The sequence below is a fragment of the Chthoniobacter flavus Ellin428 genome (assembly GCF_000173075.1).
Lineage (GTDB): Bacteria > Verrucomicrobiota > Verrucomicrobiia > Chthoniobacterales > Chthoniobacteraceae > Chthoniobacter > Chthoniobacter flavus.
On sequence record NZ_ABVL01000007.1, the window covers coordinates 1 to 230,686 of the forward strand.

The following is a 230,686-nucleotide window of genomic DNA, read 5'->3' on the forward strand; positions in this document are numbered from 1 at the left end:
TCACGCGCCAATGTGGAAGCTCCGCACCGTCTTCGCCCGGGATGTTGGAGATCCTTCGACTTCGTTCGGTCGTCAAACTCCCTCTCTTCGCTCAGGATGACATGTTTTTTTGGGGCGCTTCGCGCATCTCGGGCGCGCGTTTTTCGTAAATTTCGTCCACGCTATTTCGACAATCCTTTCAGTCTGCCTAACGCTGCGCGCTGACGCGATACTGCCGCGGCGTGAGGCCGATATGCGCGCGGAAATGCCGGGAGAAGGCGCTTTGATCGGGGAAGCCACAGACATGGGAAATCTCCGCTAGGCTCTGGTCGGTTTCGCGGAGGTGTTGGCAGGCTGAGAGGAGGCGTGTCTTGAGGATGAACTCGTGCGGGCTCACGCCGAAGAAGCTGCGGAATTTTCGCTGGAGCTGGCGTTGTGAAAAGCCGGCCAGCCGGGCGAGCGCGCTCATATCGATGTCCTCGGAGAAATGTTCCCGCACGAAGGTGATTGCCCTGGATAGCCCATGCAGCGGGGGCAGCGAACGGGCGCGGTCTTCGTAGCTTTGCAGCACGCCCATGATACCGATCGTCTCTCCGCTGCGCGACTGGATCGGCATCTTCGTTACCAGACACCAGGCGGGGATGCCCTGGGCATCGAACCACAGCTCCACCCGCTGAAAGAGCTCCTGCCCGCCCGCGTAAAGCTCTTCGTCGTCTTTCACGTAAGACGCGGCCATGTCGGGCGGATTGAGGTCGAAATCCGTCAGACCGATGAAAGCGGCCTCGTCATGCAACCGGTAAAGCTCGCACATGCTGCGGCTGACAAACATCACTTCGCCGTCGCGATTTTTGGCAAAGAAATAGACGCCCGGGATGGCGTTGAAGAGACGGTGAAAGAGGAACTCGGGGGCGATCTGGTTGAGCCAGACATCCCGCTTTTCGACGAGGCGTTTCCTCTGGGGAGCCGAGAGGGAAGGCGGGGTGGCGCGCCAAATGGCCGGGGTCGAGGGGGCGGAGGAACGCATGGTGCTTTCCCATCAGAACCCCTTACTCCCGGGAACCTAATGTCGTTTTTCATCAAAAGTTTGTCCATGGACGGCAAGATTCCGCCGGTTGGCGGGTTATGATGGGTGCGCAATCACTTCCCCCTCCCGTTCGCTCCCGACCGATGAAACAGAAATCCCATCTCCTTTTCGCTGCCTTGACCGGAAGCGTGGCCCTGACTGCCGGTGCTTCGGCGGCCGATCCGGCGGTCGGCTTCAACCGGGATATCCGCCCGATTCTGGCGGAGAATTGCTTTTATTGCCACGGCCCTGATCCGGCGGCGCGCAAGGCTTCCCTGCGTCTCGACCGCGAGGAAGGCTTCTTCGGCGAGCGCGACGGCGGGCCGATCGTCACCAAGGGCAAGCCGGAGGACAGCCCGCTCTACGAGCGGCTGACCTCCACCGACAAGGACGAGGTGATGCCTCCGCCCAAGTCGCATCATGTGCTCAAGCCGCAGCAGATTGCGCTGCTGAAAAACTGGATTGCCGAAGGCGCACCCTGGCAGGCGCACTGGTCGTTGATCAAGCCTCGCGCGGCCGGTGCTGCCCGAGGTGAAGACCGCGAACTGGGTGCGCAATCCCATCGACAGCTTCACGCTCGCCAAGTTGGAAGCGAATGGCCTCACCCCGGCGGCGGAAGCGGATCGCCGGACACTGGCGCGGCGGCTGTCGTTGGATTTGATCGGGCTGCCGCCGGCGCCCGAGGTGGTCGATCACTTTGTCGCCGACACCTCGCTGGACGCTTATGAGAAGCTGGTCGATGCCCTGATGGCCTCGCCCCGTTATGGCGAACATCGCGCGCGCTACTGGCTGGATGTCGCCCGTTACGCCGACACGCACGGCCTGCACATCGATAACTATTACGAGATCTGGCCCTACCGCGATTGGGTGATCAATGCGTTCAACCAGAATATGCATTTCGATGAGTTCACCATCGAGCAACTCGCCGGTGACCTCCTGCCAAACCCGACCCAGTCGCAGCTCATCGCAACCGGCTTCCACCGCTGCAATATCACCACCGCGGAAGGCGGGACCATTCCCGAGGAGAACCTCGCGAATTACGCCCGCGACCGTGTGGAGACGACGTCGTGGGTGTGGTTGGGGCTGACCGCGAATTGCGCGGTCTGCCACGACCACAAGTTCGACCCGATCACGACGAAGGACTTCTACTCGATGAGCGCCTTCTTCCGGAACACGACGCAGGAGCACACCGACAAAAACATCCGCGACACCGCGCCGGTCATGGTGCTGCCGGAGGGCAAGGATTTGGAACGTTGGAAATCGATCCCGGGCGAGATCACCGCGGCGAATGCGGCCATCGCCGAGCGCCGCAAACAGATCGTGCCGGATTTTGAAAAATGGTTCCAGGCCACCACGCCGGCGGAAGTGAGCACGCGCATCGGCGCTACGCTCGTGTCGTTGCCCTTGAACGAAGGCAGCGGCAAGGAAGTGCACGGTTCGATTGCCGGCGCGGAGCAGACGCTTTCACGTGAGCAGGATTACCAATGGAAGCCCGGCAAAGCGGGGCAGGGGCTGGTCGTTGACAAGGGCAGCACGCTCGACCTGGGCGACGTCGCCGATTTCGAACGCACGCAGGCCTTCTCGGTGAGCGCCTGGGTCCACGTGACCGGCAACGGGAGTCTCATCTCGCGGATGGATGTCGCGAAGGGCTATCGCGGCTGGGACATCAATATCAAGGACAAGGAAATCCTCGTCTATCTGGTGAACAAATGGCCGGAGAATTCCATCCTCGTCACGACCCAAGGCGCGCCGTTGCGGCCGAATGATTGGCGGCATATTACCGTGACCTACGATGGCGCGGGCAAAGCGGGCGGGGTGCGCATTTCCGTCAATGGCGTGGAGAGCAAGATGCGCGTGGCGAATAACACGCTCACCGATACGATCCGCGCCGTTACACCGCTGCGCGTCGGGCAACGCAGCACCGGAGAGTTCTTCTCCGGGGAAGTGCAAGATTTGCAGATCTTCACTCGCAAGCTGGCGCCGATCGAAATCCAGGGACTCATGCGCATGCCGGAAGCGCTGCTCGGCGCGGCCAAGGCAGTCGCGCAACGCTCGCCGCGAGACAAGACGCAGCTTTCCGAAGTTTACTTTGCCGGCGATGCCAGCGCGGTGGCCAATTCCCACAAGCTCGTGCAGCTCGACAACGAGCAGAAGGGCATCCAGGCCCGCAGCGTCGTCACCGGCATCCAGCAGGAGCGCATGGACACGCAGCCCATGGCGCACATTCTCTATCGTGGCCAGTACGACCAGCCGCGCGATGAAGTCGGAGCCGCCGTCTTCTCCGCGTTGCATCCGCTGCCGAAGGGCGCGCCACACAACCGTCTCGGCCTCGCCGAATGGCTCATGGATGCCAATAATCCGCTGACCGCGCGCGTGACCATCAACCGCATGTGGCAGGAAGTCTTCGGCGCCGGCCTGGTGAAGAGCGCCGAGGATTTCGGCATCATGAGCGAGCCGCCTTCGCACCCCGCGTTGCTGGATTGGCTGGCCGTGGAATTCCGCGAGAGCGGTTGGGACATGAAGCACATGATGCGACTCATTGTGACCAGCGCGACCTATCGCCAATCTGCCGCACTGACCAGGGACAAACTCGAGCGCGATCCGCAGAACCGTCTGCTTTCCCGCGGTCCGCGCTTCCGCATGGATGCGGAGATGGTGCGCGATTACGCCCTCGCGGCGACCGGCGAACTTTCGCCAAAAATCGGCGGCGCCAGCGTGAAGCCGTATCAGCCCGAGGGCGTGTGGGAAGCCGTGGCCATGCCGGGCAGCAACACCCGCGAATACAAGCCCGACACCGGCGAATCGCTCTACCGCCGGAGTATCTACACCTTCTGGAAACGCAGCGCTCCGCCGCCCGCGATGGAAGCCTTCAATGCCCCGACGCGTGAGACCTCGTGCCTCCGCCGCGAGCGTACCGATACGCCGATCCAGGCCCTCGTCACGCTGAATGGCGAGCAGTTCGTGGAAGCGGCGCGCGTGCTCGCCACGCATGCCCTCAAGGCGGCGATCAATGAGGGTGACAGTCCGTTCGATTACATCGCCCGGCACCTGCTGGGCCGCTCGTTGCGTCCTCAGGAAATAGCCATCGTGAAGAAGAGCCAGCACGATTTGCTCGAGCGCTACACCGCGCATCCGGACGAAGCGAAGGCCCTCCTCGCCGTCGGCGATACCAAGCTCGATGCCTCGTTGCCCGAGCCGCAACTCGCCGCCTGGACCATGACTTGCAACCAACTGATGAACCTCGACGAGGTCCTCAATAAATAACCCGCCCCGCTATGCATCCCCTCGACGCTCGTTCGCTCTATCAGACCCGCCGCCAGTTCCTCGGCCGCGGGGCCAACGTCCTCGGCTTTGCCGCGCTGGCCTCGTTGCTCGGCCGTGACCCGCACGCTCTGGCGCTCGACGCCGCCGCGCATCCGCTGGTCCCGCACTTCGCGCCGAAGGCCAAGCAGGTGATCTATCTGCACATGGTCGGTGGACCGTCGCAGATGGATCTCTTCGATCACAAGCCGGAGATGGCCCAATGGTACGACAAGGACCTGCCGGATTCGATTCGCCGCGGCCAGCGTCTCACCACCATGACCAGCGGCCAGACGCGATTTCCGATCGCGCCGTCGAAATACAAGTTCGCCAAGTACGGGCAGTGCGGCATGGAGATGAATGCGGAGTTGCTGCCCTACTTGAGCCAATGCGCCGATGAGCTGTGTCTCGTCCGCTCGATGAACACCGAGGCGATCAATCACGAGCCGGCCATCACTTTCATGCAGACGGGGAATCAGGTGACCGGGCGGCCCTGTCTTGGCTCGTGGGTGAGCTACGGTCTTGGGTCGCTGAATCAGAATCTGCCGACCTTTGTGGTGCTCGTCGCGGAGCCCACCAACCGCGAGCAGTTGCAGGCGATTTCCGGCAAGCTCTGGACCGCCGGTTATCTCCCCGGCGAACACGCTGGTGTGGCCTTCCGCAGCAAGGGTGACCCGATTCTCTACATCAACAATCCTCCCGGCGTGGCGATGGAGACACGGCGCAAGACGCTCGATGGTTTGGATGCGCTCAATCAGCTCAACTACAACGCGCTGGGCGACCCGGAAACGCACACCCGCATTTCGCAATACGAAATGGCCTACCGCATGCAGGCCAGCGTGCCGGAGTTGACCGATTTCAGCAAAGAGCCCGCGGGGACCTTCGAGCTCTATGGCGCGGAGGCGAAAAAGGCCGGCAGCTTTGCCAATTCCGCGCTGCTCGCCCGGCGCCTCGTCGAGCGCGGCGTGCGTTTCGTGCAGATCTATCACAACAACTGGGATCACCACTCGAATGTCTCGGGCCGCCTGCCCGATCAGTGTCGTGACGTCGATCAACCCTGCTACGCGCTCATCCAGGACCTGAAACAGCGTGGTCTGCTCGATGAGACGCTCATCATCTGGGGCGGCGAATTTGGCCGCACCATCTATTCGCAAGGTGGCCTCACTACGACCAATTACGGCCGCGACCATCATCCACGCTGCTTTAGCATGTGGATGGCCGGCGGCGGCACCAAACCCGGGACGGTCTACGGCGAGACCGACGACTTTTCCTACAATATCGTGCGCGACCCGGTGCCGGTGCACGATTTCCACGCGACCATCCTGCAGTTGCTCGGCTTCGATCACCGCCGCCTCAGTTACCGCTACCAGGGCCTCGATGGCCGCCTCACGGGCGTCGAAGAGGCGCATGTGGTCAAGGCGTTGCTGGCCTAGAAACCGGGTCGAATTTCGGACGTCACGGTTTCCTGGCTGCCGGGAGCAAATCACTGTTTTTGAGGTAGATCTGTAGGGCAGCGTCCTACGTGCGAAATATATTATATCTAGCGTGACATCCGCTAATCAGGCCACTAGCCTCCGCGCTAATTCTGTCCTGCCGCATGATCCGTCCCCCTCTCGCTTCCACTATTTCCTCGTTGTTGGTCTGCTCGATGATCATCACGCCGACCCTTGGTTTTGCTGCGGACCAAAGCCGTGGAGGCGTGCAGAGTACCGCGGAGCGCGAAAAGGCGCGCCGCGTTGGTTACGAACGGCAGGGACGTGAGGCCATCGCCGCCGGCGATGCGGCGATGAATGACAAGGACTACGAGAAGGCCTCGGTCTTCTACAAGCAGGCTTGCGACACCATCCCGAACGCGCCCTACTCCCAGTCCCTTTACGACACCGCGCTGAAAGGTTTCTGCCACGCGAGCGTCAAACTCGCCGAACAGCGCATCACCGAAGGCCGTTACGCCGACGCGGAAAGCACCCTGCGGGTTGTGCTCGACGAGCGTTACGATCCTCGCTGCAAGGACGCCGTCATCATCCTCGCCCGCCTCGAGCAGCCCGACTACTACAACAAGACCATCGGGCCGAAGTTCCGCGCGAACGTCGAGCAGGTGAAGCAGTGGTTCATCGAAGCGCAGGGCCTGTATGACACCGGCCGCTTCTACCTGGCCAAGAAGCGTTGCGAGCAGATCCTCAATCTCGACCCGACGAACATCGCGGCCCGCAAGTTTGAAGAGAAGATCGACCGCGCGTTGAGCGACTACGGTGTCTCCGCCTACAACGAGGCCCGAGCGGACGCCATCGCCAAGACGGACATGGCGTGGGCGCGCCCGGTGCGCCGTTTCAATGCGCCGATCACCGTCGAGGTGGAGAATGTCTCCCTGCAGGCTACCACCGAGCGTATTCGCCGCAAGCTGGAACGGATCGTCATTCCCAAGCTGGAATTCCGCGAGGCGACGATTCGTGAAGCGATCGATTTCTTGAAGAAGAAGAGCGTAGAGCTCGACGACTTTTCGCCTCCCGGTGAGAAGGGCGTGAACATCGTGCTCAAGCTGGAGAGTGCTGGTGGGGCGGCTCCCGCGCCCGCCGGGGCCCCGGCAGCGCCGATCCCCGGTATTCCCGGCCTGGACAATGGTGCGGCAGCTCCGGGTGCAGCGCCAGGGGCTCCGGCGGCAGCGCTGGGCAACCCGGCGGATGCGCGTATCACAGTTTCGCTCACCAATATCCCGCTGCTGGAAGCGCTGAAGTACGTCACCGGTCTGGCCAACCTGAAATACAAGGTTGAGCCGTATGCCGTTTCGGTCGTCCCGATGACGGAAAGCACCGACGTGCTGGTGACCAAGGAATGGAAAATTCCGCCGGATCTGATTCCGCGGAATCCCGGTGCGGGCGGTGCGGCGGCCAGTGCTCTGGCCGCTCCGGTTGCCGGAGGGGCGGGTGCGGGTGCGGGGACCGATGTCACCAAGGGTGGTAGCGGCATTGCCGATCGTGAATCGGCGAAGAACTGGCTGATCGCCAATGGTGTGTCCTTCAACGGCAACGCTTCGGCTATTTACATCATCAAGAGCAGCCGGCTGATCGTCCGCAATACTCAGGATCAACTCGACCTCGTCGAGCAGATCGTCACTTCCACTGGCGGCCAGGGGCCGGTTCAGGTGGAGATCGAATCCAAGTTTGTCGAAATCCAGCAGACCAACCTCAAGGAATTGGGCTTCGACTGGCTGCTTGGCCAGTTCAACCTGCCCTCGACCTACAATGCATTCGCCGGTGGTGGCACCACGGGCACTGCTCCCGCGCTGAATCCGTCGGATTTCCCGTTCGTGAACGGCGGCGTACCGGTCGGCCAGAATTCGATCACGGCGGGTAACCGCAGTGGCAACAACGGCATCAGTGCCAACGCGATCGACGCGCTGCTCTTCCCGATCAATGGCTCGTCTCAAGTGGCTCCGGCCATTGCCGCCGTCGCGGGCGTATTTACCGACCCGCAGTTCCAATTGGTCATTCGTGCGCTCAACCAGAAGAAGGGCGTCGACCTCCTCTCCTCGCCGAAGGTCACCACCAAGAGCGGCCAGCGCGCGGTCATCGAAATCATTCGCGAGTTCCGTTACCCGACCGAATTCACTCCGCCGCAGATTCCGCAGACCTTCGGTAACACCGGCGGCGGCATTCTCGGTGGCGGCGGCGGCTCTTCCTCCACCGGCAGCTTCCCCGTCACTCCGACCACCCCGACGGCGTTCGAAACCCGGAATACCGGTGTGACGCTCGAAGTCGAACCGGTCATCGGTCCGGATGGCTACACCATCGACCTCAATCTCGTTCCGCAGGTCGTGGAATTCGAAGGTTTCATCAACTACGGCAGCCCGATTACCTCGTCGGTGACCAACCCGATCACGGGTACGTCCACCCAGGCGGTCATTACGCCGAACGTGATCAACCAGCCGATCTTCAGCACCCGCAAGGTGACGACCAGCGTGAGCGTCTATGACGGCTCGACGGTGGTGCTCGGCGGCCTCATTCGTGAGGACGTGCAGAAAGTCGAAGACAAGGTCCCGATCATCGGCGACGTGCCCATCATTGGCCGTCTCTTCCGCTCGAGCATCGACCAGCACATCAAGCGCAACCTGATCATTTTCGTGACCGCCCGCCTCATCAACGCGGCTGGCGAACCGGTTCGTGCCGAGGATGAGAAGGAAGAAGTGATCGATAAGGTCCCTGCGCCGGAACTCGCTCCGCAGGAATTGCCGCTGATGCCGAAGTAAGTCGGGCAAGACACCCGCCCGCGTGAGAGGCGGACTAGTTAACGCCAGGATGCCCAGCTCCTAAGGCGCGAGGTCTTCCGGCCAGCTGTCGGGATATTTCCCTTCGGCCGCCGCGATGCGCATCCGGCGCAGGCACTTATCGAGCGCGTGTACGTCGACCTCGGTTCCCCGCGAATACCGCTCGGCGATGAGGCGAACGAAAAAGGCTTCATCTTCCATGCGTTGGTCCATCGCCAGGGCTCGCGCGAGAAAGCGCGACTCCTTCAAGGCAGATTCAATGATATCCTCGTTCGACACGGCACTCTTTTGCAAACGACCAGCGACGGAGGAAAGACTTATAAACTGAATTTTTGTTCAGCCCGCATTGGCGTCAGAAAAGCGTGTTGGGCCATGCCGGCTTTCCATGATAAACAAGGCGGGTGAGAGAGATTTTCTCTCGGCTCCCCTCGAATCCCCACCCCCGAAATAGCCCATGAAACTTCTCCCTGTCTTCGTCGCTCTGTCTGGCTTGTTGTCGACCGGTTTGGCGACTGAATGGCCATTTGGCGAACACCATCTGGCAAAAGGTCTGATCAATTCCACCTATACGTGGAGCATGCAGCCGAATGATCCCGCACCGAAAGAGACGGTGACCATTCACGCGGACGGTACGGTGACCTGGAGCGACCGCCCCGCACTGCATTCGCCCTATACGGTGATGGACGAATACACCCTCCATCAGAACCAGAGCATCTGGCACTTTTCGCGCGACCTCAAAACGCTGACCGTGACCCGCGATCACGCGGACATTCGCTGGGGGCGCAGGAAGTAACGGGCGCGCCGAGACGGAGCAGGGCGGTAGTCTCCGCCTACCGCGTATATCCCATCGAGTGCAGTGTGACCTTGAGCCACACGAGCAGGAGGCCAAACCCGAGTATGGGGGTGAGGAAAATAGGGCGGAACATGCCGGAGAAACCACTACTCCGAACACCGGTTGCGCTGCAGATGCGATTTTTCGCTTTCGGTTGCTTCCGTGGTTCGGGATGTTATGGGCCATGCCCGACGAACCGGCTCCGCCTCAGCGACCTGTGGCTCAAACGGTCGATCCGAAGTCGATCCTCTTCAGCCTGCCGACGCTCTCGGACGATCTCCCCGAGTTGGAGCAGGTACAAGGGCGGCCCGAGCCGGGCGCCTTGATTCTACATGAAGACGATTGGAGCCAGTTGGAGTTTTTCTCCCCGGATCGCCTCGCGGAGGTCGAGCAAATGCTGCGAGCGTACAAACCATTTGAAGCGGCGAATCGCGTCGGAGCCGGTTGGAAAAAGCCCTTCGTTCGCAAGATCGCCCGGCAGCCCGTGGTCCGGGGATCCAGGATCCCCGACCGTCTGGCGAGCTTGGTCGGTGCCCAAGTCGCCCTCGCGCCCATCTTGATGTCGGCGCCTTCCGTCGGCGGGCGAGTGAAGAACGGCTTTTCCATTCCGCTCGGCGGCAATGTGACTTTGTATGGCTATGAGGACGATGCCGGGATCGCGGTGCTGGGCGCGTCGCTCGGCCGGGATCCGGTCGATCACAAGCTGACCGAGGCCTTTGCCAGACTCAATGCCGCGGAAGGCCTGATCCTGGTGGATTGGCGTCAGCAGTTGGTCCTCACCGCGATCGAAGCCGACGGGAATATCCGTGTCTGGCAGCCGTAGCTCCGTTACTTCTTTCTCACTGACTTGTAAGTTTCCCGCCCATGTCCAGCCCGGCTGTTACCAATTATGTGGATGCCGCGATCGCCAATTTGCGGCGGCACAATTTCATGCGCACCCCCGAGGAGTTGCCGGAGGCCATGCGGGATCCCTCCATCGAGGCCTGGGACGATTGGGTGGGATGGAAGCCGATCGAGAGCACGGTGACCGGCGGCGATCTGGACGCGCTCGAGCAGGAGACCGGACTGGCTTACCCTCCGCTCTACCGCGAATTTCTGCAGTATCGTCATTTCGTGAATCTCACCGAGGTCGGAGTCCGGTTTGAGCCGCACCTCTGTGGCGAGTGGCGGGATACGTTGCGCCAGGCGTATTTCGAGTCGTGGCCGCGCGAACGCATTCTCGATGCCGGTTTGATCCCCTTTGGAGCGGATACCTTCATGGACCCGGGTTCGGTGTGTTTCGACACGCGCCGGCGCGTCGCGGATGGAGACTGTCCGGTGGTCTTTTGGGATCACGAATGGATGGGCACGGACAAGGAAATCCGTCCCCTGTTTTCGAACAGTCGCAAGATGTTCGAGTGCCTCGAACGGATGGCGTCGGCTGACCTGAATTTTATCTATCACGATGAAAGTGAGGACGCCGCCTTGTTGCCGCGGAAACAGGAGCTCCTGGCGCAGTTTCTCGCCATCGACCCAGCGGGCGCCGGCGGTGAAGCCAGGGAATATTGGACGGGCTGGGGTGTGGCGCCCATGACTTGAGTCCGGCGCGGAGCACAAGCTGGAGCTCAACCAAGGGGAAGATATAGTCCGGCGCATTCCGCGATGAAAACGACGATGCCGCTTTGGACTTGGTTGGTGCCCGTGCTGGCGCTGGGAGCTTTGATTGCGGCGGGCGTGACCGGTGTCGGGACGGCGCTCGCCGTGCTGTGCGGCGCCGCCTTGGTCGGCGCGGTGTTTGCCGCGGTCCATCATGCGGAAGTGGTAGCCCATCGACTGGGCGAACCCTTGGGCACGCTCGTCCTCGCCCTGGCGGTCACGGCCATTGAGACCGCGCTCATCCTGTCCATGATGGCCGCCGGCGGGCAGGGGATGGAAGTCCTCGCGCGCGACTCGATCTACTCCGCGGTCATGATCATCTGCAGCGGGGTCGTCGGCCTCTGCCTTTTGGTCGGTGGTCTGTTCCACCGTGAACAAACCTTTCGCGTGGAAGGCGCGGGCGCCGGGCTCGCGGCCTTGATCGTCATGGCCGCAATGACTCTCGTCCTGCCGACGTTCACCACGAGTACACCCGCCGGCACTTACACCGAATCACAGCTCGCCTTCGTCGCCGTCAGCTCCGCTGTCTTGTGGGCCGTCTACGTCTTCATCCAGACCAAGCGGCATCGAGACTATTTTATTTCCGAGAATGATGAGACCGAAGCCCACGCCGCACTGCCTACGGTCGGGCAGGCTTGGGCCAGCTTCGGGCTACTCCTGCTCTCCCTGGGCATCGTCGTCGGCCTGGCCAAGAAACTCTCGCCCATCATCGAAAAAACCGTCGAAGCTGCGCATGCCCCGAGGGCGGTGGTCGGGATCGTCATCGCCGCGCTGGTGCTGCTGCCCGAGACTTGGGCTGCCGTTCGCGCCGCCCGGGCTAATCGCTTGCAAAACAGCATGAACCTCGCCGTCGGTTCCGCGCTGGCCACCATCGGGTTGACTGTGCCAGTGGTCGTCGTGGCCTCGATCATTTTCCACCTGCCGCTGGTCCTCGGCCTGCCGTCGAAGGAAATGGCGCTGCTCGCTGTGACCTTTCTGGTCAGTGCGGTCACGCTCGGAACCGGTCGCACTTATGTGATGCAAGGCGCGGTGCATCTGGTGTTATTTGCGGCGTATCTCTTCCTCGCGTTCGTGCCGTAAGTTAAAGTAGATAAGTTTGCCAGTGAGGCGGTTCGCGCCGGAGAGCGACGGCTCAGAAGGGAGAAGAAATGCACTTCGCCCTGACGGACTATGGGTGCCGATGGCGAGGGCGGGTTGGTTACGGTGTTCGGACAGGCGGAGCGCAGCCTCTTTTCCGCAGGGTGTAGCGATTTCTTAACATGAAATTCGGTGAGGAGTGGTGTAAACGATGTGCTCCCAATGCGTTCGCCCTGCCCCCTTGAGATTTTCCGTCGGGTTGGCCTCTCTGTGCTGTTATTCGGCGCAGTTCTAACCCCATCCCGTGCGGCGACGACCGGTACCGTCGTCCTCAACAATAGCGTTGCCAAGGTGCCCACGCCGGCGCCGGGGGGACGGCAGAATCCGCACCGGCCTTTCGTCGCGCGTGCCGCCTTGCAGCAGGCCGAGGTGGCGGCGGAGTTGGAATTTGAGGTGGCGCTGAAAATGCGGAACTTCGCCGATCTCCAAAGCCAGGTGGCCGCCGGAGAACGGATTGCGCCTGCGGAAATGGCGGCGAAATACTTCCCGCTGGCAGCGGATTACCAGGCGGTCGTCGATTGGCTGACCAGCCAGGGATTCAAGATCACCCGCAAGGACGACACGCACCTGGCGGTGTTCGCCCGCGCGAGTGTCGCGAAGATCCAGCAGGTCATGAAGGTGAATTTCGCCAAGGTCAGTATGGAAGGCGTGGAGTATACTTCAGCGATTTCCGCGCCGAGCGTTCCGGCGTCGTTGTCGCCCCTGCTTGTTGGCGTGAACGGACTGCAGCCGCATCTGCGCGCGCGCAAACATTTGGTCCCGGCGGCGATGAAGCCGAATTCGCTGACCAATACCAATCCGCCCTATCTGCCGAGCCAGGTGGCGCAGGCGTATCAGGCCAATGGGCTGTATACCGCGGGCATCAACGGCACCGGGCAGACGGTGGCGATCGTCATCGATACCTTCCCCGCGACGGCCGATCTGCAGCAGTTCTGGACCACTTATCACGTCAATCAGTCGATCAATAACGTGCAGTTCATTCAGGTGATCGCCGGCACGCTGCCGGCACCGTCCGGTGAGGAATCGCTGGACGTGGAATGGAGCAGTTCCATCGCGCCGGGCGCCAAGGTGCGCGTTTATGCCACGACCGATCTTTCGAACAGCAATCTCGACCAGGCTTACGCGCAGGTTTACAACGACGCCGTCACGCATCCGGAATACGGCCTGCATCAGGTGTCGCTGAGCTTTGGCCTGGGCGAGACCTATTCCACGGCGAGCCAGGTGTCGACCGACTCCCAGTATTTCGCGAATCTGGTCAGTGCGGGCGTGACGGTCTTTGCCTCCTCCGGCGATGGCGGGTCCACGCCGGGCCAGGGCGCCGCAGGCGACACGAGCGGGCCGGTGCAAGTGGAGACCCCGGCGAGCGATCCAAACGTCATCGGCGTGGGTGGCACGTCGCTGACCCTGAACACGAGTGGCAACGAGAGCAGCGAGTCGGCCTGGAATCTGGGTGGCGGCGGCACGAGCATCTATTTCGCGCGGCCGACCTGGCAGACGGGCACCGGCCTGCCTGCGGGGAATACGCGCGCGGTGCCGGATGTGTCCTCAGTGGCGGACCCGGACACCGGCGCCTACGTCACGCTGAATGGCTCGCAGGTCGTCTTTGGCGGGACGAGCTGGAGCAGCCCCACGTGGGCGGGCTTTTGCGCCTTGCTCAATCAATCGCGGGCGAATGTGCACCTGCCCGCCCTCGGTCTGCTCGGGCCGAAGCTTTATCCGCTGCTCGGGACGTCGAATTTTCGGGACATCACCACGGGCAGCAACTCGAACCAGCCCGGGGTGGGTTACAACGCCGGGGTGGGCTTCGATTTGACCACCGGCATCGGTGTGCCGAATGTGCAGGGCATCGCGCAAGCCTTGGTGGGCGTGCAAACGGCGCCACCGGCGCTGACCACCGCGCCGGCGCCGAATGCGACGTTTAGCGTCGCCACGAATGCGACGATCACCAGCTATCAATGGCAGCGGATGCCGATCGGGACGACGACGTGGAGCAATCTATCCAACGGCAATCCCTACTCCGGTGTCACGACGGCGACGCTGACGATCACGAACGTAACGATGGCGATGAGTGGGGACCAATTTCGCTGTGTGATGAATGCCGGCGCGCTGACCAGTGCGCCGTCCTCGGTCCTGATCGTGGACTCGCCGCTGGTGATCAGCACGCTGGCCGGGCAGGTGTTGACTCAGGGGACGGCGGATGGCACGGGCACGGCCGCGCAATTTGGCTATCCCAGCGGCGTGGCCGTGGATAGTTCGGGTAATATCTATGTTGCGGATTTTAACAACGACACGATCCGCAAGATCACGCCGGGTGGGACGGTAACGACGCCTTATGGGCAGCCCGGTGTCATCGGCGCGACGAATGGCACCGGGACGAACGCTACCTTCAACACGCCGAACGGCGTTGCGATCGATAGCGCGAACAACATTTACGTTGCCGATTCGGGAAACAGCGCCATTCGCAAGATCACGCCGGGAAGAGTGGTGAGCACGCTGGCCGGCCAGCCCGGCCTCTCGGGTAGCGCCGATGGGACAACCAAAGCGCTCTTCAACAATCCGCAAGGCGTGGCCGTAGATTCCGCCGGCAATGTGTATGTGGCCGATACGACCAACGAAACCATTCGCAAGATTACGCCTGCGGGAGTGGTGAGCACGTTGGCCGGTACGGCGGGCACTGTGGGCTACGCGGATGGCGCGGGTGCCGCGGCGATCTTCAACGGGCCATCGAGCGTGGCGGTGGACAGTGCGGGCAACGTCTACGTCGCGGATCTCTACAATTTCGTCGTGCGCAAAATCACGCCGGGCGGTGTAGTGACCACCCCCTATGGACAGGCGGGCATGCCCGGGCGGCTCGACGGCATCGGGACGGCGGCGCTGTTCAATGCGCCGATCGGAGTCGCGGTCGACGCGAACAACAATCTCTATATTACCGATAGCCAGATTCCGCCGGACCTCACCTCGACTTCGACGGGAAACAATCTGGTGCGCCGGGTGAATGCGGCGGGAGTGGTCAGCACCATTGCCGGGGCTGGCTCGACGGGAAGCGCGGATGGGACGGGAAACGTCGCGCAATTCTACAGCCTGCAAGCAGCGGCGATTAATAGCGCGAAGGTGGTTTACCTCGCCGATACCTTCAACCAGACCATCCGGGTCGGCGGAATCATGCCCGTGGTGACGACGCAGCTCGGCTCGCAAACGGTGGCCGTGGGGCAGCCGGTGACTTTTTCCGTGAACGCGACGGGATCGGGGGCGCTGACTTATCGGTGGTTCAAGGGAAGTAACCCCATCTCTAACGCGACGAGCGCTTCCTACACCATCCCGGCTACGGCGAGCACCGATGCGGGGGTCTATTCCGTCACGGTGACCGATCCGTTTGGAAGCACGACTTCCAGCCAGATTACACTGACGATTTCGCAAGCGGTGCCGGTCATGCCCGGCTGGGGATTCATCGTGCTGGGCGCCTTGCTGGTGATGACGGCGGCGAAGTTCCTGCCCGGGACGTCGTCGACCTCGCGCCCGCGTTGAACCGTATGCGCTCTTTCCGATTTCGCCGGATACTTTCGCCAGCGGCCTTGATACTCGGGTTGGGGATTTTGCCGGGCACTTCGCTGAAGGCGCAGGACGCGCGCCCGCAGGTGACGCACGAAGACGTCGAGCGCTGGATGACGGAGCTCTCGAATTGGGGGCGCTGGGGCAAGGAGGATCAACTCGGCGCGCTCAATTTGCTCACCGCAGAAAAGCGCAAGGCCGCGGCGGCGCAGGTGCATGAGGGCGTGTCGGTATCTTGCGCCCGCGATGCGGAGACGAAGCCGGCGCCGGATAATGGTTCGCCGTTTGTCCACGAGATGTTGCTCTCCGAAGCCAATGCGAAGTCGCCCTTCGTTACGGATCGTTTTTCGGTGGTGTTTCATGGGCTGGTGCACACCCATCTGGATGCCCTCTGCCATATGTCGCGGCATGGGCAGATGTACAACGGATTTGCGCGGACGGAGATCACGAAGGAAGGGGCGGCGAAGCTTTCGGTGAATGGGATCAAAAAGGGAATCATCACCCGCGGGGTATTGCTCGACTTGCCGCGCAGTATGGGAGTCGATGCGCTCCGTCCGGGGATGCCGATTTATCCGGCCGACCTGGACGCGTGCCTGGAGAAGGAAGGGGTGAAAGTGTTGCCCGGCGATGCGGTGTTGATTCGCACCGGACGCTGGAAGCGCCGGGATGAGCAGGGCGCGTGGGTGGGAGAATTTGCCGGGCTGCACGCCGCGTGTGGGCCCTGGCTGCGTGCCCATGATGTCGCCGTGCTGGGCACCGATGCGGCGGCGGATGTCATTCCCGCCCGCATCGAGGGTGAGTCGATGCCGATTCACCAGCTCACGCTCGTCGCCATGGGAATCTGGATTCTTGACGCCTGCGATTTCGAGGCACTCGCGGCACAAGCCGAGAAGAGTCACCGTTGGGAATTCATGCTCACTGCCTCGCCGCTGGCCGTCCCCGGGGCGACGGGTTCGCCGATCAATCCGGTGGCCACGTTTTAAGACGGCGCGAGCCATGATCGGCTGCCTCGATCGAGGAGACGAATTCGCGTTCGTCAAATGACAAACGCTGTGTAGATTGGCTCCCATCAACCGCATCATGTTCACGCGCATCCCTCTCATCCTGGCGTTGATCGTGAGCCTGCTTTTTGTCACGCAGGCTCAGCCGATCGGCATGCCGGTGGAGATGAAGCAGGGCGGCATGTGTGCCGGGATGCAATGTGCGCGCGGCTGTTGCGCCAACAAAACATGCTGCGCGACCGTTGAGCAAAAGCAGGCGCCCGAAACGCCCGCTCCGTCGCAATCGCAGCAACAGGACGTGCAATTCGTAGCCCTCGAATTGCGCGCTTACACTTTCCTCCTTCCTCCGCCAGCGCCGCGATGCCCGGTCGTCATTCACGACGAGATCTGGACCGCGCACGCCCTTCCACCGCTGGCCGCGAGCTGCATCCGGTTGATCTGAGCCACCGGCTTCCCCAGGCGAAGTGTGCCCCGCGCACACCCTCACCCGCGAAGTCCACCGCTCAGATCCATGAAACCTTTACCTCTTTTTCTTTGCAGTCTTTCCATTCTCAATTTTCTCCGCGCCGAACCGCCAAAATCCTCTGGTGAGGATGACGCGGTATCGGCGCCCTCGCTCGCGGCGATAACGCAAGCCGCTGTCGCGGACAATCCTTCGATCAAGGAGGCCCGTGCCAAATGGGAGGCGATGAAACAACGTGTTCCCCAGGCTGCTGCCTGGGACGATCCGAAAGTCAGTGCCAATACGCGAGTCGGACGATTTGTGGACATTTCCAGAAACGGGTTCACGGACCAGATGCTCAGCGTGGAGCAGATGATTCCCATTTCGGGAAAAAATCGCAGTCGAGAGCGGATCGCCGCTGCCGAGGCGCTGGGCGCGTTGGAAGATGTGCGGCGGAAAGAACTCGACGTCATCGTCCGGGTGCGCGCCGCCTGGTTTCACCTGGTGCGCGATTACGCGCTGCTGGAGCTGAACCGGAGCGACGAATCATTGCTTTCGCAGACCGTCGAGGTCGCCCGCGCGCGACTTGCCGTCGGTCAACAAGGGCAGGCTGATGTCCTGACTGCGCAAAATGAAATGAACCGCCTGGAAGAGGCGCGGCACGATCTGTTGCGCACGCTTTCGGAGGACACGACGCAGCTGCAGGTCCTGATGAATCGGGATCCTTTCGCTCCACTCAGCCGACCGGCCACGGAGGCGGCGCCGGCTTATGCGCATTTTTCCGATGGAGAGTTGCGCGCCGCGCTATTGAGAAATCGTCCCGAACTGCGCAGTGCGGAGGCCGGAATCACGGCGGCGAAGGCCAGGCTCGAGCTCGCCCGGCGCGATTGGATTCCCGATCCCACCTTGAGCCTGGAAGCGCAGCGCTACAACGGCGCTTCCCAAGTCGTCAGTGAACTCGATGCGGCCGTGTCGTTCAGTGTGCCGTGGCTGAACGGCCGAAAGTACCGCGCCGAAGAAAGCGAGGCGCGGAAAGGTGTCGAGGCAGCACAGCAAAAGCTCGAGTCCTCTCGCGCCGAAGCCCTCGGCATGTTGCGTGACCAGCTGCAGAAGATCGAGACGCTTCATCATCACATCGAACTCTTCCGGGATCGGCTGATTCCGACGGCGCATGAGACCGTGCAAACCAACCGTACCAATTACGAGAACGGACGAATCGGATTTCTCGAACTGGTGCTTTCCGAGCGCAACCTGCGCGAACTGGAGGGGATGCTCCAGCAGCACGTCTCCGATTACCACGTGGCGGTCGCCGAGCTGGAAGCCGTCGTCGGAGTCGACCCCGGGCCTCTTTCATCACACCATGAAGCCGGGAAGGGAGGGGCCAAATGACGAAAAGAAAATTCGTTTCGTTGTCGACCATGGCCGTTCTGGCTGGAGTCACGGGCTGTCAGCGCAAAGGCGCGATCAAGGATCCGAACGTGGACTACTACACGTGCACGATGCACCCCTCGGTTCATTCGCAAGATCCCCACGGGAAATGCCCGATTTGCTCGATGGATCTCGTCCCCGTCATGAAGAAAGGTGCCGCCGCCACCGCGACGCCACAGGTAGCGGCCCTGAGTGAATTCAACGTGCCTGTCGAGAGGCAGCAGCAGATCGGGGTCACCTACGCGACCGCGGAGAAAAAGCCGCTGCACCATGTCATCCGATCGGTTGGCGTGGTGGTGCCGGACAAAGCGAAACGCTGGGAGTTTGTCGCGCGGGTGGAAGGTTATGTGCAAAAGCTCTCGGTTACTTCGCCCGGTGAATCCGTGCAGGAAGGCCAGCCGCTGCTCACGATTTACAGTCCGGAATTGCTTAGCGCCGAGCGAGAGTTGGTCAACCTGCTCGACGTCCGGGACCGTGCCGCCACCGGCGAAGGCAAGGTGGCGACGGAGCGTTCTCTCGACGCGGCGCGCCGCCGGCTCGAGCAATGGAACATTACCCCGAAGCAGATTGCGGAGCTCGAGAAGACGCGCAAACCATCGGAATTCCTCACGCTCAATTCCCCCTTCAAAGGAGTTGTGGAAGATGTGCCCGTGGACCAGGGGCGCAAGGTCATGATCGGGGATCATCTGGTCGATGTGGCCGATCTTTCCGTGGTGTGGGTGTGGGCGGAATTTTACGAGGACGAACTGCCCATGCTGGAGAAAGGCCTGAAGGTGCGGATCACGACGAAGTCTTACCCCGGAGAAGCGTTTGAGGGAGAGCTCAGTCTCATCAATCCATTCCTCGTGGAGATGAAGCGGACCGCGAAAGTGCGCATCGATATTGCCAATTCCGATTTAAAGTTGCGCCCCGGAATGTACGTCGACCTCGAACTCGCCATGAACATGGGCATCGCGCTAACCGTTCCCGTCAGCGCAGTTCTGCCGACAGGTGCGCGCTCGCTGGTATTTGTAGATAAAGGCGAAGGCCGGTTGGAGCCACGCGCCGTCCAGATCGGCCGCCAGTTTGGCGACATCTACGAAATCAAAAGCGGGCTCCAGGAAGGCGAACGCGTCGTGGCCAGCGCGAACTTCCTGATCGACGCCGAGTCGAAGGTGCAAGGCGCGGTGAAGGATTTTGGGAACGAAGACGAAAAGAAGGGGATCAAGGAGGTGACACCGCCGGTTATGCTGTCGCCTCACGTTCACGGAGAGCAGGGGAAATGAGCACACCTCCTTCCGCACCAACCATCATCGAGCGCCTCATCGAGACCAGCGCGCGTAACAAGTTCCTCATTTTCATCTTTACCGTCTTCGCGGTGGCCGCGGGTATCCTTGCGCTGTTGCGCACGCCGCTCGATGCGATTCCCGATCTCAGCGATGTCCAGGTGATCATCTCCACCGATTGGGAGGGGCGCTCACCCGATCTGGTCGAAGACCAGATCACTTATCCGATTTCCACGAAGTTCATCGCGGCGCCGAAGGTGAAGTTCGTCCGTGGGGAGTCGATGTTCGGGAAGTCATTCATCTACGTCATCTTCGAGGATGGGACGGATATTTATTGGGCGCGTTCGCGTGTGCTCGAATACCTCAACTCGGTGCGCGGCTCGCTGCCGGAGGGCGTCAATCCCGTCATCGGTCCCGATGCCACCGGCGTCGGCTGGGTCTACGAATACGCGCTGGTCGACGATAGCGGGAAACACAACCTCGCCGAGTTGCGCTCGCTGCAGGACTGGCATTTGCGCTATGCGTTGGAGTCGGTGAAAGGCGTTGCGGAAGTCGCACCGGTGGGTGGCTTCGTGAAGGAGTATCAGGTCGACCTCGATCCGAATGCGCTCGTGGCTTACAACATCCCGCTGGCCGACGTGGTGAGCGCGATCAAAGCGAGTAACGGCGATGTCGGTGGAAAGACCTTCGAGGTTGCGACGACCGAGTATTACGTGCGCGGCCGCGGCTACATCAAGAGCGTCGCGGATATCGAGAACGTGGTGTTGAAGGTCCAGAACGGCACGCCCGTTTACGTGAAGAACGTCGGTACGGTACATCTCGGCGCGGACACCCGCCGCGGTGTCGCGGAGCTCGATGGCAAGGGCGAGACCGTCGGCGGTATCGTCGTCATGCGCTACGGCGAGAATGCGCTCACGGTCATCGAGGGCGTGAAGAAGAAGCTGCAGGAGCTTCAGGGCTCGCTGCCCGAGGGCGTGCGCGTCGTCCCGACTTACGACCGCAGCGAATTGATCCTCAACGCCATCCACACCCTGCGTGAAAAGCTCATCGAGGAAAGCATCGTCGTGGCCTTCGTCTGCATCATCTTCCTCTGGCACGTGCGCTCGGCGCTGGTGGCGATCATCACCCTGCCGGTGGCGATCATTCTCTCCTTCCTGCCGATGTTCGGTCTCGGCCTCACCTCGAACATCATGTCCCTCGGCGGCATCGCCATCGCCATCGGTGCGATGGTCGATGCGGCCATCATCATGGTGGAGAACGCTCACAAGGCGCTGGAACATTTTCGCGACGAACAGGGACGCGAACCAGATGCCCGCGAACGAGTTAGCGTGATCGTCGGCGCGGCGAAAGCCGTCGGACGCCCGCTCTTCTTTTCGCTGCTGGTCATCACCGTGAGCTTCGTCCCTGTCTTCTCGCTCACCGCGCAGGAGGGTCGGCTCTTCAAGCCGCTGGCCTACACGAAGACCTTCGCCATGTTCTTCGCCGCGGTGCTCGGCGTCACGCTGGTGCCCGTCCTCATGCTCCTGCTCATCCGCGGGAAAATCACGCCGGAGGTTCGCAACCCGGTGAACCGATTCCTTATCTGGGCATACCAGCCGTGTGTCGATTTCGCTCTCCGCTTCCGCTGGCCGCTCATCGGTCGTGACGGCGCTGGTCATGCTGGCCCTTCGGGCTTGGTCCCCGGCGATCAATGCGATCTTGAATAACCCAATACCATTCTATCGCTGGCCGAAAGGAGTTCATGCCGCCGCTCAATGAGGGCACGATCCTCTACATGCCCACCGCGGTGCCGGGCATGTCCATCACCGAGGCGACGAAGATCCTGCAGATCCAGGATCGCATGCTGGCGAAAGTGCCCGAAGTGGAGCACGTCTTCGGCAAAGCCGGTCAGGCAGATACGCCCACCGATCCCGCGCCGCTCTCGATGTTCGAAACCGTGGTGACGCTCAAGCCACACGATCAATGGCGGCCGGGCATGACATGGGAAAAGCTGCTCGCAGAGATGAACGAGAAGATCAAGACGCCCGGCATGGCGAACATCTTCTGGATGCCCATTCAAACACGCACTGAGATGCTCACCACCGGCTTCCGCACCATCCTCGGCGTGAAAGTCTTCGGGCCGGATCTCAAGGGCATCGAGCAAGTCGCCACCGATATCGAAAAAGCGCTCAGCGATCTCCCGAACACCCGCAGCGTCTTCGCCGAGCGCACGACCGGCGGCTACTTCCTCGACTTCGACATCAACCGCGAAGCCGCCGCGCGCTACGGCCTGCGGGTGGGCGATGTGAACGACATCATCGAGACGGCGATCGGCGGCCAGACCGTGGCCACGACGGTCGAAGGGCGTGAGCGTTATCCCATCAGCGTCCGTTACGCGCGGGATTTCCGCGATAATCTCGATGCGCTCAAGCGGGTGCTGGTGCCGACGCCGTCGGTGGGAATGGGGGCAGGGGAGATCGCCGCGGATGCGAGTTCCTCAACTCCGGCCACCGCTCGCCAGCTCACCCACGTCCCCCTGTCCCTGCTTACGGACATCCACTACCGCACCGGCCCGCCGTCAATCCGCAACGAAAACGGCCAGCTCGTCGGCTTCGTCTTCGTCGACATCACGAACAGCGACATCGACGGTTATGTGCGTGCCGCCAGCCAGCGCATTAATGAGCGGGTGAAATTTCCGCCGGGCTACTACCTCCAGTGGGCCGGGCAATTTGAATACATGAAGGCAGCGGAAGCGCGGCTCAAGGTGGTCGTGCCCTTCACGCTGCTCATTATCTTCGTGCTCATCTATATGAATACGAAGTCCGTGGCGAAGACGGTCATCGTGTTGCTGGCCGTGCCGTTCTCGCTCGTGGGCGCGTTCTGGTTTCTCTACCTCCTCGGTTATAACATGAGCGTCGCCGTGTGGGTGGGGCTCATTGCGCTCGCCGGGCTCGATGCGGAAACGGGCGTCGTCATGCTCCTCTACCTTGACCATGCCTGGGAGAAATTCCGCGCCGCCGGCCGCATGAACTCGCTTTCCGACCTCCATGCGGCGGTCAAAGAAGGCGCCGTCCAGCGCATCCGCCCCAAGATCATGACCGTCTGCGCCATCCTCTTCGGCCTCTTGCCGATCATGTGGTCGCCCACCACCCAGGCCGGCGCGGACGTCATGAAACGCATCGCCGCCCCGATGATCGGTGGCGTCGTCACCAGCGCCATCCTCGAACTGCTGATCTACCCGGTGATCTTCGTCCTGTGGAAGAAGCGATCGCTTCCGGCGATTGCCCGCGGCAGTGAATAACCAAAGAATTTTTTAAACGCAGAGGCCGCAGAGACGCAGAGAAGAAGTGGAGAGGGGCTGGATTAAAAAGCCGCGCTGGATGCGAATAGGAAAACGTATTTCATCGTTCTCCGCGTGACCGCCCGCATGGAAGCATGGATTGCCCCGCGAGCAACAACACCGTCTTTGTCCCGCACGAAGAGGAGGCAGAACCCAAAGAAACGTGAGTTCCGCCCCGATCTCTGGTCTACTGACATCACCTTCCCATAATACCATGAGCACACCCGCCGCCGAAACGAACACCACCGGATCCTCCACGAACGCGAAGCCGCACAATCACCATTTCCGCTTTCATCTTCCGCACGTCCATCTCCACTCCGCCTTCGGTGACGATTGGTTTGCGCTGAAAGCAGAGTCCTTCGCCCGCTTCTTCGGCACGCCACTCTTCCTCGTCGTGCAAACCATCCTCGTCGCCGCGTGGATGTTGGTGAACATCCTCGGTTGGACGAAATTCGACGTCTATCCCTTCATCCTCCTGAACCTCGCCTTCAGTCTCCAGGCCGCCTACGCCGCACCGCTCATCCTGCTCGCCCAGACGCGCCAGGCCGACCGCGACAAAGTCCACGCCGAAGCCGACGCCAGGCACCGCGAAGACCTCGCCACCGCCGCGGCGGAGCGCCAGGAACTCGCCCACCAGCAGATGAAAACCCTTACCGATCTGATGGAGCAGAACACCAAGCTCACCGAGCTCACCACCCAACTCAGCCAGCGCATCGAATCCCTCACGCTGGAACTGCACAACAAGATCCTCGCTGGGCAGGCGAAGGCGTAACGGCAGCATTTTCCTGGTTCGGGCCGTTGGTGCGCCGGATGTATGCGTTCAGAAGTGCTTCCGCTGCGCTTTCTTCATTTTGCACCATTCAGTCGCGTTCTTCCGTCGCGCGGACGATGGCCAGGCGCCGCCGCAACTCGGGATCATCCTTGCCAACGCGCAGGGCGGAGAGTTCCAGAACGTCGCCCATCCGCTCACCGCGCGTGCGCCGCCTGGCCCGCAGCACTTTTTCGCGATAAAGCCCGTCGATCAGCGGTTGCTGCGGATTCATGAAGAGAAGCTACTGGATGCGGCGCCGGGTGGCACTCGGAAAATGGCTGAGCACGTTCGCGTCGATCCTTGCGATTATCCGAGATCCATTCCTTCGGCGAGTTTTCGCACCAACTCGGACGTGACGACTCGACCGTCTGCAGAAATGACTTCGAAGCCATTGATCATGCGAGAAATGCGGGCCTTGGACTTGCCGCGTTTAAGCAGCGCCGCGCGGGCAAGATCGGAAATCACGTGGCCAACGCTACGTTTGGTTCGAGCCGAGATTTCCTTGGCCGCGGCCAGCACGTCAGAGTCGATGTCGAGCGTGGTTCGCATCCAAAGCAATATAAGGACATCTGATGCGAGGGTGATGCAATGAAATCCTCAAATCCCTGTTTTTGAATATCCAACATCGGAAACCCGACATCCCATGATCGGAACCCGCCCCCGCTCTTCGCTTGCGTCATTGGATGTTGGATGTTTTCTCCCTCTCCCACCCCCCGCCAGCCATCCCAATCTCCATCCCCCGGGGCATCTTTTTTCACCCCCTACGAATTCCCCTTTGCATTTCCCAGCCAGCCGCTATCTTTCCCGCCCCTTTTCCGAACCCCTGTCTCTTATATGAACGTCGCCGTCGAAACCCTGCCAAATTGTATCACCACCCTCAAAGTGGAAGTGGAACCTGCCAAAGTCGCCAAGGTGTGGGACGAAGTCGCCGGCTCTTATACGAAGTTCGCCCGCATCCCGGGCTATCGTGCCGGCAAGGCCCCGAAGGCGATCATCGAAAAGAAATTCCAAAAGGAAATCCGTGAAGAGCTCGAGAAGAAGCTCCTCTCGGAGGCTTGCAAGGAAGCCATCCAGGAGAAGGGCATCAAGGTGCTTTCGCTGACCCAGGTCGACGACATCGAAATCGGTGAAGACAAGACGATGAAGTTCACGGCCACGCTCATCACCCGGCCGGATTTCCAGTTGCCCGTCTACAAGGGCATCATCGTCCCGCTCAAGTCGACCGACGTGACGGATGAGGAAGTGGAGAATTCGCTGAACGAGCTGCGTGAGCAGGCTGCGGACTTCGTGGACGTGACCGAAGATCGCGGGGCGCAAATGGAAGACTTCGTGGTCATCGACTACACCGGCACCATCGACGGCGCGCCGGTGAGCGACAAATTCCCGAAGGCCGGCCAGCCGTTGTCCGGCAATAGTGATTTCTGGATCCACATGGTCCACGAGGCCTTTTTCCCGGGCTTCTCCGAGGCGCTGGTTGGCGCCAAAGTGGGCGAGACCCGCAAGTTTGACATCGAAGTGCCGGCGGAATTCCCGGTCGAAGGGCTCCCGGGCCAGAAGATCCAGTACGAAGTCACCATCAAGGGCATCAAGCAGAAGACCCTGCCGGCGCTGGACGACGCCTTTGCTGATACCATCGTGAAGGGCAAGACCCTCGACGAGCTGAAGAAGGTGGCGAAGGAAGAGATCGGCCGCCAGAAGGGCGCCGAAGCCGAAGCCACGAAGCGCAACGAGATCATGCGTCATCTGCTCGCGCAGGTGGAGTGCGAACTCCCGGTCGACATGGTGCGCACGGAGACCCGCCGCATCCTCGCCGACATCGTGCGTGAAAATCAGGCGCGCGGCGTGACCGAAGACGTGCTGAAGCAGAACGAACAGGAAATCCTTGGCAGCGCGGCGCAGAATGCGCGCGACCGCCTGAAGGGCACCTTCGTGCTGCTCAAGATCGCCGAGGCGGAGAACATCAAGCCGACGCAACAGGAATTCGACCAGCGGATCGCCTACCTCGCGGCGCGTTATGACATGAAGCCGGACAAGCTCATCAAGAAGCTCGACGAGCGCAATGCCATCGACCAGATCCTGGAAGAGGTGCTGACCAGCAAGGTTCTTGATTTCCTTGCGGCCAACGCTAGCGTTTCCACCATCCCTGCGGTGGTAGAAACTCCGGCGCAGAGCTAAAGTCCTCTATGATCATCCAACCCGACCGTCGTATCGTTGCTCCTCAGAGTAATTACTATGTCCCTTATGTCGTCGAACAGACGGGACGCGGCGAACGCAGCTACGACATCTATTCGCGGCTCCTGAAGGACCGCATCATCTTCCTCGGCACCGCCATCGACGATGGCGTGGCCAATTCAATCATCGCCCAGCTTCTCTTCCTCCAGATGGAGGACGGCAAGAAGGACATCAACATCTACATCAACTCGCCCGGTGGCAGCGTGACCGCTGGCCTGGCGATTTATGACACGATGCAGTTCCTGACCTGCGACGTGAATACCTACTGCATCGGCATGGCGGCCTCCATGGGCGCGGTGTTGCTCGCGGCGGGGACCAAGGGCAAGCGTTATGCGCTGCCGAACTCGGACATCATGATCCACCAGGTAAGCGGCGGCGCCCAAGGCACGGCCAGCGACGTGGAGCGGACGGTCGAGTTCATGTTCAAGCTCAAGAAACGGCTCATTCACATCCTCGCCAAGCACACGGGCAAGACCGATGAGCAGGTGAAGACCGACTCTGACCGCGATTACTACATGAGTGCGGACGAAGCCAAGGCCTACGGTCTGGTGGACGAAGTCGTGAAGTCACGTAAGGACATCGCGCTCCCGGCAGGCACGGAAGCTGCACCCGTTCTGCCCGAAGCCCCTGTAGCCTAATCCCCGACCTTCTCTCTGTAATCCATGGCCCGTGCGAACAACCTCACCATGTGCAGCTTCTGCGGCAAGAGCCACGCCGAAGTGCGCAAGCTCATTGCCGGTCCAGGCGTCTACATTTGTGACTCCTGTATCAATGTCTGCAAAGGCATTCTGGACAAGGAGCTGAACGAGGACGCGCGCAAGAATTCGACCACCCTGCGGGTGCCGAAGCCGATGGAAATCCGCCGGCAGCTCGATCAATTTGTGATCGGCCAGGAGCGGGCGAAGAAAGTGCTGAGCGTGGCGGTGCACAACCACTACAAGCGCATCCTGCACAATCAATCCCTCGGCAGCGGTAACGCCGTGCAGCAGATGGACCCGCTGGGCGACGTGGAGATCGAGAAGAGCAACGTGCTCCTCATCGGCCCGACCGGCAGTGGCAAGACGCTGCTCGCTCGCACGCTGGCCCGCATCATCGACGTGCCGTTCTGCATTGCGGATGCGACGACGCTCACTGAAGCCGGTTATGTCGGCGAGGACGTGGAGAACATCATCCTGCGTCTGCTCCAGGCTTCCGATTACGACGTGAAGCGCGCCGAAATCGGCATCGTTTACATTGACGAAATCGACAAGATCGGCCGCAAGACGGACAACGTTTCCATCACGCGTGACGTGAGCGGTGAAGGCGTGCAGCAGGCGCTTCTCAAGATTCTCGAAGGGACGACTTGCAACGTGCCGCCGCAAGGGGGCCGCAAGCATCCGCACCAGGAATACATTCAGGTCTCGACGGAGAAGATTCTCTTCATCTGCGGTGGCGCCTTTGTCGGTCTCGAGAAGATGATCCAGAAGCGCATGGGCAAGAAAGTTCTCGGCTTCGGCGTTTCGGCGCACGAAGCGGTGGAGGCCGAGGTGCCCGCCAGCGAAGCGATCCGTTTCACCGAGCCGGAAGATCTGCTCAGCTTCGGCATGATTCCCGAATTCGTCGGCCGTCTGCCGGTGATCACCGCGCTCGATCAGCTCACGGAAGATGAGTTGGTGATGATCCTCACCGACACCAAGAACGCGATGATCAAGCAGTTCACCAAGCTGCTGTCGCTGGAGGGCGTGAGCCTGAATGTGACCAAGGACGCCCTGCGCGCCCTGGCCACCGAGGCCGCCAAGAAAGGCACCGGCGCCCGCGCCCTGCGCAGCATGCTCGAGCGCATCATGCTCGACATCATGTATGATGTGCCGAGCCGCGACGACATCGCCGAGGTGACCATCAATCGCGCGGTCGTCGAAGGCAAAAAGCAGCCGCTCATCCGCCGCAAGCAGGACAAGGACGCAGCGTAAGCTGGATTCCCGGAGAGCTTGGAATTCGAGCCCTGGCTGCGGTCAGCAACCAAGCTAAGAAGGCGTGAACATCAATCGGGTTCAGATAGCAGTTTTGGTGTTTTTCGCCTGCTATGTAAGTAGCGTAGTAACAAAACGGGACCACGTTGTTAATATTCAGGACATCGCAGGTTGCGCGATTTTCGGATTTTTCTTTTACGCGACGAGGAGCAAGAAAACCTAAACCGGATTTGGAGAACACTACCATTCTGGGACGGTTGTACGGCGCCTTATCTTGGAGACTATGAAATAAATCCGTCTCCTTTCGCGTGTCATTCTGAGCGGAGCGCCCCGGTGGTAAGGTGGCGGGGCGCGGAGTCGAAGAACCCCGTCGCTTCCACCAGTGATTGTTTCTGGTAAAGCGACGGGGTTTGCCCCGCAGTCCCATAGGCGTCTCGCAGACTCGGCTTTCGACTACGTTCCAGTCGTTCCACTCCTTCCACTCCGCTCAGAATGACACGCAAGGAGGGGCGCGAATATTTCACAGTCTCTTAGAGGCGGCGAATCAATCAAAGGCCGGTGCCTTCGTAAATTTCGGCGACACTCAGCGAGCAGCCCGCGCTTGCGAACTCGAGCAAGGCGTCCGGAGCGGTCAGCACCTCTGGAGCCCACTGACCCTTGCGCTGACGCCACACGGTGACCTCACGGCATTCGGGATCGACGAGCACATAGGCTTCCAACACGGGAATGGTCAGGTACGCCATGCGCTTTTCGCCCGTGTCGATGCGTGCCGTCGAGTCGGACAGGACTTCGAAGATGACTGTGGGCTCCTCGATCATCAGCGCTTCAGCGTTCACAGGACCGCAATAGATCATGGCATCAGGATAGTAGAAGCGGAGATCCTGGCCTCGCTTAACCTGGACCAACAGATCGGAGCCATAAACGTGGCAGGGATGACCGCGAAGTCGGCCGTGCAGGGTTCCTAGAATGTTCGTGGCAAGCCCATTGTGCCGCATGGTTCCGCCAGCCATGGCATACACGATGCCATTGAGATACTCATGTTTTCCATTGGAGATTGCTTCCCCGGCGAGATATTCGTCGGCCGAAACCAGAGGGGCATGGTGCACGGCAGTGCTCATGGGCGCAGGCTACGGTATTGCCGTAGCCTGTCAAACAACGGCGGCCCTCTCTCACATGGACAAGGCCGCAGCCCGTGCTAGCTTTCCGGCCATGAAAAAGCGGCTTTTGCAAAGTCTCGTTGTCGTCCTCGTGGTCTTCAATGTCGTGGTCGGCGTCCGCGTTTACCAGGCGATCGGGGCGCAGGAGAAGGACGATGCGGGCTATGCGAATATCGCGGTCTTTGCCCGGGCGATGCAGCTCATCCGGCAGGATTACGTGGACGAGAAGAAGGTGACTTACGAGGAGCTGACCCACGCGGCGATGCGCGGCATGCTCAATAATCTCGACCCGCATTCGCAGTTCATGGAGCCGAAGGATTTCAAGGGGATGCAGGACGATACGAACAGCCGGTTCGGTGGGCTGGGTATCGTGGTGGCGCAACGCGACGGGGCGATCGTGATCGTGACGCCGATGGAGGATTCGCCGGGCTTCAAGGCGGGGCTGTTGCCAAATGACCAGATCGTGAAGATTGATGGGCAATCGACGGACAAGATGGACCAGAACGAAGCGATCAACCTGCTGCGCGGCGATCCGGGGCAGAAGGTGACGCTGACCATCCTGCGGCCCGGGACCAAGGAGATCAAAGATTTCACCATCGTCCGTGAGAACATCAAGGTGGCCAGCGTGAAGGACGCGAAGATCCTGCCGGCCGAAGTCGGCGGCGATTTCAAGATCGGCTATGCGCGCATTACGCAGTTCAACGTGCCGACGGCGGAAGAGCTCAGCAAGAAGCTCGATGAGTTGCAGGCCAAAGGCATGCAGGCCTTCATCCTCGATCTGCGCTACAATCCCGGTGGCCTGCTGAATTCGGCGGTCGATGTGTGCGGGCAATTCCTGCCGCCGAAGACGCTGGTCGTCTCGACGGAAGGCCGCGTGCCTTCGCAGAGCCGCCAGTATCACACGGCGGATACGGTGAAGTCGCGTCCGCGTTTCCCGCTGGCGATCCTCATCAATGGTGGCAGCGCGAGCGGCTCGGAGATCGTGGCCGGTGCGTTGAAGGATTTGAATCGTGCCATTCTCGTGGGCGAGACGACTTTCGGCAAAGGCTCGGTGCAGAGTGTGATCCAGCTGCAGGACGGTTCGGCCATGCGCCTGACCACCGCGAAGTATTACACGCCGAGCCACACGGTCATCCACGAGCACGGGGTGGCGCCGACGATCCGGGCGACACTCACCGGGGAGCAGGAGCGCATGCTCATGATGCAGCGCCGCGAGGAGACCGGCGTCGAGACTGATCACAAGGAGCTTTCCAACTTCCGCGACACACAGCTCGAGCGCGCGGTCGATGCGCTCAAGGGCGTGATGATCTACGCGGACAAGGCGGGCGTGCCCGGCGCGAAGAAGACTTCGACGAACTAAGTGGTGGCGGATTCTTCGGCGCGATTGGTTCTGGCGGTCGAAACGTCCTGCGATGAGACCGCGGTGGCGATCTTGCGTGGGCAGGAGTTGCTCGCCAGCGAAGTGGCTTCGCAGATTGCTCTGCATGCCCAGTACGGTGGCGTGGTGCCGGAAGTGGCGTCGCGCAATCATCTTCGAATGTTGCAGCCGGTCATCGATGCTGCGTTGAACAAAGCCGGTATTTCGCTGAGCAACGTGCAGGCCTTCGCGGCGACCTGCGGGCCGGGCCTGGCGACCTCGCTGATGATCGGCACGTCGGCTGCGAAGGCGCTGGCCATCGGGTTTCGCAAACCGTATCTCGCGATCAATCACATCGAAGGGCATCTGCTCTCGCCGTTTTTCGGGAACCCGGAAGGGATTCGCCCGGCGATTGCCCTGGTCGTCAGCGGCGGGCATACGCTGCTCATCCAGATCGAAAGCTTTGGCCGCTACCATCTCCTCGGGCAGACGCAGGACGACGCGGCGGGGGAGGCTTTCGACAAAGTCGGCAAGCTGTTGGGGTTGCCATACCCCGGTGGCCCGAATGTCGACCGCCTCGCTCGCGAAGGCGACGTGGCGAAGTACGATTTCCCGCGCAGCATGCTCGACTCGGATGACTTCAATTTCAGTTTCAGCGGACTGAAGACCTCCGTGCGGTACCTGCTGCCGAAACTGGAAACCGTCAGCCTGCCCGACGTGTGCGCCTCGTTTCAGGAAGCCGTGGTCGATGTGCTGGTCGGCAAGACGATGCGCGCGGTGAAGGCCACGCGGCTCCCTGTGGTTGCGATCAGCGGTGGCGTGAGTTGCAATTCCCGGTTGCGGGAAAACATGCGTGCCGCCTGCGAGGCGCGCGGCGTGGAGTTGCTCGTCGCCCCGCCTGCGCTCTGCACCGACAATGCCGCGATGATCGGCTACGTCGCCGCGCAGAAACTGGCGCACGGTGAGTTGTCGCCGCTGACGTCGGATATCGATCCTAACTTGCGGTTGGTAGCTTAGCCCTTGTTCGCAAATTCGAAAAGATCGGCCATGGACGCTTGCGTTTTGGAGTGCGGCGCTGCTGCGCCGCTTTTTTAGGGCGCCTGCGAAATCACGCAGATGGCACGAATGAAATCCTTCCGATTCATGTCATTTGCGTGATTTGCGGGCCTTTCTGCTATTCGAGAACCGACTCCCAAAGCGGCGCAGCAGCGCCGCACTCCAAAACGCAAGCGCCCTGCGTTGATCGAGCTGATTCACCAACGCCGCCTGACCGATCCTCAGGCCCGATGCTCCTGACACCACTCCCGCCACATCGAACGAAAGGCATCCTCGATGCTATCGGCAAACCGCGAAGCATCCATCAGCACCGAGGCTTCCATGCGCGACCGCAAGCTGGCGCGAAGAGTAGCGAGGCGCGGCAAGTCGGTCGCAAGGTCGACCGCGACACGGACATAATCGTCCGCCGAGCGAGCAACCAATTCGGCCAGCGCGAGATTGCTCAGGATACTGAGTCCACCGCGCGATACTGAGGTGTTCCCCGCCAGGCTGACCACGGGCACGCCCATCCAAAGCGCATCGAGACTCGTGGTGTGGCCATTGTAGGGAAAGGAATCGAGGATGAGGTCGATCCGTTGATGGTAGCGCAGGTATTCTTCGCGACGACAGGGGAGCAGGAATTCCACCCGGTGCGATTCGACGCCGAGGCGCTGCAGAAAATCGGTGATGCGCTGCCGATGGCTGCCCCTGCTGCCAAGCAGGAGAAGCCGCGAGCCTTTCACGGCGCCGAGAATGCGAGCCCAGCTCTCGAGCAGTGGTTCGTTGACCTTGGTGAGGTTGTTCAGCGCTCCGAAGGTAATGTGGCCGTTCGTGGATGCGGGCAGCGGATTTACCGGGATATCCATTCCCTGCGTGGCGTAGCACCAGAAGCTGTCGAGCAGGAAGACGCGCTCTCCGCTCGACGGACCGTTTTCGAGGAAGCGATCGCTGAGGCGATAGTGGATCGTCTCGACACCGGTGCCTGCCGGATATCCGGCGAAGCTTGCCTGGACGGGCGCAGGCTGGCGCGCGAACATCGTGAGACGATTGCCGGCCATGTGCTGGGTGAGATCGACGAGAACGTCCACGGCGTCCTGCCGAATCAGGTTCGCCAGCGCTTCATCGGAGAGACCAGTGATCGGCCGCCAGTGATCGGCGTGCTGGCGAAATAGATCAGTCCATCGATCTGGACGTGCCACTTCGGAGTAGCAATAGATCTCGAAATTCGCGGGATCGTGTTGCTCGAAGTACGGCAGCACATTTCGTCCGATCACGTGCTGGCAGAAATCCGGAGAGACCAGGCCGATGCGCAATCGCCGGTCGGGTTCCCGAGTATTCGTATGCGAGGCAATGGACGAGCGGAGCGGCTCGAGAAAATGGGCGTTCCATCGGCGTTGTTCCTCTGCGATGAGCGCCGCGTCCTGTGCCGGATGAAAATGCAACGTGTAGATGAGGTTGCTGTGGGCGCCGGCAAAGCTCGAGCCACCCTGGACGATCTGGCGTAGTGCGGCAATGGCCTCATCTACCTGCCCACGGCGATTAAAGGCCTGGGCGAGGCCGTTGTAGGCATCCGGGAAATGCGGATGGAGATCGAGGGCGCGCCGGTAGGCGGCGATCGCCTCGTCCAGTTGATCGAGATCGCCGAGCAGACGACCGAGGTTGTTGTGGATCTCCGGAGCATTTGGATTGAGCTGCGCCGCGCGTTGTAAAGCTTCGAGCGCCGGGCCAGCCTGTCCGCTTTCGTGATAAGTAACGCCGAGATTGTTCCAGGCCTCCGCGAAGTGTGGCTGGATGGCGAGCGCCTGCTGGAAGGAGGCGATGGCCTGGGCGAAGTCTCCACTGCTCCCGAGAATCTTGCCGAGGATGTTGTGTGCCGGTGCGAAATCGGGTCTGGATTGCAAGGCTGACCGACAGGCGGCGGCGGCCTCACTCAGCCGGCCCTGGTCGGCGAGGACCAGGCCGAGATTGGAGGCCGCTTCGGGGTAGCCAGGGCGGAGTTGCAGCGCGCGCTGATACGACTCCATGGCCTCCTGTGGTCGCCCTTGGGTGCGGTACACTTCGCCGAGGCTGCAATGGATAATGGCGTTCCCGGCATCCAGGCCGAGCGCTTTTCGGATCAGCTCTTCCGCCATCGCGAGCCGGCCCGTTTGCACGGCGATGAGCCCGAGATTGTGCAGGACGCCAACATGGTTCGGCTGGACACCGAGGATTTGCCGATAGATCGCCTCGGCCTCCGCCAGCCGCCCGGCGTAGAGATGCTGATCCGCGAGATGAAGAGCTTCCTGGACCGTGGCCATCTGTTGTCCGGGTGAAAAATCAGGACGACGGTCGCCCGGGTTCTCAGTAGTCCCGCACGAGCAGGTAATCGGCGAAAGCGCGCAGGGTGGCGCCGCTCTTGCCGAAAGGCTTGAGCGCGGCATGTGCGGCGAGAGTGAGTCGATGCGCTTCCTCGCGAGAACGCTCCAGGCCGAAGATCGCGGGATACGTCGCCTTGGTCGCGGCGACGTCTTTGCCGGCGGTCTTGCCGAGCTTCTCGGTGGTCTGCGTGACGTCGAGAATGTCGTCGATCACCTGGAAGGCGAGGCCGAGCGATTGCCCGAACTCCGTGAGATTCTTCAAGCGCGCCGGGCTGGCATTGGCGCTCATCCCGCCGAGGCGAATGCTCGCGGTCAGCAGCGCCGCGGTCTTGCAGCGATGAATGTATTTCAGCTCCGCGCCGCTGATCTTTTTGCCTTCCCCTTCGAGGTCGGCCACCTGTCCGCCAATGAGCCACTGGCTGCCGGAAGCGCCGGCGAGTTCGCCGATGAGCGCGGGCATTTTGTAGCGCGACGTTTCTTTGGCCTGCGCGAGGATCTCAAAAGCGATGGTCAACAAAGCGTCCCCGGCGAGCACGGCAACGCCTTCGCCGAAGACCTTGTGCGAGGTCGGCCGGCCGCGCCGCAGATCGTCATCGTCCATGCACGGGAGATCATCATGGATGAGCGAATAGGTGTGGATGCACTCGACGGCGCAGGCCGCCGGCAGGGCACGCGCAACTTCACCGTCGCAGGCTTCGGCCGCCGCGAGGGTCAGTGCGGGACGCAACCGCTTGCCGCCGGCGAAAAGGCTGTAGCGCATGGCCTTGTGAATGGTGCGCGGCTTCACGGAGGCACGTGGCAGGAAACGATCGAGCGCCTGGTCGATCAATTTGCCGCGGGCGGTGAGATAGCTTTTCAGTTCCATGAGGGGGAGGAGAGTGGGAGGGAAGCCTTGCCGGGAAAAGCCGAAAAGTGAAGCGGAAGGTAATGACAAATTGCGAATGACGAACGCGGGAAAGCGTTTCCGCGATGCCACGCCGTTCTCTAGCTGAATACCGATTCAGCTTAGTGCCTTCCGAGCAGCCCAGCCTTCTTCTTCGCCGCGCTATTCCCGCCGGTGGCGTGCTCCAGAAAATGGGCGACCGCAAGTTTCAGATCGTGCGCCGTGGCGAGGCGTTCTTCGCGATTGAAGCTGAGCGCGCTGGCGCAGACGGCGGCGAGGCGGTCGGGTAAAACTCCGCCAGGCAGATGCGCGGGGGCCGGCGCGGCGACGAGTGCATCCTCGGGCGTCAGTTTCGGGCGGACGGCCTCGGCGACGATCTCTTCGTCGGATTCGCCGTTGTTGAAATAGCGCAGCGTGAGGATGCGGAACAGGATTGCCCCCAAAGCGTAGACGTCGGCGCGCGCATCGATATTCTCGGCGTCCGCGGCTTGTTCGGGTGCGACGCACCGCGAGATCGGCGGCGGTGCCGAAACTTCCGGCGCTTGCAGGCGCGGACGGTCATGGTCCCGCGGTTCGCCAATCGTCGCCGTGCCCCAGTGATCGATAAAGACCTCGCCGAAGCGGCCGAAGATGATCGCCTCCGGATGCAGGCAGCCGTGGATGACACCCGCGGCGTGGGCGTAGGCCACGGTATCGCAGGCCCGCAGGAAGATCGCGAGTAGCGTGTAGAGCGTGGCCAGGGGAGCCTCGCTATGGCCGGTGGCCATGCCGGAGAGCAGTTCGCCGAGCGATTCGCCCTCGATGAACCGCGTCGCCGAAAACAAGCCGATCTCTTCGTCCAAACCGAAATCGTAGACCGGCAGAATGCCGCTGTGTGTCAATTGTGCAGCGATTTGATTCTCACGAATGAAAGCGAGGACCAGCGGAATGTTGGAAAGACTGGCGCGATTCAGCACCTTCACCGCCACGCGCCGCTGCAGGATCGTATCGCGCGCTTCGTAAATGGTACTCGTCCGCCCTTCGATGATGACCTTGCCAAATTCGTAGCGCGACTGGCGGAGAAAATTCTCCGGGAGATGCCGGAAGATCGAGGCGGGCAAGCCGCCGCGCTGGAAAGTCAGCCGGGCGTGCCCGAGGGTGATTTCGCTATCGATCGTAATCGATACTTCCTGCTCGATGGGATGGCCATCGACACACGTGCCATTCGCGCTGCCGAGATCCTTGAGATAGAAGTGCTCTTCCGTGGCCACCGCCAATTGCGCGTGTCGGCCGGAAATGGAATCGCCATCCACCACGATCTCATTTCGGCGTTCGTGCCCGATGATGTATTTGCCGCGGTGCAAAAGACAGCGTGCGAGGACTCGATCGTCTTGTTCAACGACAGCTTCAAGAGCGAGAAAGGAACCGGCCATGTGGAGAGAGGATATGAGCTACTCGATCTGCACGCAAAAAGTGTGCGACCCAATGCGGATTGTTTGGTTGGGGGCCAACGGCAGGATTTCGCCGTGACCCAGGAGTGTGTCTTGGCCCACGAGCACCGGCTCGGGGAGAGAATCGTTTCGCAGCCAGAAACAGCCGCGATAGTAGTGAAAAGCCGCCGGACTGCGCCTGCGTCCGCGGGTGTCCCACACGATGCGATGGGCCGCATCCAGGCCGAAACCCGCTTCGGAAAAAAGCCATATGCCGTGCCGGGTCACGCCGTGGCCCTCGACCGGCTCGCAAGCCAGGGCGCGATAGGGCACGGGCGCCGTCGTTTCGGCGGGGCCGGTCCATGCGTCCAGGTTGTCGATTTTCCACGCCGGCGATTCCGCACTATCGAGGGGGATCAAGTCCATCGCATATTCATCGCCGAGCACGAGGCGGCCGCGATGCGGGAGCACGGCGGGATGATTGGGAGTGAGCGGCTGGCCATCGAGCGAAGAGCCGTTGAGGCTCGGGCCGCTGCCGCTGCCGTCACGCAGGGTGATCTGGCCGTCGTCCGTTTCGAGAAGGGTGTGCACGCGGCTCAGTCGATTCGTCCGCGCGTCGTTCGTCGCGTTCTCCGGCAAAATGCGCGCGATGAAATCCGCGGTGGCCGAGCGACCAATGGTGAACCGCTGACCGGTGGTGAAGTGGATGGGCAGGGTTTCGGCTGCATCGCTGTTGAGATTCAGCACCGAACCCGGATGCGAGGAATCGAGGAAGGCCTCGGGAATATGGTACGTCGGAACGGCCACCGTCGTCCTGGTCGGTGGCACGGGCGGAATGCGATTGGTATCCGCTTCCGACTGGAGCAGGTCCCGCCAGAGCGATTCGCAATCGGCATGAGGCATGGCGAGCAATTCCCGTCGGAGGACGGCATTGCCTCCTTCGTGCAGAGAACTCAGCGGACTGTAGCGGCGGCTGTCGATTTCGCGGATGCGGCCGCCCAGCAATTCATAGAGCAGGAGCGTCAGTTCGCGTGGGCCGTAGCCTTCCTGGATCTCCGTGGGCCGGCGCGGATCGAGGACGATGGTGTGCTTGGTCTCGTCGCCGGCGGGATCGGCCAGCAGGCCGCGCAGGCTGAGCGGATTCAGCTTGAGGGAAAAGGCCGGCCAATGGTCGAGCGATGCGCCGATCATCACCTCGGGCACGATATCCTCCGCAAATTCCACGAAGAGCTTGCCCAGCAGCGGCCGGGGAATGGGCACCGCCTCGCGGGCCAGGAAATCGAGCGTGGCCGGCAGCGAGGAAAGCAAATACAGCGCTTCACACACGCTCAATTCCCGGCGGCGGCGCAACAGGTCGAGGAGCGAGATGCCCTGCACCCATTCCTGCACGATGAGACCGTGACTGACGTCGAGCGTATCGATCCGGACAAGATGGGGATGCGGGAGACATTGCAAATGGCGGATGGTGTTCTCGAGATGCTGGCGTGGTTCCAGTTCGAGGCCGCAATTCGGGCCGAGCTGTTTGACGCCGACGATTTCGCCAAAGGCCAGGTCGCGCGCGCGGAAGAGCCGGCCGCCGGTGACGTGCGGCATTTCGTCGAGCAACTCGTAGCGGTCGTCGAGGCGGCGGTTCATGTTTTTCATTCCACGAAACGCTGGGCGACGGGCATCTTGCGGCCGAGGCCGAAGGCGCGTCCGGTGACTTTGAGTCCCGGCACAGCTTGAGCGCGCTTGTATTCGTTGAGATCGACGCGCCGCACGACCCAGCGCACCGTCTTCTCATCGAAACCGCGGGCGATGATTTCCGCGCCGCTCAGTTGTTCCTCGACGTAAAGCTGCAGGATGGGATCGAGCACCTCGTAGGGTGGCAGCGTGTCCTGGTCGCGCTGGTCCGGCTTCAGTTCGGCGCTCGGCGGTTTCTCGATGGTGGCGCGAGGGATGATTTCGCGGTCGCGATTGATCCACTCGGCGAGTTCGTAAACCATCGTCTTCGGCACATCGCTGATGACCGCCAGGCCGCCGCACATGTCGCCGTAGAGCGTGCAATAGCCGACGGCCAGTTCGCTCTTGTTGCCCGTGGTGAGGAGCAGCGAGCCGAATTTGTTTGAGAGCGCCATGAGCGTCATGCCGCGCAGGCGAGGCTGCATGTTTTCCTCCGTCGTGTCCTCGGGCAGGCCGGTGAAGACTTCGCGGAACTGCTCACGAAAGGTCTCGAAGCTGCGCTGGATCGGAATCGTGAGACAGCGGATGCCGAGATTTTTGGCGATGGCCAGAGAATCGTCGACGCTGCCTTGCGAGCTGTATTGCGTGGGCATGGTTACGCCGAGCACGTGTTCCGTGCCGAGGGCGTGCGCCGCGATGCAGGCCGTGACCGCGCTGTCGATGCCGCCGCTCAAACCCAACACGGTGGAGTGAAAGCCGCACTTGTGGAGGTAATCACGTGTACCGAGCGAGAGGGCGTAGAAGAGTTCCTCCGGCGCGGATGGGAACGCCGTCACAGGCGTACTCGATGACGGATTCAATTCCACGACGGCGCATTCCTCCGCGAATGGCGCCAGTCTGGTATGCAGCGCCCCAGTGGCATCGAACGCCAGCGAGTTGCCGTCGAAGACCAATTGATCGTTTCCGCCGATCGCGTTGCAGTAATGAATCGGCAGTCGATGCTCGCGCGCCAGGGCGCCGAGCATTTCCGCACGTCGCGCCGCCTTGCCGATGCTGAACGGCGATGCGCTGAGATTGAGGATCGCCTCGATGCCTTGCTCGACGAGCGAACCGACGGGCGAGTTGCCGTACAGCCGTCGTGGCAAATATTTCTCCGTCCAGATATCCTCGCAAATCGTCACGCCGAATTTCTTTCCCGCGATCTCGATGGGCTCGACGCATTTCGCCGGCTCGAAATAGCGGTCCTCGTCGAAGACATCGTAGGTGGGCAGCAGCGACTTGTGTACTTTGCGAAGCGGTTGCCCGCGCTGCAGCACCGCAGCGGCATTGTGAAAGGGTTGCCCGGATCCGTGGTTGATGTCGATGAACCCGACGAGCAGCGGCACCTCACCCACGGAGCGATGCAACTCGTCGAGCTTCTCGAGGTTCAGCGGAACAAAACGCGATTTGAAAACCAGGTCCTGCGGCGGATATCCCGTGAGCGCAAGTTCCGGCGTCAACACGAGTTCCGCGCCCTGCTTTACGAGGTCGCGATAGGCCGCAAGGATCTTCTCCGCGTTTCCGCGAAGATCACCGACAGTGGTATTGAGCTGGGCAAAACCGATTTTCACTTAAACCCCCACTTAAACGCACAGGGGGCTGGAAGTGAAGTTAATGGTGGCGGTATTGATCTTCCGCCGTTCCGCCGTGGAGGCTTTTATTCCAACCCGCGCCGGATTCGTAGAAGGCCTCCTGCACGATGTGCCGGAATACCCAAAAGAGGCACGCGGCCGCGAAACCGGCGATGACCATCATGATGAATTTGTGAGTGAACGTACTGGACACGCCCCTCCTATAAGCAGGTCCCCTGCCGAATGGGCGAAACTTCTGCGCGGGCTACCAAAATCCCCATTGCCCCGTGCGCAAGACGTAAACACCGAGCAACAAGTTCGTTACGGCGTGAACGAGCACGCAGGAACTGAGGCTCCGCGTCCGGTAGGCGACGAGATTGAAGAGCACGCCGGTGAGGACCGCCGCCGGGTAATCGGGCAGGGAATGCTCGATGCAGAATCCCGCGGTCACCACCCCGAAGGAGAGCCAGGAAAATGCCCCGAAGGGCACCTTGGTAAAGTCTTCGTCGATGAGGTAGCGGAGCAAAAAGCCCCGCCAGAAAATTTCTTCCACCAAGGGGACAATGACGACCAGGCGCAAAAAACGCCCCCCGACGTTCGCGAGATATGGCCAGCCGGTGCTCCCAAAGAAATAGGGATCGAAGGCCAGTTCATCGGCCGTCCGAGGAGTTCCCAGCCACTCCTTGGGCACCTTGATGGTGAGCAGAAAGTTGCGGATGGACGAGGGGAGGGCATCGCCCCATCCCAATAGCCATTGCTGGGGAGCGATCCAAATGAGCAGCGCCAGCACGCCGATGGCGACCGTGAAGAGCACCTTCCGCGGGATCTGCATTTCGTAGTGTGGCCAGAAGCGGATGAGGACGATCCCGCAGACGAGGGTTTGCAACGGCAAAGTCCAGTATTGGGGCTGGGCCAGGAACCACTCTGGACGCCCGTCACTGAAGTGCGCGACGGCCTGTCCGAGTCCTAGAATAAGTAAAAATACCAGAAACGGCGCGAGATAAGCTGTGTCTTTCGATTTAGCCCCAAACATGCAGTCATGAAAGAGACCGAACCCAAGGATGCAACACCAGAACAACTGATCCAAATGCTCGACGCCGAGATGGCGGCGCACCGTTCTCAACGGCAAAAGGTGGGTCGCAATCGTGCGACAGTGCTGGTCGCGGGGGTTCTCTTCATCGTCTGCGCAGCGGGGGCGGCCCTTCTGGTACTCGAACAAATGCTAACGGATATGCGACCGAATGGCCGTATGCCCGCATCGGGGATGACCCCGGCTGCCGGAAAATAATTGAGAATCCGGCACCCCGGGTACATCGACTGCTAATACGCATTTGTAGAATGGCTAAAGCTCCCAATTCCGTTATCGGTGTCGACCTTGGGCGATACTCGTTAAAGTCCGTCTTGCTCCAGAAGAAAGGCAGCAATCGCTATGTGCTGACGAATTTTGCGTCGCAGGTCGTGACCGCGCCGGCTGAAACCGCGGATGCTCTCGCTCAACAACTCAAGGCACTTTTCAAGGAAATGGGCGGCTCCGCCAAGGCTTGCGCGGTGGCTGTTTCCACCCCGGACGCGCTCATTCGCATCATCGAACAGCCGGAGACCCCGCCGGAACTTCTGCGGGAAGCGCTGCGTTTGAATGGCATGGCCTTGCTGAACCAGGACTGCCGCGAGTTCGTGCTCGATTGCGATCGCATTGCTCCCCTTGGCTCACCCACGGAGCTCACCGCCAACGGTCGCAAGCGCTATCTGGTCGGCGGTTTGCCTCGCTCGCAAGTGAACCTCATTGGGTCGGCCGTGGAGCATGCCGGCACGGATGTCTCTGCGATGCAATTGGCGCCGATCTGCGCATTCAATGCTTTCGAATTTGCCTACGAGGAAATCTTTAACCACCAGGCTTTCTTCCTCGTCGACATCGGCCACACCAATTCCACCATGATGGTCGGCTTGAAGCGGGAACTCGTCCTCGTGCGTAACATCGATTTCGGCGGCAAGGCCCTCGTCGATGCGCTCACCAGCTTGAGCGGAGAAGGGCGCGAGGCCGTCTTGCAGGCGCTGGAGCAGGAAGATGAAGTGATGGTCGAGTTTGCGCGTGTTGCCATCAACGCGCTGGTGCGCGAGATTCAAAACTCCATCGGGTTCCTCGAGCATCGCCATGAGCAAACGATCCCGAAGATCTACATCACGGGCGGCCCCGCCAAATCGCAAACTCTGTTGAAAGTCTTTACCGAAGAATTACGTCTGCCCTGCGAGGCATGGAGCGCCGTCTCCAAATGTGAATCGGCGCTGCCTGCTCACCGCACGGCACAATTGAATGACCACATGATCGACCTGAATGTGGCCTGTGGCGCCGCGGCGGAACTCCTGAAAGCGAACTGAGCCATGGCCCTCCGTCTCAATCTTTACCACGAAGTTCACAAGGCCAAGGCGCTCAAGCGCCGCGACCCGCTTAAAATCACCATCTACGGCCTGGCCGCTCTCGCGGCCTGCTTTGCCCTCTACTACTTTGCCCAGTTGGTGCGGATGCACTCGATCAACGATCGATACGTCAAGGTCAAAGCGGAATTCGATCATCTCGAGCCGCAGGCCAAAGCCGCCAAGAAACGCGAGGACGAGTTGACCAAGGAAACGTCGACGAGCGCGGCCATGGTCAAGCGGATTGAAGGCCGCTTTTACTGGGCGCCGCTGCTCGCGGAGTTGACCCAGGTCGTTCCCCGCGATGTGCAGATCACCCGACTCGGCGGCGAAGTCACCGGAGACAGTTTGCGCCATTGTGCGCTGAATATCGATGGTCTGGCGGCCGGCGCCGATCCCCGGCGTGTGGCGGAAGATCTCCGCACGGCGATCGCGGAAAAGTTGTCCTCTCACTACAAGAACGTGACCTCCACTTTCAAGACGCTCGAAGATGGGACCGAGACGGTGGCCTACAATGGCAAGCAGGTCAGCACCGCCACCTTCGCGATTCTGGTGCAACTTACCTTCGGTGAAGACAAGGCGGGCGCCGCCGGACGCAAAAAGAAATGAAACTAGATAAAGAAGAAATTCAGAAGATCGTCCTCGGCGCGCTGCTGCTGATCGGGGTGGTTTACAGTTACTTTGACCTGCTGCTCGGGCCGCTGACGAAACGCGCCGAGACGACGGAGATCGCGGTGAATGCCTTGGGGCCGGAAATCGCCAACGCCAAGGGCCAGATCGCCAAGACCCAGCAGTTGGAAAAGGACACGCCGAGCCTGCTCCTGCCCATGCGCCAGGCCGAGGCCATGATTCCCGAGGGCGCGCCGGTGGCCTGGTTTCCCACGCGCATCACGGAATTTTTCAAGAAGGAAGGGATCGATCGCGCCTCCACTCGCATGACGGGTGAGAGCGTCGAGAAGGAGCTTCCGGGATTCCGCAAGATCTCGTGGGGAGTCGACCTTCCCAAGGTGGAATTCGTGAATTTCGGGCAGGCCGTCGCGGCACTGGAAAATGAAGAACCTTTGTTGGAGATTACCGCGTTGCAGATCGACGCCAGCCGTGACGACGTCGAAGCGCAGCACGCTTTCCTCACCGTCAACAACCTCGTCAAGCAATGAGTCCCCGCTCTTATCTTTTCTTCGCGGCTTTTCTCTCGTGCGCCTCGGCAGTGCACGCGGTGCGTCCTCCTCCGTCGGCGCCCACGCCTAAAGCCGACCCTTCGGCCAAGACGAGCACGCTGCCCAAGTCGACCGAGCCCGTGCCGCCGTACGTCCTGAAAAACCGCTCGACCTTTTCCAATGTCACCGACGCTACCCGCGCGCCTTTCTGGCCGATTGGCTGGGTGAAACGCGTGAAGGGCGGACAGGTCGCGCAGGCCCCCGTCGAGGAGGCGCCCAAGTTCACGCTCGATTCCAAGAGCTTCAGGCTGTCCAGCATTCTGGTGGGTTCGGGCACGACCGCCTCGCTCGCCGTGATCAACGGACGGGCCTACGGTGAGGGTGAATTCGTCCGCATGCCGCACGCTCCTGGCGCTGCTCCGATGCGGGTTCGCGTGCAGCGCATCAGCGACGCCGGTGTGGTTCTGGCCTACGCCAACCAGACGGTAGTCGTGCCTCTCCAGCACACGGATCTCGGCCCTCGCAAGCCCGAAGAGTTGCTGGAGGACAAGGATCGCTGATTTCTGCTTACGTCCCGGCGTTCAATTGTGCCAGCACCTCGGGATCGCGCACATCGGCCCAGTCGCCGGTCAATTCCACGACCTGCACCTTGCGTCCACTCTGCGCCAGCGCGCGGATCGCGTCGGTGAGTTCGTATTCGCCGCGCGGGGATTTTTCGAGCTTCGCCGTGAATTCGAAAATGCTCGGACGAAACGCGTAAACGCCCGCGTTGTACCACGGGCTGGTCGGCTCGCCCGGCTGGGGTTTTTCTCGCAGGTCGGTCATTTCGAAGCGCTCGTTGACGAACACCGCGCCGCCCTTGGCGATCTCGCCGGGGTTGTGCTTCACGCTTACCAAGCCCTCCGCGTCATCGAGCTTCACCAGGCGGTGATAATTGGCCGGGTCGATGAGGATATCGCCGTAGCTGAGCACAAACGGATCCGCGCCGACGAATTCCTTCGCCAGTTCCACCACGCGCCCCGTGCCGTCCTGCACCACCTGCGTCGCATACTCGACCGAGATGCCAAACTGCGAACCGTCGCCGAAGTAGTCCGTCACCACATCCGCGCGCCAGCCCACGACGATCTGAAAATGTGTGACGCCGGCCGCGCGCAAGCCATCCACGATGTGTCGCAGGATCGGTTGCCCGCGCACGGGGATCATCGGCTTGGGCAATTCATTCGTCAGCTCGCGCATGCGCGTGCCTTTGCCAGCGGCGAGGAGAACAGCTTTATGGATCATGGGAAGTCGGATTTGGGAATGCGGAATGTGGAATGCGGAATTCAAAGCAAAGTGCCACTCCGTTGTAGCGGCATCGGAAGAAAAGTGCCAAGAGCAAGTGATCCCCTGACTCTCGGCACTGAGCACTGATTACTGAGCACTGAGCGCTAAGCACTTCCCCTTCTCAACTCCCCCGAATCCGATTGATCTGTGTCACGAACTGCCGGATCGACACGAAGTAAGAATGATCCGGCTGATTTCCCGGCACGGCCAGGTCCTTGTCGTAAAGCGCCTTGTTATCCACGTCCACATCGGCGCCGATTCCCACCAGCTTCCACACCCCGCCGAGATTCTCAAACAGTCCGCAGCCCGAATCGCCGCCGGTGATCTGCCCAGTCTGCGGCCCGGCTGCGCTGTCGAACGCCGTCTGGATATAGGTGATGTGGCTTTGCGGATCCGTCTTGTAAGTGGGCAGCGTCCGGTTTGTCGCCCAGCGCTTTTGTCGCGATGGGTCTTCGCCCCAGTTCCAGCCTTGGTTGGGCACCTCGGTGCCCTTGCCCACGCCGTAGCCGATCATCGTGCACGCCTTGTTGAACTCCGATTCCGCCACGCCAATCAGCGGCAGCGGCGCCAGCCCTGGGTCCTGCATGATGCGCAGGACGCGCAGGTCCGTGCCCTTGATCTCCACGGGCTTGAAGCTTTCATCCACCGTGCAATTCGTCCCGTTCAGGTGCACGACGGTGATGTCGTGATCGATATGGTTCGCGGTCAGCACGTAGCGATTGCCGATGTAAACGCCGGTCGCGCGCGCGCCAAATTTGTTGTCCATCCGCGCGACATAATTCCACGGAGAACCATCCGCCGGCGGCGCGAGACACACGCTTTCGTCGGGATTGATGACGATGATGCCGAGCGTGGGACGAGTGAGGGCCACCGCGGCAAGCAGAGCAGGGAGAAGGATGCGTGCTTTCATACGGCACCGATGATGCGCGACTTTCGTCCGCACTCAAGCTTCCGCCGTGCGTCGCGCCCCGCTCGTCAGGTCGTGGTTTTTGCGTCGACGCCGAGGCCGTGCCTTATCTCGCGCAACCGTAGCCGAACGTGCTGCTCAGAGCCTGTGAAAAGAGCGCCCGCGAATCACGCGAATGACCCGAATAAATATTTCCCATTCGGGTCATTCGCGTGATTCGCGGGCCAAACAATCTCTCCGCCGGTTTATTTCAAACGCACTCAGCGCTTCAGCGTTGCTTGCCCACCCTTCGGCATGGCGACCTCCAGCGTCTGGCCGTCATCGGAGAGTGTGCCTTTGGTGTCGGCGCCGTTGGCCCACTTGAGCTGCAGTTCGCGCTTCGCCCGGTCGCCCCACTGCCACGTGCCCTTGCCTCCCACCGCCGTGGTGAACGTGCCGTCGTCGCTCAGTGTCCAATTTCCTTTCGGTACCTTCCACGCGCCCGCGGGTGAATACGCTTCCGCCGCGCTGGTCGACTTGGGCGTGGGTGGCATCGGCGCCGGCGCCGGCGTCGTCTTGCGCGCGGCGACCATCTGTTTCTCCGTCACCAGTTCCGTGGTGTAGAGCTGCTCCACCGCCGTGCCGATCTGCGCGGTGCGCGTTTTCCATTGATCCGCCACGCCCTTGTTCATGAACTCTTCCTTCTGCAACAACGCCTTGCGATCGTCCGCATTCATCTTGTTCTGCTTGGCATTGTTCGCCCGGGCCGTGCCGCCCAACTGGCCGCCATTGCTGATGTCCACATCCTTGTTGTCCTGCGCACCGTGCACACTCTTGGAATAACGAAAATCCTCCACTGCCTTGGCGTGCTCATCCACCGCCGCGAGCAGCGCCTGCACCACATTGGCCGCCGCCGCATAAGTCGGCTGTTGCGCGGCCGGCGCGGTTTGCGCGAGGGCCGTCCACTCCGCGTGCACTGTCGCGAGGGCCTCGCGATTTGCGCGCTGCTTCGGCGTGAGCGAAGCGATGCGCGGGAGCGTGTTGTCGATCATCTGGCGCAGCCGCGCCGAGGGGAGCGCCTTGCCGGCGCCGGGTTTGGGTGTCGCCGCGGCGCGCAGCGAGAGGGATGTCATGGCGAGCGCCGTCAGACCGAGCAGAACGAAACGAAGAATTCTCATATTCGGAAGCGGATAATTGCTTGGGCGGAAGCCACCCCCGCCCGGCCAGACGTACTGGTTATCCCTTCGCCGCTGCGGAAACAATCTCTTTCGCCGCGTTGCCGGAATGAGGGACGGCAACCCCTGGGAGGCGCGACTTCCTAGAAAAAACCCTGCGTCGCGTAGCGACGCCCAAAAAAGGAGAGGCGCTTCGCGCATCGGTTTTCGGTCGGCGACTGGGAAGTCGCCGCTCCCAGCACCATTCTGCGTTGGCGCACGAACATCGACCAAAGATGTGAGTAATACCGCGGCCTAATGCCTAAACACCGTCAATGATGACTCGACCCGACGATCGCCAGGACGATCAGCACGTGATAGGCGAGCGAGACGGCGCCGAGGATGATCCCAATCCACGCATGTACCGCGCCTTTGATGATCGGATTCAGCTTCCGCTTCTTCAGACCGAGAATGCCGAGGATGATGGCTGGGATGGCGAGCAGGGGACCGATGAACGGACAGAGGCCGAAAATCCCGAGGTAATAAGCCACGAGCGCCTGCGGGTTTTTGTAGGGGATCAGCCCGCCCGTTGAGTCCCCCGTCTGCGGAATCGGCGGCGGTGGTGGTGGCACCGACCCACCTCCTTGCGGAGGACACGCTGCGGAAAGCGGTTGCCACGTCTTCGAGCCCTCCGCACAGACCTGCGTATTCCACGAAACGCCCTGCGAGAAAAGCGCCGTCAATTCCTCGAGGGACTTGGGTCCCTCCACATTCTTTCCGTCGAGCGAGTAGTAGTAATTCATAGGAAACACTTTGGAGGAATATCGCCCGCGGAGAGTGCCGGAATCGCGGTGCCGATTCAATGCCGAAGGCAGACTGGCCGGCGGCATCGCGACCCGCCTCGCGTACCTCCTGAAATCCCACAGAAACCCTCTCGCTCCCGTGGCGTTTCACTCTCATGCTTCCCCGGACTTTCCTCCTCTTCGTCGTCGCGTGCCTCGCGCTGGCCCTGCCCTTTCCATGCCCCGCTGAAGACGCGCCCATCGATCCTGCTCGGGGCCGCGAACTCATGCAGAAATCCTCGCGCGGTGAAACGCTCACGCCCGACGAGCAGACTTATCTCGATCGCGTCAAACAGGCCATTCGCGAACGCACCGCCGCCCGCACCGCCCCCGGCGCCGCGCCGAAACCCATCGAGCCCAACACCGCTGACTGGAGCGCGCTCATCCCTCTCACCGATCTCACCGCGCCGTACAAAGGCGAGGACGGCGGCCTCTATGGCGGCGGTCACAATGATCCGCCCGAAAGCCTCCGCACCGCACACCTGCAGGAGTCCGCCAAAATCCATCCGCTCGATGCCACCGGCGCGCCCACCGCCGATGGAAAAATCGGCCTCATCACCATCGGCTTTTCCAATACCTCCATCGAGTCGGAAGACTTCAAGCGCACCGCCGACGCGGACCCGCAGAAATCGCCGCAGGTCGTCATCGTCAATGGCGCCATCGGCGGGCGTTCCGCTGTAATGTGGGCGTGGGATGGCGCGGAGGTCCTGCCCGCCGCCGAGCAGCAGCGGCTCGACCAGGAGATGGACGTCGTCCAGATGCCCAAAGGCGTGCGCAAAAGCACCGGCCTCGCCCGGGATACGTGGCCCACGCTGGCGAAACGCATCGAAGCCGCCGGCCTCACCCCGGCGCAAGTGCAGGCCGTGTGGCTCAAGCAAGTCGAAGCCAACCCGCGGCCTTTCGGCGAATTTCCCGCGCACGCCCGCGCCCTGCAGGCCGACATCACCGCCATCCTGCAGATCGCGCGCCGCCATTACCCGAATCTCCGCGTCGCCTATCTCTCCAGCCGCACCTTCGGCGGTTGGTCCGGGCGCATCAGCGGCAGTCCCGAGCCCTATGCCTATGAATCCGGGTTCGGCACCCGCTGGGTCGTCCAGAGCCAGCTTCAGGGCGATCCCGCGCTGAACTTCGATCCCGCCCGCGGCGAGGTCAAAGCCCCGCTCATCCTCTGGGGCCCGTATCTCTGGGCCTGCGGCAACACCCCGCGCAAACTCGACGGCCTCACCTGGACCCTGTCCGACGTCCGCGCCGACCAGTTGCACCCCAACGACGCCGGCACGAAGAAAACCACCGCCCTGCTCCTCCACTTTTTCAAGAGCAACGAAGGCACCCGCCGCTGGTTCCTCAAGCCCGGCGAAACAGTCGAGGCGGCGGCGCACGGGACTAGTGGGGGCCGGTAAATGGGCGAGATAGACTCACGCCGCTCTCGAAGTAAGCGCGTCGCGGTGTGAACCTTTGGAGGCGGCGCTCCGTCGCCGCCCACTTCTCTCGGAGGAAATTGGGGCGCTGACGAAGCCTGAGCATTACCCACATCTTTGCTCGGTGTTGGACGTCGATACGGATAGCGCCTTGGGAGCGGCGACTTTCCAGTCGCCGACCGAAACAAACGCGCGGAGCGCCATCTTTGGGGCGTCGCTCCGCGACGCAGGGCGACTGGAAAGTCGCCCCTCCCAGTGGGCCGCAGCCGAATTCCCCGCTGTCCCTAAATCCGAGAAAAGATGTGGGTAATGCTGAGGCTCCGTCGCCGCCCACTCTCTCGGAGAAAATTGGGGCGCTGACGAAGCAGCGCCCTCCAACAGAATGTCACCCCGCCGCGCGCGACCCTACTTCGCGCGCTGATACGTGATCAGCAGCCACGGCGCGCCGTCCTTGGTCGCCAGTTCCGTCGGCCGTTCGCCGCCGTCGAGCGCATAGCAAACCCGCAGCGTATCGCCGGTGATCTCATACACGGCCTTGATCACCTTGCCCGCCTCGAACCCTTCCGTGCGGGTCGCGTCCATCGTCCGGGGCTTCTGCGTTTCATCCAGCTTTAGTGTTCCGGCCTCTGTCCCGTCCTTGGTCTGCGCCGTGTAATGATCACCCGCGATCGTCACCACGAGTTTCTGCAGATCCTCGGATTCCACCGGCTTTCCGCCCGCTTTTGCGGCGGCCGCCCGCCATGTTCCCTCTATCTCCTTGATGTCATCCGCGCGCGTGGTGGTGGTGGTGAAAGCCAGCGAAACCAGCGCCAGCATGGCTGTGGAGAGGAACCGCCAGTGCATGTTGCTCCATACCTCCATCCCCCCCGCCTGTCGAGGCGCGAATCCCTCCAATTCCGGCATTGCGACAACATTCCGTTTTGCGTCAAAATGCACCCCGGTCGTGTCCTGATTTGAACTATGAAACCGCGTCGTAGCGTCGTCATTTTTTGGGCGGCAATTCTGCTGTATGCGCTTTCCATTGGGCCTGCAGCCCGAATTGGCAAAGGAGACAAGGACTATTGGATACCCCCACTCTCGTTTGATCTTTTTTACGCTCCGCTGTTTGGTGCCGCCAAAGTGATCCCGCACGGAAATGACCTGCTCGAGAAATATTGGGACTTCTGGACGCGCGGCGAAAATTCAAATGGGTGAAGAAGTGAGGGGGAGGGGAAAGGCAGAACAGTTCCATTTCCGTGCCGCGACCCGTGGCAACCAGCCATTTCGCTGCGCGCGAAACATCGGTTATGAAAATCACGATCCGCCACTTTTTCCTGGTGGCCGTGGCCACCGCCCTCACCGGTTGCGAGACGCCGACCACGGCCCCTCCGCCTAACACCCACAACGACGGTTCCATGAAGGTCCGCTCCGGCCCTTATAACTCGATGGGTTCCGCCGACCCCCAAGGTCCGCGCGAACCGCGTTAGCCGTTGGCGCAGATCGCTGGAGGGCACCGGAGGTCGCCTGTGCCCGTCCACCACTCGCCACGAATAACTCCTCCCCGCCATAGTAGGCCGCCGGCCCATTGAAATAGCTGAGATGAGGCAGCTTCCCCACCACGCGCCGCCGGCGGATATCGAGCAGGAAATCGTCGAACGGCCGGCCGGCCCCGAACCCCAGCGCCCAAACCCCATCCGGCGAAACCGTCTCCGGCTCCAGGTAGTACCGCTGCTGTGCGTCCGCCATCAGCGCCGGTGGCGCCGCTCCGGCCATCGCCTGCTCCAGCGCCAATCGCAACGGATCGGCATCCGCTCCGCGCGCCCCGGTAAGCGCAACGAAGAACACCGCGATGGCAATCCACAATCGACGGAACATCCAGCGAGCCTACCGGAACCCGCCCGTTCCGGCAAGCCACCGCGACTTCAGGTGGGCGCACAACATGACTTATAGTCCATGGACTTCTCCTGCGGCTCGCGATGACGCTGGTGGGATGACAGAGCGTCAACGCATACCAAAACTTCTTTCCTTCCACAAACTCGGCGAAAATCGGGGAAGCCCACGCGTATGGCTCGAATCGCAGCGGTTGTCCGCCTTGGGCTTCGATGTCGGGTCCTCGTTTTCCGTCGACGCGCGAAATCAGAAAGTACGCTTGCGAGTCTCCCCATTAGGCACGCATCAGGTCGCGAAACGACGTGCCGCCGGCGGTGTGCGTCCGATCATTGATCTGGCGAATCGTCAGTTGCTCGGTTCGCTCGCGGGATGGGACGAAATCAAGATTGCTGGTTCCGCTGGTCTTCTGGAAATCGCCCCATCAGTACGAGCGTTTACGATTCGGCGACAACGCGCCAGTCGGCCACCATGGCGAACACTGGAGGTCTTTTCCGGCGGCGGCACGTTGTCCGCAGCGATCAGCCAACATCCCGATTTCAAGCTCATCGCCGGGGTCGAAATCGATCCGCGTTTTGCGGACGTTTGGCAAGCGATGCACCGAGAGGCTGTGCTGATTCAAGCGGATGTGCGGCGCATTCATCCTTCGGAATATCCTCCGCACGAAGCGCTCGTGGCAGCGATTCCTTGCACAAGCCATTCCATGCTCGGGCGAGCGAAAAAATCATTGCGAGATAAACCGGAACTGGGAGATAGCGGCGACCTATTCCTATGCATCGCAACGCTCGTCGCCACGCACCTCCCCTTGGCGTGTGTTTTCGAAAACGTTCCTTCGTTTGGAACCGCACTTGCCGGACAGACGCTAGGTCATCATCTCCGCCAACTCGGCTACCACGTGACGCAGACGATTCTCGACCCGCATGGTGAATGGAATGAACCACAGGATCGAAAGCGTTGGTTGATGATAGCGACGCTGAAAGAAGGATTCGAACTTCACTCACTAGATAAGCCATTTGCCGGAGATCTCTCCTCCATTCTTGATCCGCCCTCCGAATGCGACCGTTCCGACGCGACCCGGATTGCCGGCAGCATTGAAGCCCTCCGCCGCCACCGTGAACGCCATCGGGCTTTAGGCCATGGCTTCGGATTCTCAACCATCAATCAACACTCGAAACGAGTGCCGACCATTGTGCGTTCGTATCACAAAATTAACGTAGGGCCCTTCGTTGAAACCGAATTCGGACCACGCCTGTTACGAAGGCACGAGGTCGAAAAACTGATGGGTTGCACCATCGATTGCGCGCTACGCGACTGCGATCGAAATCCTTGGGCAAGGCGTGCAGACGCGCGTGTTCAAAGGTGTTCTTTCGCAAATCTCCGATTTTCTCCGGGAGCGATTTACGACTTCTTAAAAATCTTTGCTCGGTGCTCCGCGAGAAAAGACGGATCGGGCAGCGCGGCATCGTCCGGAAGTTTGAGCGGTTGTCCGACGTGGTCTCCAAAGTTGATCGCAACGGCATGTTGCGTGAGTTCTTTCTTCAGACGCGGCGAGAGTTGCAATTTGAGTTCGTCATCGAAGGTTATTAACCCGCGATCGAACGCGGCATCGTGAAGTCGCGATAACGAAAGGCCATTGCGAACGTTCCATCGCTCATTCGGATGCGTGCCCCACGGCAAGATATGGGACGCGATCAAAAGCTCACGCACAGCTAATCCAGTGATACCACAGCACCCGCCGAAATTGTTGAGTACGGCGTCGCGGAAGTATTCCTGTCCGCGTCGTTGCTTCGCATTAACGACAATTTCAGAAACGCCATTTGGTGGGCGCTTGCGAACGCGTATCCCCTCTTTCGGTAGTACTTCGAGTTCGCTATTCTCATTGACTCCGAAAAGGTGGCGCAGCGCTTCTTCACTACTCGGGACACTTTCCTCGAGATGGGTGTGAAATTCTGTCCACACGGAGCGATCGAGTGCACTCGCTCCTTCCAGTCCTCTAATGCCACGCAACTTCAGTGCGGGATCGAGCGATGCAAAATTGCAGAGTTTCATTGCCAAGCTGTTGGCGCCGCGGCCGAGCTTTCCGGCGAGAGCAATGATTGCTGGTTGGCGCGCGTGAAGCTGGCCGAACGTCAGCTTGTGATAGAGATTCAGCGCAACCAGCAATTCGTCACGCGTCCATTTCTTTCCGGCGGGCATAGCCGGAACCTATCTTTCGCAAGGGGCAAGAGACCAGGCTTTTTGAAGATGATCGGCGCGAAGATTTTGGCGCCGTCACGTTTAAATTCGATTAACCTCTGCAGCGTCTAAGGTGTGATTTGCTTCGGTTTTTGGCTGGCGTAGTGGGCGCGTTGTTCGGGGGTGAGCTGGGAGAAGTCGAAGGGGGTTGGAGGGAGTTTGTTGATCTTGGTGTGGAGGACGTTGGCGATGTCAGCGGCGCTGGCTTTGAGGAGGTTGGCTTTTTCACCGGCGAAGAGTTCGTCGACGGTGGCGGTGAAGAGCGCGAGCCAGCGCTCGAATTGCGGCGGGCCCATGGTGGTGAGGGGGACGAGCCGGGCGTGGGTGGCCAGGGGATTGCCGGAGAAGTTGCCGGTGCGGAAGAGGACGGTTTCCCAAAAGGCATACATCTTCGGCAGGTGCGCCGCCCAGTCGGTCCGGGCGACGTCGTTGAAGATGAAGCCGATGAGTTCGTCCTGACGCACTTTGCCGTAAAAGGTATCGACCAGACGCTCGATATCCGCCCGGCCGGTGAGGTCGGGGAGGGAGGAAGGGGGCGGCTGGTTTTCGAGGCTCATGACGATGGGGAATGTAGCACTGAAATTCGGAGTTCGGAGTTCGGAGTTCGGAGTTCGGAATGCGGAATGCGGAATGCGGAATGCGGAATGCGGAATGCGGAATGCGGAATGCGGAATGCGAGGGCCGAAAAAAAGAGCGGACATTTACACAACAAATGGCGTGGGTGGCGTTTTAGCGGATGAAACCCAAAACGGTCGCTGGTGCGGCCTTCCCCAACATTCCACGCTTTATGAAACTGAAGACGTTTCTCTCCACGGCGATCTCGCTTGCGCTGCCAGCTTCGTTGCTTTACGCGCAGGAAAGCGCGACCCCATCGACGCCTGCCGCCACCCCGGCCCCCCAAAGTGCTCAGACTCCGCCGGCGCCACCGAATGCGCCGCCGGGCTTGCCGCAGGGACGTGATCGCGATCGTGATCAGCGTCGGCCGGATGGTCAACGTGGGGGCGGACCGGGCGATATGCGCCGCGGGTCTTCGCTCTTCGATCTGCTCGATACGAATCACGATGGCGTGATCGATGAGCAGGAGATGAAGAATGCGCCGGAGGTCTTGAAGAAGCTCGATCGCCGCGGCGATGGGCGGGTGACGCGCGAGGAGTTTTCTTCGCAGTTCGGCGGGCGCTCCATGCAGAGGGGGCGCGATGGCGACGGGCAACCGGGACAGCAGGGAAATCGGCCGCCGCAGATGAATCAGGGTGGACCGGGGGCGCCGAATGCCAATGGCCGGGGCCAAAACCCAGGCGCGCAAAATGGCGGGCCGCAGGCGTGGCAACAGCGCCAGCAGCAATTTGATCAGCAGCGGCGGCAATGGTTTGCCGAGGAGACGCAGCGTCGCGAGCAGATGCGCCAGCGCTTCGAACAGGAGATGCAACAACGCCGCCAGCAGCAGGCGCAAAATGGTCCGCAGGCGGGTCCGCAAAATCAAGGACCGCAAGCGGGACCGCAGGGCCCAGGCATGCGGCATCATCACCATGAAGGATTTGATGGAAAAGGCGGCGAACGTGGGTTCGCGCAGAACGGTCAATGTGGTCCGTGGAGGCACCATCACCACCACGAAGGATTTGACGGAAAAGGCGGCGAACGTGGTTTCGCGCAGAACGGTCAACGTGGCCCGTGGAGGCACTATCATCACCATGAAGGATTTGACGGAAAAGGCGGCGAACGTGGTTTCGCCCAGAACCGGCCGCAATTTGGGCCGCAGATGCGCGGTGGTCCGCAGCCGTGGATGAATCGTGGACCGGGGCCGCAGGATTTCCGCCGCTTCTCCCGTGAGCCGCAGTGGCAGGATGGCCGCCGCGATTTCCGTCAGCCGCAACGCGGCCCGGAGCAAGGTGGACAGTTCCCGCGTCCCGATGGACGCCGGCCCGACCAGGGCGGAATGAATCCGCCGTCCTTCCAGCCGCAGATGCAGAATCCCGCCGGCCGCAATCCCGGTTGGAACTCGCCTCGGGACATGCAGGAGCAGATGCGGCGTCCTATGGGACATGTGCCCTTCACCGAAAACTCGGGTCCCGCCGAAGGTGGGGCCGCGGGGCCGCAAGGTGAACCCGGCCCGGATGCCCAACCGGTGGCGCCGCAAGCGAATGAGCTCGAGATCGGTGCGCCCGAACCGGCTCGCCCGGGTGACGTGATCTAAAGCATTTTAAATAGAACTGTAGCCGCTTGCGGGATGAACGGTGGATGTATTCGCCCCACTCCGTCGGGGGCGGCGGCAGAGCCTAAGCATTACCCACATCTTTGGTCGGTTTAGGACAGCGGGAAATTCGGCTGCGGCTCACTGGGAGGGGCGACTTTCCAGTCGCCCTGCGCCGCGGAGCGACGCCCCTAAGGTGGCGCTCCGCGCGTTTGTTTCGGTCGGCGACTGGAAAGTCGCCGCTCCCAAGGCGCTATCCGTATCGACGTCCAAACACCGAGCAAAGATGTGGGTAATGCTTAGGGCAGAGCGCCGCATCTACAACGACTCTGGCTGCGGCTACACCTCCAATTAAATGCTCTAACATCGGACGCTTTCGGAAGGTCGGGACGCCAGGATGACGCGCGACTGCGCGGCCACGAGGTGCAGGTTGACCGCCGCCGGTTCGATCATGGCGGTGTCGGAGGTAATCTGCAAAGCAACGTGCGTAATGCTTCGTTCGCGAGTGACCTCATGACACTCTGCGGGACTCGTGCTACGTTGGATGCTTATGTCTTTCCAACTCGCTTCACGCTACCAGCCCAAGGGAGATCAGGCACAGGCGATTGCGAAATTGACCAAATCCATCGAGGCGGGGAACCGGCATCAGACGCTGCTCGGCGTGACCGGTTCGGGCAAGACCTTCACCGCGGCGAATGTCATCCAGAACGTGGAAAAGCCCACGCTGGTCATCTCGCACAACAAGACTCTCGCCGCGCAGCTTTACTCGGAGTTCAAACAATTTTTCCCGGAAAACGCGGTCGAATACTTCGTCAGCTACTTCGATTACTACCAGCCCGAGGCCTACATCCCGCGCACGGACACTTACATTGAGAAGGATTCGTCGATCAACGAGGAAATCGAGCGTCTGCGCCTCTCGACCACCTCGTCGCTCCTCTCGCGGCGCGATGTGATCGTCATCGCCAGCGTCTCGTGCATCTACGGCTTGGGTTCGCCGGAGGACTACATGAATATGCTGCTGACCATCAAGGTGGGGCAGCAGATCTCGCGGGAGGCGGCGCTGAGCAAGCTGGTGGACATGCTCTACGAGCGCAACGACATCGGCTTCAACCGTGGCAAATTCCGGGTGCGCGGTGACACCGTGGAAGTGCATCCGGCGAACCTCGATGAGGAAGCCATCCGCATCGAATTTTTCGGCGACGAAGTGGATCGCATCACGCGCTTCGACCCACTGACCGGCCACGGCCACGAGCAATTGACGATGATCACGCTCTACCCGGCGAAGCAATTCGTGACGCCGGCGGACAAGATGCGCCGCGCGATGGGGACCATCAAAGAGGAACTGGCCGAACGCATCATTCATTTTGAAAAACACGGGCATCTCCTCGAGGCGCAACGCATCAAGATGCGGACGGAATATGATCTGGAGATGATGCAGGAGATGGGCTTCTGCTCGGGGATCGAAAACTATTCGCGGCATCTCAGCGGACGTCCGCCGGGTTCGCGGCCCTTCACGTTGCTCGACTTTTTCCCGAAGGATTACCTGCTGGTCATCGACGAAAGCCACGCCACGATTCCGCAAGTGGGCGGCATGTACGAGGGCGACAAGTCGCGCAAGTCGGTGCTGGTGGACTATGGCTTCCGGCTGCCGAGCGCGCTGGATAACCGCCCCCTGCGTTTTCCGGAATTCATGGAGATGACCGGGCAGGCGCTCTACATCAGCGCCACGCCGGCGGAGTTCGAGATCAAGAACTCGATCGTCGGCAACACGAGCTACATCCCGCACAAGCGCCAGCAGAGCGAGCAAGTCGGGAAGGAAGAAGACGTGCCCTTTGCCCGTGGCCGGTGCGTCGCCGGCGCCGCGGCTCTCGGCGCACCGAATACTCCGGTGGAGGAGTTCGACGTGCACACGCCGGGCCGGCCGCTGGTCGTCGAGCAGATCATTCGTCCGACGGGGTTACTCGATCCGCGGATCACCATTCGCCCGCTGAAGGGGCAGATCGACGAGACGCTGGAGCTTTGCCGCCAGCGCATCGAGGTGAAGGAGCGCGTGCTCATCACCACGCTCACCAAACGCACGGCGGAGGATCTTTCGGATTACCTGCGCGATGTGGGCTTGAAGGTGCGTTATCTGCACAGCGACATCGACACCATCGAGCGGGTGGAAATCCTGCGCGCCTTGCGTGCCGCGGAGTTCGACATTCTTGTCGGCATCAACCTGCTGCGGGAAGGTCTCGACCTGCCGGAGGTTTCGCTGGTCTGCATTCTCGATGCTGACAAGGAAGGATATCTGCGCTCGCAGACTTCGCTCATTCAAACGGCGGGCCGTGCCGCGCGGCATGTGAATGGCGAGGTGTATCTCTTTGCCGATACCGTGACGAAGTCGATGGAGGCGCTGCTGGCCATTACCGAGTATCGGCGCGCCAGGCAGATCGCCTACAACGAGAAGCACGGCATCACGCCGCGCAGCGTGCAGCGGGCGGTGCAGGAGAGCCTGCACACGATCTTGAAGGGCCGCGAGTTGGAAGAGTCCGTGGTGCGCGAAGGCGGCGGCGATTTCTCACTCACCGAGACCCTGCGCGAACTCGAGCAGGAGATGATGATCGCGGCGAACAACCTTGAATACGAAAAGGCCGCGCTGCTGCGCGACCAGATCGCCGAGCTCAAGGCCGGCACCGGCGTGAGCAAGATCGAGCCGAAGCGCAAGCCGGTGAAATACGGCAAAGGCCGCCGGACCAAGGCGCGGGCGTAGAGGATTTGGAATTGTATATGCTTTTCTCTCCCGCTCTTCGTGTTTTGGCCTTGGTCTTTCTCTGTGTGCTCGGAGGGAGAGTGGTTGCCCAGGAAGTAGAGGGAACGCTCAAGGAGGTGCCGCTGCAAAGCTTGAGCGACCGGGCGATTACACCGCTCGGGCAGGCGGCGCTGAGCATTCATCCGAATGACTGGAAGCACGCGGAGACGACCAATTTCGTCTACCACTTCTTCCATGGATTCATTGCCGCGCCGGTGTCGGTGGAGGCGGAGTTTTACTACCGGGTGATCTCCAAAGATCTCGACAAGGACACCACGCAATGGGAGCGCAAGAGCCACATTTACATTTTCGAGACGGATGCGGATTGGAAAGAGTTTCAGCAAAAAGGCGCGCTGGACCCGTGGACGGGCGGCATCCACTCGCAAGGATCACTTTTCATCCAGCGCAACCCGGAGAAGAAGTTCAAGGGGAACACGCTGGGGCATGAGGTGACGCACCTGGTGATCGAGCGCTTTTTCGGATCGGGCATATCGCTGTGGCTGAACGAGGGTTATGCGGAATACTCGGCGTCGCGCTGTTACGCCGCATTCAACCGCGCTCGCGGCTACAACGCGCGGCCGACTTCGCGCTCGGTGCCGGCGGACCTGTATGTGCCCGTGGCGCAACTGACCGCGATGGTGACGTATCCGAAGGAAGTGGAGCAGGTCGGGGTGTTTTATTCCGAGTCGGAGCGGCTGGTCCGTTATCTCGAGAAGACGGACAAGCGCGGGTTCAACGTTTTCCTGGAGGCGATGGCGAAGGGCAACCGCTTCGAGACGGCGTTGAACAAGGGGTTCGCGGCGCGATTTATCAGCGTGGATGCGCTGGACCGTGAGTTTAAGCCTTACGCCACCCAGCAAAACGGTTTTTCCAACGCCGATTGATTGCGGATCGGAAAGACGCTCTCGAGGCCGGCTCGTTTCCCTGATCGGGCTTCAAACCGGGGCCAGTTCTTTCTTTTGCTCCGGGAGACCTTTGCGCCTCGGCGGCTCGCCATCATGCCCAGTCGGCTGCGTGGGGGCGTAGAGCGGTTTTACCCGGAAGAGCCGCAGGATGGTGACGAAATAGAGCGGCACGAAGAACAACCCGAGCAAGGTGGTGGTGACGGCGCCGCCGACGATGCCGGTGCCGATGGCGTTCTGGCTGCCGGAGCCGGCGCCGTTGCTCAAGGCCAGCGGGAGCACGCCCAGCCCGAAAGCGATCGAGGTCATGAGGATGGGGCGCAACCGCTGGCGGACGGCATGGAGCGCGGCGTCGATGAGGGTGGCGCCGCGGTCGTAATATTCCTTGGCAAATTCCACGACGAGGATCGCGTTCTTGGCTGAGAGACCGATGATAGTGATCAGGCCGATCTGGAAATAGATGTCGTTCGGCATGCCGCGCAGTTGCGTGGCGGCGACGACGCCCAGTGCGCCGAGCGGCATATCCATCAGCACCGAGAAGGGAATGGCCCAGCTTTCATACAGTGCCGCAAGGCAGAGGAACACCATGGACAACGCGATGGTATAAAGGGCGGCGGATTTCGAACCGGCGAGCCGCTCTTCATAGGAAAGCCCCGCCCATTCGATGCCGATGCCCGGCGGGAGCGCCTGGCTCATTTGCTCGATCGCCCGCATGGCTTCGCCGGAGCTGTGGCCGGGCGCAGGCTCGCCGAGAATGGACATGGAAGGCGTGCCGTTGAAGCGCTCGAGCTTCGGTGACCCGAGGCCCCATTCCGCGGTCGTGGAAAGCGGAGAACGGCACCTATGCCGCCCTGGGCATTGCGCACGTACCAGCGATTCACATCCTCCGGCAGCATGCGGAAGGGCGCATCGCCCTGGATGAAAACCTTCTTCACGCGTCCCTTGTCGATGAAGTCATTGACGTAAGTGGAGCCCCACACCGTGCTCAGCGAGGCATTGATATCCGCGATGGAAAGCCCGAGCGCGCTGGCTTTTTCCTGGTCGATATTGAGGTGGTATTCCGGCGTGTCATCGAGGCCGTTGGGGCGCACCTTCGTCACCGCCGGATTTTGCGAAGCCATGCCGAGCAGTTGATTGCGCGCGTTGACCAGCGTCTCATGGCCGAGTCCGGCGCGATCGACGACCCGCACGTCGAACCCGGTGGCATTGCCCAGCTCGAGCGCGGCGGGCGGCGCGAAAGCGAAGGCAAACGCGTCCTTGTACTGCATGAACTCCGCCATGGCGCGGCCCTGGATGGCTTTCACTTTCTGGTCGGGCCGGGCGCGTTCCTTCCAATCCTTGAGCTTCACGAAGACGAGCACCTGGTTTTGGCCGTTGCCGCTGAAGCTGAATCCCAGCACGCCGAACATGCCTTCCATCAAATCTTTCTCCTTATCGAGGAAATGATTTTCCATCTTGCGCAAGACTTTGTCGGCCTGCTCGCGGGTCGAGCCGGGCGGCAATTGGGCCATGGCGAAGAGCACGCCGGTATCTTCATCCGGCATGAAGCCGGTGGGTGCGCGCAGGAAGAGCGCGACGACCGCGACGGCAATCGCGCCATAGAAAATGAGCGCCCGCCCGCTGTGGCGAAGAAAGGAGCCGACGGCGCGCGCATAACGATCCGCCGTGCGATCGAAGACCCGGTTGAACCAGCCGAAGAAGCCGCGCTCTTTGGCATGATGCCCTTTGGCGATGGGTTGCAGGATCGTCGCGCAAAGCGCCGGCGTGAGAATCAACGCCACCAGCACCGAGAGGGTGACCGAGCTGACGATGGTCAGCGAAAACTGCCGGTAGATCGCGCCGCTCGAGCCGGTGAAAAAGGCCATCGGCACGAACGCGGCGCAGAGCACCAGGCCGATGCCGACCAGCGCCCCGCTGATTTGATCCATCGATTTGCGGGTCGCCTCCTTCGGCGGGAGCCCTTCTTCGCGCATCACGCGCTCGACGTTTTCCACCACCACGATCGCATCGTCGACGAGCAGACCGATGGCCAGCACGAGGCCGAACAGCGTGAGGGTATTGATCGAATAGCCCGCGGCCGCCATGACTCCGAAAGTGCCGAGCAGCACGACTGGCACGGCGATGGAAGGGATGAGCGTGGCGCGCCAATTCTGCAGGAACAGATACATCACCAGGAAGACGAGCACGATGGCCTCGATGAGGGTCTTGACCACTTCCTCCACGGAGATGCGCACGAACGGCGTGGTGTCGTAGGGGTAGATCGCCTTCACTCCGGGCGGGAAAAACTTGGAGAGTTCGTCGACCTTTTTCTTCACCACCGCCACGGTCTTGAGCGCATTCGCGCCGGAAGCCGGGCGGATCGCCATGCCGCTGGCGGGCACGCCATTGTAGCGCGCGTAGGTGGTGTAAGTCTCGCTGCCGAGCTCCACGCGGGCGACGTCGCGCAGCAACACGCGCGAGCCATCGGTGTTCACCCGCAGCAGGATGGCGCCGAATTGTTCCGGCGTTTGCAACCGGCTTTGCGCGGTGATGGTGGCGTTGAGCAATTGCCCGGGCGTGGCCGGCAGGTCGCCCAAGGCGCCCGAGGCCACCTGGGCGTTTTGCGCCTTGATCGCCGTGACCAACTCCGCGGTGGTCATCTGGTATTTCGTGAGCTTGTCCGGATCCAGCCAGATGCGCATCGCGTACTGGGTGCCGAAGGTTTGAATCTCACCCACGCCCGGCAAGCGGCCGATCGGATCCTGCATCACGCTCATCAGGTAATCGGCGAGGTCCGTGCCGGACATCTTGCCGTCTTCGGAAACGAGACCGACGACGATGAGGAAGTTGCGCACCGATTTACTGACCTGCACACCCTGCTGCTGCACTTCCAAAGGCAACAGTGGGGTGGCCAGCGCCACTTTGTTTTGCACCTGCACCTGGGCGATGTCGGGATTGGTGCCGGGCTCGAAGGTGACGGTGAGGGTAAGGGTGCCCGTCGAGGTACTCTCGGCCTCGATGTAGCGCAGGTTGTCGATGCCGTTGAGCTTTTGCTCGATGACCTGCGTCACCGTGTCTTCGACGGTTTTGGCCGAGGCGCCGGGATAGGTGGCCGTCACCGAGATCGTCGGCGGCGCCAGGGGCGGAAATTGAGCAATCGGCAGGTTGGTGATCGAGAGCGCACCCGCCAGCATGATCAGGATGGCAATGACCCAGGCAAAAACGGGCCGGTCGATGAAGAATCTGGACATCGGAAAATCCTCCTAAATAGGGCTCGTCTTATCGCGTGATGGACGCGGTGACCGCTTCCGGCGGTGCCGGGATGGCTTTCACTGGCGCACCGGGGCGAACCCGTTGCAGATTGTTGACGATGACTTGATCGCCCGCTTTCAAGCCGGAAGCGACCAGCCATTGGTTGCCCACCGCCCGCGGAGTCTCGAGCACCCGCAACTCGGCGGTGCCATTGGCTCCCACGACCATCGCGGTAGGCTGGCCCTTGGTATTGCGCGTGACCGCGAGTTGCGGCACGAGAATGGCGTTCGGCGCATTGCCTTCCTCGAGCCGTTCCCGGACGAAGAGGCCGGGCAACAGTTCGCCCCGCGGGTTGGGAAAGACCGCGCGGATGGTCACGGAATTGGTTGTGGCGTTCACGGTCACGTCGGCCATTTCCAGGGCGCCTTCTTCCGCATAAATATCGCCCGTTTCGTGGATGAGTTTGACCTGGGCTTTGCCTTTTTCGTCCGCCTTGAGTCGCCCCTCGGCGAGATCGCGTTTCAAACGCAGGAACTCGCTGCTCGCCTGCGTCACGTCGAGGTACACGGGATCGAGTTGCTGAATGACGGCGAGGAGATTGGCCGCGCTGGTCTGCACGTAGGCGCCTTCGGTCACTTGGGAAATGCCGATGCGTCCGGAGATTGGGGCCGTCACCTTGGTGTATTCGAGGTTGATCTTCGCCGTTTGCACCGCCGCCCTCCCGGCCAGCACGTCGGCATCGAAGGAGCGCGCGTTGGCCAGCGCGTCGTCGTAGTCCTGTCTGGCGATCGTCTTGGTGGCGAGCAGTTGCTTGTAGCGCTCTTCCTTGAGCCGGGCGGTGGCCACATTGGCTTCTGCGCGGGCGAGTGTGGCTTGCGCGCTGTCGAGCGCCGCTTGATACGGCGCGGGATCGATGTCGTAGAGCACCTGGCCTTCCTTGACGTCGCTGCCTTCCGTAAAGTGCCGGCGCAGCACGATGCCATTGACCCGCGCGCGCACCTCCGCGACGCGGTAGGCGGAGATGCGGCCCGGCAGATCCTGCGTGAGCGTCACCGGAGAGGGCGTCACCGTCAGCACGCCGACTTCGAGCGGTCCCTGCGGTCCGCCCGGACCTCCCGGTCCACCAGCGGCGGCCCCTTCCTTGCGCCCGCAACTCGTGAGCAGCAGAGCGGCGATGGCCGCGAGACTCGCGGCGCTGACGATGCGAAACAGAATCGGTTTCATAGATTTCAATTCTGGGGGAAGGTGATGGTGCGCATCTGCGCGGCTGCCGCCGGAACGGCCGCTTCATCCCACGCGGCGGAAAGCCCGCCGGCGATGAAAGCAATCAGGCGCTGAATGAGTCCCTCGCGGTCGGGCTTGCTGGCCGCTGGACTGAACGCGGCATAGGGAATTTGCTCGAACCGCAGCCACGTCTGCAGCGCGTTGTTCAGCGCGCCGTGCAGGAAGGAAACTCGCCAGAAGAGTTCGCTGGGGGGCAGACCTGGCACCACGCGCAAAATGGCGGCGTCAAACCGCCCGCACATTTCGGCAAACTGTTCTTCGACGAATTTTTTGACCTCCGCATTGGGCTCTTGAGAGGAGCGGCTGAGCAGACGCATGAAATCGTCGCAGCTCTTGGCGCCAAACGCTTCGCTCTCCAACGCCGGCCGGATCAGGGCGTCGAGAACCTGCGCGAGGGTAATCCGGGAGGGGTCGGTGGTCGCTTCCAAAGCATCGAGCCGGGCAATGCGCTCGCGGTTCACCGGCCGAATGCGCCGGGCAAACACCTCCAGGGCCAGGCGATCCTTCGTGCCAAAATGATAGTTGATGGCCCCAAGATTGGTTCCCGCCTCCTTGATGATGTCCCGGACGGACGTCGCCTCGATTCCGTTCTGGGAAAAAAGGCGTTCGGCGGCGTCGAGCAGGGCGATCCTCGTGGCGAGATGGTCTTGAATGGCTCCGTGAATCATACGTATGTATGAAACGACTGTATGACTACTCCCGGGCTCCGCAACTGGTTTTTTTACACAAACTCACCACCAGCTTTCGGCGCCAAAGGAGGCGGTGGCGTGAACTTGCTTCCCCGGAAGCCGGGCGTTACGGTGTCGGCTTCCAAGAATTTATGCCTGTCGCAAAAGCCAAAACCTCGGCGCAAATCTACGCGGTCGTCGGTTCGGATGAATCGGAAGTGAAACGGGTGGCGAGGGAACACGCCGACCGCATGGCACCGAAGGGGGGCGACGAATTTGCCACGGACATCATCGACGGCGTGGCCGACAATGCCGACCAGGCGGCGGGGCGGATTCACCAGACGATCGAGGCCCTGTTGACCTTTCCTTTTTTTGGCGGCGAGAAGCTGGTCTGGCTCAAGAATGCCAATTTCCTGGCCGACACGCCGATGGGTCGCGCAGGGGGAGTAACGGAAGCGCTGGAGAAGCTGGCCGAGACGCTCAGCGGCGGGATGCCGGAGTCGACGCGGTTTTTGCTCAGTGCCATCGACGTAGACAAGCGTCGTTCGTTTTACAAGGGGCTCGGCAAGCTCGGGAAGGTCGAGGTGTTCGACAAGGTGGACGCCAGCAAGAGCGGCTGGGAGGAAGAAGCCGCGGCCTTGGCGCGCCAGCGGGCGGAGGATCGCGGACTGCAATTTTCGGGAGATGCATTGGAACTGTTTGCCCTCTCGACCGGCGGGGACCGCCGCGTGATGGAAAACGAACTGGAGAAGCTCGACCTTTACCTGGGCGCCGCCCGTCGGGCCGTATCGGTGGAGGACGTGCGGGACTTGGTGCCGTTGTCGCGGGCAGGGGTCGTTTTCGAGTTGGGCAACGCCCTCGCGGCGAGGGACCTGAATCGGTCGCTCGCCCTGCTCGACCAGCTTTTTTTCCAGGGCGAGACGGCCATCGGCATCCTCCTGGTGGCTATCATCCCTACTGTGCGGAGCCTGCTCATCGCGAAAGACCTCATGACCCGGCATAAGCTGTCGCGACCCCAGCAGCCCTTCTTTTTCGGCAAGACGCTGGAGCGACTGCCGGAAGCGGCCACGGCACACCTGCCGAGGAAGAAAGATGGGACGGTGAATGCCTTTGCCCTCGGGTTGGCCGCCATGCACGCCCATCGTTATGAGACGAGGGAGCTGCAAGGGGCTTTTCAGGCCTGCCTGGAGGCGAATCTCCGGCTGGTAACCTCGTCGATGGAAGCCGAAATCGTGTTAAGCCAACTACTCGTCAGGGTCATTGCCCCGGGGCTGTCCAAGCCGAAATAGATCGAATTGCCCCGGATAGAGCGACTTCCAAAGATTAGAATGTCTAATAAATTAAGCCCTACGTCAGAATACGAATCGATATTAAATTAATTAAAAAAAGTTGTTGCGGACCCCGATTACCGCAGGCATAGTTCGTCACGTTTTTAGAAGATTGTTCTGGGGGGAACATCAGCCCTTCGCAGCCACTCGGTTGCGGGGGGCTGAATTTTTTTCGGGGTATGATGTCCGAACAGCTTCCGCAGTTCTTCCCGTAAAAGATCGTGCTACTTCCCGCCCGATCGAACCCGCGCTTACTCCTTGTCCGGCAAGGGCTTGGACGCCGAAAAGACCAGCTCTTGCACGGCGTGAAGAGGAAGACGCAGGTCCCCGACCATCTCGCTCCGGCAGGTGATGGTATCGTTTTCCACGTGGTAGGAATCCACGGTCAGCGCGCCCGCTCCGGCCAGGTGCAAACGGGCGCCGACGGTCCGTTCCGCAGGGGCGCCTCCAAAGTCGATCATCGTCACCCTTTCCAGCGGCAACTCGAGCGGCCCCACCTCCGAAGCCAGCTTCACCGAACTCGGCGTCGCAATTTCCACCGTCCCTGGCGCTTCGTCCCCATTGCTCAGGATGGCCGTGTCCTGATTGTCATCACTGGCCGGCGTCTTGCCCGGCACCCGGCCGTTCCAAGGCCCGATCCAGATATTGGAAAACGTGCACGGAATATTGATTTGCGGCGAAAGCATCAGCCCCCGGCCGAGCTGGCGGGGCGGCTTCCCGGGCTTCGTCCCGAAGTGGGTGATCACGACCCCATCCACCAGCACGGTCAACTGCCCCGCATCCCGATTCGCCAGCAATTGCACGTGCCGTCGATTCGCATCCGGCTTCAGCTTGCCCTCAAAGGGAATCTGCTGCGGGACCATCCCTCGCGCCCGGTCTCCCGGGTTTAGGTCGTAAATGTAGATCCCCTGGCTGTGCAACTGCATGAAATAGCCGGCGTTGCTCGGGTCGGTGAAAAGTTGCGCCGTGAAGATGATCTGGTTCGCCAGGCCGGTCACATCGAAGCTCATCTCCACCAGCGATGGGAGCGAATCGAGCAGCCGCCCGATCTGGACGCCGCCCGGGCGGGACACCACGCTCTCGGGATTTTCCACGCTGAGCAGCGAAAAAGCGCCGTCGAAGGACTTCCACTTTACGCTCGAAGTCGGAGCCGATCGCCGTCTCGTGGGGAACGCCTGGTTGTCTCCGAGACTCAGACCCTTTAACCATTCGCGATCGTCCGCGGCGCCGTCGGAAATCGGTAGCTGGCCGTCGGGGCTGAAATAAAGCGTTCGCGCCAGGGCGCGGCTGATCGTGAGCTGCCCGGCATCCGGCGTATCGAGCACCAGCTGGTCCTTGTCGAGCGTCAGGAAACGCCCAGCCAGCCAGTCGCCGTTGCGAAACCGGACCACACTGTCGATCTTTCCCTTGCGCGGCGCCTCACTCCAGCCGCTGCGCACGCCGGACACGTGCACCGGCTCGAACTCCACCGGCTGCGCCGTTTCATCCGTGCGCCAGCGCACCTTCTGGTTCTCCTCCGCCATCTCCAGCTTGCCTTTCAGCCGGTCGCCATTTTCGAAAACGAGCACGTCTTCCGCCGCAGTGAGCGGGGGCGCGGATTGCAGGAAATTGACCTCCGCGACCGACGCCGTCGAAACCGGAAGCTCGCTACCGAAACGCGTCGCGATCTGCATCCTGCTCTCCCGCCAGGTTATCCTCGTCGCATCGAATTCGCCCCCCTCCGTGAGGAGCACGTGGGCGATCGGCGCCTCGGAGGGCGTCGCGGCATTGTCGCGATGGGCAAAGCGCAACATCTTCACCTGGGCATTCGGCGCTTCGAAATCCGAACCGTCCACCCGCAGCCGCACCGTCCCCGCGGCCAGGTCGATGAACCGGCCATCCTTCGCTGTCCCGTCGGCCAGGGAAAGGTGATCGCTGGAGTGGTCTTCCGCTTTTTCTCCCTCCTCCGGAATCCGGCCATCCCACGGCACGACCCGAATTTTCGAAAGCGTCTGCTCGCTGGTCGGGCTCCAGATGGTCGGCTGGAAGGCGAACGTCCCGCGGTTCCTTCCCGGTTCCCCTTTCTGGACACCCCACTCGCCGGCTTTGTGGCCGTTGACGAAAATCGCAATGCGGCCTCCGGTGAAATCCTCGTAGAGCTGGAAATGCACGGGATTGCTCCGGCCGGCGATCGCGCGTCCGTCCAGGGCATCGCCAAACTTCTTCGTCAGGTCGACCGATTCGTTTTTGTAATGGCCATCGGCGTTGGAAAATACCGTCAGCGTGCTGGCGCGCAGCATGCATTGGATGATTCCCGGTTCACCGCCCCACGCCTGGCCGCTGCGTCCGTGCAGGCTGAAGTTGAACTGGCTCATCAGATTGCCCTGGTCGGCCGTGAATTCGTATTCCACCTGGTCGGGCAGTGCGGCGAAGGTGCGGGTGATTTGCTGGGGCGAGGTGGCGTGCAGGGCGCCTTCGTGATAGCTCCAACCGGAACCACTCCAGCCGGCGAGGCTGGTCGGCCCATCGTAGCATTCCGGCGAGGCGATCTTGGAAAAATAGATCCATTCGACCTGCGCCCGGTCCACCGCCAGCGGCGAACCGTCGGCCAGTTTTAGGTGAACCTTGTTATCCAGAATGTTCGTCACTTCTGCTCGCAGCCAATCGCCCCCGCCAAATTTCACCGTGGCATAGGTGGTATTGTCGTTGGGCGCAGGGGGCGCGGCATTCGCAGGAGGGAGAGGGGGGATTTCCATCCCGAATTCGTTCTGCAGGCCGGCCGTCGGAACGAACGTCAGCCGGTTGATCAGCATCGTCGGGATCGTCAGCGGAGCGGAGGCATCCGCGCGCCGCCAGGTGATTTCTCCGCGCTTCAGGTCCACCGCTTCGAGTGTGCCGTGCAGTTGGCGGCCATCGAAGAACTCGATGAGATGCGGGCCGGCCGGGTCCGGTTCGGCCTTCTTCTCCTGCCCGTTGGAAAAAGCGCCGGTAATGATGACCTTGCCGTTGTTGCCCCGGATGATGACCTGTCCCGCGGCGGTCAGCGCGCCACCCACCAGACCAATGGCGATCAGCGAATTGGCGAGAGCGGAAAATCGGCGCATAGGTCGGAGCGGTTAGCGTTCGTAAATGGGGAGATAGCGGTAGCTCAGCGCGATCGAAAGCAGCCCGAAAGCGGTCGAGAGCGGAGCGCCGAGACTGGCATCCCAACTGCCATCTTCGTTCTGGGAATCCGCCAGCTTCTGCACCCGCTTGTCGTTCCACGCTTCCCAGGCTTTCACGTCGCTCTGGAAGAGCGCCTGCGATTCGTAGTACTCGCCGTAAAAGGGATAGCCGCCGCCGTTCTCGTCCTCGCTCTTTTTCAAGGCGGAGAGCGCTTTCACAAAGGTCGGCTGATCCTTCTTCCGCGCGTAGGCATACACCGCCACGCCGATCGCCGTCGTTGCCGTGCCATTGGCTCCGGAGCCGGGCGTGTAGCCGATGCTGCCGGTGCCGGGTTGCTGGCAATCCGTATAAAACTTCAGCGCGTCATCGATGGCGTTGTCCGGCACCCGCAAGCCGGCATTGCGCGCCGCGATGAGCGCCACGAAACACGCCCCGCTGACCGTGGAGTCCGCGTCCTTGGAATCCGGGCTGTAGCGCCACGCCTTGAAGCGGTTTTTCTCCTGCGAGGTGAGAATGAGATCGATCGCCTTTTTCACCGCCGGACCGATCCGCTCGTCCTGCACCGCGCCATACGCCTCGGCCAGGGCCAGCGTGCTGAAGCCGTGGTTGTACATCGAGTTGCCGATATACCCTGTGCCCGCATCGGTGCTCTTCAGGAGATACTCCACGCAGCGCTTGATGGACTTCGCGTAGGGCCCGTAATTCGGGTCGTCGCCGTGGGCAAACATCGCGAGCATGGCGAGCGCCGCCGTGGCGGGTTCGCGACCGTAGTTGCCCGGAAAAGAGCCATCCTCCTCCTGCGAAGTGACGAGATACTGCAAGCCGTGCTCATACACGCGCTCGATCTGCGGCGAGACCTGCGTCCCGCGATAGACGTTCAGGTCCTGCGCTTGCAACGGAAGCGCGGTCAGCAATGCAACGCTAAGGCCGAGAGAAAGGACGCGGTTTGCCATTCGATTCACGGAAGTATACGCGGGTCCCGCCGTTTTCAGAGTCCTTTTCGAGGGTGTTTCCCAATTTTCCGATTGGGTTTGCGTGAACCCAGCCTATGAGACTGGGAAAAGTGCCCGCGAATCACACGAATGACACGAATGGGCGTATCGTCATCCGCGTCATCTGTGTGATTCGCGGGCCATACACCTCTCTGCCAACTAGATCATCGTCGGTTACTTCTTGTCCCCGCTCTTGCCCTTGTTGCTTTCGAGCTGCTGGAAATAAGCCTGCAACTGGTCGCGGAATTCTTCCGGCCATTCACCGGCGTTGCTGGCGCCGCCGGTCTTTTCCACGCGGCGCGCGTCATTGGCGTTCTTGGCGACTGCGCCGGTGGCGGTGTCACCACTCATGCTGCTCGTGGATTTGCCATTGTTGCCGCCGGCTTTTTTCGCCTGCGTCACCTGTTGCATCATTTGCTGCATCATCTTCTGCTGCGCGGAAGGCTTGCCGCCCTTTTTCTCCGGCGGCACGAGTAGTTCGATGATCGAGCTCTGCAGGCCCACCACTTCCGAATCGGTCTGCGGCTTGTGCAGGTCGCCGGTAGTTTCGCCGGACAGCTTCAACGCGCCCTGGATCGCCGGCTTGAACATATCGAACTTCGACTTGCTGGATTTAGCCCCCGCCGCCGGATCGAGCAGGCTCTGCGGGACGCCATCGAACAGGATCTTCTGCAAGAGGCCACCGAGGATGCCGCTGAGATCGTCCTGCTGGCCGGCGAGTCTGTTCGAGTCGTCGGCGTAATGCTCGTTGTCGGCTTTCTTGCCGTCCACCAGTTGTGTCTGCTCGCGGATGCCATCCTGCACGACCGCGGCCCGCACCATCTGGACCATGAATTCCATGACGTCCGGGTCCATCTCGCTGCTGCCGCCGTTCCCCTGGGCATTGCATTCGCTCTGCAACATCGTCGCCCATTCGTCGAGTTGATCGCCCCACTGGTGGGCGCGGCCCACGGATTTGAGCCCGAGATTTTGCCGGACGAAGTTCGCGAGTTCGGTGAGCTCCGAGACGGCCCGCTTTTCGGTCATCTCCTTTTGCACGGCTTCGTATTTCTCGTTCGGCACGCGCTTCACGAAGGCCGCCATGTCGTTGCCGATGCCGTCGACGTCCTTGGTATTCGCCGCCTGCTTGTCAGCCGCCTGGCCGAATTTCTCGATCTGCGAAGGCCGGAGCTCGTCGGTCTTGAGCCCGGCGGTTTCGCGCGCGATGGTCTTCAAGCCATCTGAGATGCCATGCTCAGCGGCGGCCGCAGCGCGCATCCGGTTGTAGAAATTGTGGGCGTAGAGATTCTCGTTCGTGGTGTTCATCTTCTTCGCCGCCTCGCGCAACGCATCGAGCGCCTCCTGCTGCTGTTTCTGCGCTTGTCCAAGCTGTGATTCGCGCGTGCCCGGCTGCTGTGAACCCTGTTGCAGCGATTCCGCGGCCTGCTGCATCGGTGGATCCGCTTTTTGCTCGAGCTGATCGGTGATGTTTTTCCAATCGGCCAGCGTGCCCTCGGGAATCTCTTTGTTGCGCAGCGAGTCGCGCATGATGTCGTGCATCTCGTCGGTCATCTTCTTCAGTTCCTGCTCATTCGCCCGCTCGCTGGCCTCGACGCGCTTGATTTCTTCGCCGGCTTTTTCTTCGGCGAGGCTCTTCTTGTCCTCGGTAATCGTTTTCGTTTCGTCGAACTGGCGCTCTTCGTCGCGGATGCGTTCGTCGAGTTGCTTGAGCACCTGTTCCATCCGCTGGCGCATGTGTTCCGCATGCTTCGCTGGGCTGAGGACGTAGACGGTGTATTTCCAGGATTCGACCGGCTTGCGCTTCGGGAAATAGTCGAGCGCATAGGCGGCGATCTCGACCACGCTGTCCTCGGGAATCTTGTAGAGTGCGGGAGCGAACTCCATCGGCGCACTGAGCTCCTTCTTCTGCTGGCCGCCGGGCGTATGGGCGGCGTCTCCTTTGCCGAGGTCGTTCTTCTTCGAGTCGATCCCGTGCACCGTCCAGCCGATCCACGCTTCCTTCACGCCGAAGTCGTCGCTCGAGGCGAGATTCAGCTTCAGCACTTCATTCGGCAGGATCGCCGTTTCCTGGTCGAGGCCCTGCAATTCCACCCGGGGCTCGGCGTCCTTAGTGGTGTTGACGTGCAGCGTGTAGGGCTGCGTGGGCGTGAGCCCATGGGTGTCGGCCCAGCGGAAGACCGCTTCGCTGCCGATCTCGGCCACCGATTTTGCGGGAGTGGTGAAAGTCTCCGCCTGGATGCGCGCGGTGGTTTGCGCCTTGGCGGCCTGCATGTCCGCGTCCTTGAGCGCCCGGCTGGTCGTGCCCGCGAAACTGACTTTGCTACCGGCGAGGAATTCCGCGCTGGCGCCCTGGATCGGCACCGTGGCCGCAGGATAGCCGAGGTAATCGGGCAGGTCGACATGGGCGGCGAGTTGTTTCATCTCCGGCCGATGCAAGGGACGAATGGCCACGTCGCGGGTGGCGTCGCCGACGCGGAGAGAGAGCTTGCTGTTCTCCGTCTGCCCGGGGATGTGGAAGACGGCGCGGCCGTTTTCAAATTTGGCCTGTTGCGGCTCGGTGTGCTCGAGGCGCGCGGTTGCCATGTCCGGTTTCCAGGCCGAATCGGCTTTCAACCCGCAGGCGATATCGAAGGGTTCGCCGTGGGCGACGTAAAGCTCGGCCGGGAGGTCATCGATACTGGCGAAGGTGTAGCGATCGATCTGCGACCATGGATGCAGCCAGCGGGCGAGGGCGTTGGCCGCCGCTTTCGGCGTGAAGACGAATGGCGCGGCGGCCAGCGCTACAATCAGCGCGGCTGCCAGCGCCCAGCGGCGAGCCGGACGCACCGGCACGGCGCTTCGAAAATTGAAACGGGAAGATTCATTCGCGACCTGGTGAATGGCCGCGCGCAAGAGGGCGGGGGAGATATTCGGCGGCAGCTCGTTCGTTTCCGTGAGTTCGATGATGCCCTGCAGCCGGTCGCCGAGGGTTTTGAAGTGGCGCTGGAGGAGCTTGGCGAGTTGCGCCGGCCCGCGCCGATGCCATAGCCAGTGCGCCGCCCAAGCCTGGGCAAACCAGGCCGCCAAGACCCCGCCGCTGAGCGTGAGGAAAGTGCGCGCCACCCGCGGGGTATCGACAAAGCGGTCGCAGACAAAGAGCAGGACAAAGGTGATGAGCAGTCCGGCGGCTCCACCCGCCACCGCTGCCACCGTCTCCATGCGTCGCAGACGCGCTTCATAAGCGCGCAATTGCGCGACCAGCGAATCCGGCAGGGTAAACGCATTCATGGCGAGGTAGAGGTTAGCTGAAATTGGGGGGAGGGAAATAGCGCATTTTTTGGCACGCAGCGTCTATTGGGAGGGGATAGGAGGTATAGGAGGAATAGGAAGTATAGGAGTTCACCGCTTTGGCGGCGATTTGCGTTGTGCCAGTCGGGCGCGCGTCATGCGTTCCCGGAGGCCTCCTTCCTCCAGGAAATCTCGCTCCAGCCGTGCGAGTTGCCGATCCAGCAAGTAGTTGGCTTGGTGACTCAAGCAGATTGCGATGTTCGCGATCACGTCAGGCGGCCGCGTTTCGACAAACTCTCGATATATCTCGTAGTTCTGTGGCTTCCGGCAGCCTAATCGCCGGACATACAGCGCCTCTTTGGAGTCTTTCTCCCAAGCGGCTTTTTCCCGCAATCGCAGATAATCTCGGTAGTCATCCAAGAGCTCTTCCAAGCTGGCGCGGGCTACGCCTGTGAGCTTGATCTCACTCTCCTTGGAAACGACCGCAGCCTTGCTCCCCTCCAGGATATTCTTCTCCCCCGAACGAGCGGCCTGGATCATCTGGTCGCGCGTGCGATCGCCATACTCAATGAACCGCCGCGCAAACCGAAACGTAATATCATAAACCACCTGGGTCTTCTGAAACGAAAGCAGCGTCTGGTAATCCCCGCGCGGAGCCAGGATCGGTCGCTCCGGTTTCCTATCATTCCTATTCTTCCCATACCTCCTATCCTTCCTATCCTCGCTCATGTGAGCCCCCCGATCTTCCGCCCTATCCAATAGAGCGTAAATAGCCCCAGCAGCGCGGCGCACCACCACGGGTCGCACCACAACCGGAAACGGCGCTCCTCCGGCTTTCGCTCGGGCAGGAGGCTCAGGCCATTGACCATCTGCGATAGCTCGGCGGGGCCGCCGAATTTACCAGCAGTCAGCGCCGAGATCTCGCGCAACACATCCAGCTTCGCTGGCAGGCCTGCTTTTTCCAGCGTGGGCACGGTCACTTCCAGTTGCGTCTTCAGGCGCCGGCCGGCGGAATCGCACTTTACTTCCACGGCGTATTTGCCGCCTTCCCGTGGCACGAATTGCCCGGTGTGCACGCCCCATTCGGCGTTTTCGGTGGCGAGGTCGATCGTCTCGCTCGTGCCGCTCGGCGCGGTGAGGGTTACCGTTACGCGGCCTTCGCTGATCGGGATACCCATCTTGTCGAGCACCGTGGCGTTGAGCCGCACCTTGTCGCCGCGTTTCGGTGTTTCCGGTGCGTAGAAAAAGCGGACGCCTTCATCCTGCGAGAGGTGCCGCTGGTGGGCCATCCAGCGCACGACCTGGCCCCAGAACCGGTAGTGATACGTGTCCTCCACGCCCTTGCGCCAGCGCCACGCGGAATCGGTGCCCATGTAGAGCACCTTGCCGTTGCCGGCATTGCGGGTGACGAGCAACGGGATGCGCCCGTACTGGTTGCGCGCGGCTTCGTGCACGGCGAGGACTTCGGCGCCCGGCCGCGCTTTCACCACCGGCGCATACCAATAGAATCCGGGCAGCCCGCGCCACACGGCCTCGTTGGCGTTGGGATCGGTGGCCAGCATCGTGAGCCAATGGTCGCGTCCGCGGAATGTCAGCTCCAGGCGGGCTTCCGCGCCGCTGGAGAAACCGCTGCCTTTCGAATAATCCGTCTCCACCGGGATGAGGTCGCCGAGCGCCGAATCGGTGAGCGATTTTTCCCGGCCCAGTTCGCCGGGCAGGAAGACGAGGCCGCTGGCCTGCTGCTCGACCAGACCGCGCAACATCGTGGCATTGTCCGGCGTGAGCATGCCGCCGCCGATGCCGACATCGCCGAGGAACACGACATCGTAGCTCTGCAGATCTTCGCGCTTGGGCGGAAACTCTTTCAAGTAGCCGACGCCTTCCCCCATCCCGATTTGCGGATGGTAGAGGACCACATTCACCGACACGCCCGAGTCGCGCATGAGGGCATTGCGCAGATAGCGAAATTCCCAGCGCGGCTGCGAATCAACGACGAGGACTTTGAGCGTTTCCTTGCGCACGGCGAGATGGAAGGTGCGCGCATTGTTTCCCGGGAAAACCTCTTCCGGTTCGACCGGGACGCGCACGGTGAAATCGCCCTCGCCTTCGGTTTGCGGCGTGAAGACGAGCATGTCCTGCACCTGGCCCATCGGCGGCAGGACGACATTCTTCGAGCCTTTCGCGCCGCCCGGCCCTTCCACGGTGACCGTCGTCTTCACCTCTCGCGGCAGATGATTTTGCACGGTGAACATCGCGCTGATGCGCTCGTTGATCAGCCCGTAGCTCGGCGCTTGCACGGATTGCAGTTCGACATCGGGCAGATACGTCTCGCTGCCCACGCCGACGGCGAAAACGGGCACGTCCCGCTGCGCGAGCGCGGTCGCGGCGGTGATGGGCGATTTGCCCAGATTCCAATCGCCATCGCTGAGCAACAGCACCGCGCGCAGGTCGCCGTGTTGCTTGAGCACGTTTTCCAACGGTGCGTTGAGATCGGTGCCGACTTCGGTTTCGACGTCGGCCTTGGGATCCTTCGGCGGCTCGGCGAAAGGCTCGACGGTGACCTGGTATTGTTTCTCCAACGGCGACCAGAATTTCGCTTCGATCTGCTTTTTCACCCACGCCGCGCGCGAGGAAGTTTCCTTTTCGCCGGTGAGCACGTCTTTCGTTTCCATGCTGCCGGAACCGTCCCACAGGACGACGACGCGCGGTTGCTCGTTGTGCCGGTTGAGTTGCACACGCTCGGGACGAAGGAGTGTCAGCGCGATGGCCGCGGCGATGAGCAGGCGCAATACGTGGAGCAGGGTCATCCATCCGCCGTGGCCCTCGCGGCGCAGGCTGCGCAGGAAAAACCAAATCGAGGCGGCGAGAAAGACCACCGCGACACCGACGACCCAAGGCGCTGTATTGAACTGCCAGCCTTCGTTCATCACGCCCGCACCTCCGCGGGTTCCGGTTTGGTGGGAGGATGCGAGGCCGGCCCTTTCGGCGCGTGCTTGACGGGCAGCATCGCCCTGCTCGTGGCCAGCGCCATTTCCGCGCACATCATGAGCATGGTGAGCACGATCATCGCCGGCCAGATTTCGCTCTGCAGCTGGTCGGCCTTGAGCTCCAGGGCGCCAGCCATGACGGTGAGTTTCACGCCGTGCAAGAGCTCGGGCAGCCGCGTGCGCTCGACCAATTCCGGCGCGTCCTCGCTCTCCGGGCGATTGAGTGCGATGAAACGCGCGCCGTTGCGATACACTCCTGCGTGCCAGCGCCAGTCGCGGCGGCGATCCGTTTCCACCGCGGTCCACGTTTCCTGCGCGTCCGTCGGCTGCCATTCGCCGGCGATGGCCAGCGTCGGCGGAGCGAGCCGCTGGCCGCCGGTCACGAAGAGGCGTTGCATCATCGGCAGCAGCACGAAGCCATCGCCGAAATTGCCCCACTCGATGTCGGGCAGCGTGGCGCAGGCGAAGACCTGTCCGGCGCCGGCCTTGTGCGAAAGCAGGAAGGTGCGGCCATCGGAAAAGGCCGCGCCGATATGATCCGTCCCGCCGCCGGAAGGCACCTGGCGGCGGGCGATTTCCAATTTGGCCACGCCGAGCGGGGCGCCGTTATCGGTCCGGGCGAGCGGGCCATCGAGATCGTCCCACGCAGTGACGCGGAAGGGCGCGGTCTTGGGTGCTGTTTCCGCCGCGGCCCAGTGGATGCCGAGCGGGCCGGTGGTTTCCCCGCCGCCGGGTGGCAGAGAGAGCAACATTCCGCCGCTCTCCACCCACTTTTGCAACGGTTTCGCCACCGCTTCGCTCGGCGCGGGCGCCGCCCAGACGATGAGCGCGGCGTCTTTCCACGGAATGTTCCCGGCACTCGCAGCCGGGAGGATTTCGGCAGTGCGATCCGCGCGTGATTTATCCGGCGCTGCCGCGATCCGCAAACGCTGGGCTGCGGCGCCCGCGCCGACGATCATCGCCTTGAGCGGCGCCGGCGGCGCGTAGGCAAAATAGACCGTGTTGTCCGCGGGATTTTCGTCCGCCGGCAATTCGAGTTCGCCCCAGCCGGGTTCGGCTTTGGGCAGATCGAATTTCAGATTCTGCCGTTGAGTCGCGGCATTGAGGGCGATGTCCACCTGGCTCTTCACACCGTCGTGGGTAAAGAGCAGCGGCAGCGTGCCTTTGCGTCCTGAATCGGTTTTGAGTTCCAGCCCAAGGCTGAGTTGCGCCTTGCCGGTTTTCTCGTCGCGCACGCGCAGCTCCGCGTTCTTCAAGCTCAGCGAGATGTTATTTCCCGGCGGGGAAGAAAGATCGAGAATGCGCACGCGCACGCCTTGGGGCAGGCCATTGAATCGCGCGGCGATGTCCTGCCACTCGGGGCTTTCCGGCCGCCAGTTGCTCGCCTGCAGATCGCTCGCCACCCACACCTCGGCGCTGCCCGGCTTGTTTTGCGCGAGATAATCGAGTGCCGCGCGGAACATCGCCGGGATATCCGCCGCCGTGTCGGTCGGCTCACAAATTTGCATCGTGGCCAGCGAAGACGCCTCAGCGATTTCCAGCGGCTGACGCAGCACATTTTCAATGAGCACGAAGTGGCTGCTGGCGCTCTGTTTGGCCGCCTGGGTGAGCAAGGCGAGGGCGTGCGCCCGCTTGCTCTCCTGCCCCTCGCCGCCGCGCGCTTCCATGCTGGCCGAACGGTCGAGCAGCATCACGATCGCCTCCGGCGCGCCCCCCGTCGCCGAGCCGATCCAGCCGCCCACGAGCGGCCGCGCCATCGCCCAAATGAGAAACAGCAACACCAGACAGCGCAACGCCAGCAGGATGTACTGGCGCAGCTTCGCCCGCCGCGTCGCTGCGCGGTTCGCCTTGAGCAGAAAGAGCATCGCCGCCCAGTGGACCGTCTTGTAACGCAGCCGGTTGAGCAGATGGATGACGATCGGCAGCAGGACTGCCGGCAAGACCCAGAGCATCCATGGCTGAAGGTAGGCCATCAGAGGAAAATGCGGAATGCGGAGTGCGGAATGCGGAGGGCGGGAGACCTAGCAATATGCGGCGCAGCCATTCGGCATTCCGCATTCGTCATTCGGCATTTCATTTATCTCCGCCCCCCTTTCATGCGTTTGATGCGCTGCAGCAAAAACTGCGTGAGCACGCCTTCGTAGCTTTGGTCGAGATACGTCATGTGGTAATCCACATCGAATTCGCGGCAGCCGTGGGCGAGCGCACCGAGGTAATCATCCAGCGCCTCGCGATAAGCATCCCGCACTACGGCGGGATCGGTGATGAGATCCATCCCGCTTTCCATGTCCACGAAACGCACCGGTCGCGTGAAGTCGAAATCGAACTCCTGCCGGTCGAGCAGATGGAAGACCGCGACGTCGTGTTTGTAAAAGCGCAGATGTTTGAAGCACTCGAGTAGCTCGGGCACTTCGGTGAAAAGATCGCTGATGATGATGACGAGGCTACGCTGCCGGACCCGTTCCGCAAGATCGTGCAGGGTTGTCACAAGGTTCGTTTCGCCCTGCGGTTTGGCCTCGGCCAGCGTATCGAGAAGCTGGCGCAGATGGGTGGGCGTGCGGCGGGGCGGCAGTTCGTGCAGCGTTTTGTCGGTGAAACAGACGAGTCCCGTGGCGTCGCCTTGATGCACGAGCAGATGCGCGAGCGTGCCGGCAATGCGCCGGGCGAAGGCAAAGCGCGTGACCTCGCCGCTGGTGAATTTCATCGACGCACTCGTGTCGAGCACGAGGTAGCAGCGCAGGTTGGTATCCGCTTCGAATTCGCGGATGAAATACTTGTCCGTCCGCGCAAATACCCGCCAGTCGAGGAACTTCAAGTCATCGCCCGGCGCGTATTTCCGATACTCGGCAAACTCCACCGAAGACCCGCGCGTGGCGCTCCGGTGAATGCCCGTCACCGAGCCGAGCATCGGCAAACGCACTGAGACCGTGAGCCGCGACAACCGGGCGATGACGCCCATGTCGAGAAAGTCCCAGTGGTGTTCGGGTCTGGCCATTTTAGAAAAGTGATCAGTAAGCAGTAAGCAGTAAGCAGTAATCAGTAAGGCACTAGCGAAACTGAATACTGATCACTGACTACTGATTACTCATTCAATCCTTCGTCTCCGCGATCACGCGCTTGATGATCTCGAGGCTGTTGATTCCCTCGCTCTCCGCGTGGAAGTTGACGAGGATGCGGTGGGCGAGCACGGGTTCGGCCACGGCGTGGACGTCTTCCATGCGGGCGAGGTAGCTGCCGTTGAGCACGGCCCGGGCTTTGGCGCCGAGCACGAGATATTGCACCGCGCGCGGGCCGGGGCCCCACATGACCCATTTGCGAATCCAGTCCGGCGCTTCTTCGCCGACCGGGCGGCATTTGCGGACGAGCTTCACGATATGCTCGTAGACATGGTCGGGCACCGGGACGCGACGCACGATTTCCTGGAACTTCAGCACGTCTTCCGCGTGCAGGATTTTGTCGAGCGTCGCCGGCGCGCCACCGGTGGTGGTCTTGGCGATCTGCAATTCCTCCGCCGCGCTGGGATAGCCGACGTTGATCAAAAACATGAACCGGTCGAGCTGCGCCTCGGGCAGCGGATAGGTGCCCTCCTGCTCGATCGGGTTTTGCGTGGCGAGGACGAAGAAAGGCGGGTCGAGCTTGAAGCTGTGTTTGCCCGCGTTGACCTTCTGCTCCTGCATCGCCTGCAGCAACGCGGCCTGCGTCTTCGGCGGCGTGCGGTTGATTTCATCGGCCAGCACGATGTTGGCGAAGATCGGCCCCTTGACGAACTCGAAAGCGCGGCGCCCCGCCTGCTCGGTTTCCTGCAGGATCTCCGTGCCGGTGATGTCGCTCGGCATGAGGTCCGGCGTGAATTGGATGCGGCTGAACGACATGGACATCATGTCCGCCAGCGAATGGACGAGCAGCGTCTTGGCCAGCCCGGGCACGCCCATGAGCAGCGCATGCCCGCGGGCGAAAATACAGGTGAGCATCTGCTCGATGACCTTGTCCTGGCCGATGATGACCTTGGCCAGTTCCCGGCGAATGCGGGTGTTGAGCTCGCGCAGTTGGTCGATGGCCTGGACGTCCGCTTCCTGGGAGACCGCGGCGGTGGATTCTTGTTGCATAGATGAGGGGACCTTTCATCCCCGGCGCTCGGTCCACTCGCGATCGATGGAAAAAGGCCGCGGATTGCGCCGTAAGAGAGCGGAACCAGAGAGAATGTTCACGATTAAATTTAGAAAGAATCGCGCTGCCGGCATCAGGAAAAACCAAAGGTCGATGCACTGGGAGCCGCGGGAGGCGGTCTTCGCACGTCGATGATGGGTAGAATCCAGTTGCCACGCTGCCACGATTCCGGGGAATCTTTCGATCATATGGCCTCGAAAACTGGCATCTGTAGCAACGCCGAGGGATGTTCGCTGGCCTATACGAAAAAGCCGGTTCCCGTCGCCGACGGCGCGGAATTTCGCTGCCCGGAATGCGGCGAGCCTTTGCGAGAATCCTCGGGCGCGACAGCGGGTGGCGGCGGCAAGGTGCCCGTTTGGGCGGTCATCGGGGTGGTGGTCGTGTTCCTTTTGATTGCGGCGGCTTTTTTTGTCGTGCCGCGGTTGTTTTCCCGATCTCCGGGCAATGCGGTCGCTACGACGACTTCTTCGGAATTACCCGCTACGCCCGAACCCACGGTGGCGAGGACAGAGCCGACTCCCGCGACACCGGTTCCGGCCACACCCGAACCTTCTACTCCGAACCCGGCGACGCGGAGAGTCGCCATGCCACCGCCTCCGGTAGCCACGCCGATGGCGAAGGCGCCCCCGGCACCGCCGCCGGTTCCGGCGACCACCCCGGCGCCGGAGAATGCCTCGGCCTCGACCGCGACGATCCCTCCCTTGGTGGAGAACAAGGAGGAGAATTCCGAGGTCAAGAAACAGGTGCTCGCGCGCATCGATGCGATGCCTCATCTTTCGCCGACCAATCGCACGAAACTCTACACCGCGGTCGACCACGCGCACGGTATGTACAAGCTGGCGATCATCTCTTTTGAGAGCGGTCGCATTGCTCCGACGCCCGCCGCGGTGGCGCAATTGACGGATGGCTTGCATACCTCGGATGCCCAACGCCTCCTCAGCGATCCCACCGCGGTGATCATCGTGCTCGGCTATGCCGACTCGAAGGGCGACGACAAAAGGAACCTGCAAATCTCCATCGACCGTGCGGACGGCCTGGTCAGAGCATTGCGAGACCAGGGCAAGATACTGAACGTGATGCACGCCGTGGGTATGGGCAGCTCGGAAATGTTCGGCAAAGGACAGCGCGACAAAAATCGCGTCGTGGAGATCTGGGCGGTGTTGCCTTGAGGGTTTGCGTTACCCGAGGCGCAGACTCTTCTTCAGCCGGTGGAAGAGGGATTCCTTGACCGCAGGAGAGTGCCCTTCGGCGAGGCGAAGGGTGAAGGCGAACCCGGCGATTTTCAGACGATGTTCGCCGCTGAGATTTTTGCGGACGCCGGGAGGGAGGACCGCATCGTCGAGGTGCGTCTCGATCTGGACATTGCGCGGGACCATCACGAACCATGCGTCGGGGCCTTTGCCGATGAGGACATGGCGTGGCTGGAGCGATGTTGCACCTTTGAAGAGATGGGGCGCGACCGTGCCTTCGAGGCCGATGATGTCGCCATCGTGGCATTCGATAATGTGTGAGCCTACGAGGACTTCGAGTTTGGTCGGCTTGGCTTTCCGGATGATTGTCACCGGCGGCCCGATACGCGGTGGCGGCGGGACGGGGGTGGATGGGCGAGGGGCCGGAATCGGGGGAGCGGCGGCTGGGGTAACGGCTGCCGGAGAGGGTTGAGCCGGTGGAGGCGTTGCCGGAACTGCCGGAGGCTTTAGCGGTGGTGGCGCGACCGGTGCGGCGGCGATGGGCGGTGCAACAGGCCGAGGAGGAGGTGCGATGGGCGCCGGTGCTGCAGCGACTGGTGGCGTGGTCGGCTTGGGAGCCGATGGAATGGGAGCCATGGGCCGGACTCGAGGAACCGCTGGCGGCGGAGTCGGCTTCGCGGGTGCGGGAGGCGGTGTGGTAGCCGCCGGCGCCGAAGCCGCAGGCGGATGTGTGGCTGGCGCCGTTTTCGGTGCAGGCACCGGCGGAGCCGGAATCGGCGCGGGGGCCGCTGGAACTACTGCTTTCGGCGCAGGCTTGGCTGTGGCGGCGGGCGTGGCCGCGGGTGCGTTTGCCACCACTCCACTCGTCGCCGCGGCGATGCCTTCGTCGAGCGTCTGGCAGATGGTGAACATCGCCGGAAAATTCGCGATCTCGAAGACCTCGCTGACGACCGCGTTGGGCGCAGCCAGCACGACCTTGCCCCCGGTGCGACCCACCCGCCGAGCCGTCGAGAGCAACACGCGCAGGGCCGCGCTGTTGATGAAGCTGATCCCGGCCATATCGATCACGAACGACTTGCCACCACCGTTCAACCACGCGAGCACCTCGGTCTCGAATTTGGCAGAGGTCGTGCCGTCGAGCCGGCCGTGCACCGTGAGGACGGAACATTCGCCACGTTTTTCTTTCGTCAGTTGCATCGGGGTTCGTTTGCGAAATCAGTGGAAGACCAATTTCAGTAGCGCGCAATCATCCGGCAACAATTCCGCGCCCTGGACCTCCCGCATGTGATCGACGATGGCATTCAACTCGCCGGCAGCCGACGTCGGCGGGTTCGTCAGCACGCCGATGAATTCTTCGAAACGGAACGCACTGCCATCCCGGCGGCACACCTCGTAGGCGCCGTCGCTGAAGACATAGAGCCGCCCGAAAGCGCCGATCGTGACCTGTTTCGTTGCATAGTGCGACTCGGCTACCGCGCCGATCATTAATCCCGGCGCCCGCAGTTCCACCTTGGTCGCCGCCGTCGGCGAATCGCCGGTGAAGAGAATCGCCGGAGGATGTCCGGCTGTCGAGTAGCGCAGCGTGCGCGTGGGACGATGAAAGACGCCATACCACGCGGTGAAATACATCTCGTTCCGTTCATCCTTTTCGAAGGAAGCATTCACCGCAGCGAGCACCGCCGCGGGTTCGCGGAAATCCACATTCGGCAAACTCTGGTTGCGGAAAACGTTGAGCGCGGTCACGGAATGCAGCGCGGCGCCGATTCCCTCCCCCACTACGTCGAGGAGATAGACGGCCAGGTGAGTGTCATCTAGCCAGTGGTAGCCGAGCGCGTCGCCGCCCAACTGCGCGGAAGGAATGAACAGCCAATCCGTGGAGATGGCACCGGTGAGTTTGGCCGGGAAAAGCGAAAGGACGTAGCGGGCCGCCTCGGCCGTCTCCGCGGTGAGCTTTTTCTGGCCTTCGCGCAGCGCCTCGCCGGTGCGCTGGCGCTCCTGCGTTTCGTGCGCGAGCAGGAAAAGATCCGCCAGCGAGGTCGCGAAATTTTCCTCGTCGACCGTCCACTCGTGCTGGTGGGTGCTTTCGCAGCACAAGACGCCGAGCAATTCCTCTCCGCGGAAAAGCGGGACATCGAGTTTCGCCACGATTTGATTTGGCTGGAGATACGCCGCGCTCCATTCGCGCAGGGCGGGGTGATCCAGCGCCTGAGGGGCGATCAGGGACCGGATCGCGCGGAGCGATTGCAGGTAGTGCGGGATCTCCGCGAGCGCCAGGGAATCCTCGCCGGTGGCGTGCGCGTTCTCGCCATGGATGAACGAGTCCGCACACATCAGCCGGCCGGCTTCTTTGTTCACCAGCCAGACTGCCGCGCGCTCGCAGTGCAGCGTCTCCGCCAGCGCCTCCGTGAGCATGGCGAGGCACACCGGAAGATTGCCGGCGCGGAGTTCCCGGTCAGTGGCGAATTTGCCGAGCACCTCGGACTGTTCACGCCGCCGCCGCTGGCGTTTGCGCATGTCGTATTCCGCGCGTTTCCGCGCGGTGACGTCGCGGGCGATCGTGAGCAGGCAGGTGCCCACCCCCGGCCAATTCGGTAGCACCACGCCCTTCGACTCGAGGAAGATCCAGCGCCCTTCGCGATGGCGCATGCGATACTCGAGACGGCGCCCCCGGCCAGTGCGGATCGCCTCCTGCAGCGCCGTTTGCACCAGCGGTCGGTCATCCGGGTGAATCTCCACCGTGAAATCCGAGCCTTTCAATTCCTCGGGTGTGTAGCCGAGCACGGCGGCGTAGGCCGCATTGTGCCACAACCGGCGGCCGTGCGCATTGAGGATGGCGATGAGGTCGTGCACGTTCTCCACCAGCATCTCGAAAAATTTGCCGTCCAGCGGGAGGATCGCCGGTTGCGTAGGAGGCTCCTCTTCGGCCTTCACCGGCATCATCGCCTCGGTCCGCGCGGTTTCATCGATGACCTTAAAGTGCAGCGTCGTCTTGCCGACCCGCACGAGGTGGCTGTTTTCCAGCGGAAGGCGCAGGCCGGGTTCGGCCGGTTCGCCATCGAGCAGCACGGGTTCCTTCACGCTTTTCGGAATGAGCAGAAACCACGAACGCGCGTCCTGGCCGATGATTAGATGGCGATCGGCAAATTCGGGGAGGTCGGCAAAGAGATCCTGACCCACCGAACCCTTGCGCCCGATGACATCGCCGTCCTCGCACTGCAGCGTTTTGCCGAGGGCCTGCACTTCGAGTCGGCTGGTGAGGGGATCCATGGACTAAGTGGGAAGCTGGAGGAGGAACGAAAGCATGGCGTTACCAGTCATCAAAAATGAGGCAAGGTTATTCCGGAAGACAAGGATTGGGGTGTATTTGATAACGCTGCGTAAAAACACGCATTCTATCTGTTGACGAAGGCGTCAGTCTCATCCACACGTGTGACGTCGTTTTTCCCGCCATGCGTCTCCTCCCCGCCCTCCCACCTCTTTCCGCGCCATGATTGTGCAGCGGACGCGGGGGCTGTCGCGCTTGCTCACCATCGCCCAGGCGGGCTTGGTGACCGTGCTGTTTTGGGCGCTGTTCGGTGCCTTCAATCTCGCGGTCATGCCGGGCACTTCGATTTTCACCGTCCACTATGTGATCTACTGGGCGCTCGTGCTCACCGGGCTCAGTGTGGAGATGCTCACCCGCACGGGAGACAAGCTCTTCGCGCCCATCTACGAGAGCAGCTTGGTGCGGCAACTGCCCATCGCTTCGCGGCAGGTCGGTTTCGCCATCGGTGCCGTGCTCGTCTTCATCGCCTTCGCCAAGGACTATACCATCTCGCGCAGCTTTCTCGGGAGCTTTGCCGCGTTGCTTTACGGCTTGTTGGTGTGGAGCAATGCAACGCTGCCGTTGCGCCTGGCGCGCGAGCTCTTCACCCAGGAACGCGATCTCGCGACCTTGCTCGTGGGACCGGCGGGCCGCGTGGGCTTGCTCGAACACTGGCTCAAGCGCAAACGGCAACTCGGCATGCGGATTGTCGGAGTCGTGACGCTCGATGCGCCGGCCATCGCGCTGGCGCACGACGGCGTGCCGCTGCTGGGCACGATCGAGCAATTCGAGGAAATCTGCGGCGCGTCGGAAATCTCCCAGGTGATCCTGTTGGAGCTGTGCCCCGCGGAAGTGACGCGCTCCCTGCTCGGGAAATGCCAGCAGCGCGGGATGCGCCTGCTCATCGTCAACGATCTCGCGGAACAAATCCGCCATCCCATCACCTGCTGTGTGGATGAGGGGATCAATCTCATCACGCTGCACGAAGAACCACTGGAGAATCCGCTCAGTCGGGTGCTCAAGCGTATTTTCGATCTCGCCCTCGCTGTGTTCGTCATCACGGGCGTTTTGCCTTGGCTCATCGTGCTCGTTTGGATTTGCCACCGGCTGCAATCACCGGGGCCGCTCTGGTATCGGCAGAAGCGCGCGGGGTTACAAAATCGGCCGTTCGAGATTCTGAAATTTCGCACGATGCACACCACCGGCGAGGACGTGACGGTGCAGGCCAAGGCGGGTGACGCGCGGATCTTTCCCGCGGGGCGCTGGTTGCGGCGTTACAGCCTCGATGAGATTCCGCAGTTCATCAATGTCCTCGGTGGCAAGATGAGCGTCGTGGGGCCGCGCCCGCATCTCATCGAGCACAACCGGCAGTTTGCGGAGGTGATCGAGAAATATCATCTGCGCACCTTCATCAAACCAGGCATCACCGGACTGGCCCAGGTGCGGGGCTTCCGTGGTGAAGCGCGCTCGCTGGAGGATATTTCGGCGCGGGTGCGATCGGATCTCATCTATCTCGAGAATTGGTCGCCGGCGCTTGACGTTGGCATCGTTCTGCGGTCGATCTGGCAGATGATCAATCCGCCGTCGACCGCTGTATGACGAAGGCGCCATCTTGCGTGCTGGCCGGCGCGGCGCTGCTCGTGCTCGGGGCGATCGCCTGTGGCGGAGCGACGACGCGACCGGTGCAGGTCGCAGTGCTGATTGGGCTGGGATTGCTCTGGCTGCTGGCGCCGGCGCGGCGGATACCGGATCACGGGTTCGTCATCTGCGCGGGTGGTCTGCTGCTGCTCGCGGCGACCGCTTGGTTGCCGGCAAATTGGTTTGCGGCCGAGTCGTGGCGTCCCGGCTTGCTGGCCGTCGGCATTCCGCTGGGTCCCACGCTTTCCCCGCAACTGTGGCTTTCGGCGGAAGCGGGATTGTGGCTGGTCATGGGACTGGCCTGGCTGGGGTGGTTGTTGGGTCGGCCGTGGACGGGGATCGACGCGGACCTTGACGGCTCAGTTGCTGGCGGGCGGCATCGTTTTGCTCGCGGCTTTTGCTCTCGCGGCGCGGGCGTTTCATTTCTCCGTGCCCGGCTGGCATCCCGATCATGATTTCGGCCCGTTCCCGAATCGCAATCACACGGGCCATGTCCTCGCGCTCGGCGGCATGCTCGGGGTTGGGTTGCGCCGCAGAAGCGTGGCAGTGGGACTGGCGCAAGGCGCTGCCGTGGCTGATCGGCACCGGCGTGATTTTAGTGGCGCTGGTGGTCAATTACTCGCGCGGTGGATCGCTGCTTTTCTTTGGCGCGATGGTCTTGTGGGCGGCGCTGGAGGCGTGGCGGCGCAGGTCCTGGAAAGTGCTCGCGGTCGGTGGCTCGCTCGTTTTGGGGTTAGTCACATTGGTGCTGATCGGTGGGGGGGCGTTTGCCGGGCGTTTTGCCGGCGGCGCGGATTCGCAAGTCGGGTTCCGTGTCTTGATCTGGCGCGACACGCTCGCTCTCATTCACGCTGCGCCGTGGTGCGGGATCGGCCTGGGAAATTTTACCGCATTGTTCCACTTTTTTCGCACCGCCTCGGTGAGCCAGCAGACCGTGCTGCATCCGGAGAGCGATTGGCTGTTGCTCGCGGCGGAACTGGGGTGGTGCGGTGTGGCGCTGGCGTTGGGCGCGGCCTTCTTCATCCTGCGCCAGGCGTTTCCATTTGCCGCAGGATCGCGCCGCCGTTTGCGCGGGGCGGCATTGGCCGCGGCGGTGGCCGCGCTTTTGCATGGCGCAATCGACGTGCCAGGGCATCGCGTGGGGTCGGCCTGGCTGGCGTTGTTCGTTGTAGTGCTGGCCTCCAATGAAGCGCCGGCGGCAGCGCGTGATTCGTGGGTGGCCGCCACGCTCTCGCGCGTGCTGGGGTTATTGGCCTTGGTGGGCGCGTGGGCCATTGCGCAAATGCCCGATCACGCCGCGCGCGCCGAGGCGCTGCTCTCGGCCGGAAAATACGCCCCGGCGGAAGCCGCGGCCGATCGCGCTCTGGAACGGGCGCCGCTCGATTGGCGGGCTTATTTCACGCGCGCGGGCGCGCGAGCCTGCCAGGGGCATCGGCTCGAGGCGCTGGCCGATTTCCGGCGGGCGCGCACGCTGGAGCCGCACTATGCCAGGTTGCCGTTCGAAGAGGGGCGGTTTTGGCTGCAAGCGCAACCCGCGCTGACCTTGAGCGTCTGGCGCGAAGCGATCCGGCGGCTGCCTCCATCCGAGGCCGAAGACCTGTACGGAACGATGCTCTCGACGGCACCGGACAATGCGAATTTCCGCGCCCAACTTCTGGCGATGGTGCCGGACCGTCCGATGCTGCAGTTGCAATGGTTGGAGAGCGTGCCGGACGCGGAAGCACGCGCGCATTTGGAGGCAATCACCGCGGTGGCCCGGCAATGCACACCCGGGCAACGCGCGGGATTCGAGCGAAGGGTGAAGCAGTTGGAAGCGCGGTAGCGTTGCACCGGTCGAGCGACTACCTGCCTGCGCGCGCCGCCGCGTCGGCCCTGACTTTCAGCAACTGGCCCAAGCGCGCCTGGAATGCCTCCTGCGCACTTTGTTCTGAGCGATAGCCCGACATGGCGATCTCCAGACTTTGCTCGCCGACATGGCGTCGGCCGCGGAGCGCGCGCTGAAACATTCCCGTTCCCTCAAACTCCGGAATCGCGGTGCCGGCGATTTCGCCGGGTTGCTCCTCGCGCAAACAAAAGAAGACATAGAGCCGATCCTCGCCCATGCGGAAGCTGTAGCTGTGGAAGGGAATCGGCATGGCGCCCACGGTGCTGACATGGGTGCCGAAATCGTGTTCCATGACCGCGCCTTCCGCATTCAGGCACACATCCGGTCGATGGACCTTCGCGGATTCCGCCTGCAGGTTCCCGGGATTCCAGCGGATGAGATAGAGCGACCAAAAACCGCCGTCGGCATCTCTCCAGGTCGCGGCCTGGGACTCGTCGCACATCAGCAATCGCTTCGAACGCGCGGGGATATCGAGAAACTGGAATTGCTTGTCCTGCTTCGGCCATTGGATGGCCCAGCTCCAGCCCTGCCATTTGGGTTCGTGCGCTTGATACCATGTTTCCACCGCGATCTCCGTGGCCAGGAACCAGACCAGCAAGGCGGTGCACCATGGCACCGGCAAAGCCCATCGAAGCGGTAAGCTCTGCGGAGCCAGCATGGGCGCTTTCGACGATCGTAGCCGGTAGGCGATGAGCAGGGTGACCGATAGCGACACCACCAGCACGCACAGCCCCGCTGTGTCGTGATAGCGATCCACGGCGTTCATGCCTTGGTGAGCACCGAGGCTGGCCAGCACTACGGTGCGGATCACATTGGCCAGAATGGTGACGGCGAGTCCGGCGACCATCAGCCAGAGTCGCCGCGCCGGCTTCAAGCGGAAGAGTTCGCCAAGGAAGAGCGAGAGCATGACCATGGCCTGCAGCGAACGAATGCCGCTGCATGCTTCATCGATGTCGATGACGCCGGTTTCGATATGCACCAGGTTGCCCGCCTGCAAGGCGGGAATGCCGATGAGGCAGAGGATCTCGACCGTGGCCCCGGCGGTGCCGTGCATCAGGGAATTCGAGAGCATCAGCTCCATGCTGTGCGGCCACGGGACAGCGGTGAGGATGAAAGCCAGCGGGAAGCTGAACCAGCGCAGCCACGACGTGCCCCCGGCGAGGGCCATCAGCGAGAGGGCGATACCGGCCACGGCGAGGGCGAACGACCACGCGCAGATGGCGCGTTCGGGCGCCGCTTCCTGCAGCCAGCGGGTGGGCGGCACGAGTAGGGCCAGCGCGGCGGCGATCCAGATCGCGCCCTGCAGCGGCACAGAAGGGGCGGGGCGGTCATCCCAGCGTAACTTAAAGAGAAAAAGCGGCCAGAAAGGGGGACCACCCATCCATAGGCATAAGAGCCGTCCGGATCCCAAAGCCCGTGCAAATGCCAGAAGAGGAGGCAGGGTCCCGCGATCAATGCGGCGGCGAAGAGCAGCCACGCTCCTTTGCTCGTCCCGAACCACCTCGGCGTAGGGGGCCCGGTGGCCTGATCGGCAATCCGGTCTGGCGGGGTGGACATGAGATTCGGGGGAGTGGAGGCCAATGAGGCGGACGAAACATGACCCCGGACGGAAGTCAATGCGATGTCGTCGGAGTATAGGAATTATTACGTACTTGCATACTCTGGAAATTAGACCACAGTCGACCGGTTGCATTCCGCCCCGCGCGAGGTGCCGGCCCCGACGTTGAAAACCCCATTCCGCAAAACTGCATTCGTTGTTTTCGCCATGCTCCTGGCGCAGAGTGTCTCTGCGAACCTGGTGCAGGATGGGACATTTACCAGCGTCACCTACTCCGGGGGCCCGGCTTTGACGGCGCCGTACTTCGGCCAGATCGGGCCGGATACCGGCACCAATCCTCCCGCCACGGGGGCGACCTTGACGGTCGCGAACTGGACCACCAACGGCTACAATTTCGTCTTTTCCGCGTCGAATGTCGACTCGGGCACCCAGGCCAGCGGCGCCAATGCCGGCCAACCGAATGAGGCCCCCGGCCAGTTCAACGTCGGCAACTACGGCAACACTTACATGTGGGGCAGCCACAACGGGGGAGCGACCACTTGGGTGGCGCCGCCGAGTGGGGGAAATTTCATCGCGGCGGACGGCGCTTATGAACAGGCGCCGATCCAGCAGACCATCACCGGACTCACCGTGGGGAAAACCTATGCGCTGAAATTCTGGTACGGCGCGGCGCAGCAGCAGGGCACTTTCACTCAGGCGACTACCGATCAGTGGACCGTGTCCCTGATGGGGACGAAAACTTCGACGTTTGGCAACTTCACCACGCCGACGATCAATCTCGGCGCCGAGAGTTTTAGCGGTTGGACGCAGGCGACCTTCTATTTCATCGCCAGCAATACGTCGGAGACCCTGTCGTTTTCCGCAGCGGGCACGCCCAGCGGCCAGCCGCCCTTCGCTTTGCTCGCGGGGGTGGATTTGGAAATCGTTCCGGATATTTCCAATTGGATGATTTTCGCGGGATTCGGGGCGCTGTGCATTTCGCTCGAAATTCTGCGCCGCCGTCGCCGCCGCGCGGAACTCCTGCCTGCGGTTTGAACGCGCTGATCGGACTGCGCTCGAGTGCACAGTCCATGCTTCCATGTCCGCGTAAATCTTTGGGCCGATGATCCATCAACTCCTCGGACACCTTTCAGGTCTGGTCGTGGATGTCGCGCGCTTGGCCATGTGGCTCGTTGTGCTGGTGGCCATCTTCGTTCCGCTGGAGCGACTGTGTGCGCTTCATCCGGCCAGGATCTGGCGCAAGCAGATCGGCGTGGATCTCGCCTGGTATTTCATCAATAGCATCGTGCCGGCGGCGGTGATCTCCGTACCGCTCGCCTTGCTCGCCCGCACGCTGCATGAGCTCAATCCGGGAGGATTTTATTCCATGGTCGCCGCCTGGCCGCTGTGGGGGAAGCTGGGGTTGGTGCTCATCGTCAATGACATCGGTGCGTATTGGGGCCACCGGGCGTTGCACGCCTCTCCGTTCCTGTGGCGCTTCCACGCCGTGCACCACAGCGCGGAGCAACTCGATTGGCTCGTCAATACGCGCGCGCATCCCTTCGACATGGTTTTCACGCGCTTGTCGGGCCTGGCACCGGTTTATCTGCTCGGCCTGGCGCAGACCACGGGGAGTCATATCGACCCGGCGGTGGCGGGCGTCACCATCTTCGGTGCGATCTGGACGTTCTTCATTCACGCCAATCTCCGCATTCGTCTCGGCCCTTTGGAATGGCTCATTTCCTCGCCGGCTTTTCACCACTGGCATCACACCAGGGATGACCATCGCGATCGCAATTTCTCCTTCGTCTTTCCGGTCATCGACCGCCTGTTCGGTACCGCGTGGCTGCCGAAGGAATGGCCTTCCGTCTATGGCGTGAACGAAAGCATTTCGCCGACGTTGTCCGGGCAATTTTTCGATCCGCTCGATCCGCCCGGGAATGTGGAGGCCACCTCACCGCAGGGCACCACCGCGGTGGGCACGACCAAGGAGACGGTTACTTCGCCTTCACGCGAGGCGTAGAGCGATATTGCCACTTCATTTCTTCTCCGGAGCAAAGGTGGCGAGCTTGCCGCCGTCGGTCGAATTCCAGATGCGCAAGACGCTGTCCTGGCCACCGGCTACGACCGTTTTACCATCGGCGCTGACCGCAGCGGATTCCATGAAATCCGCGACTTCCGGGAAGACGCGCACTTCCTTTCCGTCGAGGGCCACGAGGCGGACTTTGTTGTCGCCGGAACTCGTCACCAGATTTGCCGTCGCGCCGACGAACCGCACCGCAGTCACTTCCTTGTCGTAGCCCTCGATATTCTTCTTCCGGTCGCCGGTGGTAAAATCCCACACCTTCACCATTCCATCCGCGCCTGCCGTGGCGAGCGTGCGGCCATCGGCGCTCCAGGTTACGCCGAGCACATGGTGCGTGTGGCCTTCGAAATTGCGCACGACCTTGCCCGTGGCGACTTCGGTCACGCGGGCCATTTTGTCGGCTGCACCGGAAGCGAGGAACTTGCCATCGGGCGAAAATTCCAGGCTGAGGACCGCGTCGGAATGCGCCTTCGGGAAATCGCGCACGAGCTGGCCGCTAGCCACGTCCCAGAGCTTGAGTTCGCCGCCGCGTGAAGGCTCGCCGCTGCCCGTGGCCAGTTGCTTGCCATCCGGTGAAAACGCGACGGCATTCACCCGATCCGTTAGTGGTGAGCCCGCATTGCCAGTGCCGATGGTGCGTTCGAGCTTCCACTCCGGAGCGAGATTCCAAGCCAGCACGGCGCCGTCAGCCGTCGCCGAAATCAATTCCCCACCAGGCACAAAAGCGAGCGAGGTCACTGCGGCATCGTGTCCTTTCAAGACATCAAAGGCCGCACCATTTTCCGCGCTCCACGTGTGGATGAGATGATCGTCGCCCGCGGTCGCTACCGTTGTGCCGTCCGGCGAAAACGCCACGGCGCGGATCGGCTGCTCGGCAGCCGTGGCCGCCTGTTGCGCTGCTTGCAGAACTTCTTCCGCCTTCTTTTTTTCCGCTTCGGCGGTCTTCACGGCGGCGCTGGCCTCGGTGACACTGACCTCATTCTTTTGCTCTTCCACCTTGGCGAGAGACAATTCGGTCTCGGCGACATGCTTCGCCGTTTCCGCATTCTTCGCCGCCTCTTCGGCAGCGGTCACTTGCTTGCCGGCGGGTTCGATCTTGTCAGCGGCCTGTTTGCGTTGCGCTTCGCGCTGATCGCGTTCCGTCCGCGCCTTGGCGGCGTCCTGCAAGGCTGCTGCGGCATCCGTCGCCAGTTTGTTGGCATCGACGGTCGCCGTCCCCTTGATGGCGTCCGCGGCGGATGCGGCCAGCTGTGCCGCCTTCGCTGCGGCATCCTGCAACTTCTTCTCCGCGGTCTTGAGATCCGTTTCCGCGGTCGCCAATGCCTGGTCCGCGGCGGCCTTGGCGGTCTTGGCATCGGCCAGCGCCTTTTGCTTCGCCGTCACGTCCTGTTCTTTTGGCGCGATCGCCTCGGTCGATTTTTTCACCCGGTCTTGCGAGGCCTGCAGCGCCTTCTTCGCGGCCTCCACGGCGTCGTTGCGGTAGGTGACGTTGCCCGCGGCCACTTGTAAATCGCGGTCGCGCTCGCCGGCGACTTCACGCGCATATCGATTGCCCCGCAACTCGGCGATTTGCTTTCCATCCGCGCTCCATAGCTTCGCAAAATTTCCACCGGCCGTGACGAAGCGTTGCCCATCCGCACGCACCGCGTAGGCGACGATCGAGTCGCCGTGATCAACCTGCCCGACTTGTTTGCCCTCGGCATTCAAGAGCACCAGCGTCTTTCCATCCACGCGAGCGAGCTTCGAGCTTTCGGCTGGCGCGTTGAGCGGCTGTGCGGGCTTGCCGGTTATTGGCATGTGCCGCCACAGCTTCACTTCGCGGTAACCGCCGGATGCCATCAGCGTCCCATCGGGACTGAAGGCGAGCGAGTTCACCTGATCGTGATGCGCGATTTCGCTGTCCACCAACCGGCCTGAAGGCACGTGGTAGATGAAGATCCGATTCTCCCGCGCACAGGCGGCAAACTGGCCGTCCGGGGTCACGGCCACGGCGAAGATAGCCGCGAGACTTTGCGCGAGCGGCTGCCATTCGACCACGCGGTCCCTCTTCGGCGAGGCCTTCGCGCCCTGGTCGATCCAGAGCTTGAGCAGGCCGAGTTGTTCGGAGGTGAGATTCTTCGCCTTCGATTTGTTATCCCGCGGCGGCATCACCAAATCGTCGTCCTGATGTGCGGCCGCCTGGAGCATGAGGCTCTCGCTGCCCTTCTTGGGATCGATCGCCGCGCCGGAATCGCCGCCCTTGAGCATCAGCTCCGGTGTCTCCAGGTTCAGCCCGCCTTTCGTCGTCGTCTGGCAATGACACGAGAGACAATTGTCACTGAGGAACGGCCGCACCTCGCGATCGAAATCGACCGGCGTGGTGCGATTCAATTCCGCGACCGGAATCGGCGCCTTGGCGGCGAGGGACGACGCTGCCGGTGAGGGGAGAATGCGAGGGCGAATCGGGCGAAAGTCTTTCACGGGTTACTTGGCAGGGCGCCGCTTGCACGGCAATACGGAGCGGCGCGGAATAGACGGTCGTCGTCACTTCCTTGCCGCGGAATTTACCTTTGGTCAGAGCTTGAAAATGGACGGTGTATTCCCCAGCGGGAACCTTCGCGGCAGCGAGGTCGATCGTTGCCGTGGCGGTCTCCGCATTGGCGGCGACATCGATTTCCTTCGCCGCATCGAGCCCCGGGGCACCTTCGGCTTTCAGCTTGAGGGCTTCCTTGAATTCGCCGTGGCGTTTGATCTTCAGCGGAATCTCGAGTTTGCCGCCGACCGTCGCCTCCCAGCGTTTGTTGTCCGTCACGACCAGGCTGATCGGTGCGGGTTCCGCGGCACTCACGGCCAGCACGACATCGCGGGTCAGTCGCGGACGCACCGCATCCTGCGTGGCATCCGTCACCGACCAGCAAACCGCCCCGCCGCGGGCTTCGTGCGCGAGTTCAGTGTCGCCTACCTTCGCTTTGCCAATGACCCGGATCGAGCCTGCCCAGCGCTCCGGCTTTTCGCCGCTCGTCAGGAGTACGACGCCTTCATTCGCGCCGGCGGGAATCGTGGTCGGCTGGCAGGTCACGCCGGCCGGTAACCCTTCGGCGTGCAATTCGATGTCACCGGCAAATCCATCCTGTCGGAAGGCGAGAACCCGGATGGCGATCGTGCCGTCCGCACGCAGCAGCGCGGTGTAAGGCTCCACTTTGCGATCGTCTTTCTTTTCGGGCGGCGGCTCGGCCACGGTCATCAATCGGAAGTCCGGCGACGCCTTGCGGATGACGAGGCGATAGACGTTGCGCGGATCGTTATGCGCCGTGCCGAAGAGGTCGCACACCTTTACGTGATAAGCACCGTCTTCTTTCGCCTCGAAGCGCACGGCGGGATCATTGCTCGCCGTATTAAAGCGGACGCCGCCGATATTGGTATCCGCGCCGTAAGCTTCCTGCGCATTCGCTGACTCCCGCTGGATGACGACGAAGGGGTCGGTCGGCAGATCGAGCCGTTGCGAGATGACTTCGATCCACCAGACATCGCCCTTCTTCGCGTCGAAGGTGTAGAAGTCCTCGTCGCCGGCGGGGAAGAATTGGCCGGCGACTTCGCAAGGCGGCGTGAGCTTTTGTGCTTCGTTCGGAGCGTTGTTGGGCTCGTGTTCGACGACCACCGGTTCGTTGGTGAAACTAATGAAAACGGGGTTCGAGGCGTGCGGCGAAGGCAGGCGATACGAGAAGCCATCCACGGTCGCGGCTGCCGGATGCAATAGACCGTCGACGTGGGAATCACCGGTCGCGGGCACTTCCAATTCCGTTTCGAGCTTCTCCAAGGGCTTGCCGTCGTCGCCCGCGAGATTGGCCGCTACGCCGCCCGGGAGGTTGCGACCGTAGAGGGTGAACTTCTCCTTCGTGCCCGGCTTGCCGCAGGGCGGGAAGATGAAGTCGAGGTGCGGGCCGGTCGTAAGCGTGAGACGATAGAAATACTCCGCGCTGCCGGCGAACGCGAGGTCCTGGAGCTTCAGCAGAAAGCCGCCGTCCGCTGGCGCGGCGAAATCGAGGAAGCCACCGCGGCGGCTCGTCTCCAAGGCGTGGCCCGTCGAATCGAGCACGGTGAGGACCGGGGAGAGGCGGGAATCGAGTTCCGGCGCCTGGCACTCGAAGAGCAGCCGTTGCCCTTTCTTCGCGGTGAATTTGAAATAGTCCGCGTTGCTCGCCGTCGCGGTGCCGTCGATGGTGGAATCCACCGGCAGCTCGATTGCCGTTTCCGGCGTGGCACTGGCTTTCGTCCTGGCGGCTTCGGGCAGGTCGCCCACCACGAAGGCGCGCGGATTCGAAATGCCGAGCAGGCCGCCGACGCGCACATCGTAAATTCCGGGCCGGACATTCGGCGCGATCTTCACCACGAAGTGCTGCTTGTCCTTCGGTTCGGCGGTGATGCCGGGATTGGAGAAATGCAGTTCCTTTGCTTCATCGAGATCGGCGCCGGTGATGGCGACTTCGACATCCGAGCCCACTTTGCCACCTGGCGGGAAGACCGTGTCGAGGCGGATGACGGGGAGTTCGACGGCGAAGCTATGCGCAGCCAGCAGGCACGCGGCCGCAGTGGAGAGAAGAGCAATGCCACACCGGGCGCGTTGGCGAATGGTAGTAATGAGAGAACGGCTGGCTCGTCCCGGAGGGACGACGGAATTTAGCCGGTGGCGAAAGCCACCGGTACCCGCAATACGCGCGTTCGCCCCGGAGGGGCGCTGGAAATGGAGAAGTGTCGCGTCCCGCGCCCCTGCCGGGGCTCCGGAGTGAGAGAGGGACGATTCCGGTGGCTTACGCCACCGGCTAAATTCCGTCGTCCCTCCGGGACAAAACGAGAGCCGGTTCCGAAAACGGCGCCGCAGCGCCGCACTCCAAAACGCTGTCGCGAAATGCCGCGCCCAACTCAGTTCGTAAATGAAACCTAACACGATCTAGTGATTGAAAAGAAATTCCTTGGTATTCAGGACCGCCCAGATGATGTCCTCGTAACCCATCCGCTTGCCTTTCGCGGCGTCGACAGGTTGGCCATCGGCGCCTTTGCGAGGCTTGTCGAGATACGCTTTAGCCAACTCGAGCTCGTGCGCTTCGGGCGGACGGGAATAGGCGGCCAGATAGAGCTCGCGCAGCTTCTCCTCGTCGGTGCGGGGGTCAGCGGCGAGCTTCGCCGCGGCGCCGCTGTCCGAGGCCAGCTTCTCCTGGATGTCCTTGGCATTCAGCAGGTGCAACGCTTGCGCGAGGCTGGCTTCCTGAGTGCGCTCGCACTCGCAGGCGCTCGAGCTTTCCGGCCGGCCGAATACGGTGAGGAAATAGGAACCCGCGTTGAAACTGTTGTCGGGCAGCGAGATCGCGCGCGTGCCCGGCGGCATCCCGGGGAAATTGGCCGGCGTGCGCGTGATCGTGTTGATCGAGTCGAACAGCACTTCCGCGGTGAGCCGCTTCGCGAAATAGCGCGAGAAGTTCTGGCGATCCTGCGCGTTGTAATGGTTCGGCACGGCGCTGAGCTGATAGGTCTGCGAACGCGTGATATCGCGGATGAGCGCCTTCAAATCATAACCGCTGTCGATGAAGTGCTGCGCCAGCGCGTCGAGCAATTCGGGATTCGAGGGCGGGTTCGTCTCGCGCATGTCGTCCTCGGGTTCGACGATGCCGCGATTGAGGAAGTGCTTCCAATAGCGATTGACCAGGGTGCGCGCGAAGAATGGGTTCTTGGGATTGCTCATCCACTTGGAGAGCTCGATGCGCGGATCTTCATCGGCCGGGATGTCGAGCGGGCCGGTGACGAGCGCCGCGGGACGCACGGGCTGCTTGGTCTTCTTGTTGATCGCCGTGGCAATGCCGCGCCGGTGGAAGATGGCTTCGTCTTCCTTCGTCGTTACCGGCTTGCGGCCGAGTTGGGTGAAGAAAGCGGAGAAGCTGTAGTAGTCGTTCTGGCTCCACTTCTCGAAAGGATGATGATGGCACTGCGCGCATTGCATGCGCATGCCGAGGAAGAGCTGCGCGATGTCCTCCACTTCCTGCTGCGGCTCCTTCACCTGCCGATACCACGCGACCGGCGGATCATCCTGCGCATCGCCCGTGGCGCAGAGCAGATCGCGCACGATCAAGTTGTAGGGCCGGTTCGCCTGCAGGCTGTCGTGAATCCAATCGTAGAAGGCAAAGGTCGTCGGGGCCTCGGCGGGCTTGGAGCGTTTGTTGCGCAGCAGCGCGCTCCATTTGTTGGCGAAGTAGTCCGCATACTCCGGGCTCGCAAGCAGGGTCTCGATGAGCTTGTCGCGCTTCGCCGGGTCGGTATCCGCGAGGAAGTGTTGCGACTCCTCGAGCGTGGGAAGACGGCCGGCGATATCGAGGCTCACCCGGCGAATGAATGTGGAATCATCGCACGGATCCGAGGGCGGCATGCCCATCGCCTTGAGCTTCGCAAAGACGAGATCGTCGATATAATTGTGCGAAGGCGGCAGGCTCTCCACCGTGGCGCCGAGCGGCTCGGTGGCGCGGAAGGTCGCGACCTTGCCCTGGTAGCGGACCATGATAGCCACATCGCCGGGCTGATCGAAGAGCTTCACGTGGCCGACTTCATCGGCTTCGGCCATGCTCTTTTCATTCGGCTCGTAAAGCGCGCTGCGAGTCACATCCTTGGCCGTGCCGTCGGAGTAATGCGCGAGCACCACGAGTTGCTGTTCGCCGTTCAGCGCCATGGTGCGCGCTTTCGGCAGCACTTCGATCTGCGTCACCTTCGGATCGGTCTCGCGCCCGTAGGGCATGCCTTGCGCGATCCAGCGGACGAGCAACGCATAATCCTCGGACGTCCGGTCGAGTCGCTTGCCGCCGCCGTGCGGCGTGGAATTGATCGCCTTGAGCAGTAGCAAGCTGTTCTCCGGCGAAGCGGGAAAGACGCGGCGTCCGCGCGCTTCCTTGACGATGTGCTCGTAATCCTCCGTCGGCTCGAAACCGAGCAACGAGAGCTTGAAGCCATTCTGGCCGCTGGCCTTGCCGTGGCAGCCGCCCGCGTTGCAGCCGGCCTTGGTGAAGATCGGCACGATCTGATCGGCGAAATTGATCGGCTCGGTCTTGTCCGCTCCCTCCACGTGCACAGGGATGGTCGCTTTCACACCTTCCGCCTCGGCAGTGATCGTCACTGCACCATCGGCGAGCGGCGTGACGACGCCATTTGCATCGACATTCACCACGCCCGTGGGCGCGGCGCTGTAGGTTGCCTTGTGAGTGAAGTCGCGGAGATCGCCACTATTCAACTTCGCGGTGACGAGCAATTGCTGGTGTGCATCCTTGCCGCGCAAGGTGAGCTCGGGCGCGCCAGTGGCTTCGATCTGCAGGCTCACCGGTTGCGCAACGGTCGCGGCGGCGAATGAAATGCATCCAGCGATGATGAGGGGGAAACGCGGCATGAGATTAGATCAGTTCTTTCATCGGCTGACAGCCGGGCTCGACGAGGTATTGCGGGCGGCCGGAGAGGTCCGGGATCGTCGTTTTCACGACGTCGATCTCCATCCGTTGATAGAGCGTGGCGAAGACTTCGCCGAAACGCACCGGGCGTTCCGTGGCTTCACCGCCGAGGCGATCGGTGGCTCCGATGACCTGGCCGTGACGCATTCCGCCGCCAGCGAGCAAGGCACACGAGACGCGCGGCCAGTGGTCGCGGCCGGCGTCCTTGTTGATCGTCGGCGTGCGGCCGAATTCGCCCCACACCACGACCGAGACATCCTTGTCCAGGCCGCGCTCGTGCAGGTCGGTGATGAGCGCGGTGAGGCCCTGGTCGAGGAGCGGCAAGTCCTGGCGCAACGCGGAGAAATTACCGCCGTGATGATCCCAGCGACTGAAGGCCACGGTCACGCAACGCGCGCCCGCTTCCACCAACCGACGCGCGGCGAGGAAATGCTCCATCATCTTTGGGCCGCCATCGTCGCGATTTTTTGGATCGCCCTTGCCGTAGCGCTCGAGGATGCGGGGGTTTTCCTTCGTCACGTCGAGGGCGTTGAGCAACTTGCTCGAAGTAAGCACGCCGAACGCTTGCTGGTCGAAAGTGTCGAGTCCGCCCATGAGGCCGCTCGCATCCACGTCGCGGCGAAATTGATCGAAGCCGGCGAGCAACGTACGGCGATCGGCGAGACGCTCGAGGGTCACGCCATTCAGCGTCATGTCCTCCACCGCGCCGCCCTTGTTCGGCTCGAAGGGTGCATGCGCCACGCCGAGAAAGCCGGGTTCGCCGCAGCGCGCCCATTCCATGTGGCCCATCTTTGGCGCCAACCCCACGAAGGGCGGCACTGCGGGGTCGAGCGCGCCCTGCATTTTCGAAACGACCGACCCGAAGGAAGGCCAGCCGCCCGGAGGCTGTTGCTGGAAGGGACGGCCGGTGAGGCATTGGAAGGCATCGTGCCGCCCGTCGCAGTCGCTCATCGAGCGAATGATCGTGCACTTGTCCATGATCCGCGCGAGCTGCGGGAGGTGCTCGGTGATCTGAATGCCCGCGACGTTGGTGCCGATCGGCTTGAATTCGCCGCGAATCTCCGACGGCGCATCCATCTTCAGGTCGAAGATGTCCTGATGCGAGGGCCCCCCTGGCAGGAAAATCATGATCACCGCCTTGTGCGAACGGCGGACCCCGGCTGCCGCTTCAGCGCGCAAGATTCCGGGCAGGCTCAGGCCGCCGAGGGCGAGTCCGCCGATGCGCAGGAAATCGCGGCGCGAGACGCCATCGCAGAAGCTGGCGTTTTTGTGGCCGTGGATGGTGAGCATTCTGGGTAGGGGCAGTGGGCGAGCGCGGCGGGCGGTCGATGGAAAAGAGCAGTGGCCGTTCCATCGATTTCGCCCACGTTTGGGAACACCTTAACCAAAGCAATTTCTTAGATGGAACCGGTGAGGAAAGCGGTGGGCCAGTAGGATAGGCGCGGCGTAAATCACTGTGGAACATTTGGGTTCCAGGAATCAGTTACGCTCATAAAAATGCGATCTTCGCTATCCCGAGGCACCCTTCGCCGCTCGCTCCAACTTCTGCGCGAGATCCGTGGCCAGTTTGCGTTCCTCGGGGAGCATGCCGCGCGCGTCCAGCCTGGCCAATGTTTCCCGGGCCCCCGTTTGATCGCCATTTCCCGCCAGGACGATGGCGTAGTAGAGGGCGACTCCCGGGTGCTGCAATGCTTCCGGCGGCAAGGCGGACATGACCTTTTGCGCCGTGGCATCTTTCCCGGCGAGGTGCAGCGCGTAGGCGTAGGTCGCAGCCCATTCGGGGATTTGGGGATTCGACTCGGACGCCGCGCGGGCGAGACGTTCGGCGCGGCTGGAGGCGCCGTAGACGAGCAACGTGAGAAAAGCTTCGTTGTTCTTCCGGACGGGATTCGCCGGATCGAGCTCCGTCTGCGCGCGGGCCACGCGGAGGAGTTCGCGGGTTTCGTGCGTCTCGGTATAGAGATTCCACAGATTCTCCAACGCGACTGAGTTCGTCTTCGGCTTCGTCGCTGCGTCCCACAAAAGCTTCACCGCTTCCGGACGCCACTTCCAGCCGATGACCACCTGCGCGAGCAGGAAGCCGTCGGGCGGATTCGCCTCCACGTCGTCGGTCAGTTGCTCCCAGTCTTTTTGCCAAGGCTGCGCGAGCTCCCGCCGAGCGCGGATGGCCATGGCGCGGCGCAGAAAATCGGCATCTTCCCAACGGCCCATCTTCAAAAAGGCCTCCAGCTTCTGCCAGTCGCCTACGGCGAGGTATGCTTCCGCGGCGACGATCTGCATCCGCGTGCTCGAGCGGACCGCCGAAGGGAGCTGAGGGTACCAGCGGAGGGTCTCCGGCGCCAGGCGATGCGAGTTCAGCCACTCGCCCGTGGCAATCGCTTTCTGCGCGTCTGCTTCCGAACGCTTCTCAAAATCCGCCACCGCCGCCTTGAACCGGTCCTGCGTTGGCACGATGTCGAGACAACTTAGTTCATCGGCGAAGGTGTGCTCGGGCATGGCGCGGAGTTGGTCGGCCAGTTGGAGCGCGTTCTCGCGATCGTGGCGACGGGTGGCGTCGGCCAGTAATTCCCGGATGGCTAAAAGACGCGCGTTGGGATCCGCCAGGGCATCGTGGAGATCCTTCACTGCCCTGGCGTGGACTTCCTTGTCGGGAGAATTCGCCAACCGAAACGATGCGAGATTGATCCGATGAACGGGATTGCCGCGGTCGAGTTCCGCCGCGCGCCCGAAGTGCTCCTCCGCGCCGCGGAGATCGTGATTGCCCAGGGCGATGCCGGCCATCATTTCATGGTACTCGGCGCTGCGGTCTTGAAAATCCGCGGGCAGGTTTTTCAAGACATGAGCGGCCATCTCGCGCTGGCCGAAGCGGAAGGCACTCTTCGCCCAGAGCATCATGTCGTCGTTATTATTTGGCTCGCGCTGGACGACCTTGATGCGCCAGCCCAGCGCCGCCGGCCAGTCCTGGGCCTCGTTGATTTCCGCCATGAGCCGCGTGGCGTCGATATTCCGATCATCCACGCTCAACGCGCGGCCCGCCCAGAACTCGGCGCGCATATATCGCCTGGCGGCGAATCCTCGTGCGCGTGCCGCAGCGCGAGATGCAGCCGGGTATAGCGAACCCCTTGCCACACGCCGAGGATCACCGCGCCGGCGAAAAGCAAACACCCCACCGCCTTCGTCAGGCGCGGGACGATGGTTTGCGCCGGGGGCAGGGGTGTGGAGTCGCTCATTCTTCTTTCAGGGACGGTGAAATGAAGTCCATAGGTCGCACGAAAGAGCTAAATCAGAAACCGGGAATGGAGGTGAATGGAGGTTGTGGATGCCGATCTCCGGGCGGCATGGGAAAGCCCACCGCGCTAGAGCCGTTCATCTCGGGAAAGCAAGGCGTTGCGCGCGAGTGGATAGCCATCGCGCTCGGAGATCGCGATCCACCTCAACGCGCTACGGACTGACCACCGAGGGATCGGGCAGGTGCGGCTCGTTGGCGTAATTGCTGTCACCGGCGTCACCCACCCCCGAGATGCTCTTCGAACCGCTGACTTGATTGAAGAGCGCACCGGGATCGCCGAAAAGCGCGGTATCCACGGCGCTTTGCGTGGCTCCGGGATCGCCACCGGCGTCGACAGCCGCCTGCACAATGGCTTCCGCCAAAGTCATGGGATCACCAACCAGATCAGCGGGGGGATTGGGATCCTGAACCGGAAGAGGCGATTGCGAGCCGTCGACGGGCGATTTGTAGTCCCGCTCCGATTTGAAATCCCGTTCCTTGGCCACGATGGGCGCCGCCTGCGGGGCTCCGACCCCCGGCTGGGGCCCGTGTTGGTAATGCACTTCCTTCCACGGATTGGGAACGGCGAGCGCCGCCGCGGCGGCAATCCCCGGGGCGGACTTCGGCGCGACGCTCACGGCCGCGCGCACGATTTGCAAAGCGCTATCCGGGGCTGTGTGGACGGCGGAGTAAACAATCGCGGCGATTTGTTTCGAAGAGGCGCCAGACCCGAGCCCCTGAATGGCCGCCTGCGTCACCGGACCGGCGACCGAGGAAGCGTTCGCTCCAGCGGCCTTCAGCGTGCGGGCCACCATGGCGGGGGCCAATCCGGGCGTGGCCGCGATTTCCTGCCGCAGCACCGTCATCGCCTCTTCGGCCGAGGCGGGCACAACGGCCATCGCCAACCCACAAAATAGGAGTGGAATTACGGAGCAGCGTTTCATACAGAGTGTTACGTATGTGAACTCTAGAGAACGTTTGATAATTTTTGTTGTCAATCGTGTTTTTCATATTACGTGTAATTCCCCATAAAAGGCCACTTGAATTTTCGCCCCCTCGATTTTCAGCTTCGCCCCCTGCCTGTCCTTTGGATGGCGCAGGCGGTTTTCTTTTGTACCGTGAGTGGCGCGCTCGCACAAGAATCCATCCGGCCGTCCCAGACGGGCTCCCTCGCCTCCGAGGCCCGCAAGGAGCCGGAGAATGATGGCCATTACTTCATGAAAGCGGGGCCGATCGATTTTAACGCCTCGGCCTCGGTCGGGTTGGAATACAACGACAACGTCGGCCTCTCGGAAGTGAACCGGCAGAGCGACCTCATCGTGCGCCCGGAGATCAATCTCAACAGCGTGTGGCACGTCACCACCCTCAACACGCTGCGATTCAATATCGGCGTGGCCTACTCCGCCTATACCCAGCATAGCGATCTCAATACTCGTAGTATCCTGCTCGATCCCGGTTCGGAATTGTCTTTCGACATCTACGTCGGCGGCATCTTGAAGATCAATGTCCACGATCGCTTTGCCATTATACAGAACCCGATCGATGAGCCGACGCTCAGCAACACGGCGCGTTTCGATCGCTTCCAAAACACCGCCGGTGTCACGGCGCTGCTCGATTTCAATGACCTGAAGTTCGTTCTCGGTTACGATCACTTCACCTACCGCACCTTCAGCGACGAGTTCGACTTTCTCGACCGCCATGAGGAACAATTCTACGGCAGCGCCAGCCTGCAGTTGACCGATGCGCTGGTCGCCGGTGCGGACCTGAGCGGAGCGGTGGTGAAATACCAGACCGGTTTCAATAACAACGGCACGACGTGGAGCGCCGGCCCATTTCTCGAAGCCACGCTTTCCAATTACACCAAGCTGCGCATCACTGCCGGCTATCAGGGGATGAACTTCGACGGGAATGGCGAGAACGGCGACACGACCAACTTTGCCGGCTGGTACGGCAGCGTCACTATCTCGCAGCGGCTCAATCGCTACTGGAGCCATTCCTTGAGCGCCGGCCACGAAGCGCGCCTCGGCCTGGAGGTGAATTTCTACGAATACGATTACGTGCGCTATCTCGCGCAGTGGCAGATCAATCCGCGCCTGAATGCGTCGATCGACGGCTTCGTCGAGAACGCCAATGAATCTGGCACCATGGTGGCACAGGATTCCGAAAACTCGCTGCGCTGGGGCGCGGGCATATCGCTGGGCTGGCGTCTCGGCAACAAAGTGTCCCTCAACCTGGGCTACCACTACGTGAATAAAAATTCCGATCTGCCCTTGCGCGATTACTATCAAAATGTCGGCACACTCGGTGTGAGCTACACCTTCTAACCCGTTCTGATGATGCTCTCCCGCTCCGTTTGGCTTTTCCTTTGCGTGGCTTTGCTCGCCGTCGCGCCGCTGCGCGCCCAGCGGGCGACCCTGCTGGAAAAACCACCGCAGACGGACGCTGCCGCAGTCGTGGCCGCGACCACTTCCATGGACGTGCTGGATTCCACACGGCGACTCGGTGCTGGCGATCGCTTGAGCTACCGCGTCGTCGAGGAGCGCCGCGATCCCGTCGGGCTCATGGTGGCGGACAGCGGCGAAGTCGAAGTGCCGCTCATCGGCCGCGTGAAAGCCGCCGGCCGCACGTGCAAGGAACTGGCACTGGCCATCCGGCCGATGCTGGAGAAGGAGTATTTTTACAAGGCCACGGTAATCATCGGACTCGACGCCGTGAGTGCCAAGGCGCGCGGCCGCGTTTACATCAGCGGCCAGGTCCGGTCGCAGGGCTCGATCGACATTCCGCCCGACGAGCGGTTCACCCTTAGCAAGGCGATCCTCAAGGCCGGCGGCTTCGCGGACTTCGCGAATCACCACAAGGTCAAACTCATCCGCAAGAATGCCAATGGCAACGCGCAAACGACCATCGTGGATCTCGATCTCGTGACCGTGCATGGCGAACTCGACAAAGACCCGGAACTTCAGCCTGACGACACGATCATCGTTCCCGAGAAGTTCGTGAATTTCTGAGCCGCGATGGACGCTCACCCAGCCGCCACGCCAGCCCGGGATCAGGATGCCGCCTCATGGTGGTACCTCATCCACACGAAGATCTACCGCTATCGCGCGCTCCTGCGGAAGTATTGGTGGATGGTGCTCTTCACCACCTGCGCGGGCATGGCGATCGGCGCCTGGATGCTGGCGCACCAGCAGGTCGTCTACGTTTCCACCGGCCGCATCATGGCCAGCGGGAAGATCAATCTCCCCGAGGGCGTGACCTACACCGAGGAGATGAATCTCTTCATCTCCACGCAGCGCGAACTCATGCAGGACGAAGCGGTGCGTCAGCGCGCGGCCAATCTCGTGCGCAGCAACAATCCCGAGCTTACGCCGTGTCCCATCACGCTTTTCGTCGCGCCGCTGCCGCAGACTTCCATTTTCAATCTCTCGGCCATCGGGACGGAGCCGCAGTATCCGCAGAAATTTCTCGATGCGCTGATGCACGAGTACATCGCCACCCGGCGCGAAATGCGGACGGAAAAGAGCGAGGACGCCGAGAGCTCGATCGAGGATGAAATCTCGCGCGTGCAGGCCGACGTGCGCAAGGAAGAGGAAAAGCTCGTTACCTTTCAGCGGGAGAACAACGTGGGCTTCCTCGAGCAGGGCGGCAACAGCGCGGGGGCCTATCTTGCCAAGCTGAATACCCAACTTGCCGAGTTTAAGAAAGAGGCGCAGTTGCTCGATCTCTTCCAGCTCGACCAGAAAATCGCCGCCGATGAAAGCCGGGCCGGCGACAAGGACGGCGAACGCAATCCGCGCTTAACGGGCCAGCCGGAAATGGAATACACGCACGCGCGGCAGCAGATCGAAGTGCTGAAAAGCGAACGCGCGGAGTATGCGAAGGATCTGCGGTCGAAGCATCCGATCATGGTCGAGCTCGACCGCCAGATCGCGCAACAGCAGCAGCTCATCGACGCCTTCCGAAAACAAAGCGCGGAGGACCTGCAACACCGGCGGGAAGCGACGCGCCTGGAGATCGAGAATCTCGAAAAGACGATCAAGGAATGGGAAGCCAAGGCGCTCGATTTGAGCCAGCGCCTGGCCGAATACGGTTCGCTGCAGGCCAACGTGACCCGGGCGCGCGCGCAGCTCGAATCGCTCAGCCGCTCGAAGGGGAACGTCGAGATCAACCGCAATGTCGACCAGGATATCATTTCGATTCGCCAGCGGGCCAGCGCCGCCACGCCGCAGAAACCGGGCGCGGTGAAGACGGTCGGCACCGGGATCGGGCTCGGTCTCTTCGTCGGCCTGCTGCTGCTGGTCTTGATCGACCAACTCGACGACCGCGTGGCCTCCTACACTGAGTTTCAGTCCTATTTCCGCGAACGCGTTTTCGCCCAGATCCCGCACAGCCCCTCGGACGGTCGGTCGGAGTCTCCGGCGATCCTCATGCCCGAGGATGAGCGCCACGCTTTTGCCGAGGCCTTCCGCTCGCTGCGTTCTTCGATCGCCTTTCTCCCGGTGGCGGGCGCGCCCCCCAAGGTCATCCTCATCACCAGCGCGGTGCCGAATGAAGGCAAGAGCACCGTGGCCGTGAATTTCGCCATCACCCTGGCGCTCGCGGGCTCCCGCGTCTTGCTCGTGGATGGTGACCTGCGGCGTGGTGAATTGCACCGCTCCTTCGGCCTGACCAACGACGCCGGTTTCGGCGATGTCCTCTCCGGCCGCAAATCCCTGGATGATGCGATTCAACTCACGCTGGTGCCTGGCCTGATGCTCCTCTCCCGCGGCCGCGGCGTGCCGAATCCCGGCGAACTTTATCTCGGCAGGAGCGCCGACGAATTCCTCAAGACGGTGCATGCGGAGTTCGATTACGTGGTGCTCGACAGCTCGCCAGTGATGGCCGCCGATGACACCACCAGCCTCGCGCCCAAGGCCGATGCCGCGGTCTTCGTCTTCCGCTTTACCTCCTCGAGCACGCGTGCCAGCCGCAAGGCGCTGGAACTCCTGCGCGAGCGCCAGACGAATGTCATCGGCATCGTCTGCAATGACGTCTCCGAGGCGATGCAGGATTACTATTACTATCGGTATCCGGATTACTACGCCACGGCGAAGAGCGACCAAGCCGGTGTCTGATATGTCCCGCCGCGTCGCGTTTGTCACTGGCATCACGGGACAGGATGGTTCGTATCTTGCGGAGCTTCTCCTCGAGAAGGACTACGAAGTGCACGGCATGGTGCGGCGGGCCGCTCTCGAAGCGCCCGAGCAGCGACTGGGCCGCATCCGCCATTTGCTGAATGACATCGAGTTGCACGCTGCGTCGCTCGATAGTTTCGCCAGCCTGTTCAAAGTCGTGAATCGCATTCGCCCCACGGAATGCTATCATCTCGCGGCTTCGAGCTTCGTCAGTTATTCGTTCGAGGAGGAATTCGAAACGCTGCATGCCAATGTCGGCAGCACGCACTATCTGCTCTCGGCGGTCCACGATTGCGCTCCGGCCTGCCGCGTTTATTTCGCCGGCACGAGCGAGATGTTCGGCGCGGCGCGCGAAACACCGCAGCACGAGTGCACCGCTTTCGTCCCGCGCAGCATCTACGGCATCTCCAAGGTCGCGAGCTTCGATCTCGTGCGCAATTATCGCACGCGCTACCATCTCCACGCGAGCAGCGGCATCTTGTATAATCACGAAAGCCCGCGCCGGTCTCCGGAATTCGTCACCCAGAAAATCGTCACCGGTGCCGCGCGCATCCGCGCCGGACTGGCTTCCGAGTTGCGACTGGGCAATCTCGAGGCGCGGCGTGACTGGGGGCACGCGGCGGATTACGTGCGCGCCATGTGGCTCATGCTCCAGCAGGAGGTGCCGTCCGATTTCGTCATCGCCACCGGCGTGACGCATACCGTGCGGGAATTTTGCGAGCGGGCCTTTGCCCGGGCCGGTCTCGATGCGCAGGAGCACATCGTTTCCGACAACCGCTTTTTCCGGGAGAGTGAAGAGCAGGAATTGCGGGGTGATGCCTCGCGCGCGCGTCAGATTCTCGGCTGGCAGCCGTCCTATGATTTCGAGGCGCTGGTCAACGAAATGACGGATGCCGCGCTGGCCGCTACCGGGGAGGTCGTGGCGCCATGAGTGCTCCCGTCGCCCCCCCCGAGGTCGAACCTCTGGCCGTTGCCGAACCTGCGCCAGTCTCCGCGAAACCGCCAATGGTGTGCATCCGCCCGCCGCGCGCCTGGGAGGCGCTCGACCTGTCTGGCCTCTGGCGCTTCCGCGATTTGCTCCTCGCGCTCGCCGTGCGCGACATCAAGCTCCGTTATCGCCAGACAGTCCTGGGCGTGTTGTGGGTCATCCTCCAGCCTCTGCTTGGTGCGGGCATCTTCGCTTTCGTCTTTGGCCGCGTAGCCCGATTGGATTCGGGCGGCCAGCCGTATGTGTTGTTTGCCTATGCCGGCTTGCTGGCGTGGAATCTTTTCAACGGCGTGGTGCTCAAGGCCTCCGGCTCGCTGGTGGCCAATGCGCCGCTGGTCTCCAAGGTTTTCTTCCCGCGTCTGCTTCTTCCGTTTTCCGGCGTGATTTCCGCGCTGTTGGATTTCGGCATCGCCCTCGTCGTGGGGGAAATATTGCTCCTCATTTCCGGCCAGCCTCCGACAGTCTCCTTGTTGATGGCGCCGCTGTGGCTGTTCTTTTCTCCTGCTGCTGGCCACCGGCGTCGGCTTGCTTTGCGCGGCGCTGGCGGTCGCTTATCGCGACGTGAATCCACATCCTGCCCGGTGGCGTTGCAATTCCTGCTCTACGCCAGTCCGGTGGGTTACACCATTGCTATCATCCCTGCCGGCCTGCCACGCTTGCTCTACAAGCTGAATCCGCTTGCACCTTTCATCGAAGGCTTTCGCGTTTCACTCCTCGGCCATGGCTTGATCGGCGTGCGTTCGAGCACCTATGCCTGTTTCATGGCCGTCGTCATTTTCCTCGCCGGGCTCATCGTTTTCCGCCGCATGGAGCGGCAATTTGCCGATGTCATCTGACACCGTCATTTCCGTGCGGAACATCGGAAAGACGTTTCGCATCGCCTCCACCCAGCATCGCGCCACCACGCTCGCGGAATTGGTCGCGCAAAAGCTGCGCAAACCTTTTACCCGCCATAGCCGCGAGACGGAATTCGAGGCGCTCCACGATGTCTCCTTCGAGGTCGATCGCGGGGAAGTGCTCGGGATCATCGGCCGCAACGGCGCGGGCAAATCGACGCTGCTCAAAATCCTCTCGCAGATCACGCCGCCGACCCGCGGTGAGATCGACCTGCACGGGCGAGTGGGCGCGCTGCTCGAGGTGGGCACCGGTTTCCATCCGGAACTCACCGGCCGCGAAAACATCTATCTCAACGGCGCCATCCTCGGCATGAACCGGCGCGAGATCGATCGCGAGTTTGATAGCATCGTCGCTTTTGCCGAGACCGAGCAGTTTCTCGATGTGCCGGTGAAGCGCTACTCCAGCGGCATGTATGTGCGGCTCGCCTTTTCCGTCGCCGCGCATTTGCGGCCGGATATTCTCATCGTGGATGAAGTCCTCGCCGTCGGCGATCTGGCTTTCCAGCGCAAGTGCCTCGGCAAGATGGGCGAGATCGCCCGGGAAGAAGGCCGGGCCGTGCTACTCGTCAGCCACAATGCGGCCGCGGTCCGGGCGCTCTGCGAGCGCGCCATTCTGCTGGACCGCGGACGAGTCGTGCATGACGGCGAGGTGAATGACGTGCTCCGCTCGTATCTCGATATCGAGCCCAGCGGGGCGGCTGTGCTCACCTGGACAGAGACCAATGCGCCGCGGGAAGGCGGCTTTCGTTACCGTAGCGTCGCCGTCCTCAATTCCCGCGGTGAGCCGGCCTCAGTCCTTTCCCACGACGAGCCTTTCACGATTCGCCTGGAATATGAGCTCGATCGGCCGTTGCCGGGATTGAGGGTCGGCTTCCTCATGCAGACCACGGAGGGCGTGGAGGTGTGCGGCTCGAACGATGTACACGTGGCCGATGAGGAGACGCGCCAACCCGGGCGCAAGTTCAGCGAATGCCGTTTCCCCGCGCACTTGCTGAATGAAGGCCGCTATCAACTTCGTTTCGGCGCCGATGTACCCCACGGGCCGGTCTACATTCTCACGCCCTATTGCCTCGAGTTCTCCGTCGAGGATCACGAACGTCACGGCGAATCGCGTTACCGACTGCCGGGCGTGCTCCGCCCCGCGCTTCATTGGGCGATCGATTCCACCTCGCCAGCCATCGGATGAGCACGGGGAAAAAATTGCGCGGATGGCTTTGGAATGCGCTGCTCGCCTCACGATCGCTGCGGCGGCGTTTGGCGTACCATCTTCTTTACCGTTACCCTGCGGACCTCGACGCCCGGGTGCCCCTCGGCGAAGGCCTCTCCAGTCCGCTGTTCGATCAGGAATTCGGCGCCTCGTTTGCCGAGATTTTTCTGCACCAGGAATACGCGCCGATGCTCGAAGCCATCGGCACGCCGCGCCGTTGGATCGATCTCGGATGTTATGCCGGTTTCTTTTCGCTTTGGCTGGAATGGCAGCGCCGGCGCCGCGGCGAGCGCGCTCCTTCGCAGGCCTTGCTGGTCGATGCCAATGCTTCGATGGAAGACTGGATCCGGCGGCTCATCGCGATGAATGGCCTGGAATCGAATTGGAATTTCCTGCGGAGCGCGATTGCCGAAGGCCGGGGCGAGTGTGAATTCGTGGAGCGCTCCTACATGGGCTCGTCGCTCGGAGGGCTGGATAAAACACCCGGCCTCCATACGCGGGTGCCGGTGTTGGATGAAGACGAGTTGTTCCGCATTTTTCCACCACCCTACGACTTGCTAAAGGCGGACATCGAGGGCGCGGAGTATGAGCTGCTCCTCCACTATCGTCGCTTGATCGAGCAGAGCCGTTGTCTTTGTCTCGAATGGCATTCCTGGCACGCGGGCCGCGGCAGTCTCACCCAGATCCGCGAGATCGCGGAAAAACTGGGCCTGCGCATGGCGGAAGAACTGCAACCCGCGCGGGTTCTGCCCAGCGGAGACCAGACTGGCGTTCTCCTGTTCGTGAATCCCCGTTTCTCCGACCAACATGCCGTCGCTTGATCTTGCGCGCTGGGCCATTGTCGGAGTGAAGGATGAGACCGGCGTCGGGCGCATGGCGGAGGACTTGCGGCGGTCGCTGGATCCGATCCGCCAGTTGGTCGCCCCGTCCTACCGTGGCAACACCAATCATGCAGCCGGCAGTGATTGTCCGCTCGCCTTGGAGAGCGACGAGACGCTCCGCCAGCAACTCGCGGCATTTCAAGGGATCATCATCTTTGAAGATACCGATTGGTCGCGACAGGCCGTGCGTGTGGCCCATGCCGCTGGGGTCAAAACGGTCCACGTCGTGCTTTGGGAATGGCTGCGCTTCTATGTTCCAGAATGGCAACTCTGCGATCTCTTCGTCTGCGTGCACGGCATGGCCGAGAAGACTTTGCGCAAGCTCGGCTTTCGCCGACTTGCCCGCCTCGTTTGGCCGCTCGACCTCAGCCAGCTCCCCCAAAGGGAAATCCGCGGCCCCGCGCGGGAATTTGCCCACAATGCTGGTCTTCTGGAGAAGGAGGATCGGAAAGGCACGGCCATCACGCTCGAAGCTTTTCGTTCCGTCCCGCTGCCCGATATCCAACTCGTGATCCGCACCCAAAACGCATTTGCGCTGCCCTGTGACGATCCGCGCGTGCGCATCGAGTCGCAGCACGTGGAGCACCACGGCGATCTCTACCGGCAGGGCGATGTGGCCGTGCAGCCGTCCAAATGCGAAGGACTCGGCTTCATGATCCTGGAAGCGATCGCCTCAGGCCTCCCGGTCGTCACGACGGATTATCCGCCGATGAACGAATATGTGTCATCGAGCCATTTGCTCGCGGCGACACGCTGGGGAAAATCTCCGGCGGAGCAGACCTCCTATATCCACCAGGCGCACTTCAAGATTCCCAAGGTCTCGTCCCTGGCGCGCTGTATCCAGTGGTGCGCGACTCACGACTTGGAGCCGATCAGCGCGCGCAATCGGCTCTGGGCGAAAGAAACATTCCATCCGGAAAAGGTGCGGCGCGAGTGGATCGTCGCCCTCGAAAGGCTCCTGTCCTGACGGCGGTATGCGCATCTTTTACGCCGCCGATTCGTCGCCGAATCCCGATTTTGCCTCGAACCTGTGGCGCCGGAATTTGCATGATTCCCTGGTGTCGCTGGGAAATGAAGTCATCGAATTTGATTACGATTTGGCGGAAACCTTCCGCCATCTGGAAGACGCGCCTTTTATCGTGCAAAACCGCCCGCGTCTCGGTGAAGCTCTGCTCGCTCAGATTCGTGCCGCGCACGCGGAGAAGCCACTGCAGGTTTTCTTCAGCTATTTTTATGACGCCTGCGTGGAACCGGCGGTGATCGATGCCATTCGCGGGCTGGGCATTGCGACGGTGAACTGGTTCTGCAACGCCAGCTACCAATTGCATCTCGTGAGCGGCCTCGCGCCGCATTACGATTGGTGTCTCGTTCCCGAGCATTTTCGTCTCGACGATTACCGCGCGCTCGGCGCTCGCCCGATTTATTGCCAGGAGGCGGCGAATCCGCGGACGTATCAGCCGTGCGAAGTGCCCTTGGAATTCGATGTTGCCTTCGTCGGGCAATGTTACGCGGACCGACCCGATATCGTGCTCTGGTTGCGCGAGCAGGGACTCGATGTGCGAGTCTGGGGCGCGCGGTGGGAATATCACGTGCCGCCCCCATCGCGAAATCCGCTGCGGCATTGGTTGGGTAATTCACGAGGGTTGCCCGCGCACGCCGTCGGCGGGGTCCTTGACGATGCCTCGCTCGTGCAGCTCTACAGCAAGGCGCGGATCAACCTCGGCTTCGCCACCGTGGGCGACAATCGAAACGCGCCGCGCGTGACGCAAGTCCGGTTGCGGGATTTCGAAGTGCCGATGAGTGGCGGCTTTTACCTCGCTGAGCACAGCGACGAACTCGCGGAATTTTTCACTCCCGGGGTGGAAATCGAAACATGGCGCACCCGCGAGGAATTGCTCGAGAAGTGCCGTCACTATCTCGCACACGATGACCAGCGCCGCGCGATCGCCGCCGCCGGCCGGGCGCGCGCCTTGCGGGAACATACCTGGGAGCATCGCTTCACGGCTGCTTTTCAAACCATGGGCCTGGCATGAACGCGCCGCTGATTTCCGTCATCATGCCGGTCTACAACGCGGCTCCGTTCGTCCAGGAGGCGATCGAGAGCGTGCTCGCGCAGACCCTCGGCGATTTCGAGCTCATCCTGATCGATGATGCCTCTATTGACGACAGCCGGGAGGTTCTGGCGCGAGTGACCGACCCACGGTGCCGCGTCCTCGCTCATTCAGCCAACCGCGGCGCCGCGGAAGCCAGGAACCGGGGAATTGCTGGAGCTCGCGGCAAATTCATTGCTTTTCTGGATGCCGACGACATTGCGGTGCCAGAGCGCTTCGCGCGACAGGTGGAATGGCTGCGGGCTCATCCCGATGTCGGCGTGCTTGGCTCGTGTATCGAGCACATCGACACTGCCGGAAAATCGCTCGGCTTGATCGACCTGACGGAGCTTGAGCCGCGCGCCCTCCGGGCCCGGCTCCTGTTTCACAATCGTCTCGCGCAATCGAGTGTCATGCTGCGTGCCTCCGCGCTCGACGTGCGTTTCCGTCGCGAGTTCGAACCGGCCGAAGACTACGATCTTTGGACCCCGTTTGAAATGCGGTCTGGCGGTGATGGGGGAGACCCTCGTGCGCTATCGCGTGCATACCCAAAGCGTGAGCGCCACCAAGGCCGCCGCCATGCTCCGTGCGGTGGCCGCCATTCACGCCGCGCAGTTGGAAAAATTTGGCCTCCGCGACCCGGAGCACCTTCACGAGTCACTGGTTGCTTTCGATCCGATCGCTTCGCTCGACCTCTTCACTCGAATCGAGCGTTGGCTATGCACTCTCCGCGAAGCGAACCGGAACCATCGGTGTCACGAGCCGGAAATCTTCGATCGCCTGCTCGAGGCGCGCTGGTTCGAAACCGCTGGCCGCGCTTTTCAATTGGGAATTCGCGGATGGAAGATTTGGCGTAATTCCGTCGTGCACCGCGCCTCGCGTCGGGACGATCTGCGTTTCTTCCTTCGCGCCCTTCGCCAGGATCTGGGACGTCCGTTTCGGCAGTCATGAAGATCCTGCTCGTCAATAATCAATGGCGGCTCGGCGGTGCGGAAACCGTGGTGCACCAACTGCGGCGCGGATTGCCTTCTTCTCGCCTCGCCGTAGCCGATGGCAAAGTCTTCCCGCACGACACACATCCACTCTATCCGCGAGCGCTGGCGCGACTTCATCACTCGCGATTCCATTCCGTCGTCGAGCGTTTCGCTCCCCGTGCGCAGTGGACGGATCGCGCCTTTCGCCGACTGGCCGAGACCTCTTACGACGTGGTGCATCTGCACAACTTTCACGGCCGTTACGCCTCGATCGAATCGCTGGCCTACGTAGCTCGCCGCAAGCCGCTGGTCTGGACCTTTCACGCCTTGTGGGGAGTGACCGGCGGCTGTGACCATCCGCGCGATTGCCGGCGATATCTTGAGGCCTGCGGCGATTGCCCTCAACTCGGCCGTTGGCCGCTCTCCGCGCACGACGACACCGCCGCGCAACTCGCCGCCAAACTCACCCACCTCGCCCCGCTCCCGCTGAATATCATCGCGCCCTCGCGCTGGCTGGCCGGGATCGTGGGCGCCAGCCGCGTGGGCCGCCACTGGCGGGTGCATCACATCCCCAATGCCGTCGACACGGGCTTCTGCCAGGCGCTCGCCGCCCCGCCGTGCGTGAATCGTGAAGCGGGGACGATCCTCATCGTGAACCGGAATTTCCGCGACGAACAAAAAGGATTCCCGATCCTCCAGGCCGCGCTTGCCACCGTCGCCGCGCGAACGCCATCGAGGCCGCGCTTGATCCTCGCCGGGGAAAATTCCGAGTGGGCGCGGGAAAATCTTGTCGACTGGTCTTGCGAATCGCACGGCTACGTCTCCGACGTCGCCAGGCTCGCGAAGCTGCACGCCAGGGCAGATATCTTCCTCTTCGCTTCGCCGGCGGAAAATTTCCCGTGCGTGATCCTCGAGGCGATGGCGGCCGGGAATTGCGTGGTAGCCACACCCAGCGGTGGTGTGGTCGAGCAAGTTGAGAATGGAAAATCGGGCTTACTCGCCGCGGATATTTCCGGGGAGGCGTTGGGAAAGGCGCTCGCCTGCGCCGTGGGCGATCCCGCGTTGTGTCGGCAGATCGGAGAAGCCGCGCGCGAACGCGTGCAGCGTGAATTCAACGAGACACTTTTTCTCGAGCGTCACCGGCGACTCTATGCCGAAGTAATCGAGCGCTGGGGGACGAAACCATGAAATACGCGGTCGTCATTCCCGCCTTTCAAGCCGCCGCGACCCTGGCCCCAGTGATCGCCGCGTGGCGGACCATGGCTCCCGCGTCTGAAGCGATTCTGGTAATCGACGATGGCTCCACAGACGGCACCACCGAAGTCGCCAAACGCGAAGGCGCGACGGTCGTTCGCATGGCGGTGAATTCCGGACGCGGGGCGGCGAGGGCGCGAGGCGTACAGGAGACAGACGCGCCTTTCATCCTCATGTGCGACACCGCGTTGACCCCCGCGCCGGATTTCATGTCGCAAGCCATCCCGTGGTTTGCCGATTCCAAAGTCGGCGCCGTTTTTGCTTATGTCGTTCAACAGGAACCCAAGACCTTCGTGGAGCGCTGGCGAGGACGTCATCTCTTCAAATCCGCGCCGCCAGTGCAAAATCGCCGCGCTCTTCTCGCGACCAGCATTTGCATTCTACGGCGGGAGGCAGTCGAGCAGGTGGGCGGCTTCGATGCTGCGTTACGCGCCGGGGAGGATGCGGATCTTGGCCGGCGATTGCTGGCGGCGGGTTGGGACGTCGTGACCGATCCGACGCTTTGGGCGTTGAGCCATACTCGGGATTCCGCGCATGGACTGCTCGGACGCTACGCCCGGGTGGAATTCTCCGCAAGGAGTGTGGGGTCGCGCGTGGCTGCGCCAATTTGCCTACGCGGTGAAAACGATGGCCCGTGAAGATCTCCGGGCCGGCGATCCGCTCGCGGCGTTGCTCAGCCTGGCCACGCCGTTCTACCAATTGCGCCGTCGATGAAATTCAGCGTGATCATTCCCACCTGTCATCGCCCGGAGCTGCTGGCGCAGTGTCTCCGTCGCCTACCTGGCACGGAAGCCGAGATCATCGTCAGCGATGACGGTCGCGATGCTGCCACGCGCACTTTCGTCGAACGGGAATTCCCTCACGCGCGTTGGCTCGCCGGCCCACATCGCGGCCCAGCGGCCAATCGCAATCAAGGCGCACGTGCCGCGGCGGGCGAATGGCTGGCCTTTGTCGACGACGATTGTGAACCGCAACCTGGCTGGCTGGCCGCGTTGGAACAAGCCGCTGGCGATGTCGACGTGGTGGAGGGCCGCACCCTGGCGCCCGGGGCGACCGATTCGCCGTTTGAAGAACACGTCGAAAACCAAACCGGAGGGGTGCTTTGGAGCTGCAATTTCGCCATTCGCCGCGACGTCTTCGAACGGCTCCACGGTTTCGACGAAGACTTTCTCGAAGCGGGCGGCGAGGACATGGAACTCGCCTGGCGTGTCGCCCAAGCGGGCCTGCGTGTGCGGTTCGCTCCCGATGCGCTGGTCCATCATCCGCCGCGCCATGTCGGTTGGCGCGGTCTGTGGCGGCGCACCTGGATGATCCGCTGGATGAGCCTTTATCGCTTCAAAACCGGCGAAGCCCGATCGTTTCCGCACGCCATGGTGGACGAAGTCGTGTTGCTCCTGCGCCAAACGGCGCAATTGCTCACCCGCCGTCATTTGCCCTGGCCGCGCCGCCGCTGTTTTCACGTGGCCTGGAGTTGGCTTACCTTTCCGTTCGTCCTGCCTTACATCCTCTATTGGGATTGGCGTTTTGCTGCGAAACGATGAGCGCCGGGATCCGTCTTAGTATTGCCCTCGTCACGCGCAATCGCCCCGCGAACCTTCGTCGGTGCCTCGCCAGTCTGCGTGCCCAGGAGGCGCAGCCTTTTGAAATCATCGTCTCCGATGACAGTGACGATCCGTCCGCTGCTGTGGCCATTGCGAAGGAGTTTGGTGCGAACCATGTCGTCGGGCCGCGTCGCGGTCTGTACGCGAATCGCAACGTCGCCGCCCTCGCCTGTCATGGCAGTCACATTCGGACGATGGATGACGATCACACCCTGCCGCAAGGACATCTGCGCGCCTGCCTGGAAGCCGTCGAGCGCCAACCGAACGCGCTGTGGACTTGCGGGGAACAAAGCTTCATCGACGAAAAGCCGAATACCTTCACCGCGCAGGCCGCGCAGTTACACCCCAGCGGCGTCGCGAGCGCGATCGCGGATCCCGATGACAATTGGGCGATCGCGGATGGGGCGACGATCTATCCGCGTGAGGTCTTCGATCGCGGGTTCCGATACGTCGAGGAGTTCGGCTACGGCTCATCGTATCTGGAATTCGGCGCTCTGCTCTACGCGCGCGGCTGGCCCAGCCGCTGTGTGCCTGGAGCCTTTGTCGAACACCACGACGAAGCGGCTGCCCAAAACCGCCGCGCCCCCCTGAGCTGTCTCTACGCGAGCCTTTGCTACAACCTTTACTTCCGCCCCAACCTTCTTCGTACGGTGCGTTATGCCGCACGCCATGCCGCCCATTTTGGTGGACTGCCGCGACTGCTGCGCCTGGCCCGCGAGCGCTGGCAACCATGAGCTCCTATGTCCTGGAAGCGTAACGCGATTGAAGCTGCTTGCACGGTGGCCAGCCGGTTTGCCCCGCGCGCGGATTGTATTCCGGAAAATCCGCGTTCGATCTTTGTCCTGCGGAACAACGACATCGGGGATCTGCTGGTCGTCACGCCGTTGTTCGAAGCTCTGCGCCGCCGATTCCCGAAGACTCGGATCATTGCCGGCGTGGGCGCGTGGAATGTCGAAGTGCTGCGAGGCAATCCGCATGTGGATGAAGTTCTGCCGATCAATGCGCCGTGGCATAACGGCAAGATCCAGCCGCAGAATATCGCCGCCACATTGCGTTACATCGGTCGTTCCCCAGAGGTCGCGGCATTAGCCGCGCGGAAATGCGACATCGGCATCGATGTCCTCGGCAGCCCGCAGGGGTCACTGTTGCAGATGCGCGCGGGGATTTCGTGGCGACTAGGGGTGCGTGGTTACGCCGGCGGCCATTCCGCGGCCCAGCAGTGCGTCGCCTTCGATGCGCATGAGCACGTCGGTCGGATGGCGTTGCGTTTCGCCGAATTGCTCGGCGCCACCGAACTCCCGGAAAATCGCCCGCAAATATATCCCTCCTCCAAACCGGAACAGCACGGAGCCATCGTCGTCGCGCCCGGCGGCGGCTTTGCCGAAAAATGCTGGCCGCCCACTCATTTCGCCGCGCTGCTCGATCGCCTCGCGCCGGCCCGCGTAATCGTGATTGGCGGGCCGCAGGACTCCGTCGCTGGCGCCTCGTTCGCGCAAGGCCGGGGACATGTCGAAGACCACACCATGCGATATTCCCTGGCGGAACTGTTTTCCGTGATCGCCGGAGCGCGCGCGGTGATTTGCAATTCCAGCATGGCGATGCACGTGGCCGCCGCCTTCCGCAAACCATGCCTCGTCGTCCTCGGTCCTCATTTCGCTGATGCCGCCCAACACGCAACTCAGTGGGCTTATCCCGAGACCCGCGTGCTCGGCCGCACGTCCGATCATCCCGAAATCTGCAGTCCGGAGGAAGTGATGCCCGTTCTCGGCAGCCTGCTCGCCCCCACATGAGAATCGCCTTCGTCACCAGTTGCCTCGAACCGGAATGCGACGGCGTCGGCGATTACACCACGCTGCTCGCGGAAGAATGCGCGTGCCGGGGACACACGGTCGCCCGCGTGGCCCTCAATGACGCACGCCTCGCCGAAATAAGCGACACGCCCGGCCTGCTGCGCCTGCCGGCTACATTGCCCTGGCCGGAGCGGCTCCACCGCGCCCGCCGATGGTTGGAAGCCTTCGCGCCGGATTGGCTCAGCCTGCAATTCGTTAACTACGGTTTCCATCCGCGCGGCTTCGCCGGAGCCACTGCCGCGCGTTTGCGGATGCTGTTTTCCGGTTGGCCGGTGCAGGTCTTTCTCCACGAACTGTGGATTGGCGAAGAGCGCGGCGCTTCGTGGAAACACCGGGCGATCGGCTGGTGGCAAAGACGTGGCGTACTCGAATTGCTGCGGACCCTCGACGTGGGTCTCATTCACACGAGTAACGATACCTATGTGCATCTCCTGGCCCGCGCCGATCTCGCCGCGCGCCGCTTGCCGCTCTTCGGTTCGTTGCCCTTGCCCACGGCGAGTCCGGTCCGGTCCAATGACAGGTTGACCCTGGCCTTCTTCGGCACGCTGCATCCCGTGTGGCCGGCGGAACCGCTCTTTTCCCAATTGCGCGGAATGAAAAAGCCCATCGAATTGGTCCACGCTGGCAACATTGGCGCGGGGGAAACGCTCTGGCGCCAAATGGAGTCAACCTACGGAGCTGATTTTCGCTTCCGGCGTCTCGGACGCCTCGCGCCGCCAGCCCTCGCGGATTTCTTTGCCGCGGCGGACTTTGGCGTCGCGACGACACCATGGCTGCTGATCGGCAAAAGCGCGAGTGTGGCGGCGATGCTCGACTGCGGATTGCCCGTTATCGTCAATCGCGACGATATCCACTATCCGGGTGTGCCTGAACATTCCGGTGACTCGGATTTGTTGATCAAAATGGGTCCGGATCTGCCCGCACAGCTTCGCACTTCCACGCGACGCGCACCCCATTTGCGAAAGGCCGAAGTAGTCGATCAATTTCTCGCGGATTGGGAGGCCGCGCGGGTTTCATGAGCTGCCCGATGAAGATTCTGTTCTCGTCCCATTTCTTTCACCCGAGCATCGGTGGAATCCAGGAAGTGGGCCGGATTCTTGCCGGCGAATTCACTCGTGCCGGTCATGAAGTGCAGGTGGTGACGCACACCGCCGAAAGAGATTCGGTCGAATTTCCCTTTCCGATTCATCGCCGCCCGGGGGCGCTCGAATTGTTGCGGTTGGTCGAGTGGTGCGACGTCTTTTTTCATAACAACATTTCGTTGCGGACCGCATGGCCGCTGCTTTTGCGCCGGCGTCCGTGGGTCGCCGCGCATCACGCCTTGATCACTCGGGTCGATGGCCGCATCGGCTGGCAGGATCGGTTGAAGCAACGGGTGGTGCGAGGGGCGCGCAATATCGTCGTCAGCAAAGCTTTGGGTCAGCACATCGCGGCGCCGGCGGTGGTGATCGGCAATCCTTATCGCGACGATCTTTTCCGCTGCGATCCTGCAATCGTTCGCGACCGGGATCTCGTGTTCCTCGGGCGCCTCGTCCCGGACAAGGGCGCCGACCTGCTCTTCCAGGCGCTGGTGCAGTTGCGTGAACGCCGGCTGCTGCCCGGGCTCACCGTCGTGGGACAGGGTCCGGCGGAATCCGTCCTACGCGAACTCAGCCGGCAACTCGGACTCGAAAGCCAAATCGATTTTGTCGGGCAAAAGACCGGCCCGGAGCTGACGGCCTTGCTCAATCGCCACCGAGTTCTCGTTGTCCCGTCGCGCTTGCAGGAACCGTTTGGACTGGTCGCTCTCGAGGGGATGGCCTGCGGGTGCATTCCGCTCGTGGCGAATTGCGGCGGACTGCCCGACGCCATTGGCGTTGCCGGGGTCACCTTTCGCCACGAAGACGCGGAAGATGCCGCACGCTCGATCGAAAAGCTGCTCGCGCCAGATGCCGATTTGCGGCGCTATAAGGAGGCCGCCGCGCCACATCTTGCCAAGCACACCGCCGCGGCTGTGGCCGCGCAATACTTGCGCGTTTTGGAGGAGGCCGCCGGGCGATGATCCTGCAGAGCCATCCCACGGTGAATGCTTTCAACCGCGCGCTCGCGGAAGCTCTGGAACGTGCCGGTCGTCTCGCCGAATTTCATACGACCGTCGCGTTTGGCCGTCGGGCCGTCGCAGTGCCCCCCGCGCGATTGCGTCTTCATCCGTGGAGAGAACTGGCCCGCCTCGTCGCGCAACGTCTGGGATGGCAGGATCACGGTGGCCCGGTCGGAATCGATGCCGTATATCGTGCCTTCGATGCGGCTGTCGCGCGCAACCTTGGACCGGCGCGTGTGGTCTACTGCTACGAGGATGGTGCGCTGGCCACATTTCGCGCGGCCTACGAGCGAGGACTGCGTCGGGTTTACGAATTACCCATCGCCTATTGGGAAACCACCCGGCGCCTGCTGCTCGAGGAAGCGGAACGCCTGCCGCCGTGGGCCTCTACGCTCCAGGCGCCCGACGATCCCCCGGAGAAACTCGCCCGCAAGACCGAGGAACTTCGCCTCGCCAATCTCGTGGTCTGCCCGAGTCGTTTCGTGCAATCGAGTCTTCCGGATGGCACGCGCAGCATCGTCGCGGAATTCGGCTCGCCAGCTTCGCCGCAGACCATCGCCGAGCGCCGTCCCGACGGCCCGCTCCGCTTGCTCTTTGTCGGCACCATGACCCAGCGCAAAGGTCTCGCGGATCTTTTCGCGGCGATGCGCCTGCTGGATCGTCGCGACATCGAGCTTTCCGTGCTCGGCACGCCGCTGGCCCCGCTGTCATTCTACCGTGATGGCTGGCCGCATTTTCGCTACGAATCCCCACGACCGCAGGTCGAGGTGCTTGGCCTGATGGATACCTGCGACGTCCTCGTCCTTCCGAGCATCGTCGAGGGGAGGGCCCTCGTCCAACAGGAGGCGCTCAGTCGTGGATTGCCGCTGCTCGTCACCCCGAATGCCGGCGGCGAAGATCTCGTCCTCGCCGGCGAGACGGGCTGGCTGGTTCCCATTCGGAATCCCGCGGCGCTCGCCGATCGCATCGCGTGGTTTGCCGATCATCGTCGCGAGCTTCCGGGGATGCGGGAAGCGGCGCGGCGCATGGCAGCCGCGCGTTCGTGGGACGATTATACGCGCCGGATCATCGGGGCCATCGATTCTCTTTGCCCGCCCGCCCATGAATAGGTCTCACGACAATTTGCGGCGGCTCATCTGGCTCTACTTCTGGCTCCTCCTCCTGGAAGGAGCGCTGCGCAAATGGCTCGTGCCGGGTCTTTCCAATGCGCTCCTCATCGTGCGCGATCCCATCGTCGTCGTCATCTACGCGCTCGCGATCCGGGAGGGCGTCTTTCCGGCTTCGGGCATGATGTTGTGGACAGTCATTCTGGCGGCGCTTTCTTTTATGGCGTCGTTCGCCGGCATCGGCGATCTCGCGGTGACGATCTACGGCTTGCGGGCGGATTTCCTGCATCTCCCGCTCGTCTTTGTCATGCCGCGCGTTCTGCGGGGCGAGGACGTGCGACGGATGGGGCTCGCTCTCCTGGCGCTCCTCATTCCCATGACGCTGCTGTCGGTGAAGCAATTTCAGGCCGGTCCCAAGTCGTGGTGGAACGTCGGCGCCGGTGGTGAAATCGGCGGACAACTCTATGCCGCCGCCGGCAAGGTCCGGGCGTCGGGCACCTTTTCTTTTGTGACGGGGCTGTCCTGCTATCTCGCACTGACGACTGCATTTCTGCTCGATGATTTGCTTGGCCGGCGGACTTACCCGCGCTGGCTATCGTACACTGCGGTGCCCGCTATGGCGCTGGCCATCGGTGTGTCGGGCAGCCGCACGGCGGTTATTTCCGTGGCCATTGTTTGCAGCCTGGTCCTGTATATCGCGCTGCGGCGCCCGGCGCAGATGCGCGGAGCGGTGATCTTTCTGCTGCTTGGCCTGATCGCGGGCGTCGGGCTGACCACGTTGGTGCCGATCTTCAAAGAAGGCGTGGCCGTGCAACACGAACGCTTCGAGAGCGGCGGGGGGATGGAGCAGGGCATTGTGATGCGTTTCGCTCAGGATTTCATCGCCGCGGGAGGTTCGCTTTCCCGGGCGCCGGTCCTCGGTCTAGGTCTCGGCGTCGGGACCAGCGTAGGAGCTAGGCTCTTGAGCGGGCAGGCCGAATTTGCGCTGGGCGAAGGCGAATGGCAGCGCGTGATCATGGAAAGCGGCGGGACGCTGGGCGCGGCGTATATCGCCCTGCGCTGCGCGATGTTATTGGTGGTCATAGCTGCGGCGTTGAAGGCGTATCGCGCGGGAAGAATTCTGCCGCTGCTGCTCGTCGGCGCCGGAGGACTCGACCTGGCGAATGGCCAATTTGGGCAACCGACCACCCTCGGCTTCGCGGTATTCACCGCCGGCCTCGCGCTCAGCGCTGCCCAGCAGGAGGATCAGGTAACACCACTCCCCCGTTCACAACCGGTGCCGCAACCCGCCGAGGTGGCGATCCGAGGTCGATCCTCCTACGCCGAGCGGTTGCACGGGAAGAGGGAAGAAGAAGCGCGATGAAAGTCCTGCTGGTCTCCAACTATTTGCATGATCGCCAGGAGAGCATGCTGCGTTTCGCGGCCGCGCTGGAGGAAGGTCTTCGCGTCTCCGGCGTGGAAGTGCAGATCGCTCGGCCGGAACCCGTTTTCGGCAAGCTCAAGCCGGGCGCTTCCGGCGCCGGAAAGTGGCTCGGCTATCTCGATAAATTTCTCCTCTTCCCCACTCGCCTGCGGCGACTCGCGGCGGCCGCCGATCTCGTCCACATCTGCGACCACTCAAACGCGATGTACGTGAGAGACGTCGCGTCTCGACCGCACCTCGTCACCTGCAACGACATGCTGGCGATTCGCTCCGCGCGCGGCGAATTTCCACAAAACCGCACCGGATGGTCGGGCCGGATTCTACAACGTTGGATTCTCGCCGGTCTGCGCCGTGCGCGCCGGTTGACATGTATCTCGGAAGCCACGCGACGCGATGTCCTGCGTCTGACGGGACATTCCGCCGAGATCGTCAGCGTCACCTACATGGGGCAAAATTTTGCTTACGCGCCCGTGGCCGAAATCGCGGAGGCAGCGGCCCGCCGCCGCCGTGGGGAGAAAGTCGATGCGACCATTTTCGCGAAACAGGGCGTGCCGGTGGAACCTTACATTCTGCACGTTGGCGGAGGGCAATGGTATAAGAACCGCGTCGGCGTGGTCGCCATGCACAGCGCCCTTCGCGCGCGTCTGGGATTGCAGACTCCACGCCTGCTCATGATCGGGCCGCCCTGCGATGCGCCGGGCGTGGAGACCCGCAGCAACGTGGACAACCGGGCGCTCGCGGCTCTTTATTCCGGGGCGGAACTTTTGCTCTTTCCCTCGCTGGAAGAAGGCTTTGGCTGGCCGATCATCGAAGCGCAAGCTTGCGGATGCCATGTGCTCACAACCGGTAAGAATCCGATGACCGAGGTCGGCGGCGGTGCGGCATTTTATTTGACGGATCCGAGCGACATCGTCGCCGGCGCGGAAGCGATCGAAGAAATCCTGGGCCAGGATGAAATGGCACGCACCGAGTCGATTCGGGTCGGGATCGAAAACGCGGCCCGTTTCTCTGCGGAGCGCATGATTCGAGAATATCTCGCTCTCTACCGGGAGGTGCTGGACGCATGAAGCGGCCACTATTGCATGTGCTGCATTCGCTCGATCCAGCGCGAGGTGGCCCGGCGGAATTGGTGCGGCAGCTTTGCCTCGCGCATGCGGCGGCGGGAGTCGCCTCGGAAGTTGCCACCTTCGATGACGCCGGTGCGTCGTGGCCGGTGCCGGTGCATGCTTTTCCGGGACGCGGTAACTTTGCCTGGTCGCCCGACTTCACTCGTTGGTTGCGGGCCCAGGCCAACGACTACGAAGCCGTATTCATTCACGGTCTTTGGCAATGGCAGGGCATCGGCACCATGCAGGCCTTGCGGGGCTCCGCGACGCGCTACTTTTTGTTTCCTCACGGCATGCTCGATCCTTGGTTTCGCGAGGCGTTCCCGTGGCGGCACCTTCGCAAGCTCTGTTACTGGAAGCTCATTGAAAATCGCGTGGTGCGGGAAGCCGCGGGCATCGTCTTTACCAGCGAGGAGGAGCGGCGACTGGGCCGTGATTTGTTTCGACCGTGGGCGCCTCAACGCGAATCCGTCGTCCCGCTGGGAACGACCGCACCGCCTCGCCCGGCGGAAGAACTGCGCGCTTTGTTCGACGCCCGTTTCCCGCAACTCCGCGGTGAGCGGATTCTCCTTTTCCTCGGCCGCCTGCACGAAAAGAAAGGTTGCGATCTGCTTATCGAGGCTTTTCGCCGGGTGGCGCCGCCCTTGCATCTGGTCTTTGCCGGGCCGTGTGCGGACTCGCGCCTGGAAGCGGATTTGCGCGCGCGTGCGGATGGGCTGCGCGTTACTTTCACCGGCCCGCTCTACGGAGACGACAAATGGGCGGCGCTGGCGGCGGCGGAAGTTTTCGCGCTGCCGTCGCACCAGGAAAATTTCGGCGTCGCCGTGGCCGAAGCCCTGGCCAGCGGAGTGCCGGTGCTGCTCTCGCGCCGCGTCAATATCTGGCGCGAGATCGTCGACGATGGAGCCGGGTTCGCCGAGGCCGACGACGTCGACGGCACCGCCCGCCTCCTCGAACGCTGGCAAGCGGCCGACCCGGCGGCGATGCGGCTTGCCGCCCAACGCTGCTTTAGCGCACGGTTTGATATCCGTCGTACGGCGGAGAACCTCGTCGCCCTGATTTCGCCCACCTAATGGTCTCCAGCTTTTCGCTCCAACACCGACTCGCCCGCGCCGCGTGGAATCTCACGTGGCTGTTGCTCTGCCGCTGGACTCCGCGTCCGCTGCATGCCTGGCGCGCGCTGGTGCTACGCGTGTGGGGCGCGAAGGTGGGAGCACGGTGTCACGTCTATCCCGGCGCCATCGTCTGGGCGCCGTGGCAACTCACGCTCGGCGACGACGCGTGCATCGCCGATGGCGCGGAGATTTACAACGTCGCACCCATCACGCTCGGTGCGCGCTCGGTCGTCTCGCAAGGAGCTTATTTGTGCGCCGCGTCGCACGATCATCGCCAACCGGATTTTCCGATGACCTGCGCGCCGATTCGCCTGGGTGATCGCGCGTGGGTGGCCGCGCGCGCCATCGTGTTGCCGGGTGTGACGCTCGGCGCCGGCGCGGTGGCGGGTGCGGGCAGCGTGGTTACCCGTGACATTCCCGAGGGTTGCACCGCCGTGGGAAATCCAGCCCGCATCGTCCGCGAGGCCGGGGATGGCAAATGAACAAAGTTCCCGTCAGCTTTTTGATCCCCGCGAAAAACGAGGCGGCGAATCTGCCGCGCTGTCTCGAGAGCATCGCGTGGGCGGATGAAATCTGGGTCGTCGATTCGCAGAGCACCGATGGCACGCCGGCGATTGCGGAAGCATCCGGCGCCCGGGTCGTCCAATTCCATTTCAACGGCAGCTGGCCGAAGAAGCGCAACTGGGCGCTGGAGAATATCGCCTTCAAGCACGAGTGGGTTTTCCTCATCGACGCCGACGAAACGCTTCCGCCCGAGGCGGCCGAGGAATTGCGCGCCATCGTCACTGGCACAGGGGATTGCGTGGCCTATCAGATCGATCGTCGCTTCTGGTTCCTCGGCCAGTGGCTCAATCACGCCTACCGCCCGAACTGGATCATGCGCTTCTTCCAGCATCGCAAGGCGCGCTACGCGAAACTCACCGCAGCGGCGATCAGCCACGCCGATCACGAAATCCACGAGCCGATGATCGTCGATGGGAAGATCGGGCGGCTGCGCGCGGAAATGGCGCACTACGCGTTCCCCACGATCGAGTCTTTCGTCGAAAAGCACAATGTCTACTCCAACTGGGAAGCGCACGTAACCCTGAGCGAGGAGCAGCGCGCGCCGACCCATGACTTCGGCTGGCGCCAGCGCTTGAAACGCTGGTCGCGCCGCCTGCCTTGCCGTCCCCTGCTGCGCTTTCTTTTTGTCTACGTCTGGCAGCGTGGATTTCTCGATGGCCGCGCGGGTTATTACTTTGCGCGGCTGCACGCTGAGTACGAGTTTCTGAGTGTGGCCAAGACCTACGAACTGCGCCTCCGACAAAATGAAGATTCTCGTCTGGGGCATTAATTACGCCCCGGAGGCGACAGGCATCGGGCCGTGTAATACCGCGCTGTGCGAACACTTGCGCGCCGCTGGGCACGAGGTCGAGATGGTTACGACGTTTTCCTATTACCCAGCGTGGCGGAAGCGCGCGGAAGATCGCGGCGTGATCTGGCGCAGCGAGACGGTGAATGGCGTGCTCGTGCATCGCTGCTGGCATTACGTGCCGAGCCGGGTGCGTTGGTGGCGGCGGATCATTCATGAAGCGACCTTTGTCCTCACTTCGTTGCCGCGAGTGCTGATTCGTCCACGACCCGAAGTGCTGATCACCATTTCCCCGCCGCTGCTCCTCGGTCCGGCCTCGTGGCTCGTATCATTGCTCCGCGCGACGCGTACGTCTTCCACGTGCAGGATCTGCAGCCGGATGCCGCGGTCGGCGTGGGCCTGTTGCGCGACGACGCTTTCACGCGTTCGCTTTACGCGGTCGAAGCCTTCGCTTATCGCCACGCGTGGCAGGTTTCCGGAATCAGCCGCGGAATGCTCACCGCGTTTTCCAGCAAGGGCGTGCCGCCGGAAAGACAGCTCTATTTTCCCAATGGCATTCGCCTCGAAGATCCTCCGGTGCGGGGCGCTTTTCGGGCGCGGCAGGGAATGGCGGAGAACGATTTCCTCGCCGTCTACAGCGGCAACATCGGCGTAAAACAAGGCGTCCAGCTTTTGGTGCGCGCCGTCCGCCTGGTGCGCGGCCAGCGGATTCGTCTCGTGATTTGCGGTGACGGCGCCCAGCGTTACTTGATCGAAACCGAGGCGGCCGGACTCGAAAACGTCCGCCTGCTGCCGCTCCTGCCAGATGCCGAATATCGCGAGATGCTTGCGGATTGCGACATCGCGGTCATCCCGCAACTCGCGGGCAGTGGCCGGGCCTTTTTCCCCAGCAAACTTTTGAACCCGCTGGCCTACGGATGCCCCATTCTCAGCGTGGCCGATGCGGACAGTGAATTGGCCCGTGTGGTGGCGGAAGGTGGCTTCGGGTGCAACGTGCCGCCCGGTGAGCCCGCATCTCTTGCGGAAACGCTGGACCGGCTGGCGGCTGATCCCGGACAACTCGCCGCCTGGGGAAAAGCAGGGCGCACTTGGGTCGCGCAGTTCGAGCAAACCCGGGTGCTGGAGGAATTTTCGGAAAACCTTCGCGCTAAATTCGCGACGGCATAAGCCGCTCCTTACCGCTTGATGCCGTTACGAAACCGGCAGGATTTCCTCGATCGGCGAGCCGAAGGGCAGGATCGGCATCGGGCGTCCGCTGAGATCCAGCGTGCTGTCGTTGTAGTCGATGCCGAGGTGGCGATAGACCGTGGCCCAAAGGTCGTTCGGGGAAAGCTGTCGATCGACCGGGTACTCGCCCCGGGCATTGGTCGCGCCGATGACCTGTCCGGTCCGCATGCCGCCGCCGCTGACCAGCATCGACATGGCATTCGGCCAATGGTCGCGGCCCGGTTGGCTCACCTTGGTCTGCGTTCCGACCTGCGTGTTGATCCTCGGTGTGCGGCCAAATTCGCCCGTGGCGATGAGCATCACGTCCTTGTCGAGGCCGCGAGCGTAGAGGTCTTCGATAAGGGCGGTGAGCGCCTGATCGTAGACCGGCATGCGCCAATGGCAGTCGTTGAACATGTGGCAGTTCACCGCGTGCGAATCCCAGTTGTAGGTGCAGCCATCCGGGATCTTCGTCCCGGGGAACGGATTTTCCCAAACCATGGTGACAAAGCGGCAACCTGCTTCCACGAGGCGGCGCGCCATCAGCCCGCGCTGACCATAGGCATGGCGCCCGTAACGGTCGCGCACGCTGTCCGGCTCCCGGCTGAGATCGAAGGCGGTCTGCACCTGGGGCGAGGTGAGCATGTGAAACGCGCGTTGGCTGAACTCATCCATCGCGCCCATTAGCCCGCTCGAATCGGCATCGCGCCGCAGCCGGTCCATGCCTTCGAGCAAATGCACGCGATCATCGAGCCGCGTCTGCATATCGGGCGTGAGGCCGATGTTCTGGATCTTGAAATCCGGTGAGCTGGGATCGCCCGCCACCATGAAGGGGGTGGTGCTGGGTCCGAGCCAGGCCGCGCCCAGCGAGAAGGTGTCGATGCCCGCCCTCCCGTTGTCGACGCCCGCCACGGAGACCGGCATCGCCTGGTCAGCGCGGGAGAGCTTCTTGTGGACGATCGACGTTACCGCCGGCGCATCGTTCACAAAACCCGTCGGTGTGGCCGGCAGGCGCCCGGTGAGGAAGCGCTTGTGGCCACCGCCGTGATCAGCGAACTCGTGGCAAACCGAACGGATGAGATTGAACTTATCCGCGATCTGCGCGTGCCGCGGGAAAAGCTCGCAGACCTCGATGCCCGAGACGTTCGTTTTGATCGGGCGCAGGATGCCGCGATACTCCAGCGGCGCATCGGGCTTCATGTCGTAACTCTCGAGGTGCGACATGCCGCCGGGCAGCCAGATGAAAATCACCGCCTTGTCGCGGAGCTTGTGGCCGACCGCCTTGGCCAGCGTCTCCGCGCGCAGATAGTCGCTCATCCCCAAGCCGAGCAGGCTGAGTGCGCCGATTTCGAGGAAGCTCCGGCGCGAGACCGGCCCACGGCAGCGGTGAGCACGCTCGGGAAAGAAATTCGAAGGGGCGGACATGGCTCTCAAAGAATGACCGCCCAGGGGCGGGTTTCTTAGCGGCTGTAAAAAGACTGCCCGCGGATCACACGAATGACACGGATGGGCTATTTTTCATTCGGGTCATCTGTGTGATTCGCGGGCCAAAGAATCTCTGCCGGTTTATCGCGCGGTCTCTAAGCGACTCAGGTACCGGTTAGTTCCTTCAGGGGCTGGCCGTTATCGGTCACCCGTCGGGGACGTCCGATCGGGTCGACAAATTCGGCCGCCGGGTCGACACCCAGGAAGTGGAAGATAGTCGCCGCGAGATCCGGCGGATGGACGGGACGGGATGCCGGAAAAGCGCCCAGCCGGTCGCTCGTCCCCACGATCTGCCCGCCGCCGATTCCGGCTCCAGCGAGCACGACGGAGAAACACGAGCCCCAATGGTCCCGGCCACCGGAGGCATTGATCTTCGGCGACCGGCCAAATTCGCCCATCGCCACGACCAAAGTCTCGTCCAGCAAGCCTCGCGACTGCAGATCGGCGATCAGTGTGGCAAAGGTGCGATCGAACTGCGGAGCAAGGACATCGCGCACGCGGGCCGCATTGTTCTGATGCGTGTCCCAAAGCGGATTCCCGATATTTTCGTCGCCCTCGGCGCGCGGCCAATTGACCTGTACAAGCCGCACCCCTGCTTCCACCAGGCGCCGCGCGAGCAGCACGCTCTGGCCGAATTTGTGGCGTCCGTAATTGTCGCGCAGGGCCGCCGATTCGCGTTCGATTTCGAAGGCCTGCCGGCTGGCGTCGGAGTGCAGGACGTCGAAGGCTTTTTGGTCCATGCGACCGAGTTCTTCGATCGCGCTGCTCTTCGCTCCGTCGCGGAAATGCGCGTCGAATTGCTGCAGCAAATTGAACCGTTCGGCGAGGCGCACGCTCGTCATGCCCTCGGTGAGACTCATGCCTTCGATGTGCATCGGCTGCTGGGTCGGGTCGCACTGGATCATCATGGGATGCCAGGCGGCGCCCATGGAAACCGCCATTCTGTCCCGGCCAGACGATGTGGCCATTGTTGTGAATGAGTTCGGGCAAGACGACCGACGAAAGCGGCGTGCGGGTGCTCGGCTTCAGCGTGCCGACGACCGAGGCGATGCTCGGCCAATCCTGCGGCCCCGCGGGGACGTTCTCGGCTTTCGATGCCGGCAGATAGCCGGTGAGCATGAACGCGCCGCTCGTGGAGTGGGAGTTGATGTCGGTGGTCATCGAACGGACGACCGCGAGTTGATGCGCGATCTGCGCGGTGTGCGGCAGAGTCTCGCAAAAGTGGGTGCCGGGAACGCTGGTCGGGATCGAGCGGAAGGTGCCTCGGATTTCCAAGGGTGCGTCGGGCTTTGGGTCGAAGGTGTCGTGCTGCGGCGGCCCTCCGGAGAGGAAGAGCAGGATGCACGACTTGGCGCGACCGAAGCTGGCGCTGTTGGCAACGGGAGCCGCGGCGCCGCGGGCGGAGCTGCCCCATAAACGGGAAAGGGAAAGCCCGAGCGCACTGAGCCCGCCGACACGCAGCCACTCGCGGCGGCGAATGCCCGGGGCGGAGAGATGCGGGGAGTTCATCTGAGGAGGCCGATGGCGACCTTAATAAAGGAACCGCTGGGAGGAAAGAATGTTAGTTATCCTGGCGTCGTCTATCGGCAGCGTGCGGTGGTTTCCAGTTGGCCCGGGAGCGAGGCTTGCTCAGAATCGCGCATGACCCTTTCCCCGGTAACCCAGACCCTCGCTGAATTGGTGCGAATCAATAGCGTGAATTCGTCCTATGAAGGCGGTCCGGGAGAGCGCGAGGTCGCGAGCTGGATCCGGCGCTTTTTTGAGCAGCGCGGGATCGAAGTCTGGGAGCAGGAGGTGTTTCCCGGCCGGCCGAATGTCATCGCGCGTCTGCCGGGTCGCGATCCCTCACGCCGGGTCATCCTGGAGGCGCACATGGATACGGTGTCGGTGAAGGGGATGAGTATTCCGCCGTTCGAGCCGCGGATCGAAGAGGGGAAGATGTATGGCCGCGGCAGCTCGGATACCAAGGCTGGTCTCGCGGCGATGATGCATGCGGTGGCGGCGCTGCGCGAGTCGGGTCAGCAGCCGCCTTGCGAGGTCTGGCTCGCGGCGGTGGTGGATGAAGAGTTTTCCTTTCGCGGGGTGGTGAAGCTTTGCGAAGGGCTCACCGCCCAGGCCGCGCTGGTGGCCGAGCCGACCGGCCTGCGCGCGGTCATTGCCTGCAAAGGTGTCCTGCGCTGGCGTATTGTCGTTCGCGGTAAAGCAGCGCATAGCGGCAAGCCGCATCTCGGCGTGAATGCGATCACGCACATGGCGCGCATCGTTCTCGCGCTGGAAGAAGAACAGCGACGTCTCGCCAGACACGTGCATCGGTTGCTCGGACCGGCGACGTTGAATGTCGGGGTCATTCAAGGCGGCGTGCAGGTGAACTTCGTGCCGGATACCTGCGCCATCGAGATCGACCGCCGTTTGCTGCCGGGCGAAACCGTGGCGGGCGTGCTCGCGCACTATCAAGGCATGCTCGATGCCTTGCGGGCGGAGCATCCGACGTTGGATGCTTTCATGGAGCCGCCGATGCTCACCGACGAAGCGCTGGAAACACCCGCTGAATCCGCCGCCGCCAAATTGGCCAGCACCGTGCTTTGTGAAATGGGTCTCGATAGCGATGTCTGCGGGGTGCCGTTCTCGTGTGATGCGAGCAAGCTTTCACGACAAGGTGTGCCGAGTCTGGTGTTCGGTCCGGGCAGCATCGACCAGGCGCACGCAGCTGTGGAATTCGTCGATCTCGCCGAGGTCGAGCGCGCCGTCGAGTTTTACCGCAGCTTCATCGAGCGGTTCGCATAGCTGCAGCCTACGCAAAAAAGACCTTCGCTGCGGTCCCACCGAGCATCCATTGCTTGTCTTCGGCGGTGAGGAAAGGCAGCCGGTCGCGGATCAACGCGATGGAGTTGGCGTAGGTTTGGCCATCCTGTAATTGGAACGGACAATCGCTGCCCCACATCAGCCGTGAGGCGCCGTAGGCGTCACGCAGACGATGGATCATCGGCCCGAGATCGGTATACGGCGCCTTTTTCGCGCCGAGCGCGTAGAAGGCCGACGTTTTCACATAGGTGTGCGGGCATTCCGCGAGACGGCAGAGTTCATCGACACTCTTTCGCCGGATCGGACTCTTCATGCCGATGCGCGCGAAGTGATCGATGGCGACGCGGGTGTGCGGATACGCCTGACACATGCGATGCACGCCCGGGAGCGCGTCCGGCTCCGTGAGCAGGCACAGGGTCAGATTTCTGTCCGCGGCGTAGGTCCACAATTTCTTCATCCCGGCGGAATGCGGCCACGTCGCCACTTGCTCCGGTTCCGAATAGACGCGGAAACCGCGGACGCCCTGGCTGGTCAGCGTCTTCACCGTGTCGTGCAGATTCGCCTTCGTCTCATCGACGATCGCCACGCCGCGAAAGACGTCCGGATGATGCGCGATGGATTCGAGCAGGTAGCGGTTGTCGAAGTGGTAAAAGCTCATCTGGATGAGCACGACGCGGCCGACACCGTTGGGACGGCACTGAGCGAAAAGATCGTGTGCCGTGAAACTGCGCGGCACCATATCCTTCAAGCCGAAACCCGGGGCGAGCGGGTAGCGATGGGTGTCGGAACTCCACAAGTGGACATGCGCGTCGACGTGATCGTGGTGGGCGCTGGGGAGCGTGGAGCATCCGGTCTGCGCGAGTGCGGCCAGTGTGGCGGAACGCAAAAAGGAACGGCGCGTGATGTTGGGGGGGAGTTGGCATGTCTGGGTGGTTTGGGTTGAGGTCAGAGACTGTTCTGCCCGCGAATCACACAGATAACCCGAATGAAAAATACTCCATCCGTGTCATTCGCGTGATTCGCGGGCACTTTTTACAGCCCTTTAGACCTTTCGGAGCAGTGTCGTCAGGACACTGAGGAAATAGTCGATATCCTTTTGCGTGTTGTAACCGTGCACGGCGATACGGATTCGTCCGGCATTGTGCATCACGTGGATGTTTTCGTTTTCCAGGGCGGCGTGCAATTCGGTGCTGCGTGAATCCTGGAAAGCGAGGATGCCGCTGCCGTTCCAGCGGCACATCGGCTTCACTCCCAGCGCGCGGACGCCGGCTTCGGCGGCGGCGACGAGCGGGTCCGCATGGGCGGCGATATTCTTGATTCCCACGGCTTCGAGATAGCGTAGGGAGGCATTCAGCGCGTAGAGCGCGACGAAATTTGGCATGCCCACGGAAAAGCTCGCCGCACCGGATTTGCTAACCGCCCGTTCAAAGCGATCGGTGTCGAAGGCGTTTTGCAAATGATACCAGCCACCCGCATGCGTGGTGAGTCGCGCGCCGCTTGTCGCGGGAATGCCAATGATGCCGCCGCCGTGGATACCGAGCGTCCACTTGTGCGTGCTGGAGATGAGAATATCCGCGCCGGCGCAGTCGAGCACCACGCGCCCGAAGGCCTGGGTGATGTCCACGGAGATCAGCGCATTCGGAGCGAGCCGCCGCACCATGTCGTGGAAAGGCGTCCAATCGATCCGATGACCATTGTAGAAACTGACCAGCGAGACCTGTACCAGCTTGGTGCGCTCGTTGAGCAACACAGCGAGATGGTTGGCATCCAGCGCGCCGTCCACCGCATTCCAGACGCGCAGGACCGGCTTCTCCGGCGACCGCAGCCACGGTGTGACCCCGGCGGGAAAATCCAAATCGGTCACCACCACTTCATCGTTGCTGCCGAGTTGCAGTGCGGAGGCGAGAAGATTGTAGGCCTCGGAGCTGCAGGAGCAGAATGCGACCTCAGATGTCCGCAAACCGAGCAGACGGGCGGTCACTTCGCGGCAGCCTTCGACCTGGGCAAAATGGGCGTCGCGGCCTTTCATGCCCTTCTGCTTGTCGTGCCAATACGCGGCGATGGCCTCGCCGGTTTGGCGGGGCGGGATGCTCTCCGCCGCGGTGTTGAGATAAGTCATCCCGGACAGCGTGGAGAAGTCGTGCAGGCGGGTGGATTCAGTCAGCATAGATTCAGTTGGGTTCAGCGGGATTCATTCTCCGGATTGTGGCGCCAGAAGATGAGCATGGCGGCCAGGGCGACACACGGCACCCAGCCGATGAGCGAGATCCCGAGATCGAAGGAATGCGTCTGGTCGACCAGACGGCCGAAGTATTTTTGCAGGGGTGAAGCGACCAGCCAGCCGATCGCCGAAAGCAACCCGGTCGCCTTGCCCACATGCCGGGCGCTCAATTCCTGGGTGAACGAATAGTAGCAGGGGAACAAACCCAGCGCCGCGGCGCCGACGACATACAGCATGAGGAGGAGCAGAGTCCCCTTGGACAACAGGCCAGTGACACTCGTCAGCGCCGTAATCGCGGAACACACGCCGAACACCCAGAGCCGCGCGCGGTGCGAATCGCCGCGGCGGCGCGTGAGCCACAGCGCGGCCGCACCGGAAAGCAGGCAGCCGATATCGGTCGCGATGTAAAAGCCGGAGCTGATGAGCAGGGCATCGGCTTCCGAATAGTGGCGGCCCTGCTGGAGGAATTTCGTGAGCCAGGCGCGAATGATGTGCCAGATGATGTTGATCGCGATGACCATCACGACCAGCGCCCAGAAACGCCGGTCGCGATAGATCTCGCGCCACCACGCGAATGCGCTGGGCGCATCGCTGGTCTTTACCTGGACCACCGCGAAATCGCCGTGCCGGACGCTGGCCAGCCACGCCACAATCCAGACGAGGCCGAGCGCACCGATCATCATGAACGCCGGCCGCCAGGCGCCGACCGCCGGATTTCCCGCGACCATGAAACGCAGGATCAGCGGCGTGAAGATCGCGCCGAGCGAGGCGCCGCTTTGGAGAACGCTGTTGCCGAGCGAGCGTTGTCCGCCGGAGAGGAGCGCCTGCGTCGTGCGCAACGCGCAGGGCCATTGGCCCGATTCAAAAAAGCCAAGCAGCCCGCGACAAGCCAGCATCGGCAGGTAGCCATGGGTCATACCGGAGAGAAAACCGGTCGCGGACCAACCGAGCAGGACGAGTGGATAGAGCCAGCGGACACTAATGACATCCGCGAGAATGCCGAGAACGAGTGAGCCGGCGGCGAACCCCCAGCCGAAGGCGAACTCGATATCGCCGTACTGTTCCTGGTTGAGGTGAAACTCATCGGTGATGCGCTGGCCACGCTGGCCAGCGTCTGCCGGTCCATGTAATTCAGCGTGGTGGCTAGCAGGAGCAGAGCGGTGATCCACCATTTCCAGTGGGTGCTGCGCGGGGGAGACGCTTCGCGATTCACTCGGCTTTTTAGTAAGTGGCCCGCCCGCCGGAAAGATCGAAGACCGCGCCGGTGGTGAAGGAGCAGTCTTCCGAACTGAGCCACGCTACCAACGCCGCGGCTTCTTCCGTTTTCCCGAAACGGCCCATGGGGATTTTCGAGAGCATGTAATCGATGTGCGTCTGCGCCATCTGTTTCAGGATATCGGTGGCGATGACCGCGGGAGTCACGCAGTTCACCACGACATTGCTGGTCGCCAGTTCCTTGCCGAGCGATTTGGTCAGCGAGATGACACCGGCTTTCGAGGCACTATAGTGCGCGGCGTTGGGATTGCCCTCCTTGCCCGCGATCGAGGCGATATTGACGATGCGCCCGTAGCCATTGCGGAGCAGATGTGGGATGACGGCGCGGCAGCAGTGGAAGGGTCCGTTGAGATTGATGTCGAGGACCCGGCGCCATTCCTTGGGATCGGTCTCCCATGTCTTCGCATTCGTCCCGGCGATACCGGCGTTGTTGACGAGAATGTCGAGTTTGCCCAAGGCCGCGGCTGTAGCGGCTGCGGCGGCTTCGATGGATTCGGCGTTGGTGACGTCCGTCACCGCGGTGTGGACCGTGCCGAGGGCTTTCAATTCCTCCGTTGCCTGGGCGAGAGCCGTCGCATCCATATCCCATAGCGAAACGCGGGCGCCGGATTGGAGGAGACGGGTAGCGATGGCGAGGCCGATGCCGCGAGCGCCGCCAGTGACGATGGCGCAACGGCCAGTAAGGTCGATGTGATTCAAGAGTTCCGGGGGTGGAGAGTTAAGCGATGATTTCCTTTACCACGCGGCCTTCCACATCCGTGAGCCGGAAATCGCGACCAGCGTAACGGTAAGTCAGTTTTTCGTGATTCATGCCGAGCAGATGAAGGATCGTGGCGTGCAGGTCGTGGATGTGGACTTTGTCCTGTTGGGCAAAGTAGCCGTAATCATCCGTCGCCCCGTAGGCGATGCCCGGTTTCACGCCCGCGCCAGCCATCCACATGGTGAAGCCGTGCGGATTATGATCGCGACCGTCGCCGCCCTGCGCAGTCGGAGTGCGGCCGAATTCGCCGCCCCACAGCACCAGCGTATCTTCCAATAAACCGCGCTCCTTCAGGTCCCGCAGGAAACCGGCGATCGGTTTGTCCACTTCGGCCGCATTCTTGGTGTGGCCCTTAAAAAGCGCGCTGTGCTGGTCCCACTGCACCTCGCCGTCGCTATGTGTGACTTGCACGAAACGCACGCCGCGCTCGAGAAAGCGGCGGGCCATCAGGCACTGATGGCCAAAGTTGGCGGTCACTTTGTTATCGAGCCCGTACATCCGCTTCGTGGCCTCGCTCTCGCCATTGATGTCCTGGGCCTCGGGCATCGTGCTCTGCATGCGATAGGCGAGCTCGAAAGAATTGATGCGCCCTTCCAAGGCGAGATCCGGGCCGGTGAGTTCGAGATGTTCGCGGTTGAGCTTGGCGATGTAGTCGAGTTGCTTGCGCTGCTCCTCTCCGCTGAGCAAGTCATTGCGAATGTGCCGCACGAGCGCTTTATCCGCGGGAATGCTGGCGTTGCCGATCGGGGTGCCCTGGCAATAAGCGGGCAGGAAAGCGGCGCCCCAATTATTCACGCCGCCGTGGGCCAGCGTCGGGCAGATGGTAATGAAGCCGGGCAGATTTTCATTCTCCGAGCCGAGGCCGTAGAGCACCCAGGAGCCCATGCTTGGGCGAATCTGCGTGTCGCTGCCGGTGTGCAGCTTGAGGCAGGCGCCGCCGTGGGCGGGATTGGTGCCATATACGGAGCGCAGGATGCAGAGATCATCCACGCACTGCGCGACATTCGGGAAGAGCTCGCTGACGGGAAGCCCGCTCTGGCCGTATTGCTTGAAGCTCCATGGCGATTTCAAAAGCTTGCCCGTCTGGGCAAACTGCACCCGCGGCTGCTCGTAAGGATAAGGCTTGCCGTCATCGCGCTGGAGAAGCGGCTTCGGGTCGAAGGTATCCACGTGGCTCGGCCCGCCTTTCATGAAGAGAAAGACCACGCGTTTGGCCCGCGCGGGAAACTGCGGTTGCTTCGGAGCGAGCGGATTCGGGATGACTTCCGCCTGTGCCTTTTCGCGGCCGAGCAAACCTTGCAAGGCGACATAACCAAAGCCGGCCGCGGCGCGCTGCAGCATACTTCGACGAGTGAGAGGAGCGAAGGGTTGGGGCGTCATAATGTTACCTCAGGTAGATGAACTCGTTGGCGGCGTAGAGGGCCTGGCAAAAGATCGCCCACGCGCGCTCCGGCGACTCCGTGGTGCGGAATTCGCGGACCATGGCGAGCGCATCCGCAAGCTCGTGATCCTTGGGCGGCCGGCTGAAAAGCATCTGGTAAGCTTGCTGCACGCGCCCTTCATCGCTGGGGATGGGCGCCAGCTTCACAGCGAGGCGCTGGCTGCTTTCCATGACTACCGGTGCGTTCATCATGATGAGCGCCTGCGGAGCGATGACGGTGCTGTTGCGGCTGCCGGTGGGCATCGTCGGATCCGGATAATCGTATTGCTCCAGCATGTTGTAGAGATGGTTGCGAATTACCGGGAGATAGAGCGCGCGGCGCGGACTCTCGTAGGTGGTGGCGTCCTTGCTGGTGTGATTGAAAACGAACTCGCGATTGTGCAGCGGGATGGTCTTGCCGCCGATCGTCATATCGAGCCAGCCGCAAGTGTAGAGCATGGCATCGCGGATTTCCTCCGCTTCGAGGCGCTGGATATTGGCGTGCCAGAGCAGGTGATTCTCGGGATCGATGATGCGTGGATCGACTTTGTCCGACGGAGAAAAGCTGACCGTGCTGGCCTGCTGATAGACCGCCGATTTCATGATGAGCCGGTGCAGGTCTTTGATCGACCAGCCGTTCTCGATGAAATTGCGCGCCAGCCAGTCGAGCAATTCCGGGTGCGAAGGCCGCGCGCCGAGTTCGCCGAAGTTATCCGTGCTGGCGACGATGCCTTGACCGAAATGCCAGCGCCAGACGCGGTTCACGATGACGCGTGCGGTGAGCGGATGCTCGCTGCTAGCCATCCATTCGGCGAGTTCCAGGCGCCCGCTGTGCTTGGCGGGCAGAATCGGCTTGGTGAAGGTCGTGCGCATCACTTCAGGAAAGCCACGCTCCACGGGTTCGCCGAGGGTGAGATAGCTGCCGCGCAAATGGATGGGCAGCGTCTTGAGAATCTTGCCATCGGTCACGCTCATCAACGCGGGGAGATCGGGGCCTTTCTCCTCGAACTCGGTGACCTCCGTGGTCATCGCGGCGATCTGGGCGAGCGTCGCTTTATCGAGAATGTCTTCGTCCTTGGCCGGGAGGCCAAGGAAGCCCTTCAAATCGGTGAGCGCGGCGTAGGCTTCACCTTTCTTCGTGGCGAGCGCCTCGGCAAAAACCGCGTCGTAATGCTCGTGCAGGGCGACACCGTCGTGGCCGGGCGCCAGATCCCGCCATACGTTGAAGAACGGCACCGTCGGATGCAGATCGAGATACTGGCGGCAGGAGAGCAGGATATTGGCATCCAGATCGTGGGCCTTGGCCACCGGCATGGCATCGAGCAGCTTGGGCTTTTCCGGCAGGAATGCGGCGGCGACGAGGTAGTCGGTGGCACGCTTTTCCAAGGGCTCATGGATCTCGCGGCGTGCCTTGGTCGAGATGGCGGTGATCTTCGCTTTCCGCGCTTTGACTTCCTCGTCGTATTTCTTTTTCTCCGCGATCTGCTCGGGAGTGGCGAGGGAGTGCTCGTACCAGAATTTGATCGCGCCCATCTTCTCGTCGGCAAGGTTGCGGGTGCTGCGGAAGATGGCGGCCATCGCGTAGTAATCCGCCTGCCGGATGGGATCGAATTTGTGATCGTGGCAACGCGCGCAGCCGATGGTCATGCCCATGAAGGCCTTGCCGATCGTGTCCATCTGCTCGTCGATGATGTCCATCTCGAGCTTCTGCATGTCGGGTTCGGCGAGCACGCGAGCGCCGAGGGCGAGGAAGCCGGTGCCGGTCATCGCATCCTCGCTATAGGGCAGGAGGTCGCCGGCGATTTGCTCGATCACGAATTGGTTGAACGGCTTGTCCGTGTTGAAGGAACGAACGACGTAGTCGCGATAACGCCAGGCGTTGCCGAAGGCGATGTTTTCGTCCATGCCGTTTGAATCCGCGTAACGGGCGACATCGAGCCAGTGACGTCCCCAACGTTCGCCGTATTGCGGCGAAGCAAGCAGGCGGTCGACGACTTTGTCGAAGGCCTCGGGCGAATTGTCGGCGAGGAAATCCGCGACTTCTTTCGGCGTCGGGGGCAGGCCGATTAAATCGTAGGTCGCGCGGCGAATCAGAGTGCGCTTGTCCGCCGGCGGCGCGGGAACAAGACCTTCCTTCTTCAGCTTCGCCTGGATGAAAGCATCGATGGGAGAAGTGGCCCCCTCCACCTTGGGCGGCTCGACTTGGGCAATCGGCGTGAAGCTCCAGAATTTCCGGCCTTCCTCGATGTCGATGACGCGGCCTTTCTTCGCCACGATCGGCGCGGTGCGCGGGTCGGGCGCGCCCATCTTCACCCATTCTTCCAACGTCTTGACCTCCTCCGCCGAAAGCTGACGCTTCGGCGGCATCTGCAGGTCGTGATCCTGGTAGCGTACCGCGCTAATAAGCAGGCTCTTCTCGGGGTCGCCGGGGACGAGGGCCGGCCCAGTGTCGCCGCCCTTGAGCGTGGACGCGGCGGAGTCGAGCGCGAGGCCGCCCTTGGTTTTCTTTTCCACGCTGTGGCACTCGTAGCAGCGATTCGCGAGGATGGGGCGAATTTGCTTTTCGAAGAATTCCGTCTGCTGTGTGGTCGGTTGGGCGGCGACGAGCGGGCTCGTCGCGGCGGCAGCCACGAGCAGGAACGCGGAGAGGGAGAAGGAACTCGGCTTCATGGGATTTCCGGTCGGAGCAGGGGACTCGACATGGTCAACGTCGAGCCGTTGGCGGTGTGCTGGTGGACGGTGATGAGATCCAGGGTTTTCGGTTTTCCCGGCAGCGGGATTTCGCCGGCAAAGGTCGCTGGCCCGGTCTGATGCATCGGCGCGCTTTCCCACGCGTCGTACTCCATGGCGAGGGTATAATCGGGATGCCGGTTCACCGACCACCATAGATCGTTTTTCTGCGGCTCGGCTTTATCGGGGAAGGTAACGGTGACCTGCAGCCGATGCGCGGCGTTGTCCCAATGCGAAGTTACCTTCGGTGGCGCGATCATCGGCCGGGCGTGGAAGAAATGATGCTCGGCGAAGGCGTAGAGATTTTCATCCACCTCGGGCAGCGAGCCGACTTGCTTCAAAAATCCGGCCGCTTTCGCGCCGCCATGCTGGCCACCGGGCACGACATAGACCGGCAGTTCCGGGAAACGTCGGCCGAGTTCGCGCAGTCCGGGGCCGACGTTGTCGTTGGAGCCTTCGTTGTAGAAAATCTCGACGCCACGCTTTTGCAGCGCCGGCAGATAATTAGTGGTGCGGCATACTTCCCAAGCCAGGGTGCTCGCGGCCTTGATTTCATCATCCGTCCAGCCCGCGCCCCGCGCTTCGGCGAGGGTGATGCGCTCGTCGGCCCGAATCTTTTCACGATTCGTCAGGGAATCGACCGCGGCCGTCGGAACATTGGGGAGCTTGCCCGCGCCGGTGTCGGCGAGGAATTGCTCGTTCGCCTTGGTGATTTCCGCAGGGCGCGTGCCTTCCACATACGGCCCGCCGGGCGGATCGATGATCGGCGCCACGACCGGCAGGATGGCAGTGATGCGCTCGTCCGCGATGCCTGCCGCCGCCGTGGCGACGCCCCGCTTGGAGCCGCCGGTGGCGATGACTTTCACCGGTTGAAAAACATCCTTCTCCGCGGCTGCCGCGGTCAGCGCACGAATATCGCTCATGCCCCAAATCCACGCCGGCGTGTAGCGGGCATCCTTGCTCTTGAGGAAATGTTCCTTCATCCCCACATCGAGTTTGCCGACCGGCTCCATGGCATCGACGGTGGTCATGCCGATGAGGGCAATGCCCACGCCTTTTTCTTTGAGCAACCGGAGCATCGCGCCCGAGGGAGAGGCGGGTTTCGTCAGGTCCAATCCGCAATTGCCGATGATGACGTTCTGGCAAGGTCCGCCGGTCGTGGGTGCGAGCAGCGTTACGGGCAGCCGCACTTTTTGTCCGGGCCACCATTCGCACACGGTGATCTCGACGAGCTTCTGCCGGATCGAGGCGTCCTTCGCCCACGGTTTCCAGTCTTGAATGACGCGGGTCTCCAGCGAGGAGGTGTCACGGGCAGCGGCCATGTCGTAATGGCCGGCGGTGATCTCCGCGCGCAGCGGAGCAAAGGAACAGACAAAGGTGAGGGTGAGGAGGGGGAGCAGTTTCATTGGGCAAGTTGGCGTACTTCGTCGGCGCTCAGGGCGCGGGCGTAAAAGCTGAAGTCATCCATGCAGCCGACGAAATTGCGGACGGGATGCGAGCCGGCGTAATCGGAGGCCGGCAGCCAATTGCCGAGCTCGGCAACGGCCGGCTTGGGCACGATCGGCCGCTTGAGCGTGTGGCGGGAAAGCAACTCGCCATTGACGTAAAAGCGTACTTCCTTCGCCGCGATATCGAAGGTCGCCGCGAGGTGCACCCACTGGCCGAAACGATCCGGAGTGAAGACTACCGGGCTGATATAATCGTCCGTCACATGCGGATGCGCCTCCGCGACGATGCCGAGGCAAATCGCCCCGGTATGGATGACCTGCCAATGCACATCGCCCACGTCCAAACCCTGGCTCATGCAAATGGAGCTCTGATCCTGCCGTGCATTGAGGCTGTGCAATTGCACCCACGCCGCGATGGTGAATTGCCGGTATTCGCCGGGCAGCTTCACCCGCACGCGATCGCTCACGCTGTGAAATTGCAGTGCGCGCTTGCCCGGCCAGCGGCCTTCCGTCCAGTTGCAGCCCACGATCGTGCCCGTGGCGATGTCTTCCCCGTGCAAGGCCGCATTGTGCAGCGAACGCGCCCCATCCGGATCCTGAAAATCCAGGTGCACCCGCAAATCCGGATCGGCATTGCGCTGCTCGTTCAGCTGCTGCCACTGATCGAAAGCCTCGCGTCGCGACGCTATGACCCGCGCATCCAGATCGTGGCTGAAAACAAACGCCGCCGCATTCGCGACGAGCATGCGATTCGCGCCCGGATTCTCCAACCCCGCGCCCGTGCCCGTGGTCAATTTCCGCATCTCGACCTTGGGCTGATGCAACTCCACTTCGCCCTTGAAGACGTGCAGCTCCGGCGATTTGTCATTCAGATCGAGGCCGAAGTCGGTGCCCAAGTCGACGATATCCCCCTTCGGCGTGCTCAGCCGGAAACCACGCGCGGGCGGCGGCACGTGAGCGCTGAATTTCCCGTACTGGCAGTAAGCTGCGCCCGCCGAGAGGAGCCGGATTTCCGCCGGCCCTTCGATGCACAGCCGTGCGCCTTGGAAAAATTCGATCTCCGCCACGCCGCTCTTCAGTCGCAACAGACCGGGCGGCAGCGGAGCATTCAGCGCGGGCACACCCACGGATTTGTCCCACTCCAAATTCACGCCGCGCGAGAGCATCGCCACGCTGGAGGTCGTCGCTTCGTCGCGGGCCGCGATGCGGTTGTTGCCCGAGTTGAGCGAAGCTTTCGGCCACAGCGCCCACGCGGCCAGGCCAATGACGATCCCCGCGGCCAGCGTGCCGGCATAGCGCAGCCAGCCATTGCGGGACGAATGCGCCCCGGCCAGCTCGGTCTTCGGCAAAGTCACATCGACGCCCTCATCCCGCCGCAACGCTTCGCGCTGCGACCAGGCCAGCAACGCCGCTTCCGCATCCTGAAAAGCAAACCATTCGCGACGCGCTTCGGCCGATTCCTTCAATAGCGCCGCGAGACGTTCGTGTTCTTCGGGCGTGATCGTTCCATCTGCTTTCGCGGTGAAAAGCCGGTGCCATTCCTGGGAATTCAATTCGGGATTCATGAGCCCGCCTCCTGCGTCGTTTTGCGCTTCATGCAGTCCGCCAACAGGCGGCGCAGCGCATTGAGTTTGTTGTAAAGGGTCTGTGGGGCGCGGCCCTGGCGTTCGGCCAGCGCGGCGACCTCGGTCTTGTTGAGATAAAACTCGCGCACCAGTTCGCGGCCGGAGTCGTCGAGTTCCTCGATGCAGCGGTCCATTGCGGCCAGCCGTGCTTCGCGCTGATCCAGATCCGGGACGCGCTCTTCCGCCAGCCGCTGAAGGAGCTCATCGTCGAAATGCAGCCGCGAGCGCGCCGACACGCGTTGAAAATTCTTGGCCTCATAAAAGGCGAAGCTGCTCGCCCAGGTGAAGAAATCCTTGCTCGGGTCAAACTCCCCGAACTTCCGCCAGATGGTCATGCTCGCCCGTTGCAGCACGTCCTCGGCATCGGCGCTGTTGCCCAGCATCACGCGGAGAAAGCCCAGCAGCCGTCCATGCGCTGCGTTCAGCAGCGTGATGAACTGCTCCGAAGAGGGGGAATCTGGTGCGTTCTCGGCCATCTGCTCAGTATTGTATGAGCCAGGGGGGATTTACCGAAAATAACCTCAAAATAACCCGAAAATACCCTGAAACGAGCAGCCCAGCGACGGCTTGGAGGCAGTGAAAAGGTGCCCGCGAATCACTCGGATCACCCGAATGAAAAATACTCCATCCGTGTCATTCGCGTGATTCGCGGGCCCCTTTTACAGGCTCTAACCGAGGGCGAACTCCCGCAATCGTTGAGCGCAGGTGTCGGGAATGGAAGGGTTCACATACATCCCGGTGCCGAGTTCGAAGCCGGCGGTCTTGTTCACCCGGGGGACGATGGAGATATACCAGTGGAAGTGCGGGGTATGCTTCTCGTCTGGTCCGAGCGAACGCACCACGAGATTGAAGGGGGGATCGCCGAGCAACCCATACACCTTGAGCAAGACCGTGTGGACGATCTGGGCCAACGCCCGCCACGTCTCCTCGGGTTGCTCGGAAAAACAGGCTCCATGCGCCTTGGGAAAAATCCACAGGTGATACGGCGACAGCGCCGCATAAGGGATGAAAGCGATGAAGTGGACGTTTTCCGCGACGATCCGAGCGCCGTGCGCCTGTTCCTCGGCGATGATCGCGCAAGCCATGCAGCGCCGGGACGCATTATAGAAACGCCGCATGTTTTCCAGTCGGTCCACGATCTGGCCGGGCACGATGGGAAGACCCACGATTTGCGAATGCGGATGCTGCTGCGAAGCGCCGGCATCGAGCCCGTGATTCTTGAAGATGATCACGTGATGAATCCGCGGGTCGGCGTAAAACGCCTGGAACCGATACCGGAAAACTTCGAGAACCTGCCGCGCGTGCTCGATCGAAAAGAGATTCACGGTCAGCGAATGGCGCTGTCCCTCGACGATGACCTCATGCAAACCCACGCCATTGACCGTCTCGCCGATGGCCCCGCAATTTTCCGCCAGGTCGACCTGACCGATGGGGGAGAGGACAGAGAATTTATTGGTTACGGAGCGCAGGGTCCAATGGCCATCCGGTCCACTGCAACGATACTGCTCGTCGGGAGACATCGCCTCGTTACCGGCGCAGAAGGGGCAGGTAGCCAGATAGGCCGGTGGCTCGGCCAGCTTTCCCGAGGAGGCGAGATTGCCGCCCCGGCTGGCCCTCTCCGGCGCGACGATGACCCATTCATTGGTGAGCCGGTTGTGACGAATCTCGGACATCGTTTGGACGTTCATGCTATATCGGCGGGCGCCGCCTCGAAATAGGAATCGCCGGTCGCCGTCGAAAAAGATTCATCAGAACGCGGGCTGCGCTCCGCCACAAATTCCCTAAAGGCCTCTTTTGATGCAGGGTTAATATGATGGCTCTCGTTCCGCTTGTTTCCCGAAGCCTGCCCCCTATGAATACTCGCCAACCCATCGGCGTCGGACGCCGACAATTCCTCAAAGCCTCCGCGGCCACGGCTCTCGTTGGTGCAGTGCATGGCGCCGCGGAAACACCGGCCGCTTCCGAAAAGAAAGCGACGCTCATTGCCGATGAAAACCGCCAGCCGGGCACAGACGACTGGCAACTCACGCGCGTTCGGCTCGACAAAACCACGGGCGTCCGCGCCTCGACCATCGAGGGCTATTGTTCGAAGCAATCCGTGCTCGCCGGGGAATCGCTGGAGATTTTCGTCAGTACAAATCCGATGGCGAAATTCCACATCGAGATTTTCCGCACCGGGTACTACGGCGGGCGCGGGGCGCGTTTGATGACCACGCTCGGGCCGTTCGACGGCAAAAAGCAGGCCGACCCCGTGATGGGCGACGAGCGGATCATGGAATGCCGCTGGGAGCCAAGCGCCACGCTGACCATTCCCAAGGACTGGCCGAGCGGCGTCTATCTCGGCCGCCTGACCACGCAATCCGAAGCTTCCGACAAGCCGTACTGGCAAAACTACGTCGTGTTCATCGTGCGCGACACGCGTCCGGCCGATATCCTCCTGCAATGCAGCGATAATACCTGGCAGGCCTACAACAAATGGCCGGAGAGCACGTCGCTCTACACCGATCCGCGCGGCGCCCACGCGCGCGGGGTGAAGGCGAGTTTCGACCGGCCGTACGGCAAGTACGTGCAGATCTACGAGAACCCGCAATCGATCGGCTCCGGCGAATGGTTGTGCTTCGAATTTCCGCTCGCCTACTGGCTCGAGGAACACGGCTACGACGTCACTTATTGCTCCAACAGCGATTGCCTCGACGCCGCCCAGATCACGCGTTGCAAGACCCTCATCAGCACCGGCCATGATGAATACTGGGACCTGCGGCAATACGACGCGGTGAAAAAGTCCATCGAGGCTGGGGTGAATGTCCTCTGGCTCAGCGGCAACGCCTGCTTCGCCGTATCCCCGCTTGCCCCGTCGAGCGACGGACGGGAAAAGCGGATCATCGAGCGTGTCGGCCATTTTGCCGGGCTGACCGACGCCGAGGTGGCGAAGGAGGAAAAAGTCTTCACCAAGGATTTCAAACGCGTCGGTCCAGATGAGAGCCTCATCATCGGCGCGCGCAGCGTCGTGCCTTTCAATGGCGGGGGTGACTGGACGTGCGCGCGGCCGAACCACTGGATATTTGAAGGCACCGGAATGAAAGAAGGCGACAGCATCCCCGGTCTGGTCGGGTGGGAGCATCACGGCTCGCCCGCGGATATTCCGGGCAACGAAATCGTCGCTGAAGGACTCGTCTGGGCCGGAGGCGTCAATCCCTCGCGCTATACCGCGACGATTTACCCTGGCCCGAAAAAGAATTTCGTCTTCAACGCTGCGACGATCTTTTGGGCGCAGGGTCTTTCGTCACCGCCCGGGCACATGCTCCCGTGGTCTCACTGGTCGCGGCCGCACGGCCCCGACGAACGCGTCCAGCGCATCACGCACAACCTGCTGAAACGCGCGCTCGCGTAGGGAGTGTTTACGAATTCGAGAAGAGGCGGTGACAGGTGAAGCCAGGTTCCGTTCACGGTGGCGCCAGACAGCTTCGATGCTGACTCAATTCGCGTTGCGTCCATGCGATCGCGCTCAGGCACATTCACGGTCTCTCTCTGCGGCGGTATGTGTATAATGCGGGCCAACCCCAGCCCGAAGGGCTGATGGACCGTAGCCGGGGGTAAGCGAGCTTGCGAGCGCCATCCCCGGATAGCATCCCCCCACGAGATCACCCCGGCAGGGGTGGCGGATCGACATCTTAGACAAATCGCTCGTCGAATTCGACCATGTGCCGATGCAGAAACTCGAGGTATTCCTCTCGAAAAGTTCGCGTCCGATGATGCTCTTCCTGTCGCTGGATATAGTTTCGGACGGTGTCGACTTGCGAATAGCTTACCGTGAAGACGCCATAGCCGTCCTGCCACGAGAAGCCATGAAGCTTAAAGGTCTCGTGAATCCACGCGGAGGATTGACGTTTCACATCCAACATCACTTTGGAAAGTTGATGAGTTGGTTTGAGGCTGATGAGCAAGTGAACGTGATCGCCGATTCCACCAATCTCCGTCGGGATTCCATCGGCGGCACGGACCAGCCCACCCATGTAGGCGTGCAACCGGTGACGCCATGCGGGTGCAATCCACGGTTCGCGATCTTTTGTCCCGAATACGAAATGATAGTAAAGCGCGTGGTGGGTGGAGGACATCGGCAGATTGTCCGGCACCCCTGCCGGGGTGCGAGCTTTTGTTGTGGGTGAGATTCCGGGGGTGTTACCCCCGGCTACGGTCCTGCAAGCCCTTCGGGCTGATGGCGACCCAAGGCGACTAACGCCGTTGTGCAGGTCGGTCCATGCTAAACGGATACCCGGGATGCAGCTACGGTCACGGCCTCACGGCTCGAGACTGATCGTCAGCTTCGTCCGCTTCGGAACTTCCGTGGTGGGCGCCGGATTTTTGGCGACTTGCTGTTTCAGCTCCTTGATCTGCGTGGTGTAGCACTCGTCGCAGATGCCGTGGCTGATCTGCAGGTCGGAGTGGTCGCGGAGATATTCTTCGATCTGGCTCCAGTATTCCCCGTCGTTGCGCACGCGCTTGCAGTAGCAGCAGAGCGGGAGCAATCCACGGAGCACCTTCACCTGGGAGAGCGCCTCGCCGAGTTGCTGATTGCTGGCCAGCAGGGCGGAGTTGCTTTCGAGAAGTTGCTGCTGGCTTTCGCGCAGCGCACGGAAGGCTTCATCGCGCTCGAGCTTATGCAGAAAACCATTGGCATGATAGCGGACGCGTGCGACGAGCTCGAGCTGATCGGGAATCTTCACGAGGTAATCGTTCGCGCCGATGGAAAACGCCAGGCTCTTGGTCTGCGGATCCTCCTTCGAGGAAAGCACGATGACCGGCGTGTCCTTCGTCCCCGGATTCGCGCGGAAGCGGCCGACGATGGCGAGGCCATCGACACCGGGCATGACGAGGTCCTGCAGGATCACCGCCGGGCGGATGCGATTGGCGACCTCGATGGCTTCACTCGGATCCGAGCAATAGTGCAGCACGAGCCTCGGGTCGCTGGCGAGAAATCGCCGGATGACCTCGGCAACAAAGGGTTGGTCGTCGACGAGGAGAATCATCAACGATTCGGGAGCGGAGGAGGGGGAGGGAAATGACATGGCAGTAATGAATCAGGGGTGAGAGTTTTTGAGTGAACGGATGCGGCGCGTAATGGCTCCGGCGATTTTTTCGAGGGGCAGCTCTTCGGCTACGGCGCCGAGTTCGGCGGCGGCCTTGGGCATGCCATAGACCGCGGAGCTGGCGCGGTCCTGGCCGATCGTGTGATGACCGGCCTCGCGCAATCGCTTGAGACCGGCGGCGCCGTCCCGGCCCATGCCGGTAAGCAGCACGCCGAGGACGTCGCCCCGCCAGTAGCGGAGCGCGCTCTCGAAGAAGACATTCACCGACGGCCGGTACGCACTGCCGTTCGGTTCGTCGGAATAACTCAGCACGCTGCCCGGACGCAGGGTGAGGTGACCACTCGTGCAGGCGACGAAGACGACCCCTTCCTCCACGAGGTCTCCGTCCCTGGCGATGCGTACGGGCAGCTTGGAAACTTCATTGAGCCAGTTGGCCAGTCCCGGTGCGAACTGGGCGTCGACATGCTGCACGATGATCACGCCGGCCGGAAAATCCTCGGGCAAGCCGCTGAGCAATTTCACCAGTGCGGCGGGACCTCCGGCGGAAGCGCCGATGGCCACGAGTTGGCGGGCACGTTCCCGTGGGCGGTGTTCAGCGGGAGCTTCCGCGCTGGATTCCCCGATAAGCTTCGCCGTGGCATCGATCTTGTAGAGAAAGGCCGCCACACCGCGGGCGGCGTCTTCGCCACCGAGCGTCGGAGTCTGCACGGCATCGAGCGCGCCGGCGCCCATCGCCTCGAAAACCTTGGCCGCATTGCCTTCGACCGTGGCGGTCACGACGAGGATCGGGCAGGGAGCCGTGGCCATGATCTGCCGGGTGGCTTCGACGCCATCCGTGCCGGGCATGATGAGATCCATCAGCACGAGATCGGGACGATCGCGCCCGCATTGGATCACTGCGTCCGCGCCGTCGCGGGCGACCCACGCCACCTCGTGTTTCGAGGAGGAAACGAGGGCGCGGCGCATGATTTCCACGGCCATGGGCATGTCGTTGACGATGGCGATTCTCATGATTCGCCGATCAGATCCGCGACGGACGAGATGAGGCTCTCGTCGTGGAAGCTGCCTTTCGTAAGATAGTAGTCGGCTCCTGCCTCGAGGCCACGGGCGCGGTCTTCCTCGCGGTCCTTGTAGGAGACGATCATGATGGGTTTGGACTTGAGATTGGGATCTTTCCGGATGAGCGAAACCAGCTCGATGCCGTCCATGCGTGGCATGTCCACATCGGTGATGACGAGATCGTGATCGCCAGTCCGCACGGCGTTCCAGCCGTCCATGCCGTCCACCGCGATCTCCACGGCGTAGCCGTGCCCCTCGAGGAGCTTGCGCTCCAGTTCGCGCACGGTCAGCGAATCGTCGACGACCAGCACGCGCTTGCGCCGCGCCGGCTGGGCGCCCGCGCTGCTGCGCTGGACATTCTCCAGGCGGCCGGAGGCGCTGAGTTTTTCGATGGAGCGCAGCATGTCCTCCACGTCGGCGATGAGGAGCGGTGCGCCGTCGTCCGCCAGGGCGCCGGCGCTGATGTTAGGGACTTTCCCGAGGCGGGAGTCCAGCGGTTGGACCACGAGTTCGCGCTCGCCGAGGAAACGATCGAGGACGAGTCCGTAGCGGTTGCCACGGTCGCCGATGATGACCACCGGCAATTCATCGCCGCTGAGCGGGCTCTCCCCCTTTTCAAAAACCTGCCGCGCTGTGACGAGCCCGATGCGCTGCCCGTCGAAGGCGAAATGCGGACGCCCCTCGAGCATCTCGACCTTGCCCTTTCCGAGCTTGAGCGTGCGCGTGATGGCAGCCAGCGGAATGCCGTAAGGCTCGCCGGCGATTTCCACGACCAGCGCGCGGAGGACGGAGAGCGTGAGCGGAAGCTGGAGCTGGATGGCCGTGCCACGCCCGAGTTCGGAGGTGGTGCGCAGCGTGCCGCGCAGTTGCTTCATCGTCACCTGCACCACGTCCAAGCCGACGCCGCGACCGGACACCTCGGTGACTTCCGTCTTCATGGTGAAGCCGGGCAGAAACAGGAATTCGAGCAACTCCGCGTCGCTCATCTTCGCGGCGGTTTCTTCGTTGGTCAGTTTCCTGGCGACGACCGCGCCGCGCACCGACTCCACGTCGATGCCGCGGCCATCGTCGCGGACGGTGATGAGCAGCATGCCGGCGCTGTGGCGAGCCTCGAGCCACACCGTGCCTTCGCGCGGCTTGCCGGCGGCAAGACGCTCCTCGGGAAAATCGATGCCGTGATCGACGGCGTTGCGCAGGAGATGATTGAGCGGCGCCTCGAGCTTTTCCAAAATGTCGCGGTCGACTTGCGTCTGTTCACCGACGATCTCCAGTCGCACTTCCTTGCCCAGCGAACGGCCGATGTCGCGGACCAGGCGGGGAAAATTCTGCGCGCTATCGATGAAGGGCCGCATGCGCAGAGCCAGCGCTTCGTCGTAGAGCCGGTGGGAAAGATTGCCCGAGCGGCGGTCGAACATTTCCAGCTCCACCAGCCGCGCGCCGAGGAAGTCGCGGCACTCGGCGCCTTTTTTCTCGAGCGCGGCGAGACGCATTTGTGCGTCTTCGGAGAGCGGTGTGCCGGCGAGGGCGTTGCGTAGTTCCTCGGTGCATTTGCCGAACTCCTGTTGCATCCGCTTCAGCCGCAACAGCGAGCGCGCGAAAGGATCGAGCCAGCGCGCTTCCACGAGCGATTCGCCGGCCAGGCCGAGCAAACGGTTGAGATGATCGGCAGTGACGCGCAGGACGCGGTCGGCATTCGCCGTGGTGGGATCCGCGGACCTGGCTGGCGCGCTCGCCGCGGGAGCGGCAGTGGCCACAGCGTTGCTGGCGTTTGCCGGATTGGCCAGGCGGGCGAGGAAAGATTCGATTTCGGCGGCGCCTTCCCATTTTGCCATCTCTGCCTCGGAAGAATTGGCGATGCGGGAAAGCAGATCGACGCCTTCGAGCAATATGTCGATTTCCGCCTGCCCGAGGGTCAGTGCACCTTTCTGTGCGGCGACGAAGCAGTCCTCCATCGCGTGGGCCACATTGACGGCGGCGTTGATACCCACGATGCGCGCGGCACCCTTGATCGAGTGTGCGGCGCGCATCAAGGATTCGAGGTGCGCGGCGTCCGCCGGGTCACGCTCGAGCGCCAGCAAGCCGGCGGTAAGCGTCTGGGTTTGGGCTTCGGCTTCGATGCGAAAGAGTTCGGCCATCGATATGCCGCTGAGATCGGGTATCGAGGAAGTGCTCATGAGAGGCTCTTGTTGATCGAGTAAAAGAGGAGCTGTTCATCGAGCAGACCGACGGTCTTGTCCCGCCAGGGCAGCGTGGCGCGGGTGTACGTCGCGGTGGATTTGGCGACGGTCGCGGGAGTTTCGCCCAACTGCTCCGCGTGGAAGCGATGCACGCCGAAGACTTCGTCGACCGGGAGGACGAGGCGTTCTCCTTCGTGACCGACGACGAGCAGGCGCTCGTGGACCAGCGTGCGTGATGCGCTGGTCACGACGGGCGCCTTGTCGATGCCGAGGAGCGCGTGGAGCGAAATGCAAATGAGCAGCGCGCCGCGCACATTGGCGATGCCGAGCACGGTGGCGCTGCGGCGATGGGGCAGCGAATGGATGGGACGCAACACGCCGACCTCGTGCACGAGGTGGCTCGGCAGGGCGAGCCACTCGGCGCCGATGCGGAAGACGACCGCGGAGTCCGTATCGCGCGCCACGGTCTGGCGTACGGTGCGAATTTCCAGAGCGGATTGCGCGAGATAGGTGGCGTCGACCTCACGATCGAGGAGTTGTGCGGCGGCGGCGGAGTAGGTCGGACAATTACGGCAGTGGACGGCTTCCGCGAGTTGCGGGCAGCTCTTGTCTCCCCAGGTGCCGATTTGTTTCCAGCAATCGTGCAGCTTCATGGGGTGGCGGGTTCCGTGCTGCGTTTGGCGCGGCGGCGCAGGGCTTGCGCGGCGGTGGTGTCACCACGGCGGGAGACGAGCAGCGCATAGTGCAGCAGCGTGTCGTGGTGCTGTGGGTCGAGATAGAGGGCGCGACGATAGTGCGTAGCCGCTTCTTCTTCGCGGTTCGCGGTGTCGCTTACCAGGCCCAGCAGATAATAGGCTTGGGCGGAAGCTCCCGCGTGGCGCAGATATTCGTGGCAGATGGCGGCGACCTCTTCGAGGCGTCCTTCGTCGGCGAGTCGCACGGCTTCGCTTAAATCGGGAGCAGGCGCGGCCGGCGCGGGAACCGGTGGTGGTGGGACCGCGACGGTAGCCGGACGGGGCTTCGCCGGGATTGGGTGCAGCGCGACGCGCTTTTTGGCGGGCGCCGGTGCTGGTTTGGAGGGCGCTATCGGTTTCCCTTTGGTAAAAGCGAAGGCCAGCGAGATGCGGGTGTGGGTGAAATCGTAGGAAGCGAGCAGCCCGGTCTCGGCTGGGCCCACGCAGAGAAGACCGTCCGAGCTGAGATGGCGGCCGAGTTCCGCGATGGCCCGCCGTTGGGTGGCGACGTCGAAGTAGATCAGCAGGTTGCGGCAGAAGATCGCGTCGTAGGTTCGGCCACGCGGCACGGCGGTGTCATCGAGCAGGTTGCCGCGATGAAAGTGGACGAGCTTGCGCAACGCCGGGTCGATCGCCCAACCCGCGTGCTTGGGCGTGAAGTGGCGATCGCGAAAAGCGAGATCGCGTCCGCGAAAGGAATTGCGGGTGTAGACTCCGGTGCGGGCGTGGGCCAGCACGCGGTCGCTCACGTCGACGGCATCAATGTGAAAGCGCTCCGGCGCAATGCCCGCGTCGAGGAGGGTCATGGCCAGCGAGTAAGGTTCCTCGCCGGTCGAGCAGGGGAGGCAGAGGAAGAAGAGTTTACCGGTGGTCTGGCGCGCGCGTTCGGCGACCACCGCGAAGGCCTTCGGATCACGAAAGAACCACGTCTCGGACACGACCACGCTCTCCACGAGCGCCTGCATTTCCTCACGATCGCTGCGCACGCGGCGGAGATAGACTTCGGCGTCGCTCTCGCGGCAGGCGGCGAGGCGCAGGCGCACGGCGCGTTCGACGGCGGGCATGCCGATCGAGGCCGGGTCCAGGCCGATCTCCTGGTAGAGCAAGCGCGCGAATGCTTCCACTAAGCAGCCTCCCTCGCTTGCTGATACAGGGCGTCGCAAACCGCGTTCGAAAAAAGTTTCTGCGGGGTGATCCACTGGACGATGCCGCTGTCATCGCGGGTGATGGGGCCCAGGTAGGGCGCGGCTTCGACCGTGACTTCGGGTTCCACGAAATCCGTGGCGTCCCGCTGCAGCAAGCGGTTGGCGCGCTCGGCGATGAGGGCGAAGCGGCGCCCGGTGGCGATCTCGGCAATGAGAATGCGGGTACTGATGCGGGCGACCGAGGGATGCCCGAGCGCCAGGTCGCTGAGGTCGATGACCGGAAGGGTGACGCCGTGATAGTCGATGATGCCGGCGATACCGACGGGTGCGTGTGGGAGGGCCTTCACCTGGGCAAGAGGCAGAATTTCCACGAGGTTGCTCGCGTCGAGCGCGTAGCGGTCCTGGCCGAGTTGGAAGAGAATGAACAACATAGTTTTTAGGCGGTGCGCAGTTTGAAACCATCGAGACTGGTCAGCATGCCGCGCGAGGCGTCGTGCAGGAGTTCGATGCTGATATTGGACTGGCGCAGCGAATCCGCGGTCTGTTGCGTGGCTTCGCTGAGTTGGGAGAGGGCCTGGGTGATTTGATCCGCGCCGAGGGCCTGGGCCTGCATTCCTTCATCCACCGCAGTAAAGCGCGGGCTGAGGGTCTGCACCTGGTTGATGATCTGCGCGAGTTGGCTGCCGACCTGCTGCACTTCCTGCACGCCGCGGCGCACTTGTTCGCCAAATTTGTCCATCCCCATCACACCCGCGGCGACGGCGGACTGCATCTCCTTGACCATCTGTTCGATGTCGAAGGTGGCCACCGCGGTCTGGTCGGCGAGGCGGCGGATTTCCGTGGCGACGACGGCGAAGCCGCGGCCGTATTCCCCGGCTTTTTCCGCCTCGATGGCGGCATTGAGCGAGAGGAGGTTCGTCTGGTCGGCGACCTTGGTGATGGTGGCGATGACCTGGTTGATGTTGCCGGCTTTTTCGCTGAGCACCGCGAGCTTGGAATTGATCGCGCCGACGGCTTCGACGAAGTGCTCCATCGTTTGCTCCATGCGGTCGAGATTCGACTGGCCGCTGTTCGCGAGCGCCGAGGTGGCTTCCGCGATACCGCTGACTTCGCTCATCGTCTTCACGAGTTCGCGGGAGGTCGCGGAGATTTCCTTCGAGGTGGCGCCGATTTCCGTGGTAGTGGCGGCGACTTCGCTCGTGGTGGCTTGTTGTTGCTTGGAGGTAGCGGCGATCTCCGTCACCGAAGAGTTCACCGCCATGGCGGACTTTTGCACCTGGCTGGTGAGCTTGCGGAGGTGCGCGACCATTTGGGAGAAGGCGCTGCCGAGCGTGCCGATTTCGTCGCTGCCGTCGGTTTCGATTTCGTGGGAAAGATCACCTTGGGCGGCAGTCGCCTGGGCGGCGTCGGAGAGTTTCCGGAGCCGGCCGGTGACATTGCGCGCCACTACCCAGGCTAGCAGAGCGGCGAGGAGGAGCGCTCCCGCGCAAAGGACGATCGCGATCAGGCGTTGCTCCTCGAAATGCTTCAAGCGCACCTGGATGAGGTGATCGAGTTCATCGGTGGCCGTCTGCGAGAGTTGAGAAATCGCATTGGTCGCCTGGTCGACAGCCGCCGTGAATTTGGCGTGGTCGACAGACTTGCCGGCGACAATTTCGTTGGACAGGGAGAGCAGGGCGTCACTCGCCTTTTTGAATTCGGCGAGCCGTGGAGGGACGTCGTGTTGCAGGCCTTCACTGACCCCGAGGGATTTGGCGTCGTTGCGCACGGCGGCTTCGATCTCGTTGGTGAGTCTCGGAGTATCAATTTCGCGAAGCAGCGCGGTCTCGCTGGCGAGCGCCACCTGGTTGGCTGGGGCGGTTTCCACGAGCGCACGGAGGCCACGCTCTCCGATTTGGTTGATGTGCAGTTGCGCGGCCGGCACCACCTCGAAGGTGACGGTGAGGAGGTGGGAGCTATCGAGCCCGGGATCGAGAGAGAGGTCCGAAGCGTCGTCGACGATGCGCTCGATCATGGTCATGACATTCGCGGTGAGATGCTCGTGTTGCTGCTGGCTGTGCTCCGGGGTGCTCTGTGGCCAGCCATTGACGATCGCCTGCCATTCGCTGCGCATTTTTTCCGGCGAGAGCTGGCCCAGCCCCGCGCTTTCCAAATCCGCGGTGGTAAAGAGAAGTTGCGCGCCGAAACGGTGTTGCGCCTGCTCCAGGGTACTGAAGGTGGTATCGATCTTCGCTTGGCGCGCGACGATCTCGCTTTCGAGCTCCTTTTCGCCGTTGTAGTAACGCTGGAGCAGAAGCTGATGCGCGGCGAGGTCACGCATGAGTTCGGTGAGCGGTCGGTTGAAAGCGTCACCGGCCAGCTCCTGGTGGGCGAGCTGGATATCATCCTGAAACGACTGGAACGTGAAATAGGCCAGGACCCCGATCGGCAGAGCGAACGAGCTGATGATGAGGGCCAGCTTTTGCCAGAGTTTGAGTTTGTTGAGGAGCTTGGTCATGACGAAAGGGGAAGGAGGATCAGTGCAGCACCGCGCCGAGGGTGCTGGTCAGGTGGGTGAAGGTGAAGGGCTTGTGGATGTAGCCGTCCGGGGCGGTTTTCGGGTCCTGGTCGAGTTCGCTCATGTCGTAGCCGCTGACGAGGATGACCGGGAGGGAGGACCAGAAACTGCGGATCTGGTGGAGGGTCTCGCGGCCGCCCATCACCGGCATGAAGAGGTCGAGCAGGACAGCGGAGATGTGCGAATTCCCCTCCAGCATTTGGAGTGCTTCCAGGCCATTGCCGGCTCCCAGGACGCGGAAGCCGTCGCATTCCAGCATCATCGACATCGTGCCGCGGAGCGCGACGTCGTCATCGACGACCAAAATGGTCTGACGGTGGACTTCCGTGGTCGAGGAAGGTGCGGTGAGCGATGGACCTGTTAACGGGGAGATGGACATGCCCTTGACATGAGCAGTGCCGGTGCCTCTGTCATTTAGGGGAAATACTGATTTCGTGCCGGGGGAGTACCGCAGTAGCATCCACGCAAAGAAGATTGCATGAACGATTCCACCGCGTGAGAGCCTGTGCCGTTGTAGCCCGATCGATCCGTGAGGCGGGTCAGGAAGAAATTACGCCATCCATCCGGCGGTTCCTCCCTACTCTGGTGGCGGTGGCGCTTTTCATGGAAAACCTGGATGCCACGATCGTCAATACCGCGGTCCCCACGATGTCCGAGGCGCTCCACGTCGCGCCGCTCAGCCTGAAGGCGGTGCTGACGAGTTATACCTTGAGCCTTGCGGTGTTTATCCCGATCAGCGGGTGGATGGCGGATCGCTTTGGGACGAAGCGCGTCTTTGGCGCCGCGGTAACCATTTTTTCGCTCGGTTCGCTGGCCTGCGGGCTGTCGACGAATGTGCCGATGCTGGTGGCATCACGCATCTTGCAAGGGCTCGGCGGCGCGATGATGACGCCGGTCGGCCGCATCGCGCTGGTCCGAAGTTTTCCACGCTCGGAACTGATGACTGTGATGCAGTACGTGGTGGTGCCGGCCCTGATCGGTCCGCTTATCGGTCCGGTGACCGGTGGCTTGATCGTCCACTGGCTGCCGTGGCGGACGATCTTTCTCATCAATCTTCCCTTCGGAGTGTTCGGCCTCTGGATGGTGCGCTGTTTCATGCCCGATTTTCGCGATCCTGCGCCGCCGCCGCTCGATTACCTTGGCTTCCTGCTTTTCGGCGCCGGCTTCGGCCTACTCTCCTATGTGCTGGAAGTATTCGGCGAACATCGGCTTGGCGCCGGTCCGATCATCGGTCTCGCCATGGGCGCTTTTGCGTTGCTCTTCGCCTACGTCTGGCATGCGCGGGGAGTTGCGCGGCCGATGCTTCGGCTCACCTTGCTGCGCGTTCGTACGTTCCGCGTGTCGGTGGTGGGCGGCTTTGTCACGCGGCTCGGTCTGGGCGGCATGCCGTTTCTTTTGCCGCTGCTCTATCAGCTTGGATTGGGCTTTCCCGCGTGGAAGGCCGGTCTTTTCACCATTCCGCAGGCGCTGGCGGCGATGGGCATGAAGGTGATCGGCCGCCAGGTGCTCGCCCGCTTCGGCCATCGCTATGTGCTGATTGCGAATACCGTGTTGCTCGGCGTGGCGATCGGGATGTTCTCGTTGATCGGCCGCGACACGCCCATCTGGTGGATCATCCCGCTGAGCTTCTTCCTCGGCTTCCTCGCTTCGCTGCAGTTCACCAGCATGAATACGCTCGTCTATGCGGATGTGGATGATCGCGAGGCCAGCCAGGCCGGGAGTATTGCCAGCACGGCGCAGCAGATGTCGCTGAGTTTCGGCGTGGCTTGTGGCGCGTTGCTCGCGGCGTGGTATCTCGGCGGGGTCGACCAGAACATCGCGGCGCAAACCATTCCCGCGCTGCACAAGGCGTTCATTACCATGGGCGCGGTGACCGTCGTCTCGTCGTTCACTTTCTGGACGTTGCAGTCGACCGATGGGGATAACGTCAGCAACCGCGCGGTGCGGGTGGTCGTCGCGCGTTAGGCGGCCGGTTTCTGGCGGAACACTCCCGCGCCGCGGGAAAACAACGCGAGGATCACGAGCGTTCCGAGGAGAATCAAGAAACGGGTGAACCACGATACGGTGGCCGCGGCTTTGGCCTGGATCTCGACTTGCAAATCGGCCCAGGGATCCACGGCCACGGCACGGCTGAAGGTGAGCAGGCGTCCCTGCTCGGGGATGTTCGCCTGGATGGCCGCGGGCGTGTTCACCGCGGCGTCCTGTTGCTGGATGATGCGCTCGGCGAGGCGGTTGAAGGCGGCGTTGTCGTCCGCGGTGTTGCTGTCGAGGATTTGCCGGGCATCCTGCTGCGTGTAGTTCGCCTCCTTGCCGCCATGTCCGGAGCGGAGTTTGCCGGCGAGGACGTCGGGTTCGCCGGCGACGCTGGATTGACGGACATTCAGCCCGACGATCGCCTGCTGGAGCTTGAGATTGTGCAACTGGACGCGCGCGTCTTCATTAAAAGCATTGTCGTGCTGGCTCAGTCCGAAGGCGGACTCGAACGCGCGACGAGCTTCCTGTGGATTGCCTTGGGCGAGCGCGCTATTGCCGAAGTTGAGCATCTGCTCCGCCGCGCGGGTCTTATCCCGCAGCTGCGTCTCCTCGCTCTGGAGATAGGACTGCACATCCACCGTCGCTGCGTGGGCGGCAATTTCGTCACCCTGCAATTGCAGCGATCCCGTCCACTTCTTTAGCTTCCACTTCTCGTTGAGATACACACGCCAGACGATGTTCTCGAGCGGCAGATCGAACTTCGGCGCGAGCAATTGTAAATCCAGTGCGTGCGTTCCCGCCTCACCGACCTGGCTGCTGAAAAACACCTCCACCGGCACCGGCTTTCCGCCATGCGATTGCTGTTCGAGCGGAATGAGAATCTGGTCGCCCTCGCGCCACGGCCAAACGCCATTCTGGTTCACAAAGGCGAACCAGAACTTCGCTTCCTTCGGCAGGGTGAGATGAAGCAGGCGCTTATCGCCGGGCAGAATATCGAGCCGAGCCTGGGTAAGCATCGCGCCGGTATCGGAGATCACCGAAGTGAAGGTGATGTCATTGACCCGCGCGGGCAAAAGCTTCGCCGCCTCGTGACGCTCGAGCTTCATCGGCAAGGTGAACGCGGGCTCGACGAGTCGATAAGCGAAGCTCGCCGAGGAGGCGGTAAGTCCCTGCTGCAATGCGCGGGGGATGCTCTGCCACTCCACGGGTTGCAGTGCGGCGGGCAGTGTATCGACCCGGACCTGGAGACGCCCACCGGCCTGCACGGTGACAAAGCCGCGCTGCAAATTCACATCCGCGACTTGCACGCCGCGCAGGTCTGTCTGCGCCGCATTCGCCGCCACGGCCGTCTGGTAAGTAACCTGCAGGAAATATTGCCCGATGACTTTGCGATGGAGCTTCACCTCCCACGATTGCAATCCCTCCTTCTCGCTATTTGGCACGAGAAGAAAGTCGGAGAGTTGGTCGCCGGTGAAGCGCACATTCTCGGCATTGGTCGGCAGCGCGAGATGAAATGTTTTCAGTCCGGCGTTCTCGATCTGATACTGCAGGTTCGCGGTCACTTTGACCTGTGCCTCACCGAGGGTGGCATGTTGCAGGCTCGTTACCTGAACCCACGGGTCGACTTGCTCGAGATCGAGCTCGAGGTTCCATGGCGTCTGCAAGACGCGGAAGGCGAGCACGCCCTTTTGCTTGATGCCCGATTTCTGTGGATCGAGCTGAGTCAAGCCATCGCGCTTCGTCACCTGCGGGCGCATGCCCTGCTCCGGCACCACGAGGTAAGTGCCGCGCTGTTTGCTCGCTTCGCGAATGAGCAACTGCGGCGCGGCCCAGGCCTTGGCCGACTTCATGCCCGGTCCGGTGAGGCTGATCGAAAATTGCTGCTGCCCTTCCGTGCGTCCGTGCAGGTGCATCGTGATGATGCGCCCCGTATCGGTCTTCAATTCCGTCCAATGACTGAGCGACTGGCCGCTGACCGAATCCACGTCCAACCCCGCGGGCAGGGCGAAACTCAGCCGGAAGATGCCGGCCCGGGTGATATTGACCGTCGCCTCCGTGGCCAGCAGCACGCGATCTTCCCCGAGCGAAAGCGTGTCCTGGGTCTCGACGCGGACGTCCGGTTCGACCGCGGAGGCTTTGACCGTGGCGGTGATTTTCGGATCGGAGTAACGGAAGGCGCGGCGCACCGCGAGGCCGGGCATTTGCGGCGCGAGAATCGGAACGATATTGCCGGGAAAGTCCTCGAGATTGATCGGCACCAGGGTGGCGGCGGTTACGTCATCGAGTTGCACATCGTTGCCGGTGGCGACCCCGAGCAGCCCAATCTGGCCGGCGGAACCATCGACGGAAACCAGTCCCACTTCCTGTGCCACCGGCAACGGCCCGGTGGCGATTTGCGAGTAGATGAGAAGCGTAAACGGACCGGATTGCGGCGGATTGAGATTCACGCGCAGCTTGCCGGTGTCGGGATCGAAGCGCCACTGCGAGATCATCGAGGCGGCCGGGTCTTTGTCCGGCGCGAGGGTCGCTGGATCGACCACGTTGGTGATCGTCGCTCCCTTCGGCACGGAGAAGACGAGTTCGGAGAGTTCGCCTTGCGCGGGGCGAATCAGCGCGGAGTGCAGGCCTTCGATCACACCGGCGGTTGGCGCGTAGAGTTGCGTGAGCTCGGCATAGAAGACCGCTTTCTCCTGGGTGACGTCGCGGCTGCGCGGCTTCCAGGCGATCCAGCTTTCGTTCACCGGCGTCAGCGCGATTTGCGCGATGGTATCCTTACCTGCGTTCTTGCGATCGATGGAAACCGCCTGTGGCGAGACGACATCCACATCGAGATTCGTGAGGGTGAGCGTGAGCTGGTTGACCAAACCGAATTGGGTCGGCAGGGCGAAGCCAGTTTCGTCGTCCTGCTTTGTCACCGGTACTTGATATTGCACATCGATGTCGAAGGTGCCGCTTTCCAGGGCGAGCAACTGCTGCGTCCGCTTCGCGCCGACGTTGAACTGCACGAGCTTCAGCGCCTTGGCGGGATAGGTCGCCTTGGTCAGCACCGCCGGTTCATACAGCAACGGCAGGCGCTGGCCCTGGATCGCCTGCCAATGAATCCGGGCGGTCGCCAGGGCGAACTTTTCCTCGACGCGAATCTGTTGCGTGACGGTTTCGGCCACCGGCGTTTCCTTCGGCGGCAGCGGCGCGGAATCCTGCGCGGATACTCCATGGATCAACAACGCTAAGAGTAACACCGCAGTCGCCGCGGCGAGACCACCGTTGGGCGGTATCACGGGTCTCGGTTTCAGCGGCGCCTGCCACAACCGCCGCAGTGCAGGCACAGCGAGTTGGAAGATGAAGAACGCGGCTAGCACAGCAAGAAATCCGAAGGCCCCATTGGGGCAGCGCAACACGGCCCAGGCCAGCAGCACCCAGCCGAGGAGAGCCAGCGAGGATTTGCCGGTGCGCCGGGCGAGGACGAACGCGGCGATGGCGAAGAGGGCGGGCCACGCGGTGCTGATGAAATCCAGGGCCGACACTCTTTGCTCCAGGTTGTCGACTTCCACGGAAAGGGCGTTGCCGGCTTGTTGCACCGGCGCCAGGAAGGTGAGGCTGCGCGGCAACGTGGCCGTATCTTCCGAAGCGATTTCTCCGAAGCGAAGCAGGACGAGGCTGCTGAGGATGAAGGCGATGCAACCCAACACCAGGGCTGCCAAATGACGCGTCGTGTCTTTATAGACGCCTTCGCGGGCCGCGCCGCGCCAGATCCACACGGACAGAGCGAGCAGGACCAGCGCGGCAATCAGGACGGAAATGGCCTGCGCCCCTTCGCTGCCGCCAAGGATTCGTGCCAATTGCGCGAAACCGGAAATATCGATCGCTGCATTCACCGGCGTGAGCGAGCCGTGGCGATAGACCAGCCGCTGCGCGGTGTCCGGCTCCAGCTTCCATTCCGCCAGCATCACCGGCGCACCAATGCTGGGCGTTGTGACGGTGACGTGCTCCGGATCTTTCGCCCGCGAGGCGAGTTTGAGGTCGACGGCGAGGACGGCATTCGGATCCGCCTGTTGGGGCAAGGGAAGCAAATCGGTCTGGTTATCTTTCACCGGCACCACCGCGGCGCCATTGACCGTGGCCGACCACAGCTCGGTGCCTTCCGGTAACGTAAGCCGGAGATTGCCGTTGCCGCGGTTCTTCACGAAGTAGTGCACATCGGTCAGCACCTGCCCCTCCTTGGAAATCCGCGTGGAGAGTGCCGCGCGGTCGACTACCTGGCTGAGCGAATCTCCTTGGGCGAGCGGGCTGAGGGCGAGTTTCAAATTGAAGGGGCGTGCGGTATAGCGGTAGGCCGCGAGGATCGGCGCATCGAAGAAGAGACGATACTCGGCCGGCACCTCGCCGGTCTCCAGCGGCAGCAGGCTGGCGGAGACATCCACCGGCTTCACCTGAAATTGGTAGGCGCTGATGACCAGCGTGTGACCCTGCTCGGATTGCGCATCGAGCGGTCGCGCGCCGGTGAAGGTGAGCGTCTCGCCCTGCGCCTTGAAGGGGCGCTCGTAAGTCGCGAGCAGCGTGTAGGCGCCGGCCACCGGGGTGTGCAATTGCACGAGATAGCCACCATCCGTTTTCTGCCAACTGCGAATGTCTTTGCCGGTGAACTCGACGTTGAAATATTCGTCGGACAACTCCACCCGGAAGGCCGACACCGGTGAGCCGGAGATCATGTAATTCAACACGCTGCTGCCGTAAGCCACGCCTTCGCCGATGGAGAAGAGGTGCATGGCGTCGACCTGAATCGATTGCGGCAACCGCTCGATGTGCAGCGTCGCCTGCCACGCCGCATCGCTCAGGCGGAAGGCCGATTGAATGCCGAGAACTTTGCGCGGGAAAAAGGCGGTCGCGATTTCGGTGAGCGACTGCGTGCGGGTGGCGGTCAGCCGGAAACCCGCATCGGCCGACACGGCGAGATTGCCGCGGACGGATTTGGCCTTTTCCACGTCGATCCGCGGCAGTTCCCAATCCGCCGCGCCGAGAGCACCATTACGTTCGAGACGAAGCTGCACGACCTGTCGTCCAGAAACCGGTTGCGCATAGACGAGCCGCAACTCGGCAGCGCCATCCAGATCGTGGACGAAATAATCGCTCAAGCCCGCGACGACCAGCTTGGCGACCGCGTAACCCTTCGGAATGCGCAACAGCAACTCGCGCAGCGGCGCCTCGCGAATATCGAGCTCGATTTCCGAATCAATGCTCTGCTCGGTTTCGCCGAGATGATAGGCGAAGAGTTCCGAGACCGTGACCTCGGGGAGAATTTGATCCGCCTGGATACGCAGCGCGAAATCCGCCCCGGAAAAGCGATAGACGAACCGTTGCGCACCGCCGGCGCGGAATGCTTCCTTCGTTTCATCGGTCTCGGGAAATTGCTCGGGAGAAACTTGCGAGAGACCACGCGCCTGCGCGACTTCGAGCCGCACTGCGCCTTCATTCACGATCCGAAAGTAACCGGCGAAACGCGTCGCGCCCTCGGGCAGCAGTTGCATGGCCTCGGTGGTTTGCGGAAATGCTCCCAGCGGCGTCTGGGTCTGCACGAGCAGCTTGAACTGGTTTTTCTGTGCCTCGTTGAACCGCACGACCAACCGCCGATCTCCAGCATTGGCGCCGGGCTCGATGTTCCAGGCGAGCACCGCGTCTCCTTGCACGCGCGTAACCTCACCGTCGCCGTGCAGGAGCAGCGTCAGGTGATCCAGTTCGCCCTGCATGACTTTGCAATCGAGGACCGCCGCCTGCTGCATGAGGCCGGGCGCGAGGCTGATTTGCGAGAGCATTTCGGCGGAGTAGAAGAGCTTGCCCTCGGTTTCCGGTGTTGCCGTTTTCCACGAGAGTTTCACCGCGCCATTCGGTGGGAGGAAGCTGGAGAATTCGCTGCCATTGCGCTCGGGACGGGCGGCGCCGTCGAATCGGAATTGGGTATCCGCCGGGAGTCCTTGCAGCCGGATGGATTGCAAGGCGCTCGGGGCGATCTTGAAATCGACGCTGTTCCAGCCGCCATCCTGCGTGACCGATGCGCCGAACTTGAATTGCACCGGATAGTCGCCGGGCTTGTCGAAGACGAGCGAGTAACGGCCATGGCTCAGGACGATGCGCCAATCGTTGTGTTGCGGAAGCTCGGTCAGGGCGACCTGGCCGGAGAGCAAGGCCAGGGAGCCGCCTTTGGGATTGGCGACATGCGCCGTGGCGGAGAGGACGAATGCGGCGCTTTGTGGATTGAGCAGACCGGCGAGTTTGAAGTCGCGCAGCACGACCTGGCGGGCCTCGGGATCGACGACCGTGATCTTGAGCGGCAGGGTGTAGGCGGAGCCGTGGAATTGAAAACCGAGTGGCTCGGGTTCATCGGTTTTGGCATCGGTGGGCGCGGTCTCTTCGGGATCATTTCCCGGCACGAGGAACGACTTTCCGGTGTAGGGGTCTTTCACTTCGGTACCCGGGGTGAAGCCGCGCATATCGATTAATCCTTTCCCTGGTTCGTAAGGGCTCAAATAGAACCCGGGTTTGCCGGGAACCGGTTTGGCGTAGGGCAGCTTGCCGGGCTTGACCGGTGGATTGGCTGCGCCCATCTGCGGTAAATATTTCGCCTCGACCGGCAGGAGGCCGGTTGGGGCCACGGGCTGAACATCGAGCTCCGGCACGGATTCCACTTTCACGAAACCGTGAAAGAGATCGGGCTGCGGCGGTATAAGGGTGAGGACGTTGAGTGGGCTCTTGCCGCCCTTGAGTTCCTGCACGGTGGTGACGGTGACGCTGAGTTTGGTCAGCGGTTGATCGCCTTTCTTCGGTCGCAGGATGAGCTGGCGCACGCCATCCGCACCTTGCCGGATACCCCAGTCCTGCAAGGCATCCCCGGTCACTTGCTTGATCTCGCCTTCGCCGGAAATGGTCAGCGACAATTCCTTCGGCTCGCCCTGGAAAATTTCGATGGCGACGGTGAATTGCGACGTGATCTTGTCACGGGTGACTTTGACCGACTGGTCGATCGCGGTGGAGAAGATCTGTTTCTCGTGGTCGCCGGGCTTTCCGTCCAACGGCCCTTCGATGACGAGTCGTAGTTTGCCATCGTTGATGCCTCCGTTGACGGAGGGGTTCTTGATTTCCGTGTCCGCGGCGAAGGCGGAGGCGATGAGCCAGGGCACGGCGAAGAGTACGGCGAGATGACGCAGTTTCATATAGGCACAATGGTTCTGTGGTGGAGGGGGACAGAGAGCGCTCAGCGCCCCGAAAGGCTCCGGGCCTGGCGGATCATCCACTCGAGTTTCGTCGGGCGGGGATCGGCGCCATAGATCGGCGGGACGCCGTTGAGAATATTCAGCAGACGGTCGCTGGTGACCTCGGTGGCATACGGGCTGGCAGCCAGCATTTCGGAGAAAGCGCTGGCCGCGCCGGCGAGCCGCAGGGCAGAGCTGGCTTGTTCGAGCGGCGGCACTTCGCCGGCGAAAGGCACCGGCCATTCGTGCTCGCGATAGTCGGACGTGCCCGGGACGCGAAACCGCACGTGCACCGTGGCGAGATCGCCTTCGCCGTGCGGGTCGACTTCGACGACGTAGAGCGCATTGCCGCTTTCCGCGGCGCCGATCTGCGCGGCGTTTACCGAGTTGTCGCGGAACTGCTCCTTGGTGAGCTGATGCGTCGCATAGCCGATCTGCCGATACGTCTTCACGCGGTGCGGGTTGAACTCGACCTGCACCTTCACGTCCGAGGCAGCGACCTGCAGCGCGCCGGCGATCTGTGTGGCGAAATTCGCAGCGGCATCCTCGGGCGTATTGATGAAGCCGTAGCGGCCATCGGCGTTGCGGGTGAGCTGTTCGAGCAGGTCGTCGTTGTAACCTTCCCAACCGATGCCGAAGCAATCGAGCGCGATGCCCTGCTTGCGCTGCGCTTCCACTTTCTTCGTCAGCGCATCGGGATTCACGTCGCCGAGATTCGCCGCACCGTCAGTGAAGAGGATCACGCGATTGGTGCTGTCGACGGCGAAGTGGTGATGCGCGGTCTCGTAAGCGAGATCGAGCGCGGCTTCGAGATTCGTGCCGCCTTCGGGCGTGATCTCATTCACTCGCGCGATTACGTCGTGCACCTTGTCGCCGGCCACGGCATCCGCCCAGAGATGCGGCGTGCGCGCAAAGGTCACGATGCTCAGCTTGTCCTGCGGTTGCAGGTGCTTCGCGAGCACGCTTAGCGCTTCGCGCACGATGTTCACGCGATCGGCGCGCTCCATGGAACCGGACCGGTCGAGGAGCAGCACGATATTGAGTGGCCGTCCCGGCTGGCGGCCGGCCGCGGCGGTCTTCACCGCGAAGCGCAGTAGATCGCGATTCTGCGCGAAGGGATAGCGGGCGCGTTCCGTGACAAAGGCCAGTGGCGCACCGGGCGATGGCTCGGGGTCGCGGTAGTCAAAGGCATTGATGAACTCCTCGCTGCGAACGCTCGCCGGATCCGGCATGTGGCCCTGTTCGAGGCTGGCCGCGGCGAGCTTGAAGGAAACATCACTGACATTGAGCGAGAAGGTGGAGAAGGCGTTTGCGCTCGTCTGCACTTCCGGCTGCGGGATCGGCGCGGTCGGCACCGTCTCCTTCGCCTTGTCCTCCCGCTCTTTGGCATCGGCCTTGACGATCCGATCGACGAGATCGAGCTGGTCCTGGGTGTTGCGGATGACCAATCGATTGGTGCTCTTGATATAGAGGGCGGAGGCGTTGCCGTTGAAGGTGAGGCCGTTGGCGATCAACCAATTCTTAACCGTGTCGCGATCGATTGGGGTATTCGGGCTGGCGTCGGGCGCGCTGGGAATCAAATCCTTCGGAATGGTCCATTCCTTGGTGATGAAGACGTCCGTGTTCTCGCTCATCGGCATGATCGCGACGGCATAGGGCTCGACCTTGTAGGTCAGGTTGGCCAGGCCGGTGACATACTTCAGCGCCTCGACCAATGGAATGTTGGTCAGCGAAACGGTGATGCGTGTGTCTGCCGGATTGGACCCTGTCTTGGTAGCGGGAGTTCCTTGGGGGGCGGCCTCTTCCAGACCAGGAATAGGTGGGATGCTCGACGGCGCTTTGGCGGAAGCTGAGCCCGCGTCCGCGAGCTTGAGGACGATGTTGGTCCCTCTTTCGCCAGCTGGCGAAAAATCATCCACCTCCACGCTCTTCTTCTTTAGGAAATCGATCGCTTCGCGGACGGTCACATTCCGGAAGTCGATCTTGGGAATGATGATGTGTTCCAGCTTGTGTTGGAGTTTATCTGCGGTCGCCTGCGGCGAAGTAGTTTCCACCACGATTTCATTCTGACGATTTCGGCGCACCGGGCGCGTCCAGGCCATGTCCGTCTTCGCGATCGCGTCGGCGCGGGTTTCGTTATACGCCGCCACGCCGTAATCACTCAGCGCGCGATCGGTCTTTTCCTCGAATTTCCGCGCCGCGACATTGGTCGGATCGATGTTGAGGATCTGTTCGGCGCGCTTCTTGGCGAGGTCAAGACGGCCGGTATCGTAAAACCCTTGAGCCTCGACGAACCACTGCTTCACCTGCTCGACGTTCGCCCGGAATTTCGGGCTGGCCGCTTTGTTGTAATAGTCCGGCTGCTCGAGACGGGAAAGAAGCGTGACGGCCTTCTTGTTCTTCGGGTCGTAGCGCTCGTCCAGCACGCCGCGCGCGGCGTTTTCCGCGTCCGTATAACGGCCTTCGGTGATCCTCTGTTCGGCGAGCTTGGTGCTGGCCTCGGAGAATTTCTGCAGTGTCTCCTTGTGCTCCGATTGGGTGGCGGCCGTATTTGGGGTGAGGTCGGTCGCGGCTTTGTAGAGGGCGGCGGCTTTCTCGTAATCCTTTTCCTTCATCGCGGCATCGCCGGCTTTTTTCATTTGCGCGGCACGGGTGGGATCGGCTGCACCGCGGGTCCGTTCCAACTGCACTACGCGATTTTGTTGCTCGGGAGCATTGACCACGCTTTCCGGGGTGCTGGCGGGCTTGGCTGTCGCGGCAATTTGTCCGGCTACGGGAGCATCCATGCGGCCAGCGAACCGGGGATCGGAGGGTTGGGGGCTCTGTGGCGACGCAGGAGCAGCAGGTTGTCTGGGGTCGCGCTGGAACTCATTTTGCAGGAGTTGCACCATCCCGAGGTTGGGGAGGTCGGCGAGGTTGGAGCCGTTGACCGTGATATTTCCTCCATCAGAAGTCGGCGATAGGGTGGCTGCCGGGGCGGACTGGATGACCCCGCCACTGGAGAGCGCCAGCGATTCGCCCGTCCCGCCGAAGGTGAGGACATTGCCAGTGACTGACTGGCCGACCGAGAGGGTGCCATTCCCGATTTTGACCACTCCACCCGAGCCAGCGATGGTCGCGGTGGCGAAGTCATCCGCAGGCTGTGCGGGAAGTGGCCGCCGGATGAGCTTGTCCTTGGTGCGCGTTGCGCCGGTGATAGCCAGCCTGGATACATCGTCTTCGACGGACAGCACGGAGGAATTGGCATCGGAGATGATGGGAGTTCCCGCATTGCCGGCGATAACGCCGCTTAAGGTGATGTTCCCCGTGGCGCCGGCTGCGGGCATGGCTGGGCTCGCAGCGAGAGAATTGGAAGCGCCACCAGTGAGCGAGAGCGTGCCCGCCCCTATTTTTGTGATGGCGCCGGAGCCGGTGACCGCGAAGGAGTTGCCGACGGTGAAGGATTTACCGGCAGTGACCTCGATGTCTCTCGTCATCACCGGAGATGGCACGGAGATATTGTCGTCGAAAGACACCGTGGGCGGCCGATTAAGAGCCGTGGTGCTGCTCGGCGTGGAGATCGCGTTACTCGTTCCGTTCAGGTCGACCGTGCCATGCAGGTCGACTGTTCCGCTTCCGGAGGGGACCGTGCCATAGCCATCCGGCAATCCCGTGCCGTAGCTGAGACCGCCTCCCCGCATCGTCGTGGCCTCATGTGACAGTGTTCCGCCCGTGCCGGCGGCAAAACTTCCGCCGGCGTTGGTGGTTAACAGAGTACCGCCGCTAATCGCCGTGCCACCGGTGTAGGTATTGCTTCCCGTGAGCGTTAGGATGTTTCCGCCGTTGAGGGTGACGGTGCTGCTGGAGCCAGCCACATCGGTGGCAAAGGGAGACTTTTGTTTTTCCGATTCCCGCCAATCGGATTCGTTGGAAAATTGCGACGTGTCCCCAAAGGTGCCCAGATAAATGGGAGGCGACGGGTGGGCTGTGGCGGTTTGGGCACCAGGCAAGGATGAAGCCAGGTTCCAGGTTCCCGCGCCTGACTTGGCAAATGTCAATGAAGGCTTGGCGGTCTGCCCCGGCGGCGGAGGAGGCAAAGTCATGCTGCTGGTGACTGTGAATTCCGACTCGGCCGCAGGTATTTTCATCGCGTAGGCGGAGACGTCGACCGGCGTCTTTTTGAAAGCCCAATCGGATTCGCTCGCGTCCCCCTTGTGCCAGGCGATCAGCGGCAGCTTGGAACGCAGACGGGAGGTGGGGGGGAGCAACGTGCTCAAGCCAAGGAAAGCCACGACCGCGGCGGCGAGACTCAATTGCACGACCCAGCCCCATTCCCGGCGCGGCTTCTGACTGATCGGCACGGTGACGATCGGCGAGGCGCTGGCTGGGGCGGGTGTCTTGCAATAGGCGAGGAGCCGTTCGCGGCGTTCGCTGGAGAGTTGCACCGGTATTTCCGATAAAGGCTGCTCGGGAAGAGCGGTGGCTTCGTGCAGGAGCTCTTTGGCTTTGGCCAGGCGGGCATGCAGCTTCGCGAGCTCGGGATCGGCGGCGATCTGTGCCTGGAGCGTGGCGGCTTCCTCGGGGGCAAGCTCGCCCATGAGCAGGGCCGTAATGCGCATCTCCAGTTCCTCGCGGGGCGTTGGCTGGGGTTCCGTGCTCATCGGGCCACCTCCGTCTTCTCCAGTTCCACAGCCATCGCCTTCAGCGCGTGATGCAACAGATAGCCCACATGGCCCACCGTAAGCCCGGTGCGCTCGGCGATCTCCTTGTAAGATAGGTCTTCGTTGAACCGCAGGCGGATCAGCTCCCGGCTGCGTTCATCGAGCGTTTCGAGGACGAGTCGCACCAGCCCGATGCCCTCCCAGCGCGCGATCTGTTCGTCCGGCAACGGCTGTGAATCGCTGGCTTCCTGGATGGGGCAGGATTCGTCTTCCGTCGACGCGGGGCCGACGAGCACGATCTTGCTGGCGCGCCGCTGGTGATCGACGGCGAGATTATGCACCGTGCGATAGAGCCAGGGCTGCGGATTGAGGACGGAGTGAAATTGGGCGTGGAGCTTCATAAACGCTTCCTGCACGATGTCCTCCGACACCTCGATGCTGCCCAGGAGGCGCCGCGCGTACAGGAGCAGCGGCGATTCCAGGGCGGCAAAGACCTCCTCGATCGTTTGCCACGCGGGCGGGGGCACTGGGCTTTCGTCCGAGCGTGTTACGGCCATCGTGAGCAAGTCGGCGGGGGCATCGAGGATCTCTGTTTCGTGGCGAGTCGAGGACGACATCGTTCGTCCATAAGACGGACGGCGCGAGCGTTTGTTAGAAAACCGGGCTGGGATCGTCGCTCCGGGCGACCATCCCGATGCAATATGCTCGAAAACAGCGACTTCCGAAATGGAGAAAAAGCGGAGAAATGGCCGTGCTCCCAGACCGACCGACCGCCCTCTTCCCGATGTCATCCTGAGCGGAGCGCTCGTGGGCTCGTGGGGGAGCGCGCAGTCCAAAGGACCCGGCCTAAACGACCAGCGAGACACCTATGGGACTGCGGGAGAAAACCCACCGAACCACCAGCGAGGATCGCTCGTAAAGCGGCCGGATCCTTCGACTGCGCGCTCCCCCACTGGCCCACGAGCGCTCCGCTCAGGATGACACCAAGGAGGGAGCGTCTCGCGTGTGCCGCCCGCCTATTTACCCTGCTTCTTCGGCGCGTCCTTGGCGCTGGCTGCCGATTTGGCTTTCTCGGCGGTCTTCTGCTCCAGCTCCATTTGCAACGGCTTGGCCGCTTTCACTTCTTTGACCGACCACTTGGTAATGGTCAGGCCCTTCGAGGTGCGGGTGCTCACGGGCAGGGCGGTGAGGTCGAAATCGAGCTCGCGGACGCGGGCGCCGCTGCGGCCATCGACCGAGACGTGCAGCGTCTTGGGCATCGCTTGCTCGCTGGGGCTGATGTGCAGGAAAATGATTTTGGAATCCTCCGATTTCACCAGTGAGTAGAGTTTGTCGCGCGAAAGGCCGCCAATCTGGAACTTCTTGGCGAAGGCTTTCCCCGTTTCGCCGTCCTGGTAGACCATGGTGTAGAAGTTCATGTCGCCATCCTTCGGCCAGAGGCCGATGTGGATGATCTTGCGGCCCATGAAAACCTTGTCCGCGACCTTGGTCACCTTGAGCGAGCCGTCGCGCATGATGGTGAGCACGCTGTCGAGGATCGAGCACTCGGTCACGAACTCGTGCTGGCGCCAGTTGAGCCCGATGAAGCCATCCTCGCGGTTCACGTAGAGGCGCTGGTTGGCCGACACGACCGCGGAGGCATCGATCTGCGCGATCTCGTCATACGTCGTGCGCCGCTTGACGCCCTTGCCGTATTTCTCCTGAAGCCTCTCGAACCAATCGACGGCGTAAGCCACGAGGTTCTTGAGATGATGTTTCGTCTCCTTGATCGCCTCCTCGATCTTCTTGAGCGCTTCGTCGGCTTGGAAGCGATTGTAAGCGGAGATGCGCTTGATCCGAATTTCCGTCAGGCGGACGATGTCCTCTTCCGTGACCTCGCGGCGGAGATTGCCGATGAAGGGCTTCAGGCCGGTGCGGATTTCCTCCAGCACGCTTTCCCAGGTCTGCGATTTCTCGATGCGGCGATAGATGCGTTCCTCGATGAAGATGCGCTCCAGCGAATCCCAGTGCCACTGTTGCTCGAGTTCGCCGAGCTTGATCTCCAGCTCCTGCTTGAGCAGTTCCTTGGTCGCGTCGACGCTCGCCTTGAGAATGTCGCGCACACCCATGAATTGCGGCCGGTCCTCGCCGGTTTCCGGATCGCGCACGATGACGCAGGCGGCGGGGTTGAGCTGCACCTGGCAACTCGTGAAGACGTAAAGCTGCTGGACGACCTTGTCCGGCTGCGAGCCCGGTGGGAGGTGCACGAGGATCTCCACCTTGCTGGCGGTGTTGTCGTCCACGTGCTTGATCTTGATCTTGCCCTTGGCGTTGGCCGCGAGGATGGACTCGATGAGCGACTCCGTGGTCACGCCGTAAGGAAGCTCGGTGATGCAGAGGACCGACTTCGAGTGTTCCTCGATCCGCGCGCGGACCTTCACCTTGCCGCCGCGTTCGCCGTCGTTGTAGTCCGTAAAGTCGCCCGTGCCGCCGGTGGGGAAGTCCGGCAGGATGCGGAAAGTCTTCCCCTGCAGATGATTGATCGCCGCGCGGCAGAGATCGTTGAAATTGTGCGGCAGGATTTTGGTCGAGAGTCCGACGGCGATACCTTCCGCGCCCTCGAGGAGCACGATGGGAAATTTCGCGGGAAGCGTGACCGGCTCCTTCGTGCGTCCGTCGTAACTCTGCTGCCAGACAGTGGTCTTCGGGTTGAAAAGCACGTCGCGGGCAAACGGCGTGAGACGGGCTTCGATGTAACGAGCGGCTGCCGCGGCATCGCCGGTGAGGGTGTTGCCGTAGTTGCCCTGCGGCTCGATGAGCCAGCCGCGCTGGCCGATGGCCACGAGGGCGGCCTCGATGGAGGCATCGCCGTGCGGATGCAGCTTCATCGTCGCGCCGACGACGTTGGCCACCTTGTGGAAGCGCCCATCGTCCATGTCCCACAGCGTGTGCAGCACGCGGCGCTGCACCGGCTTCAAGCCGTCGTCGATGTGCGGGACCGCACGATCGAGAATGACGTAGCTGGCGTATTCGAGGAACCAGTTACGATAGCTCACCGCCAGCGGAGCCTGCTCGTTCTGCACCTTCTCGCCCGCGGGCCGGGTAGGCGCGAGCTCGGCGGTGGGTTCGACCACGGCTGGTGCGAGATCGGAAGATGCCTGCTCGGCCGGTGGCTCGCCATTCGTGGGCGCGGCGCCGTCGGTGGCGGGGGTGTTGGCGTTATCGAGGGTGAGCTCGGCTTGGTCGTTCTTCGGGGAAGATTTCTTCTTGGCCATCTAACTAAAAGGAGATCGGTGGATGCGGAAAGTGGGTTGGTTTGAGCGTGGAGAACGAAGTGTAAAACCGCCGGCGGCGTTTAATCTGTCCGCCGGGGATTGCCACGACGAAGAGCAATGGCCTTGGAAAAACGCCCCATCTAGCCGAGAATTTTGCCGGGCATTTCGGGACAGAGCAGCGATTTTCTGGCGGCTCGTGAAGGAGACGTTTTTAGAAAAAAACGAACGTGGCCGTCACGTTCGCACAGCCAAACCTCACTGGCCCCCGCGGCGAAATAGAGGCGACGCTTGGCTTCGATTTCGTTGCGCGTATTCGAGGGCGAGAGAACTTCGATACAGATTTCAGGCGCGGCGGTCAGTGCGGCTTTTCCACCGATACCGGCGAACCGCTTTTTCGACGCCCACACCAGGTCTGGCACCTTCACGCCTTCGCTGGTGGAGATGGGGCACTCCACGATGATTTTTCCAATGGGGGCAAACTTCGAGAGAAGAAGCGTCAGGTCCGCTTGCTGGCCACCGTGCGCGGGATCAGCCGGAGGATTCATGATGATCTGTCCATAACGGTCGGTTTCGATCTTGCCTTCGATATCCGTCCAAAGGGGATCGGCGCAGAGCTCGGCCCAACGCGCGAGATTAAACGCGGTTTGATTTTTAATGATGGGCAGGTCGTGTAAAGCGTTCATGGCCCGAAATCAGGATGTCATGGCGCGTGCTGGGTAGCAAGGAATCACACCTCGATCAGGTCCTTCTCCACGCGCAGGTTGTCGATGATGAACTCCTGTCGCTCGGGCGTGTTCTTGCCCATGAAGAAGGTGAGCAGTTCGTCGCTGCTGTAGAGGTGGTGCAGGTTCACCGGGTCGAGGCGGATGTTTTCGCCGATGAAGTCCTTGAACTCGCCCGCGGAGATTTCGCCGAGGCCCTTGAAGCGAGTGATCTCGTGGCTGGCGCCGAGCCTGGCCATCGCGGCCTGCTTTTCCTGCTCGGAATAGCAGTACTGCGTGACCTTTTTGTTGCGCACCCGGAAGAGTGGCGTCTGCAGGATGTAGAGGTGATTGTTGCGAATCACGTCCGGGAAATACTGCAGGAAAAACGAGATGAGCAGCAGGCGGATGTGCATGCCGTCGACGTCGGCATCGGTGGCGATGACGATGCGGTTGTAGCGCAGTCCATCGAGGCCGTCCTCGATGTTGAGCGCCGACTGCAGGAGGTGAAATTCCTCATTCTCGTAGATGATCTTCTTCGTCAGGCCGAAGGTATTCAGCGGCTTGCCCTTGAGCGCGAAGACGGCCTGGGTTTGCACGTCGCGCGTGGAAGTGAGCGAACCGGCGGCGGAATCGCCCTCGACGATGAAGAGCGTGCTCTCCTCGGCGCGCGGATTCCTGTCGCCGAGATGCAGGCGGCAATCGCGCAGCTTGCGATTGTGCAACGAAGCTTTCTTCGCGCGTTCCTTGGCAATGTTGCGGATGCCGGCGAGCTCCTTTCGCTCCTCTTCGTTTTGCTCGATCTTGCCCTTGATGATCTCGGCGACTTCCCGGTTTTTGTGCAGAAAGGTGTCGAGCGCCTGCTGCATGAATTTGCCCACGAATTCTTTCAGCGATGGGCCGCCGGGACCGATCTCCGTCGAGCCGAGCTTGGTCTTGGTCTGCGATTCGAAGACCGGTTCCTGCACGCGCACGGAGACGGCGGCGTCGATGGATTGGCGGATATCCGCGGCGTCGTAGTCTTTCTTGAAATGGTTGCGCACCGTGGCGACCAGCGCCTCGCGGAAGGCGGCGAGATGCGTGCCGCCCATGGTGGTGTGCTGGCCGTTGACGAAGGACCAGTATTCCTCGCCGTAGTGGTTGCCGTGGGTCATTGCGATCTCGATGTCATCGCCCTCGAGATGGATGATTGGGTAAAGCGGCTCGCCGTTGAGTTCCTTGGTGAGCAGATCCTTCAGGCCGTTTTGCGAACGGAAGGGTTTGCCGTTGAGCGTGAGGGTGAGGCCACGGTTGAGGAAGGCGTAGTTCCACAACATGTCCTCGATGAATTCCGCGCGGAACCGGAAGTCCTTGCCGAAGAGCGCTTCATCGGGCGTGAACTCGATGAACGTGCCGTTGCGCTCCGTGGTCTTGGTCACCTTCGATTCGCTCTTCAGCCGGCCCTTCTCAAATTCCACGACCTTGGTGTCGCCTTCGCGAATGGCCTGCGCGCGATAGCTCAGCGCCAGCGCATTGACCGCTTTCTGGCCGACGCCGTTCAGGCCGACCGCTTTTTGGAAAGTCTCGCTGTCGTATTTCGCGCCGGTGTTGATGATCGAAACGCAGTCCACCAGTTTGCCGAGCGGAATGCCGCGGCCGTAATCGCGCACCCGCACGCTGCGCTCCTCGACCTCGACTTCGATCTTTTTGCCGAAGCCCATGGTGAATTCGTCGATGCAGTTGTCGACCGTTTCCTTGAGCAGCACATAGATGCCATCCTCGGCATGCGCGCCGTTGCCGAGCCGGCCAATGTACATGCCGGGACGCAGGCGGATGTGCTCCAGCGAGCTAAGGGTCTTGATGCTTGCTTCGGTATAATTGGACGCCATGGGGTATGTGAGGTGGGGAAAAAGAAGTAGGAAGGCCGGGCTGACAAGTGCAATTCCCGCACCGAAACTTCCAATTTGGGATTTTGGACGGGTCGGAGCGCGATGTACAGCGAAGAAAATGGGGTGCGGTGGCGCGAGGAGGGGCCTGCAAACGACGCGAAGAGAAACCCTCTATTAGTGCTATGTGGGTGATCCGCGCGTCCAAAAAAACTGTCATCCTTGAGCGGAGCGCCCCGGCGGGCGAAGGCGGGCGGGGCACGCAGTGAAGGACCTCTGATCTCCGTGGGCGACGGCGGAGGGACGAATGGGCGCGTGTCACGCGCCAGGTGGAGAAGCTCCGCGTGAAAACCCGCGGAGATCAGAGGTCCTTCGACTCCGCCCATGCTTCCCCGCTCCGCTCAAGGATGACGTGTTTTTGGGGCGCTTCGCGCGACTGTGCGCAGCGTTTACTCTCAATGATACTCGCTCTGGGTGTGCCGCTCCGGGGCGGATAGAAAGTGTTCGTGGCACCCCTGGACATGGATTGATTCTGCCCGTTTCACCCTCTGATATTGACTCCGCTTCGTCACGTTATGTCGGAACGAGTGCGCTGATTGGCACGGAATGTCGCCGTTCGACGGAAATTGAAGCATTCAGAGAACGCGGAGCGGTGAATGGTATGACGCGTGCTAGCCGCGACGGGCGTCATTGAGGCCCTCGAGTCGCTTGCCCAAAAAGCGGTTCGGACGGCGTGTGCTTTTTCTTCCCCGGAAATGAATTCGTACGCTCGGCGCGGTTTCGATGCACCACCCGCAACCCACATGTCCATTCCTTCTTCGTTTCGTCGCACGACTCTGCTTTTCGCGCTTTCTTTTCCCATTGCCCATTTGTTCGCCGCCTCTCCCGCGCCGGAGGCTCCTCCGGCGACGACTCCCGCGTCGAACACGCCCATCTCTCCGACCGCGGCCGTGCCGCCGGTGACGCTGCCGGAAGTGATTGTGACGGCGGCCCGCACCGGCGAGTCGCTGTGGGATACGCCGGATACCGTTACACTGCTCGATCAGGAAACGATCCTGCGGCACCAAGCGCAGACGCCGGCGGATATGCTGCAGGAGCAGCCGGGTGTTTTCGCCGTGAGCGTGGCCGCGCAGGGTTCGCCGATCATCCGCGGGCAGATCGGCAATCGCGTGCTCTATCTCTGGGACGGCGTGCGCATCAACAACGGCTCTCTGTTCGCCGGTCCGAATGGCTACTTCAATCAGTTTCCGCTGGGCGCGGTCGATCGCATGGAAGTCATCATGGGCTCGGGCGCGGTGCAATACGGTAGCGACGCCATCGGTGGCGTGATCAATATTCTGCCGAAGAAGGCGACCTTCACCGACAAATTTACCATCGGCGGTGATCTCGATGCGCGTTACAGCTCGAATACGGACGAGCACTACGAATCGTTCGACCTGAACATCAGCGGCCAGCGCCTGGCCTTTGCCGGCGGCCTCACCTGGCAGGACGTGGGGAACTATCATGGCCCGGAATTCGGCGCGCTCTCGCCGACCAGTTACTGGGGCTTCGGCGGCTATGCGGATCTTGCCTGGCAGCCTTTCGACAATCAGACCTTCCGCCTCTCCTGGATCGGGAACGAGCGCGAAGACGTGTCGAGCTACATCCAGTCGAAGCTGAATGCGAACGGCATCCCGCGGGTCTACAATCCGCTGGAGCGGCGCGAAATCGTGAAGCTCGACTACACCGCGACCGATCTCGGCGCACTGAGCAGCGAGTTCAAGATCTACGGCTACTACCAATACTACAATCAGCTCAGCCAGCGGCGCATCGAGAACTTCCCGACCTTCGCGAATACGACGACGGATGCGACCCAGAGCGTGCTCGGTGTGGGCATCCAAAATACGACCACCTGGGGCCAGGCGCACTTCACTTACGGCGTGGACTATCGGCACGAAAAGCTGTCGTCCTCGCTCGATCAGCAGTTGCTCAACGAGGCCACGGGTGAGTCCGACGATCTGATGCCTTCCGGCAAGACGCCCAATGGCACTTACGATGTGCTCGGCGCTTTCCTCTCCGGTGAGGTGCGGCCGGTGCAGCCGTGGTTGCTGACTGCGGGCATTCGCTACGAAAATACGCACATCGATTCCCATCCGCTGGATACCGACGTGATTCCGAATGCCGGCTATACCATCGACTCGCTGTCGCTGAACCGCTCGTGGAATTCGGTGACCTGGGACGCGGGCACCATCGTGAGCGTGACGCGGAGCTGGGACTTGGTGGCGAATGTTTCCACCGCCTTCCGCGCGCCGACGTATTCCGATCTCTTTAGTTCCGGCACGCCGGTCTTCTCCAGCAAGACGGCTTCGATCCCGAGCCCGACGGTCGATCCGGAAAAGAGCATCACCTATGAAGTCGGCACGCGGTATCATTCCGATCGCGTCACCGCCTCGCTCACCGCGTATACCGAGCAGCTTTACGATACGGTGCAGACGATCGATGCCGGCACGGTGACGATTCCGGGGCAGGGGACTTTCATCGCCTCGGGCCGGAATAACAGTGGCGCCGGTTATGTGCGTGGGGTGGAGTTTTCGCTCGCCGTGCATCCGGCCAAGGGGTGGACGGTCTTTGGCAATGGCACCTACACCTTTGGCCAGGACACGTCGAACGATGTGCCGCTGCGCTTCATCCCGCCGTTTTACGGCACCGCGGGCATTCGTTACGAGTCGCCCTCGAAACGCTGGTGGGTGGAAGCGAGCGAATACATGGCCGCGACCTTTCATCGTCCCGCGCCGCAGGATTTGCTCGATGCGGGCTTCTCGAAGGATCCCGCCTTCGGTTCGCCGAACACGACGAACAACCCGCCCTATCGCGATGACTTCAGCATTCCGGCATTTGCCATCACCAATCTGCGCGCGGGCGCGCGGTTGTGGGAGCATGAGGGTCGCGCGCTCGACGTGATGCTCACGCTGAACAATCTCTTCGACCACAAATATCGCGAAGTCTACGCCCAGCAGGAGTTGGTCGCCCCGGGCCTCGGCGTCAGCGTCGGCGCGCGCCTGACCTTCTAAATCTCCGCTCTCTTCTTCCTTCTCATGTCTGTCCGTCTGCCCGGGGTGCTCTTCTGGGGCGCTCTTTTCCTCGCGCTTTTAAATGTGATCGCCCCGGCGGCGGAACCGTTGCACGCCGCTTTTGTCGGCATCTGGGATCGCTCATTGCCGATCGTCGATTCGGCGTGTCGGGAGGCGGGCGTGACGGCGGCCTATTTCCGCTCGCCGGAATTTGCTCACCCGAAGGAGGGCGATGACGCGGCGAAATATGACATGGTCTTCGTCCTGAACCTGGAAGCCGGCGACGCGCCGCGCATCGCCGAGCGGCTGAAGGAAGTGAAGAAGAAGAATCCGCAGCAGCACATCTTCGCGCTGGATACCCGCGGCAGCCAGGCCGACTTGCAAAAGGCCGGCCTGCTGGAGCCGGACCAGAAGATCATCGACTATTGGCGGCCGAATGGCGCGGTGAATATCCGGCGGTTGATCCACTACTGCCTGGTGCAATACTTCCACGGCCCGGGGCCGGCGGAGCCGCCGGTGCTGATTCCGGAAGCGGGTTATTACGACCCGGATCGCGAGGAGTCATTCGACACCATTGCGAGCTACAAAGAATTCAAGGCCTCGCGCCAGCGTTGGAAGGAAGGTGCGCCGGTGGCGGTGCTGATCATTCAGCAAAGCTTCTGGGTGACGCACGATCTCAAGGTCGCGGACGCGGAGGTGCGCGCGCTGGAGAAGGAGGGGCTGAACACGGTGGTGGTCTTCGGCGATCGCGAGGAAAAAATCGTGGCGCTCTTGCGGGCAGCGAAGCCCACGGTGCTCATCGAAGACCGGCACGGCGCGATGTGGGAGAGCAACGCGCTCTTGAAGGAACTCGATGCGCCATATCTGCGCCCCATCTCGATGCTGGCCTCGACGAATGAGGAATGGCTGCGCGATCCCCGCGGGATGAGCAATCGTGATATTGGGCTGTTCATGTCGCTGCAGGAATCGTGGGGGACGATCGAACCGGTGGTCGTGGGCGGCTTGCTGGCCAGCATCCAGGGTTTTCGCCTGCACGAACCGATTCCCGATCGCATCGACACTTTCGCGGCGCGTGCGGCGAAGTGGGCGGCCTTGCGGCAAAAGCAGAACGGGGAAAAGAAAATCGCCTTCATCTATTACAACAAGAGCCTGGGGCAGGATGATCTCATGCGCGGCAGTCCGACCGGCGGCTTCCTCGACGGGCCCGAGAGCCTCACGCGGTTTTTGCCCGAACTGCAGAAGGCCGGTTACAAGTTGAGCAATGTGCCGGGCACTTCGGCGGCGTTGATCGATGCCATTCGCAAGGCGGGCCGCAACATCGGCCCATGGGCGCAGGGCGATCTTGAGAAGATGGCCGACGAGGGCAACCCGGTGCTCATCCCGCTCTCGAAGTATCGCCAGTGGTTTCAGGAGAAGCTCGGCGCGGAAAATCAGAAGGCGGTCATTGAGAAATTCGGCGAGCCGCCGGGGCGCATCATGGTCGTGACGCGCAATGGCGAGCCGCAAATCGTCCTGCCGCGGATCGAGCTCGGCAACATCATCCTCACTCCACAACCCGAGCGCGGGGAGAAGCAGGACTCGACGCTGTTGCATTCGCGCGATGTCCCGCCGCCGCACAACTATCTCGCGTTCTACTGGTGGCTGCAGGAGCAATACAAAGCGGACGCCATTGTCCACTGGGGCACGCACGGCTCGCTGGAGTTGTTGCCGGGCAAGGAAGCGGGGCTCTCGAAGGATTCGTGGAGCGATATTTGCGCGGGGCATTTGCCGGTCATCGATCTGTGGATCACGGACAATCTTGGCGAAGCGACGCTGGCCCGGCGGCGCTCCTATGCGGAACTGGTGGATCACATGGTGCCGCCGACAATGAGCGCGGGGTTGAACGACCAGTTCAAGGCGCTGCACGAGGACATCCATAAACTCCGCACGCTGGAAGAGGGCCTGTTGAAGGAGGAATTTCGCAAACGCATCACCGAGCAGGCGACGAAGGAGAAATTGAAAGACGCCGCAAAGCCGGAGAATCCGGAAGGGCCGCTCAGCGATGCCGCCATCGCCCGGCTCGATGCGCATTTGCACAACCTCTACGAATCCACCACGCCGCAACGGCTACACGTTTTCGGTGAGCCGCCATCCGCGGCGGAGACCATGCCGTATCTCACGCGCATCCTCGGTAAGCCCTTTTTGGATCACCTCGCGGTGAGCGAGAATTCGGTGCAGCACCTCTTCGATAACAAGCAGGAACGCCGGGACGCCGCGGCGCGTTTCCTCGGCGCGGCGTTGGAAGGGAAACCGCCGGTGGAAATCCCCTTCTCTCACGATCTGGAGAAGGATGTGGCCTTTGCCCGCGACATGCGGGACCGCTTGCAAAAATCCGGCACGGCGGAAGTCGCCGGTCTCATCCACGCGCTGGCCGGCGGTTATGTCGAAGCCGGACCGGGGCCCGATCCGGTGCGCAATCCTTCCTCGGTGCCGACGGGCCGCAATCTCTACTCGTTGAATCCGGAGGAGATTCCCAACCGCGCGGCATGGGATGTGGCTCGCCAGTTGGTTGACGATCTACTCCGCACGAAGCATCCGAAGAAAATCGCCATGGATCTCAATGGCATGAACACGATGCGTGATTTCGGTGTCATGGAAGGGCAGATCCTCTACCTGCTCGGCGTGGAGCCGATCTGGAATCAGAACAACCTTGTGATCGATGTGAAGCTGATTCCTGCGGAGGAACTGAAGCGGCCGCGGGTCGATGTCTTCATCGCCATGGGTGGGCAGTACAAAGAAAACTTCCCCAGCCGCGTCGCGCTCCTCGACAAGGCGGTGCGCATGGCAGCCGCCGCGCCCGAGGCGAACAATCCGGTGCGCGACGGGGTGGCGTCGGTCGAGAGCCGCTTGCTGCAGCGCGGATTCTCCAGCGCGCGCGCTTCGCAATTTGCCGTCGCCCGCATCTTCGGCACCAAGCCCGGCAACATGAGCGGCACGAATATCCTCTATCTCGTGCCGCGCTCCGGCGTGTGGGACAAGGACGACGACATCGCCAGCGTCTACATGGATAGCATGAGCTATGTCTATTCGGGCGACACGTGGGGCGAGAAGGTCGACGGGCTCTACGAAGAGGCGCTGCAGGGCACGGATACGATCCTCCGCATCTGGGCTTCCAACATGACCAGCCAGCTCTCGAATCACCACGCCTACGAGTATCTCGGCGGCTTGAACATGGCGGTGAGGAAGGTCACCGGGAAGACCCCGCAGGCCTTCATCGCGGATGTGCGCGATCCGAGCGGCGCGAAGATGCGCGATTTCGAGGAAGTGCTCGCCACCAGCTTCCGCTCGGAATTGCTGAACAAGCATTGGATCGAAGGGATGAAGTCGCACGACTACGCGGGCGCCGGGCAGATTTCCGAACTGGTGAAGAACACCTTCGGCTGGTCGGTGGTGCGTCCGGAAAGCGTGACGCAGACGACGTGGAATGAGGTCTACGATGTCTATGTGAAAGACAGCTATCAGCTCCGTCTCGCGGAATGGTTCGAGCGCGTCTCGCCGCACGCTATGCAGGAAATGACTGCGACGCTGCTGGAAGCGGCCCGCAAGGGAATGTGGAAAGCATCGCCCGAGCAGGTGTCGACGCTGGCGCATCTCTATGCCGAGTCCGTGAAACGCCACGGCGACTCAGGCGGTCTCGTGAGCGGCGGAAACACCCGGTTGATGGACTATGCCGCCAGGACGCTGGGTGTCGGCGGTAAACCGGAAGACGCGCAGCTGGCCGAGGCGATGAAGCGCTCCATCGAAAGCTCCACGGCGGCGGCCGCAGCGGCGAACAAAGTGACCGGACCCAAGTTGGAATCTGCGGCCGCGACGCCGAAACCGGCTGACAATCCCCCGCCGCCGCAACGTGAAACGGCGGCCAAATCTTTCACGCCCAAGCCGTCGTTCCCCATTTGGGAATTGGCCGCCGCGGTCGTGGTTGTCCTGTGATCGGCGCGGGATTCGTCAGAAAGTCGGGGTCTTTATGATGGAGGCCATTCAGCACACTTTATATCTTGTCTCGAACGCGCTGTTGTTGCCGACGCTCGTCGCGATCCTGATTATCGGCGCATGGACGGCGATCATGGCGGGTGGCTTGCTGCGCGAGTGGCTCTCACGCCGGGAAGTGCGCCGGACGTTTCGCGAGGTGCTCGAACTGGTCACGCACGGCCGCCGCGAGGCCGCGCTGGGCCGCTTGCGCTCATGCTCGACCGGCGTTCCCGGGTGCCTGTCGCAAATGCTGGCCGGTTGGCCGGCGGATGAGTTGGAACGCGACAAATGCCTCTCCGATCTCGAAAGCGAAATGACGTCGTCGCTTTCCAAACTCTCGTGGGTCACCCGCATCGGGCCGATGCTCGGCTTGATGGGCACGCTGATCCCGCTCGGTCCAGCGCTCACCGGTCTGGCGAGCGGAAATGTCGCCACGCTCTCGAGCAATCTCGTCGTGGCCTTTACGGCCACGGTCATGGGCGTGCTCATTGGTTGCGTGGCTTTCACCATGAGTCTCGTGCGACGCGATTGGTACGATCGCGACCTGAGCGATCTCGAATACGTCTTTGCCAAATCGTTTCTCCAGCCCCATGCGCAGGAAAAAGAGGAAGTGGGATAAGATCCACGAAGACGACCCCGGTGCGGGGTTGCTCAATCTCTTCGATGTCTGGATCGCTTTCGCCGCGGCGCTGGTGCTCGCGATTGTCAGCTACGCGCAGATTCCGAAACCCGCCTCAGCGCGGCAACCGGGCGCGGTGCCCTCCGGCCTCGAAACGATCCGCAATCGGCAGCTCACGCTGGAGCATTACCGAGTCAGCCCCCAAAGCGCCGGGGGTGACGGTGAACGGCTCGGTACTGCCTATCGTCTGAAATCCGGGGAAGTGATCTACGTCCCAGAATCAGGCACGCCGTCGCCGGCGGCAGCGAAATAAATTTCCGGCCGCGAAGGAAACGCAGCGGGAGAATTCCGGGGAGCGCGTTCTCCGGAGTTTCGCTGTCGAACCACCACGGGCAGGTTTTTTTCAAACAGAAGCCCCTCCAATCAGTGGAGTCATCCAAATCGACCGAGGTGCAAATCACGACCGAAGTTACCGGCATCACCATGTGGAAAGATGACCTGGCGGAATTACAAGTCCTGGTGCGCCGCGGCACGCCGGTAACTATCATTCGCGAGCAAACGCGGTGAGTGGCGGGTGATCATCCAGAGCCGTGGATGGATAATGGCATAAATCGTGCACAAGGGTCTTGCAGTTTGCAAAAGATGCCTTCCGAGAGTGGGGCTGCGGTGTGAAATAGTCGCGCCGTTTGCAACAGCAGAATTTGCGATCTGCGCGACATGCGTAAGAATTTCCTTGTGGCGTCGCCTGCAGACGATCAACATTGCGTCATGCCTAAAGCGAGCAGTCAGAAGTTCATCGCGAGGAACCGGGCCCCCCGAGTGCAGATCGAGTATGATGTGGAACTTTATGGGGCGGAGAAGAAGGTTGAGTTGCCCTTTGTCATGGGCGTCATGGCCGATCTTTCCGGTAAACCTGCGGAAGCGTTGCCCGCGGTCAATGACCGCAAATTCCTGGAAATCGATATCGATAATTTCGATGACCGATTGAAGGCCTCGAAACCACGAGTCGCCTTCCAAGTCCCGAATACTTTGACGGGTGAGGGTAATATCCCCATCGATATCACTTTTGAGAACATGGACGACTTTTCCCCGGCGGCTGTCGCGCGGAAAGTCGAGTCGCTGAACAAGCTCCTGACCGCTCGGGAGCAACTCTCCAACTTGCTGACCTACATGGATGGCAAGACCGGCGCGGAAGGCTTGATCTCCAAGCTTCTGAACGACCCGGCGCTGCTGCAGGCTCTTTCTTCCGAGCCGAAGGCGCAGGAAGGCGAGGAATCCAATCCCCAATAAAGAATAGTCTCTAGTCTATGTCCGAAGATCCCCTCCTTCAAAACGAGGCCGCACCGGCCGTCGAAATCGGTGAGGTCAATGAGTTTGAGGCGCTCCTCCAGCAGGAGTTCAAGCCGAAGACGAGCGATGCCAGACAGGCCGTCGAATCTGCCGTGCGCACCCTTGCCGAACAGGCGCTGGCGGGTACGGCGCTGATTGGTAAAGATGCCATCACGTCCATTCAGTCGATCATTGCCGAACTCGATAAGAAGCTTTCCGAGCAGATCAACCTCATCATTCACCACGATGACTTCGTGAAACTCGAAGGCACGTGGCGCGGATTGCACTATCTCGTTTCCAACACGGAAACAGACGAGAAGTTGAAGATTCGCGTGATGAACATCGGCAAGAAAGACCTGGGCCGCACGCTGAAGAAATTCAAAGGCACGGCGTGGGATCAGAGCCCGCTGTTCAAAAAAGATCTACGAAAGAAGGAAATACGGCACGCCGGGGTGGTGCTCCTTACGGCTGCTTGATCGGCGACTACGAGTTCGATCACTCGCCGCAAGATGTGGAGGTGCTCACTGGGATGGCTCAGATCTCCGCTGCTTCCCATACGCCTTTCCTCACCGCGGCAGCGCCGACGTTGATGAATATGGAAACCTGGCAGGAGCTGGGTAATCCGCGCGATCTCACCAAGATTTTCCAGACTCCGGAATACGCGGCCTGGCGTTCCCTGCGCTCTTCCGAGGATTCCCGTTACCTCGGGTTGACGATGCCGCGAACGCTGGCTCGTCTGCCTTATGGCGCGAAGACTTCCCCGATCGAGGCATTCGACTTCGAAGAAGACACCGAAGGCGCCGAACACTCCAAATACGTGTGGTCCAATGCGGCCTACGCGATGGGTGCGAACATCAACCGCTCCTTCAAGCTCAATGGTTGGTGCGCCCGTATTCGCGGTGCGGAAAGTGGCGGCATGGTCGAAGGCCTGCCGGTGCACACCTTCCCGACGGATGACGGCGGCGTCGACATGAAGTGCCCGACGGAAATCGCCATCACGGATCGACGCGAAGCTGAGTTGGCCAAGAATGGCATGATTCCGCTCTCGCACTGGAAGAATACCGATTACGCGGTCTTTGTAGGCGCCCAATCGCTGCAGAAGCCGCAGGAGTACGACGATGATGATGCCACCGCGAATGCGAACCTGGCCGCCCGTCTGCCGTATCTTTTCGCCACCTGCCGCTTCGCGCACTACCTGAAGTGCATCGTGCGCGACAAAATCGGATCCTACAAATCCCGTGAAGATATGGAACGGTGGCTCAACGATTGGATCATGGAGTACGTCACTCCCGATCCGGACGCGAGCGAGGAAGCCAAGGCCAAGCGTCCGTTGGCGGACGCCAAAGTCGAGGTGGAGGAAGTGCCGGGTAACCCTGGCTATTACCAATCCAAATTCTATCTGCGACCGCACTTTCAACTCGAGGGGCTCACCGTCTCGCTCCGCATGGTTAGCAAGCTTCCGTCCGAGAAGGGCGGAGAGGCTTAAGCCACGCTGGGCGAGTCCCTGGGTAATCTCGAATTGAAAGTGTCCGCGAACCTCAAAACTAATTAATAGAAAGTCGAATATATGGCAGTAGACATGTTTCTTAAAATAGACGGCATACCTGGCGAGTCCAAGGACTCCCAGATGAAAGGCCAGATCCACATCGAGTCGTTCTCGTTCGGTGTTGAGCAAGTGGGTACGTCCGATTCCGGCGGCGGTTTGGGCGCGGGCAAGGCGAAGTTCGAAGATTTCGAGTTCACCATGCCGACGCAAAAAGCGAGCCCGAAGATCTATCTGGCGTGTGCCTCTGGCAAACACATCGGCAACGCCGTCCTGAGCATCCGTAAAGCCGGCGGCAAGCAGGAGGTCTTCCTCAAGCATACCTTCGAGCACCTGCTGATTTCCTCGTTCCGCACCGCGAACGGCGATCCGCAGCCCTTGGATACGATCAAGTTCAACTTCGTCAAACTGACGACGGAGTACAAAGAACAAGACGACCAGGGCAAGCTGCTCGGCCCGGTCACCGCGAACTGGGACCTCAAGGCGAACAAGGGAGGTTAGTCCCTAGCCAGTTAAGAAAACTTTGGGCAGAGGTCGCTCCCGCGGCCTCTGCCCGCTGCTTCTTTAGATGCCTAAAAATCAATGAGCGCCGAAGACGCCGTCAAAGCGGGCCGCTTGGACGAAGCGCTGGAGGCGCTGCAAGGCGCCATCCGACAGTCCCCTGCGGATGCCAAGCTGCGACGTTTCCTTTTTCAGTTACATTGCGTGCTGGGGAATTGGCCGAAGGCGCTGACCCAGCTGCAAGTCCTTTCGGACATGGATTCCGAGAGCACCATGCTGGCCTCGATCTTTCAGCCGGTCATTCAGTGCGAATTACTGCGCGCGGAAGTTTTCAGCGGGAAACGCTCCCCGATTATTTTTGGTGAACCGGAACAATGGGTTGGCCTGATGGTCCAGGCCAATGCGTTGATCGCGGAAAACCAGATCAAAGCCGCGAGCGAACTGCAGGCCCAGGCCCTGGAAGCGGCTCCGGCCGTGGCGGGTTCGGTGAATGGGGAGCCGTTTGAATGGATGGCCGATTCCGATTCCCGATTGGGGCCGGTCATGGAAACGATGATCGAGGGCAAGTACTGCTGGGTTCCCTTTACCCGGCTCAAAAAGCTCCTCATCGAGCCGCCCAAGGATTTGCGCGACTTGGTGTGGATTCCGGCGAGCTTCATCTGGACGAATGGCGGAAATGCCTCCGGCTTTATTCCCGCGCGTTATCCCGGCACCGAGCTGGTCAACGACAGTGCTTTGCGGCTGGCGCGCAAAACGGAATGGTCCGATCGAGGGAACAACGTCTTTACCGGATTGGGGCAAAGGATTTTTGCCACCGATCAGGCCGAGATTCCGCTCTTTGAAGTCCGCACTTTGGAGTTTGCGGGAACGTAATTCCTTTTCTCCGCGCAGTGCCGGAAGCCCTTTTCGCCACGTCGACACGCCATGCCAGACCCCGTCCAATCTGAGCGCATCCAGCCCTGCTTGTTGGACCGTCTCACGGATGAGCAGCCGGAAAACCGCATCGAGAGCCGGAATGCCCGCGTCATCTCTCCGTCGCGTTATCGCGATGCGGTCCTGCGCGATGTCCGCTGGCTCTTCAATACCAGTTCGCGCCTGGCCTCGGAAGACATGGCGGAATTTCCCGAAGTCGCCGCCTCGGTGCTCAGCTATGGCATCCGGGATTTGTGCGGGCGTGTGACCTCGTCGGTCGATATCCCGGAACTCGAGCGCGAACTGACCAACGCGATGATCGCCTTTGAGCCGCGGATCATTCCCGGAACATTGCAGATTCGCGGCCTTCAGGACGGCAGCGGTTCGGCCCCGAGCATGCTGACCTTCGAGATCAACGCCGAGCTTTGGGCAAACCCCGTTCCGGAACACCTTTTCATCAAGACGGAAATCGATCTCGAGACAGGACACTGTCACGTATGATTGCGAGCTTGGTGTTTTCCGCGCGCAAATACTAGACTGCGCCCGGAGGCCAAGTTCTTTCCGCCATCCCCGAAATGGACCGTCGCTTACTCGACCACTATAATAACGAGCTGCATCACCTGCGCGCCACGGCCACGGAATTCGCCAACGAATTTCCGAAGATCGCCGGGCGCCTCGCCCTCGACCGGGGCGACAAAGATCTCTGCGCGGACCCCTTCGTCGAGCGGTTGCTCGAAGGCTTTGCCTTTCTCACCGCCCGCATCCAGGTCAAGTTCGATGCGGAATTTCCGCGGTTCTCCCAATCGCTGATCGAGACCGTCTATCCGCAATACCTTTCTCCGGTTCCGTCGATGACGGTCGTCCGCTTTTCGCCGGACGAGCAAGCTACCCAACTTGGCGAAGGTTTCGTCATTCCGCGAGGGACCTCGCTGCGGAGCAACCTGGGCCGCAACGACCGCACGGCGTGCGAGTATCGCACCGCTCACCAGGTCAAACTGTGGCCGATTCGGTTGGTGGAAGCGCAGTACTACACGCGCGACGTCAACCAGCTCGGTCTCCCCGGTGATCTCGGCGCGCGCGCGGCCATCCGGTTGCGGCTCCGGACCACTCACGGAAAACCATTCAACTCGCTGAAGTTGAACGAGCTCCCACTCTTTCTTCGAGGCTCCGACGAAATTCCGGTCAGCATCTACGAGCAGATTTTCTCCCGCGGCAAACGGGTTATCGTCCAGGCCAACACCAACACCCACGAGAAGCCGCGGTTCACTCTCCCGGTGCAAACCCTGCGGCGCGTCGGTTTTCGCGAAGACGAAGCGCTGCTGCCGCCGGCGCCGCGCGGCTTCGAGGGGTATCGCCTGCTGCGCGAATACTTCTCCTTCCCGCAACGCTTTCAATTTTTCGAGTTCGGCGGTCTGCAGCCGGTGCTGAGCCAGTGCGATACCGCTGAGGTGGATTTGATCATTCCCCTGGCCGAAGCGGAGACGCGACTGGAGGGGCGGATCGATGCCTCCAGCTTTGAGCTGTTCTGCACGCCGGCGATTAATCTCTTTTCCAAGCGCGTCGATCACATCCTGCTCTCGGAGAAACAATCGGAATTTCACGTGGTGCCCGACCGCACCAAACCGTGGGACTTCGAGGTGTTCCAAATTGATAGCGTCACGGCGTACGGCTCCCGCTCCGGTGAAGAGCAACCCTTCCGGCCGTTCTATCGCTCCCACGACACCGACCACGCAGCCGGCGCTTTCTACACCATGAACCGGACGCCCCGGGTCCTGGCGGAAAAGGAACGCAAATTTGGCCAGGTTTCTTCCTATGTCGGCACGGAGGTTTACCTCTCGTTGGTCGATTCCCAGGCGGCGCCGTATTCCAGCGACTTGCAGCAACTGGGCGTGATCGCGCTCTGCACCAATCGGCACCTGCCGTTGACGATGGCCATCGGCGGAGGGCGGACCGATTTTTCCATGGAGATCAACGCGCCCATCGGCGAAATCCGGGTGCTCAGCGGCCCTACCGCGCCGCGGCCGCCCCATCCGGAAGGGGAAGTCACCTGGCGCATGATCAGCCATCTCTCGCTGAATTACCTTTCGCTGTTGGATTCACCCGACGGTGAGGGCGCGAGCGCCTTGCGGGAAATCCTCAAGCTCTACGTCGAACGCTCCGAAACGCAGATGGCACGGCAGATCGCCGGCCTGCGTTCCGCGCACTCCAAGCCCATCATCCGCCGCGTGGAAACATCGGGACCGATCACCTTTGCTCGCGGGATCGAGATCACCACCGAGTTCGACGAGTCGCACTTCGAAGGCAGCGGCGTCTTCATTCTCGGCGCGGTGCTGGAGAACTTTTTTTCGCGTTACGTCTCGCTGAATTCCTTTACCGAAACCGTCATCCGCTCGCAGCAACGCGGAGAAATCATGCGATGGAAACCTCAGATCGGAAAACGCCAACTGATCTGACCCGGGGGCTGGCGGAAAACCCGCAGGCCTACAATTTTTTCCGGGCCGTGCGCTTGCTCGAGGCCCGGCATCGAGATCGGCCGCGCCTCGGTAAGTCCGTCGATCCGCGGGAGGACCCGGTGCGTTTCGGTCAGCATCCGTCGCTGACTTTTTCCCGTTCCACCATCGATTCCTTCACCGAAGGCGGAGCGCAGCCGCATCGCCTGTTCGTGAATTTCATGGGATTGTTTGGTCCGAATGGCCCGCTTCCTCTGCACATCACGGACTACGCGCGGGACCGCGAATCGAACGCCAAGGACCGGACGATCGCCGGGTTTCTCAACATCTTCCATCACCGTCTTCTGTCGCTGTTCTATCGCGCCTGGGCGGTGAATCAAAAAGCCGTCGATCTCGATCGTCCGGAAGAGGCCAGCTTTGCCCGTTTCATCGCCAGCTTCATCGGGCTGGGCATTCCGGAATTACGCAAGCGCGACTCCATTTCCGATTGGGCGAAGCTATATTACTCCGGTTGGTTGTCTTCGCAGACCCGGAACGCCGAAGGACTGGAAACGATCCTGGGCGATTACTTCCAGATGCCCATCCGGATCATTTCCTTCGTGGGGCATTGGCTGCGCCTGCCGGAACACAGCGTCTGCCGTCTCGGCGAACAGCCGGAGACCGGCACCCTCGGCCGCAGCGCCGTCATTGGCTCCCGGGTGTGGGATTGCCAGTTGAAATTCCGGGTGCGCATTGGCCCGGTGGGACTCGCGCAACTGCAACGGCTTCTGCCGGGCGGCAAGACTTTCGTCCGGTTGCAGGACTGGGTGCGCAGCTACTGCGGCGATGAATATCTGTGGGATGCGCAAGTTGTCTTGAAAAAGGAGGAAGTGCCCTCGATCCAACTCGGCGGTGGCGGCCTGCTGGGCTGGACTACGTGGCTCAAGAGCAAGCCTTCCGAGAAGGATGCCGAAGATTTGATCCTCGAACCGAAGTTAGGATGAAAACGCGCTTTCTCCAAATCGCCACTCGCCATGTCCCGTCTGCTCCAGTTAGCATTAGTGACAGCGATCTTCGACTTCGACAGCCGATGAATTGAACCTCTTCAAATCACCCCCTCGCCCACATGGAAATCCGCCGCGCCACTCTCTTCGGAAAACTCAATCAACTCGGTTACAAAAGCATCGAAAGTGCAACCACGCTCTGCAAGATGCGCGGCAACGCCTATGTCGAGTTGGTGCACTGGCTCAACCAGATCCTGAACCAGCAGGACTCCGACTTGCATCGGATCGCCCGGCACTACGGCCTGGATGGTTCGCGCCTGGCGGCCGACCTGACCGCGACGCTCGACAAGCTGCCGCGCGGAGCGACGGCGATCTCGGATTTCTCGCCGCACATTGAAGAAACCATCGAGCGCGCGTGGACTTATGCTTCGCTGCTCTTCGGCGATTCCCGTATTCGCACCGGCCATCTCGCCATCGCTCTGACCCAGGCGCCGAGCTTGAAGAACGTCTTCACCAGCATCTCCAAGGAGTTTGGGAAAATCAAAGCCGAGGATCTTTCCGATAACCTGGAGAAGATCGTAAACGGTTCGCCGGAAGACTCCATGGCGGCACGGGACGGAGGCGCCGGCGCGGCTACTTCGGAAGGCGGTGCCCCGGCGCCCGCGGCCATGGGCAAACAGGAAGCACTGGCCAAATTCTCCGTCGACCTGACCGACAAGGCGCGCAAGGGAGAGATCGACCCAATCGTCGGCCGCGACGAGGAGATTCGGCAGATCGTCGATATCCTCATGCGCCGCCGGCAGAACAATCCGATCCTCACCGGTGAAGCCGGCGTCGGCAAAACCGCGGTCGTGGAAGGTTTCGCCCTGCGCATCGCCTCCGGCGATGTGCCGCCGCAGCTCAAGGATGTCTCGCTGCGCACGCTCGACCTCGGGCTGCTCCAGGCCGGTGCGAGCATGAAGGGCGAATTTGAAAATCGTCTGCGTCAGGTCATCGAAGAAGTGCAGGCTTCGCCCAAGCCGATCATCCTTTTCATCGACGAAGCGCACACCCTGATCGGCGCCGGTGGCGCGGCCGGGCAGGGCGATGCCGCGAATCTGCTCAAGCCCGCGCTCGCGCGGGGCACGCTGCGCACGATCGCCGCAACGACCTGGGCGGAATACAAAAAGTATTTCGAGAAGGATCCCGCGCTGACCCGCCGTTTCCAGGTCATCAAAGTCGAGGAACCCGACGAAGAGAAAGCCGTGCGCATGATTCGCGGGCTGGCTCCGGTCCTCGAGAAACATCACCGCGTGCTCGTGCTCGACGAAGCGCTGGAGTCCGCGGCGCGCCTTTCCCATCGCTACATTCCGTCGCGGCAATTGCCGGACAAAGCGGTGAGCCTCATCGACACCGCCTGCGCGCGGGTGGCGATCAGCCAGCATGCCACGCCGCCGCAGGTGGAAGACACGCGCCGGCAGATCGAATCGCTCGACACCGAACTCGGCATCCTCAAGCGGGAATTGAACACCGGTTCGTCCCACGAAGAGCGCATTGCGGAAATCGAGAAACAACTGGTCGAGCGCAAGGCGCATCTCGAGGAACTCAACGGACATTGGACGAAGGAGAAGGAACTCGTCGGGAAGATCATCGACTTGAAGGACAAGCTGAACGCCGCGGCGAATCCGCCCGCCGAAGCGAAGAAGGACGGCGCCGCGGCAGCCAAGCCGGAAACACCCGCTGCCCCGCCGGTCGACCGGACCGCGTTGCTCGCCGAACTGCGGACGCTCGAAGCGGATCTGGCCGCGCTCCAGGGCGAAAGCCCGCTCGTTTTCCCGAAGGTCGACGAACAGGCCGTCGCCGCCGTCATCGCCGACTGGACCGGCATTCCTGTCGGGCGCATGGTCAAAAACGAAATCCAGGCGCTGCTCTCGCTGGCCGATACGCTGGAAAAGCGCGTGGTCGGTCAACGCCACGGTTTGGACGCCATCGCCAAACGCATTCAGACCACGCGCGCCGGTCTCGAAAACCCGAACAAGCCGATCGGTGTCTTCATGCTCGCCGGACCCAGCGGCGTCGGCAAAACGGAAACCGCGCTGACCCTGGCCGAAATGCTCTTCGGCGACGAGAGCAGCTTGATCACGATCAACATGAGCGAATTCCAGGAGGCGCACACCGTCTCCACGCTCAAGGGCTCGCCTCCCGGCTATGTCGGCTACGGCGAAGGTGGTGTGCTCACCGAAGCGGTGCGCCGCCGTCCTTACAGCGTCGTGCTGCTCGACGAAGTCGAGAAAGCGCACCCGGACGTGCACGAGATTTTCTTCCAGGTCTTCGACAAGGGCAGGATGGAAGACGGCGAAGGCAGGCTCATCGATTTCAAGAACACGGTCATCATCCTCACGACCAACGCGGGCAGCGACCTGATCATGAACCTGTGCAAGGATCCCGAACTCAAGCCGGACGTGGAAGGCATCGTCAAAGCCCTGCGCCAGCCGCTGCTCAAGGTCTTCCCCGCCGCGCTCCTCGGACGTATTTTCGTCATCCCGTACTACCCGTTGAGCGACGACATGCTGAAGTCGATCATCCGCCTGCAGCTCAACCGGATTGCCTCCCGCTTGAACGAATCGCAGGGCATTCCGTTCACCTACGACGACGAAGTCGTCAAACTCATCGCCAGCCGTTGCACCGAGCTCGAAAGCGGCGGGCGCATGGTCGATGCGATCCTCACCCAAACCCTGCTGCCGGAGATCAGCCGCGAATTCCTCACGCGGACGATGGAAGGCACCCCTGCAAAGAGCGTGCAGGTTGGGGTAAAGGATGCCAATTTTACCTACACGTTCTCGTGATGTAGCCTCCAGCGTGGAGCAGCGGACGCCGGATCCAAGTCCGGCTCTGCTGAGCCGCGCTGTACAATCCATCCATTCCCTATGGCACTCTCACAAAATGCGCGGATAGCGAAGCTCAGCACTCCTCTCGGCAAAGACGTTCTGGTCCTCAACCGGGTGGTGATCAGCGAACAACTCAGCCAGCCTTTTCGGATCGAGGCGGACCTCCTTTCGGAAAAGAAGGACGTCAAGTTCGAGGACATCATCGGGCAAAGCGTGACGATTACGATCGCCACGCACGGCGATGTTCCCCGCTATTACAATGGCATCGTCAGCCGCTTCACGCAGATGGGCATGGAGAGCCGTTTCGAGGCCTACCGCATGGAGGTCGTGCCGAAGCTCTGGGTGCTCAGCCGGACCTATCAATGCCGGATCTTCCAGAACCTGAGTGTTCCCGACATTCTCCGGAAAGTGCTCAAGGACGTGGAGGTCGAGTGGTCGACTACCGGAAGCTACGATCCGCGGGATTACTGTGTCCAATATCGCGAGACGGACCTCAATTTCGTCTCCCGGCTCATGGAAGAAGAGGGCATGCACTACTTCTTCAAGTTCTCCGATGGCCAGCACAAGATGGTCATCGCGGATAATGCGGGTGCGCACGAAGTGTTGCTCGGGCATTATTCGACGATCGATTACCGTCCCTATACCGGCCGGCCGACCGGCGACGAATTCATCTACGATTGGGCGGAGGATAAAGTGCTCCTGCCCGCGACTTACACGCATACCGATTACGATTTCGAGATGCCGAAGAAAAATCTGCTGACGCGCTCCCAACAAACGCGGCAGCACGCGGAAGGCGACGGCGAATGGTACGACTTTCCTGGTTTGCACACCTCGACGGGTTTGGGTGATCGGCGGGCCCGGGTGCGTTGCGAAGAAATGCTCGCCCGCTATGACATGGCGAAGGGCAAGGCGGATGCGCGCGGGCTGCAGGTTGGTTTCGCTTTTACCCTGGCCGATCACCCGCGAAAGGATCAGGACGTGAAGCATCTCGTGACCTCCGCGGTGCACACCATCCAACTCGACGCGCTCGAGTCCGGCGATACCGATCGCGGCACACCGTATCATTGTTCGTTTGCCACGATCCCGGCATCGGTGACCTACCGTCCGCAGCGCATTGCGCCGAAGCCTTTCGTCCAGGGGCCGCAGACGGCGATCGTCGTCGGGCCGGCGGGGGAGGAAATTTACACCGACAAATATGGCCGGGTGAAAGTGCAGTTCCACTGGGACCGCGATGGAAAATTCGACCAGAATAGTTCCTGTTGGATTCGCGTTTCCCAGATCTGGGCGGGCAAGAGCTGGGGGGGCATGACCATCCCGCGCATCGGGCAGGAAGTGGTGGTGGATTTCCTCGAGGGCGATCCCGACCAGCCGTTGGTCGTCGGGCGGGTTTACAACGGGGAATCGATGCCGCCGTGGGGGCTGCCGGGGCAAAAAGTGGTGAGTGGCGTGAAGACCAATTCCACGCCGGGCGGTGGCGGCTACAATGAATTCTCGATGGATGATACCAAGGGCACCGAGAAGATCACCACGCATGCCCAGAAGGACATGAATACCACGGTGGAGAACGACAAGACGCTGACTGTCCTCCACGATCGCACCTCGACGATTGCGAACAACGACACCGAGAAAGTGGGTGTGAACCAGTCCATCACCATCGGGGAAGCACAGACGATCACCATTGGCACCGAGCAATCCGAGAAGATCGGAGCGGCCCGGTCGACGACGATTGGCGCCGAAGACACTCTGTCCGTGGGGGCCGCACGGTCGACGGAGATCGGCGCGGAAGACTCGCTGACCGTCGGTGCCGCGCACACCGTGGAAGCCGGGGCGGAAATTGGGATCACGGCAGGTGCAGCGGTCGAGGTGACAGCCGGTGCCGAGATGGCCCTTACGGCTGGAGCGGCGCTCGAGGTTACCGCCGGTGCCGAGATGGCCATTACGGCCGGAGCGGCGATCGAGATTACCGCCGGGATGGCCGTCACGATTACTTCCGCCGTATCCATTGCGATCACCGCGCCCGCTATACTTTTGAACGGCCGCCCCGTTGCCCCCATGCCGCCGGGCGTTCCCATTCTCTAAGCTCTTGCTACCTTTCCTCGAGCGATGCCTGTCGTTTACCTCATCGATGAGCGGGTCAGTAATCCGCGGCTGATCCTGGATAGCGTTCCAGAAGCCGACCTGGGTTTCCTGGTCAATCCGTACTTCACGGTGGGGCAGATCGTCTCGCTGGTCATCAAGGGCCTGGTCACTCGCGGTGAGAAAATGATCCGCGGGAGAACCGAGCTCCCGATGATCTCCGAGCTGCGCATCATGGCCGCCGGCCATGATGAGGAATTGCGTCTCGGCTGGGGCATCAACGCCCGCAACGCGGTGCAGTTGGCGCCGCTATCCCTGTATCTCGCCTCGGGGGCGAGCGGCCGTTGCTCGCTTCTGGGTTACAATGCGGCCCTCAATCGACCGCGCCGCGAACAGTTTCTCGGTGGTTCGGCGATTGGGGAGCGTTTTGGTTCCCCGGGCCACGGCTGGGGACCGGAAGATCTCGATATCCCCGATGAGCCGCGGTTTGAGCTGCTTCGCGTCCTCGCGCGGACCCTGGGTGTGCCGGTGATCGCCGGCCTCGATACCCATACCACGCCCTTCGATTGGCGCTTTTTGGATGCGACAGTGACAGTCGATCGTTTTGGCGACATGACTTTTACCGGCATGGATATCCCCGGTTCCTTCGAGGTTTTTTAAGGCGCGCTCCCGGAGATCCTGGAGCGTGATCGGCTGCCGCTGTGGAACGCGGGCTGCTGTTTTACTGCGTCTGCCCGTGAATGGACCTGCGCGTCCGCACGGCAGACTTGAAACATCCCCCCAACCGATTTCGGCATCTCGATCCGATCCCAACCACGAACCACTATGGGTCTCAGCGAAGACTGGAAGAAAGCGAAGAACCGGCTCGAAGTCATGATGAGCAAAAGAAACCCAGCGGAAGAGTTCCTCGGAGTTTTTCGCGAAGGGCACAGTATCGAAACTTCCCTGGAAAGGGCGGATGCCGCGGAAGCGCCCGTGCAATTGCGCGAGGCCTTGGACGAATTTCGAAAGGAAGCGACGGCTTACACGCAGATATTGAGAACCGCCGCGGAGGATACCGGTTACGTTCCGCCGGAAGACAAGCCGACTTATCTCGCCAATATCGAGTCTTTCGAAAATGCGCTGGCGAAACTATTGGCCGCGGGTGAGGAGAAGGCGGCAGCGCTCGACGGCACGGACCAGGTGGTGAAAGTCGAAGCCGATCCCAAAATCGTGGCGGGCCAGTTGATGGGGATGAACAAGGAATTGATCGAAGTGGGGGTGTGGGTGACCAAGAAGTTATCCACGCTGACGACGAATCTCGAGAGACAGAAAGCGATGCTTGCCGGGCAGAAAGGTCCGAAGGAAAACATGGTTCGCGGTTTCACCATGATCCGCGATGCGGAGTTGAAGGGGCGCGAAGCCGTGGAAGCAAAAGCCCGGAGTTTCGCCGAGTTGGAGAAACGGGTGAGTCACATCCCCACGGAGTTACATCAGGATGCGGAAGTGGCGCCGCCGCTGACGCAGTTTACCGAGACGGCGGCGAGAGTGAAGATGGATCTGGCCAGCGTTCAGGTGGAGCAAAAGGCGTACATCGACTTTCTCAACGAGAGTATCGGCATGATGGCATGATGGATCGGTGGCGGTTATAGCTATTACATCGGGAGTCAATTTATTGACAGGATGTACGTATTCTTGCTATACGTTGCCTCCCAAACACTTTCTCCTCCCGGCGCGCCGAAGGGTCCTGGATACGCGCGGTCAGGCGATCTCTAAAAACCAAGTATTCCTCGCTCTATTCTATGCCCTACGACCTCAAGAAAGCACTCGCTTCCGTCTCGAAAAGCCCCCAGTCCTTCGCGATTTATGAAGGATCGAAAGGAGTGACCGTCCTCATCGGCACGAAGGACGCCAAGGAAGCCGAAGCCACCGCCGGTACCGGCTGTCGATTGCTCACCAAAGGCAAGTGCGCCAAGAACGAAGACAATGCCGTCGCCTTCAAGACCAATCTGCCGCCGCAGAAGAAATGGACGGATGGTCTGAAAAAGGCGTTTGCGGCGGCGGGATGCTCCTCCACGCACTTTGTCATTGAGGAAGAAGGGGAGGAATCGGCCGAAGAGCAAAGCCAGCAGGCTTCCGGCAGCAGCACCCCGCCTCCGACGGGTTGGAAGCCAGGCGCCAAGCCGCCGCTGCCAACCGGCCCCAAGCCGACGCCGCCGCCGCGAGGCGGCGGGGTGAAGGAAGGGTCTGAAAGCGAGAGCGAAGAAGTCCCGACGGGCCGCCCCCGGAGTGGCGGCGGAACACCGCCGACGCCGCCCCCGGGTTGGAAGTCGGGCGTGAAGCCGCCAACCGCACCGCCGCCGTCGACACCACCGCCAACGCCGCCACCAAGAGGCGGTGGGGAGAGGGAAGCGTCCGAGAGCGAGGGCGAGCAAACCGGTTGGAAGCCAGGCGTCAAGCCGCCGCTGCCGAAAGGTCCCAAACCCACGCCCCCGCCGACGACACCACCCCCGACGCCGCCGAGAGGCGGCGGGGGGAATGAAGCGTCCGAAAGCGAAAGTGAAGATGTTCCGACGGGGCGCAACCGGAGTGACGCCGTGTCGCGTGGCTCAACCGCTCCGACCCCGCCGCGTCCGGGCGCAACGGGAGGCACTCCTCCCACCCCTCCGCCCCGGACTGGCACTCCGAAGCCGGGCGGTACGGCCAGCACGCCGCCGCGTCCGCAGGGTCCTCCCGACCCGGTGAAACTCGAGAAGGAAGCCCGGGAACATCTCGCCTTGCGGAAAGGCATGCCAGCGGTGCTCACCGGCGTTCTGCAGAATTACACCGGCGAATCCGCGAAACTCGACGACTTCCTCGCCAAAGCCACCCAGCACGCCGAGGAGGCGCGGACCATGGACAAGAGCAATTTGCAACAATTGGACACGGCCATTGGTCTGGTCCGGCGTTATCTCGGCGAGGCGGAGTCGGTGGTGGAAGAGGTGGAACAGGACTGGAGCGGGAAAACGGCGCAAGGCAGCGAAATGATGCAGGCGCGCAGCGATAATTCGACACTACCCTCGACCTGGACGCCTGAGCAGAAGGGCGCTTATGTCCGCGAGTCAGGCGCTGCTTTCGGTGCTTTCGACAAAATCCAGCGCCAGATTCAGAAGGCCATGGCGGACATGCATACGAAGGTCCAGGAGATTAAATTGATCGTCGAGGAGGCCGAATCCTACAGCGGTACGGGACAGGATCCGGAGGTCTTTGTGAAACGCCTGGTGGAGCTGAACAAAGATGCGTCCGATGCCGCCGGTTACTTCTCCCTGAAGCTGACCAAGCTCGACGGAAGCCTTGCCCGGCAAAAGGCGTGGGCGGAAGGCCCGCGCCTGGACGAAGCCACCGGCAAGACGGTCAAGCAATTGCATGGCTTGGAAGTTCAGGCGCAGGAGAAGGTGAACTCGACGGCTCAACGCTTCGAAGTAGCCGCCCGGCGCGCCGAAAAAGTTCCCACGACGATCCGCTCCAATGCCGGAGTTGCGGCCGGGCTGAAACAGTTCAACGAGACCGCGGTCAAACTGAAAAAGGATATCGCCGCCGTGAAATCCAAGCAGGAGCTGTCTCTCAACTACCTCAGTCAGGCGATCGCCAAGCTGGGCTAAAATTACGCCGCTTTAGTAATGTCCAAAACCAGGGCGGTTCCGCGATGGCGGGACCGCCCTGTTTCGTAACTTCGGCTGCGGTGAGATACCGGCGGATACGCCCGGAAGCGATCAGCAGAAACTCTCTCTAGCCTCTCGATCCGACGATCGAGAGGCTGAGAGGAGATAGGAATTAGCGCCTCAGTCTGGAACCGGTCCTGGACTGGATTTTATTTTTTCTTCGGGAAGAGCTTCAGAATCTCGATCTGGACTTCCTTCATGATGTCCGCCAGCGAGGGCGGCTGCGTGTCCTGCTGGTGGGCGCGGAGAATGGTTTGGAGCGCGGCCAGGCACTTGATGCCGTTTTTCTTCGAGTCATCATCGAGGGCTTTGTCGAGCCCGGTGTTGGCATGGCGTTGGACTTCATCATCGATCACTTTTTCCAGCGCGTTCGTGTCGATCTTGAGCATCGCTTCCACGAGCTCGGCGTCCATGGGCTCCGAAGCGCCTTTGGTCGGTTTGCCTTCGGCATTCGTGAGCAGGTCCGCACCAACCTTCGGCGTTCCTCTTCCCAGACCGTACAACTGTAGCTGGATGGCGTCGTTCGGTAGGAAGGATGCTCCAGCGTCGAATGGACGAGCGTTCATCTGAGCGCCGTCGCCTTCGAAGAAGACATTATCCCATTTCAAGTCGAGGAAGTTGCCCGTGGCCAGGCCGGCGAAGATGGTCTTCTGCAATTGCTTGCCTGGAACAGAGTCCTGGAAAACCGCGGTCGTAGCCACATCCTCGGGCGCGAGTTCATTGGAAGCGGGCAAGAGTTTTCCGTCGATCCCTTCCACCAGGGCGCCGGTAGTACCACCGATCGTCGCGATCGTCGACTTGGGAAAACCGAAGTCAAAGCCGGTCTGTTGAAGGATGGCGTCGGTCACCTTGCTGGTCACTGCTTCGCGGATCGCGCCGCCTCCCTTCGGTAGCCCCATCATGCTCGATTCGCCCTTGGCGCTCTTGAAGGCAAACTGCACTTTGTCCTGGGCATTTTTGAGCACGAGGACCTCCGAAGAGCCGCCCGACGGCCGGCTCACTTTGCCATTCTTCAGGACGTCTTTGGCCATAATTTCACGGCTCCGATCCATCAGTTCGTTGCCTTCGTCCTGCTTTTGCGCATCCCAGGGAGGCGGACCGAGCCTGGTTTGCACCTTCTCGAAGAGGCTGGCTTCCGCGTCCTGGAGAATCTCCTCGGCCGCTTTCTCCTGATCGACAATCGCCTGTGGCCGGGAACGTCCGGGCAGTTTATCGTAACCGTCGGCGTGGTCGGAAAAGAGTTTCCGATACTGACGAGCCAAATCCCGGACGGCTTTCAGGTTCTTTTCCGATTTGTCAGTCTCCGCGGTTTTGACTGCGGCCGTCAGATCCGCGATCAGCTTGGCATTCTTCCGCAACTGAGTTTCCAGTTGCGCGTCCATCGTTTCCGCGAGGCGGGTCCCTTCGGGACCACTGACGGTGTTTTCCAATTGATCCTTCGCCTCCTGGATCGCCTGATCCAGCAGAGAGCTGTCGAACGGCCTTCCTTCCGCTTTCGCGACATCTGCCTCGAGTTCCAGATCGTCGGTCGCTCGCAGGAGTTTTGCCTTGGCCTCCTTGACGCTCTCTTGAAGACGCACGTTATAGTTGTCGACCCCTTGCTGAAGGGCCAGCTCCAACGCGTCCAGTTGCTTGGGCGTCACCTTCTTGCCGGACGCCTTTTTCATGGCCTTGGCAATATTGGCGGCAGACTTTCTTTCCGCTTTCACTTGAGCTTCGCGCTTCTTCTTGTCCTCGGGTTTCTTCGCGCCGCCGATGTACTGTTTGTCCAGTCCCTGCTTCTTGAACTGCGAAGTTTTCTTGGCCAGCACCTTGCGGTCCACTGTCACGGGAGTGGTGGCCAGTTGGGTGGTGGCGGTTTGGACTTTTTGGGGCGAGAACGCGTTTTGGGCCAACGTGCGGGCCGTGTTGTTCGCTTTCTGCAAAGAGCTATTGGCGCGCTGGCTGATCACCTGCCCGCCGTCCTTCGGTTGACGCTGCCCGCCGTTTTGCTGGCCTCCCTGGCCTTGAGGATTGGGGTTAGGCGGAACGCCGCGGCCCTGAGGATTTGGGTTCGGTGGAACAGTGCGACCCTGAGTATTTGGAGTCGGCGGAACAGTGCGACCCTGAGTGTTGGGGTTTGGCGGAACGGTGCGGCCTTGAGTATTGGGAATCGGCTGACCGGTGCGATTTTGAGGAGTGGGCGGCCAAGGGCGATTCTGAGTGCCGCCCTGCTGACCGGGATTCGGTGGGGGGACGGTGCGACCCTGAGGATTAGGATTCGGGGGCGGGACGGTGCGGCCTTGAGGATTGGGATTCGGTGGCGGGACGGTGCGGCCTTGAGGATTAGGATTCGGCGGCGGGACGGTGCGGCCTTGAGGATTGGGATTCGGCGGTGGGACGGTGCGCCCCTGAGGATTGGGAGTTGGTGGAACGGTGCGCCCCTGAGGATTGGGAGTTGGTGGAACGGTGCGCCCCTGAGGATTGGGAGTTGGTGGAACGGTGCGCCCTTGAGTATTGGGGTTCGGTTGACCAGTACGGCCCTGAGTATTGGGAATCGGTTGACCGGTGCGAGGTTGAGGAGTGGGCGGCCAAGGGCGATTCTGAGTCCCGCCCTGCTGGCCAATGCCTGGCCGGTTGGTCGTCTGCGTGGTCGTGGTGTTTTGCTGCCCCGTCTGGCCCACCTGCCCGTGCACTTGCCCCTGGGGTTGTCCCTCCTGCCCCGTGTGGGTGGTATCCGTGGACTCCTCATCGTCGCCGACGAGGGGCCGCAGTTCGTAGGCGATGCCGGTGGCATGCGCCTTCATCGCGGCAGTGACCTGGACCGCATTCTCTCCGGCCTTGGAAGCAAAGATGATCTTGCTCTCCTCCTTGAAGCATTTGCCATTGAGGATCGATTTGTCGCTTCCTGTCGAGGTGATCATATCCTTGATCAGGAGTGGGGTGGGAGCTGCCGGGGTGATGAGGACCTGGACACCTTTGGGGCCTTTGTAGACACCGAATTTCATGGGTGTGGGGCCAACTTTGCTAAGTGCGGATTTGAGTTCGTACGACATAAGCAGATTGAGGGCTGATTGGGGGTTCCGACCAATCGATAACGCCGCTCAAAAGGGTCTCAGAACGACGCCCGCAGGCAATCTTTTATTCCCGGTGTCGACGGCGAGCTACTTCCAAATTGACCGGGCCATGCTTCCATGGTCGACTGCGTGTTCATCCATTAAATCATCCCCAATCGCGCGGTGTAGATTGGAAGGTTCGGCGGTGTGGTGGCCAATCGTCCCGACGGAAGGGGAGTGAAGCGAAACACCTGCCCAGTTACTAACTATGCCACTGAAAACGCCGTCCCAAGTCAGCACCATCGCTGAGTACAAGAAGTTGATTCAGGCCGATGCCCGCAACCTCACCGCGACCGGTTCGAAATTCCATTACTTCAAGAAATTCACGCTTGGGGACAAGACCACCGGGCCGGCCTTTTTTCTCGGAACGATCGACTCCACGTTGTTGGGGACGATCACCAAACAAGGGACGGGTCTGGCGATGGGCCAGGCGACGATCAACGATAATGACGAGATCACGCTGGAGGTGGCGAGCGGGGACGTGGCTTATGGCGGACTTTCGAAGGCGTTGAAGGGATGGGGAGTGACGCGGGTTCTCCATATCCCCCCGGGTGCGGAAGGCGAGGAGTCTTCCAGCGAGGAGGTCGATCTGTCCAAAACGGTTCTTCCGAAACTGCCGCCCACTCCGCAGCGCCAGCGCGGAGCGCTGAACCCGGGTAATCGCGTCGGGCCGAATCCGGGGGTGCAGCCGACGGTGCGACCGACGCAGCCGGGGGCGCAAGGCCCCACGACCGGTCCGCGACCGATGCCCCCGGGCCCCGGTATCAGACCGACACCGCAGGGCCCCGGTCTAAAACCGATTCCCACCCGGAGCCCAATCGGCCAGCGACAGGTGCCGATCCGCCCACCCGGCACTGGGCAGACCGGGCAGCCGGGGCAGACCGCGCCGAATCCGCAGGCACAGGGGGGTACCCAGCCAACCCCGAAAACCACGCCGCCGAATGTGACCGCGCCCAAACCGGGGCCAGGGCAGACGCCCACGCGGCCGACCAACCTGCCGCCGCTGCCGGCGACGCCGAAGAAGGTTTTCGACGATCGTCTGAAAGTCTTGAAGCCGCTCTACGAGAAGGCGGCGCAAGGCGCCATCGGCGGCACCTTGACGCCGATCTACAACGGCATGCTGGTGAAAGCGAAGGCCAACGACTTCGCCGGCGCGCTGGCCGATGCCGGCAAGCTGGAAGTCGCCATGAACAAGGCCGAGTTCGCGGAGAAAAAAGGGGTGAAACAAACGCGGCGCGCCGCCAAGCTCGTGGACACCTTCACCGCGATGAAGAAGAACGTTTTCCCGGCGGGAACGAGCGATGCCCTCAGCAAGGACAAGAGCCTCGTTGCGGGCAAGCACTTCAAGAGCTTCCTCGCCGCGCAAAAGGTCTGCGAGACCACCCGCGACGCCAAGACGCTCGGTGACCTCGAGAAGGCAGCCGATGAGTACCGGGAGCATTTCGAAAAAGACTTCAACGACCGGGAAAAAAAGAAGCCCGAAAATCTCCGCAAGCTCGCGCTTTGCGACTCGGCTTTGAAGTCGGCCCGGCAATACCGGATGATCACCGAACACGAAAAGCTCGGGCCGCTGCCGTGGGATGAGGAAAAGGAGGAAAAAGCGGCCGAACTCTATGCGCAGACTCTCTTCGAGCAGGAAGACGGCAAGATGGCCGCGCCCAATGCCGATGCCGGCGTGATCGGTTCGTGGTGGGTGGAGAAGACGGTGGCCGATGCTGACTCGGGGAACAAGCAGATGAAGAAGACTTTCATCTTCAAACCCTCGGATGCCGAGACGCGAGTCAACGGCTTCCCGCGAGGCGGCAGCGCAGCGCGCGAAATCATGGGCAAGGCGATCAGCGACCAAGTCTCGGCGATGACCGGTCTGGATTTCGGCACCCCGGAGACGGAGTTGATCACCGTGAACGGCGCCAGCCTGAAGGGCACGAATGGCAAGCCCGGCAAGCCCTGGCCACGCACGGGGTCCATCCAGCATTTTGCCAAGTCCGACGGCGAGATGCGCAAAGCCGACCCGGCGGCCCTCAAGTTAATTCCGGACGAAGAAGTCCAAAAGCTGGCGGTGCTCGACTTGATCCAACTGAACATGGATCGGCACGACGGCAACTTCATGATCGGCGACGATGGCAAGGGCGGGAAACGCCTGACCCCGATCGACCACGGCCTGGTGATGCCCTCGCGCGATGGCCTGGGTGCGCGCCGCGCTCGACTGGGGCGGCCGGCGCACGCGCTGAGCAGAATGCCGGGAGCGGACAAGAAGCTGTCCCCAGAGATGGTCGAGAAGATCAAACAGATCGATCCGGATGAAATCATCGCCGCCTTGAAGAAAAAGCAGGCGGCCATGGCGAAGCTGCATCCCGGGGCCACCATGGCCGCCGGGGTGACCGACGAAAATTACAAGCTGATGAAACGCTCGATTCAGTTTTTGAAGAAAGCCTCGACCGAGTTGACCCTCGCCGAAATCCAGGACGCCTATGTCGTCAGCCTGGAGAAAATCTTCGACTCGGCGGACAACCAGATGGACAGCGGATTCGACGATGCGATCCAGGTCGCGAAGGCCCGCACCCCGCTCCACGCCGAGGCCGACAAGATCCTCGACGATTTCGATAAAAACCAAGCCATCTTCGAAGGGCTGGGCTGGGGATTGTCCTTCGGGCTCAATTACACCAACTGGCAGCGGTGGGTGATGATGAATCCGGAAAAGACCGTCAAGATCTTGAAAAACAAGACCGTGAATCCGGCGGTGCAGGCGACGATCCAGAAGCTGCAGGCCGAGATCCAGCGCCTCGATCCCACGGTCGACCCGAAGACCCTGGTCGCTCCGAGCCCGGCGTTGGACAAGCAGGTCGATTTTTTGAAAAAGAAACAGCAAGCCGCCCTGTTGGCCAAGGCCAAGACTCTGGGCGTGGATAAGCCGTCGGAATTCCGCGATCTTCCGCTGATGGAGGCTTACGAAGGGATGGGCGGCGCCGCCAATCTCCAGGGGATGGATTCCACGGCCCACAAGCTTCCTTTGAAGGACCAGGTGGAACTGATGGCCAAGATCGAGTTCCAGCGCATGGGCGGCGAGAAGGAGATGAATCGCATCCTGCCGCAGCTTCCGGGCAACGTGGGCAAAACGATCATCGAACAAGCGGAGGCGCTGCGCTTCTGGAAGGAGTATGAGAAGCGGGGCGGGAATCGCGAATACGAGCGCCTGGGATGTAACGAGGACGTCACCGGGCTGCGCGAACGCATCGCAATCATGGAGGCCGCGAGCGAAATCTCGGCGATCAATTGATTGACGGGATCGCCGCCCAAATATTTGGGCGCTGACTGACCTTAAGAGAACTGTGAAATAAATAGCCGCTTCCCTCCGCGTGTCATTCCAAGAATGACCGCGAGGAGGGCGGTTTAATCTCCAAGCACTGCCCTCCTCTTTTAGCTCAACTTACTGAGCCCCGGCAGCGATGAGCGCTTCGATGCGCACTTTCAGCGGATCCTCGAGATTCTTCACCGTATCCAGACCGATCAGCTCGATGAACGCCGGCACGCCGGAGAAGCTGACCGCGGTGAGGATCAGATCGTCCGCCGGGCGGAAGGTGGGCATTTGCGCGGTGACGGTGACCAGCGGCAGTTTGCCGAACGCGGGGAGTTCCTCGACGCGCAGGTCGAAGCGCAGGGCTCCGAGCAACGTGGTCAAGCCGGTGTTGCGCGCCACGAGCGTATTAAGCACGAGTGCATTGAGGACGAATTGCCGCATCAAGTCGGGCTGACGATCGGTGCGGGAAGCCAACCCCCGGGCGACCTGCGCGAGCGTCGCGCCCGATTTGTAACCGACCACCCAGCGCCCGGGATGCGTGATGGTGATCGCCTTTTTCTGCGAGCCCGAAGTCGCTTCGTGCGTGTACTCCCAGCGGTAAAGCTCGAGCGTGGGATCGATGTGCGTCAGCCACGAGTTGTCGAACTCCCGCGGCAGATCGAACGGCTTGCCGGCGAGCGCCTGGTAGCCCTGCTGAATCTGCGCGAGCGCTTTGTCCCCGTAAGCCGTGACCGACTTTCCGCCGGCATGCTTTCCCAACAGTCGCTCCGGTTCGAAAAGCGGACGAAGCGTTTCCAAATAGCTCACGAGCTGACCCTGCAGAAAGGTCGCGATCGTCTCGGTATTGCGACGCGCTTCCGCCAGTTCAGGAAAAGTCAACGTGGGCGCGGGTTGATCGGATTCGGAGCTCATAGGGTTGGGGGAACGGGATGGGCTAAGACGAGGATGCGGAAAGGCAAAGGCGTTCGCGGGCTACAGGTCGTGAAGGAAGCTTCAGCTTTTCTGACATGTGGCGAGATAGAAGAGGCCTTGCTCGTCAAAGGTAAACTTTTCCCCCGCCCGACGGAAGGCGGAACGTTCAAAGAGCGTATTCATGGCGTTTTCGTCGCGGTGCACAATATTCCAGCCCAGCACGTGAGTGAGGAGAGTCTTGTCGGGATTACGCGGATGCAGGCTGGCCACACAGACCCGACCGCCCGGCTTCAGCAGGCCGTGCAGGTAGTTCAACAGGCCGACGGCAAAGCGGTCGGAAAAAGAGGAGATGAGCAGCGTGTAGGCGAAATCCTGCCCCTCGACCTGCACGTGTTCCTGGCCGAGGGCCAGATTGACGAGGCTTTCCAATTCGAAACGAATGCGCGTGCCGCTACGATTGGTTTGCAACCAGTGCAAGGCGTCGGGGTCGAATTCGATGAGCGTCGCGTTGACGCCCGTGCCCTTGACGGCGACCATGCCGAACAGCTCGGCGGCTGGCGCCGCGCCCACGGCGGTGATCTGCACCGGACCTCCGGTGGAGCTCTCCGCGGCCTGGCGCAATTCGTTTTGCAAAAGCCGGCGGCTGGCCCGGAAGGCGTTCATGGCCGGCAGTGCGAGAAATGCCTTGTCGAATGAAGGTCCGAGTGGCGCTTTGCCATCCGGCTTGTTCGAGTGGATCATCTCCATCGCGTGAAAATCCCCGGGATAACCGCGCGGCTTTTCAAAAAGTTGGGCTGGTGTGCAGGCCTTGAGGAAGTAGGGGAGAAGCTCGCGCTGCACGCGGGCGCCCAATTCTTCCCGGGTATCCACCGTTTCTGGTGAGTCCGGGCCGATGGCGCTGTCCAGCGCGGCGCTGTAAGTGCACAGCGGCCCCGCCAAATCGACTGCGTCCAACTCCGCAGGCGGCAGCTTGCTGACTTCCACGAGACGCGATTTGAATTCCTGGGTGCGGCGCGCGATCTCGCTCCAGCGGGCGCGCGTGGCGTCTTCGGCCACCGGTTCGGCGCCGAGCCAGCGTTCGATCTGGCCGACGGCATCGCGCAGGCGGCGCGAGGCGACCACGGCCAGACCTCGATAGAGATGGGCCGAGAACGCCATGTCTTCCTCCAACTTCGCTTCCACCACCGCGCGGGGAAGCGCGAGAACTTCCGATTCCTCGAGCGCGCGAACCGTGGCCGAAGCCGGCCGGTCTTCGAGGAAGGACATTTCACCAATGATCTGCCCTGGACCGAGCCGGGCGATCTCCCGGCCCTGGGCGCCTCCGACGGAGACGCTGAGCACACCGCTGAGCACGAGATACAGTGTTTCAATGCGGGTGCCGCTTTCGACGAGGACAGTGCCGCCGTCACAGAGGCGCCTTTCGCCGGCGGTGCGCAGCCACGCGATTTCGCTATCGGACAATTCGGCGAGCAACGCGAGACCGGCCTGCTTGTTCGGATCGTTGGAGACCATAAATTAGGCGTGGCGAAGCAACTGGTCGACCACCGAGCGGATTTCGCGGTTCATGTTCCAGTCGATCAAAATCAAGCTGCGCGAGCGCAGCAACAGGTTCTCGAAGTGGGCGATCGGCTTGTCGAAAACTTTTTCCAGCGCGAGGGCCGGTGCGTCACCGAGATCGTGGCAGTAGCTGCCCGGCAGCAGACCGGGGAAACACCGCATGATGATCGCGATGGTGGTCCACCAAAGATCGGCGGGGAAAAGGATCTCGGCATCCTCGGGTGAAAGGGCGTCCTGCAACAGGCGATGCGGGCCGAGGTTGGCCTGCCAGCGCGGATCTTCCTGCAGGATCGACCGAATCGTCGCGGGGAGTTGCGAGACGTCGGCGCTTTTCTCCATCACTTTGGCGGCGAGGGAAAATATCTCGTCCAGGGCCTTGGGCAGGGTGAGACCACCGCCGCTGGCCAGCAGCGCTTCCGCCGCGATCACGCCCAAGGCGTGCAAGTCGCAGGGTGTGCTCAGCACCGGCAGGGTTTCGAACATTACGTGAGGAATCGCCACGCCCGTTTCCCGGAGGGAGGTGAGCACTGTGGGCGACAGCACGCCCGGGAAGGTGCGAAAGCGCAGCTCATTGGAAGAGAGCGCTTCGGAGGCATCCCAGCGTCCGTAGAGATTGACCCGGCCTGAAGGCAAGGCGACGTGCAGGCAGAGCAGGTCGTTGGCCGCGATGGTCACGCGTTCCTGGGTGGTCAGCGTGCCTTCGAGAACACACGTCTCGTTTTGGCCCATGACGACTTCGCGCACCCGCAGCGTCCCGGTGCCGCGCACTGCGGCGCTCGCCACCGGGCGGTAGATCGAAGTGCCGCCGACATCCGGGGAGGCAAAGAAGCGCACGTCAGTCGTTTCCACCGGCAGCGCAATCGCTTCGCCAGTAAACGCCAGCGTGGTGGAGCTATTCCAGAGGAAGGGCAATTGGGTATCCGTCTCGCCCAGGCGCACGCGGAAGCTTTCGCTGCGCAGATTGAGAAAGGGCAATTGCTCGCGAGCCACCCAATCCCGGACCAGCGCCAAGGCCGCGCAGATGGTTTGCAGCTTGAGATGGAACGTCTCCAGCATGCGCCCGGCACGTCCTTGGGAAGCGAGCAGGAAGTGTCCTGCGCCCTGGCGCATCGCTTCCTGGTTTTGCAGGGTGCGATACACTCCTTCGGGCTTGAAGGGCTTTTTCCCATGCTCGATCCCGCGCCACGTTCCGCCGGAGAGGATGGAAAACCAATCGGCCAACTCCAGGAGGGCGAGAGAACGCACCATCATCAAGCCGCCGCCGGGATTGATCGGAATGATATTTCCCAGCGCGGTCTTGAGATTCACCGTGCGCTCGTTTTCCGGAGCGCCTTGGGTGATCGGGATGAAACGGGGATTTTCGCCCCCGGAGGTAAGATAGCGGAAGAGGGTGGTGCGATAGGGGGGCAAACCGGCCGCTGTGAGCGTGGCATCGTCCGTGGCCAGTCGCCAGCGTTCCCCCGTTTCCGCATCGACGGGATGACTGGTGGATTCGAGGGTCAGGCCCAGGAAGAGCGGGAGGGGATGGAGAGTCTCCCAACCCGCGGCGATGAAGTTATCCGGCGCCGTCGCCTGCCAGCGTTCGGCCCGTTTGGTCCATTGTTGATCGAGCACCTCATTGCAAAAAAGAGGTACATGTGAGGGGAAGCGCTTCTCCAGGTTTTCGAGATTTTGCACCCATACTTCGAGCCATTCGCGTACGTGGCCCGCGGCATCGGTGACACAGCCGAGATACACGGAGGCATCCGAGGTTTCGCCCAGAGAGATGAGTAACCCACCCACTGGATCGGGCAGATCTTTGACGATCAACCCGAGGCGTAACGCACTGGAAGCATCCGGTTCCAACGCAATCACTCGATAACCCTGCTGGATGGCGAGGGAGGTGGCGTTAGAGACAACCGCGTTCATTTCTGGGCGAACTTAGTACAGTCCCGGCCAAAGCGTAAAGTGCGGAACGCACGAATGATGCAGATTCGTTTCTCTGATTTATGCCTGCCGAGGCATCATCATGCAAAGAAGCGAATCTACTCGACACTCCTGCGTGTGCCTTTTTTATTACTGTCTCTAACATGAGCGCCGCCGTAACTGATGATCCTGCGCGTTCCAAACCGGCACCAGAGCGCCTGGCGATGAGCGAGGATGCGGAATGGGCCAGTGGGCTGGGAGCGCAATTAAAACTGGTCCAGGCAAGTTTTGCCGAGGATGACCCCGTAACCCGCCAGCAATATATCTCGGATGAGATTGCGCGGGCCCTCAAAACGGTATCTCCGAGCAAGCGCCGATCGTATCTGCAGGCCCTCGCCGGCCGTTTTCCCTCGTGGGAAGGGGCGCCCGCCCCCAAAGTGAAGCCGACCCTGGAGTTATCGCCGGAAGAATTGGTCAACCGCCTGGTCGAGGCGGCGCCGTATCTCACCATCGCGCAAAGACGCGCCATGGCCGAGCAACTGGAAGGCGCCGGTCTTGTCGCCTCGCGCCCGGCTGCCGGGGCGGCTCCCGCATCTGCCGCCGCGTCGGAACCGATTCCAGAGGAATTACAGAGAAAACTGGGATTGGACCCGGATCAAGCCCTGTCGCAAGTCCGCGTGCTGCGACTCATCGCGGTGTTGATCGAGTTTTCCGTCACGCTGGACCAGCTTGCCTGGAACGTCTGGAAGCAGATCGCGCCGAAGTCCATCGTGCGCCGCGATGGCGGAGCGGAGAGCGATTTTCGGCGGATTGCCGGCCCGTATCTGGCGGGAGACGACGAAGTTTCCACCGCGCAGATTTCGCAGGTGGTGGACAAGACCCGGCAACTCATTGCCGGCCTGCTCGCCGGCATGGGCTCGACGGGAGAAGCCTTTGCCAGGCAGTTCCTGACGCGGATCTCGCCCGGGGCAATCAAGGAAAAGGCCGATGCCGAATCGGGCTTCTTTGTCGGTCCTGAGCAGAAATGCTGGCGCAAGTACCTCGAGGTCTTCAACGACATCAATGGGCCGATGATCGAGAAAGAGATCGCCGAAGTGCTGGCCACGCAGGCGGAAGAATTGATCCTCGGAAAAGGGCGACAGGGAGGGGTCGCGTGATGAATGCGCGCCATTCATTGCCGAGTCGACATTCCTTTTACGCTCTGTCCTTAATGTCCCCAGCCCGATCCGCGTCGATCACTTTTCTCCCCCGCCTCTCCTAAATGTCCCTGCAAATCCACTGGCACGAAGGCCTTTTCCTCCAGCCGCATCACCTTCAGCAGTTGCAAAAGGGTGCCAACGACCTTTTTGGCACGGAGCGCCGTCTTCAGTTCCCGTATCCTTACGGCATCGTCGAGGCGCGCCTGTCGGTCGATGAACTCGAAAGCATGCGCCTCCGGTTTGACCGGTTGCACGTCGTCATGCCCAGTGGCGTGCAAGTGCGCTTTCCGCATGAGGCGGAATTGCCCTCGCTGGATGTCCGGCAGGCCTTCGCCAGCAGCGGAGGCAATTTTACGGTCTATCTCGGCGTGCCGTTGTGGTTCGCCGGCCGGGCGAATAGCCTGCCCATGGACAACGGTGGGGATTCGCGGGCGAAACTCCTTTACCGTCTCGCTGAGGTCGAGCATGCCGACGAGAACACGGGGGAAAATCCCAAGCCGATGCTCATGCGGCGCATCAATGCGCGGCTCATGCTGGAGACCGAAGACCGGTCGGACATGGAAGTGATCCCGCTGCTGCGCATCGTGCGCGGCGTGGGGGAAAACGTGGGCACCCCCCGGCAGGATCCGGAATTTATCGGCCCGTGCCTGTTGCTGCGCGGATCGCCTGTCCTGCTCGAACTGGTCCGCGATTTGGGGAGCCAGGTGGTCGCCAGCCGACAGGAACTGGTGGTGCAACTCACGCGCGGCGGCTTCAGCCTGGAAAACCTGCGCGGCTTGCTCTTCGAGCAGGTCATGCGCCTGCGCACGCTGAACCGCTTCGCCGGCAAGCTTCCCGCCCTCGCGGAAGCGCCCAGCGTCACGCCCTTCGCCATCTATCTTGAATTGCGCGAACTGCTCGGCGAGTTGACGGCGTTGCATCCGGATCGGGACGAATTCGAAGTCGCGGCCTATGTCCACGACAACCCGTATCTCGTCTTTGCCGATCTTTCCGCGAAGATCCGCTCTTATCTCCGCGGTGCGGTCGCGCCGAGTTTCATCAAGCTGCCCTTTGTCGAACACGAAGGCATGCTTGCCGCTGTTCTCGAGGACCAGCACATCATGGGTCCCAACGAATACTTCCTCGGCATCAAGACGGCCGAAGACCCGGTCCAACTGGCCTCGCTGGTCGAGGATGCGGATCGTTTCAAGCTCATGCCGCGAAGCCTCGCGAATCGGGCAATCCGCGGTGTGCTCTTGAAGGAAGAGCGTTTCGCCCCGCTGGAATTGCCCTCACAGACCGGTCTCTACTATTTCCGCCTGCTCCGCAACGAAAGCGCCCGCGCCTGGCAGCAGATCATCACCGAGCGCGCCGCTGTGGTGCGCTGGATGGACCACGAAGCCGATTATGACATCGCGCTTTATATGACGGTTCCGCCGGGCGAGAACGCGGGCTGAGCGGCCTCCGAAAATTTAAACTTATCGTGCTTTAATGACCCTCCTGGAACTCACTGAGCCTCTCTTCCAGTACATCTGCATGCTTAACCGCATTGCACGAAATCCTGGTGGCGAAAATATGGGCCTCGATGCGCTGCGCCCCGTCATGGTGGACATGCTGGAAGGCATGAAGGCGCAAGCAGAGCCGGATCCGCGGCTGGCTACCCAATACAAGAAGATGGAGATGACGCTCATCTTCTTCGTCGATTCCATGCTCTCGGAGAGCAAACTCACCCTCGCTCCGCAATGGAACAAGCACCGCCTCGCCTACGAGCGAAACGAGCTGGCGGGTGATGAAAAGTTCTTCGATCTGCTCGATGAAACCCTCGCCGAAAAGGGGAGCGAAGCGGATGAACGTCTCGAAGTTTACTACGCCTGCCTGGGTCTTGGCTTCCAGGGATGGTACGCCGGTCAGCCGGAGTATCTGCGCAAGAAGATGCACGAGGTTTCGCTGCGCATCAGCCGGGTGTTCGATCCGGACCAGCGGGCCCGCATTTGTCCCGAAGCTTACCAATGCACCGATGGCCGCGATCTCATTGAACGGCCCGGATTAAAAGTGCTCACGATCGGCATCTCTTTTGTCGGGCTGTGTCTCGTGGTGCTCGCCGTCAATTTCCTCCTCTTCCAAACGGCATCACACGGGCTCGCGGAGGCGTTGCGCGAGATCCTGCAACACGATCTTTGGTCAGGGAAATAGTTTAGCGCTGTCATGAACGTCCTCTTTTTCTTCCTCCAGGAAATGCGCGGTTTGCCTGCCTGGACTCGTTGGATCTTCACCATCATGCTGTTTGCGTCGGTCCTCGGCGTGTCTGAGTACGTCAGCCCGGTGGCCGGGCTGATCGTGGCGCTCGGCCTCGCTGCGGTGGTCGGCGTGGTGGCGCTGGTGCAGTACATGATCGCCAAGCGTCGCGACAAAAAGGCGTCCGAGTTTGGCGGCGAACTGCAGGGAAATTCGGAAAGCACCCCCGACGCGGTCAACGATCCGGGCCGCCGCGCGCGCCTCGCTGACCTGCGCAAGAATTTCGAGCAAGGCCTCGAGCGCTATCGCTCCACCGGCAAGGATCTCTACAAGCGTGCCGTGGTACGTCATCGTCGGTGAACCCGGCGCGGGCAAGACCGAGGTCATCCGCCAATTCCGGTGTCGGCTTCCCGCCGGGCATGCAGGATGAATTCCAGGGCGTCGGCGGCACGATCAACATGAACTGGTGGTTCACGGATCAGGCCGTGATCCTCGACACCGCGGGTCGTTTGCTCTTCGAAGAAGTGCCCCCGGGCACCACCAGTGAATGGCAGGAGTTTCTCGCGCTCTTGAAAAAGCATCGGCCGGATTGCCCGATCAACGGCTTGTTCCCTCGCTATTCCCGCGGAGAGTCTGATCAAAGATGGCCCGGTCGAGATCAAGCGCAAGGCGGGCCGCATCGCGCAGCAGCTCGAGGGCATTCAGAAGGTCCTCGATATCCGCTTTCCCTGCTACGTCGCTGTGACGAAGGCCGACTTGCTGAATGGCTTCCGCGATTTCTTCGACGAACTGAACGACCCCACCGCCGCGCAGCAAATGCTCGGCTGGTCCAATCCGGAACCGCTCGATCGCCCCTTCTGCGTGAAGCTGGTGGAAGAGTACGTCTATACCGTGGTGGAACGCTTGCGCCGCCGGCGCTTTGGTCTGTTGGTCGACCCGATTGCCCGGCAGGGCGATCGGCGTGTGGACGAGATCGACCGCCTTTATGCGCTGCCGCATAGCATTCATCTCATCGCGCCGAATCTGCAGCAATATCTGCTGACGATCTTCACCGAGGGTGAGTGGACGGTGAAGCCGCTCTTCCTGCGCGGCATTTATTTCACGTCCTCCATGCGCGAAGGTTCCGCGCTTGACCAGGAGTTGGCTTCGGCGCTGCAGATCGATGTCGATCAGTTGCCCGAGGGCCGCGGTTGGGAGCGCGAGCGGTCGTACTTCCTGCACGATCTCTTCACCGAGAAAAGCTTCCATGAAAGCCGCCTGGTCACCCGCGCGAGCAACACGAAGCAGCTCCTGCTCAAGCGGAGGCTTGCTCTCTTCGGCGCCGGCGCGTTGGCCGCGCTGCTCCTCCTCGGCTTTTCCATCATGAGCTACCACACGCTGCGGAGCAGCGTCGGACGGCAGAGCGGATTCTGGGCGCGCGCCAGCGAAGGCTGGAACGGCAACGTCTGGAAACCGGTGGTCACGGCGCAGCCCTTGGGACCATGGAAGTTTGAAGGCGCTGAGCCAGTCGGTCAGGGCGAAAAGCGTGAAACGCAGATGCTCTTCAAGGAGCCCAAGCTCTCGCTCGCCGAATTCCACGCCCGCCTGCAGGAACTCAGCCTGCAGCCGATTCGGGTCGGCATGGTGTTCCGCCCTCTGGCCAGCTTCGGAGTGGAGATCGACCGTGACCGCAAGCGCGCCGCGCGCATCGTTTTTGAAGACAGCATCGTCAAGCCGCTGCTCGACGCCGCGCGCAAGAAGATGAGCGAGACGACGGTCCAGATGAAACTGACTCCCGAGGAGGAGCTACAAGAAGCCGATGCGTTGCTCGCGCTGGTCCGCCTGGAAGCTGGGGTGGCCCGTTTGCACTCCAATCGGCCCGATCCCGCGGCGAACGCGGAGAATTTCCTCAAGCCTCTCGTTCACTATGTTTCCAATCAGGAGCCGGGTGACGAACTCGTGAACACGATGAAGATGCTCTACTCCGAGGAAGGCGCGGCGCCGCATGCCTGGCCGCCGGATTGGTCGAGCGGTGGGAGCTCCCTCGCGGAAAATGTCGCCATCGATCACGGTCTCGCGCGCTTTTTGTCGGATGCCCAACGCTCGCTGAAGAGCGGTTCCGACTCGTTCCCGGTCCTCGACGCGCTGGTCACGGAGTTGAAAAAATTCATGCGCGCGGAGGACTTCTTGTATGACGCGTCGCGCGGTATCGGTCCGACGGAACAAACCGACGCCGGGGTGCTCGGATCGTTTTCCACGCTCGAGTCGAGTTTGCAAAACGTCGATCTGCAGATTGCGCATGCGCGCGAGATCGGACTGTTCCCGGATGGGCAACTTTCGCTCGCCGCCGCCTATGAAAAGCTGCTCAAGGAAGGGCGCTCGAAGTATGTGGTCGCGAAAGGAATCCAGACGGAGGTCGACGATCTGCTGGGCGCCGCGGCGCAGGGTGACACAGGAAAATCGGAGCCTTCGCTCTCGGGGAAAGCAGGCAAAGCGAAGGAGTTGCTCAACGAGGCGACGGCTTCGAAAACCAAGACCGCAGACCGCCCCATTTTCGGCGAGATTCGCGATCGTCTGAAAGACCCGCTTGAGGCCATGGCCGCGAAATTCCAGGGCGGCTATTCCGACGCCGAGGTGGCCGAACTGAAACTCCTCGACGACGTGAACCTCACGGATTCCGGGAAGAACATGCCGAGCTACAAGGCGCGGTGGAATGTCTATCAGCAGAGCATCCACGCTTCGCCGCCGATGACCTACGCGAGCAGCCTCGATCTGATCACGCAAGGGTGGAAGCCGCTGGCGGATATCTTCGCGCACATCAACGAGATTCGCACGGCGGTGCAGGCCTACAATGGCAAGGAGCGCGACAAGGTCGTCGCCATCTGCAACTACTGCCTGCATCGAGCGGAGATCACCCATGGCGACGAGTTCTGCAAAGCGTTCCTCACCCAGGCGCGGGCGAAGCTCTCGAAGCTCGCGGTGTTCCCACTCGTGGGGCCGCCGTTGAGCGGCGCGCCGACCCTCACGGCCGATGAGACCGTGGCGGCGGGAACTTTGCTGGATCGCATCCAGGAAGGCTTGCGTTCGCCGATCTTGAAGTCGGTGCAATCTCCCAGCAAGCAAGCCCTCGTTGATTTCTCGAACAAACTGGCTCCGCTGAACCCAATCGCCGAGGCGCTCCTGACTCCGGAAAAGAGCATTCGTCTTTGCCGCATCGTGCTGCTGGGAAAACAACAGCAGTTTGAGCTCTCGGGCCAGCGGACGGGCATCGCCACCTTCAAGGCGATGCAGTTGCGCGCCGGCACGATCGAGCACGGGTCGGTCGTGAAGTACGGCACGCCGGGATTGGTGCCACCGATGGCGCCGGCGAAACCGAACTCGGCCGCTTCACGCTCTACGAACCGTTCCATTTCCACTTCCACCGCGCGGTAACCGACACGCACATCGCCGTGGATATGCCGGCGCCGAGCCCGTGGACCTCACTCGAATTGTTGTTCGAGCATCAGGGCACGCGCATCGGTGACGGAACGCGGTGGCGCGTCGCGCTTTCGCCTGAAGCGGGCAAGTTGATTTGGGTCGAGATTCGCTTCGACAAACCTTTCCCCGAGTTCGACGCGTGGCCCACGCGCGAGCAGATCGGCCTTCCCCCACGATGAGCGAGTTCGCGAAGACTTTCCTGCGGGATGGGGTCGAAGACGGAGAGTACTTCGGAATCTTCGGCAAGCATCCCGGTTGGGATGACCATATCGAAGATTTGCCGTTGCCGACGATGAGCATGGCCGTGGCGAAGCAGCTCCTCTACGTGCGGGGCATTGGTTCGCAGATCAGCTCCGGCGCCTGGGCGCGCCTGGCCGAAGACGCGCGCCTGCCGGATTTCGATCACGCCTTTTTGTGGATGCGCGGGCGGCAATGCCTGGCCGGGCGGATGTGGGCTTCGCGCGATGGAAAGAAACGCGCCCATTTCCCGATGATCGCGCTGTATCAAGGGGTCAACGTGCAGCCCGATGCCGTGGTCGGCTCGATGCTGGCGCGGCTCGAAAAGATCGCCGCGGGTGTTCGTCTGGCGCGTTCGGCGGAGAAAGTGCGGGAGATCATTGCCAGTCAGGCGAATCACAGCACCGAGGCAATGGCGGAGGAGGGCCCCACGGTTCTCCATCTGAATCGGACCGCGGTGTCGAAGTTTACCCGCGATTTGCGCGGAAACCTCGCGCCGGGTTGCCGTGTGGGGGCGGATCCAGCCGACCTGTCGGGCACCCTCCGCTTTTGGGCGCGCGTCAGCGGCTCCCTGGTTTCCCCGGAAATGCCGCTGCTTTGGATCGCCCCGGTGGGCGCTTCCTGGATCGATGTGCTGGCCCGTGAGCCGATGCCGACGCAGTTTTTCTGCCTGCGCGCCAAACCACCGGCCCTGGCCATGACCTACTCCGCGAACACGCAGGAGCCCACGGAAGAGCTGGACGCCGCCGAAGCGATCAAGACCGCCACGGAAGGAAAAGGGGGAGGCGGGCGCAGTTGGTTTGCCCGGATGATGGGGCACTGATAACCCCACGCATCTTTATACTATCTCAGTCTCGGAGATTATGTTAACCAGTCTTATGCTAAGAACTTGCGGTCCAAGATGAGTTTACCATCTTCCACCGACGATAGTCCCATTATTGAAGGTTCCTATTTCGCCAGCCGCAGCGCCTGGCTGGCGGCCAGGACGGAGGCGCATGCCGCTGTCGATAAGATGAAAGCGCTCGTCTCGAAGACGAAGGACCCGCGCGCGGCTCAGGTCGGGGCGGCACTCGAGCGGATCATCCGCCGCATCCCGGATGCCGGGGCGGCGCTGGAAGCACTGGCCGATGCGGAAGATCTCGGTGGCGAGACTGCGGCCTTGAAAGAGAACGCGCGCAAGACCGTTCAATTGGCGAGTTACTATCTGCGGTCCGACCGCCTGGCGGCCATGATCCGCGATAATCCATTTCATCCGGTGAGCGTGGACAAGATTTACACCCACGCCCTGCAAACCATCCAACGGGAACTCAAGTGAAGGACGCCTGCTGCTCATGACCAAGGACGAAGACGATTGGCTTTCCGATTTTCTGGAGACGGCGCAAGCCTCGGCCCGCCAAAGCCAGATTGCCGCGGAGAAAGACTATGCTTCGAAACTAAGGCTCTTCACGCCGCGCCTGGAACGCGCGCGCCCGTGCGACAACGAGCAGCAACTCGCCAAGCGGATGGCGGCCTGTCAGGAACTGGCCACGCAAAAGAAGTTTGACGCCGCTTCGGATACTCTCGACCAGGCCTGGTATCTCGCGGGCAATCTGCTGCGTGAAGCGCAAGCGGCCATGCCGCAAGAAGAACCCGCGCCTGAGGATCCGCCGCTCGCGGAATCGTTGGGTGTTGCCGCGACTGCGGCTGGTGTTGCTGCCGTAGCCGAAGAACTTTCCGCGGAAGAAGCGCCGGCGGTGGAAGAACCGGTGGCCGAAGAGCCTGCGGCGACGGAAGAACCCGCCGCGGAAACTGCGCTCGAAGAGGCCGCGCCTGCGGAAGACATTTCCGATGCCCCAGCGGCCGAAACGAATTGGGAGGAGACCTCTGGTGAAGTAGCTGCGGAGAATACCGACGCGAATCCGGAGGAAGCGGCCGAAGAAGAGTTACCCGCCGACGAGGACGGCGGCGGACCTCCGCTCGAGGGATCTTCTTTTTCCATGGTCGCTGCGAGCAGCGAAAGTGACGAAACGACTTCTTCCGACGAAGCTCCCGCCGAGGAACCTCCGGCGGACGCGGAAGCTCCCGTCGAAGAGCCACCGGCCGAAGAAGGATATACCGAGGAAGTGCCTGCGGAAGGTGAAGCTTACACTAGCGAAGAGCAACCCACCGCCGAGGAAGCTCCGGCCGAGGAAGCTCCGCCCGAGGAAGAAGCCCCACCCGCAGCCCCGCCACCCAAAGGCCGCCGCCGCTCTTAGGCACGCGCCCGCGCGACGTAGCCGAGCGACCTGTCACGCAAGCGCGATGGCTCGCCGTTTCGAAATTCGGAAGCGCTGCCCAGGCGCCTCACCCTTTCATCCGATTGATCAGGAAAAGGTAGTTCTCAAAGTGATCCAGAGTCGTTTCAAATTTTGACAACCCTTTGCACAGGTTGGTCCAGCGCATCTTCTCCTTGGGATCGCGGCTCTTGTTGATCTCCGCCGCCACCGAAGTGATTTGCTTCTTCACCAATTCACGGGCATGCGGAAGCAACTCCATCGCCTTTTCCGCATCGCTATTCGCATCCAATTTCGCGAGCGCCGCCAGCACAGTAGGGCTCAGCGTGCCTTCGAATTCCACGATCACCTTCTTGTAATCCGCGCCGAAATGCAGACCCGTAAGCTTGGGTGGCGGAGGCGGAGTGCCCCCGGTTGCGGCAAAATGTTCTGCCTTCCGCTGCAAGAGGAGAAGCTCCCGCTTGATATTCTGCCACGTGCGCGTCGCTGACTGTTCGTCGAAGCCTTCCGGCGGCGTCTTGAGCTCCTTGGCATGCTCTGCATCGCGCTCCTTCAGCTCTTCCTGGAGCGCGAGCTTCAGCTTTTTGAACGCGTCCTTGAGCTTGTTGACGAGCGCGTCATGGTCGTTGGGCTTGATATCCTTGGCGGCCAGGCGCTTGGCGATCTGGTCCATCGCCAAAAAACATTTCGACGTATCCACATTCGGTTTCTGTTTGAACCGGGCCAGCAACCGCTTGTACTGGGGCTCGAATTGGACGAGGGCCATGCCACGATTTGGCAATCTTCTGTCGATTACGTCAAGCCAGCGATTGAGGTTCGACAAGGGCCGGACTTTTCCACAGCCTCACCGTTAGCAAGATCACGAATCAATATGGATATCGAACCTCTGCTCCAACCCGTCTCGGCCGATGCGCCGTGCGGCGAGGATCTTTCCTACGATGCGGGCTTCAACGAGCTCGAAACCCTGGCCAAAGGCAAGGAAGCGCAACAATTCTCCGGCTCGGAGAATCCCGAGTGGGCGGTCGCTGCCGAAGAACCCGATTGGCGGGTCGTGCGGGACAAGAGCGCCGAACTTTTCGCGCGCTCCAAGGACCTGCGCCTCGCGGTCCTCCTTACTCTCGCCCTGCTGAAGCTCGAGGGCCTGGCCGGTCTGCGCGACGGGCTCACGCTCCTGCAGCGCCTGCTCCGCGAGCAATGGGACGGCGTCTATCCACGACTCGATCCCGATGACAACAACGACCCCACCGAGCGGGTCAATATCGTCGCCGGTCTGGCCAAGCCGCTCGCCACCTTCGGCGATCCCATGCGCTTCATCGAACGCATCCGCGTCGCGCCGTTGACCAACTCGGTGCAGATGGGCCGCTACAGCCTCGCCGATATCACCCAGGTCGGACTGCCCCCCGGATCGTCGTCGACCCCGCCCACGCAAGCCCAGGTGGAGGCCGCTTTTCGCGATACCAATGTCGATGATCTGGTCGCCGTGAGCTCCGCGACGCTCGCCTGCAAGAGCACGCTGGCCGACATCGATAACGCGCTCATGGAATATGTGGGCGCGGGGAATGCCGTAAACTTCGACGAACTGAACTACGTCCTCGACGAAGTTCAGTCGACGCTCGCTCCCTACCTGCCGAGAGACGAGTCGGCGGATTTGGATTCGTTGCTCTCGGAGGTCCAGGGATCGGACGCCTCGGGTGCGCCGGCGGCGGGACAGCGGCGGGGCGGTGGCGGCGCCTTCAGCGGCGAGATCCAGTCCCGCGACGATGTGGTCCGGATCATCGACCAGATTTGCGAATACTACCGGGTGACCGAACCGGGACATCCGGTGCCGCTGCTCTTGCGTCGTGCCCAACGTCTCGTGGACAAGGACTTCATGGCGCTCATGGAAGACCTCATGCCCGAATCCCTCGGACCGCTTGGGAATATCATCGGCTTGCGGCGCGATGATGTGCCCATGCCGATGGAAGAAGCTCCGCCCAGCGAGTAAACCGACGAACTGAATATTCGCGATGGATCCAGACGCGGTTCAGGAGGCCTTGAGCGTGCAAGGCAGCTTTCTTAAAAAGCGCATCCTGCAGGAAATCTACGATAACATTCCCGGCCTCTTTGTGATGGACGAAGAGGTCGGCGTGCGGTTTGGCGAAACGCAGGCGGCCGACATGGTGTGCTTTCAAACCACCGACCAGGGCAATGCCTTCTACGTTTTGGAATGCCATCGGGCGGCGGACCAGGCCGCGTGGGTGTTTCTGAAGCACATCGGGCTGCAGTTTCGCGAATTGCGAAAGCTCCATCGCTGCGAGTTGCTGAGCGATCCCTCGGATGCTCCGCCGACCTGCAAGCGGGTTTGTTCGGAGGGTTACGAATTGCGGGAGGAGAAGAAGGGAAAAGTCGCCCTCGAAGCGACCGTGGTCCTCAATGCCGCGAACCGGCTCAGCGGAGCGTATCTCGGATTCATCAAGTGGCTGCAGCAGCGGAAAATGAAAAGCAAGATCGTGGTCGTGCCGATCCTGGGTCACCACGGCGCGTCTGCGGATGGCCGACTTCAATTGGAGCGAAGTCGACATCGCGAGCGGGAATCTGCAGCAGCCGCTGAAGATGGAGGAAGTCGATTGGGTGATCCTGAAGCATTCCTTTCCTACTCCTCTCCAGGAGACGCAGGATTTCCGATTGATCGACGGCGAGCTTTCCTACCCACAGCTGACGACCGAAAGCCTCTACATCGTCCAGTCCGACTCGCTGAAGGACTTTCTCTCCAGCGACCAGCTCGCCTATTTCGGACAAGCGGTCGACCGGTAGAGTCGTTCCGGAAACGGCCGGCCGTTCGGAGGCGGTGAAATTATTCCGTCTCCCTTCGCGTGTCATTCTGAGCGGAGCGCTCGCGGGCCAGTGGGGAGCGCGCAGTCGAAGAACCCCGCCGCTTTACCAGCGACAATCTTACTGCCCACGCGGCGGGACCAACCCCTCGCTCACCGCCTTGGCTACCGCACTGCTGCGGCTGCGGACCTGCAGCTTGTCATACACGCTGCGGATATATTCATCGGCCGTGTAATAGCTGATTTTCAGCGCCGCGGCGGCTTCCTTGATCGTCTTGCCCTGCACCAGCACCTCGAGAATTTCCTGCTCACGCGGCGTCAGGCCGTAATCGCGCGCCGGCGGGTTGGCTTTCGAAAACATCTCCAGCACCCGCCGGGCGATCGTGGGGTTGATCGGCGAACCTCCCGCCGCTGCCGTGCGAATCGCCGCAGCGATGTCTTCGATACTGCTCGTTTTCAAAAGATAACCCGCAGCGCCCGCGCAGATGGCGCGGAAGATTTTGTCGTCGTCCTCGAAGACCGTGAGGATAACCAACGCAGTCTTGCGCGCCTGCTGTCGCAGCAGCGCGAGCCCTTCGATGCCGCTCATGCCGGGAAGCCCGACATCGAGCAGCAGCACTTGCGGTGCGGCGTTTTTGCCCAGCGCGGTCAGCGCATCTTCGCAAGCGGTGAAATGCTTTTCGCAGCGCACGTCGTCGAGCCGATTGAGGGCGCGCATCAGCCGCTCGCCATAGGTCTTATGGTCTTCGATGAGCCACACGTTCACGGGTTGCTTGGAATCAGGCATGGTGGGGAAGGGTGATGGAGACAGTGGTGCCTTGCGCGGGCACGGAGACAATCCGCACGACGCCGCCATGTTTGGCCGCACGACGCTGCAGATTGGTCAGGCCCATGCCACCGCCCGTCGGCGCGGCGGGATCGAAGCCGTGGCCGTCATCGTGAATGGTGAGTGTGAGTTGGCCATCGCTTTGCGCGAGACGGATTCCGACGTTCTTCGCCCCGGCATGTCGCGTGATGTTATGCAGCGTCTCCTTGAACATGAGGATGAGGTCACGCTGCCGATCGACCGGCAGCGGACGCGCGTGCGGGTTCTCCTCGACCATCAACGTGTGACTCATGCCCCGCAAGAGACGGCCGGCCGTTTCGCGCAACAAAGTAGCGAGGTCATCCGTCCCATAACGGTCGCTTTGAATGAGCCGCGTGATGTCGCGCATTGCGCTCACCGTTTCATCGGCAATGTGTTTGATTTCGCCGAGGTCGGCGCGCATCTGTGCAGCGTCGTGTCCGTCGGCGAGAATGTCCTGCGCGATGAGCGCGATGCTGCCCAGGCTGCTGCCGATTTCGTCGTGCAAATCCCGCGCGATCCGCTGGCGCAACGCTTCCAATTCCGCCTGACGCTGGCGTCGTTGCCGCTGCAACCAGACCAGACTCACGATCGTCCCCAAGGCCGCGAGCCCAGCCAGTCCGATGAAACCAGCCTGTTCCCAGCGCTGGGTGAGCGCCTTGCGCCGCGACTCGATCGCGGCCAGTCGCTGCTTGACCTCGCGCCGCTGGGAGAGCCCCGCGAGCCAGCTCGGAAAGTCGACGATATTGGCGCTGCTGGTGAAACCATCCACCAGCGCAGCCCCCGACCATCCCGGTTGATCTGTGTAATCCGACGCCATCACGCTCTTCCCAGCCGCGATGTTTTTCGCCTCCGACCAAACCTGCATTTCCGCCAGTGCGAAGACCGGTCCGCCATTGCTCACGTGCTGCTCCAGCGCGGTGAGCCGCACGAAGCGCGCGCGCTGCCCGCCGGCCACCACGGTGACCATATTGTCTCCCGGCGGCGCGCTGTAGTCGCCAGATTGCGGGGCGGGCAGGATCACCGGCGGCCCATCTTCCGTCTCGCGCAATTCGATCTGATATTGCACCGGAAAACCATAGCCATGGCTGTGCGCAAATTGCGGTGGATGCGCGGGAAAGAGCCGCACTTCATCGATCGGCGCCACGGCTCCGAGGTCCACCGAGACCCACGGCACCAGGTCTTGGTTCTTCCCGCGCTCGTGTTTCAAGCGGGCGCGAAAGCCGAGCGTCGGGCTCGGTTGTGTGCCGACGGGCGGGCCGAGCGCGGTGTGTCCATCGACCACATTGATCCGGCCCCAATCCGGCCGCGTTCCCTGGCTGCTGCTGGCCCGCACCGCATTCGGGCCGACGACTTCGGTCTGGGCACTGAGGTTGCGCTGGCCTTGCAGCAGCATCACTTCACCGAAGGCGCAGAGATAGCGATGGTCTTCGCGGAAGAGCCGTGTCGCCGTGACACGCACCTTGTGCGCCAGCCGGCCACCGGCCGGAATGAACACGGGAAGGATCCCGGGATTGGGAAAGTCGGCACGCGTGTAGTCGGCGAGAATCCAGCGCTCGGTCTTCTCGTCATCCCCGAGCAATTCCACGCGGAAGCGCAGCGGAAAACCGTAGCCCGGCTCGATCGCTCCACCACTCGGCGGCGGGGCGATGAGCACCACGGCATCGAGGCGTTCCGCGTGCCCGAGATTGAGCTCCACCCAGTCGACCGTATCCGGCGAGGTGGAATAATCGCTGTGCCAGCCGAGGCGCTGCGTCACCTGCGGTTCGGGAGCAGACGGCAGCGTGGTGAGGTGCTGTTGCAAGGTCTCGCGCTCTTCGCCGAGTCGGCGCAGTTCCGGGCTGAGCCATTCGAGGCCAGCCTGCGCTGCGGAAGAGCCCACGCACAGGAGCGCCGCCATCACGAAAATGGTGGAGCGTACGGCGGAGTAGGGAACGATGGACATTGAACCGCAAAATTACACTGTCTGTTGACGGCGTGCGGTGAACCAATAGACCGCGGCGAAGAGGATCACGAGGGTCATGCCGAGCGCGGCGCCGAAGGGCCAGTCGCGGGCTTGCAGAAATTGGTTTTGGATGACCTCACCGATGGTCGGTTTGATCCCGCCGCCCATGAGTTGCGTGATGCCAAACATGCCGATCGCGGGGATGAAGACGATGAGAATTCCGGCGACGATCCCCGGCCAGGTAAGCGGAAGAATCACGCGTTGAAAGGTGCGCAGCGGGCCGGCGCCGAGATCGAACGACGCCTCGATCAGGCTGCCATCCAGCTTCTCGATCGAGCCATAGACCGGCAGGATGAAAAACGGCAGGTAGTTATAGATCAGCCCGAGCACCACCGCGCCGGGCGTGTAGAGCATCTCGAATGGCTCGGAAATGAGGTGTGTGTATTGCAGGAAGGAATTGAGCAGGCCGTCCGTGCTGAGGATGGTGATCCACGCATAAGTGCGGACGAGGAAGCTCGTCCAGAAAGGGATCATCACAAGTGTGAGCAGGAGATTGCGCCGCCGCTCGGGCGCGCGTCCGATGAACCACGCGACCGGGTAGCCGAGCAGCAGGCACACGCCCGTGGTAAACGCTGCGTAAATGACGGAGCGCAGCGTGATCGTCCAATAGACCGTCCCGAAGTGACCGGTATCGGAGTCGATGAAGATCCGCCGGTAATTCTCCCACGAGAAATGATAGACGACCTGCCCAAGTTCATCGCGTTGGCAGAAGCTGTAGACCAGCAGGATAGCCGTCGGCACGACGACAAACGCCACCAGCCAAAGGATCATCGGCGTCATGAGCAACCAGCCGAAGATGCCCGGCCGGCGCTGCTGGGGAGTTGTTTCGATAGTTTCGTTGAGGATCATTCGTGAGCCCCTTTCTCTTCGCCACGGGCTTTCTTCGCGCGCTCCCTCGCCCCCTCCTGCGCCCCCTCCCCGCGGTCATTCTGAGCGGAGCGCTCCGGCGGTAAGGTGGCGGAGCGCGCAGTCGAAAGCCGAGCTTGCGAGACGCCTATGGGACTGTGGGGCAAACCCCGTCGAACAACCAGCGAGTCCTTCCCGAACAGCGACGGAGCAAGATCTTCCCAGGTAGGATTGAGCGTGGAGATCAAGGCGTCCTTCTTCGCGCGCGTCCAGCCTTTCAGTTGCGTCTCCCGAGCGATCGCAGAAGCCGGATCCGGCCACGTTTCGTAATAAACTAAAACCGTGAGGTTGTAATGATGCGCGAACTTTGATCCCTCACCGTTCTGATGTTGCCACAGACGTCCCTCCAGATTGTTCGTCACGCCGATGTAGAGTGTGGTGCGGCGCTCGCTCGTCAGGATGTAGACGAAAAGGTCTTTCACGAAGGAGTCTCTGGTTGTTCGGCGGGGTTTGCCCCACAGTCCCATAGGCGTCTCGCAAGCTCGGCTTTCGACTGCGTGCCCCGCCGCCTCCGCCCACGGGCACTCCGCTCAGAATGACATAAAAGGAGGGAGTCGCTCGAAGAAGAAGGTCACGCGCGATCAAATATCTCTATTGCCCCTTCAAATCCGTCACCAGCTTGTCGATGTCCTTCGCCGTCTTGCCGATGTCGCTGAATGTTTCCAGCTTCGGATCACCGGGCGGATAGCTGGCGGGATTGGCGAGCTGCGCCTTGGTCAGCAGTTTGCGAGCTTCGGCGTTCGGGTTGGTGTAGGGGAACGCGTCGGAAATCTTCACGCTCACCTCGGGGCGCAGGATGTAATTGATGAACTTCTCCGCGTTCTCTTTGTTCGCCGCGCCTTTCGGTATGGCCAGGCTATCGATGAAGCGATGTGCGTGTTCCGAGGGCAGGATGTATTGGAATTTCTTGTTCTTCTTGTAAAGGATCGCCGCCTCGCCGCTCCAGACGATGCCGAGATCGACATCGCCGTTGAGCAGTTCGGTCTTCGGTGAATCCGAATCATAGACCTTCACCTGCGGCAGCCATTTTTCGAGCACGGGTTTGCACTGCTGCAGGGTCTCCGGGGTGATGTCATTCACCGAATGGTCGAGAAAACTGAGCGCCCACGAAACGATCTCGCGGTTGTCGTTGAGAACCACGATGCGCTTCTTGTGCGTGCCGTCGAAAAGATCTCCATAGCCCTTCACCGGCGTCTTCACTTTCGCGGTATTCACCACGATACCGACCGAACCGGCCATCCACGGCACACTGTATTTGCCCTCGGGATCGTGCGGCAGCTTGGTGAATTCGGGCGCGAGATTTTTGATGTTAGGAATATTGGCCAGGTTCAGCTCCTCGAGCTTGCCGGCCTTGATCAGCGCCTCGGTGGTGTACTCGGAAGGCTGGATGAGATCGTAATGCGCGCCGCCCGCGAGGAGCTTGGCCAGCATCTCTTCATTCGAGGCGTAATTCTCGACGCTCACCTTGATGCCCGTCTCTTTGGTGAAGCCATCGATCACTTCCTGCGGCACATATTCCGACCAGCAGAAAAGATTGAGGCCGGCCTTTTTTCCTGGACGCAGCGTGGAGCGGCGTGGCGAGGAGGCCCACGAAAGCGCAGGCGAGAAGCAGTCGAACGAGTTTCATATTTCGGAGGGAGGCAACGGTCAGCGGTTGATTTTGCGGACCATTTCAGCAAGCACGACGAGGATGACCGTCGCAAGGATAAACACGGTGGAGATGGCGTTGAGCGAAGGGTCGAGCCCCTTCCTGGCCATGCCGAAAACTTTGAGCGGAAGCGTCTGCGATTCCGGACCGGTGGTGAAGAGTGTGACGATGTATTCGTCCATCGACAGCGTGAACGCCAGGAGCGCGCCGGAGACGATGGCCGGCAATAAAAACGGCACCATGACGAGGAGGAAAGCCTTGGACGGCGTGGCCCCGAGATCGAGCGCCGCTTCCTCGAGAAAGGGATCCACATCGGCCAGTCGCGCCTGCACGGCGACGAGGACAAAGGGGAAGCAGAAGGTGGTGTGGGCGACGATGACCGTGACGAAGCCGGGGCCGAATTCCGAGTCCGTGAAATGGGCCAGCAGGTTGTTCAGCGGATTCTCTAGAACGCTGAAGAGGATCATCAGGCTCACGCCCATGATGACTTCTGGAATGACCATCGGCACGAAGACCAGCGTGGTCAGCGTCTTGAGCATCGGGAAGCGATAGCGATGGAGCAGCCACGCGCCGCTGGTGCCGAGCAGCACGGAGAGCAGGGTGGTGATGCTGGCGATGATGAGGCTGTTTTCCAGCGCATCGATCAGCGGGCCGTTGTGCCAGAGCTTCGTGTACCAATCGAAGGTGAAGCCGGTCCAGACGACGGCGAGATCCGAGGCGTTGAAGGAATAGACGACCAGCAGAAGGATCGGCACGTAGAGAAAGACGAAGATCAGCGCCGTCCAGCCGCCGCAGAGCCCATTGACGAGCCGCATGCCGGAGGGCAGGCGAAAGCGGGGACGCGCAGGGGCGGCGGAACTCATGCGGGGGATGATGCATGGGGCGTTTGGAAAAGCATCTTCAAACGTTTTTTTGGGGTCGCTCTCTTCCTGATGTCATTCTGAGCGGAGTGCCCCGGTGGCAAGGGGGCGGGGCGCGCAGTCGAAGAACCCCGTCGAACAACCAGCGAGACGCGAATGGGATCGCGGGGCAAACCCGAACAGTCAACGAGTATCGGTCGTAAAGCGACGGGGTTTGCCCCACAGTCCCATAGGCGTCTCGCAAGCTCGGCTTTCGACTACGCGCTCCCCACTGGCCCACGAGCGCTCCGCTCAGGATGACTCCGAGGAGAGCGGCCCTCACTGCGCCTCAAACCCCGTAAACTGCACCGCCTGCTCCCTCGTGGTGAAGCGAATGAAACCGCGGCCCCCGGGGCGGCCGTTGCCGGAGTCGCGCCAGCCGCCGAAGGGGAGGGTCGAGGGCGAGAAAGTGGTTGGCAGATTGGCGTAGAGGTTGCCGACTTCGAGTCGCGCGCCGAGGCGGCGGAAGGTCGCTTCGCTACGAGTGAAGATCGATGCGGTGAGGCCGAAGGGCGTGGCGCTGTGGAGGCGCACTGCGTGATCGAGGTCATCGGCCAGGTAGACGCTGACCACCGGGACGAAGGCTTCGGCATCGGCGTGGCTATCGTCGGTGCGCTGGATGGCCGCCGGCCGCACATAGTGGCCG

General features: G+C 61.9%; 173 protein-coding genes and 7 pseudogenes (1 of these 180 cut by a window edge). 97 read left to right on the forward strand and 83 right to left on the reverse strand.

The features are described 5' to 3' along the window. Positions 1–187: 187 nt before the first annotated feature. Positions 188–1,003 (reverse strand): AraC family transcriptional regulator, encoded by an 816-nt coding sequence (locus tag CFE428DRAFT_RS13025; RefSeq protein ID WP_006980016.1) that lies wholly within the window; start codon positions 1,001–1,003, stop codon positions 188–190. Positions 1,004–1,146: 143 nt separating this feature from the next. Between CFE428DRAFT_RS13025 and CFE428DRAFT_RS39760 the strand changes: the two are divergent. The 4 genes and pseudogenes from CFE428DRAFT_RS39760 to CFE428DRAFT_RS13040 form a co-directional block, all read left to right on the forward strand. Then, positions 1,147–1,392 (forward strand): annotated as a pseudogene (locus tag CFE428DRAFT_RS39760) (c-type cytochrome domain-containing protein); the annotation flags it as partial. Positions 1,393–1,573: 181 nt separating this feature from the next. Then, positions 1,574–4,306 (forward strand): DUF1553 domain-containing protein, encoded by a 2,733-nt coding sequence (locus CFE428DRAFT_RS13030; protein ID WP_237705489.1) that lies wholly within the window; start codon positions 1,574–1,576, stop codon positions 4,304–4,306. Between the two features lie 11 nt (positions 4,307–4,317). Continuing rightward, positions 4,318–5,775: a DUF1501 domain-containing protein gene (locus CFE428DRAFT_RS13035; protein ID WP_006980018.1), complete on the forward strand. Its 1,458-nt coding sequence runs from the start codon at positions 4,318–4,320 to the stop codon at positions 5,773–5,775. 164 nt (positions 5,776–5,939) lie between these two features. Then, positions 5,940–8,585, forward strand: coding sequence for an Amuc_1098 family type IV pilus outer membrane protein (locus CFE428DRAFT_RS13040; RefSeq protein WP_131989339.1), 2,646 nt, complete (start codon positions 5,940–5,942; stop codon positions 8,583–8,585). A 60-nt stretch (positions 8,586–8,645) separates the two neighbouring features. Here CFE428DRAFT_RS13040 and CFE428DRAFT_RS13045 read toward each other — a convergent pair whose 3' ends face one another. After that, positions 8,646–8,882 carry a hypothetical protein gene (locus tag CFE428DRAFT_RS13045; RefSeq protein ID WP_006980020.1) on the reverse strand — a complete coding sequence of 79 codons (237 nt, stop codon included), beginning with the start codon at positions 8,880–8,882 and terminating at the stop codon, positions 8,646–8,648. Between the two features lie 175 nt (positions 8,883–9,057). On the opposite strand from CFE428DRAFT_RS13045, the gene CFE428DRAFT_RS13050 reads away from it, so the two are divergent. The 12 genes from CFE428DRAFT_RS13050 (at position 9,058) to CFE428DRAFT_RS13110 (ending at position 23,983) form a co-directional block, all read left to right on the forward strand. Further along, positions 9,058–9,396: a hypothetical protein gene (locus CFE428DRAFT_RS13050; protein WP_006980021.1), complete on the forward strand. Its 339-nt coding sequence runs from the start codon at positions 9,058–9,060 to the stop codon at positions 9,394–9,396. A gap of 256 nt (positions 9,397–9,652) precedes the next feature. Further along, positions 9,653–10,258: a hypothetical protein gene (locus CFE428DRAFT_RS13055; RefSeq protein ID WP_131989340.1), complete on the forward strand. Its 606-nt coding sequence runs from the start codon at positions 9,653–9,655 to the stop codon at positions 10,256–10,258. A gap of 41 nt (positions 10,259–10,299) precedes the next feature. Next, positions 10,300–11,013 (forward strand): SMI1/KNR4 family protein, encoded by a 714-nt coding sequence (locus CFE428DRAFT_RS13060; protein ID WP_006980024.1) that lies wholly within the window; start codon positions 10,300–10,302, stop codon positions 11,011–11,013. A gap of 63 nt (positions 11,014–11,076) precedes the next feature. Further along, complete coding sequence (locus CFE428DRAFT_RS13065) at positions 11,077–12,150, forward strand: calcium:cation antiporter (protein WP_006980025.1); 1,074 nt, start codon at positions 11,077–11,079, stop codon at positions 12,148–12,150. Between the two features lie 267 nt (positions 12,151–12,417). Further along, the gene (locus CFE428DRAFT_RS33535; protein ID WP_049975631.1) at positions 12,418–15,732 is read left to right on the forward strand and encodes a VPAMP-CTERM sorting domain-containing protein; all 3,315 of its coding nucleotides are present in this window, start codon (positions 12,418–12,420) and stop codon (positions 15,730–15,732) included. A gap of 47 nt (positions 15,733–15,779) precedes the next feature. After that, a complete protein-coding gene (locus tag CFE428DRAFT_RS13080) occupies positions 15,780–16,739 on the forward strand; it encodes a cyclase family protein (RefSeq protein ID WP_157447500.1) in 960 nt (319 codons plus the stop codon). 97 nt (positions 16,740–16,836) lie between these two features. Further along, a complete protein-coding gene (locus CFE428DRAFT_RS13085) occupies positions 16,837–17,199 on the forward strand; it encodes a hypothetical protein (protein WP_006980028.1) in 363 nt (120 codons plus the stop codon). Between the two features lie 69 nt (positions 17,200–17,268). Beyond that, complete coding sequence (locus CFE428DRAFT_RS13090; RefSeq protein WP_006980029.1) at positions 17,269–18,588, forward strand: TolC family protein; 1,320 nt, start codon at positions 17,269–17,271, stop codon at positions 18,586–18,588. A 29-nt stretch (positions 18,589–18,617) separates the two neighbouring features. Further along, complete coding sequence (locus CFE428DRAFT_RS13095; RefSeq protein ID WP_157447501.1) at positions 18,618–19,892, forward strand: efflux RND transporter periplasmic adaptor subunit; 1,275 nt, start codon at positions 18,618–18,620, stop codon at positions 19,890–19,892. After that, positions 19,889–21,598: an efflux RND transporter permease subunit gene (locus CFE428DRAFT_RS40440; protein ID WP_006980031.1), complete on the forward strand. Its 1,710-nt coding sequence runs from the start codon at positions 19,889–19,891 to the stop codon at positions 21,596–21,598. Before CFE428DRAFT_RS13095 ends, CFE428DRAFT_RS40440 begins: the two co-directional genes overlap by 4 nt. A 35-nt stretch (positions 21,599–21,633) precedes the next feature. Further along, positions 21,634–23,172, forward strand: coding sequence for an efflux RND transporter permease subunit (locus CFE428DRAFT_RS40445; RefSeq protein ID WP_006980032.1), 1,539 nt, complete (start codon positions 21,634–21,636; stop codon positions 23,170–23,172). A 253-nt stretch (positions 23,173–23,425) separates the two neighbouring features. Further along, positions 23,426–23,983 carry a DUF1003 domain-containing protein gene (locus tag CFE428DRAFT_RS13110; RefSeq protein WP_006980033.1) on the forward strand — a complete coding sequence of 186 codons (558 nt, stop codon included), beginning with the start codon at positions 23,426–23,428 and terminating at the stop codon, positions 23,981–23,983. An 88-nt stretch (positions 23,984–24,071) separates the two neighbouring features. Here CFE428DRAFT_RS13110 and CFE428DRAFT_RS13115 read toward each other — a convergent pair whose 3' ends face one another. Next, the gene (locus tag CFE428DRAFT_RS13115) at positions 24,072–24,254 is read right to left on the reverse strand and encodes a hypothetical protein (protein WP_006980034.1); all 183 of its coding nucleotides are present in this window, start codon (positions 24,252–24,254) and stop codon (positions 24,072–24,074) included. Positions 24,255–24,328: 74 nt separating this feature from the next. Continuing rightward, the gene (locus tag CFE428DRAFT_RS13120; RefSeq protein WP_006980035.1) at positions 24,329–24,571 is read right to left on the reverse strand and encodes a hypothetical protein; all 243 of its coding nucleotides are present in this window, start codon (positions 24,569–24,571) and stop codon (positions 24,329–24,331) included. 285 nt (positions 24,572–24,856) lie between these two features. Here CFE428DRAFT_RS13120 and tig point away from each other — a divergent pair, with 285 nt between their 5' ends. Genes tig through clpX form a run of 3 tightly spaced genes read left to right on the forward strand, consistent with a single transcriptional unit; the run spans position 24,857 to position 28,203 of the window. Next, positions 24,857–26,197: a trigger factor gene (gene tig, locus CFE428DRAFT_RS13125; RefSeq protein ID WP_006980036.1), complete on the forward strand. Its 1,341-nt coding sequence runs from the start codon at positions 24,857–24,859 to the stop codon at positions 26,195–26,197. Between the two features lie 8 nt (positions 26,198–26,205). After that, on the forward strand, positions 26,206–26,892 hold the full coding sequence (locus tag CFE428DRAFT_RS13130; protein WP_006980037.1) for an ATP-dependent Clp protease proteolytic subunit: 687 nt from the start codon (positions 26,206–26,208) through the stop codon (positions 26,890–26,892). Positions 26,893–26,916: 24 nt separating this feature from the next. Then, complete coding sequence (gene clpX, locus CFE428DRAFT_RS13135; protein WP_006980038.1) at positions 26,917–28,203, forward strand: ATP-dependent Clp protease ATP-binding subunit ClpX; 1,287 nt, start codon at positions 26,917–26,919, stop codon at positions 28,201–28,203. 548 nt (positions 28,204–28,751) lie between these two features. Here clpX and CFE428DRAFT_RS13140 read toward each other — a convergent pair. Beyond that, the gene (locus CFE428DRAFT_RS13140) at positions 28,752–29,321 is read right to left on the reverse strand and encodes a Uma2 family endonuclease (protein WP_006980039.1); all 570 of its coding nucleotides are present in this window, start codon (positions 29,319–29,321) and stop codon (positions 28,752–28,754) included. Positions 29,322–29,412: 91 nt separating this feature from the next. Here CFE428DRAFT_RS13140 and CFE428DRAFT_RS13145 point away from each other — a divergent pair, with 91 nt between their 5' ends. Continuing rightward, on the forward strand, positions 29,413–30,720 hold the full coding sequence (locus CFE428DRAFT_RS13145; protein ID WP_042724936.1) for a S41 family peptidase: 1,308 nt from the start codon (positions 29,413–29,415) through the stop codon (positions 30,718–30,720). 3 nt (positions 30,721–30,723) lie between these two features. Further along, a complete protein-coding gene (gene tsaD / locus CFE428DRAFT_RS13150; RefSeq protein WP_202797421.1) occupies positions 30,724–31,734 on the forward strand; it encodes a tRNA (adenosine(37)-N6)-threonylcarbamoyltransferase complex transferase subunit TsaD in 1,011 nt (336 codons plus the stop codon). A 260-nt stretch (positions 31,735–31,994) separates the two neighbouring features. Here tsaD and CFE428DRAFT_RS13155 read toward each other — a convergent pair whose 3' ends face one another. The 7 genes from CFE428DRAFT_RS13155 to CFE428DRAFT_RS33550 form a co-directional block, all read right to left on the reverse strand. Continuing rightward, positions 31,995–34,049, reverse strand: a complete 2,055-nt coding sequence (locus tag CFE428DRAFT_RS13155) for a tetratricopeptide repeat protein (protein ID WP_006980042.1) — start codon at positions 34,047–34,049, stop codon at positions 31,995–31,997. Positions 34,050–34,092: 43 nt separating this feature from the next. Beyond that, complete coding sequence (locus CFE428DRAFT_RS13160) at positions 34,093–34,974, reverse strand: polyprenyl synthetase family protein (protein WP_006980043.1); 882 nt, start codon at positions 34,972–34,974, stop codon at positions 34,093–34,095. A gap of 140 nt (positions 34,975–35,114) precedes the next feature. Continuing rightward, the gene (locus tag CFE428DRAFT_RS33545) at positions 35,115–36,404 is read right to left on the reverse strand and encodes an FHA domain-containing protein (RefSeq protein ID WP_006980044.1); all 1,290 of its coding nucleotides are present in this window, start codon (positions 36,402–36,404) and stop codon (positions 35,115–35,117) included. An 18-nt stretch (positions 36,405–36,422) separates the two neighbouring features. Next, positions 36,423–38,036, reverse strand: coding sequence for an FHA domain-containing protein (locus CFE428DRAFT_RS13170; RefSeq protein ID WP_131989343.1), 1,614 nt, complete (start codon positions 38,034–38,036; stop codon positions 36,423–36,425). Between the two features lie 5 nt (positions 38,037–38,041). After that, complete coding sequence (locus tag CFE428DRAFT_RS13175; RefSeq protein ID WP_006980046.1) at positions 38,042–39,673, reverse strand: NAD+ synthase; 1,632 nt, start codon at positions 39,671–39,673, stop codon at positions 38,042–38,044. Positions 39,674–39,713: 40 nt separating this feature from the next. After that, the gene (locus tag CFE428DRAFT_RS37290) at positions 39,714–39,887 is read right to left on the reverse strand and encodes a hypothetical protein (protein ID WP_157447502.1); all 174 of its coding nucleotides are present in this window, start codon (positions 39,885–39,887) and stop codon (positions 39,714–39,716) included. Positions 39,888–39,938: 51 nt separating this feature from the next. Continuing rightward, a complete protein-coding gene (locus CFE428DRAFT_RS33550) occupies positions 39,939–40,559 on the reverse strand; it encodes a CAAX prenyl protease-related protein (RefSeq protein WP_049975634.1) in 621 nt (206 codons plus the stop codon). A 153-nt stretch (positions 40,560–40,712) separates the two neighbouring features. Between CFE428DRAFT_RS33550 and CFE428DRAFT_RS13185 the strand changes: the two genes are divergently transcribed. The 5 genes from CFE428DRAFT_RS13185 to CFE428DRAFT_RS13205 are packed head-to-tail and all read left to right on the forward strand — an operon-like array spanning position 40,713 to position 43,802. Then, entirely contained in the window at positions 40,713–40,961 is a 249-nt protein-coding gene (locus CFE428DRAFT_RS13185) for a hypothetical protein (RefSeq protein ID WP_006980049.1), read from the forward strand. A gap of 50 nt (positions 40,962–41,011) precedes the next feature. After that, positions 41,012–42,049, forward strand: a complete 1,038-nt coding sequence (pilM, locus tag CFE428DRAFT_RS13190) for a pilus assembly protein PilM (protein WP_006980050.1) — start codon at positions 41,012–41,014, stop codon at positions 42,047–42,049. A 3-nt stretch (positions 42,050–42,052) separates the two neighbouring features. Then, on the forward strand, positions 42,053–42,694 hold the full coding sequence (locus CFE428DRAFT_RS13195) for a hypothetical protein (RefSeq protein WP_006980051.1): 642 nt from the start codon (positions 42,053–42,055) through the stop codon (positions 42,692–42,694). Beyond that, positions 42,691–43,242: a hypothetical protein gene (locus CFE428DRAFT_RS13200; protein WP_006980052.1), complete on the forward strand. Its 552-nt coding sequence runs from the start codon at positions 42,691–42,693 to the stop codon at positions 43,240–43,242. The genes CFE428DRAFT_RS13195 and CFE428DRAFT_RS13200 overlap by 4 nt, the downstream gene beginning before the upstream one ends. Then, the gene (locus CFE428DRAFT_RS13205; RefSeq protein ID WP_006980053.1) at positions 43,239–43,802 is read left to right on the forward strand and encodes a hypothetical protein; all 564 of its coding nucleotides are present in this window, start codon (positions 43,239–43,241) and stop codon (positions 43,800–43,802) included. The genes CFE428DRAFT_RS13200 and CFE428DRAFT_RS13205 overlap by 4 nt, the downstream gene beginning before the upstream one ends. 7 nt (positions 43,803–43,809) lie before the next feature. Here the strand turns inward: CFE428DRAFT_RS13205 and CFE428DRAFT_RS13210 are convergent, their stop codons facing one another. The 4 genes from CFE428DRAFT_RS13210 to CFE428DRAFT_RS13225 form a co-directional block, all read right to left on the reverse strand. After that, entirely contained in the window at positions 43,810–44,523 is a 714-nt protein-coding gene (locus CFE428DRAFT_RS13210) for a sugar phosphate nucleotidyltransferase (RefSeq protein ID WP_006980054.1), read from the reverse strand. A 163-nt stretch (positions 44,524–44,686) separates the two neighbouring features. Next, entirely contained in the window at positions 44,687–45,475 is a 789-nt protein-coding gene (locus tag CFE428DRAFT_RS13215) for a trypsin-like serine protease (protein WP_006980055.1), read from the reverse strand. A gap of 257 nt (positions 45,476–45,732) precedes the next feature. Continuing rightward, complete coding sequence (locus CFE428DRAFT_RS13220) at positions 45,733–46,629, reverse strand: hypothetical protein (protein WP_006980056.1); 897 nt, start codon at positions 46,627–46,629, stop codon at positions 45,733–45,735. A gap of 308 nt (positions 46,630–46,937) precedes the next feature. Beyond that, positions 46,938–47,408 carry a GYF domain-containing protein gene (locus CFE428DRAFT_RS13225; RefSeq protein WP_006980057.1) on the reverse strand — a complete coding sequence of 157 codons (471 nt, stop codon included), beginning with the start codon at positions 47,406–47,408 and terminating at the stop codon, positions 46,938–46,940. A 155-nt stretch (positions 47,409–47,563) separates the two neighbouring features. Between CFE428DRAFT_RS13225 and CFE428DRAFT_RS13230 the strand changes: the two genes are divergently transcribed. Then, on the forward strand, positions 47,564–48,847 hold the full coding sequence (locus CFE428DRAFT_RS13230) for a hypothetical protein (RefSeq protein WP_006980058.1): 1,284 nt from the start codon (positions 47,564–47,566) through the stop codon (positions 48,845–48,847). Positions 48,848–49,270: 423 nt separating this feature from the next. Here CFE428DRAFT_RS13230 and CFE428DRAFT_RS13235 read toward each other — a convergent pair whose 3' ends face one another. Beyond that, on the reverse strand, positions 49,271–49,708 hold the full coding sequence (locus tag CFE428DRAFT_RS13235) for a TIGR03067 domain-containing protein (protein WP_157447503.1): 438 nt from the start codon (positions 49,706–49,708) through the stop codon (positions 49,271–49,273). 117 nt (positions 49,709–49,825) lie between these two features. Between CFE428DRAFT_RS13235 and CFE428DRAFT_RS13240 the strand changes: the two genes are divergently transcribed. Continuing rightward, positions 49,826–50,059: a hypothetical protein gene (locus tag CFE428DRAFT_RS13240; protein ID WP_006980060.1), complete on the forward strand. Its 234-nt coding sequence runs from the start codon at positions 49,826–49,828 to the stop codon at positions 50,057–50,059. 177 nt (positions 50,060–50,236) lie between these two features. Here CFE428DRAFT_RS13240 and CFE428DRAFT_RS37295 read toward each other — a convergent pair whose 3' ends face one another. Further along, positions 50,237–50,719, reverse strand: a complete 483-nt coding sequence (locus tag CFE428DRAFT_RS37295; protein WP_131989345.1) for a hypothetical protein — start codon at positions 50,717–50,719, stop codon at positions 50,237–50,239. Between the two features lie 115 nt (positions 50,720–50,834). On the opposite strand from CFE428DRAFT_RS37295, the pseudogene CFE428DRAFT_RS41055 reads away from it, so the two are divergent. Beyond that, positions 50,835–51,956, forward strand: a pseudogene (locus CFE428DRAFT_RS41055) (DNA cytosine methyltransferase); the annotation flags it as partial. 173 nt (positions 51,957–52,129) lie between these two features. Here CFE428DRAFT_RS41055 and CFE428DRAFT_RS13260 read toward each other — a convergent pair. Both CFE428DRAFT_RS13260 and CFE428DRAFT_RS13265 read right to left on the reverse strand, forming a co-directional pair. Further along, positions 52,130–52,927 carry an HNH endonuclease gene (locus tag CFE428DRAFT_RS13260; RefSeq protein WP_006980063.1) on the reverse strand — a complete coding sequence of 266 codons (798 nt, stop codon included), beginning with the start codon at positions 52,925–52,927 and terminating at the stop codon, positions 52,130–52,132. Positions 52,928–53,034: 107 nt separating this feature from the next. Continuing rightward, positions 53,035–53,523 carry a group III truncated hemoglobin gene (locus CFE428DRAFT_RS13265; protein ID WP_006980064.1) on the reverse strand — a complete coding sequence of 163 codons (489 nt, stop codon included), beginning with the start codon at positions 53,521–53,523 and terminating at the stop codon, positions 53,035–53,037. Positions 53,524–53,753: 230 nt separating this feature from the next. Between CFE428DRAFT_RS13265 and CFE428DRAFT_RS13270 the strand changes: the two genes are divergently transcribed. The 3 genes from CFE428DRAFT_RS13270 (at position 53,754) to CFE428DRAFT_RS13280 (ending at position 58,829) form a co-directional block, all read left to right on the forward strand. After that, positions 53,754–55,157 carry a hypothetical protein gene (locus tag CFE428DRAFT_RS13270; RefSeq protein WP_157447505.1) on the forward strand — a complete coding sequence of 468 codons (1,404 nt, stop codon included), beginning with the start codon at positions 53,754–53,756 and terminating at the stop codon, positions 55,155–55,157. A gap of 547 nt (positions 55,158–55,704) precedes the next feature. After that, the gene (locus CFE428DRAFT_RS40455; RefSeq protein WP_006980066.1) at positions 55,705–57,906 is read left to right on the forward strand and encodes an excinuclease ABC subunit UvrB; all 2,202 of its coding nucleotides are present in this window, start codon (positions 55,705–55,707) and stop codon (positions 57,904–57,906) included. 17 nt (positions 57,907–57,923) lie between these two features. Continuing rightward, positions 57,924–58,829 carry a hypothetical protein gene (locus CFE428DRAFT_RS13280; protein WP_006980067.1) on the forward strand — a complete coding sequence of 302 codons (906 nt, stop codon included), beginning with the start codon at positions 57,924–57,926 and terminating at the stop codon, positions 58,827–58,829. 51 nt (positions 58,830–58,880) lie between these two features. Here the strand turns inward: CFE428DRAFT_RS13280 and CFE428DRAFT_RS13285 are convergent. The 3 genes and pseudogenes from CFE428DRAFT_RS13285 to CFE428DRAFT_RS13295 all read right to left on the reverse strand — a co-directional run bounded on the left by CFE428DRAFT_RS13285 (position 58,881) and on the right by CFE428DRAFT_RS13295 (position 64,030). Continuing rightward, positions 58,881–62,077 (reverse strand): annotated as a pseudogene (locus CFE428DRAFT_RS13285) (efflux RND transporter permease subunit). A gap of 28 nt (positions 62,078–62,105) precedes the next feature. Beyond that, positions 62,106–63,302, reverse strand: coding sequence for an efflux RND transporter periplasmic adaptor subunit (locus CFE428DRAFT_RS13290; protein ID WP_006980070.1), 1,197 nt, complete (start codon positions 63,300–63,302; stop codon positions 62,106–62,108). A gap of 5 nt (positions 63,303–63,307) precedes the next feature. Further along, a complete protein-coding gene (locus CFE428DRAFT_RS13295; RefSeq protein ID WP_006980071.1) occupies positions 63,308–64,030 on the reverse strand; it encodes a TetR/AcrR family transcriptional regulator in 723 nt (240 codons plus the stop codon). A gap of 152 nt (positions 64,031–64,182) precedes the next feature. Here CFE428DRAFT_RS13295 and holA point away from each other — a divergent pair, with 152 nt between their 5' ends. After that, entirely contained in the window at positions 64,183–65,319 is a 1,137-nt protein-coding gene (gene holA, locus CFE428DRAFT_RS13300; RefSeq protein WP_042724943.1) for a DNA polymerase III subunit delta, read from the forward strand. A 290-nt stretch (positions 65,320–65,609) separates the two neighbouring features. Here the strand turns inward: holA and CFE428DRAFT_RS13305 are convergent, their stop codons facing one another. The 8 genes from CFE428DRAFT_RS13305 to CFE428DRAFT_RS13340 all read right to left on the reverse strand — a co-directional run bounded on the left by CFE428DRAFT_RS13305 (position 65,610) and on the right by CFE428DRAFT_RS13340 (position 79,854). Then, a complete protein-coding gene (locus CFE428DRAFT_RS13305; protein WP_006980073.1) occupies positions 65,610–68,441 on the reverse strand; it encodes a hypothetical protein in 2,832 nt (943 codons plus the stop codon). 12 nt (positions 68,442–68,453) lie between these two features. Further along, on the reverse strand, positions 68,454–69,416 hold the full coding sequence (locus CFE428DRAFT_RS13310) for a prenyltransferase/squalene oxidase repeat-containing protein (protein ID WP_162145265.1): 963 nt from the start codon (positions 69,414–69,416) through the stop codon (positions 68,454–68,456). A 252-nt stretch (positions 69,417–69,668) separates the two neighbouring features. After that, positions 69,669–72,761, reverse strand: coding sequence for a hypothetical protein (locus CFE428DRAFT_RS13315; RefSeq protein WP_006980075.1), 3,093 nt, complete (start codon positions 72,759–72,761; stop codon positions 69,669–69,671). A 111-nt stretch (positions 72,762–72,872) separates the two neighbouring features. After that, positions 72,873–73,490 carry a four helix bundle suffix domain-containing protein gene (locus CFE428DRAFT_RS13320; RefSeq protein ID WP_006980076.1) on the reverse strand — a complete coding sequence of 206 codons (618 nt, stop codon included), beginning with the start codon at positions 73,488–73,490 and terminating at the stop codon, positions 72,873–72,875. Beyond that, entirely contained in the window at positions 73,487–75,691 is a 2,205-nt protein-coding gene (locus CFE428DRAFT_RS13325) for a hypothetical protein (RefSeq protein WP_131989349.1), read from the reverse strand. Before CFE428DRAFT_RS13325 ends, CFE428DRAFT_RS13320 begins: the two co-directional genes overlap by 4 nt. After that, positions 75,688–77,721: a BatA domain-containing protein gene (locus tag CFE428DRAFT_RS13330; protein ID WP_006980078.1), complete on the reverse strand. Its 2,034-nt coding sequence runs from the start codon at positions 77,719–77,721 to the stop codon at positions 75,688–75,690. The genes CFE428DRAFT_RS13325 and CFE428DRAFT_RS13330 overlap by 4 nt, the downstream gene beginning before the upstream one ends. A 104-nt stretch (positions 77,722–77,825) precedes the next feature. Further along, positions 77,826–78,743, reverse strand: a complete 918-nt coding sequence (locus CFE428DRAFT_RS13335) for a DUF58 domain-containing protein (RefSeq protein ID WP_006980079.1) — start codon at positions 78,741–78,743, stop codon at positions 77,826–77,828. Between the two features lie 94 nt (positions 78,744–78,837). After that, positions 78,838–79,854 carry an AAA family ATPase gene (locus CFE428DRAFT_RS13340; protein ID WP_006980080.1) on the reverse strand — a complete coding sequence of 339 codons (1,017 nt, stop codon included), beginning with the start codon at positions 79,852–79,854 and terminating at the stop codon, positions 78,838–78,840. 249 nt (positions 79,855–80,103) lie between these two features. On the opposite strand from CFE428DRAFT_RS13340, the gene CFE428DRAFT_RS13350 reads away from it, so the two are divergent. Next, a complete protein-coding gene (locus CFE428DRAFT_RS13350; protein ID WP_006980081.1) occupies positions 80,104–81,084 on the forward strand; it encodes an OmpA family protein in 981 nt (326 codons plus the stop codon). A 9-nt stretch (positions 81,085–81,093) separates the two neighbouring features. Here the strand turns inward: CFE428DRAFT_RS13350 and CFE428DRAFT_RS33555 are convergent, their stop codons facing one another. Further along, positions 81,094–82,302, reverse strand: a complete 1,209-nt coding sequence (locus CFE428DRAFT_RS33555) for an STAS domain-containing protein (protein ID WP_049975635.1) — start codon at positions 82,300–82,302, stop codon at positions 81,094–81,096. 18 nt (positions 82,303–82,320) lie between these two features. Next, the gene (locus tag CFE428DRAFT_RS33560) at positions 82,321–84,372 is read right to left on the reverse strand and encodes a SpoIIE family protein phosphatase (protein ID WP_006980084.1); all 2,052 of its coding nucleotides are present in this window, start codon (positions 84,370–84,372) and stop codon (positions 82,321–82,323) included. 220 nt (positions 84,373–84,592) lie between these two features. Here CFE428DRAFT_RS33560 and CFE428DRAFT_RS33565 point away from each other — a divergent pair, with 220 nt between their 5' ends. From CFE428DRAFT_RS33565 to CFE428DRAFT_RS13375, 3 genes are read left to right on the forward strand one after another with little or no spacing between them, the layout of a single operon-like run. Beyond that, the gene (locus tag CFE428DRAFT_RS33565; RefSeq protein ID WP_006980085.1) at positions 84,593–86,008 is read left to right on the forward strand and encodes an exopolysaccharide biosynthesis polyprenyl glycosylphosphotransferase; all 1,416 of its coding nucleotides are present in this window, start codon (positions 84,593–84,595) and stop codon (positions 86,006–86,008) included. Next, complete coding sequence (locus CFE428DRAFT_RS13370) at positions 86,005–86,502, forward strand: hypothetical protein (RefSeq protein ID WP_006980086.1); 498 nt, start codon at positions 86,005–86,007, stop codon at positions 86,500–86,502. The genes CFE428DRAFT_RS33565 and CFE428DRAFT_RS13370 overlap by 4 nt, the downstream gene beginning before the upstream one ends. 35 nt (positions 86,503–86,537) lie before the next feature. Next, on the forward strand, positions 86,538–87,869 hold the full coding sequence (locus tag CFE428DRAFT_RS13375) for an O-antigen ligase family protein (protein ID WP_006980087.1): 1,332 nt from the start codon (positions 86,538–86,540) through the stop codon (positions 87,867–87,869). A gap of 19 nt (positions 87,870–87,888) precedes the next feature. Here CFE428DRAFT_RS13375 and CFE428DRAFT_RS37300 read toward each other — a convergent pair whose 3' ends face one another. Next, positions 87,889–89,625, reverse strand: a complete 1,737-nt coding sequence (locus CFE428DRAFT_RS37300) for an exosortase/archaeosortase family protein (RefSeq protein WP_337442692.1) — start codon at positions 89,623–89,625, stop codon at positions 87,889–87,891. Between the two features lie 72 nt (positions 89,626–89,697). Here CFE428DRAFT_RS37300 and CFE428DRAFT_RS37305 point away from each other — a divergent pair, with 72 nt between their 5' ends. Beyond that, positions 89,698–90,525, forward strand: a complete 828-nt coding sequence (locus CFE428DRAFT_RS37305) for a hypothetical protein (RefSeq protein WP_006980089.1) — start codon at positions 89,698–89,700, stop codon at positions 90,523–90,525. A gap of 67 nt (positions 90,526–90,592) precedes the next feature. After that, a complete protein-coding gene (locus CFE428DRAFT_RS13390) occupies positions 90,593–91,492 on the forward strand; it encodes a sterol desaturase family protein (protein WP_006980090.1) in 900 nt (299 codons plus the stop codon). A 15-nt stretch (positions 91,493–91,507) separates the two neighbouring features. On the opposite strand, the gene CFE428DRAFT_RS13395 is transcribed toward CFE428DRAFT_RS13390, so the two are convergent. The 7 genes from CFE428DRAFT_RS13395 to CFE428DRAFT_RS13425 all read right to left on the reverse strand — a co-directional run bounded on the left by CFE428DRAFT_RS13395 (position 91,508) and on the right by CFE428DRAFT_RS13425 (position 103,179). Beyond that, on the reverse strand, positions 91,508–93,889 hold the full coding sequence (locus CFE428DRAFT_RS13395) for a WD40 domain-containing protein (protein WP_237705494.1): 2,382 nt from the start codon (positions 93,887–93,889) through the stop codon (positions 91,508–91,510). Then, on the reverse strand, positions 93,870–96,035 hold the full coding sequence (locus CFE428DRAFT_RS39775) for a PPC domain-containing protein (RefSeq protein ID WP_042724946.1): 2,166 nt from the start codon (positions 96,033–96,035) through the stop codon (positions 93,870–93,872). Before CFE428DRAFT_RS39775 ends, CFE428DRAFT_RS13395 begins: the two co-directional genes overlap by 20 nt. Positions 96,036–96,482: 447 nt before the next feature. Then, positions 96,483–98,954, reverse strand: coding sequence for a DUF1549 domain-containing protein (locus tag CFE428DRAFT_RS13405; protein ID WP_006980093.1), 2,472 nt, complete (start codon positions 98,952–98,954; stop codon positions 96,483–96,485). Between the two features lie 4 nt (positions 98,955–98,958). Next, a complete protein-coding gene (locus CFE428DRAFT_RS13410) occupies positions 98,959–100,302 on the reverse strand; it encodes a DUF1501 domain-containing protein (protein WP_006980094.1) in 1,344 nt (447 codons plus the stop codon). Positions 100,303–100,521: 219 nt separating this feature from the next. Then, positions 100,522–102,066 carry a tetratricopeptide repeat protein gene (locus tag CFE428DRAFT_RS13415; RefSeq protein ID WP_006980095.1) on the reverse strand — a complete coding sequence of 515 codons (1,545 nt, stop codon included), beginning with the start codon at positions 102,064–102,066 and terminating at the stop codon, positions 100,522–100,524. Further along, entirely contained in the window at positions 102,033–102,242 is a 210-nt protein-coding gene (locus tag CFE428DRAFT_RS13420; RefSeq protein WP_006980096.1) for a hypothetical protein, read from the reverse strand. Before CFE428DRAFT_RS13420 ends, CFE428DRAFT_RS13415 begins: the two co-directional genes overlap by 34 nt. Positions 102,243–102,453: 211 nt before the next feature. After that, positions 102,454–103,179: a hypothetical protein gene (locus tag CFE428DRAFT_RS13425; protein ID WP_006980097.1), complete on the reverse strand. Its 726-nt coding sequence runs from the start codon at positions 103,177–103,179 to the stop codon at positions 102,454–102,456. Between the two features lie 141 nt (positions 103,180–103,320). Here CFE428DRAFT_RS13425 and CFE428DRAFT_RS13430 point away from each other — a divergent pair, with 141 nt between their 5' ends. The 26 genes and pseudogenes from CFE428DRAFT_RS13430 (at position 103,321) to CFE428DRAFT_RS33580 (ending at position 128,543) form a co-directional block, all read left to right on the forward strand. Next, positions 103,321–104,604: an outer membrane beta-barrel protein gene (locus tag CFE428DRAFT_RS13430; protein ID WP_131989356.1), complete on the forward strand. Its 1,284-nt coding sequence runs from the start codon at positions 103,321–103,323 to the stop codon at positions 104,602–104,604. Between the two features lie 9 nt (positions 104,605–104,613). Continuing rightward, positions 104,614–105,288 (forward strand): polysaccharide biosynthesis/export family protein, encoded by a 675-nt coding sequence (locus CFE428DRAFT_RS13435; RefSeq protein WP_006980099.1) that lies wholly within the window; start codon positions 104,614–104,616, stop codon positions 105,286–105,288. 6 nt (positions 105,289–105,294) lie between these two features. Continuing rightward, positions 105,295–107,394 (forward strand): polysaccharide biosynthesis tyrosine autokinase, encoded by a 2,100-nt coding sequence (locus CFE428DRAFT_RS33575; RefSeq protein WP_006980100.1) that lies wholly within the window; start codon positions 105,295–105,297, stop codon positions 107,392–107,394. A gap of 1 nt (position 107,395) precedes the next feature. After that, entirely contained in the window at positions 107,396–108,385 is a 990-nt protein-coding gene (locus tag CFE428DRAFT_RS13445) for a GDP-mannose 4,6-dehydratase (protein WP_006980101.1), read from the forward strand. Continuing rightward, positions 108,382–109,278, forward strand: a complete 897-nt coding sequence (locus tag CFE428DRAFT_RS13450) for an ABC transporter permease (RefSeq protein WP_006980102.1) — start codon at positions 108,382–108,384, stop codon at positions 109,276–109,278. Before CFE428DRAFT_RS13445 ends, CFE428DRAFT_RS13450 begins: the two co-directional genes overlap by 4 nt. After that, complete coding sequence (locus CFE428DRAFT_RS13455) at positions 109,268–110,524, forward strand: ABC transporter ATP-binding protein (protein ID WP_006980103.1); 1,257 nt, start codon at positions 109,268–109,270, stop codon at positions 110,522–110,524. The genes CFE428DRAFT_RS13450 and CFE428DRAFT_RS13455 overlap by 11 nt, the downstream gene beginning before the upstream one ends. Beyond that, positions 110,521–111,366 (forward strand): FkbM family methyltransferase, encoded by an 846-nt coding sequence (locus CFE428DRAFT_RS13460; RefSeq protein ID WP_006980104.1) that lies wholly within the window; start codon positions 110,521–110,523, stop codon positions 111,364–111,366. Before CFE428DRAFT_RS13455 ends, CFE428DRAFT_RS13460 begins: the two co-directional genes overlap by 4 nt. Beyond that, positions 111,353–112,393 carry a glycosyltransferase gene (locus tag CFE428DRAFT_RS13465; RefSeq protein WP_006980105.1) on the forward strand — a complete coding sequence of 347 codons (1,041 nt, stop codon included), beginning with the start codon at positions 111,353–111,355 and terminating at the stop codon, positions 112,391–112,393. The genes CFE428DRAFT_RS13460 and CFE428DRAFT_RS13465 overlap by 14 nt, the downstream gene beginning before the upstream one ends. A gap of 7 nt (positions 112,394–112,400) precedes the next feature. Next, positions 112,401–113,459, forward strand: coding sequence for a CgeB family protein (locus CFE428DRAFT_RS13470; RefSeq protein WP_006980106.1), 1,059 nt, complete (start codon positions 112,401–112,403; stop codon positions 113,457–113,459). 23 nt (positions 113,460–113,482) lie between these two features. Then, a pseudogene (locus tag CFE428DRAFT_RS41060) lies at positions 113,483–113,878 on the forward strand (glycosyltransferase family 2 protein); the annotation flags it as partial. 130 nt (positions 113,879–114,008) lie between these two features. Further along, complete coding sequence (locus CFE428DRAFT_RS39785) at positions 114,009–114,467, forward strand: hypothetical protein (protein ID WP_237705492.1); 459 nt, start codon at positions 114,009–114,011, stop codon at positions 114,465–114,467. Further along, a complete protein-coding gene (locus CFE428DRAFT_RS13490; protein ID WP_006980110.1) occupies positions 114,464–115,678 on the forward strand; it encodes a glycosyltransferase in 1,215 nt (404 codons plus the stop codon). The genes CFE428DRAFT_RS39785 and CFE428DRAFT_RS13490 overlap by 4 nt, the downstream gene beginning before the upstream one ends. After that, on the forward strand, positions 115,675–116,382 hold the full coding sequence (locus tag CFE428DRAFT_RS13495; protein ID WP_006980111.1) for a glycosyltransferase family 2 protein: 708 nt from the start codon (positions 115,675–115,677) through the stop codon (positions 116,380–116,382). Before CFE428DRAFT_RS13490 ends, CFE428DRAFT_RS13495 begins: the two co-directional genes overlap by 4 nt. Positions 116,383–116,454: 72 nt before the next feature. After that, a complete protein-coding gene (locus CFE428DRAFT_RS13500; RefSeq protein ID WP_006980112.1) occupies positions 116,455–117,285 on the forward strand; it encodes a glycosyltransferase family 2 protein in 831 nt (276 codons plus the stop codon). Further along, positions 117,282–118,079 (forward strand): glycosyltransferase family 2 protein, encoded by a 798-nt coding sequence (locus CFE428DRAFT_RS13505; protein WP_006980113.1) that lies wholly within the window; start codon positions 117,282–117,284, stop codon positions 118,077–118,079. The genes CFE428DRAFT_RS13500 and CFE428DRAFT_RS13505 overlap by 4 nt, the downstream gene beginning before the upstream one ends. A 6-nt stretch (positions 118,080–118,085) precedes the next feature. Continuing rightward, complete coding sequence (locus CFE428DRAFT_RS13510) at positions 118,086–119,135, forward strand: glycosyltransferase family 9 protein (protein WP_006980114.1); 1,050 nt, start codon at positions 118,086–118,088, stop codon at positions 119,133–119,135. After that, positions 119,132–120,214, forward strand: coding sequence for a glycosyltransferase (locus tag CFE428DRAFT_RS13515; protein WP_006980115.1), 1,083 nt, complete (start codon positions 119,132–119,134; stop codon positions 120,212–120,214). Before CFE428DRAFT_RS13510 ends, CFE428DRAFT_RS13515 begins: the two co-directional genes overlap by 4 nt. An 8-nt stretch (positions 120,215–120,222) precedes the next feature. Further along, positions 120,223–121,236 carry a glycosyltransferase family 4 protein gene (locus CFE428DRAFT_RS13520; protein ID WP_042724986.1) on the forward strand — a complete coding sequence of 338 codons (1,014 nt, stop codon included), beginning with the start codon at positions 120,223–120,225 and terminating at the stop codon, positions 121,234–121,236. Continuing rightward, positions 121,233–122,384 carry a glycosyltransferase family 4 protein gene (locus CFE428DRAFT_RS13525; RefSeq protein WP_006980117.1) on the forward strand — a complete coding sequence of 384 codons (1,152 nt, stop codon included), beginning with the start codon at positions 121,233–121,235 and terminating at the stop codon, positions 122,382–122,384. The genes CFE428DRAFT_RS13520 and CFE428DRAFT_RS13525 overlap by 4 nt, the downstream gene beginning before the upstream one ends. Next, positions 122,377–123,744, forward strand: coding sequence for a hypothetical protein (locus CFE428DRAFT_RS13530; protein WP_006980118.1), 1,368 nt, complete (start codon positions 122,377–122,379; stop codon positions 123,742–123,744). Before CFE428DRAFT_RS13525 ends, CFE428DRAFT_RS13530 begins: the two co-directional genes overlap by 8 nt. Further along, positions 123,741–124,871, forward strand: coding sequence for a glycosyltransferase family 4 protein (locus CFE428DRAFT_RS13535; protein ID WP_006980119.1), 1,131 nt, complete (start codon positions 123,741–123,743; stop codon positions 124,869–124,871). The genes CFE428DRAFT_RS13530 and CFE428DRAFT_RS13535 overlap by 4 nt, the downstream gene beginning before the upstream one ends. Continuing rightward, the gene (locus tag CFE428DRAFT_RS13540) at positions 124,868–125,983 is read left to right on the forward strand and encodes a glycosyltransferase (protein ID WP_006980120.1); all 1,116 of its coding nucleotides are present in this window, start codon (positions 124,868–124,870) and stop codon (positions 125,981–125,983) included. Before CFE428DRAFT_RS13535 ends, CFE428DRAFT_RS13540 begins: the two co-directional genes overlap by 4 nt. Beyond that, positions 125,983–126,507, forward strand: coding sequence for a DapH/DapD/GlmU-related protein (locus CFE428DRAFT_RS13545; protein ID WP_006980121.1), 525 nt, complete (start codon positions 125,983–125,985; stop codon positions 126,505–126,507). Before CFE428DRAFT_RS13540 ends, CFE428DRAFT_RS13545 begins: the two co-directional genes overlap by 1 nt. Then, positions 126,504–127,358 carry a glycosyltransferase family 2 protein gene (locus CFE428DRAFT_RS13550; protein ID WP_006980122.1) on the forward strand — a complete coding sequence of 285 codons (855 nt, stop codon included), beginning with the start codon at positions 126,504–126,506 and terminating at the stop codon, positions 127,356–127,358. Before CFE428DRAFT_RS13545 ends, CFE428DRAFT_RS13550 begins: the two co-directional genes overlap by 4 nt. After that, positions 127,333–127,683 (forward strand): annotated as a pseudogene (locus CFE428DRAFT_RS41065) (glycosyltransferase); the annotation flags it as partial. The gene CFE428DRAFT_RS13550 and the pseudogene CFE428DRAFT_RS41065, both read left to right, overlap by 26 nt. Before the next feature lie 11 nt (positions 127,684–127,694). Next, entirely contained in the window at positions 127,695–128,543 is an 849-nt protein-coding gene (locus CFE428DRAFT_RS33580; protein ID WP_006980123.1) for a glycosyltransferase, read from the forward strand. 24 nt (positions 128,544–128,567) lie between these two features. Here CFE428DRAFT_RS33580 and CFE428DRAFT_RS13560 read toward each other — a convergent pair whose 3' ends face one another. The 3 genes and pseudogenes from CFE428DRAFT_RS13560 to CFE428DRAFT_RS41070 all read right to left on the reverse strand — a co-directional run. Continuing rightward, entirely contained in the window at positions 128,568–130,007 is a 1,440-nt protein-coding gene (locus tag CFE428DRAFT_RS13560) for a DUF1501 domain-containing protein (RefSeq protein WP_006980124.1), read from the reverse strand. A 164-nt stretch (positions 130,008–130,171) separates the two neighbouring features. Beyond that, positions 130,172–130,996: a DUF1501 domain-containing protein gene (locus tag CFE428DRAFT_RS35670; protein ID WP_420196882.1), complete on the reverse strand. Its 825-nt coding sequence runs from the start codon at positions 130,994–130,996 to the stop codon at positions 130,172–130,174. Next, a pseudogene (locus CFE428DRAFT_RS41070) lies at positions 130,878–131,576 on the reverse strand (DUF1501 domain-containing protein); the annotation flags it as partial. The gene CFE428DRAFT_RS35670 and the pseudogene CFE428DRAFT_RS41070, both read right to left, overlap by 119 nt. A gap of 132 nt (positions 131,577–131,708) precedes the next feature. On the opposite strand from CFE428DRAFT_RS41070, the gene CFE428DRAFT_RS13570 reads away from it, so the two are divergent. Then, complete coding sequence (locus tag CFE428DRAFT_RS13570; RefSeq protein ID WP_042724948.1) at positions 131,709–132,851, forward strand: M20 family metallopeptidase; 1,143 nt, start codon at positions 131,709–131,711, stop codon at positions 132,849–132,851. Positions 132,852–132,858: 7 nt separating this feature from the next. Here the strand turns inward: CFE428DRAFT_RS13570 and CFE428DRAFT_RS13575 are convergent, their stop codons facing one another. From CFE428DRAFT_RS13575 to CFE428DRAFT_RS13620, 10 genes are all read right to left on the reverse strand, one after another. Next, positions 132,859–133,755, reverse strand: coding sequence for an amidohydrolase family protein (locus CFE428DRAFT_RS13575; protein ID WP_006980128.1), 897 nt, complete (start codon positions 133,753–133,755; stop codon positions 132,859–132,861). A gap of 156 nt (positions 133,756–133,911) precedes the next feature. After that, the gene (locus CFE428DRAFT_RS13580) at positions 133,912–135,036 is read right to left on the reverse strand and encodes an aminotransferase class V-fold PLP-dependent enzyme (RefSeq protein ID WP_006980129.1); all 1,125 of its coding nucleotides are present in this window, start codon (positions 135,034–135,036) and stop codon (positions 133,912–133,914) included. A gap of 14 nt (positions 135,037–135,050) precedes the next feature. Further along, positions 135,051–136,262 carry an MFS transporter gene (locus tag CFE428DRAFT_RS13585; protein WP_006980130.1) on the reverse strand — a complete coding sequence of 404 codons (1,212 nt, stop codon included), beginning with the start codon at positions 136,260–136,262 and terminating at the stop codon, positions 135,051–135,053. A 49-nt stretch (positions 136,263–136,311) separates the two neighbouring features. Continuing rightward, positions 136,312–137,064, reverse strand: coding sequence for an SDR family NAD(P)-dependent oxidoreductase (locus CFE428DRAFT_RS13590; RefSeq protein ID WP_006980131.1), 753 nt, complete (start codon positions 137,062–137,064; stop codon positions 136,312–136,314). A 19-nt stretch (positions 137,065–137,083) separates the two neighbouring features. Then, entirely contained in the window at positions 137,084–138,505 is a 1,422-nt protein-coding gene (locus CFE428DRAFT_RS13595) for a DUF1501 domain-containing protein (protein WP_042724949.1), read from the reverse strand. Between the two features lie 4 nt (positions 138,506–138,509). Then, on the reverse strand, positions 138,510–141,215 hold the full coding sequence (locus CFE428DRAFT_RS33590) for a PSD1 and planctomycete cytochrome C domain-containing protein (RefSeq protein WP_006980133.1): 2,706 nt from the start codon (positions 141,213–141,215) through the stop codon (positions 138,510–138,512). Beyond that, the gene (locus CFE428DRAFT_RS13605; protein ID WP_006980134.1) at positions 141,212–142,681 is read right to left on the reverse strand and encodes a PhoPQ-activated protein PqaA family protein; all 1,470 of its coding nucleotides are present in this window, start codon (positions 142,679–142,681) and stop codon (positions 141,212–141,214) included. The genes CFE428DRAFT_RS33590 and CFE428DRAFT_RS13605 overlap by 4 nt, the downstream gene beginning before the upstream one ends. After that, positions 142,678–144,288, reverse strand: a complete 1,611-nt coding sequence (locus CFE428DRAFT_RS13610) for a LamG-like jellyroll fold domain-containing protein (protein ID WP_006980135.1) — start codon at positions 144,286–144,288, stop codon at positions 142,678–142,680. The genes CFE428DRAFT_RS13605 and CFE428DRAFT_RS13610 overlap by 4 nt, the downstream gene beginning before the upstream one ends. Then, complete coding sequence (locus CFE428DRAFT_RS13615; RefSeq protein ID WP_006980136.1) at positions 144,285–144,824, reverse strand: sigma-70 family RNA polymerase sigma factor; 540 nt, start codon at positions 144,822–144,824, stop codon at positions 144,285–144,287. The genes CFE428DRAFT_RS13610 and CFE428DRAFT_RS13615 overlap by 4 nt, the downstream gene beginning before the upstream one ends. 192 nt (positions 144,825–145,016) lie before the next feature. Continuing rightward, the gene (locus tag CFE428DRAFT_RS13620; RefSeq protein ID WP_042724990.1) at positions 145,017–146,021 is read right to left on the reverse strand and encodes a galactose-1-phosphate uridylyltransferase; all 1,005 of its coding nucleotides are present in this window, start codon (positions 146,019–146,021) and stop codon (positions 145,017–145,019) included. Between the two features lie 179 nt (positions 146,022–146,200). Between CFE428DRAFT_RS13620 and CFE428DRAFT_RS13625 the strand changes: the two genes are divergently transcribed. Then, a complete protein-coding gene (locus CFE428DRAFT_RS13625) occupies positions 146,201–147,739 on the forward strand; it encodes a twin-arginine translocation signal domain-containing protein (RefSeq protein ID WP_006980138.1) in 1,539 nt (512 codons plus the stop codon). Positions 147,740–148,019: 280 nt separating this feature from the next. On the opposite strand, the gene tnpA is transcribed toward CFE428DRAFT_RS13625, so the two are convergent. The 9 genes from tnpA to CFE428DRAFT_RS13670 form a co-directional block, all read right to left on the reverse strand. Then, a complete protein-coding gene (gene tnpA / locus CFE428DRAFT_RS13630) occupies positions 148,020–148,463 on the reverse strand; it encodes an IS200/IS605 family transposase (RefSeq protein WP_006980139.1) in 444 nt (147 codons plus the stop codon). Between the two features lie 183 nt (positions 148,464–148,646). Then, a complete protein-coding gene (locus CFE428DRAFT_RS40470) occupies positions 148,647–149,414 on the reverse strand; it encodes a response regulator (RefSeq protein WP_202797422.1) in 768 nt (255 codons plus the stop codon). Positions 149,415–149,426: 12 nt separating this feature from the next. Continuing rightward, positions 149,427–150,446, reverse strand: coding sequence for a chemotaxis response regulator protein-glutamate methylesterase (cheB, locus tag CFE428DRAFT_RS13640; protein ID WP_006980141.1), 1,020 nt, complete (start codon positions 150,444–150,446; stop codon positions 149,427–149,429). Continuing rightward, positions 150,443–152,668, reverse strand: coding sequence for a hybrid sensor histidine kinase/response regulator (locus CFE428DRAFT_RS13645; RefSeq protein WP_006980142.1), 2,226 nt, complete (start codon positions 152,666–152,668; stop codon positions 150,443–150,445). The genes cheB and CFE428DRAFT_RS13645 overlap by 4 nt, the downstream gene beginning before the upstream one ends. Next, positions 152,665–153,324, reverse strand: coding sequence for a chemotaxis protein CheW (locus tag CFE428DRAFT_RS13650; RefSeq protein WP_006980143.1), 660 nt, complete (start codon positions 153,322–153,324; stop codon positions 152,665–152,667). The genes CFE428DRAFT_RS13645 and CFE428DRAFT_RS13650 overlap by 4 nt, the downstream gene beginning before the upstream one ends. After that, a complete protein-coding gene (locus CFE428DRAFT_RS13655; protein ID WP_006980144.1) occupies positions 153,321–154,529 on the reverse strand; it encodes a CheR family methyltransferase in 1,209 nt (402 codons plus the stop codon). The genes CFE428DRAFT_RS13650 and CFE428DRAFT_RS13655 overlap by 4 nt, the downstream gene beginning before the upstream one ends. Further along, complete coding sequence (locus CFE428DRAFT_RS13660; RefSeq protein ID WP_006980145.1) at positions 154,529–154,981, reverse strand: chemotaxis protein CheW; 453 nt, start codon at positions 154,979–154,981, stop codon at positions 154,529–154,531. Before CFE428DRAFT_RS13660 ends, CFE428DRAFT_RS13655 begins: the two co-directional genes overlap by 1 nt. Before the next feature lie 5 nt (positions 154,982–154,986). After that, complete coding sequence (locus CFE428DRAFT_RS40475) at positions 154,987–157,047, reverse strand: methyl-accepting chemotaxis protein (protein ID WP_006980146.1); 2,061 nt, start codon at positions 157,045–157,047, stop codon at positions 154,987–154,989. Between the two features lie 19 nt (positions 157,048–157,066). Further along, positions 157,067–157,486 carry a response regulator gene (locus tag CFE428DRAFT_RS13670; RefSeq protein ID WP_157447508.1) on the reverse strand — a complete coding sequence of 140 codons (420 nt, stop codon included), beginning with the start codon at positions 157,484–157,486 and terminating at the stop codon, positions 157,067–157,069. A gap of 170 nt (positions 157,487–157,656) precedes the next feature. Between CFE428DRAFT_RS13670 and CFE428DRAFT_RS13675 the strand changes: the two genes are divergently transcribed. Continuing rightward, positions 157,657–159,072 carry an MFS transporter gene (locus CFE428DRAFT_RS13675; RefSeq protein ID WP_420196883.1) on the forward strand — a complete coding sequence of 472 codons (1,416 nt, stop codon included), beginning with the start codon at positions 157,657–157,659 and terminating at the stop codon, positions 159,070–159,072. On the opposite strand, the gene CFE428DRAFT_RS13680 is transcribed toward CFE428DRAFT_RS13675, so the two are convergent. The 6 genes from CFE428DRAFT_RS13680 to CFE428DRAFT_RS13705 form a co-directional block, all read right to left on the reverse strand. Beyond that, positions 159,069–166,286 (reverse strand): hypothetical protein, encoded by a 7,218-nt coding sequence (locus CFE428DRAFT_RS13680; protein ID WP_006980149.1) that lies wholly within the window; start codon positions 166,284–166,286, stop codon positions 159,069–159,071. The genes CFE428DRAFT_RS13675 and CFE428DRAFT_RS13680 overlap by 4 nt on opposite strands. 41 nt (positions 166,287–166,327) lie before the next feature. Continuing rightward, positions 166,328–170,965, reverse strand: coding sequence for a YfbK domain-containing protein (locus CFE428DRAFT_RS33605; RefSeq protein WP_006980150.1), 4,638 nt, complete (start codon positions 170,963–170,965; stop codon positions 166,328–166,330). After that, positions 170,962–171,582: an RNA polymerase sigma factor gene (locus tag CFE428DRAFT_RS13690; RefSeq protein ID WP_006980151.1), complete on the reverse strand. Its 621-nt coding sequence runs from the start codon at positions 171,580–171,582 to the stop codon at positions 170,962–170,964. The genes CFE428DRAFT_RS33605 and CFE428DRAFT_RS13690 overlap by 4 nt, the downstream gene beginning before the upstream one ends. Before the next feature lie 399 nt (positions 171,583–171,981). Then, a complete protein-coding gene (locus CFE428DRAFT_RS13695) occupies positions 171,982–174,219 on the reverse strand; it encodes a DNA gyrase/topoisomerase IV subunit A (protein WP_006980152.1) in 2,238 nt (745 codons plus the stop codon). A gap of 140 nt (positions 174,220–174,359) precedes the next feature. Continuing rightward, on the reverse strand, positions 174,360–174,902 hold the full coding sequence (locus tag CFE428DRAFT_RS13700) for a Uma2 family endonuclease (RefSeq protein WP_006980153.1): 543 nt from the start codon (positions 174,900–174,902) through the stop codon (positions 174,360–174,362). A 44-nt stretch (positions 174,903–174,946) separates the two neighbouring features. Next, positions 174,947–176,788, reverse strand: a complete 1,842-nt coding sequence (locus CFE428DRAFT_RS13705; RefSeq protein ID WP_006980154.1) for a DNA topoisomerase IV subunit B — start codon at positions 176,786–176,788, stop codon at positions 174,947–174,949. Between the two features lie 800 nt (positions 176,789–177,588). Between CFE428DRAFT_RS13705 and CFE428DRAFT_RS13710 the strand changes: the two genes are divergently transcribed. The 17 genes and pseudogenes from CFE428DRAFT_RS13710 (at position 177,589) to CFE428DRAFT_RS13785 (ending at position 200,743) form a co-directional block, all read left to right on the forward strand. Then, a complete protein-coding gene (locus tag CFE428DRAFT_RS13710; protein WP_006980155.1) occupies positions 177,589–179,835 on the forward strand; it encodes a TonB-dependent receptor plug domain-containing protein in 2,247 nt (748 codons plus the stop codon). Positions 179,836–179,859: 24 nt separating this feature from the next. Next, positions 179,860–183,804: a cobaltochelatase subunit CobN gene (locus CFE428DRAFT_RS13715; RefSeq protein ID WP_006980156.1), complete on the forward strand. Its 3,945-nt coding sequence runs from the start codon at positions 179,860–179,862 to the stop codon at positions 183,802–183,804. Positions 183,805–183,838: 34 nt separating this feature from the next. Further along, entirely contained in the window at positions 183,839–184,462 is a 624-nt protein-coding gene (locus tag CFE428DRAFT_RS13720) for a MotA/TolQ/ExbB proton channel family protein (RefSeq protein WP_006980157.1), read from the forward strand. Then, positions 184,434–184,775, forward strand: coding sequence for a DUF2149 domain-containing protein (locus tag CFE428DRAFT_RS13725; RefSeq protein WP_006980158.1), 342 nt, complete (start codon positions 184,434–184,436; stop codon positions 184,773–184,775). The genes CFE428DRAFT_RS13720 and CFE428DRAFT_RS13725 overlap by 29 nt, the downstream gene beginning before the upstream one ends. A 113-nt stretch (positions 184,776–184,888) precedes the next feature. After that, positions 184,889–185,029 carry a hypothetical protein gene (locus CFE428DRAFT_RS37310; protein ID WP_157447509.1) on the forward strand — a complete coding sequence of 47 codons (141 nt, stop codon included), beginning with the start codon at positions 184,889–184,891 and terminating at the stop codon, positions 185,027–185,029. Positions 185,030–185,230: 201 nt separating this feature from the next. Beyond that, positions 185,231–185,752 (forward strand): type VI secretion system contractile sheath small subunit, encoded by a 522-nt coding sequence (gene tssB, locus CFE428DRAFT_RS13730; protein WP_006980159.1) that lies wholly within the window; start codon positions 185,231–185,233, stop codon positions 185,750–185,752. A 17-nt stretch (positions 185,753–185,769) separates the two neighbouring features. Continuing rightward, positions 185,770–187,277 (forward strand): annotated as a pseudogene (gene tssC / locus CFE428DRAFT_RS13735) (type VI secretion system contractile sheath large subunit). Between the two features lie 93 nt (positions 187,278–187,370). Beyond that, the gene (locus CFE428DRAFT_RS13740; RefSeq protein ID WP_006980162.1) at positions 187,371–187,835 is read left to right on the forward strand and encodes an Hcp family type VI secretion system effector; all 465 of its coding nucleotides are present in this window, start codon (positions 187,371–187,373) and stop codon (positions 187,833–187,835) included. 81 nt (positions 187,836–187,916) lie between these two features. After that, on the forward strand, positions 187,917–188,708 hold the full coding sequence (locus CFE428DRAFT_RS13745; protein ID WP_006980163.1) for a type VI secretion system accessory protein TagJ: 792 nt from the start codon (positions 187,917–187,919) through the stop codon (positions 188,706–188,708). Between the two features lie 51 nt (positions 188,709–188,759). Next, complete coding sequence (gene tssE, locus CFE428DRAFT_RS13750; RefSeq protein WP_006980164.1) at positions 188,760–189,248, forward strand: type VI secretion system baseplate subunit TssE; 489 nt, start codon at positions 188,760–188,762, stop codon at positions 189,246–189,248. Positions 189,249–189,322: 74 nt separating this feature from the next. After that, complete coding sequence (tssF, locus tag CFE428DRAFT_RS13755) at positions 189,323–191,200, forward strand: type VI secretion system baseplate subunit TssF (protein ID WP_006980165.1); 1,878 nt, start codon at positions 189,323–189,325, stop codon at positions 191,198–191,200. After that, entirely contained in the window at positions 191,164–192,180 is a 1,017-nt protein-coding gene (gene tssG, locus CFE428DRAFT_RS13760; protein ID WP_006980166.1) for a type VI secretion system baseplate subunit TssG, read from the forward strand. The genes tssF and tssG overlap by 37 nt, the downstream gene beginning before the upstream one ends. A 122-nt stretch (positions 192,181–192,302) precedes the next feature. Next, entirely contained in the window at positions 192,303–195,005 is a 2,703-nt protein-coding gene (tssH, locus tag CFE428DRAFT_RS13765) for a type VI secretion system ATPase TssH (RefSeq protein ID WP_006980167.1), read from the forward strand. Between the two features lie 81 nt (positions 195,006–195,086). Next, complete coding sequence (locus tag CFE428DRAFT_RS13770; RefSeq protein ID WP_006980168.1) at positions 195,087–197,126, forward strand: type VI secretion system Vgr family protein; 2,040 nt, start codon at positions 195,087–195,089, stop codon at positions 197,124–197,126. A 24-nt stretch (positions 197,127–197,150) separates the two neighbouring features. Next, a complete protein-coding gene (locus CFE428DRAFT_RS13775) occupies positions 197,151–197,783 on the forward strand; it encodes a hypothetical protein (protein ID WP_006980169.1) in 633 nt (210 codons plus the stop codon). A 165-nt stretch (positions 197,784–197,948) separates the two neighbouring features. Beyond that, positions 197,949–198,734 carry a hypothetical protein gene (locus tag CFE428DRAFT_RS13780; RefSeq protein ID WP_006980170.1) on the forward strand — a complete coding sequence of 262 codons (786 nt, stop codon included), beginning with the start codon at positions 197,949–197,951 and terminating at the stop codon, positions 198,732–198,734. 170 nt (positions 198,735–198,904) lie between these two features. Then, the gene (locus tag CFE428DRAFT_RS13785; RefSeq protein ID WP_006980171.1) at positions 198,905–200,743 is read left to right on the forward strand and encodes a hypothetical protein; all 1,839 of its coding nucleotides are present in this window, start codon (positions 198,905–198,907) and stop codon (positions 200,741–200,743) included. A gap of 209 nt (positions 200,744–200,952) precedes the next feature. Here CFE428DRAFT_RS13785 and CFE428DRAFT_RS13790 read toward each other — a convergent pair whose 3' ends face one another. Then, positions 200,953–203,790 carry a hypothetical protein gene (locus CFE428DRAFT_RS13790; protein WP_042724951.1) on the reverse strand — a complete coding sequence of 946 codons (2,838 nt, stop codon included), beginning with the start codon at positions 203,788–203,790 and terminating at the stop codon, positions 200,953–200,955. A gap of 316 nt (positions 203,791–204,106) precedes the next feature. On the opposite strand from CFE428DRAFT_RS13790, the gene CFE428DRAFT_RS13795 reads away from it, so the two are divergent. Next, positions 204,107–207,175, forward strand: a complete 3,069-nt coding sequence (locus CFE428DRAFT_RS13795; RefSeq protein WP_006980173.1) for a protein kinase family protein — start codon at positions 204,107–204,109, stop codon at positions 207,173–207,175. A gap of 150 nt (positions 207,176–207,325) precedes the next feature. Here the strand turns inward: CFE428DRAFT_RS13795 and CFE428DRAFT_RS13800 are convergent, their stop codons facing one another. From CFE428DRAFT_RS13800 to CFE428DRAFT_RS13810, 3 genes are all read right to left on the reverse strand, one after another. Further along, entirely contained in the window at positions 207,326–208,108 is a 783-nt protein-coding gene (locus CFE428DRAFT_RS13800) for a hypothetical protein (RefSeq protein ID WP_006980174.1), read from the reverse strand. Positions 208,109–208,189: 81 nt separating this feature from the next. Beyond that, complete coding sequence (locus CFE428DRAFT_RS33610) at positions 208,190–209,620, reverse strand: cyclic nucleotide-binding domain-containing protein (RefSeq protein WP_006980175.1); 1,431 nt, start codon at positions 209,618–209,620, stop codon at positions 208,190–208,192. Positions 209,621–209,623: 3 nt separating this feature from the next. Next, positions 209,624–211,573, reverse strand: coding sequence for a hypothetical protein (locus CFE428DRAFT_RS13810; protein ID WP_006980176.1), 1,950 nt, complete (start codon positions 211,571–211,573; stop codon positions 209,624–209,626). 161 nt (positions 211,574–211,734) lie between these two features. On the opposite strand from CFE428DRAFT_RS13810, the gene CFE428DRAFT_RS13815 reads away from it, so the two are divergent. The 4 genes from CFE428DRAFT_RS13815 (at position 211,735) to CFE428DRAFT_RS13830 (ending at position 215,343) form a co-directional block, all read left to right on the forward strand. After that, on the forward strand, positions 211,735–212,727 hold the full coding sequence (locus CFE428DRAFT_RS13815) for a hypothetical protein (protein ID WP_042724952.1): 993 nt from the start codon (positions 211,735–211,737) through the stop codon (positions 212,725–212,727). 104 nt (positions 212,728–212,831) lie between these two features. Beyond that, positions 212,832–214,205, forward strand: a complete 1,374-nt coding sequence (gene tssK, locus CFE428DRAFT_RS13820; protein WP_006980178.1) for a type VI secretion system baseplate subunit TssK — start codon at positions 212,832–212,834, stop codon at positions 214,203–214,205. Between the two features lie 34 nt (positions 214,206–214,239). Then, positions 214,240–214,941 carry a DotU family type IV/VI secretion system protein gene (locus tag CFE428DRAFT_RS13825; RefSeq protein ID WP_006980179.1) on the forward strand — a complete coding sequence of 234 codons (702 nt, stop codon included), beginning with the start codon at positions 214,240–214,242 and terminating at the stop codon, positions 214,939–214,941. Positions 214,942–214,953: 12 nt separating this feature from the next. Then, the gene (locus CFE428DRAFT_RS13830; RefSeq protein ID WP_006980180.1) at positions 214,954–215,343 is read left to right on the forward strand and encodes a hypothetical protein; all 390 of its coding nucleotides are present in this window, start codon (positions 214,954–214,956) and stop codon (positions 215,341–215,343) included. Positions 215,344–215,366: 23 nt separating this feature from the next. Here the strand turns inward: CFE428DRAFT_RS13830 and CFE428DRAFT_RS13835 are convergent, their stop codons facing one another. Further along, positions 215,367–215,624 carry a hypothetical protein gene (locus CFE428DRAFT_RS13835; protein WP_157447511.1) on the reverse strand — a complete coding sequence of 86 codons (258 nt, stop codon included), beginning with the start codon at positions 215,622–215,624 and terminating at the stop codon, positions 215,367–215,369. Between the two features lie 16 nt (positions 215,625–215,640). Between CFE428DRAFT_RS13835 and CFE428DRAFT_RS13840 the strand changes: the two genes are divergently transcribed. From CFE428DRAFT_RS13840 to CFE428DRAFT_RS33615, 5 genes are all read left to right on the forward strand, one after another. Further along, positions 215,641–218,394 (forward strand): type VI secretion system protein, encoded by a 2,754-nt coding sequence (locus CFE428DRAFT_RS13840; protein WP_237705495.1) that lies wholly within the window; start codon positions 215,641–215,643, stop codon positions 218,392–218,394. A gap of 17 nt (positions 218,395–218,411) precedes the next feature. Further along, positions 218,412–218,618, forward strand: a complete 207-nt coding sequence (locus CFE428DRAFT_RS13845; RefSeq protein WP_157447512.1) for a hypothetical protein — start codon at positions 218,412–218,414, stop codon at positions 218,616–218,618. After that, positions 218,615–219,499 carry a hypothetical protein gene (locus tag CFE428DRAFT_RS13850; protein WP_006980184.1) on the forward strand — a complete coding sequence of 295 codons (885 nt, stop codon included), beginning with the start codon at positions 218,615–218,617 and terminating at the stop codon, positions 219,497–219,499. The genes CFE428DRAFT_RS13845 and CFE428DRAFT_RS13850 overlap by 4 nt, the downstream gene beginning before the upstream one ends. Before the next feature lie 78 nt (positions 219,500–219,577). Continuing rightward, complete coding sequence (locus tag CFE428DRAFT_RS13855; protein WP_006980185.1) at positions 219,578–219,991, forward strand: hypothetical protein; 414 nt, start codon at positions 219,578–219,580, stop codon at positions 219,989–219,991. A gap of 16 nt (positions 219,992–220,007) precedes the next feature. Then, a complete protein-coding gene (locus tag CFE428DRAFT_RS33615; RefSeq protein WP_006980186.1) occupies positions 220,008–220,910 on the forward strand; it encodes a hypothetical protein in 903 nt (300 codons plus the stop codon). An 88-nt stretch (positions 220,911–220,998) separates the two neighbouring features. Here CFE428DRAFT_RS33615 and CFE428DRAFT_RS37315 read toward each other — a convergent pair whose 3' ends face one another. Continuing rightward, a complete protein-coding gene (locus tag CFE428DRAFT_RS37315; RefSeq protein ID WP_006980187.1) occupies positions 220,999–221,694 on the reverse strand; it encodes a hypothetical protein in 696 nt (231 codons plus the stop codon). 105 nt (positions 221,695–221,799) lie between these two features. On the opposite strand from CFE428DRAFT_RS37315, the gene tssA reads away from it, so the two are divergent. Then, entirely contained in the window at positions 221,800–222,912 is a 1,113-nt protein-coding gene (tssA, locus tag CFE428DRAFT_RS13870) for a type VI secretion system protein TssA (protein ID WP_006980188.1), read from the forward strand. Here the strand turns inward: tssA and CFE428DRAFT_RS37320 are convergent. Beyond that, a complete protein-coding gene (locus CFE428DRAFT_RS37320; protein WP_157447513.1) occupies positions 222,851–223,471 on the reverse strand; it encodes a hypothetical protein in 621 nt (206 codons plus the stop codon). The two genes, tssA and CFE428DRAFT_RS37320, sit on opposite strands and share 62 nt — an antisense overlap. Here CFE428DRAFT_RS37320 and CFE428DRAFT_RS13875 point away from each other — a divergent pair. After that, positions 223,458–223,721 carry a hypothetical protein gene (locus tag CFE428DRAFT_RS13875; protein ID WP_006980189.1) on the forward strand — a complete coding sequence of 88 codons (264 nt, stop codon included), beginning with the start codon at positions 223,458–223,460 and terminating at the stop codon, positions 223,719–223,721. The two genes, CFE428DRAFT_RS37320 and CFE428DRAFT_RS13875, sit on opposite strands and share 14 nt — an antisense overlap. Positions 223,722–223,859: 138 nt before the next feature. Here the strand turns inward: CFE428DRAFT_RS13875 and CFE428DRAFT_RS13880 are convergent, their stop codons facing one another. From CFE428DRAFT_RS13880 to CFE428DRAFT_RS13910, 7 genes are all read right to left on the reverse strand, one after another. After that, positions 223,860–224,525 carry a response regulator transcription factor gene (locus tag CFE428DRAFT_RS13880; RefSeq protein ID WP_006980190.1) on the reverse strand — a complete coding sequence of 222 codons (666 nt, stop codon included), beginning with the start codon at positions 224,523–224,525 and terminating at the stop codon, positions 223,860–223,862. Continuing rightward, positions 224,518–226,527, reverse strand: a complete 2,010-nt coding sequence (locus CFE428DRAFT_RS13885) for an ATP-binding protein (protein ID WP_006980191.1) — start codon at positions 226,525–226,527, stop codon at positions 224,518–224,520. Before CFE428DRAFT_RS13885 ends, CFE428DRAFT_RS13880 begins: the two co-directional genes overlap by 8 nt. Positions 226,528–226,539: 12 nt before the next feature. Beyond that, complete coding sequence (locus tag CFE428DRAFT_RS13890; protein WP_006980192.1) at positions 226,540–227,436, reverse strand: ABC transporter permease; 897 nt, start codon at positions 227,434–227,436, stop codon at positions 226,540–226,542. Continuing rightward, positions 227,433–227,915, reverse strand: coding sequence for a GIY-YIG nuclease family protein (locus CFE428DRAFT_RS35040; protein WP_064736169.1), 483 nt, complete (start codon positions 227,913–227,915; stop codon positions 227,433–227,435). The genes CFE428DRAFT_RS13890 and CFE428DRAFT_RS35040 overlap by 4 nt, the downstream gene beginning before the upstream one ends. A gap of 169 nt (positions 227,916–228,084) precedes the next feature. Beyond that, positions 228,085–229,005, reverse strand: coding sequence for a polyamine ABC transporter substrate-binding protein (locus CFE428DRAFT_RS13900; protein ID WP_006980194.1), 921 nt, complete (start codon positions 229,003–229,005; stop codon positions 228,085–228,087). A 135-nt stretch (positions 229,006–229,140) separates the two neighbouring features. Next, the gene (locus CFE428DRAFT_RS13905) at positions 229,141–230,004 is read right to left on the reverse strand and encodes an ABC transporter permease (RefSeq protein ID WP_006980195.1); all 864 of its coding nucleotides are present in this window, start codon (positions 230,002–230,004) and stop codon (positions 229,141–229,143) included. Positions 230,005–230,319: 315 nt separating this feature from the next. Beyond that, on the reverse strand, positions 230,320–230,686 hold the end of the coding sequence (locus CFE428DRAFT_RS13910) for an aldehyde dehydrogenase family protein (protein WP_042724953.1). Its footprint extends 944 nt past the window's final position; the window shows 367 of its 1,311 coding nt (coding positions 945–1,311); its start codon lies beyond the right edge, outside the window; its stop codon occupies positions 230,320–230,322.

What these genes read in the sequence shown, in the direction of transcription:
- CFE428DRAFT_RS13695 (WP_006980152.1), bottom strand. Translation starts at nt 174,219, where the DNA reads ATGGCCAAGAAGAAATCTTCCCCGAAGAACGACCAAGCCGAGCTCACC.
- tssB (WP_006980159.1), top strand. Translation starts at nt 185,231, where the DNA reads ATGCCTAAAGCGAGCAGTCAGAAGTTCATCGCGAGGAACCGGGCCCCC.
- CFE428DRAFT_RS13470 (WP_006980106.1), top strand. Translation starts at nt 112,401, where the DNA reads ATGCGCATCTTTTACGCCGCCGATTCGTCGCCGAATCCCGATTTTGCC.
- CFE428DRAFT_RS13585 (WP_006980130.1), bottom strand. Translation starts at nt 136,262, where the DNA reads ATGGTGGATCACCGCTCTGCTCCTGCTAGCCACCACGCTGAATTACAT.
- tssF (WP_006980165.1), top strand. Translation starts at nt 189,323, where the DNA reads ATGGACCGTCGCTTACTCGACCACTATAATAACGAGCTGCATCACCTG.
- CFE428DRAFT_RS13830 (WP_006980180.1), top strand. Translation starts at nt 214,954, where the DNA reads ATGAACGTCCTCTTTTTCTTCCTCCAGGAAATGCGCGGTTTGCCTGCC.
- CFE428DRAFT_RS13330 (WP_006980078.1), bottom strand. Translation starts at nt 77,721, where the DNA reads ATGGCCTACCTTCAGCCATGGATGCTCTGGGTCTTGCCGGCAGTCCTG.
- CFE428DRAFT_RS13770 (WP_006980168.1), top strand. Translation starts at nt 195,087, where the DNA reads ATGGCACTCTCACAAAATGCGCGGATAGCGAAGCTCAGCACTCCTCTC.
- CFE428DRAFT_RS13120 (WP_006980035.1), bottom strand. Translation starts at nt 24,571, where the DNA reads ATGCGAACCACGCTCGACATCGACTCTGACGTGCTGGCCGCGGCCAAG.
- CFE428DRAFT_RS13825 (WP_006980179.1), top strand. Translation starts at nt 214,240, where the DNA reads ATGACCCTCCTGGAACTCACTGAGCCTCTCTTCCAGTACATCTGCATG.
- CFE428DRAFT_RS13425 (WP_006980097.1), bottom strand. Translation starts at nt 103,179, where the DNA reads ATGGCCGTTGTGCCCGCCTCGGCCGAAGAGGCGATGACGGTGCTGCGG.
- CFE428DRAFT_RS13235 (WP_157447503.1), bottom strand. Translation starts at nt 49,708, where the DNA reads ATGCACTGGCGGTTCCTCTCCACAGCCATGCTGGCGCTGGTTTCGCTG.
- CFE428DRAFT_RS13875 (WP_006980189.1), top strand. Translation starts at nt 223,458, where the DNA reads ATGGCCGACTTCAATTGGAGCGAAGTCGACATCGCGAGCGGGAATCTG.
- CFE428DRAFT_RS13225 (WP_006980057.1), bottom strand. Translation starts at nt 47,408, where the DNA reads ATGAATTACTACTACTCGCTCGACGGAAAGAATGTGGAGGGACCCAAG.
- CFE428DRAFT_RS13220 (WP_006980056.1), bottom strand. Translation starts at nt 46,629, where the DNA reads ATGAGAATTCTTCGTTTCGTTCTGCTCGGTCTGACGGCGCTCGCCATG.
- CFE428DRAFT_RS13210 (WP_006980054.1), bottom strand. Translation starts at nt 44,523, where the DNA reads ATGATCCATAAAGCTGTTCTCCTCGCCGCTGGCAAAGGCACGCGCATG.
- CFE428DRAFT_RS33590 (WP_006980133.1), bottom strand. Translation starts at nt 141,215, where the DNA reads ATGAAGCCGAGTTCCTTCTCCCTCTCCGCGTTCCTGCTCGTGGCTGCC.
- CFE428DRAFT_RS13305 (WP_006980073.1), bottom strand. Translation starts at nt 68,441, where the DNA reads ATGCGCCGATTTTCCGCTCTCGCCAATTCGCTGATCGCCATTGGTCTG.
- CFE428DRAFT_RS13265 (WP_006980064.1), bottom strand. Translation starts at nt 53,523, where the DNA reads ATGAGCCTCGAAAACCAGCCGCCCCCTTCCTCCCTCCCCGACCTCACC.
- CFE428DRAFT_RS13540 (WP_006980120.1), top strand. Translation starts at nt 124,868, where the DNA reads ATGAAGCGGCCACTATTGCATGTGCTGCATTCGCTCGATCCAGCGCGA.
- CFE428DRAFT_RS13170 (WP_131989343.1), bottom strand. Translation starts at nt 38,036, where the DNA reads ATGAACCGCCGCCTCGACGACCGCTACGAGTTGCTCGACGAAATGCCG.
- tssH (WP_006980167.1), top strand. Translation starts at nt 192,303, where the DNA reads ATGGAAATCCGCCGCGCCACTCTCTTCGGAAAACTCAATCAACTCGGT.
- CFE428DRAFT_RS13295 (WP_006980071.1), bottom strand. Translation starts at nt 64,030, where the DNA reads ATGATTCACGGAGCCATTCAAGACCATCTCGCCACGAGGATCGCCCTG.
- CFE428DRAFT_RS13185 (WP_006980049.1), top strand. Translation starts at nt 40,713, where the DNA reads ATGAAAGAGACCGAACCCAAGGATGCAACACCAGAACAACTGATCCAA.
- CFE428DRAFT_RS40445 (WP_006980032.1), top strand. Translation starts at nt 21,634, where the DNA reads ATGCCGCCGCTCAATGAGGGCACGATCCTCTACATGCCCACCGCGGTG.
- CFE428DRAFT_RS13205 (WP_006980053.1), top strand. Translation starts at nt 43,239, where the DNA reads ATGAGTCCCCGCTCTTATCTTTTCTTCGCGGCTTTTCTCTCGTGCGCC.
- CFE428DRAFT_RS13690 (WP_006980151.1), bottom strand. Translation starts at nt 171,582, where the DNA reads ATGTCGTCCTCGACTCGCCACGAAACAGAGATCCTCGATGCCCCCGCC.
- CFE428DRAFT_RS13060 (WP_006980024.1), top strand. Translation starts at nt 10,300, where the DNA reads ATGTCCAGCCCGGCTGTTACCAATTATGTGGATGCCGCGATCGCCAAT.
- CFE428DRAFT_RS33545 (WP_006980044.1), bottom strand. Translation starts at nt 36,404, where the DNA reads ATGGCCGGTTCCTTTCTCGCTCTTGAAGCTGTCGTTGAACAAGACGAT.
- CFE428DRAFT_RS13140 (WP_006980039.1), bottom strand. Translation starts at nt 29,321, where the DNA reads ATGAGCACTGCCGTGCACCATGCCCCTCTGGTTTCGGCCGACGAATAT.
- CFE428DRAFT_RS33610 (WP_006980175.1), bottom strand. Translation starts at nt 209,620, where the DNA reads ATGGTCTCCAACGATCCGAACAAGCAGGCCGGTCTCGCGTTGCTCGCC.
- CFE428DRAFT_RS13680 (WP_006980149.1), bottom strand. Translation starts at nt 166,286, where the DNA reads ATGAAACTGCGTCATCTCGCCGTACTCTTCGCCGTGCCCTGGCTCATC.
- CFE428DRAFT_RS13115 (WP_006980034.1), bottom strand. Translation starts at nt 24,254, where the DNA reads ATGAATCCGCAGCAACCGCTGATCGACGGGCTTTATCGCGAAAAAGTG.
- CFE428DRAFT_RS13530 (WP_006980118.1), top strand. Translation starts at nt 122,377, where the DNA reads ATGAATAGGTCTCACGACAATTTGCGGCGGCTCATCTGGCTCTACTTC.
- CFE428DRAFT_RS13040 (WP_131989339.1), top strand. Translation starts at nt 5,940, where the DNA reads ATGATCCGTCCCCCTCTCGCTTCCACTATTTCCTCGTTGTTGGTCTGC.
- CFE428DRAFT_RS40475 (WP_006980146.1), bottom strand. Translation starts at nt 157,047, where the DNA reads ATGACCAAGCTCCTCAACAAACTCAAACTCTGGCAAAAGCTGGCCCTC.
- CFE428DRAFT_RS13420 (WP_006980096.1), bottom strand. Translation starts at nt 102,242, where the DNA reads ATGAGCGACTCCACACCCCTGCCCCCGGCGCAAACCATCGTCCCGCGC.
- CFE428DRAFT_RS13520 (WP_042724986.1), top strand. Translation starts at nt 120,223, where the DNA reads ATGAAGATTCTGTTCTCGTCCCATTTCTTTCACCCGAGCATCGGTGGA.
- CFE428DRAFT_RS13745 (WP_006980163.1), top strand. Translation starts at nt 187,917, where the DNA reads ATGAGCGCCGAAGACGCCGTCAAAGCGGGCCGCTTGGACGAAGCGCTG.
- CFE428DRAFT_RS13155 (WP_006980042.1), bottom strand. Translation starts at nt 34,049, where the DNA reads ATGGCCACGGTCCAGGAAGCTCTTCATCTCGCGGATCAGCATCTCTAC.
- CFE428DRAFT_RS13610 (WP_006980135.1), bottom strand. Translation starts at nt 144,288, where the DNA reads ATGAATCCCGAATTGAATTCCCAGGAATGGCACCGGCTTTTCACCGCG.
- CFE428DRAFT_RS13500 (WP_006980112.1), top strand. Translation starts at nt 116,455, where the DNA reads ATGAAATTCAGCGTGATCATTCCCACCTGTCATCGCCCGGAGCTGCTG.
- CFE428DRAFT_RS13570 (WP_042724948.1), top strand. Translation starts at nt 131,709, where the DNA reads ATGACCCTTTCCCCGGTAACCCAGACCCTCGCTGAATTGGTGCGAATC.
- CFE428DRAFT_RS33560 (WP_006980084.1), bottom strand. Translation starts at nt 84,372, where the DNA reads ATGGATCCCCTCACCAGCCGACTCGAAGTGCAGGCCCTCGGCAAAACG.
- CFE428DRAFT_RS13415 (WP_006980095.1), bottom strand. Translation starts at nt 102,066, where the DNA reads ATGCGCGCCGAGTTCTGGGCGGGCCGCGCGTTGAGCGTGGATGATCGG.
- CFE428DRAFT_RS13780 (WP_006980170.1), top strand. Translation starts at nt 197,949, where the DNA reads ATGGGTCTCAGCGAAGACTGGAAGAAAGCGAAGAACCGGCTCGAAGTC.
- CFE428DRAFT_RS13320 (WP_006980076.1), bottom strand. Translation starts at nt 73,490, where the DNA reads ATGAGCGAGGATAGGAAGGATAGGAGGTATGGGAAGAATAGGAATGAT.
- CFE428DRAFT_RS13810 (WP_006980176.1), bottom strand. Translation starts at nt 211,573, where the DNA reads ATGAACGCGGTTGTCTCTAACGCCACCTCCCTCGCCATCCAGCAGGGT.
- CFE428DRAFT_RS13410 (WP_006980094.1), bottom strand. Translation starts at nt 100,302, where the DNA reads ATGCTCACCATCCACGGCCACAAAAACGCCAGCTTCTGCGATGGCGTC.
- tssG (WP_006980166.1), top strand. Translation starts at nt 191,164, where the DNA reads ATGGAAACCTCAGATCGGAAAACGCCAACTGATCTGACCCGGGGGCTG.
- CFE428DRAFT_RS13535 (WP_006980119.1), top strand. Translation starts at nt 123,741, where the DNA reads ATGAAAGTCCTGCTGGTCTCCAACTATTTGCATGATCGCCAGGAGAGC.
- CFE428DRAFT_RS13200 (WP_006980052.1), top strand. Translation starts at nt 42,691, where the DNA reads ATGAAACTAGATAAAGAAGAAATTCAGAAGATCGTCCTCGGCGCGCTG.
- CFE428DRAFT_RS13790 (WP_042724951.1), bottom strand. Translation starts at nt 203,790, where the DNA reads ATGAAATTCGGTGTCTACAAAGGCCCCAAAGGTGTCCAGGTCCTCATC.
- tig (WP_006980036.1), top strand. Translation starts at nt 24,857, where the DNA reads ATGAACGTCGCCGTCGAAACCCTGCCAAATTGTATCACCACCCTCAAA.
- CFE428DRAFT_RS13455 (WP_006980103.1), top strand. Translation starts at nt 109,268, where the DNA reads ATGTCATCTGACACCGTCATTTCCGTGCGGAACATCGGAAAGACGTTT.
- CFE428DRAFT_RS13715 (WP_006980156.1), top strand. Translation starts at nt 179,860, where the DNA reads ATGTCTGTCCGTCTGCCCGGGGTGCTCTTCTGGGGCGCTCTTTTCCTC.
- CFE428DRAFT_RS13855 (WP_006980185.1), top strand. Translation starts at nt 219,578, where the DNA reads ATGAGTTTACCATCTTCCACCGACGATAGTCCCATTATTGAAGGTTCC.
- CFE428DRAFT_RS13625 (WP_006980138.1), top strand. Translation starts at nt 146,201, where the DNA reads ATGAATACTCGCCAACCCATCGGCGTCGGACGCCGACAATTCCTCAAA.
- CFE428DRAFT_RS13700 (WP_006980153.1), bottom strand. Translation starts at nt 174,902, where the DNA reads ATGAACGCTTTACACGACCTGCCCATCATTAAAAATCAAACCGCGTTT.
- tssE (WP_006980164.1), top strand. Translation starts at nt 188,760, where the DNA reads ATGCCAGACCCCGTCCAATCTGAGCGCATCCAGCCCTGCTTGTTGGAC.
- CFE428DRAFT_RS13710 (WP_006980155.1), top strand. Translation starts at nt 177,589, where the DNA reads ATGTCCATTCCTTCTTCGTTTCGTCGCACGACTCTGCTTTTCGCGCTT.
- CFE428DRAFT_RS13740 (WP_006980162.1), top strand. Translation starts at nt 187,371, where the DNA reads ATGTTTCTTAAAATAGACGGCATACCTGGCGAGTCCAAGGACTCCCAG.
- CFE428DRAFT_RS13905 (WP_006980195.1), bottom strand. Translation starts at nt 230,004, where the DNA reads ATGAGTTCCGCCGCCCCTGCGCGTCCCCGCTTTCGCCTGCCCTCCGGC.
- cheB (WP_006980141.1), bottom strand. Translation starts at nt 150,446, where the DNA reads ATGAGAATCGCCATCGTCAACGACATGCCCATGGCCGTGGAAATCATG.
- CFE428DRAFT_RS37300 (WP_337442692.1), bottom strand. Translation starts at nt 89,625, where the DNA reads ATGCAACCGGTCGACTGTGGTCTAATTTCCAGAGTATGCAAGTACGTA.
- CFE428DRAFT_RS33565 (WP_006980085.1), top strand. Translation starts at nt 84,593, where the DNA reads ATGATTGTGCAGCGGACGCGGGGGCTGTCGCGCTTGCTCACCATCGCC.
- CFE428DRAFT_RS33575 (WP_006980100.1), top strand. Translation starts at nt 105,295, where the DNA reads ATGGACGCTCACCCAGCCGCCACGCCAGCCCGGGATCAGGATGCCGCC.
- CFE428DRAFT_RS13390 (WP_006980090.1), top strand. Translation starts at nt 90,593, where the DNA reads ATGATCCATCAACTCCTCGGACACCTTTCAGGTCTGGTCGTGGATGTC.
- CFE428DRAFT_RS13215 (WP_006980055.1), bottom strand. Translation starts at nt 45,475, where the DNA reads ATGAAAGCACGCATCCTTCTCCCTGCTCTGCTTGCCGCGGTGGCCCTC.
- clpX (WP_006980038.1), top strand. Translation starts at nt 26,917, where the DNA reads ATGGCCCGTGCGAACAACCTCACCATGTGCAGCTTCTGCGGCAAGAGC.
- pilM (WP_006980050.1), top strand. Translation starts at nt 41,012, where the DNA reads ATGGCTAAAGCTCCCAATTCCGTTATCGGTGTCGACCTTGGGCGATAC.
- CFE428DRAFT_RS13775 (WP_006980169.1), top strand. Translation starts at nt 197,151, where the DNA reads ATGCCTGTCGTTTACCTCATCGATGAGCGGGTCAGTAATCCGCGGCTG.
- CFE428DRAFT_RS13405 (WP_006980093.1), bottom strand. Translation starts at nt 98,954, where the DNA reads ATGCCGCGTTTCCCCCTCATCATCGCTGGATGCATTTCATTCGCCGCC.
- CFE428DRAFT_RS13545 (WP_006980121.1), top strand. Translation starts at nt 125,983, where the DNA reads ATGGTCTCCAGCTTTTCGCTCCAACACCGACTCGCCCGCGCCGCGTGG.
- CFE428DRAFT_RS13705 (WP_006980154.1), bottom strand. Translation starts at nt 176,788, where the DNA reads ATGGCGTCCAATTATACCGAAGCAAGCATCAAGACCCTTAGCTCGCTG.
- CFE428DRAFT_RS13370 (WP_006980086.1), top strand. Translation starts at nt 86,005, where the DNA reads ATGACGAAGGCGCCATCTTGCGTGCTGGCCGGCGCGGCGCTGCTCGTG.
- CFE428DRAFT_RS13560 (WP_006980124.1), bottom strand. Translation starts at nt 130,007, where the DNA reads ATGTCCGCCCCTTCGAATTTCTTTCCCGAGCGTGCTCACCGCTGCCGT.
- CFE428DRAFT_RS13580 (WP_006980129.1), bottom strand. Translation starts at nt 135,036, where the DNA reads ATGCTGACTGAATCCACCCGCCTGCACGACTTCTCCACGCTGTCCGGG.
- CFE428DRAFT_RS13085 (WP_006980028.1), top strand. Translation starts at nt 16,837, where the DNA reads ATGTTCACGCGCATCCCTCTCATCCTGGCGTTGATCGTGAGCCTGCTT.
- CFE428DRAFT_RS37315 (WP_006980187.1), bottom strand. Translation starts at nt 221,694, where the DNA reads ATGGCCCTCGTCCAATTCGAGCCCCAGTACAAGCGGTTGCTGGCCCGG.
- CFE428DRAFT_RS13850 (WP_006980184.1), top strand. Translation starts at nt 218,615, where the DNA reads ATGAGCGAGTTCGCGAAGACTTTCCTGCGGGATGGGGTCGAAGACGGA.
- CFE428DRAFT_RS13095 (WP_157447501.1), top strand. Translation starts at nt 18,618, where the DNA reads ATGGCCGTTCTGGCTGGAGTCACGGGCTGTCAGCGCAAAGGCGCGATC.
- CFE428DRAFT_RS13350 (WP_006980081.1), top strand. Translation starts at nt 80,104, where the DNA reads ATGGCCTCGAAAACTGGCATCTGTAGCAACGCCGAGGGATGTTCGCTG.
- CFE428DRAFT_RS13615 (WP_006980136.1), bottom strand. Translation starts at nt 144,824, where the DNA reads ATGGCCGAGAACGCACCAGATTCCCCCTCTTCGGAGCAGTTCATCACG.
- CFE428DRAFT_RS33605 (WP_006980150.1), bottom strand. Translation starts at nt 170,965, where the DNA reads ATGAGCACGGAACCCCAGCCAACGCCCCGCGAGGAACTGGAGATGCGC.
- CFE428DRAFT_RS13050 (WP_006980021.1), top strand. Translation starts at nt 9,058, where the DNA reads ATGAAACTTCTCCCTGTCTTCGTCGCTCTGTCTGGCTTGTTGTCGACC.
- CFE428DRAFT_RS13065 (WP_006980025.1), top strand. Translation starts at nt 11,077, where the DNA reads ATGAAAACGACGATGCCGCTTTGGACTTGGTTGGTGCCCGTGCTGGCG.
- CFE428DRAFT_RS13315 (WP_006980075.1), bottom strand. Translation starts at nt 72,761, where the DNA reads ATGAATGCGTTTACCCTGCCGGATTCGCTGGTCGCGCAATTGCGCGCT.
- tssK (WP_006980178.1), top strand. Translation starts at nt 212,832, where the DNA reads ATGTCCCTGCAAATCCACTGGCACGAAGGCCTTTTCCTCCAGCCGCAT.
- CFE428DRAFT_RS13280 (WP_006980067.1), top strand. Translation starts at nt 57,924, where the DNA reads ATGCTTTTCTCTCCCGCTCTTCGTGTTTTGGCCTTGGTCTTTCTCTGT.
- CFE428DRAFT_RS13670 (WP_157447508.1), bottom strand. Translation starts at nt 157,486, where the DNA reads ATGTCCATCTCCCCGTTAACAGGTCCATCGCTCACCGCACCTTCCTCG.
- CFE428DRAFT_RS13290 (WP_006980070.1), bottom strand. Translation starts at nt 63,302, where the DNA reads ATGAAACCGATTCTGTTTCGCATCGTCAGCGCCGCGAGTCTCGCGGCC.
- CFE428DRAFT_RS13525 (WP_006980117.1), top strand. Translation starts at nt 121,233, where the DNA reads ATGATCCTGCAGAGCCATCCCACGGTGAATGCTTTCAACCGCGCGCTC.
- CFE428DRAFT_RS13025 (WP_006980016.1), bottom strand. Translation starts at nt 1,003, where the DNA reads ATGCGTTCCTCCGCCCCCTCGACCCCGGCCATTTGGCGCGCCACCCCG.
- CFE428DRAFT_RS13090 (WP_006980029.1), top strand. Translation starts at nt 17,269, where the DNA reads ATGAAACCTTTACCTCTTTTTCTTTGCAGTCTTTCCATTCTCAATTTT.
- holA (WP_042724943.1), top strand. Translation starts at nt 64,183, where the DNA reads ATGCCTGTCGCAAAAGCCAAAACCTCGGCGCAAATCTACGCGGTCGTC.
- CFE428DRAFT_RS13620 (WP_042724990.1), bottom strand. Translation starts at nt 146,021, where the DNA reads ATGTCCGAGATTCGTCACAACCGGCTCACCAATGAATGGGTCATCGTC.
- CFE428DRAFT_RS13035 (WP_006980018.1), top strand. Translation starts at nt 4,318, where the DNA reads ATGCATCCCCTCGACGCTCGTTCGCTCTATCAGACCCGCCGCCAGTTC.
- CFE428DRAFT_RS13880 (WP_006980190.1), bottom strand. Translation starts at nt 224,525, where the DNA reads ATGCCTGATTCCAAGCAACCCGTGAACGTGTGGCTCATCGAAGACCAT.
- CFE428DRAFT_RS35670 (WP_420196882.1), bottom strand. Translation starts at nt 130,996, where the DNA reads ATGGGCGCCGCCTGGCATCCCATGATGATCCAGTGCGACCCGACCCAG.
- CFE428DRAFT_RS13505 (WP_006980113.1), top strand. Translation starts at nt 117,282, where the DNA reads ATGAGCGCCGGGATCCGTCTTAGTATTGCCCTCGTCACGCGCAATCGC.
- CFE428DRAFT_RS13230 (WP_006980058.1), top strand. Translation starts at nt 47,564, where the DNA reads ATGCTTCCCCGGACTTTCCTCCTCTTCGTCGTCGCGTGCCTCGCGCTG.
- CFE428DRAFT_RS13260 (WP_006980063.1), bottom strand. Translation starts at nt 52,927, where the DNA reads ATGCCCGCCGGAAAGAAATGGACGCGTGACGAATTGCTGGTTGCGCTG.
- CFE428DRAFT_RS13495 (WP_006980111.1), top strand. Translation starts at nt 115,675, where the DNA reads ATGAAATACGCGGTCGTCATTCCCGCCTTTCAAGCCGCCGCGACCCTG.
- CFE428DRAFT_RS37295 (WP_131989345.1), bottom strand. Translation starts at nt 50,719, where the DNA reads ATGTTCCGTCGATTGTGGATTGCCATCGCGGTGTTCTTCGTTGCGCTT.
- CFE428DRAFT_RS13510 (WP_006980114.1), top strand. Translation starts at nt 118,086, where the DNA reads ATGTCCTGGAAGCGTAACGCGATTGAAGCTGCTTGCACGGTGGCCAGC.
- CFE428DRAFT_RS13815 (WP_042724952.1), top strand. Translation starts at nt 211,735, where the DNA reads ATGAGCGCCGCCGTAACTGATGATCCTGCGCGTTCCAAACCGGCACCA.
- CFE428DRAFT_RS13885 (WP_006980191.1), bottom strand. Translation starts at nt 226,527, where the DNA reads ATGTCCATCGTTCCCTACTCCGCCGTACGCTCCACCATTTTCGTGATG.
- CFE428DRAFT_RS13890 (WP_006980192.1), bottom strand. Translation starts at nt 227,436, where the DNA reads ATGATCCTCAACGAAACTATCGAAACAACTCCCCAGCAGCGCCGGCCG.
- CFE428DRAFT_RS13725 (WP_006980158.1), top strand. Translation starts at nt 184,434, where the DNA reads ATGCGCAGGAAAAAGAGGAAGTGGGATAAGATCCACGAAGACGACCCC.
- CFE428DRAFT_RS13795 (WP_006980173.1), top strand. Translation starts at nt 204,107, where the DNA reads ATGCCACTGAAAACGCCGTCCCAAGTCAGCACCATCGCTGAGTACAAG.
- CFE428DRAFT_RS13435 (WP_006980099.1), top strand. Translation starts at nt 104,614, where the DNA reads ATGATGCTCTCCCGCTCCGTTTGGCTTTTCCTTTGCGTGGCTTTGCTC.
- CFE428DRAFT_RS13465 (WP_006980105.1), top strand. Translation starts at nt 111,353, where the DNA reads ATGCCGTCGCTTGATCTTGCGCGCTGGGCCATTGTCGGAGTGAAGGAT.
- CFE428DRAFT_RS37305 (WP_006980089.1), top strand. Translation starts at nt 89,698, where the DNA reads ATGCTCCTGGCGCAGAGTGTCTCTGCGAACCTGGTGCAGGATGGGACA.
- CFE428DRAFT_RS33615 (WP_006980186.1), top strand. Translation starts at nt 220,008, where the DNA reads ATGACCAAGGACGAAGACGATTGGCTTTCCGATTTTCTGGAGACGGCG.
- tnpA (WP_006980139.1), bottom strand. Translation starts at nt 148,463, where the DNA reads ATGTCCTCCACCCACCACGCGCTTTACTATCATTTCGTATTCGGGACA.
- CFE428DRAFT_RS13460 (WP_006980104.1), top strand. Translation starts at nt 110,521, where the DNA reads ATGAGCACGGGGAAAAAATTGCGCGGATGGCTTTGGAATGCGCTGCTC.
- CFE428DRAFT_RS13490 (WP_006980110.1), top strand. Translation starts at nt 114,464, where the DNA reads ATGAAGATCCTGCTCGTCAATAATCAATGGCGGCTCGGCGGTGCGGAA.
- CFE428DRAFT_RS13340 (WP_006980080.1), bottom strand. Translation starts at nt 79,854, where the DNA reads ATGCAACAAGAATCCACCGCCGCGGTCTCCCAGGAAGCGGACGTCCAG.
- CFE428DRAFT_RS40440 (WP_006980031.1), top strand. Translation starts at nt 19,889, where the DNA reads ATGAGCACACCTCCTTCCGCACCAACCATCATCGAGCGCCTCATCGAG.
- CFE428DRAFT_RS13650 (WP_006980143.1), bottom strand. Translation starts at nt 153,324, where the DNA reads ATGAAGCTGCACGATTGCTGGAAACAAATCGGCACCTGGGGAGACAAG.
- CFE428DRAFT_RS13800 (WP_006980174.1), bottom strand. Translation starts at nt 208,108, where the DNA reads ATGAGCTCCGAATCCGATCAACCCGCGCCCACGTTGACTTTTCCTGAA.
- CFE428DRAFT_RS13270 (WP_157447505.1), top strand. Translation starts at nt 53,754, where the DNA reads ATGAAACTGAAGACGTTTCTCTCCACGGCGATCTCGCTTGCGCTGCCA.
- CFE428DRAFT_RS13195 (WP_006980051.1), top strand. Translation starts at nt 42,053, where the DNA reads ATGGCCCTCCGTCTCAATCTTTACCACGAAGTTCACAAGGCCAAGGCG.
- CFE428DRAFT_RS40455 (WP_006980066.1), top strand. Translation starts at nt 55,705, where the DNA reads ATGTCTTTCCAACTCGCTTCACGCTACCAGCCCAAGGGAGATCAGGCA.
- CFE428DRAFT_RS13375 (WP_006980087.1), top strand. Translation starts at nt 86,538, where the DNA reads ATGTCCTCGCGCTCGGCGGCATGCTCGGGGTTGGGTTGCGCCGCAGAA.
- CFE428DRAFT_RS33555 (WP_049975635.1), bottom strand. Translation starts at nt 82,302, where the DNA reads ATGCAACTGACGAAAGAAAAACGTGGCGAATGTTCCGTCCTCACGGTG.
- CFE428DRAFT_RS13130 (WP_006980037.1), top strand. Translation starts at nt 26,206, where the DNA reads ATGATCATCCAACCCGACCGTCGTATCGTTGCTCCTCAGAGTAATTAC.
- tssA (WP_006980188.1), top strand. Translation starts at nt 221,800, where the DNA reads ATGGATATCGAACCTCTGCTCCAACCCGTCTCGGCCGATGCGCCGTGC.
- CFE428DRAFT_RS13720 (WP_006980157.1), top strand. Translation starts at nt 183,839, where the DNA reads ATGATGGAGGCCATTCAGCACACTTTATATCTTGTCTCGAACGCGCTG.
- CFE428DRAFT_RS40470 (WP_202797422.1), bottom strand. Translation starts at nt 149,414, where the DNA reads ATGTCATTTCCCTCCCCCTCCTCCGCTCCCGAATCGTTGATGATTCTC.
- CFE428DRAFT_RS13145 (WP_042724936.1), top strand. Translation starts at nt 29,413, where the DNA reads ATGAAAAAGCGGCTTTTGCAAAGTCTCGTTGTCGTCCTCGTGGTCTTC.
- CFE428DRAFT_RS13515 (WP_006980115.1), top strand. Translation starts at nt 119,132, where the DNA reads ATGAGAATCGCCTTCGTCACCAGTTGCCTCGAACCGGAATGCGACGGC.
- CFE428DRAFT_RS13450 (WP_006980102.1), top strand. Translation starts at nt 108,382, where the DNA reads ATGAGTGCTCCCGTCGCCCCCCCCGAGGTCGAACCTCTGGCCGTTGCC.
- CFE428DRAFT_RS13160 (WP_006980043.1), bottom strand. Translation starts at nt 34,974, where the DNA reads ATGGAACTGAAAAGCTATCTCACCGCCCGCGGCAAATTGATCGACCAG.
- CFE428DRAFT_RS13335 (WP_006980079.1), bottom strand. Translation starts at nt 78,743, where the DNA reads ATGGCCAGACCCGAACACCACTGGGACTTTCTCGACATGGGCGTCATC.
- CFE428DRAFT_RS13595 (WP_042724949.1), bottom strand. Translation starts at nt 138,505, where the DNA reads ATGACGCCCCAACCCTTCGCTCCTCTCACTCGTCGAAGTATGCTGCAG.
- CFE428DRAFT_RS13785 (WP_006980171.1), top strand. Translation starts at nt 198,905, where the DNA reads ATGCCCTACGACCTCAAGAAAGCACTCGCTTCCGTCTCGAAAAGCCCC.
- CFE428DRAFT_RS13645 (WP_006980142.1), bottom strand. Translation starts at nt 152,668, where the DNA reads ATGAGCACTTCCTCGATACCCGATCTCAGCGGCATATCGATGGCCGAA.
- CFE428DRAFT_RS13240 (WP_006980060.1), top strand. Translation starts at nt 49,826, where the DNA reads ATGAAACCGCGTCGTAGCGTCGTCATTTTTTGGGCGGCAATTCTGCTG.
- CFE428DRAFT_RS13605 (WP_006980134.1), bottom strand. Translation starts at nt 142,681, where the DNA reads ATGAAACTGCTCCCCCTCCTCACCCTCACCTTTGTCTGTTCCTTTGCT.
- CFE428DRAFT_RS13550 (WP_006980122.1), top strand. Translation starts at nt 126,504, where the DNA reads ATGAACAAAGTTCCCGTCAGCTTTTTGATCCCCGCGAAAAACGAGGCG.
- CFE428DRAFT_RS13445 (WP_006980101.1), top strand. Translation starts at nt 107,396, where the DNA reads ATGTCCCGCCGCGTCGCGTTTGTCACTGGCATCACGGGACAGGATGGT.
- CFE428DRAFT_RS13110 (WP_006980033.1), top strand. Translation starts at nt 23,426, where the DNA reads ATGAGCACACCCGCCGCCGAAACGAACACCACCGGATCCTCCACGAAC.
- CFE428DRAFT_RS13660 (WP_006980145.1), bottom strand. Translation starts at nt 154,981, where the DNA reads ATGTTGTTCATTCTCTTCCAACTCGGCCAGGACCGCTACGCGCTCGAC.